The sequence below is a fragment of the Micromonospora rubida genome, assembly GCF_009908295.1.
Lineage (GTDB): Bacteria > Actinomycetota > Actinomycetes > Mycobacteriales > Micromonosporaceae > Micromonospora > Micromonospora rubida.
The window spans coordinates 737,532-968,217 of record NZ_JAAALO010000003.1; the positions used below are offsets into that span (position 1 = coordinate 737,532).

Annotated in this window: 187 protein-coding genes, 3 pseudogenes and 1 riboswitch (2 of these 191 only partly in view); of the genes and pseudogenes, 130 read left to right on the forward strand and 60 right to left on the reverse strand. The window is 73.2% G+C overall.

From position 1 onward, the window contains the following. From GVV04_RS12995 to GVV04_RS13020, 6 genes are all read left to right on the forward strand, one after another. On the forward strand, positions 1-13 hold the 3' portion of the coding sequence (locus GVV04_RS12995) for an ammonium transporter (protein WP_161687889.1). Its footprint begins 1,400 nt before the window's first position; the window shows 13 of its 1,413 coding nt (coding positions 1,401-1,413); its start codon lies off the left edge, out of view; the stop codon is at positions 11-13. 25 nt (positions 14-38) lie between these two features. Then, positions 39-377, forward strand: a complete 339-nt coding sequence (locus tag GVV04_RS13000; protein ID WP_174537509.1) for a P-II family nitrogen regulator — start codon at positions 39-41, stop codon at positions 375-377. Between the two features lie 15 nt (positions 378-392). Continuing rightward, entirely contained in the window at positions 393-2,837 is a 2,445-nt protein-coding gene (locus tag GVV04_RS13005) for a [protein-PII] uridylyltransferase (protein WP_161687891.1), read from the forward strand. 241 nt (positions 2,838-3,078) lie between these two features. Continuing rightward, positions 3,079-4,638, forward strand: coding sequence for a signal recognition particle protein (gene ffh, locus GVV04_RS13010; protein WP_161687894.1), 1,560 nt, complete (start codon positions 3,079-3,081; stop codon positions 4,636-4,638). 68 nt (positions 4,639-4,706) lie between these two features. Next, positions 4,707-4,883 (forward strand): hypothetical protein, encoded by a 177-nt coding sequence (locus GVV04_RS13015; RefSeq protein ID WP_235965981.1) that lies wholly within the window; start codon positions 4,707-4,709, stop codon positions 4,881-4,883. Positions 4,884-4,901: 18 nt separating this feature from the next. Continuing rightward, complete coding sequence (locus tag GVV04_RS13020; RefSeq protein ID WP_161687896.1) at positions 4,902-5,987, forward strand: amidohydrolase family protein; 1,086 nt, start codon at positions 4,902-4,904, stop codon at positions 5,985-5,987. Here the strand turns inward: GVV04_RS13020 and GVV04_RS13025 are convergent. After that, on the reverse strand, positions 5,953-6,552 hold the full coding sequence (locus GVV04_RS13025) for a TetR/AcrR family transcriptional regulator (RefSeq protein ID WP_161687899.1): 600 nt from the start codon (positions 6,550-6,552) through the stop codon (positions 5,953-5,955). The genes GVV04_RS13020 and GVV04_RS13025 overlap by 35 nt on opposite strands. 186 nt (positions 6,553-6,738) lie before the next feature. Here GVV04_RS13025 and proS point away from each other — a divergent pair, with 186 nt between their 5' ends. The 13 genes and pseudogenes from proS to GVV04_RS13090 all read left to right on the forward strand — a co-directional run bounded on the left by proS (position 6,739) and on the right by GVV04_RS13090 (position 16,650). Then, on the forward strand, positions 6,739-8,145 hold the full coding sequence (proS, locus tag GVV04_RS13030) for a proline--tRNA ligase (RefSeq protein WP_161687901.1): 1,407 nt from the start codon (positions 6,739-6,741) through the stop codon (positions 8,143-8,145). A gap of 114 nt (positions 8,146-8,259) precedes the next feature. Then, entirely contained in the window at positions 8,260-8,907 is a 648-nt protein-coding gene (locus GVV04_RS13035; protein ID WP_161687904.1) for a DUF402 domain-containing protein, read from the forward strand. Between the two features lie 272 nt (positions 8,908-9,179). Continuing rightward, positions 9,180-9,671, forward strand: a complete 492-nt coding sequence (gene rpsP, locus GVV04_RS13040; RefSeq protein ID WP_161687906.1) for a 30S ribosomal protein S16 — start codon at positions 9,180-9,182, stop codon at positions 9,669-9,671. 1 nt (position 9,672) lies between these two features. After that, positions 9,673-9,906 carry an RNA-binding protein gene (locus GVV04_RS13045; RefSeq protein ID WP_161687908.1) on the forward strand — a complete coding sequence of 78 codons (234 nt, stop codon included), beginning with the start codon at positions 9,673-9,675 and terminating at the stop codon, positions 9,904-9,906. Continuing rightward, positions 9,906-10,463, forward strand: coding sequence for a ribosome maturation factor RimM (rimM, locus tag GVV04_RS13050; protein ID WP_161687910.1), 558 nt, complete (start codon positions 9,906-9,908; stop codon positions 10,461-10,463). Before GVV04_RS13045 ends, rimM begins: the two co-directional genes overlap by 1 nt. 19 nt (positions 10,464-10,482) lie before the next feature. Beyond that, positions 10,483-11,286, forward strand: a complete 804-nt coding sequence (gene trmD / locus GVV04_RS13055; RefSeq protein ID WP_161687912.1) for a tRNA (guanosine(37)-N1)-methyltransferase TrmD — start codon at positions 10,483-10,485, stop codon at positions 11,284-11,286. A gap of 141 nt (positions 11,287-11,427) precedes the next feature. Then, complete coding sequence (gene rplS / locus GVV04_RS13060) at positions 11,428-11,784, forward strand: 50S ribosomal protein L19 (protein ID WP_161687914.1); 357 nt, start codon at positions 11,428-11,430, stop codon at positions 11,782-11,784. Between the two features lie 196 nt (positions 11,785-11,980). Next, positions 11,981-12,849, forward strand: a pseudogene (gene lepB, locus GVV04_RS13065) (signal peptidase I). Positions 12,850-12,858: 9 nt separating this feature from the next. Beyond that, complete coding sequence (gene lepB, locus GVV04_RS13070) at positions 12,859-13,494, forward strand: signal peptidase I (RefSeq protein ID WP_161687918.1); 636 nt, start codon at positions 12,859-12,861, stop codon at positions 13,492-13,494. 61 nt (positions 13,495-13,555) lie between these two features. Further along, positions 13,556-14,080 (forward strand): NUDIX hydrolase, encoded by a 525-nt coding sequence (locus tag GVV04_RS13075; RefSeq protein WP_161687920.1) that lies wholly within the window; start codon positions 13,556-13,558, stop codon positions 14,078-14,080. Continuing rightward, positions 14,074-14,886 (forward strand): ribonuclease HII, encoded by an 813-nt coding sequence (locus tag GVV04_RS13080; RefSeq protein WP_161687922.1) that lies wholly within the window; start codon positions 14,074-14,076, stop codon positions 14,884-14,886. The genes GVV04_RS13075 and GVV04_RS13080 overlap by 7 nt, the downstream gene beginning before the upstream one ends. Then, positions 14,883-15,206, forward strand: coding sequence for a DUF2469 domain-containing protein (locus GVV04_RS13085; RefSeq protein ID WP_007075222.1), 324 nt, complete (start codon positions 14,883-14,885; stop codon positions 15,204-15,206). Before GVV04_RS13080 ends, GVV04_RS13085 begins: the two co-directional genes overlap by 4 nt. A gap of 868 nt (positions 15,207-16,074) precedes the next feature. Beyond that, entirely contained in the window at positions 16,075-16,650 is a 576-nt protein-coding gene (locus tag GVV04_RS13090) for a murein hydrolase activator EnvC family protein (RefSeq protein WP_161688396.1), read from the forward strand. A gap of 110 nt (positions 16,651-16,760) precedes the next feature. Here the strand turns inward: GVV04_RS13090 and GVV04_RS13095 are convergent, their stop codons facing one another. Together GVV04_RS13095 and GVV04_RS13100 are read right to left on the reverse strand one after the other, a co-directional pair. Continuing rightward, positions 16,761-17,942, reverse strand: a complete 1,182-nt coding sequence (locus tag GVV04_RS13095) for an aminotransferase class V-fold PLP-dependent enzyme (protein WP_161687923.1) — start codon at positions 17,940-17,942, stop codon at positions 16,761-16,763. Positions 17,943-18,159: 217 nt separating this feature from the next. Beyond that, positions 18,160-19,218, reverse strand: coding sequence for a tyrosine recombinase XerC (locus tag GVV04_RS13100; protein ID WP_161687924.1), 1,059 nt, complete (start codon positions 19,216-19,218; stop codon positions 18,160-18,162). Between the two features lie 231 nt (positions 19,219-19,449). Here GVV04_RS13100 and GVV04_RS13105 point away from each other — a divergent pair, with 231 nt between their 5' ends. Further along, positions 19,450-19,617: a hypothetical protein gene (locus GVV04_RS13105; RefSeq protein ID WP_161687925.1), complete on the forward strand. Its 168-nt coding sequence runs from the start codon at positions 19,450-19,452 to the stop codon at positions 19,615-19,617. A gap of 83 nt (positions 19,618-19,700) precedes the next feature. Here the strand turns inward: GVV04_RS13105 and GVV04_RS13110 are convergent, their stop codons facing one another. From GVV04_RS13110 to GVV04_RS13120, 3 genes are read right to left on the reverse strand one after another with little or no spacing between them, the layout of a single operon-like run. Then, positions 19,701-21,032: a DNA-processing protein DprA gene (locus tag GVV04_RS13110; RefSeq protein WP_161687926.1), complete on the reverse strand. Its 1,332-nt coding sequence runs from the start codon at positions 21,030-21,032 to the stop codon at positions 19,701-19,703. Beyond that, complete coding sequence (locus GVV04_RS13115; protein ID WP_161687927.1) at positions 20,942-22,462, reverse strand: YifB family Mg chelatase-like AAA ATPase; 1,521 nt, start codon at positions 22,460-22,462, stop codon at positions 20,942-20,944. The genes GVV04_RS13110 and GVV04_RS13115 overlap by 91 nt, the downstream gene beginning before the upstream one ends. Before the next feature lie 13 nt (positions 22,463-22,475). Then, positions 22,476-22,835, reverse strand: a complete 360-nt coding sequence (locus GVV04_RS13120) for a YraN family protein (protein ID WP_161687928.1) — start codon at positions 22,833-22,835, stop codon at positions 22,476-22,478. A gap of 274 nt (positions 22,836-23,109) precedes the next feature. Here GVV04_RS13120 and GVV04_RS13125 point away from each other — a divergent pair, with 274 nt between their 5' ends. The 8 genes from GVV04_RS13125 (at position 23,110) to GVV04_RS13160 (ending at position 32,488) form a co-directional block, all read left to right on the forward strand. Beyond that, the gene (locus GVV04_RS13125) at positions 23,110-24,315 is read left to right on the forward strand and encodes a hypothetical protein (RefSeq protein ID WP_407938788.1); all 1,206 of its coding nucleotides are present in this window, start codon (positions 23,110-23,112) and stop codon (positions 24,313-24,315) included. A 204-nt stretch (positions 24,316-24,519) separates the two neighbouring features. Further along, positions 24,520-25,431: a 30S ribosomal protein S2 gene (gene rpsB, locus GVV04_RS13130; protein ID WP_161687932.1), complete on the forward strand. Its 912-nt coding sequence runs from the start codon at positions 24,520-24,522 to the stop codon at positions 25,429-25,431. Positions 25,432-25,565: 134 nt separating this feature from the next. Further along, positions 25,566-26,393: a translation elongation factor Ts gene (gene tsf / locus GVV04_RS13135; protein WP_161687934.1), complete on the forward strand. Its 828-nt coding sequence runs from the start codon at positions 25,566-25,568 to the stop codon at positions 26,391-26,393. Between the two features lie 160 nt (positions 26,394-26,553). Beyond that, positions 26,554-27,321, forward strand: a complete 768-nt coding sequence (gene pyrH, locus GVV04_RS13140; RefSeq protein WP_161687936.1) for a UMP kinase — start codon at positions 26,554-26,556, stop codon at positions 27,319-27,321. Between the two features lie 81 nt (positions 27,322-27,402). Then, positions 27,403-27,960 carry a ribosome recycling factor gene (gene frr, locus GVV04_RS13145; protein ID WP_161687938.1) on the forward strand — a complete coding sequence of 186 codons (558 nt, stop codon included), beginning with the start codon at positions 27,403-27,405 and terminating at the stop codon, positions 27,958-27,960. 370 nt (positions 27,961-28,330) lie between these two features. Next, positions 28,331-29,704 carry a phosphatidate cytidylyltransferase gene (locus GVV04_RS13150; protein ID WP_161687940.1) on the forward strand — a complete coding sequence of 458 codons (1,374 nt, stop codon included), beginning with the start codon at positions 28,331-28,333 and terminating at the stop codon, positions 29,702-29,704. Between the two features lie 104 nt (positions 29,705-29,808). Then, positions 29,809-30,960 (forward strand): 23S rRNA (adenine(2503)-C(2))-methyltransferase RlmN, encoded by a 1,152-nt coding sequence (gene rlmN / locus GVV04_RS13155; RefSeq protein ID WP_161687942.1) that lies wholly within the window; start codon positions 29,809-29,811, stop codon positions 30,958-30,960. Positions 30,961-30,991: 31 nt separating this feature from the next. After that, on the forward strand, positions 30,992-32,488 hold the full coding sequence (locus GVV04_RS13160; protein WP_161687944.1) for a DivIVA domain-containing protein: 1,497 nt from the start codon (positions 30,992-30,994) through the stop codon (positions 32,486-32,488). A 105-nt stretch (positions 32,489-32,593) separates the two neighbouring features. Here the strand turns inward: GVV04_RS13160 and GVV04_RS13165 are convergent, their stop codons facing one another. After that, positions 32,594-32,815, reverse strand: coding sequence for a DUF2631 domain-containing protein (locus GVV04_RS13165; RefSeq protein WP_161687946.1), 222 nt, complete (start codon positions 32,813-32,815; stop codon positions 32,594-32,596). A gap of 326 nt (positions 32,816-33,141) precedes the next feature. Between GVV04_RS13165 and GVV04_RS13170 the strand changes: the two genes are divergently transcribed. Next, positions 33,142-34,704, forward strand: a complete 1,563-nt coding sequence (locus tag GVV04_RS13170; RefSeq protein WP_161687948.1) for a Rieske 2Fe-2S domain-containing protein — start codon at positions 33,142-33,144, stop codon at positions 34,702-34,704. Between the two features lie 63 nt (positions 34,705-34,767). On the opposite strand, the gene GVV04_RS13175 is transcribed toward GVV04_RS13170, so the two are convergent. Then, on the reverse strand, positions 34,768-36,369 hold the full coding sequence (locus tag GVV04_RS13175; RefSeq protein WP_161687950.1) for a phytoene desaturase family protein: 1,602 nt from the start codon (positions 36,367-36,369) through the stop codon (positions 34,768-34,770). A gap of 145 nt (positions 36,370-36,514) precedes the next feature. Here GVV04_RS13175 and GVV04_RS13180 point away from each other — a divergent pair, with 145 nt between their 5' ends. Then, a complete protein-coding gene (locus tag GVV04_RS13180; protein WP_161687952.1) occupies positions 36,515-37,060 on the forward strand; it encodes a GNAT family N-acetyltransferase in 546 nt (181 codons plus the stop codon). Between the two features lie 78 nt (positions 37,061-37,138). Here the strand turns inward: GVV04_RS13180 and GVV04_RS13185 are convergent, their stop codons facing one another. Then, positions 37,139-40,315 carry a DNRLRE domain-containing protein gene (locus GVV04_RS13185; RefSeq protein ID WP_161687954.1) on the reverse strand — a complete coding sequence of 1,059 codons (3,177 nt, stop codon included), beginning with the start codon at positions 40,313-40,315 and terminating at the stop codon, positions 37,139-37,141. A 438-nt stretch (positions 40,316-40,753) separates the two neighbouring features. On the opposite strand from GVV04_RS13185, the gene GVV04_RS13190 reads away from it, so the two are divergent. From GVV04_RS13190 to GVV04_RS13200, 3 genes and pseudogenes are all read left to right on the forward strand, one after another. Next, complete coding sequence (locus GVV04_RS13190; protein WP_161687956.1) at positions 40,754-48,556, forward strand: ricin-type beta-trefoil lectin domain protein; 7,803 nt, start codon at positions 40,754-40,756, stop codon at positions 48,554-48,556. A gap of 5 nt (positions 48,557-48,561) precedes the next feature. Next, positions 48,562-49,008, forward strand: coding sequence for an SMI1/KNR4 family protein (locus GVV04_RS13195; protein WP_161687958.1), 447 nt, complete (start codon positions 48,562-48,564; stop codon positions 49,006-49,008). Between the two features lie 330 nt (positions 49,009-49,338). After that, positions 49,339-50,547: pseudogene (locus GVV04_RS13200) on the forward strand (Hint domain-containing protein); the annotation flags it as partial. Positions 50,548-51,161: 614 nt separating this feature from the next. On the opposite strand, the gene GVV04_RS34365 reads toward GVV04_RS13200, so the two are convergent. Beyond that, on the reverse strand, positions 51,162-51,620 hold the full coding sequence (locus GVV04_RS34365; RefSeq protein WP_328822355.1) for a hypothetical protein: 459 nt from the start codon (positions 51,618-51,620) through the stop codon (positions 51,162-51,164). Positions 51,621-52,101: 481 nt separating this feature from the next. Between GVV04_RS34365 and GVV04_RS13210 the strand changes: the two genes are divergently transcribed. Further along, the gene (locus GVV04_RS13210; protein WP_161687960.1) at positions 52,102-52,983 is read left to right on the forward strand and encodes a helix-turn-helix domain-containing protein; all 882 of its coding nucleotides are present in this window, start codon (positions 52,102-52,104) and stop codon (positions 52,981-52,983) included. Between the two features lie 4 nt (positions 52,984-52,987). Further along, entirely contained in the window at positions 52,988-53,167 is a 180-nt protein-coding gene (locus tag GVV04_RS13215) for a DUF397 domain-containing protein (protein ID WP_161688400.1), read from the forward strand. A gap of 76 nt (positions 53,168-53,243) precedes the next feature. Here GVV04_RS13215 and GVV04_RS13220 read toward each other — a convergent pair whose 3' ends face one another. Further along, positions 53,244-54,644 carry a type IIL restriction-modification enzyme MmeI gene (locus tag GVV04_RS13220; RefSeq protein WP_161687962.1) on the reverse strand — a complete coding sequence of 467 codons (1,401 nt, stop codon included), beginning with the start codon at positions 54,642-54,644 and terminating at the stop codon, positions 53,244-53,246. A gap of 40 nt (positions 54,645-54,684) precedes the next feature. Further along, the gene (locus GVV04_RS13225; RefSeq protein WP_161687963.1) at positions 54,685-56,001 is read right to left on the reverse strand and encodes a family 43 glycosylhydrolase; all 1,317 of its coding nucleotides are present in this window, start codon (positions 55,999-56,001) and stop codon (positions 54,685-54,687) included. Positions 56,002-56,162: 161 nt separating this feature from the next. Here GVV04_RS13225 and GVV04_RS13230 point away from each other — a divergent pair, with 161 nt between their 5' ends. Genes GVV04_RS13230 through ispG form a run of 4 tightly spaced genes read left to right on the forward strand, consistent with a single transcriptional unit; the run spans position 56,163 to position 60,515 of the window. Further along, positions 56,163-56,828, forward strand: coding sequence for a Uma2 family endonuclease (locus tag GVV04_RS13230; RefSeq protein ID WP_161687965.1), 666 nt, complete (start codon positions 56,163-56,165; stop codon positions 56,826-56,828). Positions 56,829-56,871: 43 nt separating this feature from the next. Beyond that, positions 56,872-58,083: a 1-deoxy-D-xylulose-5-phosphate reductoisomerase gene (gene dxr, locus GVV04_RS13235; protein WP_161687967.1), complete on the forward strand. Its 1,212-nt coding sequence runs from the start codon at positions 56,872-56,874 to the stop codon at positions 58,081-58,083. Beyond that, on the forward strand, positions 58,083-59,333 hold the full coding sequence (locus GVV04_RS13240; protein WP_161687969.1) for a M50 family metallopeptidase: 1,251 nt from the start codon (positions 58,083-58,085) through the stop codon (positions 59,331-59,333). Before dxr ends, GVV04_RS13240 begins: the two co-directional genes overlap by 1 nt. A gap of 9 nt (positions 59,334-59,342) precedes the next feature. Beyond that, a complete protein-coding gene (gene ispG, locus GVV04_RS13245) occupies positions 59,343-60,515 on the forward strand; it encodes a flavodoxin-dependent (E)-4-hydroxy-3-methylbut-2-enyl-diphosphate synthase (RefSeq protein ID WP_161687970.1) in 1,173 nt (390 codons plus the stop codon). 154 nt (positions 60,516-60,669) lie between these two features. Here ispG and GVV04_RS13250 read toward each other — a convergent pair whose 3' ends face one another. Beyond that, positions 60,670-61,266, reverse strand: a complete 597-nt coding sequence (locus tag GVV04_RS13250; RefSeq protein ID WP_161687973.1) for a PadR family transcriptional regulator — start codon at positions 61,264-61,266, stop codon at positions 60,670-60,672. Between the two features lie 185 nt (positions 61,267-61,451). Here GVV04_RS13250 and GVV04_RS13255 point away from each other — a divergent pair, with 185 nt between their 5' ends. Together GVV04_RS13255 and GVV04_RS13260 are read left to right on the forward strand one after the other, a co-directional pair. Further along, complete coding sequence (locus GVV04_RS13255; RefSeq protein WP_161687975.1) at positions 61,452-62,291, forward strand: GNAT family N-acetyltransferase; 840 nt, start codon at positions 61,452-61,454, stop codon at positions 62,289-62,291. A gap of 233 nt (positions 62,292-62,524) precedes the next feature. Next, positions 62,525-66,067, forward strand: a complete 3,543-nt coding sequence (locus GVV04_RS13260; protein WP_161687977.1) for an ABC transporter ATP-binding protein — start codon at positions 62,525-62,527, stop codon at positions 66,065-66,067. 84 nt (positions 66,068-66,151) lie between these two features. On the opposite strand, the gene GVV04_RS13265 is transcribed toward GVV04_RS13260, so the two are convergent. The 4 genes from GVV04_RS13265 to GVV04_RS13280 form a co-directional block, all read right to left on the reverse strand. Then, positions 66,152-67,219 (reverse strand): NADH:flavin oxidoreductase/NADH oxidase, encoded by a 1,068-nt coding sequence (locus GVV04_RS13265; RefSeq protein WP_161687979.1) that lies wholly within the window; start codon positions 67,217-67,219, stop codon positions 66,152-66,154. A 36-nt stretch (positions 67,220-67,255) separates the two neighbouring features. Further along, positions 67,256-68,545: a dicarboxylate/amino acid:cation symporter gene (locus GVV04_RS13270; RefSeq protein WP_201753491.1), complete on the reverse strand. Its 1,290-nt coding sequence runs from the start codon at positions 68,543-68,545 to the stop codon at positions 67,256-67,258. Positions 68,546-68,751: 206 nt separating this feature from the next. Further along, positions 68,752-69,471 (reverse strand): DUF998 domain-containing protein, encoded by a 720-nt coding sequence (locus GVV04_RS13275; RefSeq protein ID WP_161687983.1) that lies wholly within the window; start codon positions 69,469-69,471, stop codon positions 68,752-68,754. Next, positions 69,464-70,429 (reverse strand): glutathione S-transferase family protein, encoded by a 966-nt coding sequence (locus GVV04_RS13280; RefSeq protein ID WP_161687985.1) that lies wholly within the window; start codon positions 70,427-70,429, stop codon positions 69,464-69,466. The genes GVV04_RS13275 and GVV04_RS13280 overlap by 8 nt, the downstream gene beginning before the upstream one ends. A 97-nt stretch (positions 70,430-70,526) precedes the next feature. Here GVV04_RS13280 and pcaF point away from each other — a divergent pair, with 97 nt between their 5' ends. From pcaF to GVV04_RS13315, 7 genes are all read left to right on the forward strand, one after another. After that, on the forward strand, positions 70,527-71,732 hold the full coding sequence (pcaF, locus tag GVV04_RS13285) for a 3-oxoadipyl-CoA thiolase (protein WP_161687987.1): 1,206 nt from the start codon (positions 70,527-70,529) through the stop codon (positions 71,730-71,732). Positions 71,733-71,929: 197 nt separating this feature from the next. Further along, on the forward strand, positions 71,930-75,766 hold the full coding sequence (locus GVV04_RS13290; RefSeq protein WP_161687989.1) for a ricin-type beta-trefoil lectin domain protein: 3,837 nt from the start codon (positions 71,930-71,932) through the stop codon (positions 75,764-75,766). Between the two features lie 212 nt (positions 75,767-75,978). Then, complete coding sequence (locus tag GVV04_RS13295; protein WP_161687991.1) at positions 75,979-76,791, forward strand: SAM-dependent methyltransferase; 813 nt, start codon at positions 75,979-75,981, stop codon at positions 76,789-76,791. A gap of 6 nt (positions 76,792-76,797) precedes the next feature. Next, a complete protein-coding gene (locus GVV04_RS13300; RefSeq protein ID WP_161687993.1) occupies positions 76,798-78,975 on the forward strand; it encodes a putative bifunctional diguanylate cyclase/phosphodiesterase in 2,178 nt (725 codons plus the stop codon). After that, positions 78,972-79,472, forward strand: a complete 501-nt coding sequence (locus tag GVV04_RS13305; RefSeq protein ID WP_161687995.1) for a DUF456 domain-containing protein — start codon at positions 78,972-78,974, stop codon at positions 79,470-79,472. The genes GVV04_RS13300 and GVV04_RS13305 overlap by 4 nt, the downstream gene beginning before the upstream one ends. A gap of 978 nt (positions 79,473-80,450) precedes the next feature. After that, complete coding sequence (locus GVV04_RS13310) at positions 80,451-80,729, forward strand: hypothetical protein (RefSeq protein WP_161687997.1); 279 nt, start codon at positions 80,451-80,453, stop codon at positions 80,727-80,729. A 21-nt stretch (positions 80,730-80,750) separates the two neighbouring features. Then, positions 80,751-87,695, forward strand: a complete 6,945-nt coding sequence (locus GVV04_RS13315) for a LamG domain-containing protein (RefSeq protein WP_161687999.1) — start codon at positions 80,751-80,753, stop codon at positions 87,693-87,695. 191 nt (positions 87,696-87,886) lie between these two features. Here the strand turns inward: GVV04_RS13315 and GVV04_RS13320 are convergent, their stop codons facing one another. After that, on the reverse strand, positions 87,887-88,354 hold the full coding sequence (locus tag GVV04_RS13320; protein WP_161688001.1) for a hypothetical protein: 468 nt from the start codon (positions 88,352-88,354) through the stop codon (positions 87,887-87,889). Positions 88,355-88,530: 176 nt separating this feature from the next. Next, the gene (locus GVV04_RS13325) at positions 88,531-89,388 is read right to left on the reverse strand and encodes a haloalkane dehalogenase (RefSeq protein WP_161688002.1); all 858 of its coding nucleotides are present in this window, start codon (positions 89,386-89,388) and stop codon (positions 88,531-88,533) included. 89 nt (positions 89,389-89,477) lie between these two features. On the opposite strand from GVV04_RS13325, the gene GVV04_RS13330 reads away from it, so the two are divergent. The 6 genes from GVV04_RS13330 to GVV04_RS13355 all read left to right on the forward strand — a co-directional run bounded on the left by GVV04_RS13330 (position 89,478) and on the right by GVV04_RS13355 (position 98,140). After that, entirely contained in the window at positions 89,478-89,960 is a 483-nt protein-coding gene (locus GVV04_RS13330) for a MarR family winged helix-turn-helix transcriptional regulator (RefSeq protein WP_161688004.1), read from the forward strand. A gap of 88 nt (positions 89,961-90,048) precedes the next feature. Beyond that, positions 90,049-91,413, forward strand: a complete 1,365-nt coding sequence (locus GVV04_RS13335; protein ID WP_161688006.1) for a glutamine synthetase family protein — start codon at positions 90,049-90,051, stop codon at positions 91,411-91,413. Positions 91,414-91,533: 120 nt separating this feature from the next. Next, positions 91,534-92,880, forward strand: coding sequence for an aldehyde dehydrogenase family protein (locus GVV04_RS13340; RefSeq protein WP_407938799.1), 1,347 nt, complete (start codon positions 91,534-91,536; stop codon positions 92,878-92,880). Between the two features lie 4 nt (positions 92,881-92,884). Further along, on the forward strand, positions 92,885-93,652 hold the full coding sequence (locus tag GVV04_RS13345; RefSeq protein WP_161688009.1) for a 3-oxoacyl-ACP reductase: 768 nt from the start codon (positions 92,885-92,887) through the stop codon (positions 93,650-93,652). 100 nt (positions 93,653-93,752) lie between these two features. Further along, positions 93,753-94,301: a pyridoxamine 5'-phosphate oxidase family protein gene (locus GVV04_RS13350; RefSeq protein ID WP_161688011.1), complete on the forward strand. Its 549-nt coding sequence runs from the start codon at positions 93,753-93,755 to the stop codon at positions 94,299-94,301. Between the two features lie 146 nt (positions 94,302-94,447). After that, positions 94,448-98,140 (forward strand): SpoIIE family protein phosphatase, encoded by a 3,693-nt coding sequence (locus GVV04_RS13355; RefSeq protein WP_161688013.1) that lies wholly within the window; start codon positions 94,448-94,450, stop codon positions 98,138-98,140. Positions 98,141-98,168: 28 nt separating this feature from the next. On the opposite strand, the gene GVV04_RS13360 is transcribed toward GVV04_RS13355, so the two are convergent. Continuing rightward, positions 98,169-98,483: an STAS domain-containing protein gene (locus tag GVV04_RS13360; RefSeq protein ID WP_161688015.1), complete on the reverse strand. Its 315-nt coding sequence runs from the start codon at positions 98,481-98,483 to the stop codon at positions 98,169-98,171. Between the two features lie 129 nt (positions 98,484-98,612). Here GVV04_RS13360 and map point away from each other — a divergent pair, with 129 nt between their 5' ends. Both map and GVV04_RS13370 read left to right on the forward strand, forming a co-directional pair. Next, positions 98,613-99,470, forward strand: coding sequence for a type I methionyl aminopeptidase (gene map, locus GVV04_RS13365; RefSeq protein ID WP_161688016.1), 858 nt, complete (start codon positions 98,613-98,615; stop codon positions 99,468-99,470). After that, positions 99,467-100,180 (forward strand): VIT1/CCC1 transporter family protein, encoded by a 714-nt coding sequence (locus tag GVV04_RS13370; RefSeq protein WP_161688018.1) that lies wholly within the window; start codon positions 99,467-99,469, stop codon positions 100,178-100,180. The genes map and GVV04_RS13370 overlap by 4 nt, the downstream gene beginning before the upstream one ends. Before the next feature lie 38 nt (positions 100,181-100,218). On the opposite strand, the gene GVV04_RS13375 is transcribed toward GVV04_RS13370, so the two are convergent. The 7 genes from GVV04_RS13375 to GVV04_RS13405 form a co-directional block, all read right to left on the reverse strand. Next, complete coding sequence (locus GVV04_RS13375; protein WP_161688020.1) at positions 100,219-100,929, reverse strand: nucleotidyltransferase domain-containing protein; 711 nt, start codon at positions 100,927-100,929, stop codon at positions 100,219-100,221. A 75-nt stretch (positions 100,930-101,004) separates the two neighbouring features. Continuing rightward, a complete protein-coding gene (locus GVV04_RS13380) occupies positions 101,005-101,502 on the reverse strand; it encodes a nitroreductase family deazaflavin-dependent oxidoreductase (RefSeq protein ID WP_161688022.1) in 498 nt (165 codons plus the stop codon). A gap of 101 nt (positions 101,503-101,603) precedes the next feature. Beyond that, positions 101,604-104,435, reverse strand: coding sequence for an FtsX-like permease family protein (locus GVV04_RS13385; RefSeq protein ID WP_328822356.1), 2,832 nt, complete (start codon positions 104,433-104,435; stop codon positions 101,604-101,606). Then, positions 104,432-105,199, reverse strand: a complete 768-nt coding sequence (locus tag GVV04_RS13390; protein ID WP_328822357.1) for an ABC transporter ATP-binding protein — start codon at positions 105,197-105,199, stop codon at positions 104,432-104,434. The genes GVV04_RS13385 and GVV04_RS13390 overlap by 4 nt, the downstream gene beginning before the upstream one ends. Beyond that, positions 105,196-105,831, reverse strand: coding sequence for a PadR family transcriptional regulator (locus tag GVV04_RS13395; protein ID WP_235965984.1), 636 nt, complete (start codon positions 105,829-105,831; stop codon positions 105,196-105,198). The genes GVV04_RS13390 and GVV04_RS13395 overlap by 4 nt, the downstream gene beginning before the upstream one ends. Positions 105,832-105,922: 91 nt before the next feature. Beyond that, the gene (locus GVV04_RS13400) at positions 105,923-106,372 is read right to left on the reverse strand and encodes a ferritin-like domain-containing protein (protein ID WP_407938789.1); all 450 of its coding nucleotides are present in this window, start codon (positions 106,370-106,372) and stop codon (positions 105,923-105,925) included. Continuing rightward, positions 106,369-106,821 (reverse strand): hypothetical protein, encoded by a 453-nt coding sequence (locus tag GVV04_RS13405; protein ID WP_201753499.1) that lies wholly within the window; start codon positions 106,819-106,821, stop codon positions 106,369-106,371. The genes GVV04_RS13400 and GVV04_RS13405 overlap by 4 nt, the downstream gene beginning before the upstream one ends. Before the next feature lie 228 nt (positions 106,822-107,049). On the opposite strand from GVV04_RS13405, the gene rimP reads away from it, so the two are divergent. The 10 genes from rimP (at position 107,050) to GVV04_RS13455 (ending at position 116,985) form a co-directional block, all read left to right on the forward strand. After that, a complete protein-coding gene (gene rimP, locus GVV04_RS13410; protein ID WP_161688024.1) occupies positions 107,050-107,742 on the forward strand; it encodes a ribosome maturation factor RimP in 693 nt (230 codons plus the stop codon). Next, positions 107,739-108,782, forward strand: coding sequence for a transcription termination factor NusA (nusA, locus tag GVV04_RS13415; protein ID WP_161688026.1), 1,044 nt, complete (start codon positions 107,739-107,741; stop codon positions 108,780-108,782). Before rimP ends, nusA begins: the two co-directional genes overlap by 4 nt. Positions 108,783-108,798: 16 nt before the next feature. Continuing rightward, entirely contained in the window at positions 108,799-109,131 is a 333-nt protein-coding gene (locus tag GVV04_RS13420) for a YlxR family protein (RefSeq protein ID WP_161688028.1), read from the forward strand. 93 nt (positions 109,132-109,224) lie between these two features. Beyond that, positions 109,225-112,260 carry a translation initiation factor IF-2 gene (gene infB, locus GVV04_RS13425; protein ID WP_161688030.1) on the forward strand — a complete coding sequence of 1,012 codons (3,036 nt, stop codon included), beginning with the start codon at positions 109,225-109,227 and terminating at the stop codon, positions 112,258-112,260. Between the two features lie 89 nt (positions 112,261-112,349). Further along, positions 112,350-112,652 (forward strand): DUF503 domain-containing protein, encoded by a 303-nt coding sequence (locus tag GVV04_RS13430; protein WP_161688032.1) that lies wholly within the window; start codon positions 112,350-112,352, stop codon positions 112,650-112,652. 137 nt (positions 112,653-112,789) lie between these two features. Then, on the forward strand, positions 112,790-113,281 hold the full coding sequence (gene rbfA / locus GVV04_RS13435; RefSeq protein WP_161688034.1) for a 30S ribosome-binding factor RbfA: 492 nt from the start codon (positions 112,790-112,792) through the stop codon (positions 113,279-113,281). A gap of 38 nt (positions 113,282-113,319) precedes the next feature. Next, positions 113,320-114,381 carry a DHH family phosphoesterase gene (locus tag GVV04_RS13440; RefSeq protein ID WP_407938790.1) on the forward strand — a complete coding sequence of 354 codons (1,062 nt, stop codon included), beginning with the start codon at positions 113,320-113,322 and terminating at the stop codon, positions 114,379-114,381. A 64-nt stretch (positions 114,382-114,445) separates the two neighbouring features. Next, a complete protein-coding gene (locus GVV04_RS13445; protein WP_161688036.1) occupies positions 114,446-114,853 on the forward strand; it encodes a hypothetical protein in 408 nt (135 codons plus the stop codon). Further along, the gene (locus GVV04_RS13450; protein ID WP_201753503.1) at positions 114,853-115,062 is read left to right on the forward strand and encodes a DUF6186 family protein; all 210 of its coding nucleotides are present in this window, start codon (positions 114,853-114,855) and stop codon (positions 115,060-115,062) included. The genes GVV04_RS13445 and GVV04_RS13450 overlap by 1 nt, the downstream gene beginning before the upstream one ends. Positions 115,063-115,662: 600 nt before the next feature. Beyond that, positions 115,663-116,985 carry an MATE family efflux transporter gene (locus GVV04_RS13455; RefSeq protein WP_161688040.1) on the forward strand — a complete coding sequence of 441 codons (1,323 nt, stop codon included), beginning with the start codon at positions 115,663-115,665 and terminating at the stop codon, positions 116,983-116,985. 42 nt (positions 116,986-117,027) lie between these two features. On the opposite strand, the gene GVV04_RS13460 is transcribed toward GVV04_RS13455, so the two are convergent. Continuing rightward, positions 117,028-118,074 (reverse strand): hypothetical protein, encoded by a 1,047-nt coding sequence (locus GVV04_RS13460; RefSeq protein ID WP_161688042.1) that lies wholly within the window; start codon positions 118,072-118,074, stop codon positions 117,028-117,030. 93 nt (positions 118,075-118,167) lie between these two features. Next, a complete protein-coding gene (locus GVV04_RS13465) occupies positions 118,168-118,467 on the reverse strand; it encodes a hypothetical protein (protein ID WP_161688044.1) in 300 nt (99 codons plus the stop codon). Between the two features lie 89 nt (positions 118,468-118,556). Between GVV04_RS13465 and truB the strand changes: the two genes are divergently transcribed. The 7 genes from truB to GVV04_RS13500 all read left to right on the forward strand — a co-directional run bounded on the left by truB (position 118,557) and on the right by GVV04_RS13500 (position 126,434). After that, on the forward strand, positions 118,557-119,441 hold the full coding sequence (truB, locus tag GVV04_RS13470) for a tRNA pseudouridine(55) synthase TruB (protein ID WP_161688046.1): 885 nt from the start codon (positions 118,557-118,559) through the stop codon (positions 119,439-119,441). 59 nt (positions 119,442-119,500) lie between these two features. Continuing rightward, on the forward strand, positions 119,501-120,430 hold the full coding sequence (locus tag GVV04_RS13475; protein WP_161688048.1) for a bifunctional riboflavin kinase/FAD synthetase: 930 nt from the start codon (positions 119,501-119,503) through the stop codon (positions 120,428-120,430). A 250-nt stretch (positions 120,431-120,680) separates the two neighbouring features. After that, positions 120,681-120,950, forward strand: a complete 270-nt coding sequence (rpsO, locus tag GVV04_RS13480; protein ID WP_161688050.1) for a 30S ribosomal protein S15 — start codon at positions 120,681-120,683, stop codon at positions 120,948-120,950. Positions 120,951-121,182: 232 nt separating this feature from the next. Then, entirely contained in the window at positions 121,183-123,576 is a 2,394-nt protein-coding gene (locus tag GVV04_RS13485; RefSeq protein ID WP_161688052.1) for a polyribonucleotide nucleotidyltransferase, read from the forward strand. Between the two features lie 94 nt (positions 123,577-123,670). Continuing rightward, entirely contained in the window at positions 123,671-125,041 is a 1,371-nt protein-coding gene (locus GVV04_RS13490) for a M16 family metallopeptidase (RefSeq protein WP_161688054.1), read from the forward strand. Positions 125,042-125,128: 87 nt separating this feature from the next. Beyond that, the gene (gene dapB / locus GVV04_RS13495; protein ID WP_161688056.1) at positions 125,129-125,902 is read left to right on the forward strand and encodes a 4-hydroxy-tetrahydrodipicolinate reductase; all 774 of its coding nucleotides are present in this window, start codon (positions 125,129-125,131) and stop codon (positions 125,900-125,902) included. Between the two features lie 46 nt (positions 125,903-125,948). Then, positions 125,949-126,434 carry a GNAT family N-acetyltransferase gene (locus GVV04_RS13500; protein ID WP_161688058.1) on the forward strand — a complete coding sequence of 162 codons (486 nt, stop codon included), beginning with the start codon at positions 125,949-125,951 and terminating at the stop codon, positions 126,432-126,434. Positions 126,435-126,506: 72 nt separating this feature from the next. Here the strand turns inward: GVV04_RS13500 and GVV04_RS13505 are convergent, their stop codons facing one another. Continuing rightward, complete coding sequence (locus GVV04_RS13505) at positions 126,507-127,088, reverse strand: GNAT family N-acetyltransferase (RefSeq protein WP_161688060.1); 582 nt, start codon at positions 127,086-127,088, stop codon at positions 126,507-126,509. A 35-nt stretch (positions 127,089-127,123) separates the two neighbouring features. Here GVV04_RS13505 and GVV04_RS13510 point away from each other — a divergent pair, with 35 nt between their 5' ends. Next, complete coding sequence (locus tag GVV04_RS13510; RefSeq protein ID WP_161688061.1) at positions 127,124-128,434, forward strand: glycosyltransferase 87 family protein; 1,311 nt, start codon at positions 127,124-127,126, stop codon at positions 128,432-128,434. On the opposite strand, the gene GVV04_RS13515 is transcribed toward GVV04_RS13510, so the two are convergent. Next, positions 128,333-128,884 (reverse strand): GNAT family N-acetyltransferase, encoded by a 552-nt coding sequence (locus GVV04_RS13515; RefSeq protein WP_161688063.1) that lies wholly within the window; start codon positions 128,882-128,884, stop codon positions 128,333-128,335. The genes GVV04_RS13510 and GVV04_RS13515 overlap by 102 nt on opposite strands. Positions 128,885-128,962: 78 nt before the next feature. Between GVV04_RS13515 and GVV04_RS13520 the strand changes: the two genes are divergently transcribed. The 5 genes from GVV04_RS13520 to GVV04_RS13540 all read left to right on the forward strand — a co-directional run bounded on the left by GVV04_RS13520 (position 128,963) and on the right by GVV04_RS13540 (position 134,903). Further along, positions 128,963-130,192 (forward strand): winged helix-turn-helix domain-containing protein, encoded by a 1,230-nt coding sequence (locus GVV04_RS13520; RefSeq protein WP_161688065.1) that lies wholly within the window; start codon positions 128,963-128,965, stop codon positions 130,190-130,192. Next, a complete protein-coding gene (locus GVV04_RS13525; protein WP_161688067.1) occupies positions 130,189-130,860 on the forward strand; it encodes a DUF2752 domain-containing protein in 672 nt (223 codons plus the stop codon). Before GVV04_RS13520 ends, GVV04_RS13525 begins: the two co-directional genes overlap by 4 nt. A 584-nt stretch (positions 130,861-131,444) precedes the next feature. After that, the gene (thyX, locus tag GVV04_RS13530) at positions 131,445-132,182 is read left to right on the forward strand and encodes an FAD-dependent thymidylate synthase (protein WP_161688412.1); all 738 of its coding nucleotides are present in this window, start codon (positions 131,445-131,447) and stop codon (positions 132,180-132,182) included. Between the two features lie 53 nt (positions 132,183-132,235). Then, entirely contained in the window at positions 132,236-133,159 is a 924-nt protein-coding gene (gene dapA / locus GVV04_RS13535) for a 4-hydroxy-tetrahydrodipicolinate synthase (RefSeq protein WP_161688069.1), read from the forward strand. Positions 133,160-133,214: 55 nt separating this feature from the next. Next, positions 133,215-134,903: a ribonuclease J gene (locus tag GVV04_RS13540; protein WP_161688071.1), complete on the forward strand. Its 1,689-nt coding sequence runs from the start codon at positions 133,215-133,217 to the stop codon at positions 134,901-134,903. A gap of 127 nt (positions 134,904-135,030) precedes the next feature. On the opposite strand, the gene GVV04_RS13545 is transcribed toward GVV04_RS13540, so the two are convergent. The 3 genes from GVV04_RS13545 to GVV04_RS13555 all read right to left on the reverse strand — a co-directional run bounded on the left by GVV04_RS13545 (position 135,031) and on the right by GVV04_RS13555 (position 138,416). Continuing rightward, complete coding sequence (locus GVV04_RS13545; protein WP_161688073.1) at positions 135,031-136,065, reverse strand: LPXTG cell wall anchor domain-containing protein; 1,035 nt, start codon at positions 136,063-136,065, stop codon at positions 135,031-135,033. A 99-nt stretch (positions 136,066-136,164) separates the two neighbouring features. Further along, on the reverse strand, positions 136,165-137,940 hold the full coding sequence (locus GVV04_RS13550) for a YbjN domain-containing protein (RefSeq protein WP_161688075.1): 1,776 nt from the start codon (positions 137,938-137,940) through the stop codon (positions 136,165-136,167). Beyond that, positions 137,937-138,416: a type III secretion system chaperone family protein gene (locus GVV04_RS13555; protein ID WP_161688077.1), complete on the reverse strand. Its 480-nt coding sequence runs from the start codon at positions 138,414-138,416 to the stop codon at positions 137,937-137,939. The genes GVV04_RS13550 and GVV04_RS13555 overlap by 4 nt, the downstream gene beginning before the upstream one ends. Positions 138,417-138,529: 113 nt before the next feature. On the opposite strand from GVV04_RS13555, the gene GVV04_RS13560 reads away from it, so the two are divergent. Then, the gene (locus GVV04_RS13560) at positions 138,530-141,004 is read left to right on the forward strand and encodes a DNA translocase FtsK (RefSeq protein ID WP_161688079.1); all 2,475 of its coding nucleotides are present in this window, start codon (positions 138,530-138,532) and stop codon (positions 141,002-141,004) included. Between the two features lie 30 nt (positions 141,005-141,034). Here the strand turns inward: GVV04_RS13560 and GVV04_RS13565 are convergent, their stop codons facing one another. After that, entirely contained in the window at positions 141,035-141,349 is a 315-nt protein-coding gene (locus tag GVV04_RS13565) for a DMT family transporter (protein WP_161688081.1), read from the reverse strand. A gap of 57 nt (positions 141,350-141,406) precedes the next feature. Beyond that, a riboswitch (guanidine-III (ykkC-III) riboswitch) is annotated at positions 141,407-141,470 on the reverse strand. Positions 141,471-141,554: 84 nt separating this feature from the next. Here GVV04_RS13565 and GVV04_RS13570 point away from each other — a divergent pair. The 7 genes from GVV04_RS13570 (at position 141,555) to pspM (ending at position 148,280) form a co-directional block, all read left to right on the forward strand. Continuing rightward, positions 141,555-142,478, forward strand: a complete 924-nt coding sequence (locus tag GVV04_RS13570; protein ID WP_161688083.1) for an ornithine cyclodeaminase family protein — start codon at positions 141,555-141,557, stop codon at positions 142,476-142,478. A gap of 157 nt (positions 142,479-142,635) precedes the next feature. Then, positions 142,636-144,186, forward strand: a complete 1,551-nt coding sequence (gene rimO, locus GVV04_RS13575) for a 30S ribosomal protein S12 methylthiotransferase RimO (protein WP_235965986.1) — start codon at positions 142,636-142,638, stop codon at positions 144,184-144,186. A gap of 77 nt (positions 144,187-144,263) precedes the next feature. Next, a complete protein-coding gene (gene pgsA, locus GVV04_RS13580) occupies positions 144,264-144,857 on the forward strand; it encodes a CDP-diacylglycerol--glycerol-3-phosphate 3-phosphatidyltransferase (protein ID WP_161688416.1) in 594 nt (197 codons plus the stop codon). A gap of 154 nt (positions 144,858-145,011) precedes the next feature. Beyond that, positions 145,012-145,587 (forward strand): CinA family protein, encoded by a 576-nt coding sequence (locus tag GVV04_RS13585; protein WP_161688084.1) that lies wholly within the window; start codon positions 145,012-145,014, stop codon positions 145,585-145,587. A gap of 160 nt (positions 145,588-145,747) precedes the next feature. Further along, positions 145,748-146,209 (forward strand): helix-turn-helix domain-containing protein, encoded by a 462-nt coding sequence (locus tag GVV04_RS13590; RefSeq protein WP_161688086.1) that lies wholly within the window; start codon positions 145,748-145,750, stop codon positions 146,207-146,209. A 321-nt stretch (positions 146,210-146,530) separates the two neighbouring features. After that, positions 146,531-147,400, forward strand: coding sequence for a PspA/IM30 family protein (locus GVV04_RS13595; protein ID WP_161688088.1), 870 nt, complete (start codon positions 146,531-146,533; stop codon positions 147,398-147,400). 94 nt (positions 147,401-147,494) lie between these two features. Further along, positions 147,495-148,280: a phage shock envelope stress response protein PspM gene (gene pspM / locus GVV04_RS13600; protein ID WP_161688090.1), complete on the forward strand. Its 786-nt coding sequence runs from the start codon at positions 147,495-147,497 to the stop codon at positions 148,278-148,280. Positions 148,281-148,284: 4 nt separating this feature from the next. Here the strand turns inward: pspM and GVV04_RS13605 are convergent, their stop codons facing one another. Together GVV04_RS13605 and GVV04_RS13610 are read right to left on the reverse strand one after the other, a co-directional pair. Next, on the reverse strand, positions 148,285-151,929 hold the full coding sequence (locus tag GVV04_RS13605; RefSeq protein ID WP_161688418.1) for a multicopper oxidase domain-containing protein: 3,645 nt from the start codon (positions 151,927-151,929) through the stop codon (positions 148,285-148,287). Positions 151,930-152,136: 207 nt separating this feature from the next. Beyond that, on the reverse strand, positions 152,137-152,991 hold the full coding sequence (locus tag GVV04_RS13610) for a zinc finger domain-containing protein (RefSeq protein ID WP_161688092.1): 855 nt from the start codon (positions 152,989-152,991) through the stop codon (positions 152,137-152,139). A gap of 108 nt (positions 152,992-153,099) precedes the next feature. Between GVV04_RS13610 and GVV04_RS13615 the strand changes: the two genes are divergently transcribed. Further along, a complete protein-coding gene (locus GVV04_RS13615; RefSeq protein WP_161688094.1) occupies positions 153,100-154,413 on the forward strand; it encodes a hypothetical protein in 1,314 nt (437 codons plus the stop codon). Between the two features lie 121 nt (positions 154,414-154,534). Here the strand turns inward: GVV04_RS13615 and GVV04_RS13620 are convergent, their stop codons facing one another. Both GVV04_RS13620 and GVV04_RS13625 read right to left on the reverse strand, forming a co-directional pair. Next, complete coding sequence (locus GVV04_RS13620; protein ID WP_161688096.1) at positions 154,535-154,777, reverse strand: CPCC family cysteine-rich protein; 243 nt, start codon at positions 154,775-154,777, stop codon at positions 154,535-154,537. Between the two features lie 116 nt (positions 154,778-154,893). Further along, entirely contained in the window at positions 154,894-155,676 is a 783-nt protein-coding gene (locus GVV04_RS13625; RefSeq protein WP_161688098.1) for an S-adenosyl-L-methionine hydrolase, read from the reverse strand. A gap of 79 nt (positions 155,677-155,755) precedes the next feature. Here GVV04_RS13625 and GVV04_RS32180 point away from each other — a divergent pair, with 79 nt between their 5' ends. From GVV04_RS32180 to GVV04_RS13645, 3 genes are all read left to right on the forward strand, one after another. Beyond that, positions 155,756-155,986: an RBBP9/YdeN family alpha/beta hydrolase gene (locus GVV04_RS32180; protein WP_328822361.1), complete on the forward strand. Its 231-nt coding sequence runs from the start codon at positions 155,756-155,758 to the stop codon at positions 155,984-155,986. Between the two features lie 302 nt (positions 155,987-156,288). After that, a complete protein-coding gene (locus tag GVV04_RS13635; RefSeq protein ID WP_201753322.1) occupies positions 156,289-156,510 on the forward strand; it encodes a hypothetical protein in 222 nt (73 codons plus the stop codon). A gap of 633 nt (positions 156,511-157,143) precedes the next feature. After that, a complete protein-coding gene (locus tag GVV04_RS13645) occupies positions 157,144-157,761 on the forward strand; it encodes a hypothetical protein (RefSeq protein WP_161688102.1) in 618 nt (205 codons plus the stop codon). A gap of 100 nt (positions 157,762-157,861) precedes the next feature. On the opposite strand, the gene GVV04_RS13650 is transcribed toward GVV04_RS13645, so the two are convergent. The 4 genes from GVV04_RS13650 to GVV04_RS13665 all read right to left on the reverse strand — a co-directional run bounded on the left by GVV04_RS13650 (position 157,862) and on the right by GVV04_RS13665 (position 166,212). After that, positions 157,862-158,320 carry a hypothetical protein gene (locus GVV04_RS13650; RefSeq protein ID WP_161688103.1) on the reverse strand — a complete coding sequence of 153 codons (459 nt, stop codon included), beginning with the start codon at positions 158,318-158,320 and terminating at the stop codon, positions 157,862-157,864. Between the two features lie 69 nt (positions 158,321-158,389). Further along, positions 158,390-159,451, reverse strand: coding sequence for a DUF3068 domain-containing protein (locus GVV04_RS13655; RefSeq protein ID WP_161688105.1), 1,062 nt, complete (start codon positions 159,449-159,451; stop codon positions 158,390-158,392). 114 nt (positions 159,452-159,565) lie between these two features. Further along, complete coding sequence (locus GVV04_RS13660; RefSeq protein ID WP_161688107.1) at positions 159,566-164,509, reverse strand: alpha-(1->3)-arabinofuranosyltransferase domain-containing protein; 4,944 nt, start codon at positions 164,507-164,509, stop codon at positions 159,566-159,568. Further along, positions 164,506-166,212: a substrate-binding domain-containing protein gene (locus GVV04_RS13665; protein WP_161688109.1), complete on the reverse strand. Its 1,707-nt coding sequence runs from the start codon at positions 166,210-166,212 to the stop codon at positions 164,506-164,508. The genes GVV04_RS13660 and GVV04_RS13665 overlap by 4 nt, the downstream gene beginning before the upstream one ends. A 101-nt stretch (positions 166,213-166,313) precedes the next feature. Between GVV04_RS13665 and GVV04_RS13670 the strand changes: the two genes are divergently transcribed. Continuing rightward, positions 166,314-167,495, forward strand: a complete 1,182-nt coding sequence (locus GVV04_RS13670; protein ID WP_161688111.1) for a glycosyltransferase family 4 protein — start codon at positions 166,314-166,316, stop codon at positions 167,493-167,495. 55 nt (positions 167,496-167,550) lie between these two features. Here GVV04_RS13670 and GVV04_RS13675 read toward each other — a convergent pair whose 3' ends face one another. From GVV04_RS13675 to GVV04_RS13685, 3 genes are read right to left on the reverse strand one after another with little or no spacing between them, the layout of a single operon-like run. Further along, entirely contained in the window at positions 167,551-169,356 is a 1,806-nt protein-coding gene (locus tag GVV04_RS13675) for a hypothetical protein (protein WP_328822362.1), read from the reverse strand. Between the two features lie 3 nt (positions 169,357-169,359). Next, complete coding sequence (locus GVV04_RS13680; protein WP_161688113.1) at positions 169,360-171,312, reverse strand: hypothetical protein; 1,953 nt, start codon at positions 171,310-171,312, stop codon at positions 169,360-169,362. Beyond that, on the reverse strand, positions 171,309-172,070 hold the full coding sequence (locus GVV04_RS13685; RefSeq protein ID WP_161688115.1) for an FkbM family methyltransferase: 762 nt from the start codon (positions 172,068-172,070) through the stop codon (positions 171,309-171,311). Before GVV04_RS13685 ends, GVV04_RS13680 begins: the two co-directional genes overlap by 4 nt. A gap of 113 nt (positions 172,071-172,183) precedes the next feature. Here GVV04_RS13685 and GVV04_RS13690 point away from each other — a divergent pair, with 113 nt between their 5' ends. From GVV04_RS13690 to GVV04_RS13710, 5 genes are read left to right on the forward strand one after another with little or no spacing between them, the layout of a single operon-like run. Then, positions 172,184-173,389 (forward strand): nucleotide sugar dehydrogenase, encoded by a 1,206-nt coding sequence (locus GVV04_RS13690; RefSeq protein WP_161688117.1) that lies wholly within the window; start codon positions 172,184-172,186, stop codon positions 173,387-173,389. Then, a complete protein-coding gene (locus GVV04_RS13695; protein ID WP_161688119.1) occupies positions 173,386-174,192 on the forward strand; it encodes a glycosyltransferase family 2 protein in 807 nt (268 codons plus the stop codon). The genes GVV04_RS13690 and GVV04_RS13695 overlap by 4 nt, the downstream gene beginning before the upstream one ends. An 11-nt stretch (positions 174,193-174,203) precedes the next feature. Then, positions 174,204-175,229, forward strand: a complete 1,026-nt coding sequence (locus GVV04_RS13700) for an NAD-dependent epimerase/dehydratase family protein (protein WP_161688121.1) — start codon at positions 174,204-174,206, stop codon at positions 175,227-175,229. After that, positions 175,193-176,458, forward strand: coding sequence for a polysaccharide biosynthesis protein (locus GVV04_RS13705; RefSeq protein ID WP_407938791.1), 1,266 nt, complete (start codon positions 175,193-175,195; stop codon positions 176,456-176,458). The genes GVV04_RS13700 and GVV04_RS13705 overlap by 37 nt, the downstream gene beginning before the upstream one ends. Positions 176,459-176,517: 59 nt before the next feature. Next, positions 176,518-177,744 carry a PP2C family protein-serine/threonine phosphatase gene (locus GVV04_RS13710; RefSeq protein ID WP_235965988.1) on the forward strand — a complete coding sequence of 409 codons (1,227 nt, stop codon included), beginning with the start codon at positions 176,518-176,520 and terminating at the stop codon, positions 177,742-177,744. On the opposite strand, the gene GVV04_RS13715 is transcribed toward GVV04_RS13710, so the two are convergent. Next, positions 177,745-178,110: an STAS domain-containing protein gene (locus tag GVV04_RS13715; protein WP_161688125.1), complete on the reverse strand. Its 366-nt coding sequence runs from the start codon at positions 178,108-178,110 to the stop codon at positions 177,745-177,747. It abuts the gene before it with no gap. A 187-nt stretch (positions 178,111-178,297) separates the two neighbouring features. Here GVV04_RS13715 and GVV04_RS13720 point away from each other — a divergent pair, with 187 nt between their 5' ends. Next, a complete protein-coding gene (locus GVV04_RS13720) occupies positions 178,298-178,696 on the forward strand; it encodes an ATP-binding protein (protein WP_161688127.1) in 399 nt (132 codons plus the stop codon). 241 nt (positions 178,697-178,937) lie between these two features. On the opposite strand, the gene GVV04_RS13725 is transcribed toward GVV04_RS13720, so the two are convergent. Both GVV04_RS13725 and GVV04_RS13730 read right to left on the reverse strand, forming a co-directional pair. Next, positions 178,938-179,576 carry a hypothetical protein gene (locus tag GVV04_RS13725; RefSeq protein ID WP_161688129.1) on the reverse strand — a complete coding sequence of 213 codons (639 nt, stop codon included), beginning with the start codon at positions 179,574-179,576 and terminating at the stop codon, positions 178,938-178,940. 345 nt (positions 179,577-179,921) lie between these two features. Further along, positions 179,922-184,535, reverse strand: coding sequence for an ATP-dependent helicase (locus GVV04_RS13730; protein WP_407938792.1), 4,614 nt, complete (start codon positions 184,533-184,535; stop codon positions 179,922-179,924). Between the two features lie 167 nt (positions 184,536-184,702). Between GVV04_RS13730 and GVV04_RS13735 the strand changes: the two genes are divergently transcribed. Continuing rightward, positions 184,703-185,116, forward strand: coding sequence for a hypothetical protein (locus tag GVV04_RS13735; RefSeq protein WP_235965990.1), 414 nt, complete (start codon positions 184,703-184,705; stop codon positions 185,114-185,116). Between the two features lie 348 nt (positions 185,117-185,464). Here GVV04_RS13735 and GVV04_RS13740 read toward each other — a convergent pair whose 3' ends face one another. Further along, complete coding sequence (locus GVV04_RS13740) at positions 185,465-185,884, reverse strand: hypothetical protein (protein ID WP_161688131.1); 420 nt, start codon at positions 185,882-185,884, stop codon at positions 185,465-185,467. A gap of 236 nt (positions 185,885-186,120) precedes the next feature. Between GVV04_RS13740 and GVV04_RS33945 the strand changes: the two genes are divergently transcribed. The 11 genes from GVV04_RS33945 (at position 186,121) to GVV04_RS13795 (ending at position 196,700) form a co-directional block, all read left to right on the forward strand. Then, positions 186,121-186,255 (forward strand): hypothetical protein, encoded by a 135-nt coding sequence (locus tag GVV04_RS33945; protein ID WP_268926262.1) that lies wholly within the window; start codon positions 186,121-186,123, stop codon positions 186,253-186,255. A gap of 267 nt (positions 186,256-186,522) precedes the next feature. Beyond that, on the forward strand, positions 186,523-186,801 hold the full coding sequence (locus tag GVV04_RS13750) for a hypothetical protein (RefSeq protein WP_161688133.1): 279 nt from the start codon (positions 186,523-186,525) through the stop codon (positions 186,799-186,801). Positions 186,802-186,898: 97 nt separating this feature from the next. Next, a complete protein-coding gene (locus GVV04_RS13755; protein ID WP_161688135.1) occupies positions 186,899-189,742 on the forward strand; it encodes a Na+/H+ antiporter subunit A in 2,844 nt (947 codons plus the stop codon). Next, positions 189,739-190,212, forward strand: a complete 474-nt coding sequence (locus GVV04_RS13760; RefSeq protein WP_161688137.1) for a Na(+)/H(+) antiporter subunit C — start codon at positions 189,739-189,741, stop codon at positions 190,210-190,212. The genes GVV04_RS13755 and GVV04_RS13760 overlap by 4 nt, the downstream gene beginning before the upstream one ends. Beyond that, positions 190,209-191,723, forward strand: a complete 1,515-nt coding sequence (locus tag GVV04_RS13765) for a Na+/H+ antiporter subunit D (RefSeq protein WP_161688139.1) — start codon at positions 190,209-190,211, stop codon at positions 191,721-191,723. Before GVV04_RS13760 ends, GVV04_RS13765 begins: the two co-directional genes overlap by 4 nt. Beyond that, the gene (locus tag GVV04_RS13770; RefSeq protein WP_161688141.1) at positions 191,720-192,406 is read left to right on the forward strand and encodes a Na+/H+ antiporter subunit E; all 687 of its coding nucleotides are present in this window, start codon (positions 191,720-191,722) and stop codon (positions 192,404-192,406) included. The genes GVV04_RS13765 and GVV04_RS13770 overlap by 4 nt, the downstream gene beginning before the upstream one ends. After that, the gene (locus GVV04_RS13775) at positions 192,403-192,666 is read left to right on the forward strand and encodes a monovalent cation/H+ antiporter complex subunit F (RefSeq protein WP_161688143.1); all 264 of its coding nucleotides are present in this window, start codon (positions 192,403-192,405) and stop codon (positions 192,664-192,666) included. Before GVV04_RS13770 ends, GVV04_RS13775 begins: the two co-directional genes overlap by 4 nt. Next, positions 192,663-193,001: a monovalent cation/H(+) antiporter subunit G gene (gene mnhG, locus GVV04_RS13780; RefSeq protein ID WP_161688145.1), complete on the forward strand. Its 339-nt coding sequence runs from the start codon at positions 192,663-192,665 to the stop codon at positions 192,999-193,001. The genes GVV04_RS13775 and mnhG overlap by 4 nt, the downstream gene beginning before the upstream one ends. A 142-nt stretch (positions 193,002-193,143) precedes the next feature. Beyond that, positions 193,144-194,520: a hemolysin family protein gene (locus GVV04_RS13785; RefSeq protein WP_161688147.1), complete on the forward strand. Its 1,377-nt coding sequence runs from the start codon at positions 193,144-193,146 to the stop codon at positions 194,518-194,520. Continuing rightward, positions 194,517-195,584 carry a hemolysin family protein gene (locus GVV04_RS13790; protein ID WP_161688149.1) on the forward strand — a complete coding sequence of 356 codons (1,068 nt, stop codon included), beginning with the start codon at positions 194,517-194,519 and terminating at the stop codon, positions 195,582-195,584. Before GVV04_RS13785 ends, GVV04_RS13790 begins: the two co-directional genes overlap by 4 nt. 186 nt (positions 195,585-195,770) lie before the next feature. Beyond that, positions 195,771-196,700: a sporulation protein gene (locus tag GVV04_RS13795; RefSeq protein ID WP_161688151.1), complete on the forward strand. Its 930-nt coding sequence runs from the start codon at positions 195,771-195,773 to the stop codon at positions 196,698-196,700. 25 nt (positions 196,701-196,725) lie between these two features. On the opposite strand, the gene leuE is transcribed toward GVV04_RS13795, so the two are convergent. Next, complete coding sequence (gene leuE / locus GVV04_RS13800) at positions 196,726-197,394, reverse strand: leucine efflux protein LeuE (RefSeq protein ID WP_161688153.1); 669 nt, start codon at positions 197,392-197,394, stop codon at positions 196,726-196,728. Further along, positions 197,391-198,635, reverse strand: coding sequence for a bifunctional pyridoxamine 5'-phosphate oxidase family protein/GNAT family N-acetyltransferase (locus GVV04_RS13805; RefSeq protein WP_161688155.1), 1,245 nt, complete (start codon positions 198,633-198,635; stop codon positions 197,391-197,393). The genes leuE and GVV04_RS13805 overlap by 4 nt, the downstream gene beginning before the upstream one ends. A 38-nt stretch (positions 198,636-198,673) precedes the next feature. Here GVV04_RS13805 and GVV04_RS13810 point away from each other — a divergent pair, with 38 nt between their 5' ends. From GVV04_RS13810 to GVV04_RS13855, 10 genes and pseudogenes are all read left to right on the forward strand, one after another. Continuing rightward, positions 198,674-200,110 (forward strand): aminotransferase class I/II-fold pyridoxal phosphate-dependent enzyme, encoded by a 1,437-nt coding sequence (locus tag GVV04_RS13810; protein WP_161688157.1) that lies wholly within the window; start codon positions 198,674-198,676, stop codon positions 200,108-200,110. 267 nt (positions 200,111-200,377) lie between these two features. Continuing rightward, a complete protein-coding gene (locus tag GVV04_RS13815; protein ID WP_161688159.1) occupies positions 200,378-201,082 on the forward strand; it encodes a UdgX family uracil-DNA binding protein in 705 nt (234 codons plus the stop codon). Positions 201,083-201,271: 189 nt separating this feature from the next. After that, positions 201,272-201,577, forward strand: a complete 306-nt coding sequence (locus tag GVV04_RS13820) for a hypothetical protein (protein ID WP_161688161.1) — start codon at positions 201,272-201,274, stop codon at positions 201,575-201,577. 234 nt (positions 201,578-201,811) lie between these two features. Next, the gene (locus GVV04_RS13825; RefSeq protein ID WP_161688163.1) at positions 201,812-203,140 is read left to right on the forward strand and encodes an MFS transporter; all 1,329 of its coding nucleotides are present in this window, start codon (positions 201,812-201,814) and stop codon (positions 203,138-203,140) included. Next, positions 203,131-203,331 (forward strand): DUF3046 domain-containing protein, encoded by a 201-nt coding sequence (locus GVV04_RS13830; protein WP_161688164.1) that lies wholly within the window; start codon positions 203,131-203,133, stop codon positions 203,329-203,331. The genes GVV04_RS13825 and GVV04_RS13830 overlap by 10 nt, the downstream gene beginning before the upstream one ends. Positions 203,332-203,518: 187 nt before the next feature. Further along, positions 203,519-204,565: a recombinase RecA gene (recA, locus tag GVV04_RS13835; protein WP_161688165.1), complete on the forward strand. Its 1,047-nt coding sequence runs from the start codon at positions 203,519-203,521 to the stop codon at positions 204,563-204,565. Positions 204,566-204,579: 14 nt separating this feature from the next. Continuing rightward, complete coding sequence (locus GVV04_RS13840) at positions 204,580-205,275, forward strand: regulatory protein RecX (RefSeq protein WP_161688166.1); 696 nt, start codon at positions 204,580-204,582, stop codon at positions 205,273-205,275. Positions 205,276-205,354: 79 nt separating this feature from the next. After that, positions 205,355-206,059: a 3-keto-5-aminohexanoate cleavage protein gene (locus tag GVV04_RS13845; protein ID WP_161688167.1), complete on the forward strand. Its 705-nt coding sequence runs from the start codon at positions 205,355-205,357 to the stop codon at positions 206,057-206,059. An 810-nt stretch (positions 206,060-206,869) separates the two neighbouring features. After that, positions 206,870-208,636 (forward strand): ribonuclease Y, encoded by a 1,767-nt coding sequence (gene rny / locus GVV04_RS13850; RefSeq protein WP_161688168.1) that lies wholly within the window; start codon positions 206,870-206,872, stop codon positions 208,634-208,636. Between the two features lie 964 nt (positions 208,637-209,600). Next, positions 209,601-209,873 (forward strand): annotated as a pseudogene (locus GVV04_RS13855) (IS5/IS1182 family transposase); the annotation flags it as partial. Between the two features lie 75 nt (positions 209,874-209,948). Here the strand turns inward: GVV04_RS13855 and GVV04_RS13860 are convergent. The 4 genes from GVV04_RS13860 to GVV04_RS13875 form a co-directional block, all read right to left on the reverse strand. Further along, entirely contained in the window at positions 209,949-210,833 is an 885-nt protein-coding gene (locus GVV04_RS13860) for an amino acid ABC transporter permease (RefSeq protein WP_161688426.1), read from the reverse strand. Continuing rightward, positions 210,830-211,504: an amino acid ABC transporter permease gene (locus GVV04_RS13865; protein WP_161688170.1), complete on the reverse strand. Its 675-nt coding sequence runs from the start codon at positions 211,502-211,504 to the stop codon at positions 210,830-210,832. Before GVV04_RS13865 ends, GVV04_RS13860 begins: the two co-directional genes overlap by 4 nt. A gap of 78 nt (positions 211,505-211,582) precedes the next feature. Continuing rightward, the gene (locus tag GVV04_RS13870; protein WP_161688172.1) at positions 211,583-212,443 is read right to left on the reverse strand and encodes a glutamate ABC transporter substrate-binding protein; all 861 of its coding nucleotides are present in this window, start codon (positions 212,441-212,443) and stop codon (positions 211,583-211,585) included. A gap of 57 nt (positions 212,444-212,500) precedes the next feature. Further along, complete coding sequence (locus GVV04_RS13875; protein ID WP_161688174.1) at positions 212,501-213,256, reverse strand: amino acid ABC transporter ATP-binding protein; 756 nt, start codon at positions 213,254-213,256, stop codon at positions 212,501-212,503. Positions 213,257-213,452: 196 nt separating this feature from the next. On the opposite strand from GVV04_RS13875, the gene selD reads away from it, so the two are divergent. Both selD and GVV04_RS13885 read left to right on the forward strand, forming a co-directional pair. Beyond that, positions 213,453-214,442, forward strand: coding sequence for a selenide, water dikinase SelD (selD, locus tag GVV04_RS13880; protein ID WP_161688176.1), 990 nt, complete (start codon positions 213,453-213,455; stop codon positions 214,440-214,442). 232 nt (positions 214,443-214,674) lie between these two features. Further along, positions 214,675-215,154 (forward strand): hypothetical protein, encoded by a 480-nt coding sequence (locus GVV04_RS13885; protein ID WP_161688178.1) that lies wholly within the window; start codon positions 214,675-214,677, stop codon positions 215,152-215,154. 124 nt (positions 215,155-215,278) lie between these two features. Here the strand turns inward: GVV04_RS13885 and GVV04_RS34370 are convergent, their stop codons facing one another. Further along, positions 215,279-215,512, reverse strand: a complete 234-nt coding sequence (locus GVV04_RS34370; protein ID WP_161688180.1) for a DUF2277 family protein — start codon at positions 215,510-215,512, stop codon at positions 215,279-215,281. Between the two features lie 51 nt (positions 215,513-215,563). Here GVV04_RS34370 and miaB point away from each other — a divergent pair, with 51 nt between their 5' ends. Further along, positions 215,564-217,135 (forward strand): tRNA (N6-isopentenyl adenosine(37)-C2)-methylthiotransferase MiaB, encoded by a 1,572-nt coding sequence (miaB, locus tag GVV04_RS13895; protein WP_161688182.1) that lies wholly within the window; start codon positions 215,564-215,566, stop codon positions 217,133-217,135. Positions 217,136-217,345: 210 nt separating this feature from the next. On the opposite strand, the gene GVV04_RS13900 is transcribed toward miaB, so the two are convergent. Further along, positions 217,346-218,554, reverse strand: a complete 1,209-nt coding sequence (locus GVV04_RS13900; RefSeq protein WP_161688184.1) for a DUF349 domain-containing protein — start codon at positions 218,552-218,554, stop codon at positions 217,346-217,348. A gap of 151 nt (positions 218,555-218,705) precedes the next feature. On the opposite strand from GVV04_RS13900, the gene GVV04_RS13905 reads away from it, so the two are divergent. From GVV04_RS13905 to dapF, 3 genes are read left to right on the forward strand one after another with little or no spacing between them, the layout of a single operon-like run. Further along, positions 218,706-219,476 (forward strand): class III extradiol ring-cleavage dioxygenase family protein, encoded by a 771-nt coding sequence (locus tag GVV04_RS13905; protein WP_201753323.1) that lies wholly within the window; start codon positions 218,706-218,708, stop codon positions 219,474-219,476. Continuing rightward, on the forward strand, positions 219,461-220,411 hold the full coding sequence (gene miaA, locus GVV04_RS13910) for a tRNA (adenosine(37)-N6)-dimethylallyltransferase MiaA (RefSeq protein ID WP_201753529.1): 951 nt from the start codon (positions 219,461-219,463) through the stop codon (positions 220,409-220,411). The genes GVV04_RS13905 and miaA overlap by 16 nt, the downstream gene beginning before the upstream one ends. An 8-nt stretch (positions 220,412-220,419) precedes the next feature. Continuing rightward, the gene (gene dapF, locus GVV04_RS13915) at positions 220,420-221,259 is read left to right on the forward strand and encodes a diaminopimelate epimerase (RefSeq protein ID WP_161688188.1); all 840 of its coding nucleotides are present in this window, start codon (positions 220,420-220,422) and stop codon (positions 221,257-221,259) included. Between the two features lie 18 nt (positions 221,260-221,277). On the opposite strand, the gene GVV04_RS13920 is transcribed toward dapF, so the two are convergent. Beyond that, the gene (locus tag GVV04_RS13920) at positions 221,278-222,744 is read right to left on the reverse strand and encodes an NAD-dependent malic enzyme (RefSeq protein WP_161688190.1); all 1,467 of its coding nucleotides are present in this window, start codon (positions 222,742-222,744) and stop codon (positions 221,278-221,280) included. 206 nt (positions 222,745-222,950) lie between these two features. On the opposite strand from GVV04_RS13920, the gene hflX reads away from it, so the two are divergent. Continuing rightward, the gene (gene hflX, locus GVV04_RS13925) at positions 222,951-224,396 is read left to right on the forward strand and encodes a GTPase HflX (RefSeq protein WP_161688191.1); all 1,446 of its coding nucleotides are present in this window, start codon (positions 222,951-222,953) and stop codon (positions 224,394-224,396) included. Positions 224,397-224,580: 184 nt separating this feature from the next. Next, positions 224,581-226,317, forward strand: coding sequence for a hypothetical protein (locus GVV04_RS33080; RefSeq protein WP_235965994.1), 1,737 nt, complete (start codon positions 224,581-224,583; stop codon positions 226,315-226,317). Positions 226,318-226,465: 148 nt separating this feature from the next. Here GVV04_RS33080 and lexA read toward each other — a convergent pair whose 3' ends face one another. Continuing rightward, the gene (lexA, locus tag GVV04_RS13930) at positions 226,466-227,251 is read right to left on the reverse strand and encodes a transcriptional repressor LexA (RefSeq protein ID WP_161688192.1); all 786 of its coding nucleotides are present in this window, start codon (positions 227,249-227,251) and stop codon (positions 226,466-226,468) included. 653 nt (positions 227,252-227,904) lie between these two features. On the opposite strand from lexA, the gene nrdR reads away from it, so the two are divergent. Together nrdR and GVV04_RS13940 are read left to right on the forward strand one after the other, a co-directional pair. Then, positions 227,905-228,420: a transcriptional regulator NrdR gene (gene nrdR / locus GVV04_RS13935; protein WP_161688193.1), complete on the forward strand. Its 516-nt coding sequence runs from the start codon at positions 227,905-227,907 to the stop codon at positions 228,418-228,420. Positions 228,421-228,486: 66 nt separating this feature from the next. Further along, a protein-coding gene (locus tag GVV04_RS13940; RefSeq protein WP_161688194.1) for a vitamin B12-dependent ribonucleotide reductase crosses the window boundary here: on the forward strand, positions 228,487-230,686 show its 5' portion. Its footprint extends 701 nt past the window's final position; only the first 2,200 of its 2,901 coding nucleotides appear in the window; its start codon is at positions 228,487-228,489; its stop codon lies beyond the right edge, outside the window.

A 230,686-nucleotide genomic window follows, 5' to 3' on the forward strand; every position in this document is an offset into this window, starting at 1 on the left:
GGTCGCCGGTTAACGTTCGTGGGATGGAGGGGTTGGACATGAAGCTGGTGACCGCAGTCATCAAGCCGTACCAGCTGGACGCGGTGAAGGAGGCTCTGCACGCCCTCGGGGTGGCCGGGCTGACCGTCAGTGAGGTCCAGGGGTACGGCCGGCAGAAGGGGCACACCGAGGTCTACCGGGGTGCCGAGTACACCGTCGAGTTCCTGCCCAAGATCCGGGTGGAGGTGCTCACCGACGAGATCGACGTCGACAAGATCGTCGACGCCATCGTCGGTGCCGCCCGGACCGGCAAGATCGGCGACGGCAAGGTATGGGTCACGGGCGTCGAGGAGGTCGTCCGGGTCCGCACAGGCGAACGCGGCCTGGACGCCCTCTAATCCGGAATGCGGAAGATGACCTCGTTGATCAAGAGGAATGCGTCGGAAAGTGCCGGCGACGGTGACACAAACCTCTTGATCAACGAGGTCGTTGGCGTTGTTGGGGGGGTGGGGGAGGGGGCTCGGAGGGCTCGGGCGGAGGCGTTCGAGCGGTGGTTGGGGGGACTGCTGCCCTGGCCGGGTGGGGTGGCGTTGGTTGCCGTGGGCGGGCTCGGGCGGCGGGAGTGTGCCCCGTACGGGGACCTTGACCTGGTGTTGGTGCATGCCGGGGTGGGCGGGATGGACGAGTTGGCCCCGAAGGTCTGGTACCCGATCTGGGATGCCGGGCTGCGGCTGGACCACTCGGTGCGTACCGTCGCCGAGGCGCTCTCGGTGGGCCAGGACGACGTCAAGGTCGCCCTCGGCCTGCTCGACGCCCGGTTTGTCGCCGGGGACCGGGAACTGGCCGACACGCTGGTCCGGACCGCCACCGACCACTGGCGGCGCACCGCCGTACGCCGCCTCCCGGGCCTGCGGGAGATCACCACCGCCCGCTGGCAGGCCCACGGCGAGCTGGCCTTCCTGCTGGAGGGCGACCTCAAGGAGGCCGCCGGCGGGCTGCGCGACGTGGGCATCCTGCGGGCCATCGCCACCGCCGGCATCACCGACGCGCTGCGCCCCGCCGTCCGGGCCGCCCACCTGCGACTGCTCGACACCCGCGACGCCCTGCACGAGCAGGCCGGCCGCCGGGTCGACCGGCTGGTCGCTCAGGAACGCGACGGGGTCGCCACCCGGCTCGGGCTACGGCAGCTCCAGCCCGACGCCGCGCAGCGACCTGAAGCCGTCGCGGGGCAGCTCCAGCCCGACGCAGGGCAGGGGGCGGGGGCCGTCGCGGGGCAGTTCCAGCCCGGCACCGGGCAAGGGGCCTTCGTGCGCGACGGCGACGCGCTGCTGCGCCGGGTCGCCGGGGACGCCCGCACCGTCAGCCACGCCCTCGACGACGCCTGGCGGGCCGCCGACCGGCTGCGCTCCGGTCGCCGCAGGGGCGTCGGCTCCCGGCCGGTGCGCCGCCCGGTCGCCCGGGACGTCGTCGAGCACGACGGGGAGCTGGTGCTGGCCCGCACCGCCATCGGCGCCCGCCCCGACCCGAGCCTGTCGCTGCGGATGGCCGCCGCGGCGGGCACCACCCGACTGCCGATCGCCCGGGCCACCTGCGAGTGGCTGGCCGCGTACTGCCCACCGCTGCCGTCGCCGTGGCCCGCCGAGGCCCGCGCCGCGCTGATCACCCTGCTCGGGGCCGGTCCCGGCCTGGTGCCCGCCTGGGAGACCTGCGACCGGTACGGGCTGATCGACGGCTGGCTGCCCGAGTGGCCCCGGCTGCGCAGCCTGCCCCAGCACAACCCGGTGCACCGGTACACCCTCGACCGGCACCTCGTGCAGACCGCGTACGAGGCCGGTCGGCACACCCGCGAGGTGGACCGGCCGGACCTGCTGCTGCTCGGCGCGCTCCTGCACGACATCGGCAAGGGGCTGCCGGGCGTGGGTGCCGCCGGGCATGAGCCCGTCGACGCCTTCGCAGACCACAGCATCGTCGGCGCGCCGCTGGCCGAGGCCGTGGCCGCTCGGATCGGCCTGCCCGGGCCCGAGGTGGCCCTGATCGGCACGCTGGTCCGGCTGCACCTGCTCCTGCCCGACGTGGCCACCCGCCGCGACCTGTCCGACCCGGTGACCGTCGCCCGGGTGGCCGAGCAGGTCGGCGATCCGACCACCCTGGACCTGCTGCACGCCCTGGTCCGCGCCGACGCGGCGGCCACCGGCCCGGCCGCCTGGTCGGACTGGAAGGGCCGGCTCGTCGCCGAGCTGGTCACCCGGGTCCGCACGGCGCTGGACACCGGCGTGCTGCCCGCCCCGCCCGCCCCGGACCCGGCGCTGGTCGCCGGGCCACTGCCGGTCGTACACCTGACCGGGGACCGGGTGGCGGTGGCCGCGGCCGACCGGCGGGGGCTGCTCGCGACGGTGGCCGGCTGCCTGGCCCTGCACCGGCTGGAGGTGCTCGCCGCGGACGCCGCCACGGTCGACGGCCGGGCCCTGGTCGAGTTCCGGGTGCAACCCCGGTACGGCCTGCCGCCCGACCCGATCGCCCTCGGCGGCGACCTGCGCCGGGCGGTCGCCGGGGACGTCTCGGTCACCCAGCGCCTGCGCGGCCGGGCCCTCGCGGCGCGCGGCTGCGGGGCGGCGCCCCGGGTGGTCTGGCACCGGGAGGCGGCCACCGATGCGGTGCTGCTGGAGCTGCGTGCCGCCGACGCGGCGGGGCTGCTGTACCGGGTGACCTGCGCCCTCGACGAGGCCGGCGCCCAGGTTCGCGCGGCCCGCATCTCCACCCTCGGCGGCGACGTGGTGGACGCCTTCTACCTGGTCGGCGGCTGGCCCTCCGACGACGAGCGGGCCCGCCTGGAGGCCGCCGTCCTGGCCGCCGTGTGAGGGACTGTTCCGGCCGCCGGGTGGGGGGCCGTTCCGGCCGCCGGGTGGGGGACCGTTCCGGCCGCCGGGCGAGGGGGGAACGGTCGTCCCCGCCCTGGGGCCCGCCTCCCGCCGCCGCGATCCCGCTGCCCGGCGGCGGGGCCGAAGCGCGGGCGCGGGCGGCGGGCTACCCTAGCCATGGCCGGACACCTGAGCCCGGCCGCGTTGTGCCCGCCGGAACACTGACAAACGGGATGTTCGCGTGTTTGACACCTTGAGTGACCGCCTCTCCGGGATCTTCACCAAGCTCCGCGGCAAGGGTCGGCTCACCGACGCCGACATCGACGCCACCGCGCGCGAGATCCGCATGGCGCTGCTGGAGGCCGATGTCGCCCTGCCGGTGGTCAAGGGCTTCATCGCGAACGTCAAGGAGCGGGCGCGCGGCGCGGAGGTCTCCCAGGCGCTGAACCCGGCGCAGATGATCGTCAAGATCGTCAACGAGGAGCTGATCAAGGTCCTCGGCGGCGAGGGGCGGCGGCTCCAGTTCGCCAAGCAGTCGCCGACGGTGATCATGCTCGCCGGCCTCCAGGGCTCCGGCAAGACCACCCTGGCCGGCAAGCTCGCCCGCTGGCTCAAGGCCCAGGGCCACCAGCCGCTGCTGGTCGCCGCCGACCTCCAGCGTCCCAACGCCGTCGGGCAGCTCCAGGTGCTCGGTGGCCGCGCCGGCGTCGAGGTGTACGCCCCGGAGCCCGGCAACGGCACCGGCGACCCGGTGCAGGTCGCGCGCGCCTCGATCGAGCACGCGAGGCGGGCCGCCCGGGACATCGTCATCGTCGACACCGCCGGCCGGCTCGGCATCGACACCGAGATGATGCGGCAGGCCGCCGACATCCGCGACGCGGTCAACCCGGACGAGGTCATCTTCGTCATCGACGCGATGGTCGGCCAGGACGCCGTACGCACCGCCGAGGCGTTCCGCGACGGTGTCGGCATCACCGGCGTCGTGCTCTCCAAGCTCGACGGCGACGCCCGGGGTGGCGCCGCGCTCTCGGTCCGCGAGGTGACCGGGCAGCCGATCCTGTTCGCCTCCACCGGCGAGAAGCTGGAGGACTTCGACGTCTTCCACCCCGACCGGATGGCCAGCCGGATCCTCGGCATGGGCGACGTCCTCACTCTGATCGAGCAGGCCGAGCAGGCCTTCGACTCCGATCAGAAGGAGAAGATGACCGCCAAGCTGATGGGCGGCGAGCAGTTCACCCTGGAGGACTTCCTCGACCAGCTCATCGCGGTCCGCCGGATGGGCCCGATCGCCAACGTGCTGGCCATGATGCCGGGCATGGGGCAGATGAAGGACCAGCTCGCCGAGCTGGACGACAAGCACTTCGACCGGGTCACCGCGATCATCCGGTCGATGACCCCGGCCGAGCGCACCAACCCGAAGATCATCAACGGCTCCCGTCGGGCCCGGATCGCGGGCGGCTCGGGCGTCACGGTGATGGACGTCAACCAGCTGCTCAACCGCTTCACCGACGCGCAGAAGATGATGAAGCAGATGGGCGGCATGATGGGCCTGCCCGGCGGCGGCCGGCGCAAGGCGACCAAGTCGCCGAAGAACAAGCGCAAGGGCACCAAGGGCGGCAACCGGCCGCGCACCGGAGCGGGCGCCGGGATGCCGGGCGGCTTCCCGGGCGGCATGCCGCAGCTCCCGCCGGGCCTCGACCCGAACGACCTGGCCGGCGGGCAGGGCCTCCCGCCCGGCTTCAAGCTTCCGAAGATCGACTTCAACAAGCTCGGCAAGGGCGGCGACAACGGCCCCCGCTGACGCGTGTCGGTGACGGTGGGCGACAATGTCGACGCTCAGGGTGATATTGCCTCCTGGGGGGAGATGTCATGACCGCAGCGCCGATCCTGCCCGAGCGGCATGAGTGGACGGTCGACGACCTGTCGAAGGACCTTCCGTACGAACTGATCAACGGAAGGTTGATCCTGCCGTCGCCCACCCTGCTGCACCAGGACATGTGCGTCGAGCTCGCCGACCTCCGCCTGCTCGCCACCGACGGGGAGTGATCGGGTAGGACTGTGCACATGGCTCTGCATGTGCGCGGTGTGCTGCTCCCCGACGACGAGGTCCGGGATCTCTGGCTGGTCGGCGACCGGGTCACCTTCGACCCGGTGCCCGGGGCGGAGACGGTCGTCGACGGCGGCTTCATCCTCCCCGGGTTGACCGACGCCCACTGCCACCTCGGCATCGCCCGGGGCGGCGCCCCGGTCACCTCCCTCGACCAGGCCCGCGCGCTGGCCCGCGCCGACCGGGACGCCGGGGTCCTCGCGATCCGCGACGCCGGCTCGCCGTACCCGTACCCGGAGCTCGACGACGACCCGGAGCTGCCGCGACTGGCCCGCGCGGGCCGGCACGTCGCCCCGCCGAAGCGCTACCTGCGCGACATCGGCGTGGAGGTCGACGCGGCGGAGGTGGCCGCCACCGTCGCCGCCCAGGCCGCCGCCGGCAACGGCTGGGTCAAGCTGGTCGGCGACTGGATCGACCGGGGGGTCGGCGACCTCGCCCCCGCCTGGGACGCCGACACGATGACCGCCGCCGTGGCCGCCGCGCACGCCGCCGGGGCGCGGGCGGCGGTGCACACCTTCGCCGAGTCCGCCGTCGAGATCATGGTGCGGGCCGGGGTGGACTCGGTCGAGCATGGCACCGGGCTCAGCCTCGACCTGATCGACCTGATGGCCCGGCAGGGCACCGCCCTCGTCCCCACGATGATCAACATCGCCACGTTCGGCGGGATCGCCGAGCAGGCCCGCGCGAAGTTCCCCGGGTACGCCGACCACATGCTCGCCCTGCGCGACCGGTTCCCCGAGGTGGTCCGGTCCGCGTACGAGGCGGGGGTGCCCATCTACGTCGGCACCGACGCGGGCGGCGGCATCGACCACGGGCTGGCCGCCGAGGAGATGATGCTGCTGCACGAGCGGGCCGGCATGTCGGCGGTGGACGTCCTGGCCGCCGCCTCCTGGAAGGCGCGGGAGTGGCTGGGCTTCCCGGGCCTGGTCGAGGGCGGCCTCGCGGACCTCACCGTCTATCCGGAGGACCCCCGCCGGAACCTGTCGGTGGTCCGCACCCCCAGCCGGATCATTCTCCGCGGCCACCCCCTCCGAAGAGGGTGAGGGCCAGGTCGGTCAGGGACTGAGCGGTTCGGTCGATTGGGGAGCGGGGGAGCACGATGTGGCTGACCACCAGGCGGACGATGGTGTCGGCGGCGAACGCCAGGGCGGCCGGGTCGGCCGTCGGGAGGCGGACGGTGGCCCAGTCCAGCAGCGCTCCGGCCGCCTCGGTGAGCACCAGCTCGGCGCGGGTGGTCAGGTACGGCAGCAGCTCGTCCGAGCCGCCCCGGGCGCTGGTCAGGATCGCCTTGAGCAGCGGGTTGTCCGCCGCCGCGGCGAGGGTGTGCGAGATCGCCGCGTACGCCCCGGCCCGGACGTCGTCGCCGTGCGCGTCCAGGTTGGCCCGCACGTCGGTGACGAAGCGGTCCACCTCGCGCCGGGCGAGGGCCTCGGCCAGCCCCGCCTTGCTGCCGAACTCGTTGTAGACGGTCTGCCGGCTCACCCCGGCCGCGCCGGCCACCTCGCCCATCCGGACGCCGTCCCAGCCGCCGGCCACGGTCTGCGCCCGGGCGGCGTCGACGATGCTGTCCCGCAGTCGCTGCCGGGCGGCGTCCCTGAACTCACCCATAATGGTCGAAGTCTACGGCCGGGGCGACCCGGCCCGCCGCCATGGGCGGCCCGACGACGGCCGGTCGGCGGGTGGCTCGGGAGTGGCACGTCAGGCCGTATGGCCGCCGCTCGGCGGGTGGCTCGGGGAGTGGCATGTCGCGCCCGATGGTGGCGGTCCGGCGGGGGCCGCATAGGATCTGCGGTCATGGCACGCGTGCTCACTCCCCGAGCGGAGGACTTTCCCCGCTGGTACCAGGACCTGATCGCCAAGGCGAAGCTGGCCGACAACGGCCCGGTCCGGGGGACCATGGTCATCCGACCGGCCGGCTACGCCATCTGGGAGCGGATGCAGGCCGAGATGGACGCCCGGATCAAGGCGGCCGGCGCGGAGAACGCGTATTTCCCGCTGTTCATCCCGGAGAGCTACCTCAAGCGCGAGGCCGAGCACGTCGAGGGCTTCTCGCCGGAGCTGGCGGTGGTCACCCACGGCGGCGGCAAGCAGCTCGCCGAGCCGGTGGTGGTGCGCCCCACCAGCGAGACGGTGATCGGCGAGTTCATGGCCAAGTGGATCGACTCGTACCGGGACCTGCCGCTGCTGCTCAACCAGTGGGCGAACGTGGTCCGCTGGGAGCTGCGCCCCCGGATCTTCCTGCGCACCAGCGAGTTCCTCTGGCAGGAGGGGCACACCGCCCACGCGACCCGTTCCGACGCCCAGGCGTACGCCCGGAGGATCCTGCACGAGGCGTACGAGGACCTGATGGTCAACGTGCTCGCCATCCCCGTGGTGGTGGGCCTGAAGACCGCCCGTGAGCGCTTCGCCGGGGCCACCGCCACGTTCACGTGCGAGGGCATGATGGGCGACGGAAAGGCCCTCCAGCTCGGCACCAGCCACGAGCTGGGGCAGAACTTCGCCAAGGCGTTCGACATCAGCTACTCCTCCGCCGAGGGCGGCCGGGAGCACGCCTGGACGACCTCCTGGGGCACCTCGACGCGGATGCTGGGCGGCCTGATCATGGCCCACGGCGACGACAACGGGCTGCGGGTGCCGCCGAAGCTGGCGCCGGTCCAGGCGTACGTGATGGTGGTCAAGGCCGGCGAGGGCGTCGGCGAGGCGGCGGCCGAGCTGGTCGACGCGCTGCGCGACGCCGGGGTCCGGGTCGCGCTCGACGACCGCACCGACACCCCGTTCGGCCGCCGGGCCGTCGATGCCGAGCTGCGGGGCTATCCGGTACGCGTCGAGGTCGGCCCCCGCGACCTGGCCGCCGGCAACGCGGTCGTGGTCCGGCGTACGGACGGCTCGAAGTCGCCCACCCCGGTGGCCGACGTGGTCGGCGCGGTGCTGGCCGCCCTGGACGCCGACCAGCGGGTGCTGCACGACCAGGCACTCGCGCACCGCGAGTCCCGCACCGTCGAGGTCGCCACGCTCGCCGAGGCGATCGAGGCCGCGGCCACCGGCTGGGCCCGGGTGCCGTGGTCGGCGGTCGGCGTGGCCGGCGAGGCCGAGGCGAACGGCCAGGGCGTCACCGTGCGCTGCCTGCTGCGCGCCGACGGCTCGGTCCCGGACTCCGAGGACGAGCCCGACCTGGTCGCCATCCTGGCCCGCGCCTACTGACCCACCGCCTGCGAGGGGCGGCCGGCACCCCCGGCCGCCCCTCGACGCGTTCCCGGCCACCGAGGCCCGGGCGTCGGAACACCGGCGTGCCGCGCCCCGGTAGGGTCGGTGCCCATGACGTTCGCGCCAGGCCGGTTGATCATGCATCGCAACGTGCGGCACGGCCGGATCGGTTGGGTCCGGGCGGGCCGGGTGGTCAGCGACGACGAGCGTGGCCTGCTCATCTTCGTCGCCCGCGACTCGCCGGTGGCCTACGAGGTCACCGAGGCCGGCCTCGGGATGCGGGCGATGCCGTTCGCCGAGTGGGTCACGTCGTCGTACCGGCTGGCGTCCGGGCGGTGGAACGGGCCGTCGGTGCTCAAGTTCCTGCCCGTGGGCGCGGCCCACTCGGTCTGGTGGTTCTCCGACGCCGACGGGCGCTTCGCCAACTGGTACGTCAACCTGGAGGAGCCGGGCGTCCGCTGGGACGACGGCGACGTGGCCGGGGTGGACATGGTCGACCAGGACCTCGACGTGGTGATCCGACCGGACCGCGGCTGGGAGTGGAAGGACGAGGAGGAGTTCGCCGAGCGGCTGGCCTTCCCCGACGACTACTGGGTGGCCGACGAGGCGGCGGTGCGCGCCGAAGGGCTGCGGGTGATCGCCCGCGCCGAGGCCGGCGAGTTCCCGTTCGACGGCACCTGGTGCGACTTCACCCCGCCGCCCGGGTGGGAGGTGCCGGAGAAGCTGCCGGACGGCTGGGATCGTCCGCCGGCACGTTGACCGCCGCCGCGAGTGCCCGAAAAGCCGGACAAAGGGCGCGGAGGGGCGTCATCCGGTGGTCGGGTGAGTGACCTGGCCCGCCGGTGTGAAGGATCCCGGCCCGATCTGGCAGAATAGGTCGCTGGTATCCGGCACGCGTTCGGCGCCCTCTAACCCGGGCGCGTCGCCAGTCCACCGAGCAGTCTCCGGCTCAAACCCCACTGTGCCGGTCGGCGCTCACCCGTGCACCGCCCGTGTTGGGTCGGTGAGATCGCAACAGGAGCGAAACAACTGTGGCCGTAAAGATCCGGCTCCTGCGGATGGGCAAGATCCGCAACCCGCAGTACCGCATCGTCATCGCCGACTCGCGCACCAAGCGTGACGGTCGCGCGATCGAGTTCGTCGGCGTGTACCAGCCGAAGGAGCACCCTTCGGTGATCGAGGTCAAGTCGGAGCGGGTCCAGTACTGGCTGTCCGTCGGCGCGCAGCCGAGCGAGGCCGTGCAGCGTCTGCTCGAGCTGACCGGGGACTGGCAGAAGTTCAAGGGCCTGCCGGCCCCGCCGCCGCTGCTGGTCGCGGCCGAGCGCGTCGACCGCAAGGTGGCGTACGAGGCCGAGGCGAAGGCCGCCGCCGGCCTGACCGAGGCCCCGGCGAAGCCGGCCAAGAAGGCCGCCAAGGCCGAGGCTGAGGCACCGAAGGCTGAGGCACCGAAGGTCGAGGCGCCGAAGACCGAGGCGCCGAAGACCGAGGAGCAGCCCGCCACGAACGCTGGCGAGCAGGCCTGACATGGAACTGCGTCCGGCGCTCGAGCACCTGGTCAAGGGCATCGTCGATCACCCGGATGACGTCCGGGTCCGGATGGCCGACTCCCGTCGGGGCAAGCGGCTGGAAATCCGCGTGCACCCGGAGGACCTTGGCACGGTGATCGGGCGGTCCGGCCGGACCGCCAAGGCGCTGCGCCAGGTGATCGGCTCCATCGGTGGGCGTGGCGTGCGCGTCGACATCGTCGACTCGTACTGATGCGGCTCATCGTCGGCAGGATCGGTAAGCCGCACGGCCTTCGCGGTGAGGTCACCGTGGAGGTGCGCACCGATGAGCCCGAGGCACGCTTCGCGCCCGGCTCGGTACTCAGTACCGAGCCGGGCGCGGCGCCCCCGGCCAACCCCGCCCCCGGCCCCGGCGTGCCGTTCCGGGTCCCGGCCGAGCTGACCGTGGAGTCCGCCCGCTGGCACCAGGGGCGGATGCTGGTCGTGTTCGAGGGCATCCTCGAACGCGACGTCGCCGAGGCGCTGCGCGGCACCCTGCTCGGGGTGGACAGCGGCAGCGTCGCCCCGCCGGAGGACCCGGAGGAGTTCCACGACCACCAGCTCGTCGGCCTCGCCGTGGTCACCCCGGGCGGCGAGCACCTCGGCGAGGTGGCCCGGATCGACCACGCACCCGCGTCCGACCTGCTGGTGCTGCGCCGCCCCGAGGGACGGACCGCGCTCATCCCGTTCGTCAAGGCGATCGTCCTCGAGGTGGATGTCGCCGGCGGACGTGTCGTCGCCGACCCGCCGGCCGGTCTGTTCGATCTCTAGACCGCTGGAGCACCCGCGCATGCGCGTCGACGTCGTGTCGATCTTTCCCGAGTACTTCACGCCGCTGGACCTCTCCCTGATCGGCAGGGCCCGGGCCAACGGCGTGCTGCGGCTGGCCGTACACGACCTGCGGGGCTGGACCCACGACGTGCACCGCACCGTCGACGACACCCCCTACGGCGGCGGACCCGGCATGGTGATGCGGCCCGAGCCGTGGGGGGCCGCGCTCGACGCCCTCGCCCCGGCGGAGCCGACCCCCGACGGGCCGACCCCCGACGGGCCGACCCTGCCCCGGCTGCTGGTGCCCTCCCCGGCCGGGGAGCCGTTCACCCAGGCCATGGCGCACGAGCTGGCCGGCGAGTCGCACCTGCTGTTCGCCTGCGGCCGGTACGAGGGCATCGACCAGCGGGTGCTCGACCACGCCGCCACCCGGATGCGGGTGACCGAGGTGTCGCTCGGCGACTACGTGCTCTTCGGCGGCGAGGTGGCGGTGCTGGTGATCCTGGAGGCGGTCACCCGGCTGCTGCCCGGGGTGCTCGGCAACGCCGGGTCGCTGGACGAGGAGTCGCACGCCCACGGGCTGCTGGAGGCGCCGATGTACACCAAGCCGGCGGCCTGGCGGGGGCACGAGGTGCCGGAGGTGCTCCGCTCCGGCGACCACGGTCGGATCGCCCGCTGGCGGCGCGACGAGGCGCTGGCGCGCACCGCGACCCGCCGGCCCGACATGTTCGCCGCGCTCGACCCGGCGAGCCTGGACAAGCGGGACAGGGCGGCTCTGGACCGGGCCGGATTTCAGGCGCCGCCGGGGCATGTGGCAAAGTAGGGGGGTTGCCGCAACCGCCCGCGCCGTGGGCGGCTGCGAGGATTCCCGACCGGGGCCGCCCGTCGGTCGCCACCCGGGGATCAGAATCACCCATCCGCGCACCGATTGACGGTGTGCCGTGAGCCTCACGAGGACACAGCGATGAATATCCTGGACGCCCTTGACGCCCAGTCGAAGCGGGTCGACATTCCCCAGTTCCGCGCCGGTGACACCGTCAAGGTGCACGCGCGGGTCGTCGAGGGCAACCGGTCCCGGGTCCAGATCTTCCAGGGCGTCGTCATCCGCCGCCAGGGCGACGGCCTGCGCGAGACCTTCTCGGTCCGCAAGGTCAGCTTCGGCGTGGGTGTCGAGCGGACCTACCCGGTGAACAGCCCGGGCATCGACCGGATCGAGATCGTGACCCGCGGTGCCGTCCGTCGCGCCAAGCTCTACTACCTGCGCGAGCTGCGGGGCAAGAAGGCCAAGATCAAGGAGCGCCGCGAGAAGCAGTCGAGCTGACTGCTCGCTAGCCACGTCGCCTGAGCTGCGCGGATGTCGTACGGGCCAGCCCCGGTTACGCTGTTCGCACGGGCATAGGCGGGCATCGGCGCGTCGCGGCGGCAGCCGCGGCCACAGATCGTCCCACTGCCGCCCGTGGGGCCTCGTCGAGGCTCCCGGGCGGTAGTGGCATTTCTGCGGACCGGGGAGTGGCCAGGTGCGGACCCTTGACGAGGACGGCGCCGTCGACCCATGGCGCCGGCGCCCCCGGCGTTTCCGCCGGCAGATGCCGCTCTGGCAGGAGCTGCCCCTGCTGCTGATCGTCGCCTTCTGCCTGGCGGTGCTGATCCGCACCTTCCTGCTCCAGGCGTTCTTCATCCCGTCCGGGTCGATGGAGGACACCCTGCTCATCGGCGACCGGGTGCTCGTCAACAAGGTCGTCTACGACGTGCGGGACCCGCTGCGCGGCGAGGTGGTGGTCTTCCGGGGCACCGACGGGTGGGTCGCCCAGCAGGTCCAGGAGCCCGAGTCCGGGATCGCCGGGAAGTTCGCCCGTACGATCGGCGGCCTGGTCGGGGTCGGCCGCCCCGGCGAGAAGGACTTCATCAAGCGGGTCATCGGCCTCCCCGGCGACCGGGTGAAGTGCTGCGACGCCGAGGGCCGGGTCACCGTCAACGACATCCCGCTCGACGAGCCGTACGTGATCCGGAACTCCCCGCTGGACCTGCCGCCGAACCCCCGTGAGTGCCGGTCGCGGCGCTTCGCCGAGGTGGTGGTCCCGCCCGGCCAGATCTTCGTGATGGGCGACCACCGGCTGGTCTCCCAGGACGCCCGCTGCCAGGGCCCGGTGCCGATCGACAACGTCATCGGCCGGGCGTTCGTCGTGGTCTGGCCGTCCTCCCGATGGGCGTCGCTGTCGGTGCCGGAGACCTTCGCCGGGGTCACCAGGCCCGGCACCGCTGCCGGTGACTCCCCGGCCCCGGCCCGCCCCACCGGATCGGGCGGTGTGCTGCTGCTCCTCCCGGTCTCGGCCACGGTGTCCGTCCTCGCGCGTTCCGGGCGGTCCGGGTGGTCGCGGCGACGTAGGCTCCACCCGTGATTGACGAGCAGACCGACAAGAAGAGCGGCTCCTTCTGGAAGGAGCTACCCATTCTCCTGGGCGTGGCGATCCTGGTCGCGGTGCTGGTGCGGGCCTTCGTGCTGCAGACCTTCTACATCCCGTCGCCGTCCATGGAGAACACCCTCCAGATCGACGATCGGGTGCTGGTCAACAAGCTGGTGTACGACTTCCGGGCACCGCACCGGGGCGAGGTGATCGTCTTCAAGGCGCCCACCGAGTGGAGCGGCAACCCCGACGGCGAGGACTTCATCAAGCGGGTGATCGGCGTCGGCGGCGACCATGTGGTCTGCTGCGACCCGCAGGAACGATTGGTGATCAACGGCAGGTCGCTCGACGAGCCGTACATCTACTCGGCGAACGGGCAGCAGGACAAGCCGGCCGACCAGGAGTTCGACATCACCGTCCCGAAGGGGCGGCTGTGGGTGATGGGCGACCACCGCTCGGCCTCCGGCGACTCGCTGGAGCACTGGCAGCAGTCCGGCCAAGACATCCAGAGCGCCACCATCCCCGAGGACCGGGTGGTCGGCCGCGCCTTCACCGTCTTCTGGCCGGTCAGCCGAGCCACCTGGCTCACCGTCCCGGACTCGTTCGACGACGTCCCCAACCCCTGATCCGCCCGCCGACCCCCGGGTGGGCGTGGGCGACGCGGGCCGGGTCTGGCAGGCTGGGATGGTGACGGTCTACACCCCTCGACGTGCGGCGCGCGTGTTGCTCGTCGACGCCGCCGACCGGGTGCTGCTCTTCGCCGGCTGCGACCCGGCGCGACCCGAGCACCGGTACTGGCTCACCCCCGGGGGCGGCCTGGAGCCGGGTGAGTCCCCGGCGGCCGGCGCCGCCCGGGAGTTGGCCGAGGAGACCGGCCTGCGGCTCGCCCCGGCAGAGCTCGGCGAGCCGGTGTGGCGGGAGACGGTCCGGTTCCCCTTCGACGGCGTGCGGTACCAGCAGGAGCAGGAGTTCTTCCTGGTTCGGGTGCCTTCCTGGGAGGTGGACACCGCCGGCTTCGACGCCGTCGAGCGGGCCAGCGTCTCCGGGTACCGCTGGTGGCCGGCCGACGAACTGGCCGCCACCACCGAGCGGTACTACCCGCCCGACCTGCCGGCCCTGCTGCGCCGGGTGCTGGCCGCGCGGCCCGACGCGCCGCCCCCGCCCGCCGGGTCCGCAGGGGTCGTCCCCACGGCCGGCGGTACGCCGTGCTGACCCCGCCGCGCACCGTGGTGCGCCGGGAGGCCGGGCTGTACGCGTTGGAGCGCGCCCTGCAACGCCGGGGCTTCCGGCACGTGGCGGGCGCCGACGAGGCCGGCCGGGGCGCCTGCGCCGGCCCGCTGGTCGCGGCTGCGGCGGTGCTGCCCGAGGGGCGGCGCGGCGAGATCGACGGGCTGGCCGACTCCAAGCTGCTCACCCCGGCCAGCCGGGAGCGCATCTACGGGCAGGTGGTCGCCCGCGCCCTGGCGTACGCGGTGGTGGTGATCCCGGCCGACGAGGTGGACGCCCGCGGCCTGCACGTGTGCAACCTCGCCGCGATGCGCCGGGCGCTGGCGTCGCTGGACACCCGCCCGGACTACGTGCTGACCGACGGCTTCGGCGTCGACGGGCTGGACGTGCCGGGGCTGGCGGTCTGGAAGGGCGACCGGGTGGCCGCCTGCGTGGCCGCGGCGAGCGTGCTGGCCAAGGTCACCCGGGACCGGATCATGGTCGAGCTGGACGGGACGTTCCCCGACTACGGCTTCGCCGAGCACAAGGGCTACATCACGGCGGAGCACACCGCCGCCCTGCGGGAGCACGGACCGTGCCGGGAACACCGCTTCTCGTACGTGAACGTGGCCGCCGTGTCCGGGCTGGACGGGCGTCCACCCAGGTCCCGCCGACCGGTGGGTGCGCGCCCGGACGAGCCGATGGAGCGCTTCGGCGCGTCAGGAGGTACCGTCGGCGTGGCGTTGGGCGAGCAGCCCCGACCTCCCGCGCCGGTGGGGGAAGATGTGGTCATGGAAGGCGGAGTGCGATGAGCGCGGAAGATCTCGAGAAGTACGAGACCGAGATGGAGCTCCAGCTCTACCGGGAGTACCGCGACATCGTCCGCCAGTTCTCCTACGTCGTGGAGACGGAGCGCCGCTTCTACCTGGCCAACCAGGTGGACCTGCACGTGCGCAACTCCGACGGCGAGGTTTACTTCGAGGTCGAGATGCACGACGCCTGGGTGTGGGACATGTACCGTCCTGCCCGGTTCGTCAAGAACGTCCGGGTGATGACGTTCAAGGACGTCAACGTCGAGGAGTTGGAGAAGCCCGATATCTCCCTGCCGGCCGACTCCGGCTTCGGCGGCTGACGGCCCCTCCGGCAGCCACCCGCATCGACCGGGCGGGCGCCTGCCGCGCGTCCCCACCGTCGGGCCCCGCCGCACTCTGTCGACACCACGCCGGCCCGAGCCCGACAGCACCGCGCCCGCGCCGTTCCCGGCCCCTGTTCCGGCCTGCTCCCGCTGGTCTGACGCTCACTCGGCTGGTCTGACGCCCATTCCGCCGGTCGGCGCCGTCGCGCCCGCTTTCCGCCGGTCGGTGCCGACGCCCACTCTCCGCCGGTCGGCACCGCGACGCCCACTCTCCGCCGGTCGGCGCCGCCACGCCCAGGGCGTCCCGCCGTCGGTGGTCACCTTCACCCAGCGGCGCGTGCCCGGACCGCGTCCGATCGTCCACCGTGCACCGCCCTGGCCACAGCAGCCGGGCGCGGGGCATGAGGTTCGGGGAGCCAGGCGGTGGACCAGGGGGTGGGGCTCTGTCCGGGGCGCCGGCTCGTCCGCCGGGGGGACCCCGTCCACAGTGGTCGTCCTGCGCTTCCTGGTCTGGCCGGCGGTGCTGGTCCGGCGGTGGGCCGGGGTGCCGGCCGGGACGCACCGGGTGGGGCCGGGACGAGCCGGGTGGGGCCGGGCCGGGTGGGGTGGGGCCGGGCCGGCCGTAGCAGATCATCGGTCCGGACGAGGGCTGTCCACAGCCCGTTCGACCGTCCACAGGCGAGTGGCCGGCGGTGGCGGCGCGTCCCGGGATTCGGGCACGCTGCCGGGCATGTGGAAGAGGGTCGGGGCCGGTGGCCCAGGGTGGGGCGGGACCGGCGCCGGCGGCCGGCGGGCCCGGGGCGGGGCTGCTCGACGGCCGGCGCGACCGGCCACGGCGGTGCTGTCCGCAGCGGCGCTCTGCGCGATGGCCGTCGGCGTCGGGGCCGGCCCCGTGGCTCGGTCGCAATCCGGTGCTGCCGGCGTGGTGATCGTGTCCGCCGTGCGGCCCGGCCCTGCCCCGACCGGGCCGTCCGGTGCCGGGTCGGCGGCAGCGCCTGCCGCAGCGGCCCGGGCGCAGCCGCCCGCGCCGGCCGCGCGGTTCCGGTGGCCGCTCGACGGCGTCCCGCGACCGGCCCGCCGCTTCGCGCCGCCCCCGCAGCCGTGGCTGCCCGGCCACCGGGGCGTCGACCTGGTCGCCGCGCCGGGCATCGTGGTCCGGGCCGCCGGGTCGGGGGTGGTGCTGTTCGCCGGCCCGGTCGCGGGGCGCCCCGTGGTCACGGTCGGGCATGACGCGGGGCTGCGGACCACGTACGAGCCGGTGCGGCCGGGCGTCCGCGCCGGGGACCGGGTGGCCGCCGGGACGCCGTTGGGCCGGTTGCGGCCCGGGCACATGGGCTGTCCCGAAGCGGCCTGCCTGCACTGGGGGCTGCGCCGGGGAGAGGAGTACCTGGACCCGCTGGCCCTGCTCGGGCTCGGCCCCGTCCGGCTCCTGCCCACCTGACCGGCCCCGCCGCCACGTGCCGCCTTCACGCAGCCGCCTTTGACCTGGCCGGGACTGGACGCGACGTGCTCGGCGCGTGGTCGGCGCGTGGTCGCCGGTGTGGTCGCCGGTCAGCGCCGGGCGAGCAGCGCCGGCAGCCGCGCGGCGAGCCGCTCGTACTCGTGGGGCGCGTTGTAGACCTGGGCGCACAGCCGTAGCCAGCCATGGTCGTTCCAGGACATCACCGCCACCTCGGCGGACAACTCCTCGGCGATCCGGCCCCGCAGGGCGAGGGCGTCGTCGACCGTGGCGGCCAACCCGGCCGGCAGCGGGACGATCCGCATCGCCACCGTTGGCCCGCCCGGATCCGGCAGGTCGGCCGGTGCCACCCCCAGCGCGTCCCCCACCACCCGCTGCCCGTACGCGGCCAGCGCGGCGTTGTGCGCCCGCACCCGGTCGACGCCGAGGGTGCGCAGGGTCCAGACGCCAGCCGGCGCGGCCAGCCACGAGGTGTAGTCCAGGGTCGCCTGCCACTCGACGTTGCCCGGGAAGCCGGCCCCCTGCTCCCAGGAGACCACCAGCGGTTCCATCCGGTCCCGCCACGACGGGGCCACCACCAGCGCGGCGGTGCCGCGCGGGGCGTACCCCCACTTGTGCAGGTTGCCGACCCAGAAGTCCGCGCCGATCCCCCCGACCGGGGCCGGCAGCATGCCCGGCGCGTGGGCGGCGTCGACGAGCACCGGAACCTCGTGCTCGTGGGCGGCCCCGACGATCGCCGCGGCCGAGAAGAGGCGGGCGGTGGCCGAGGTGAGCTGGTCGACGACGAGCAGCTTCGTCCGCCCGGGCCGCAGCCCCGCCCGGACGAGCTGGACGACCTGCTCGTCCGTCGCGGTCAACGGCACGTGCAGGATGCGGTGGGTCGCCCCGGTGCGCCGGCACTCGCGGTCGACGGAGAAGCCGACCGCGCCGTAGCCGTGGTCGGTGGTGAGCACCTCGTCGCCGGGGCGCAGGCCGAGCGACTGGAGCACCACGGCGACGCCGGTGGTGGCGTTGCCGACCAGCGCGGTGCCGTCGGGGTCGGCGCCGAGGAAGGCGGCCAGGTGCCGGCGGGTGTGGGCGATCCGGTCCACCAGGCTCGGCCCGAAGAAGCGCAGCGGGTTGGCCTCCATCTCGTCGCGCAGCCGCTGCTGGGCGCGCTGCACGCCGATCGGCACCGCGCCGAACGAGCCGTGGTTGAGGTGGCTTACCGCCGGGTCGAGGGAGAAGAGTAGCCGGGCGCCGGGGATGGGCTCGGGCGGCTGCGGCGCGCTCATCCCATGATCGTAGCCCGACATCCATCGACGGTGCCCTCCAACGACCACGCGACGGCGGCGGCGCGCTTCCCCGGTCGCGCACCGGTCGTCCCGCGCACCGGTCGTCCCGCGCACCGGTCGTCCCGCGCACCGGTCGTCCCGCGCACCGGTCGGTCTGAGGGGCGCGTCGGCGCGGGGCAGGGCCGGCGCAGACGCGTGGGGCGCGGGGTCACCCGGCTCAGGCACGCGGGTGCGCCTGCCGGTACACGGCCCGCAGCCGCTCGACCGAGACGTGGGTGTAGATCTGCGTGCTGGCCAGCGACGAGTGGCCCAGCAGCTCCTGCACCGCCCGCAGGTCCGCGCCGCCCTCCAGCAGGTGGGTGGCGGCCGAGTGACGCAGGCCGTGCGGGCTGGTCCGGGGCAGTCCTGCCGCCGCCGCGTACCCGGCGACGACCCGTCGGGCGATGGTCGGGTGGAGTCGGCCGCCCCGCGCCCCGAGCAGGAGGGCTCCGCCGGACTCCGGGCCGGCGAGGACGGGTCGCCCCGCCCGCAGCCACTCGTCCAGTGCCCGTTGCGCCGGCACCCCGTACGGCACGGACCGCTCCCGGGAGCCCTTGCCGAGCACCCGGACCACCCGGCGGGCGTCGTCCACATCGGCGGTGTCCAGGCCGCACGCCTCACTGATCCGCGCCCCGGTCGCGTAGAGCAGCTCGAGCAGGACCCGGTCCCGCAGCACCACGGCCCGCGCCGCCTCCCCGTCGGCGGGAGGAGGCGGTGAGGCGTTGGAAGGATCCGGCCCCGCCATGGACCGTTCGTCGTCAAGCCCTTCCGCCCCTGCGGCAGGGGCCGGGGCCGGGGTCGTCGGGCGGGAGGCCGGGGCCTCGATCAGGGCGGTCACCTGGTCGGCGCGGAGCACGGTCGGCAGGTCCCGGTGGGCCCGAGGGCTCGCCAGCGGGGCGGCCACGTCGGTGGGCAGCAGGCCGGCGCGGTGGGCCCACGCGCTGAACGTGCGCGCCGAGGCGGCCCGCCGGGCCATCGTGGTCCGCGCGGCCCCGGTCGTTCGCTGCTTCGCCAGCCAGCTGCGCAGCACGCCGAGGTCGAGGTCGGCCACCCCGACGCAGCCCATCCGGGCGGCGTGGTCGAGCAGGGAGACCAGGTCGCCGACGTACGCCCGGACGGTGTGCGCCGAGCGGTTGCGCACCCGGGACAGGTGGTCGGCGAAGTCGTCCACCGCCTCCCGCAACGCCACCGGAAGGGCCGCGTGCGTCTCCCTCGTGCCGCGCTCGGCGCGGTTCACCGGGCGCCTTCCGGCCCGCCCGCAGCAGCCGACCAACCGGGCCGTGCCCCTCCGTCGCCTCGCACCGGCTCAGCTTACGAGCGCCCCGCCACCCGGGCAGCACGGCGGGCCGGCGGGGCGGCGGGTGGCGGGGGAGCGGCCGCGTGGCCACCGAGCCGGGCGGGCGGACCCGGAACCCGTCCGTGCCGACGCGAGATCGCCGGACGGGCCCTCAGGAAGGCGGGACCGAGCATGGGCCTGGATGTCGTCCTCTACCGGCTGGTCCACCCCGGCCCCGGCCGCCGTCGCCCGTCGTACGCCAGCGTGCAGGTGGTGGCGGACCCACGCGACGTGCTGGTGAGCCTGGCCCGGCGCTGCCTGTGCGACCACTACGTGCAGCTCCGCTTCGAGGGCGACTGAGCGACGCGGCTGGCCCCACGTCCGCGACGACGCCGACCGTTCGCGCCGAGGAGCCGACGTGACGGACCGGCCCGGTCGAGCCGTCACGGCGGCGGGTCCGCGATGGAACCGGGTGCGCGGGCCGGAGGGGTGCCGGGTGCGTGGGCCGGAGGGGTGCCGGCCGGGCGGGCGACCAGGGCGTACCCGTCGTCGCGGCGGCGGACCATGCCCAGCTCCTCCAGCAGGGAGAGTTTGCGCAGGGCGGTCCGGAGGTCCACGCCGGCGCGGGCGGCCAGCCGGTCCACGTCGACCGCGCCGCGCCGGGGCATCGACTCCAGCACCAGCGTCGCCTCGTCGTCGAGCAGGTCCCGGGGGCGTTGCGGGGCGCGGGCCGGTGGCGCCAGGTCGGCGCCGATGCGGCCCACCTCCTCCAGCACGTGCGGCACGCCGGTGACCAGCCTCGCCGACGGCTGTTCGCGCAGCAGTTCGTGGGCGCCCACCGACATGGCGGAGGTGACCGGACCGGGCACCACCATCGGGCGCCGGCCGACCGCGAGGGCCCGATTGAACGTCTGGGTCGCGCCACTGCGTGCCGCCGCCTCCACCAGCACCGTGCCCAGCGTCGCCGCCGCGATCACCCGGTTGCGGATGAGGAACCGGGGACGGAACGGCTCGGCGCCCGGCATCCACTCGCTGACCAGCAACCCGGTCTCGGCGATCCGGTCGAACAGGGCCGCGTTGCCCATCGGGTAGGGCTGGTCGATCCCACAGGCGAGCACCGCCACCGTCAGCCCGCCGGCGTTGAGCGCGCCCCGGTGCGCCGCGGCGTCGATGCCGAAGGCTCCTCCGGAGACCACCGTCCAGTCCCGGTCGGCCAGCCCGTAGCCGAGCTCGGTGGCCACGTGCAAGCCGTACCCGGTGGCGGCCCGGGCGCCGACCACCGCGACCGACCGGTCCAGCGCCTCCCGGAGCGGCCAAGCGCCGCGCGTCCAGAGGCAGAGCGGGGGCGCGGTCTCCCGATCCACCCGCCGGTTGGCGCCCGGCAGGACCATCCGGCGCAGGTCCTCCACGCGCGCCGGCCACTCCTCCTCGTCGTCGGGGGTGACGATCCGGGCACCCAGCCGCTGCGTACGGGCCAGGGCGTCGGCTGCCACGGCCCGGGCGTCCCCCTCCCGGGACCGGGCCGCCACGGCTGCGCGCAGCCACTCCTCGGGCGCCCCGCCGTCGAGCAGCAGGTCCAGCGCGCCCGCCGGGCCCAGCTCGTCGACCAGCCGGTGTACCGACCAGGTGCCGGGCTCGGCGAGCCAGGTCAACGCCACCCGGGCCAGCAGGTTCTCCTCGGTGTTCACGCCGCGTCCCCCGTCCTGAGCTGGATGGCCTCCCGGACGTCGTCGGAGTGCGGCCGGTCCCGCCCGTCGAGGTCGGCGACGGTCCATGCCATCCGGATGATCCGGTCGAAACCGCGCGCCGACAGCGAGCCGGAGTCGAGCCGGCCCCGCAGCTCGCGGGTGTCCCGTTCGGGCAGTCGCCAGGGCGGACGGCGCAGCCGGGGACCGGGGACCTCCGCGTTTACCCGGCAGCCGGTACCCGCCCAACGCTCGGCGCCGGCCCGGCGGGCGGCGGCCACCCGGGCCGCGACGGCAGCCGACGGCTCCTCGGCCATCGTCGCCTCCATCAACTCCGCCGCCCGCAACGGCGGCAGGGTGACCTGCACGTCGATCCGGTCCAACAGTGGGCCGGAGAGCCGGCCGAGATAGCGCCGACGGGCCAGCGGGGAACACTCGCAGTGGATGTCCCCGGCCGGCTTCGCGCAGGGGCAAGGGTTGGCGGCGAGCACCAGTTGCGTTCGGGCCGGGTACTCGGTGCCACCCCGGCTGCGGGCGAGCAGCACCCGGCCGTGCTCCAGCGGCTGGCGCAGCGCTTCCAGCGAGCCCCTGCCGAACTCGGGCGCCTCGTCGAGGAAGAGCACCCCGCGGTGGGCCAGCGACACCGCGCCGGGGCGGGCCAGCCCCGACCCGCCGCCGACCAGCGAGGCCACCGTCGCGGTGTGGTGCGGCGCCTGGAACGGCGGCCGGCGCAGCAGCCGGCCGCCCGCCGGCAGCAGCCCGGCGATCGAGTGCAGCGCGGTGACCTCCAGCGCCGCCTCGTCGTCCAGCTCGGGCAGGATGGACGGCAGCCGCTCGGCGAGCATGGTCTTGCCGGCCCCGGGCGGCCCGAACAGCGCCAGGTGGTGCCCGCCGGCGGCGGCCACCTCCAGGGCACGTCGGCCCAGCGCCTGCCCGGCCACGTCGGCCAGGTCCGGCCCGTCGGGGCCGTGGGACGGCGCCAAGGCGGGCGGCTCGATCAGCGGCGTGCCGTCCCGGACGAACTCGACCAGCCGGTGCAGCGTGTCCACGGCGCGGACCCGGATGCCCGGGACGACCGCCGCCTCGGCCGCGTTGTCGGCCGGGACGATCACCCGTTCGAGGCCGGCCCGCGCCGCGGCGGCCACCATCGGCAACACCCCACGCACCGGCCGGACGGTGCCGTCGAGGCCCAGTTCGCCGAGGACCACCACCCGATCCAGCGCCAGCAGCGGCAGTTCCCCGGAGCCGCCGAGCAGCGCCACGGCGATCGCCAGGTCGAAGGCCGAGCCGAACTTCGGCATCGTGGCCGGAAGCAGGTTGAGGGTGATCCGCCGGTTCGGCCATCGCTGGCCGGAGTTGACGACCGCGGCGCGGACCCGGTCGCGCGCCTCGTGCAGGGCGGTGTCGGGCAGCCCGGAGATGACCACGGCCGGCAGCCCCGGTGCGAGGTCAGCCTCCACCTCCACCACGTGCCCGGCCACCCCGACCAGGCCGACGCAGAGCACCTTCGCGTAGCTCACGCCTGGCCGCCCATCAGAACGCCCCCTTGAGGTGCTCGACCCGGGCCGCGCCCGCGTCGGGCAGCTCGACCGACAGCACGTCGAACCGCACCTCGTCAGCGGTGGTGCGGGTCTCCGCGAGCCAGCGGGCGGCCAGCCCTCGCAGCCGCCGAGCCTTGGACGGCACGACCGCCTCGGCCGGCGTGCCGAAGTCGGCGGTGCGTCTCGTCTTCACCTCACAGAAGGCGAGCACCGCGCCGTCCCAGGCGATGATGTCGATCTCGCCGGCCGGGCAGCGCCAGTTCCGGGCGACCGGGCGTAGCCCCGCCCCGATCAGGTGTCGGACGGCGCACCGTTCCCCGTACGCGCCGACCGCCTGGTTCCGCTTCGTCATGCGTCGCACCATGCCGGGCCCGGCAGCCCCTCCGGGGGGAGCCTGTGGACGACGGGGTCGCTGTGGACAACCGGACGATCATGCCCCCTGCGTGCTATGGACAGCCGTACCGTCGGTGGCCGTCACCGGCCGTCGCGCACGCCGCGCCGGACGGCGTCGCGCAGGCCCGGCCTCCCGGAACGTCCGACCCGCCGACCCGGGGCGGCGGGTGCCGTCCGGGGGAAGCCAGCATCCGGATGGCGCGGGGGTACGACTGTCACATACGGTGCCCGTCGTGAACGCACGACGGAGCTTTCCCGATGATCAGGAGTCGAGCCGGTACCCCGGCGAGCGCGGGTACGGCGAGCCGGACTGGCGTCCGCCGGGCGACGACCGTTATCCAGCGGACGAGTTTCGCGTCTCGGACCAGCGCGGGGACACCGGTGAGCGACGCTATGACGAGCTGACAGACCCGCCCGTCGGCCGGTACTCCGAGGCCGGGCGGCACGGGGCGGACGACGCCTTCGGGCGCACCGACACCGACACCGACAGTTACCGGCCGTCGCGGTCGAGGCGGGCCGACACCGGCTCGTTCGGGGTGTCGGCGGACGAGCTCGCCGCGGAGCGGGAGGCGCGTCGGGCGGCCCGGGCCGCCGAGGCCGGGCTGTCCGCCGGGCCACGGGGCGCGGACACGGGTCTGTCGGGCGGCCAGCGCTCCGTCGCGTTCCCGCCGCCTGCCGGCGAGCGCTCCGTCGAGTTCCCGCTGACCGTCGGCCAGCGGCCCACGCCGGTCTCCGGCGCCCCGTACGACCCGATCTCCCGGGACACCCCGCCCGAGCCGGACCCGCTCGGCGTCGACCCGGCCGGGCGCAGGTCGGAGGCCGGCCGTCCCCTGCCGCTCGGCGGCTACCCGATCGTCGACCCGAACCGTCTCGGGGAGCCGGACCGCACGGACGGGGCGGCCCGGGGCGCAGGCCCCGGCCCGGCGGCCGAGGCAGGCCGCTCGGTCGAGGCGGGGCGCGGGGCCGAGCCTGGACACGAGGCTGAGGCGGGACCGGCGGCCGGGTCGCCGCACCCGCTGGAGATGCCGACCGGGCCGATGCCCGCCATGGCCGTCCGACCGGATCTGCCCCTGCCGGGCCTGGAGCCGGCGTACACCCCGGACGGGCTGCGCCGCCCCGGCCCGCCGCCGTCCGACGGCGTCTACCGGACCCGCCGCCCGGCGCTGGCGGTGCTGATCGCGCTGCTGGTGGCGGTCTTCGAGGTCCCGGCCCTGCGGGTCCTGCGGCACGGCGTGCTCGGGGATCCGCTTTCCGCCGCCGACGTCGTGGTGGGCATCTTCCTGGTCGCCGGGCTGCCGATCTTCGGCGTCGGGCTCTACGGGCTGCGCACCGGCGGCCTCGCGCTCGCCGACGGCAGCCGGGGCTGGCTGCGCCCGCCGACGGCGTACCTCACGGTGGGCCTGGTGCTCTTCGTTGCCGCGGCCCTCGCCACCCGCTGACCGGAGGGCCGCGCAGAGGCGTACACTGGTCGACTGGCGACCGCCGCACGCGGTCGACCTCGCGCGCCCTCCCCACGCGCCGTCGTGGGGCGGCGGCCTCCCTGGTCCCGATCTTGATCGGGAACACCATGGCCGACGACCAGGCGCCAGGACGCCCGGCCACCGGCCGGGCGTGACAACCAGGGATCTTGAGGAGTACCCACCATGGCCGTCGTGACCATGCGTCAGCTGCTGGAGAGCGGTGTCCACTTCGGGCACCAGACCCGGCGCTGGAACCCGAAGATGAAGCGCTTCATCATGACCGAGCGCAACGGCATCTACATCATCGACCTGCGCCAGACCCTCGACTACATCGAGAAGGCGTTCGAGTTCGTCCGCAACACCGTCGCCGAGGGCGGCAGCATTCTCTTCGTCGGCACCAAGAAGCAGGCTCAGGAGGCCATCGCCGAGCAGGCGACCCGGGTCGGCCAGCCGTACGTGAACCACCGCTGGCTCGGTGGCATGCTGACCAACTTCCAGACGGTGTACAAGCGGCTGCAGCGGATGAAGGAGCTGGAGGCGCTGGGTGACCTGAGCGGCACCGCCGCCGGTTACACCAAGAAGGAGACCCTGCAGCTCTCCCGCGAGAAGATCAAGCTCACCCGCACCCTGGGTGGTCTGCGGGACATGCAGAAGCTTCCGGCCGCGGTCTGGATCGTCGACACCAAGAAGGAGCACATCGCCGTCGACGAGGCCCGCAAGCTGGGCATCCCGGTGATCGCGGTGCTCGACACCAACTGCGACCCGGACGAGGTCGACTTCCCGATCCCGGGCAACGACGACGCGATCCGCTCGGCCGAGCTGCTGACCAGGGTCGTGGCCGCCGCCGTCGCCGACGGCCTGATCGCCCGTTCCGGCCGTCGCCGGGGCGGCGACGAGAAGCCGGAGCCGGGCCAGGTCGGGACCGACGAGCCGCTGACCGAGTGGGAGCGCGAGCTGCTCGAGGAGCCGAAGAAGACCGACGAGCAGCCGGCGCAGCAGGTCGAGCAGGTCGAGCAGCAGGCCGAGCCGGTCGAGCAGCCCGCCCAGCCGGTCGAGCAGCCCGCCGAGCAGCCGGCTGTCGCCGCCGCAGAGTGACCGCACCGCCGTTCCCCGCCGTCCGGGAAACCGGACGGCGGGGAACGGCAGGTACGCCGGGCACAGCCGGCCCGGATCCGGCTAACCGGGACCCAGAACATCCCACCCGCTGTCTCAAGACCGAAGAGAGAGTCATGTCCAACTTCACCGCCGCGGACGTCAAGAAGCTCCGCGACCTCACCGGCGCCGGCATGATGGACTCCAAGAAGGCGCTGACCGAGGCCGAGGGCGACTTCGACAAGGCCATCGAGATCCTGCGCGTCAAGGGCGCGAAGGACGTCGGTAAGCGGGCCGGCCGGACGGCCGCCAACGGCTTGATCGCGCACTCGGGCAAGGCGCTGCTGGAGCTCAACTGCGAGACCGACTTCGTCGCCAAGAACGACGCCTTCATCGCGCTGGCCCAGCAGCTCGTCGAGCACGGCGAAGGCAGCGGCGCGAACACCGCCGAGGAGCTGCTCGCCAGCACGATCGACGGTAAGCCGGTCGCCGACCTGATCCAGGAGCAGTCCGCCAAGATCGGCGAGAAGCTGGTGCTCAACCGCTTCGGCAAGCTGGACGGCACCGTCGCGGTCTACCTGCACCGCAAGAGCCAGGACCTGCCGCCGGCCGTCGGCGTGCTGGTGGAGTACGCCGGCAAGACCGACGAGGCCGGTGACGCCGACGCCCGTGGCGTGGCCATGCAGATCGCCGCGATGCGGCCGAAGTACCTCACCCGCGACGAGGTCCCGGCCGACGTCGTCGAGGCCGAGCGGCGCATCGCCGAGCAGACCGCCCGCGAGGAGAACAAGCCCGAGGTGGCGCTGCCGAAGATCATCGAGGGCCGGGTCAACGCCTTCTTCAAGGACTACGTCCTGGTCGAGCAGGCGTCGGTCGCCGACAACAAGAAGGCCGTGAAGCAGCTGCTGGCCGAGGCCGGCATCGAGGTGACCCGCTTCCTGCGGTTCGAGGTCGGCCAGGCCTGAGCCGCCGGTCGGGCGTGATTCGCCCGCGGGCAGGGAACGTCGACGAGGAGGCCGCTGGTGTACGTGACAGGCACCGCGGCCTCCTTGTCGCATAAGGTCAGCGACGGCAGGTACGCGGTAACCGGCGCACGTGGGGTGCGCGTGGGGAGGGACGGGGCGGATGACGCAGGTTGTTGGTGACCGGAGCCTGGAGGCGGACGATCCGACCGCCCCACCGCCCGGCCGGGCCCGTCGGGTGGTGCTGAAGCTCTCCGGCGAGGTCTTCGGCGGCGGGGCGATCGGCGTCGACCCGGACGTCGTGCAGGCCATCGCCCGGCAGATCGCCACCGTGGTCCGTCGCGGCGTGCAGGTCTCGGTGGTGGTCGGCGGCGGCAACTTCTTCCGCGGCGCGGAGCTGCAGAAGCGCGGGATGGACCGGGCCCGCGCCGACTACATGGGCATGCTGGGCACCGTGATGAACTGCCTCGCCCTCCAGGACTTCCTGGAGAAGGAGGGCATCGAGACCCGGGTGCAGAGCGCGATCACGATGGCCCAGGTCGCCGAGCCGTACATCCCGCTGCGCGCCATCCGGCACCTGGAGAAGGGCCGCGTGGTCATCTTCGGTGCCGGCGCGGGCATGCCGTACTTCTCCACCGACACCGTGGCCGCCCAGCGCGCGCTGGAGATCCGCGCCGACGTGGTGTTGATGAGCAAGAACGGTGTGGACGGCGTCTACTCCGCCGACCCCCGGATCGACCCGACCGCCAGCAAGTTCGACTCGATCACCTTCTCCGAGGTGCTGCGCCGCAACCTGCGGGTGGCCGACGCCGCCGCGTTCAGCCTGTGCATGGAGAACGGCCTGCCGATGCTGGTCTTCGGCGCGCAGGGCGAGGACACGATCATCCGTGCGGTGGGTGGCGACAAGATCGGCACCCTGATCACCGCCTGAGGGGCCGGCGGCCGGCGAGCGGCGGTCCTCCGACACGACAGCACAGCCCACCACGAACACAAGAAGGAGGCGAGGAGACCGGTGATCGACGACACCCTCCTCGAGGCTGAGGAGAAGATGGAGCGTGCGATCGAGCACGCCAAGGAGGAGTTCGGCGCCATCCGCACCGGTCGCGCCAACGCCGCCATGTTCTCCAAGGTCATCATCGACTACTACGGCACCCCGACGCCGCTGCCCCAGATGGCGTCCATCGGGGTCCCCGAGCCACGCATGGCGATCATCAAGCCGTACGACAACTCGCAGATCAACGCCATGGAGAGGGCGATCCGCGACTCCGACCTCGGCTTGAACCCGAACAACGAGGGCAACCAGCTGCGCATCCTGCTCCCGCAGATGACCGAGGAGCGGCGCCGCGAGATGATCAAGGTCGCCCGGCACAAGGGCGAGGAGGCCAAGGTGGCCATCCGCAACATTCGCCGCAAGGGCAAGGAAGAGCTGGACCGGCTCGTCAAGGACGGCGAGGTCGGCGAGGACGACGGCCGCCGCGCCGAGAAGGACCTCGACGACCTGACCCAGAAGTACGTCGCAAGCGTCGACGATCTGGTCAAGCACAAGGAGACCGAGCTTCTGGAGGTCTGATTCGGGGCCGGCCCGGGCCGGTCGCGTGACCTGCCGTGGCACCGGTGTGCCGTCGCCGTCGGGCGGCGGGACGCCGGTGCCTTCGTCGTCGCGGGTCGTCGCGTCCCCTGCGGGGCGGACACTGGGCCAGCACCCGGGCCTTTGCCGGGCGAGGAGTCCCGTGCACCGTCGCCGGCGGTGCGGGTGGCCCATCGTCCGCCCGGTCCGGGCGGGCGGTGCAGTAGGCTCGGCACGATTCCGGCCACCACGCGGTTAACGGCCGGAACCGGCCGGCCGTCGGGCCGGTCAACCGGACGGAACAGTCGTCGTAGGGGATGGTCTTGGTCGTACGTCATGTGGTGAACCCCGTACCGCGTCCGTTCGGTGCGTGATGTCCCACCTCGACCCCTACCGCAGCGCCGAGCCCCGAAGCTGGGACCGGCCGGACGCCCCTGCCGCGCTTCCCTGGCCCGACCGTGACCTCGAACCAGGGCAGTGGGCCCACAGCGCCGCCACCGACGCGTACGCGTCCTCTGCTCCCGACACGCTCGACGCCTCCGAGGCCGACCCGATCGCGCCGGCCGCGACCGGTGCGTCCGAGCCCGGGGGCCGGGCCGAGCCGCGCCGGCTGGGGCCGCTCGACGCGGACCCCACCGACCCGTACGGCATCCGCCCGCTGCCCGGCGACGACGAGCCGGTCTGGCCCGGCCTCCCCGACATCGGGGACCTGGATCACGCCGACTGGGGCCGGCAGACCGGCCCGGGGCGCCCCGCCGGCCCGGCCGACGAGCCCCTCGGACACGAGTCGGCCCTGCCGCCATACCGGCCGGAGGAGCCCTCCGCGACGGTGGCCGGCGGTGGCGCGGAGCCGGAACGGCCCCGGGGTCGGCGGCAGCCCGGGCGTCGGCGGGCCAGCGCGGACCGGCCGCCCACCCGGCAGGCGCCGCCCAGCCGAGCGGGGCGCAACCTGCCCGCCGCGATCGGGGTGGGCGTCGGTCTCGGCACTCTCGTGCTGGTGCCACTCTTCTTCTACCTGCCCGCCTTCCTGTTCGTCCTCGCCGCCGCCATCGCGGTCGGCACCTGGGAGATGGTCCGGGCGGTTCGCCGTGGCGGGGCACACCCGCCGCTGGTGCCGCTGCTCACCGGCGGCGTGCTCACGGTCGGGCTGGCCTGGTTCGCCGGCCCCGACGCGCTCAGCCTCGGCCTGCTGGTGACCGTGCTGGGCACGATGATCTGGCGGCTGGGGGACGGCCCGGGCAACTACCAGCGTGACCTGACGGCGGCCACCCTGATCGCGGTCTACGTGCCGTTCCTCGGCGGGTTCGCGGCGATGCTCGCCGCAGCGCCCGGCGACGGGCACCTGCGGGTGCTGGTCACCCTGGTCGGGGTGGTGCTCTCCGACACCGGCGGGTACGCCGCCGGGGCCAACTTCGGCAAGCACCCGATGGCCCCCTCGATCAGCCCGAAGAAGTCCTGGGAGGGCTTCGCCGGTTCGGTCACCGCCGCCGCCCTCGGCAGCGCTTTGCTGATCTGGCTGCTGTTCGACGTGGCCCCCTGGTGGGGCGCGCTGTTCGGGGTGGCCGTCTCCTGCGCGGCGGTCCTCGGCGACCTGGCGGAGTCCATGATCAAGCGGGACCTCGGCGTGAAGGACATGAGCAACCTGCTGCCCGGCCACGGTGGCCTGATGGACCGCCTCGACTCGATTCTGTTCGCGGTTCCCACCGCGTACCTGCTGCTGGCGGTGTTCGTGCCGGTGGTGGGCTGAGGCATGGATCACGCCGGGCACCCCGTGCCGACCGCCCGGTCGGGGGCGATTCGGCACCTCCGGCCAGGTGTGTCGTCCGTTCGGCGTGGGAGACTGGGAGCGCCATGACGAGCCTTCCGCTGATTCCTGTCGCCCCGGACGCCCCCGCCGCACGCCGTGCGGCCATGCCGCCCCGCCACCTCGCCGACTTCGACCTGGCCGGTCGGCAGGCGCTGGTCACCGAGCTGGGCGAGCCGGCGTTCCGCGCGAAGCAGATTTCCACCCACTACTTCGGCCGGCTGGTCCGCGACCCCGCGGGGATGACCGACCTGCCCGCCGCCACCCGGGACCGGCTGGCCGGTGCGCTGTTGCCGACCCTGCTCACCCCGGTCCGCGAGCTGGCCTGCGACGACGGGGCCACCCGCAAGGCGCTCTGGCGGCTGCACGACGGCTCGTTGGTGGAGAGCGTGCTGATGGGCTACCCGGACCGGGTCACCGTCTGCATCTCCAGCCAGGCCGGCTGCGGGATGGCCTGCCCGTTCTGCGCGACCGGCCAGGCCGGTCTGACCCGTAACCTTTCCACCGCCGAGATCGTCGACCAGGCGGTCTACCTGGCCGGCGTGGCCGCCTCCGGCGCGGTCGCCGGCTCTCCGCCGCGGCTGTCCCACGTCGTGTTCATGGGGATGGGCGAGCCGCTGGCCAACTACTCGCGGGTGATCGCGGCGATCCGCCGGCTGGTCGCCCCCGCCCCGGAGGGGCTCGGGTTGTCCCAGCGACACATCACCCTCTCCACGGTCGGCCTGGTCCCGGCCATTCGCCGCCTGACCAGCGAAGACCTGTCGGTGACCCTTGCGTTGTCCCTGCACGCGCCCGATGATGAGCTGCGCGACGAGCTCGTGCCGGTCAACCAGCGCTGGAAGGTGGCCGAGGTGCTGGACGCAGCGTGGGACTACGCCGCCCAGACGGGGCGCCGGGTGTCCATCGAGTACGCGATGATCAAGGACGTGAACGACCAGCCGTGGCGGGCAGACCTCCTCGGTCGGTTGCTGGCCGGCAAGCTGACCCACGTCAACCTCATCCCGCTCAACCCGACCCCGGGCAGCCGGTGGGACGCGAGTCCCAAGCCGGTCGAGCGGGAGTTCGTTCGGCGCCTGCGCGCCGCCGGGGTGTCCACGACGGTGCGGGACACCCGGGGGCGCGAGATCGACGGCGCCTGCGGGCAGCTCGCGGCGGCCGAGGACAACGACACCGACGCGCCGCAGGAGGCGGCGGCGTGACCGGGCGTAGCGAACGAGACCAGGAGACATAGTGGCGAGTCAGGGTCAGCGTTTCCGGCGTAAGGCGCTCCGTCGGGGCTACAAGGTCGACGAGGTGGACGCCTTCCTGGACCGGGTCGAGGCGACACTCGCCGGACAGCCGGTCGGCGCGCCCGTGGCCTCCCAGGAGGTCCATGACGTCGTCTTCCGGGTCCGCTTCAACGGCTACGACGAGTGGCAGGTCGACCTGCACCTCGACCGGGTCGAGCGGCAGCTGGCCGAGCTGGAGGAGCGCGGGGGCGTGGTCAGCCGTGGCACCGACTCCGGGATGTCCGACCGACTCGGCGCGGCGAACCGAATAGGCCCGCCGATGCGCGATGACCGTGGCCCTGGCCCGATGCGTGACGATCGGGGCCCCGTGCCGATGCGTGGCGATCGGGGCCCTGGCCCGATGCGTGGCGACCGGGGGCCCGTGCCGATGCACGACGATCGTGGCCCGGTGCCGATGCACGACGATCGGGGCCCTGGCCCGATGCGTGGCGACCGGGGCCCCGTGCCGATGCACGACGATCGTGGCCCGGTGCCGATGCACGACGATCGGGGCCCTGGCCCGATGCGTGACGATCGTGGCGCGGTGCCGATGCGTGGCGATCGCGGCCCGGTGCCGATGCACGACGACCGCAGCCCGGTGCCGATGCGTGGCGATCGTGGCCCTGGCCCGATGCACGACGATCGGGGCCCGGTGCCGATGCGTGACGACCGTGGCCCCGGGCCCGTGCCGCCCCGACCGATGCCCGCGCAGGCCGGTCCGCCCGCCGACCGGTACGGCCGCTACGACGAGCCGAGCGGCGCCTTCGCCGCCGGCGGCTACGACGCCCCGCATGGCGGGTACGACACCCCACGAGGTCCGGGCGGCCCTGGCCCGATGGGCCCTGGCGGCCCCGGCCCGATGGGTCCCGGCGGCCCCGGCCCGGGACATGGCGGCCCCCCGCTGCGGGGCCTGCCCGCCGGGCCGGGCGGCTACGGCCCGGACGACCGGTTCGACGGCTTCGAGGCGGGCCGGCACGGTCGGGCCGACATGACCGCCGAGATCCGGATGCCCGAGCGGGACCTACGTGAGCTGCGCGGTCGCGGCCCGGCCGCTCCGCCGCCCCTGCCACATCAGCCGCTCGGTGGCCCGCCGATGGCCGGGCCGCCCCCGATCGGTGGCCCGCCGGTTGGTGGCCCGCCCCCGATCGGTGGCCCGCCGGTTGGTGGCCCGCCGCCGATGGCCGGCCCGCCGATGGCCGGCCCCCCCGGCAGCGACCTCCACCGCGTGGACCAGATCCGCCGCAGCTTCGAGGTGCGCCGCTTCGGCAGCGGGTACGACCCGGAGCAGGTCGACCGACTCTTCGACGGCATCCTCGGCGGCATGACCGGCCGAGGCCCGATGCCGGTCAACCCGAAGGACCTGGACACCCTGCGGTTCGGCCTGGTGCCCGGCGGCTACTTCGAGGCGGAGGTCGACGCGGCGCTGAAGGATGTCCAGGACATCCTCTTCGGTCGCTGACTGGCCGGCGGGTCCCGCCGACGACGTACGACGAGGGCCCGCCCCCTGTTCAGCAGGGTGACGGGCCCTCGATGCCTGACGGGGTCGGCGGGCGGCCGGTCGTGGTCAGGAGCGCAGGCCGTTGCGCCGCAGCACCGCGTCGCCGATGACAACGGCCAGCAGCAGCACGGCCAGGCCGACCAGCCAGATGTCCTCGACCCTGCCCTCGTGGTTGCCGCACAGCATCGCCAGCAACGCCAGCGCGGAGAGCACCGCGCCGATCCGCCCCGCCTTCCGGTGCCCGGGCTTGTGCTGATCTGGCGACGTCACCGGCTCGCTTCCTGCCACTGTCGGTCCTTCCCTCGCGATCGGATCTCCGGTTAGTCTGGCACGCCCCGCGCCTGGCCCCGTCCGGTGGGGGTTTCCCGGTGTCCGGAGCTCAGGCTCGTCTCTTGGGGCCGGCCCGCCTGGGATGGGACGGATCGGCCGCAGGGCCCGGATCCGGCCCACCATCGGCCGTCGGGTGCCGGGTGTCGCTCATCGTCGGGTGCGTCCGCCGTCGGGTGCCGTCCGGCCCGGGCCGGACGGCACTACCGGCGTCGCGGGCTGTCGACGACACTGCCTCCGGTAGCGTTCTGGCGTACACCTTGATTGCCTTTTTGAGGGGGACTGCGGTGCTAGTGACCGGTACGGGACATGCCAGCATGCGGATCGACACGGCCGCGGGCAGCATCCTGTGCGACCCGTGGGTCAATCCCGCCTACTTCGCGTCCTGGTTCCCGTTCCCCGACAATTCCCTGCTCGACTGGGAAACCCTCGGCCAGGTCGACTACCTGTACGTGTCGCACCTGCACCGGGACCACTTCGACGCGGCGCACCTCAAGCGGTACGTGTCGAAGGACGCCACCGTCCTGCTGCCCGAGTTCCCCACCTCGGAGATGGAGGACGAGCTGCGGGAGCTGGGCTTCACGAAGTTCCTCCGGGCGCCGAACGAGCAGGTCGTCGAGCTCGACGGCGGTCTCAAGATCATGATCCAGGCGCTGACCAGCCCCACCGACGGCCCGATCGGCGACTCCTCCCTCTGGGTCGAGTACGACGGGGTTCGGCTGCTCAACCAGAACGACGCCCGCCCGACGGACCTGAGCGTCTTCACCGAGCTGGGCCACGTGCACGCGCACATGCTCCAGTTCTCGGGCGCGATCTGGTATCCGATGGTCTACGAGCTGCCGCAGTCGGCGAAGACCGCGTTCGGCAAGCAGAAGCGGGAGCGGCAGTTCGACCGCACCTGGCGCTACATCGCCGACCTGAAGGCCGACCACGTCTTCCCGATCGCCGGCCCGCCGTGCTTCCTCGACGACGCGCTGTGGCAGTTCAACGACATCCACGGCGACGAGGGCAACATCTTCCCCGACCAGTCGGTGTTCCTGTCCGAGTACGCGAAGGTCGGCGGCACCAACGGCATCGTGCTGCTGCCCGGCAGCGTCGCCGAGGTCACCACCGACGGCGCGACGACCACCCACCCGGTGCCGATCGAGGAGTTCTTCGCGAACAAGGTCGCCCACCTGGAGGAGATGCGGGAGCGCAAGCGCGGCGTCATCGAGGCGGAGAAGGCGTCCTGGCGGCACCCCGAGGTCGACGTGCTGGCTGGGATGAAGCGCCGGATCGAGCCGCTGCTGGAGGACTCGATCTACCTGGCCAAGGGGGTCGGCGGTCCGGTCCGTTTCGACCTGGTCGGCTACGACGGCGAGAGCGTCGAGTCGATCGTGGTGGACTTCCCGGGCAAGGAGGTGCGCCCGTACGCCGACGAGAAGGTCCGCTACCGGTTCCGCACCGACCGGGCGCTGGTCGAGCACCTGCTGCACATCGGCGAGGTGGACTGGGTCAACTCGCTCTTCCTGTCCTGCCGGTTCTCCGCCGCCCGGATCGGCCAGTACAACGAGTTCGTGTACGCCTTCTTCAAGTGCCTGTCCACGGAGCGCCTCCAGTACGCCGAGGGCTGGTACGACGAGCACGAGCGGAGTACCGACGCGGAGGACGTCACCCTCGGCGACTGGGTGGTGCAGCGCCGCTGCCCGCACCTTAAGGCGGACCTGACCCGGTTCGGCATCGTCGAGGGCGATCAGCTCACCTGCCAGCTGCACGGCTGGAAGTTCGACCTGCCCAGCGGCCGGTGCCTGACCAGCGTCGGTCACAAGGTCCGCGCCCACCGCGCCACCGCCGAAACCCCCATCCCCTGACCCGCCACCACCCCACCGCCCACCCGTTCGTGATCCGACGGGGTCGGCGGTGGGACGGACGGGTCAGCGCCCCAGGTCGGTGAGGATGCGGCGGGCGGCGTTGTGGCCGGCGGCGCCGATGACGCTGCCGGCCGGGTGGCAGCCGGCGCTGCCCGCGTACACGCCGTCGACGCCGGTGGCGTAGGGCATCCGGTCGGTGAAGGAGACCGTGTTGTCGACGTGGTGGATGTGGCCGCCGGTGATGCCGAAGTGGGCCTCGATGCCGGGCGGGGGGAGCGGGACGGCGTCGGCGATCAGGTCGGCGGTGCCGGGGGCGTACCGCTCGCAGATCTCCACCAGCCGCGACACGTACCCGGGCAGGGCCTCGTCCCAGGTGGTGCCGGCCAGCTCGTAGGGGACCGACTGGACGAACAGCGCCGAGGAGTGGTGGCCGGCGGCGTCGGACAGCGACGGGTCGACGGTGGTGTGCAGGTACCACTCGATGGTCGGCTCGTCGGGCAGCCGGCCGGCCTGGACGTCCGCCCACATCGCCCGCAGCGCCGCCATCGGCGGCTCGCCCCCACCGCCGACCAGCGAGGCCGAGCCGGGCAGCAGGTGGATGGTGGAGCCGAACGGGCTCGGCGCGCCCTCGGGCAGGCAGGAGAAGCGGGGCAGCCCGGTCAGCGCCAGGTTGAGCTTGAGGGTGGTGCCGGGGCGGCGGACCGCCGCCATCCGCTGGGTCAGCGGCGCCGGCAGCGCGCCGTCGGGCAGCAGGTCGATCAGCCGGTACGGGTCGCAGGCCCCGAGCACCACCCGGGCGGCCACGTGCCGGCCGTCGGCCAGGGTCACCCCGCCGGCCGCGCCGCCGTCGAGGGTGATCGCGGCGACCGGCGTCCCGGTGAGGATGCGGGCCCCGGCGGCGCGGGCGGCGTCGGCGAAGGTGCGCGAGACCGTACCCATCCCGCCCTCGGCGATCATCCAGGTGCCGTCGGAGCCGGGCAATCTGCACATGTTGTGCGCGAGGAAGTTGTGCCCGGTGCCCGGGTCGTCCGGGCCGGCGTTCAGCCCGGACAGGCCGTCGGTGACCGCGTACATGCTGACCAGCAGCTCGGAGCGGAAGTCGAAGCGGGCCAGGTGGTCGGCGACCGAGCCGCGCACCAGGTCGACGAAGACCTGCCGCAGCGCGGGCCGGACGTGCCGCTCGGCGGTCTCCTCGACCGGCAGCGGCTCGGCCAGCCAGGCGGGGGCCAGGTCGTCGCGCAGGGCCGCCAGCTCGGCCTGCATGGCGTCGTCGGCGGCCACGTCGGCGGGGGAGAAGAACTCCGTGAGCTGCCGCCGGGTCGCCGCGTGGTCGCTGCCCATCAGCAGGTACGGCGATCCGGCGCCGCCCGGGGTGGGCAGGAAGTAGTGCGGGTCGCGGCGCAGCACCGGGATGCGCACGTCGAGCGTGGCGAGCAGCTCCGGCGGCATCAGCCCCAGCAGGTACGACCCGGTGGAGTGGCGCAGCCCCGGCACCTTCGGGAACGGGTTCTCGGTGCGGGTCGCCCCGCCGATCACGTCGGCGGCCTCCAGCACCAGTACGTCCAGCCCGGCGCGGGCCAGCAGGATCGCCGAGACCAGCCCGTTGTGCCCCGACCCGACGATCACCACGTCGGCCCGGGTCGGCAGCTCGCCTGCCCCGCTCATGCGGCTGTCACCGTTGCGCTCGCCCCGCTCATGCGGACATCACCGCTGCGCTCGCTCATGCTCGGGCAGCCTAGCGCCGCGCGGCCTTCGGCGGGAGTCCGTCGCCGGCCGGTGGCCGCGTCCGCCGCTCATTAGGATCGCCGCCATGGGAATCCTCGCCACGGAACGCCTGGTCCTGCGGGACTGGACCGTCGACCCGGCCGACCTGGCCCGGATCTTCGACATCTACTCCCGGCCCGAGGTCGCCCGCTGGCTGAACGCGCCCGGCCTGCCGATGACCGACCCGGCGCAGGCGGCCGAGCGGCTCGCGGCGTGGCGACAGCGGCACGCGAACCACGGCGACCGGTACGGCACCTGGGCGATCGAGGTCCGCGACACCGGCGTGGTGGCCGGTACGGTGCTGCTCAAGCCGCTGCCCGGCCGGGACGAGGGCGTGCTGACCGAGGACATCGAGGTGGGCTGGCACCTGCACCCGGATGAGTGGGGCCACGGGTACGCCACCGAGGCGGCCCGGGCGGTGGTGACCCGGGAGTTGGCGACCGGCACCCCGCGGGTCTGGGCGGTCGTGGCGCCCGGCAACACCGCGTCGGCGGCGGTTGCCCGGCGCCTCGGCATGGTGCACGTGGGCCGGCGCACCGACTGGTACGGCGGCGAGGAGGTGGACGCCTTCGTGCTCCACGCCGAAGCCTGAGCGGCCTGCGACTCGTGCCCGGTGGAACGGGGCGACGGGCCCGAGCAGCGGCTGCTCGGGCCCGTCACCGCCGTGCGATCAGCCGAAGGCCTTGACGCCGCTCCAGTCCTCCCCGAGGACGACCTTCACCGGCGCGTTGGTGTTGGTCGTGGACGGGTGGTAGATCGACATCTGTCCGGTCGTTCCGGACCGGGTCCAGATGTCGGGCACCTGGTTGCCGTTCACGTCCGGGATGCCGATGGCCGCGCTGATGTTCGCCTCCGTCCACGAGTTGCCGTAGGAGACGTCACCGTCGCGGGAGTTGGCCGCCGACTTGAAGGAGTCCAGGTTGACGCTGCCCGCGACCGGGCCCGGCTTTCCGTGCCGGACGTACATGTTGCCGTTGTCCAGGTTGCGCCAGAGCACGTCGGGCGTGGTGTCCAGGTCGATGTCCGCCACGTTGACGATCTCCCGTCGGGCCCAGGAGACACCCTCCATCAGGGTCGCCTCGGCGAAGCTCGCCCCGGTGTAGCCGCTCAGCACCCAGAACGCGGGGCCGGCGCGCAGGATCAGGTCCGGGCGCTTGTCGCCGGTGAGGTCGCCGACAGCCTTGAGCTGCGTCCAGGTCGCGGGCGCCGGCGCGTTGGCGGGCAGGAGGACCCGCAGCCGCTGGTCGACGTCGAAGCTGCCGTACCCGTCGCCGGGGTAGAGCCAGAAGCCGCCGTCCGGGGTGCGGGCGAAGAGGTCGGTGATGCCGTCGCCCGGGTACACGTCGGAGTGCTTGGCGATCAGCGCGGCCTTGTCGGTGGCCGGGTCGTACCAGTGGCCCGGCGGGTTCAGCCCGTGCTCGGCGCTGTAGGACGCTTCGAGCCACCCGTACAGTTCCCCGTCCACGTCACCGGCGTAGTTGCGGAGTTTGCCGTCGGCGGTGATGAGGAGCAGGTCGGCGATGCCGTCGCCGCCCGTGTCGCCGGCGCAGTCGGTCGAGACGCCGGCGGGGCAGCCGGCCGTGTTGCCCGGCGGGACGTAGAAGGCGTAGTCGGTGCGGACGCTCCGGTTGCCAACCGCGTTGTAGGCGTACACGTGCAGGGTGGTGGGGCCGGCGTGCCGCGGCCTCAGGTCGGGCACCGTGGCGATGCCGTTGGTGGCCGGCACGTAGGTGGTGCCGACGCTCTCGAAGGAGTAGCTGAACTGGGTCGCTTCTGCGGCCTTGAAGGTGATGGGGCCGGTCTGGCCGAACGTCACAGTCGCCCAGGTCGCGCCGTCGGCGGTGGCCTCCTTGAACACGTCGCTCTCGACCACAGGGGCCGGTGGGGCGGAGGCGTCGACGGTCAGGCGGCAGGCCGCGGTGCCGGGCGGGAAGTACGAGGACTCGGCGTTCGAGACGTCCTCGGAGCGCACGTCCCACGAGTAGGACGCCCCGTCCACGAGGGTGGTGGCGGGAATCGTCAGGCTGGCGGTGCCGGCGTTGGGGCCGGTGCTGATGGTGGTGACCAGGGTGCCCGCGGGAACCGCCGCGCCGTCCTTCCAGAAGCGGAAACGCAGGCCCTTCAGGTCGGAGGGGCCGTCGGGGTCGGTGCCCTTCGCCCACAGGACGAGGTTGGTCTTGGCGACCGTCGCGCCCGCACCGGTGCCGGGAACACAGGCGCCGCCGGGCGTCACCTTGCCGCCCGTCGGCTCGTTGGGGGTGCTGTTGAAGACGACGGTCAACTGGGCCGTGCTGACCTGGAACTTGCGCCAGGTCAGGGTGTCGGACTCGCTGGTCGCGCGCATGCCGAGCGTGATGTTCGGCCAGCCCTCGGTGGCGGCCTGCTGTGCCCCCACCTTCACGTTGAAGCTCACGTAGTCGTCGGCGCAGTTGCTGCCGTAGCCGTAGGCGAAGGACTTCCGCTGCTGCTCCTCCCGCCAGGCCGGCTGCTTGTTCCAGGTGGTGCCGGAGGAGATGGCGCCGGTGAGCCAGAGCTGCATCTCGCGGGCGGTGCAGTTCCAGGAGTGGTTGTTGAGCACCTTGAAGCTGGCCTCGCTGACCGTCGCGCCCTTGTAGCTGCTGCTGAAGCCCATGCGCCAGAAGGAGCGGGCCTTCAGCGGCGTGTCCTCGTCGTAGCCCACCCGGGCGTCGGTGGTCCCGGTGTTGAAGTTGGTGCCGTTCCAGGTGTTGGTGTTGGCGTGCTGCGCGTAGACGGTCGCCCAGGCCTGCTTGCCGCTGATCAGCGTCGGGTCGAGGAAGACGGGGAAGAGCGCGTCCTTGCGGGTGAGCAGGCCGGTGGCGGCGGCGTCCAGGTGCAGGCGAACGTCGCCGGTGCCGTCGCCGTCGAGGCGGGTGGGGATCCGGGCCTGGCGGGAACCCGGCTCGCTGCCGGCGAGCCCGGAGAGCTTCAGCACGTCGGCGGGGGTGGCCGTCGTGGTGCGGGGAGCGGCTTCGGGGGCCTCGGGGTCCCGACCGGCGGAGTCCCACGCGAACGGGGTCGGGATCGAGCCGATCTCCTCGCCGCCGGCCCGGTCCAGGGCGCGCACGCCGCCGGTGGTCGCGTCGTGGCGGAAGAGGGCCGTCGAGGATCGTAGGCCGTAGGCGAGGCTCTTGAGGGCCCCGATCGTCTCGGCCGTGCGGTTCTTGACGATCAGCAGCTGCCCGAAGCCGCCCGCGTCGCGGGCGACGACGAGCAGGTCCACCCCGGGCAGGACCTCCGGGTACAGGGCGCGGGGGCCGTCGAGCACCGGCTTCGGCAGGGCGCCGGGCCACGTGTACGCGATGGTGTGACCGTCGAGGTCCACCTCGGCCAGCACGCTCGCGGCGGCGCGTGCGCCGGCGCGGGCGCTGGTGCCGCCGGCGGTGGCCTCCCCGTCGGCGGTGCCGGCGGAGAAGCGGACCGGGACGGGCGGGTTGACCGGGCGGACGTCGAGGCCGCCGGGGGTGTCCTCGGCCCGGGTCAGCTTGGTGTCGACGGCCGACCACCGCCCCTCGGCGTCGACGACCCGCTGGGGCACGGCGTGGATCGTGCTGCGCAGCTTTCCACCGGGGAGAGCCCAGGTGAGCGAGGTGGCGGTCGTGGCGGTGTCCACGAGCACCTCCTTGCCGGTGCGGACGGCTTCGATCCTGGCGGCCGCCTCGTCCCTGGCCGGGACGGCCGGTGCGGCGGCGGGTGCCTTCGGAGGGTCGTCGGTCCCGAGCCACCAGGGCAGCGGCGCGGCGATGAGTACGGCGAGCAAGAGGCCCAGGGTGAGGGCCAGCCTGGCGCGCGTACGCACGAATGGGCTGAGCAGGCGAGGCGCGGTCAAGGCGGTCTACTCCCGTGGGGACCGATCGGACAGGGCGGGCACAGCAAGCAGCCCCGTTCGGGCGGGCCGCAGGGCAGAACGCGGCCACACGATGCACGTTGGTAGCGGCTCCCGTCTATCCCGTTCGCCGTTATGAATCTGTTACGCATAACCGAACGTGTCGCCCGTTATGCCGGGAATTTTGTCTTGCGAAAGTTTTTCACTGCCCCCATGACGGACAAATCGGTCCAGTCCATTGTGGGAAGAAAGACGGCATGGTGAATCTTTGTCGGGATCGCGCCGTGGCATAGATCACTTCCGTTACGCCATGATTACGCTCCGCAGCCTTGAGGTCCGACGCCCCCTGACGCAGAGTGCTCACGCACATGCCCTCCGGTGTGTGCTCTGCGGTCCTTCCGCACTTCTCTTTCACGTCTTCGCGCCTGGGAGTCGACGCATATGCGTGGTACCGGTTTGCTTTCCCGGCGGTGGCCTGGCCGCCTGACCCGTACGGGTTCAGGTCATCCCCGCCCGCGTCGGGCTCGTACGGCACTGGTGCTGCTCCTGTCGACGACCCTGGTCGCCACGGGCCTGCCGACCCAGGCGTTGGCGGTGCCCGGGGCGGGCATGACCCGCAACCAGGTGAACCTGCCGGACGTCCCGCAGACCGCGCGGATCGGTCAGGACGAGAACGCCGAGAAGGACCTGACCACCGCGGACCCGGTCCCGGTGGTGCCGTACGCGCCCGTGGCCGTCACCCCGTGGCAGCAGGACAGCGGCACCGTCGACCTGACCGGCGTCACGGCCGGCGCGACCAGGCCGGTCGACGACCTGCCGGTCGCCCTGGGCGTTCCGGAGGGCGGTGACCCGACCGCGCTCGCCGGCACCTGGACCGTCGACCTGGCCGCCCCCGAGGCGTCCCAGGACGCCGGGCTCTCCGGCCTGATCATGAAGATCACGCCGCCGACGACCGCCGATCCGGCGGCCGAGGTGGCGCTCAGCGTCGACTACACGCCCTTCACCGACCTCTACGGCCCGCAGGCCGCCGACCGGTTCGGCGTCATGCTGCTGCCGGACTGCGTCTACGACGCCCCCGAGACCGGCGACTGCGCCCTGGAGGGCAGCGCCCCGACCGCGCCGGCCGCCGCCCGGGCGGTGCCCAGCGAGGTGACGCTGGTCCCCGCCAAGAAGGCACGCAAGAGCGCCGCCGCCGAGGGTGACGCCTCGACCCGCCGGATCGTCACCGGCAAGGTCCCCGTCGGCTCGCTGCGCGAGGCCCAGGCTGGGCCGGGCGCCCGGTCCTCTGCCACGGCCGCGGCGGGCGCGAACGTCGTCGGCGTGCTCGACACCGGCGCCTCGGCCGGCGGCGACTTCACCGCCACCCCGCTGCTCTCCTCGGGTTCCTGGGCGGCGGGCTCCTCGTCCGGCGCGTTCACCTACTCGTACCAGGTGCAGGTGCCCGAGACCGCCGGCGGCCTGATGCCGAAGGTCGCCCTGTCGTACTCCTCCCAGTCGGTCGACGGGCGGACCTCGGCCAGCAACAACCAGGCCTCCTGGATCGGCGACGGCTGGGACTACAACGCGGGGGCGATCACCCGCAGCTACGCCAACTGCCGGCAGGACTCGAAGAAGGCCGGCGCGAACAACGCGGGGCACCGCACCGCCGACCTGTGCTGGGGTTCGAACAACGCGACGCTCTCCCTCGCCGGCTCGACCACCGAGCTGGTCTGGGACCAGACCAAGAACTCGTGGTTCACCGCGAACGGCGACGGCTCCAAGATCGAACTGATCAAGGACACCGGCCTGGCGAACGGCGACGCCGACGGCGAGTACTGGGTCGTCACCACCCGCGACGGCACCCGCTACCACTTCGGCCGCCACCGCCTGCCGGGCTGGTCGGACAACGGCACCGCCGCCGACGACCCGGTCACCAACTCGGTGCTGACCGTGCCGGTCTACGGCAACCACCCGGACGAGCCCTGCTACCAGGCGAACGACTGGGCCGGCTCGCACTGCGCCCAGGCCTGGCGGTGGTCGCTCGACTACATCGAGGACATCCACGGCAACGCCATGACCATGTGGTGGGCCAAGGAGAAGAATTACTACGCCCGGAACTTCAACTTCAAGGCCCCGGTCGAGTACGACCGCGGCGGCTACCTCACCCGCATCGACTACGGCCAGCGCGCGGGCAGCCTCTTCTCGGCCGCCACTCCCGCGCTGGCCCGGGTCAACTTCTCGGTGGCCGAGCGCTGCTACGACGAGGGCGCGCTCACCTGCAGCGACGCCAACTTCGCCGACAAGAACCCCAACAAGTACCGCATCTGGTACGACACCCCGGCCGACCTGCGGTGCGAGTCCGGCAAGAAGTGCTGGAACGCCGGACCGTCCTTCTTCTCCCGCAAGCGGCTCGACAAGATCACCACGTCGACGCAGCGGCGCACCGACACCGCCGCTCGGCAGGTCGTGGACGAGTACCAGCTCAAGCAGTCCTTCCCGGTCCTGCGGACCGGCCCCAACACCGCCCTCTGGCTCGAGTCGGTCACCCGTACCGGCTACGGCCGAATGGGCACGACGGACGCGAAGATCACCCTCAACCCGGTGCGCTTCGAGGCCAACGCCGAGGACATGCCGAACCGCGTCAAGCGGGACAACCGTCCCGGCTTCTCCCGGCTGCGCGTCGGCCGCGTCATCAACGAGTACGGCGGCGAGACGGTCGTCACCTACCAACCCCCGACCGGCGACTGCAAGACCGGCACGGGCCTGCCGGGCAAGAGCGACACCGCCGAGCTGAAGGCGAACAACCGGTTCTGCTACCCGAGCTACTGGCACCCGGACCCGGCCGTCGAGGACATCGACTGGTTCCACAAGTACGTCGTGCAGTCCATCGAGGAGCTGCCCAACGTCGACGGCGCGTTCAGCTCGATCACCCAGTACAGCTACGACAACCCGGGGTGGCGGCTCGCCGAGCAGGAGTTCACCAAGAAGGCCACCCGCACCTACTCCCAGTTTGCCGGCGTCGAGCGGACCGCCGTGCTCACCGGGTCGGACGATCCCGACATCGGCAGCCGGCGTACCAAGTCGGTGACCCGCTACTTCCGTGGCATGGGCGACACCGTGTCGATGAAGGACGTCGCTGGCGTCGAGATCGCCAAGGACAGGGAGGCATTCGCCGGGCGGGTCGCCGAGGAACTCACCTACGCCAACGCCAACGACGACACCGAGACCGGCTGGCTCACCCGCAGCGTCACCCGCCCCGCCGCGCAGCTCCTCGCCAGCCGCACCCGCGACGACGGCCTGTCCCCGCTGGAGGCCTGGCGGGTCACCGAGCCCGGTCAGGTCTCCTACACCAGGTCCTCGGGCACCGGCGACGACGCGCGCACCCTGCGCACCGTCGAGACGAAGACCACCTACGAGGCGACGTACGGCCTGCCCACACACATCGAGTCCCTCGGTGACACCGGCAGGACCGGCGACGAGTCCTGCACGTTCGTCGAGTACCTGCACCACATCGACAAGAACATCATCGGCCTCACCAAGCAGGGGCGCGTCAGCCCGACGACGTGCGCCGCCGCCACCTTCGACACCCTGACGACGCTCAGCTCCGCCAGCCGGGTCGCCTACGACGGCCTGGCGTACGGCGTGGCCCTGGCCGCCACCACCCGCGGCCTCGCCACCCAGACGTGGTCGCTGAAGGGCGACGGCTCCGGCTTCCAGTCCGGCGGCACCACCGGCTTCGACGCCATCGGCCGCGTCGTCACCAAGACCGACCCGGACGCCAAGACCTCAAAGATCACCTACGGCCCGGCCACGGGACAGGCCTTCACGGTCACCGAGGAGAACTCGCTCGGGCACCGGCAGATCCAGGAGCTGGACCCGGGCCGCGCCGTCTCGGTCAAGACCACCGACCTCAACGACCGGGTCAGCGAGGCCAGGTACGACCCGCTGGGCCGCCTCGTCGAGGCCTGGGCCGCCGGCCGCACCCCGTCGGTCTCGTCGACTCCGGACTTCCGGGCCGAGTACGCCACCCCGCCCGGCAAGCCGCCGTACGTCACGACCTTCAGCCGTGGCCACGAGAACCGGATGCAGACCTCCGTCACGCTCTACGACGGCCTGGGCCGTGAGCGGCAGAGCCAGGAGGAGGCCACCGGCGGCGGCCGGCTGATCACCGACACGCTCTACAACAGCTCGGGCGAGGTGTGGCAGACCAACAACGCCTACCTCGCCGGGGGCGGCCCCACCGGCACCCTCTTCACGCCGCTGGCCGACCCGGAAAACCCGGTCGGCGTGCCCAACGCGACCCGCTACACCTACGACGGCCTGGGCCGCGTGCTCAAGGAGACGCCCGTCCTGCGCGGGGTCGACGAGCCGGCCCGGGGCACCAGCTACACGTACGGCACCGACCACTCCACCGTGATCAACCCGACCGGGGCGGCCTCCTACCGGCTGTACACCGACGCCCTCGGCCGGACCACCCGGGTCGACACCTTCACCGACGCCGGCCGCACCGAGTTCACCACCATGCGGTACGAGTACGACGCGCGCGGCCAGCTCGCGAAGGCCACCCACTCCGCGGCACCTACCAAGCCGTGGACCTGGACCTACGACCAGCGCGGCCGGATGGTGACCACCGCCGACCCGGACAGCGGCACCACCGGGATGACGTACGACCACCGGGACCGGCAGCTCACCTCCACCAACGCCCGCAACGTCACCGTCTGGAACGGCTACGACGAGCTGTCCCGGCCGACCCAGCAGCGGCTGGGCGACGCCGCCGGCACGTTGCTGTCCCAGTTCACCTACGACTCGGTCGCCGGTGGCAAGGGCCTGCCCGCCACCGCCACCCGCTACACCGACGGCCTGCCCTACACCCAGTCGGTCGGCGGCTACACCAGCGACTACCAGCCGACGTCGACCACCCTGACGCTGCCGCAGACGATCGCCACCACGTGGGGCCTGAACAGCTCCTACACGTACGGCTACACGCACACCGACGCCGGCCTGATGGAGTCGAGCAGCCTGCCGGCGGTCGGCAGCCTGCCGGCGGAGAAGATCCTGGTCCGCTACACCAAGGACGGCCTGCCGCTGTCGGTGTCCGGCAAGGACTGGTACGGCTCGGAAACCGTCTACTCGCCGTACGGGCAGGTGCTGCGCTCCACCCTCGGCGCCCAGCCGTACCGGGTGTGGACGACGGCCACCTACGACGACGCCAGCGGCGCCCTCAACAGCCAGCAGGTCTACCGCGAGCAGTCCGGCGACAAGACCATCGTCGGCGGCAACCTCGTCTCGAACCGCTCCTACTCGTACGACAACACGGGCAACGTCACCGCGATCCGGGAGAGCTCGGTCGGCATCGAGGAGCGGCAGTGCTTCCGGCACGACGCGCTCGGCCAGCTGACCACGGCCTGGACGGCCACGGATCAGACCTCCTGCGCCGCCGGCCCCCTCGGTGCGGGCGGCGTCGTCAACGTCGCGGCGGGGCCCGACAAGGCCGGCTACTGGCAGGAGTACGAGTACGACCTCCTTGGCAACCGCAAGAAGCTGGTGGAGAAGGACCTCACCGGCGCGACCGCCAAGGACGCCACCACCACGTACGCCTACGGCAAGGCCGACGGCAGTCAGCCGCGCACCCTCACGAAGGTGACCAAGAACTACGTCACCCCGGCCGGTGCCGCGGTCACCGCCGCCGCCGAGCGGCTCTACGAGCTGACCGGCGAGACGAAGTCCGTCACCTCGGTGGAGAACGGCGACCAGCAGACGCTCTCCTGGACCTACGACGGCCAGGTCGAGCGGATCGCCGGCCAGGGCGGGGGCGGCAAGACCCCGTACGTCGGTCTCGCGAACAAGTGCCTGGACCTCGACCACTCCGTCGGGGCGGCCGGCCAGCCGATCCAGCTCTATTCGTGCAACGGCGGGCCCGCGCAGAGGTGGTCCTTCACCCCGGCCCCGGGCCAGACCAACGCCAACCTGGGCACCCTCTCCATCCATGGCGACTGGTGCGTCCAGCCGGCGGCCAATACCGCCGCGTCGGCGCTGGCGATCCAAAAGTGTTCCGGCACGGCAGCTCAGCACCTTGAGCGCACCTCCACCGGCCAGTTCCGGCACCCCGCCTCCGGGCTCTGCGCAGCCGTCAAGGACGCCGCCACGGCCAACTCCACCCCGATCGTGCTGATGGCCTGCGCCAGTGCCCCCGCCCAGCAGTGGGAGGCCCAGAACGAGACCCGGCACATCTACGGGCCCGGCGGCAACCGCCTCCTGACCGTGCAGGGCCGCCAGGCCACCCTCAACCTGGGCGAGGCCCAGGTCACCACCCAGCAGGGCGGCGCGCTGGTCAGCAGCCAGCGCTCGTACGCCACCCCCGGCGGCGCGATCATGCGCCACTCGTCCGGCACCGCAGTGTCCAGTCTCATCGCCCTTACCAGTGACCATCAGGGGAGCCCGTACGCGGAGGTCGTACAGAGCGGCGGGATGACCATTCGGATCAGTAAGCAGGATCCGTTCGGCAACCGGCGTGGTGCGGCACCGGTCGGCGTGAACATGCAGACCAACACGGGGTTCCTCGGCGCGGTCCGCGACGACTCCTCCGGCTACACCCCGCTGGGTGCGCGTCTGTACGACCCGGTGGTGGGGCGGTTCCTCTCCGCCGACCCGGTCCTGGACCTGACCGACCCGATGCAGGCCAACGGGTACGCGTACGCCCACAACAACCCGGTGACGCACTCGGACCCGTCGGGTCTGTCGGTGGCGCTGAACGCCTCGGAGATGGCGGCGGCGCTGGCCGGTGCGGGGCTGTCGGCGGCGCAGGTCTCCGAGGCGCAGGCCAACATGGGCCGCTCGCTCATGTCGGTGGTTCTCGATGCGGCGTGGTCGATGTTGAAGGACTTCATCGGCATCACCGATGCGATGAACTGCTTCGGCGGTGACATGTGGGCGTGCGGCAGCCTGATCATCGGGGCGATCCCGTGGGCGAAGCTCGGCAAGATCCCGGCGGTGTTGCGGGCGGTCAACCGGACGATTGCCGCTATTCAGGCGTGGCAGACGGCGCGGAAGGTCGCCGAGGCCGTCCTGGCGGCGGCGAAGGCGGCGGAGGCCGCGGCGGTCAACGCGAAGAAGTTGGCCCTTGAGCGGGCGAAGAAGGCGGCGCAGGCGGCGAAGAAAAAGGCCGCCGACAAGATCAACACGACCAGCAACAAGGCGTCCAACGCCACGAGGAAGACCGGCAACCCGGTCCAGAAGCAGGCCCAGGCCAAGAGCAGCCCGAAGGCGTCCTCGGCCGCTTCCAGTGGCGCTGGCGGCAAGGGTGCCGGTGGCGGCGGCAAGGGAGACTCCAAGCCGGGCGGTTCCACGGGCGGTGCCTCGCGCAGCAAGGGCGGCACGAGCGGTGGCGGCGGCGACGGCAAGGCTGCTGACGGCGGCGGCGAGTCCTGCAAGACCAACAGCTTCGTCCCCGGCACGAAGGTCCTCATGGCGGACGGTTCCGCCAAGGCGATCGAGGACGTCAAGCCTGGCGACAAGGTCATGGCCACGGACCCGGAGACGGGTCGGACCGAGGTGCAGACGGTCACCGCGGCGATCAAGGGTGACGGCGTCAAGCACCTGGTAAAGGTCACCGTCGACACCGACGGCGAGCAGGGCTCGGACACCGCCGAGGTCACGGCGACCGACGGTCACCCGTTCTGGGTCCCGGAGATCGACGAGTGGATCGACGCCACCGACCTGCGATCCGGGCAGTGGTTGCAGACCAGCGCCGGCACCTTCGTGCAGATCACGGCGATCGACCGCTGGACCAGCCCCGGGGCCACCGTCCACAACCTCACCGTCTCCAACATCCACACGTACTATGTGCTGGCGGGCAACCAAGCTGCCCTGGTCCACAACTGCGGCCTCTCCGGCGTAGTGGCAGATCATCGAGCAAACGCCAACGGTGGATTGGGAATTGCTGCAAAAAAGAACATTGCGGCTATGGAGGCTGCAATCGATGGCGCTGCGCCGAGGACTACTATTGCAACGAGCGGCGGCCATGTAAATCCAGGGGAAGTCGGAATGCCTGCCACTCGGATGTTCACCGCACCAAATCCATCGCGCACCCTCGACTCTGAGGTATTTTTGTTCGAGGATCTAGCTCAAGGTTTAAATCCGAATTCCACTGGCACCATCAATCTTTATTCGGAAAGGAGAGTCTGCCCAAGTTGTGGCGACGTGATCGATCAGTTTAAAGCCCAATTCCCAGGAATCAAGATAAATATCCAAACCGGCGAAGACTGAGCAGGATGTACACAGTATCGGAAATCGCAGAACGGCTACGACGCGAAGAGCCTGGTGTGGTAGTCGGACTTGAACTGAGTGATATTCAACAGGTTCAAGCTGCCTGGGGGGTGCATAGCCTCCCATCGGCGTACGACGAATTTCTCACGAAGATGGGTGCGCGGGCGGGTCGCGTCCTTCTCGGCACCGACGCCTTCTTTCCCTCAATAATTGAAATGAACGAATGGGCGGATGAATTTTTTGAGGAGAATGCCAGCAGCCTCGAAAGGCCAGAAGGAGCTCTAGTTTTCGCAATGCACCAGGGCTATCTTGCTTACTGGATGACGGATGCTTCGATTTCAGATCCCGAGGTAACTCTCTTTATGGAGGGGCAGTCTGAGCCAATGAGGGTTTGGCCCTCATTCACTGCCTTCCTTAACTCGCACTATCTCGATGAACCCGGAGTTAAGTAGCTGGTTGCATAGGATGCGGGCAAAACAATTGCTGCCCTTGGCGTCGGCTCTCATGCCGATCTCGGCATGCAGCGGTCGCAGTGTGGATCGAGGACGAACTCGGATTCGATGAGGGTTCGATGCTGGAGTGAGGTATGCCCAGCGTTACTGACCAGGACTCCTTACGGGAAATTCTTTCTCAGGTTGACTCGTCGCTCGCTCGTAAGGCAAGAGGGCAGGCAAATTAATTAACCGTCCGAGGTGAGACAGCAGTACCCATGAATCCTCGTCAGGCCTTGTCCTGGCGGGGTTTCTGGGTTTGGCTGCGGTAGTCGATGGCAACTCCGCGGACTGCGGTCCAACGGGTATGCGTAGGCGCACAGCAACCCGGTGACGCTGTCGGACCCGTCGGGTCTGTCGGTGGCGCTGAACGCCTCGGAGATGGCGGCGGCGCTGGCCGGCGCGGGGCTGTCGGCAGCGCAGGTCGCCGAGGCGCAGTCCAACATGGGCCGTTCGCTCATGTCGGTGGTCCTCGAAGCGGCTTGGTCGATGCTGAAGGACTTCATCGGCATCACCGACGCGATGAACTGCTTCGGCGGTGACATGTGGGCATGCGGCAGCCTGATCATCGGCGCAATCCCGTGGGCGAAGCTCGGCAAGATCCCGGCCGTGTTGAAGGCCATCGACCGGACGATCGCCGCGATCCAGGCGTGGCAGACAGCGAGGAAGGTCGCCGAGGCCGTCCTGGCGGCCGCGAAGGCGGCCGAGGCCGCAGCGGTCAACGCCAAAAAGCTGGCCATCGAGCGGGCGAAGAAAGCCGCGCAGGCGGCGAAAAAGAAGGCCGCCGACAAGGTCAACCCCACGAGTAACAAGGCGGTCAACAACAAGAAGAACACCGGGAACCCGGTCCAGAAGCAGGCCCAGGCCAAGAGCAACCCGAAGGCGTCCTCGGCAGCCTCCGGTGGCGCTGGCGGCAAGGGTTCCGGCGGTGGTAGCAAGGCGTCCGGTGGCGGCGGCAAGGGCGACTCCAAGCCGGGCGGTTCCACTGGCGGCGGCGCGCGCAGCAAGGGCGGCGCGAGCGGCGGCGGCGGCGACGGCAAGGCGGCCGACACCGAGCCCGGCTGCAACAGCTTCGTCCCTGGCACCAAGGTCCTCATGGCGGACGGCTCCACCAAATCGATCGAAGACGTCAAACCCGGCGACAAGGTCATGGCCACCGACCCTGAGACGGGTCGGACCGAGGTGCAGACGGCTACCGCGGCGATCAAGGGCAAGAACCTGGTGCGGGTTACCGTCGACACCGACGGCGAGCAGGGCTCGGGTACGGCCGAGGTCACGGCGACCGACGGCCACCCGTTCTGGGTCCCGGAACTCGACGAATGGATCGACGCCACCGACCTGCGAGCCGGGCAGTGGCTACAGACCAGCGCCGGCACCTTCGTGCAGATCACGGCCGTCAAGCGCTGGAGCACCCCCCGTGCTGCCGTCCACAACCTCACCGTCTCCAACATCCACACGTACTATGTGATGGCCGGTGATCAGCCGGTACTCGTACACAACACCAATGGATGCCTTGAGGGCGAGCGCGACTACGATGTCTACGACCCGGAGTCAGGGGATCGAATTACTGACATCGACCACATTGAAGGCGGTGTGCTATGGGAAGAGAAAAGCGCGATCTTCGGCGATGAGTCGTGGCTGAATAAGCACGTCAACAAGAAGCTGGACGCGTACCTTCGGGCGCGTCAGCACCTGGCAGGTTCAGTCGGTCGTAGCATTTGATCTTGGTGGTTCGGTGGGACAGGATGTTTCGCCGTGCGTGCGATGTTGACCTTGGGTGATCGTGAAGAGATATCCCGTGGCCTGGCCGAAGGCTTGGAGTACAAGCAGATGGTAGGTTCAGCCGGTGGAAGCATTTGCCTCGACGAGTTCGGTGAATATCTCGGAGGGCTTCTTTCGGCAAGTGGGGCAGGTTCCGCCGGTTGTAACATTTGATCTTTATGCTGCGTGTTAATTCCGGCTCCTGCAACAGAGGGGTCGCTCGGCAAGTTACTGTTTGGCTGACAGTCGAGGTGCCGGTAAAGTCGCGGCAAGTGTCCAGGCGCGGCCGTTTTAAAAGATCATGAGGCTCCTGCGTCTCAATTTGCCAAAAATGAGTCATGCCAGCCTTGCCGTCATCGCTGAATATCGCCGTATTGGCGTCTGTCGTATTCAATCGACTCGGCCTCCTCCGGACTCCAGCCACAGGTGCCCGGCAAGGAGCCCTGCGAGACCTTGGAAACCTGCCGGCTTCTGCGGACGGGAGGTGTCCAAGGTCTGCCGGAGGTGGGGTCGGGCGGTGACGCGTTGGGCAGGTGCAGGGGTGAGGGCTGGCGGGTCCAGGAGATGAAGCGGTCGAAGTAGCCCTTCGGGTCGACCTCGTCCGGGTGGGTGCGTAGCCGGTCTGCGATCGCGTCGTGCATCAGCACGCAGAGGTAGATCGCCAGCGCGACCCGGTCCCGGGCGTACTCCGTGCGCAGGCTCAGCTTCGCCGGCTGGCACGGCCACGGTGCGGCGCAGACCCGGCACCGCCACGTCGGGCGGGCCGCGGTGTGCCGGCGCAGTTCGGCCAGCGACACCCCGTACCCGCTCACCGCCGTCGCCCGTCGCGCCGCAGGGGCCCGGCGGCCCGGTGGGTCGGCGTCGCCGGGGCCGCCGTGTCGACGCGGACGATCACCGTCGGCCCGGCCCACCGGTGGGCACGGCCCTTCGGTGGGATCGGCGGGGGATTCGGTACGCCCGTCAGCAGGTCCGGGCAGGGCCAGCGCAGCCCGCACACGCAGCGCCGCCCCCAGCGGGACCAGTCGCGGCGGTGCCGCGGGCCCAGCGGTACGGGGCGGTCGGCTCGCCGGTTGCCGAAGACTCCCACGGGCACCTCCGATGGTGGTCGGGACGGGGCCGGGGGCGGAAGTCGAGATGAGGTTTCGGGAGGTGACTCCCGCCCCCGGCGTGACCGACGCCGGCAAGCGCGGTCACCCACGATGGTCGTTTCGTAGCTGGCGGTGAGCAAGCATTCGGAGAAGGATGCGGACCAAGGGATGAGGTGCCTTACGCGACCGCAGAAAGGGAGCTGACGTGGATGACTCGGGGAGCACCGTCCCGCGTAGGCAACTCGGCAGATATCTGAGAGAACTTCGCGAGAACGCGTACGTCACGGTGACGGCGGCGGCCAAGGAGCTCGAATGGTCGGCGCCCCGGATTTGGCGGTACGAGACCGGCCAGGTCCCCATGCACCCGAACGACGTGGAGGCCATGTGCCGGGTGTACGGCGCATCGCGGGAGACCGTCGACACCATGCGCGCCCTGGCCCGGGAGACCAAGGCGCACGGCTGGTGGCACAGCTACGGGGAGGCGATCAAGGACTGGTTCAAGCTGTACGTCGGCCTGGAGGCCGCCGCGACCAGCATCCGGCATCATGAGGTCAACCTCGTGCCCGGCCTGTTGCAGACGGTCGAGTACATGACCGAGGTGATCGCCATCGACTGCCCACAGTTCAGCGAGGCGGAGCGTAAGGCGAAGGTGGACGTCCGGCTGCGCCGGCAGCGGCTCCTCGCCAGAGCGGTCCCCAGGGCTCCGCAGCTCGACGTGATCCTCAGCGAGGCGGTGCTGCGCCGGCCACTGCGGGACCGGGCGGCGATGGCCCGGCAGCTCGACGCCCTAGTGGTGATGAGCGAGCAGCACAACGTGAGTGTCCGGGTGCTGCCGCTGGAGGCGGGGCTGTTCCGCTGGTCGCAGGCGGGCACGTTCACCATGCTCGACTTCCCGACCGACGTCAGGGAGCCGGAGCCGACCACGATCTACATGGACGGGCCGTGCGGCGCGGTCTACCTGGACAAGCCGCACGAGATCGAGACCTACGAGGATGCCTGGCGCTCGCTCGCCGAGCGGGCGCTGAGCGGGGCCGAGTCCCGCGAGCTGATCAGATCGATAGCGAAGGAGATGTCCAGTGCAGCGTGACGGTGTGTGGCGCACGTCCTCCCGATCCGGCGGAGAGGGCAACTGCGTCGAGGTGGCGGCGTTCGCCGACGCGGTCGGGGTCCGGGACAGCAAGGACCGGCAGGGGTCGGCGCTGAGCTTCGCGCCGGCGGCCTGGGCCGGCTTCGTCCGGGCGACCCGATCGGGAGCCCTCGACCGCCCGTAGTGGACGGTGCCCCGGTGCCCCGCCCCGAGCGGGGCACCGGGGATCGGGGCGTCACACGGCCGGGGAACCGAGTGGCTCAGTCAACGCTTTCGGCGTCCCGCCGAGTGAACGCGAACGGGTCATAGGACTTCCCCCGGGCGATCTCGACGTTGAGAGCGAACAGTCGTCGGCCGATCTCGTCCTTGTCCTGGGCGATTGCCGTGGGCCATCCGTAGCAGGCGGCCACCGCTTCGTCCAGTTCTTCGTGCAGCTTCCTGAGGTCGGCGTAGGCGCCCTCGTCCACGAGGTCGTAGAGCCTGGTCAGCCCGAACTGCTGCTCGGCACAGATGTCCTGCTGGCGGGCGATCACCCGCCGGCTTGCCTCCGCCACCCGCGCCCGCTGGTCGTCCGTGACGGGGGAAGGCCACGGGAACGTCAGGAATGTGGAGGTCGGGGCATAGCGTAGATCGTCCTTGACAGTCGAGGACTGAAACCACGCCCAGGCGCTGTGAGCGAAGGAGGAGAGGATTCCCATCGAGTAGTCGTCATCAAGCTTGATGGTGACTACCTGATTGCTGGGGCAGGTCCAAGACTCACACCAGGTCGTCAGTAGGCGTTTGTCCTGTAGGCGCAGAGCGATGTAGCGGCGCGGAACGAGATGCCAGTGAACCCGCAGGCCAGGATCCTTGCCGAACTGCCACCACCTTTCGCGTACGTCCTTACGTCTGTCGTTGTCGCGGATCGGTTTGACGCGATCTCGCAGGATCTCCAAGGCTGCTGGATACTTCATTGCCTCTTCAAGAGGCCGTCGGCCAAAGTCAATGATCCAGCGCCGGGGCCGCTGAGCCGGATCGCTGGCGATGTCGTCGCCCTTCAGATAGGGCCGGACCACGTGTTGGTAGGGTGCATCCGTCCGGTTGAGGAGTGACCTCGCCTCCTCGGTGGTCAGGACGAAGCCCTTGCCCATCGGGTTCGGGCCCTGTTGACATTTTCCCTCGTTCAGGGTCATCCGCTGTGCTTTGTCCGGTGTGGATTGATCAATGAAGGAACTGCCGGGTATCACCCAGAGCGACTTGTACCGGTCCGGCAACTCGGTGAGCGGGAAGTCAGCCAGCGGAGCCTTCGGATGCTGGCCCGGCAACCAGATCTCGAAATGGTGGAACGAGCAGAGCACGACGAACTCCGGACGGTGTCGGGTGGTGACGCTCGTCCAGTTGCGCCAGTGGTCCAGCGCGTCCTTGCGGTGCTGGGCGAGGCGCGTCGTCTCCTCCGGCGCCTTCATCTCGAAGATGAGCCGGGCGGGCAGGTGCAGGTCCACGATCCCGGTGGGCGAGTGTGCGTCTTCGAAGACCGCATAACTGCCCTCGCGGCTGACCCCGTAGCACTCGAACAACTCGTTCAGATAGGTTTCCGCCTCCGAACGCCCGGTGCCGGCGTAGGTCTGCCATCGGGCGACGAAGCTGACCAGTGCCGCCTGGACCTGTTCATGACTGCGCATGGTCAGAAGACCCTAGGCGATCCGCCGGGAGAGACAATCCCTATGCCACCTCGACGAAGTCGAGTTCCGCCCAGCGGCTCAGGTTGGTGAAGCGCAGCGTGTTGTAGCCCGCGTTGAGCGTGACGTCGACTCCGGTCTGCCGCCAGACGTCCCAGCCCGTGTTGGGGTAGTTGACCACCTTCGGGTTCGCGCCGTTGACCGTCAACGTGTGCTGGGCGTCGCCGTACCCGGCGGCGTAGGCGACGTGGGCGCGGTAGCCGCCGGCCCGGGGCGCGAAGACGGTCATCTCGACCCAGCTGTCCGCGTAGTCGATGTACGCCACCACCTGGCCCTGCGACGTGTTCGGGGCGGTGCGTGCGGCGCAGTGGTTGAGGGTGCCGCGCTCGGCCTCGTACCGCACCCGGCTGCCCCGCACCACGGGATACCCGCCGGTCCAGCCGAGCGCCGCCACGTACATGCCCCGGGCGGAGTAGTTGTTGATCCAGCCGTGGAACACGATGTGGTCGCCGCCCGCCTCGCGGACCACGTCCGCGCCGCCCGGCCCGCGCACGGCCGAGTCCAGCGACGCGGTGGTCATCAGCGAGCGGTACGCCTTCGTGTACGGCCCGGTGAGCGAGGTCGACGTGGCGTAGCTGGTCTGGTAGCCGTCGCCGCCGTAGCCGCCGAGGGAGTAGAACAGCACGTACTGCGCGCCGACCTTGGTCAGCACCGGGGCCTCGATGATGCCGGCCTCCTCGGCGCGACCGCTGCGCAGCAGCTCGACCCGGCCGCCCTGAAGAGTCACGCCGTCGGCGGCGACCTGTTGCAGCCAGAGGCTCGTCGGCTGGCCGATGGCGTTGCCGTCGTCCTTGTAGAGCAGGTAGCGCAGCCCGGTGCTGTCGGTGAAGCTCGCCGCGTCGATGTCCCCGCCCTCACCGGCGTTGCAGACCAGCGGCTGGGTGCCGACGGCGCTGAACGGGCCCAGCGGCGAGGTGGCCAGGGCGGCGCCGAGGCACTGCCGGCCGGTGGCCCGGCTGCGGGCGGTGTAGTAGAGCAGGTATTGCCCGTCGGCCCGCTGGGACACGTCGGGGGCCCATGTCAGGCCGCCGTTCGCCCAGGCGCCGAGGGTCGGCATCGCGTCGGACCGTCGGGTCCACGGGCCGGTCAGCGAGCCGGCCGTGGCGACCGGGACGTTGCCGTTGCCGTTGTTCGTCGAGTACGCGTAGTAGGTGCCGCCGAACTTGACGACGTCGGGGTCGGGGAAGTCGCTGGCGATGACCAGCGACGGCGCGGCGGTGGCGGCCTGGGCAGCTCCCGGGCTGACCAGCAGCGCACCGAAGACGAGTGTGACGGCCAGCCAGACGAGACCTCTTCGCATGACAAAATTCAACCACAGCTATCGATGTATCGAAAGATTCCTCCGGATGGTCGCCGGCGGTGCCGTCGCCCGTGTCGGACAGGTTGTGCGATGTTGTGCGGCTAGGGCTGGGGCGGCGAGGCTGTTCTGGGCAGAATGTCCCGCTGAGGGGGTGAGCTTGGATGGCCCGAGCCGCATTCACGCCCGAGCCGTCGTTCGACCACGCAGAGCAGGCGCCGCAGCCCGCCGAGCCGTCGTTCGACGTGCTGCGGTGGCACGATGAGCCGTGGACCGCCCAGCTCGCCCTCGACCTGTTGCCGGAGAACAACGGCCCTCGGGTCGAGGTGCTCCGGGGCGGCGTGGTGGTGACTCCGGGTGGCAGCATCGACCGCCGCGTGGCGCAGCGGGAACTGGCGTACCTGCTCAAGCGGGCAGCCCGCCGGGCGGAGTTGTGGCTCTACCACGAGGTAAACGTCGTCTCGGGCGACGACCTTTTCATTCCGGACATCGTCGTCCTCGACGTTCCGGGAGGCGGCCGAACGGCGATGGACATCGGGCCCGCCGTGCTGCTCGGTGAGATCGTCTCGCCCGGCAACCGGCGTAAGGACATCATCGACCGGCCACGGGAGTACGCCGCAGCCGGCGTGCCGTTTTTCCTCCGCGTCGATCTACGCAACCGCGTGCCCACCATCGCCCTGTTCGAGCTGGTGGAGGGGGAGTACCGGCCGGTGGCAGCCGCTGCCGCCGGCACCCGCTTCGTGATGCGGGAGCCGTTCGAGTTCTCCATCGATCCGGCCGACCTGCTCGGCGAGGAAGCACCGCCGGAGGATCCCGACACCGAGGGCTGAGGCTCCCAGCGGGCGCTCAGCGACGCTGGGGAAGAATGGGCGGGTGACAACTCCCCGCGATCTCGTCCTGCTCGGGTCGACCGGTTCGATCGGCACCCAGGCCATCGACATCGTCCGCCGCAACCCCGACCGGTTCCGGGTGGTGGCGCTCGGTGCCGGTGGCGGCAACGTCGAGCTGCTCGCCGCCCAGGCCCTCGAACTGCGCGTCGACGCGGTCGGGGTGGCGAAGGCGTCCGCCGCGCAGGACCTCCAACTCGCCTTCTACGCCGAGGCGAGCCGGCGCGGCTGGTCCACCGGCGACTTCAAGCTGCCCAAGATCGTGGCCGGGCCGGACGCGATGACCGAGCTGGCGCAGTGGCCCTGCGACGTCGTGCTCAACGGGGTGGTCGGCTCCCTCGGGCTCGCGCCTACCCTGGCCGCGCTGCGCTCCGGTCGTACCCTCGCCCTGGCCAACAAGGAGTCCCTCGTCGCCGGCGGCCCCCTCGTGAAGGCGGCGATGACGCGGCCGGGGCAGATCGTGCCCGTCGACTCCGAGCACACGGCGCTGGCGCAGTGCCTGCGCTCCGGGTCGCGCGGCGAGGTGCGCCGGCTGATCGTCACCGCCAGCGGCGGCCCCTTCCGGGGCAGGCGGCGCGACGAGCTGACCGAGGTCACGCCGGAGCAGGCCCTGGCGCACCCGACCTGGAACATGGGGCCGGTGGTCACGATCAACTCGGCGACCATGGTCAACAAGGCGCTGGAGGTGATCGAGGCGCACGAGCTGTTCGACGTGCCGTACGCCGACATCACCGTGATGGTGCACCCGACCTCGGTGATCCACTCGATGGTCGAGTTCGTCGACGGCTCGACGATCGCCCAGGCCAGCCCGCCGGACATGCGGCTGCCCATCGCGCTCGGCCTCGGCTGGCCGGACCGGGTGCCCGACGCCGCCGCCGCCGTCGACTGGACGACGGCCCACACCTGGGAGTTCGCCCCGCTCGACGACGAGGCGTTCCCGGCGGTGGCGCTGGCCAAGGCGGCCGGCGAGACCGGGCGCTGCCGCCCGGCGATCTACAACGCGGCCAACGAGGAGTGCGTGGCGGCGTTCGTCGCCGGCCGGCTGCCGTTCCTCGGCATCGTGGACACCCTCCGGCAGGTGCTGGAGGACACTCCCGATTTCCCCGAACCAGGTACCGTCGAGGACGTGCTCGCCGCCGAGTCGTGGGCGCGCGCGCACGCGCAGGAGATCATCGTGGCATCTGTGGAAGGAGCTTGATGGCGTACCTGCTCGGGGTGGTGCTCTTCGCCCTGGCCATCCTCGTCTCGGTCAGCCTGCACGAGGCGGGGCACATGCTCACCGCCAAGGCGTTCGGGATGAAGGTCACCAAGTACTTCGTCGGCTTCGGCCCGACCCTCTGGTCCTTCAAGCGCGGCGAGACCGAGTACGGCGTGAAGGGCATCCCGCTCGGCGGCTTCTGCAAGATCGTCGGCATGACGCCGCAGGACGACGACGTCGACCCGGCCGACGAGCCCCGGGCGATGTGGCGCTACCCGGTCTGGAAGCGGACGATCGTGATGTCCGCCGGCTCCATCACCCACTTCGCGCTCGCCCTCGTCGCGACCTGGATCATCGCGATCTCCGCCGGCCTGCCCAACCCCGACTTCCCGACCACCGACGCCCAGGCCCGCCAGGAGCCGGCGGTGATCGCGCTCGCCAAGTGCGTGGTCCCGGAGAACACCGTCCGGGAGTGCGCCGCCGCCGACCCGGCCAGCCCCGCCGCCCAGGCCAACCTGCGCGACGGCGACCGGATCACCTCGCTCAACGGCACCCCGGTCAACAACTACGGCGACCTGCTGACCACCCTGCGGGCCACCAAGCCCGGCGACAAGGCCGAGATCGGGTACGTCCGCGACGGCCAGCCGGGCACCACGAGCACCGTGCTCGCCCAGACCCAGCGCCCCCCGCTGGACGACCCGAAGGGCCAGGTCGCCCCGGTCTCCGCGCTCGGCATCGGCCTCCAGTTCAGCACCCCGACCCGGGTCGAGTACGGGCCGGTCTCCGCGTTCGGCGGCACCGCCCGCTTCACCGGCGACATGGCCGTCGGCACGTACGAGGCGATGAAGCGCATCCCGCAGAAGGTGCCCGCCCTCTGGACGGCGATCACCGGCGGTGAGCGGGACATGGACACTCCGATCAGCGTGGTCGGCGCGAGCCGGCTCGGCGGCGAGGCCGTGGAGAACAACGCCTGGCTGATCTTCTTCATGCTCTTCGTGTCGCTGAACTTCTTCATCGGCGTGTTCAACCTGCTGCCGCTGCTGCCGCTGGACGGCGGGCACATCGCGATCGCCTGGTTCGAGCGGGCCCGGTCCTGGGTCTTCGCCCGCTTCGGCAAGCCGGACCCGGGCCGCGTCGACTACCTCAAACTCATGCCCATCACGTACGCGGTGATTCTGATCGGCGGCGTGTTCACGCTGCTGACCATCACCGCGGACGTCGTCAACCCGATCACGCTCTTCTCAAGGTGAGTGCCTGAAGTGACCGCTGTCAGTCTCGGTATGCCCGTCGCGCCGCTCCCCGCGCTCGCCCCGCGGCGGCTCAGCCGCCAGATCATGGTCGGCTCCGTGCCGGTCGGTGGCGGTGCGCCGGTGTCGGTGCAGTCGATGACCACCACCCTCACCTCCGACGTCAACGCCACCCTCCAGCAGATCGCCGAGCTGACCGCGTCCGGGTGCCAGATCGTCCGGGTGGCCGTGCCGAGCCAGGACGACGTCGAGGCGCTGCCGGCGATCGCCCGCAAGTCGCAGATCCCGGTCATCGCCGACATCCACTTCCAGCCGAAGTACGTCTTCGCCGCGATCGACGCCGGCTGCGCCGCCGTGCGGGTGAACCCGGGCAACATCCGGCAGTTCGACGACAAGGTCAAGGAGATCGCGAGGGCGGCCGGCGACGCCGGGGTGCCGATCCGGATCGGGGTGAACGCCGGCTCGCTGGACAAGCGGCTGCTCGCCAAGTACGGCAAAGCCACCGCCGAGGCGCTGGTCGAGTCGGCGCTGTGGGAGTGCTCGCTGTTCGAGGAGCACGGCTTCCGGGACATCAAGATTTCGGTGAAGCACAACGACCCGGTGGTGATGATCCGGGCGTACCGGCAGCTCGCCGAGAAGTGCGACTACCCGCTGCACCTCGGCGTGACCGAGGCCGGGCCGGCGTTCCAGGGCACCATCAAGTCGGCGGTCGCCTTCGGCGCGCTGCTGGCCGAGGGGATCGGCGACACGATCCGGGTCTCGCTGTCGGCCCCGCCGGTGGAGGAGATCAAGGTCGGCAACCAGATCCTGGAGTCGCTGGGGCTGCGCGAGCGGGGTCTGGAGATCGTCTCCTGCCCGTCCTGCGGCCGGGCCCAGGTCGACGTCTACAAGCTGGCCGAGGAGGTCACGGCCGGCCTGGAAGGGCTGCCGGTGCCGCTGCGGGTGGCCGTGATGGGCTGCGTCGTCAACGGCCCGGGCGAGGCCCGCGAGGCCGACCTCGGCGTCGCCTCCGGCAACGGCAAGGGGCAGATCTTCGTCAAGGGCAAGGTCGTCAAGACCGTCCCGGAGGCGCAGATCGTGGAAACCCTGATCGAGGAGGCGCTGCGGATCGCCGACGAGATGGGCGCGGAACTCCCCGAAGAGCTGCGGAGCCTGGTCCCAGGAGCCACGGTCACGGTCCACTGACCCACCCACCTGGGCCCACCCCGCGCCCGAGCGCCCCGCGCCCGAGCGCGGCGTGCAAATTCAGAGAAAGAGTGGCCACCCGCACGCGGGTGGCCACTCTTTCTCTGAATTTGCGCTGGAGTTGGAGCGGGAGTTGGAGCGGGGACGGGGTGGGTTAGTCGGATTCGGCGAGGATGGCGTAGAGCTTGCGGCGGGTCTCGGCGAGGACCTGGGCCGCCCGTTCCCGCTGGTCGTCGGTGCCGGTCGTCATCACCTGGCGCAGCGCCTGCATCGCCTGGTTGCCGGCGTCGCGGATGTCGTGCCAACTGTTGACCGTGTCCTCGGCGAACTCGCCCCACGGCGGGGCCTGTGCCGCCCCCTCGGCCTCGGCGCGGCCCGCCTCGGTGACCGTGAACCGCTTCCGGCCGCCGCCGGCCTCCTCGGTCGCGACGGTGACGACGCCCTCGTCTTCCAGGAGCTGGAGCGTCGGGTAGATCGACCCGGGGCTGGGCCGCCAGGCCCCGCCGGTGCGGGAGTCGAGTTCCTGGATCATCTCGTACCCGTGCATGGGCCGCTCGGTGAGCAGGGCCAGCACGGCCGCCCGCACGTTGGGCCGACGCCCTCGGCCCCGGTGACCCCCCCGGCCGCCGCCATGCCCGTGTGGACCGGGTGGGAACGGCGGCCCGGGGGGACCGGGCGGGAACGGCGGGAAGCCGAAGCCGCGCATCCGGGCCTCGTGCTCACGTACGTGCATTCGTTGGTGGAAACCCATCAGGGTTCTCCTTCCGTGTTCTGTCGCTGATGCATCAACGATATATCGGCAACGTGTCGCCGACAAGCTTTCGTGTTGTCGGACATGTATCGGGGGTGGCGCGGCTCGACGTCTGGTGTACCGGTCCCGGTGGGGCTCGGCACTCGGCCGGCGAGGCGGCGGGGTGATCTGGCAGGCTGGTAACCGTGCTGACGATGCCGGTGCGGCAACTCGGGGAATCGGAGCGGCGCGCGGTCGAGCGGCTGCTCGACCTCGACCCGTTCGCGGGCGCGCAGGTCGCCGAGCGGGTCGCCGCGCGCGGGCTGGCCTGGTGGCGGGCCGAGGGCCGGATCCTGGGGTACGGAGCGCGCCGCAGCCTGGAGTCGATCTGCTGGCTCGGCGGCAACCTCACCCCCGTGCTCGCCTCGGAGCCCGCCGTCGCCGCCTACGCCGAACTGCTCTCCGCCGAGGAGCGTCTCTGCTCCTCCATCGTCGGCCGGGCCGACGCGGTGCTCGGGCTCTGGGACCGGCTCTGCGGGCACTGGGGGCCGGCCCGCGATGTCCGCCCCAACCAGCCGCTGCTGGCAGCCGACGAGCTGCCGTCGGTGGTCGTCGACCCCGACGTGCGACTGGTACGACCCGACGAGATCGACCGGCTCTTCCCGGCGGCAGTGGCCATGTACACCGAGGAGGTCGGCGTCTCACCGCTGGCCGAGGACGGCGGGCACGGCTACCGGAGGCGGGTCACCGACCTGGTCCGGGCCGGTCGGGCGTACGCCCGGTTCGTCGACGGCCAGGTGGTGTTCAAGGCCGAGCTGGCGGTGGTGACCCGGCGTACCGCGCAGGTCCAGGGGGTCTGGGTGTCGCCGGAGTGGCGCGGCCGGGGGCTCGCCACGGCGGCGATGGCGGCGGTGACCCGGGACGCCCTGCTGCGGGTCGCCCCGACGGTCAGCCTGTACGTCAACGACTTCAACCTGCCTGCCCGCCGCGTCTACGAGCGCTGCGGCTTCCGCCCGGTCGGCACCCTCGCCACAGTGCTGTTCTGAGGGTGCGGGGAAGCTCCCTCCGCTGACGCCCGCGCCTGACCGGGCTCCCCGGCGTCTCCTTCTGGCGTTCCCTTCCGGCGGCCTTCCGGCGGCCTTCCGGCGGCCCTCCGGCGGCCCTCCGGCGGTCCGGGGCTGGCTCCGGCGGCGTACCCCGATGGGGTAAATGCGTTGAACGGCGCGGCCGGATCACGCAGGGTGGAGGCACCGCCGCCCCGGAGTCCGGAGGGACCGACATGCGCCTTTTCCGTGACCTGTGGGCCACCTCGGCTCGCCGGATGACGGTCGTCGCCGTGCTGATCGTGCTCGGCGGCACCGGCCAGGCCGCCGCGGCGGCGCTCGCCGGCCCGGTGCTGGTGCACCGCTCGGAGGCGCTGTTCGCCGTCCTCGCGGTGGCGCTCTGCGCCGCGGTCGTCACCGACCTCGCCATCGGGCTGGTGATGGCCGGGCTGACCGCGGACTGGTCCGCCGACGTCCGGCGGCGGCTGTGCCGGGTGGCGTTCGGGCAGGACCTGCCCACCCTGGAGGGGACGCCGGTCGGGGAGCTGCTGGACCGGATCGACGGGGACGTCTACCAGGTGGCCTCCGAGGTGCGCGGGCACGGCGTACGGATCGCCCAGCTGTCCGCCACGGGCCTGCTCTCCACGGTCGTCGCCCTGGTGGTCTGGTGGCCGGCCGGGGTGAGCATGCTCGCGCTGACTGCGCTGCTCGCGGTCGTGCTGCGCCGGCCGACCCGGCGGATCGCCCCGGCCCGGATGGCCGAGGAGGAGGCCTGGACGGACCTCGCCGCCGTGATGGAGGAGGCAGTCCACGGCCAGGACGACGTGCGCACCAGCCTGGCCCGGCCGTACGTGCTGCGGCTCTATGCCCGGCGGGCCGCCGAGGTGCTGGCCCGGGGGCGGCTGGTGTGGCGGATGTCGGCGGCGGTCACCGCCGTCGGCGCCGGGGTCATCCGGGTCGGCATCGTCGGGGTGGTCCTCGGCGGGGCCTGGGCGCTGGCCTCCGGCCGGATCGACGCGGCCCGGCTGACCGCCGTCTGGCTGCTGGTGCTCGCCTTCGGCGCGACCGTCGAGCACATCAGCCGGATGGTGCCCGAGCTGCAGTATGCTCTCGGCGCCTGGGGGCGGGTGCAGCTTCTCCAGGACGCCCGGCAGGAACCGACCGGCGGCCGGGAGCCCGTCGAGGGTGACCTCATCATCCGGAACCTCACCTTCCGCTACCCGCAGGGCGGGGCGGAGGGCGACCGCGCGCCGGCGCTGCGCGACGTCTCGCTGACCTTCGTCCGGGGCCGGTCGTACGCCCTGGTCGGGCGGACCGGGTCCGGCAAGTCCACCCTGGCCAAGGTGCTCACCCGGGCGGTGGACCTGCCGCGCGGCACCGTCCTGCTCGGCGGGGAGGACCTGCTCGACCTGGACGTCGAGCGGCTGCGCCGGTGGGTGGCCGTGGTGTCGCAGCGCACGGAGATCCTGGCCGGCACGCTCGCCGAGAACGTCGCCCTGTTCGACCCGGACCTGCTCGACGACGCCGCCCGGGCGCTGCGCGAGCTGGGTCTGGCCGGTTGGATCGCCGAGCTGCCCGACGGCCTGGACACCCGGCTCGGTGAGGGTGGGCACGTGCTGTCCGCCGGGCAGGAGCAACTCGTCGCGTTCGCCCGGATCCTGGTCCGCGACCCGCACGTGGTGATCCTCGACGAGGCCACCGCCCGGCTGGACCCGGTCACCGAGACGCTGGTGCAGCGGGCCACCGAGCGGCTGCTCACCGACCGGATCGGCATCGTCATCGCCCACCGGCTCTCCTCGGTCCGCAGCTGCGACGAGGTGGTGGTGCTGGCCGACGGGGCGGTGGTCGAGGCCGGCCCGCTGCGCTCCTCGAAGCGGTTCGCCGAGTTGCTGGCCGTCAGCCACGCCGCCGCGTACGCCGAGGCGGGGGCTGCCGGGCGGGGCGGCGGCACGGCGCTGCTGACCGATCCGCCACCGGCCCCGACCCCGGGTGCCGGTCCCGCCGGGGCGAGCGCGCCGGCCGGCGTGGCCCGGGCGAAGGTCGAGCCGCCCCCGCTGTCGCCCGCCCGGGCGAAGGTCGAGCCGCCTCCGCTACCGCCGACGCCGCCCGCCCGGACGATGCGGGAGATCCTGCGCCTGACCACCAACGATCCCCGGTACGGCCTGACCGCGATCGCGTTGTTCGGGTTCGGGGGGCTGCTGGGCCTGGACGGCTCGGTGCTGCCCTGGCTCTGGGCCGACCTGGTGAACGGCTCCGGCGGGCCCTGGTGGCCGGCGGTCGGGATCGTGACCGCGCTGTTGGTGACCATGCCGGTGCCCTACCTGACCGGCGTCTGGTTCCCCAACTGGTGGGTCCGTCAGCAGCTGCGGATCAGCCTGCGGCTGGTGCACGGGCAGACCGGCCCGCGCCGGATCAGCGGGCACACCCCGGCCGAGGTGGTCGCCCAGGGCGGCGACACCGAACGGGTGGTGATCCTCGCCGACAACCTGCTCGACCAGGGCATCGTCGTGCTCATGGTGGTCGGCATGACCCTGGTGTCCGGCAGCCTCGTCCCGGCCGCGTTCTTCGTCGGGACGATGGTCGTCTCCGGGCTCGCGGCGACGCTGTTCGGGCCGCGCCTGGAACGGTCCGCCCGGGCCACCGTCGCGGCCCGGGCGGCGTTCGCCACCTCGCTGGTGTCGTCGCTGTCGGCCGCCCGCACGGTGAAGCTCGCCGGCGCCACCCGGCCGGTGCTGGGCCGCCTCGCCGACCTCGACGCGACCCGCAGCGAGCGGCAGCGTCGGGAGATCTCCGTACAGGTCTGGTCCCGTTCCACGCCGGCCCTGGTCAGCGGCCTGCTGCCGATCGGCGCCTGGGCGCTCTACCTCAGCGGCGGCCTGTCCGCCGGGGCCACCCTGGTCGCGGTGTCCACCCTCGGCGCGGCCCGCTGGTTCGCGTGGACCACGGCATCCCTGGTCTCCCAGCTCCCGTCGGCCCGGGTGTGGACGCGCCGGACGGTGGCGATGGCCGGGGTGGGGACGTACTCGGCGCCGGTGGACGGGGTGGACCTGGCCGCCGGGACCGCGTCCGCGCCCGAGCCGCCGCCCCGGCACCCGCTGCGCCGGCTGGACCTGGTCGGCTTCGGCGCGCTGCACACCGACGGGACGCTCGCCGTCCGCGACGTCGACCTGACCGTCGAACGCGGCCAGCTCGTGCTCGTCGTCGGGCCGGTCGGCTCCGGCAAGTCCTCGCTGTTGCGTGCCCTGGCCGGGATCGTGCACCACACGGGCGTGCTGCGCTGGAACTCCGAGCCGGTCACCGCACCGGAGCTGTTCCTGCGTCCCCAGCAGGTCGGCTACGTCGGCCAGCTCCCCCGGGTGCTCTCCGGCACGGTCCGCGACAACGTCGCGCTCGGCCACGACGTGGACGCGGCCGGCGCGGTGTCGACCGCCCAGCTCGACCACGACCTGGCCGCCGCCGGGGGCGGGCTCGGGCTGCTCATCGGGCACAAGGGGACCCGGCTCTCCGGCGGGCAGCTCCAGCGGCTGGCGCTGGCCCGGGCGCTGGCTCCGCGTACGGAGTTGCTGGTCGCGGACGACGTGTCGTCGGCGCTGGACGTCACGACGGAGCTGGAGCTGTGGGCGGCGCTGCGGGAGCGCGGGGTGACGGTGGTCGGCTCGACGTCGAAGCGGGCGGCGCTGGTCCGGGCCGACCAGGTGGTGGTGCTTGTCGGCGGGACGGTGGCGGCCCGGGGCCCGTGGCGGGACCTGGAGGACGACTGGGGCCACCTGGCGGGCTGACCGCGCCCCTTCCCCGTGCACTCCCCGCCGGACCTTGGACAGTTGCCGTCGCGTGCGAACGGCAACTGTCCAAGGTTTCCGATGTCAGAAGGCGCGGGCGTACTGGTCCGGCCAGGTCGGCTCGGCGCCGAGCTCGGCCGCCGCCCGGCGGGGCCAGTACGGGTCGCGCAGCAGCTCCCGGCCGAGCAGGACCAGGTCGGCCTCCCCGCCGGCCACGATCTGCTCGGCCTGCTCGGGCTCGACGATCAGGCCGACCGCGCCGGTCGGGATCCCGGCCTCGCGGCGGATCCGCGCGGCCAGCGGCACCTGGTAGCCGGGGCCGACCGGGATGGCGGCCCGGGCGGCGGCACCGCCGGAGGAGGCGTCCACCAGGTCGACGCCGGCCGCCGCCAGCTCACCGGCGAGCACCACGCTGTCCTCGACGGTCCAGCCGCCCTCGGTCCAGTCGGTGGCGGAGATCCGGGTGAGCACCGCCACCTCCTCACCGACCGCCGCGCGGACCGCGCGGGCCACCGCGAGGGTCAGCCGCATCCGGCCGGCCTGGTCGCCGCCCCAGGCGTCGGCGCGGTGGTTGGTCAGCGGGGACAGGAACTCGTGCAGCAGGTAGCCGTGCGCCGCGTGGATCTCCACGGCGGTGAACCCGGCGTCCACCGACCGGCCGGCGGCCGTGGCGAACGCCTCGACCACGCCCTCGATGCCCGCCTCGTCGAGCGCGGTCGGCACCCGGTACCCGGGCACGAACGGCTCCGCGCCGGGGCCGACCGGGGCCCAGCCGCCGTCGGCGTCCGGCACCCCGCCGCGATGCTCCGCCCACGGCCGGTACGTCGATGCCTTGAACCCGGCGTGCGCGAGCTGGACGGCCGGCACCGCGCCCTGCGCGGCGACGAACTCCGTGACCGGCCGCCAGGCGTCGACGTGCGCCCCGGACCAGAGCCCGGTGTCCTGAGGGCTGATCCGGCCCTCGGGCACCACGGCGGTCGCCTCGGTGATCACCAGGCCCGCCCCGCCGACCGCGCGGGAGCCGAGGTGCACCCGGTGCCAGTCGGTCGGCAGGCCGTCCGGCCCGGCGCTGTACTGGCACATCGGGGCCAGGGCGACCCGGTTGGGCAGGGTGACGCCCCGCAGCTTCAACGGGGTAAACAGGCTGCTCATGAGGAAATCCTCTCCGGCCCGAACGCAGGGGCAGGGTCAGGCGGGGACGGGGATCGGGTCGTCGGTGCGGACTGGGGCGTCCGGCTCGATCAGGTCGCGCCGGCCGGCCGAGTCGTACGCGGCCCGGTCGAGGGTGCCCTCGCGGGCGGCGACGATGGTCGGGACGACGGCCTGACCGGCCACGTTGGTGGCGGTGCGGATCATGTCCAGGATCGGGTCGATGGCCAGCAGCAGGCCGGCGCCGGCCAGCGGCAGGCCCAGGGTGCTCAGGGTCAGCGTGAGCATCACGATCGCGCCGGTCAGGCCGGCGGTGGCCGCCGAGCCGACCACGGAGACGAACGCGATCAACAGGTAGTCGCCGACGCCGAGGTCCACCCCGAAGACCTGCGCGACGAAGATCGCCGCGAGGGCCGGGTAGATCGCCGCGCAGCCGTCCATCTTCGTGGTGGCACCGAACGGCACCGCGAACGAGGCATAGTCGCGGGGGACGCCGAGGCGCTCGACGGAACGCTGGGTCACCGGCATCGTGCCGACCGAGGAGCGGGAGACGAAGGCCAGCTCGATGGCCGGCCAGGCGCCGGCGAAGAAGCGCAGCGGGTTGAGCCGGCCCGCGACGGCCAGCAGCAGCGGGTAGACCACGAACAGCACGATCGCGCAGCCGACGTACACGGCGGTGGTGAACTTCGCGAGCGGGGCCAGCAGGTCCCAGCCGTACGAGGCGACGGCGTGACCGATCAGGCCGAGGGTGCCGATCGGGGCGAGCCGGATCACCCACCACAGCGCCTTCTGCACGATGGCCAGCAGCGACCGGTTCAGCGCCACGAACGGCTCGGCGGCCTCGCCGACCAGCAGCGCGGCGGCACCCACCACCAGCGCCAGGAAGACGATCTGGAGCACGTTGCCCTCGACGAACGCGCCGACCGGGTTGGTCGGCACGATGCCGGTGAGGAAGTCCGTCCACGAGCCGGTGGCCTTCGGCGGGGCGGCCCCGCCGACGTCCAGGGTGACGCCCCGGCCCGGGTCGGTGAGCAGGCCGAGGCCGATGCCGATGCCGACCGCGATCAGGGCGGTGACGCCGAACCAGAGCAGCGTCTTCAGCGCCAGCCGGGCGGCGTTGGCCACGCCGCGCAGGCTGACCACGCTGACCACGATGGCGGTGAAGACCAGCGGCGGCACGGCCAGCTTGAGCAACTGGACGAAGAGGCCGCCGACGGTGTCGAGGGTGCTGGCCAGCCAGCTCAGGTCGTTGGCGCGGGCGAGGAAGCCCAGCGCCACGCCGAGGACGAGGCCGAGCAGGATCTGCACGGAGAAGGGGAACTTGCGCAGGGCGGAAGCCATGAGGATGCGTCCAAGGGGTCTGGGGGTGGTCGGTCGGGCGGGCGTCAGAAGACGGGCCGCGCCGGACAGACGCCGCTGGCCTGCAGTCGGAGGTCGACATACAGGCGCACGGTGAGGTGCCAGACGTTGGTCATCGCCTGCCGACGGTACTCCGCCCCCGCCCCAGGTGGAAGGATCGCCGGCGGTGAGGCTCCTTACAGGGACGGTTCGCGGGGGCCGGCGTGGACCGGCGGCCCGCAGCGGCGGCGCCGGGCGAGGGCGGCGGCGGTGGCCAGGCCCCAGGCGGCGCAGACCGCGAGCAGCACCCGTTCCAGCACGCCGACCAGGGCGCCCCGGCCCGCGACGAGCATCGCCAGCCCCACCGCCCCGGCCAGCGGCAGCGACACCGCCGCGCCGCAGGCGGCGAGCCACCGCAACCGAGGCGCCGCGGCCGGGGTGAACAGCACCGCCAGCATCGCGAACACCACGGCAGCCGTCGCCGCGATGCTCGCCCCGCCGTGCACGAGGTCGGCCACCGTGGCCCGCTCGAACGGCGGCAGCGGGCAGCCGGCGCTGCACGTCACCGCGCCGGAGAGCGCCGCGCACACGCCGCCGGCGGCGAGCAGGCCAGCCGCGACCCGCACCGCCGACGGCAGCGCCGCGGCGAGCAGCAGCAGCGCGCCGGCCAGGGCGAACACCCCGATCCGGTACGTCGCGGCGTACCCGCTGTCGGTGACGCCGGCCTCGCTGACGTACCCGGTCAGGCCGGGGCCCGGACCGGCGACCACGGCGACGGTCACCGCGACCGCGCCCACCAGGAGGCAGCCGGCGGCGGCCGACGCGGCGGCGACCCGGAGCGCGGGGCGGCCGGGCCGGGACTCGGCGCCGGACGGCCCGGACGGCCCGGACGGTGCCGGCCGGCGCCGGTCAGCCACGCCCGTGCGGCGTGGCCCAGCCGGCGGTGTCCGGACCCAGCGGGACGATCCCGGTCGGGTTGATCGCCGGGTGGGTGCCGTAGTAGTGCCGCTTGATGTGGTCGAAGTCGACCGTGTCGCCGAACCCGGGGGTCTGGAACAGGTCCCGGGCGTACGCCCACAGCACGGGCAGTTCGGTCAGCTTGTGCCGGTTGCACTTGAAGTGCCCGTGGTACGCCGCGTCGAACCGGACCAGCGTGGTGAACAGCCGCACGTCGGCCTCGGTGATCGCGTCGCCCATCAGGTAGCGCCGGCCCGCCAGCCGCTCCGACAGCGCGTCGAGCCGGGCGAACAGCGCGGTGAACGCCTCGTCGTACGCGGCCTGGGAGGTGGCGAAGCCGCACCGGTAGACGCCGTTGTTGACGTCGCGGTGGATCTCGGCCATCAGCGCGTCCAGCTCGTCGCGCAGCCCGACGGGGTAGAGGTCCGGGGCGCCGGGTCGGTGCAGGCTCCGCCACCGCGTGGACAGGTCCAGGGTGAGCTGCGGGTAGTCGTTGCTGACCACCCGCCCGCTGAGCGTGTCGACCAGGGCCGGCACGGTCACCCGGCCGGTGTACCCCGGGTCGGTCGCCAGGTACGCCTCCGACAGGTACGAGATGCCGAGCGCCGGGTCCCGCCCGCCGGGGTCGAGGGTGAACCGCCAGCCCCGCTCGTCGCGGATCGGGTCGACCGTGGCGAGCGAGATCGCGTCGTCCAGGCCGAGCAGGCCGAGCACGATCCGGGCCCGGTGTGCCCAGGGGCAGGCCCGGCACCAGACGAGGCGGTACCGGCCGGCTTCGAGGGGCCACCGGCCGTGGGCGTCCGGCCCGTCGCCGGGCGGCGAGTCGGAGTCGGGGGTGACCCGCCCGGTGAAGCGGTTGGGCTGGCGGACGAACTCCCCGCTGCCGGAGGTCTCTGCGCTGAACTGGGCCCGGGCCATGCCGACAACCTATCCGCTCACCGCGCGGATATCCTGGCCCGCGTCGCCGTGACCAGGCGGCTCCGTGCCGGCCTTTCCACCCCGAAGGACTACGTCGATGACCGTGGCATATCTCGTGGCCGGTGTCCGCACCCCGATCGGCCGGTACGCCGGCGCGCTGTCCGGGGTACGCCCCGACGACCTCGCCGCGCACGTGATCCGCGAGCTGGTCGCCCGGCACCCGTCGGTCGACTGGGCCCGGGTCGACGACGTGGTGTTCGGCTGCGCCAACCAGGCCGGCGAGGACAACCGCAACGTGGCCCGGATGGCCGCGCTGCTGGCCGGGCTGCCCGGCGAGGTGCCCGGCAGCACCGTGAACCGGCTCTGCGGCTCGGGCCTGGACGCCCTGGCCACCGCCGCCCGGCAGATCGTCGCAGGGGAGGCGGAGCTGGTCGTGGCCGGCGGGGTGGAGAGCATGAGCCGCGCGCCGTTCGTCATGCCGAAGGCCACCTCGGCGTTCTCCCGGTCCCCCGAGGTGTACGACACCACGATCGGCTGGCGGCTGGTCAACCCGCTGATGGAGAAGGAGTGGGGCACCGACTCGATGCCCGAGACCGCCGAGAACGTGGCCGCCGACTACGACGTCGACCGCGCCGCGCAGGACGCGTTCGCGTACCGGTCTCAGCAGCGGGCCGCCAGGGCGCAGGCCGGGGGCCGGTTCGCCGAGGAGATCGTGCCGGTGACCGTGCCGGCCGGACGGCGCGAGACGAGGCTGGTCGAGGTCGACGAGCACCCCCGGGAGACCTCGCTGGAGAAGCTGGCCGCGCTGCCCACCCCGTTCCGGTCCGGCGGCACGGTGACCGCCGGCAACTCCTCGGGCGTCAACGACGGCGCGGTCGCCCTGCTGGTGGCGAGCGAGGCGGCGGTGGCCCGGTACGGGCTGACCCCGCTGGCCCGGGTCACCGGCGCCGCCGCCGCCGGGGTGCCGCCCCGGGTGATGGGGATCGGGCCGGTGCCGGCCACCCGCCGGCTGCTCGACCGGCTCGGCGTCGGCCTCGACCAGGTCGACGTGATCGAGCTGAACGAGGCGTTCGCCGCCCAGTCGGTGGCGGTGCTGCGCGAGCTGGGCCTACCCGAGGACGCCGAGCACGTCAACCCCAACGGTGGCGCGATCGCCCTGGGGCACCCGCTGGGGGCCAGCGGCGCCCGGCTGGCGCTCACCGCCGCGCTGGAGCTGCGCCGCCGGGGTGGCCGGCGGGCGCTCGCCACCATGTGCGTCGGGGTGGGGCAGGGCATCTCGCTGATGCTGGAGTCAGCCAGCTGACCGACCGGGCCGCCGGGCTGCTGACTGAGCAGCCCGGCCGCACCGTCGGCGGCGTAGCGGGTCAGCTACAAATGCTGTGATGTCCGCCGACTGTCCATGATCGACAACCGGTATAGCATGACGCGCCTGATTGCGGTCGGTCGCACCACTGTGTACCAACAAGCGATCACAGCCCTCGACCGAGAGAAAGCGGCTGTATGAATCCTTCCCCAAAGCCGGGCACCGCGCCCCGGCGCCGTCTCCTGCCGGTGGCCGGCGCACTGCTGGCGCTCCCGCTGCTGACCCTGACCGCTGTGGCGGTCGCGCCGGGCTTCCCCGACTCCGGCACCTCCGAGGCCCTGCTGGTCAACGGCACACCCGCCGGCCAGGAATCCACCCGGCAGGCTCCTGCCGCCCCGGCAAGCACCGCGGCCGCTCCGGCCGCCACCCCGCCCGTGGCCGCGAAGGCCGCCACCCCGCCCGTGGCCGCGAAGGCCGCCACCCCGCCCGTGGCCGGGAAGGGCGCCGCCCCGTCAGCCGGTACGGCGATTTCCGGCAGCTACATCGTCACCGTCAGGGCGGACGAAGCCGGCCGGATCCGCTCGGACGCGCGTGAACTGGCCGCCGACTACTCGGGCAAGCTCGGCGGTGTCTGGACCGCGGCGCTGCACGGCTTCTCGGTACGCATGTCCGCGGCCGATGCCGAGCGGCTCGCGCACGACGCACGCGTTGCGTCCGTGCAGCCGGACCTGGTGGTCACCACGGCCGGCACCCAGAGCGACCCCTCCTGGAGCCTGGACCGGGTCGACCAGCCCGGCCGTACCCCCAGTGGCACCTACGACTACGACAACGACGGCTCCGGCGCGCACGTCTACGTGTTCGACACCGGCGTGCGTCCCACGCACTCCGAGTTCGCCGGCCGAATCGGCGGCAGCAGCCCCGGCACCGACCACAACGACTGCGCCGGGCATGGCACCGCGGTGGCCAGCGCGGCCGCCGGCACGGCCTACGGCGTGGCGAAGAAGGCGACCGTGCATCCGGTACGCGTACTCGGCTGCGACGGCGCCGGTGCGGCTGCGGACGCGCTGACCGCGATCGACTGGGTCACCAGCACCGCGCCGCGCCCGGCCGTGGTGAACATGAGCTGGTCCACCGGCCCGCAGGACACGTTGGACAACGCGATCCGCGCGTCGACCGCGTCCGGCATCACCTACGTCATCGCGGCTGGCAACGACAACAACGGTGGGTGCGCGACCTCGCCGCAGCGCGTTGCCGAGGCGATCGTGGTCGGCGCCACCGATGACCGGGACCGTCGTGCGGGCTTCTCGAACTACGGCTCGTGTCTCGACATCTTCGCGCCCGGCACCAGCATCAAGACCGGCGCCTGGACTGCGGACGACGCGACCGTGGCGTCCAGCGGCACGTCGCTGGCCGCACCGATCGTGACCGGTGCCGCCGCCGTCTACCTGGCCGCGCACCCGTCGGCCACGCCCGCACAGGTCCGGAACGCGCTGGTCGGCTGCGCCACCACCGGCCTGATCTCCGACCCGGGCACCGGATCGCCGGACCGGCTGCTGAACACGCGGTGCGGCGGCCCCGCCATCACGAACCCGGGCGCGCAGTACACGGCGGTCGGCCAGGCCGTGACGCTGCGGAAGATCACCGCGCCGACGGCGGTCCGCTTCGCCGCCACCGGTCTGCCCGCCGGCCTGTCGATCAACGCCACGACCGGCGTGATCAGCGGCACCGGCACCACGGGAGGCACCAGCACCGCGCAGGTCACCGCAACCGACGCGGCCGGAGCCAGCACCACCACGTCGTTCCGCTGGACTGTGATCGTGGGCCGTGGGGCGTTCACCGGGCCGGGCTCGCTGTGCGTGGACAATACGAGCAGCAACACCACGGACGGCAACCCGCTCCAACTCTGGCCATGCTCGAGCGGCAACGGCGCGCAACTGTTCACCGTACCCGGGAACGGCCGGTTCGAGGTGCAGGGCAAGTGCATGACGTCGGGGACTCGGGTGGTGCTGCGTACCTGTGACGGCTCTGCCGAACAGCTCTGGTTCGCGCGGACCAGCGGCGATGTGTTCAACGGGGCCACCGGCCGGTGCCTGACCGCCGCGTCCGCGAACTGGACCGCGCAGCTGTCGCTTGCGACCTGCGGGGCCGGGGCGCTCCAGATGTTCAACGCGCCGTCCGGTGTGGGCGTCGACGTGGTCTCGGTGGAGAACCCCGGCTTCCAGGGCACGGTCAAGGGCACCACGATCCGCAAGGCCGTGTTCGCCTCGAACCTGGACACGACGCAGCGCCTCACCTGGTCCGCGACCGGGCTGCCGGCCGGACTGTCGATCAATGCCGCGACCGGGATGATCAGCGGTACGGCCACCACGAGCAGGACGTCCGCGGTCACGCTCACCGTGGCGAACGAGACCGGCCAGACCGGCACCGCATCCTTCGCCTGGCAGGTCGGCGAAGGCCGGATCCTCGGCATCAACGGCTACTGCGCCGACCTGCCCAACGCCAACAGCACCAACGGCAACCCGATCCAGCTCCACACCTGCAACGGACAAAACTCGCAGATGTGGACGGTCCGTTCCGACGGCCGCCTCGAGGTGTACGCCAAGTGCGTGACCGTGGCCGACGACGGTGTCTCCGTCGTGGTGAGCGACTGCGGCACCGTGGCAGCGCAGGTCTGGGCCGTGTCCGGCAGCACGCTTCGGCACACCGCGACCGGGAAGTGCCTCACGGCGCCGACCGGGGACAACGACGTCAAGCTCACGATCGCCACCTGCGCCACCCGCGCCGGTCAGGTCTGGAACCTGCCGACCGCCCCGGTCGTGCTCGGTGCCGTCACGAAGCAGCAGTGGACGACCTCCGCCGCCCCGGCGCTGGCCTTCACCGCGCAGTCGTCCAGGACCATCAGCCGGTACGCGGCCACCGGCCTGCCGTCCGGCGTGACTTTGAACGCGTCGACCGGTGCGCTCTCCGGCACGCCCACGGCCGTCGGAGCCGGCGAGGCGATCGTCACGGTCACCGACTCGGCCGGCGGCATCGGCGCCACGTCGTTCCAGTGGACCGTCATGCACGGTCAGATCCGCAACGCGAGCGGCTGGTGCCTGGACAACTCGCGCGGCGTGACCACGGACGGCAACCCCATCCTGGTCTGGCGCTGCGGCGACAGCAACACGCAGCAGTGGACGGTCCGCGCGGACGGCGGGCTGCAGGTGCAGGACGGCTGCATGACCGCCTCCGCCCTCATTACGCGGCGTAGCTGCGACGGTGCCGCCGACAAGGTATGGCAGGCGACCGAGAACGGTGAACTGCGCAACCCGGCCTCCGGCAAGTGCCTGACCGCGCCGTCGCTGGCGTACGACGTGCAGTTCACGCTCGCGGACTGTGCGGCGACGGAGTTGCAGATCTGGGCGCTGCCGACCGCACCGCGAATCACCACGCCGGTCGCGCAGCAGTCCGTCACCGGCACGGCCGTGTCGCTGGCGCTCGGCGTCACGTACAACGGTGGCCCGACGCCCGCCGTCACCGCGACCGGGCTGCCGGCCGGCCTGACCGTCTCCGGCACCACGTTCTCCGGCACGCCGACCACCCCGGGCAGGTACACGGTGTCGGTGCGCGCGCAGTCGACGTCCGGCGTGGCCACCACGTCGTTCGTCTGGCTGGTCATCGCGCCGGGCGCGGCCGGTCTGATCATCCACCCGGGCGGTCTCTGTGTCGACCGTGGCGGCCCCAACCAGAGCCTGTGGCTGTACACCTGCAACTACACCAATGCGCAGCTGTGGACCGCCCGCGCCGACGGCCGCCTCGAGGTACAGAACAGCTGCATGATGCCGCTCGGTGGCGGCACGGCGTCCGGCACGCAGGTCGGCACCGGCCCGTGCAGCACCACGGACGCGACCCAGGTCTGGACCGTCGAATCCGGCAATTCGCTGAGGAACACGGCATCCGGCCTGTGCCTGACGGCACCCGGCCCGAACCGCCTGTCCGGCCTCTACCTGGGCTCCTGCTCGGGTAGCACCTGGACGCTGCCGGTCCGAGCCTGACGAGCGTCGGCCGGGCCGCTCCACGCGGCCCGGCCGATCGGCGCTGAGGCGGTGCCGATCACGGACGGCAGCCGGAAGCTCAGGTGACGTCCGAGTACTAGAGTGTGGAACACCACAGACCACGGGTCCTGCGGGCCGCTGTCGGGGTGCTCTCGCGCGCCCCTGCGGCCGACGCGGCGACGACTGGGCGACGAGGGGCGGGTGCGACACACATGCCGGACGGGCTTCCCACCGAGATCGACCTGAGCCGGCCGAGCGCGGCCAGGGTCTACGACTACTTCCTCGGCGGCGCGCACAACTTCGAGATCGACCGGAAGCTGGCCGAGCAGATCGCCGGCATGACGCCGAACCTGCCCGCCACGATGCGCGCCGGCCGGGAGTTCCTGCGCCGCGCGGTCCGGGTGCTGCTCGACGCCGGCATCGACCAGTTTCTCGACATCGGCTCGGGGATTCCCACCGTGGGCAATGTCCACGAGGTGGCCCAGGCCGCGAATCCGAAGGCCCGGGTGGTCTACGTCGACATCGACCCGGTGGCCGTGGCGCACAGCCGGGAGCTGCTGGCCGGCAACGACCTGACCGGCGTGATCCATGCCGACCTGCGGGAGCCGGAACGCATCCTCGCCGAGTGCCGGGCCACGGGCCTGCTCGACTTCGGCCGCCCGGTCGGCGTCCTGCTCGCCGGGGTGGTGCACTTCGTCCCGGACGCCGACCGTCCCGCCGATGTCCTGGCCACCCTGCGGGCCGCCGTCGTCCCCGGCAGCTTCCTGGTCGTCTCCCACTCCACGTTCGAGGACCAGCCGCAGGAGATGCTGGACGCGCAGCGGCTGTCGGCGCGCACCGACACCGAGATCACCCTGCGCTCCCGGGCCGAGGTCACCGGCTTCTTCGGCGACTGGACGATCCTGGAGCCGGGCGTCGTGCACATGCCGCTGTGGCGGCCCGACTCGCCGTCCGACGTGGACGAGCACCCCGAGCGGTTCGGCGCGTTCGGCGGTGTCGCCCGGTACGACCAGCCCGCCGGCTAGGCGGGCATGACAGCCGTGCCGGAGCCCGGCGGCGAGCAGCTCAGCCGGGCCGGCGCCCAGGCGTACGCCGCCGGCTGGGCCCGCGAGGCACGCCGGCTCGGGTTCGTGCCGCTGAGCGCCGACGAGACCGAGCGGCTCCTGTTCGTGCACACGGTACGGCTGGCCCAGGCGCTGCTCGCCGAGGCGTTCTCCGCCCAGCCCGCCGAGGACGTCGGCCGGGCGCTGGTCGAGGCGCACCTGACCGAGCCCGGGCTCCTGGACTGGTCGGTCACCGCGCTCGGGAAGCGGCTCGCGGCCCAGGTGCTGCCGGGCCACGAGGCCCGGCCCGGCACGGCCGACCGGGTCGCCGCCCTGCAGGGCGCTCTCGCCGGTGGGTTCGCCCGGGCGCTGCGCGCCCGCGTCTTCACCCAGCAGGAACGCATCGCCCGCAGCGCCTGGCAGGCCCGGGACTCCGTCGAGCAGGCCCTGCGGGACAGCGAGGCGCGGTTCCGGGCCGTCTTCACCGGGGCGGCGATCGGGATCGGCGTCGCAGGCGTCGACGGGCAGATCACCGACGTCAACCAGTCCTTCGCCGACATGCTCGGCTACTCGATCGAGGAGCTGCGGCAGATCAACGTGGCGGCGCTGGCCCACGCCGAGGACGCCGCCGGGATGTGGGAGCTGTACCAGGAGCTGATCGAGGGCAAGCACGACTCGGCCCGGGTCGAGAAGCGCTACCACCGCAAGGACGGCAGCGTGGTGTGGACCGACCTGGCCGTCTCGCTGATCCGGCACGACGACGGCCGGCCGCGCTTCACCGTGGCGATGATCGAGGACATCACCGAGCGGCATGAGCTGCAGCAGCGGCTGCGCTTCCAGGCGCTGCACGACCCGCTCACCGGCCTGCCCAACCGTACGCTGTTCTTCGAGACCCTCGGCCAGGTGCTCGGCGACGCCGGCCCGGACCACCGGATCGGGGTCTGCTTCCTCGACCTGGACGGCTTCAAGGCGGTCAACGACAGCCTCGGCCACGACCTCGGCGACCGGCTGCTGATCGTGATCGCCCGCCGGCTGGCCGAGTGCGTCGCCGGGCACGGCCACCTGGTCGCCAGGATGGGCGGTGACGAGTTCGTCATCCTCGTCGACGGCGGCGACGGCATCGACGACGCGGTGGGCGTCGCGGAGATGGCCCTCGCGGCGGTCTCCGCCCCGGTGCACGTCGGCGACCAGCAGCTCGCGGTGTCGGCCAGCATCGGCATCGTGGAGTGCCCCTGCGCCGAGACCAGCGCGTCGGAGCTGATGAAGGCCGCCGACACCACCCTGTACTGGGCGAAGGCGGAGGGGCGCGGCCGGTGGGCGGTCTACGACCCGGAGCGCAGCGCCCAGGACATCGCCCGTTCGGCGCTCGTCGCCGGCCTGCCCGCGGCGCTGGACCGGGGCGAGTTCGTGCTCCACTACCAGCCGATCGTGTCGCTGCGGGACTCCTCGATGGTGGCCGTCGAGGCACTGGTCCGCTGGCAGCACCCGGAGTTGGGGCTGGTCGGGCCGGACCGCTTCATCGGGCTGGCCGAGGAGACCGGCCTGATCGTCCGGCTCGGCGAGTGGGTGCTCCGGCAGGCGTGCCGCGACGCCGAGGCGTGGCACCGGGAGTTCCCCGAGGCGAACCTGGTGGTCAGTGTCAACCTGGCCGCGCGGCAGGCCAACGACCCGGGCATCGTGGACACGGTGGCGAGCGTGCTGAGCCGCACCCGGCTGCCCGCCGCTCTGCTCCAGCTGGAGCTGACCGAGAGCGCCGTGATGGGCACCCCGGGGGAGCCGTTGTGGTCGCTGCGCCAGCTCGCCGACCTCGGCGTACGGCTGGCGATCGACGACTTCGGCACCGGGTACTCGAACCTGGCGTACCTGCGACGACTGCCGATCCACTGCCTCAAGCTGGCCGGGCCGTTCGTGGAGGGGATCCGGGCGGACGACCCGCTGGACCCGGCCGACCACCGTGACGAGCGGATCGTGGACGCGCTGGTCCGGCTGGCGCACGCCCTGGAGCTGTGGGTCACCGCCGAGGCGGTGGAGACCCAGGAGCAGGCCGAGCGGCTGCGCGCGTTGCACTGCGACACCGGGCAGGGGTGCTGGTTCGGCGGCCCGGCCCCGGCCGACGTGATCACCGCCCGGCTGCGCGGCGACGATTGCCCAGAGGGAGTGGCATGAGTCTGACGGACTCGCAGGCGGTCGTCTCCGTGGTGGCCGCGCTGGCCATCGTGGCCGGGCTGGCCGGGGTGGTGGTGCCGGGGCTGCCCGCGCTGCCGCTGTGCTGGGGCGGGGTGCTGGTGTGGGCGCTGTTCGGCGACGCCGGGGCGGGCCGCTGGCTGGTGCTGGCCGCCGCCACCGTGGTCGCGGCAGGCGGAGCCGTGGTCAAGTACCTGTGGCCGGGGCGCAACCTGAAGAGCGCCGGGGTGCCGACGTCGTCCCTGCTGGCCGGCGGCGTGCTGGGGCTGGTCGGGTTCTTCGTGATCCCGGTGGTGGGGCTGGTGGTCGGCTTCGTCGGCGGGGTGTGGGGTGCCGAGCGGCTGCGACTGGGCAGCAATCGGCTCGCGTGGCCGTCGACCGTGCAGGCGCTCAAGGCCGCCGGCCTGTCCATGCTGGTGGAGTTCCTCGCCGGCCTGGTGATCGGCGTGCTCTGGGTCGCGGGCCTGCTGCTCGCGTGAGCATCGGCGGTCGTCGGGTGCGCCCGGTGCGGCCGGGTGCGTTCGGGGTGGCGGCGCGGGGCGGATCGCCGTACGTGAGAGAGAGGTGAACGCCCCGCGCCGCCGCGCGGACCGGGCGTTGCCGAGCGCCCGGCCGGTGGCCCGTCCGGATCGGGCCTGGTCACAGGCTCAAGGATGCGCGTCGCCGGCTCTCGGGGGCAAGGCAATTAGGCGGTACGGAAACGGCGGCGGGCTGGCCCTCAGGGCCCCGGCAAAGTCGTGGGTCTCCGGCTTGGCCAACCCAGGGATGCGCGCGCTGCCGACACCATCGGCCCCTGCCGGGTTGTCCTTCGCCGTGTCGGCCTTCGCCGGGTTGTCCTTCGCCGGGTCGGCCTACCCTCCGTTGGTCCCTATGGAGCTGCCCCGTTTGTGCGGTCGGTGGAGCGGGCGCGTGGACGGGGCAGCTCCGTAGGGACCGGAAGGCAGGTCCCCGGGTGCGGGGCGCAGTCGTCAGGCCGCCCACCCGACTGCCCGGCGTGCGGGGCGGCGTGGGCGGTCGACGTGCCCGGAACATTCGCGGGAGAGGGGACACAGCGCAGGACCGGTCAGTCCGAGGCCCTGGCCAAGAATTCGGGTCATCCGCAAGGAGCGGAACGGGATTCCCGGAGAGTGGATGAACGTCGAGCGGGATCGGACACTCCGCTATTCCCGGCGGCGGGAATGCCGCGCTCTTGCGCTTGATCGGCACGAGACGCAGATTGATCATTGAGTGAAACTATGGGCTGAAGCCTTTGCCGGAGTTTCCACTGCTGCGTCCGCTTTGTTGGAGTCGCTGTCGGTCGGACATCTCCCGACATGCTCTATTCATGACATCGCGTTTTATGGCTGACGCCGAGTCGGGCATACGAACCGCCCCTTGACGTACACAACGTGGCATCCGAGAATCAGGAATGCCACTGCGGGGAAAGGGGTGAAAAGCAGGGCCGACCACGGAGGTAGGTGGCGGACGACGCCACAGAAGACAGCGGGGCCGGTCAGCGCCGCAATTCCCAGCCATGGCAGCGTCGACGACAGCGTGCGGGCCGCCTGAATAGCCTCACAGAGGCCTCTATTCGCTCGAAGAATGGGGGCGAGCGCCTGCGCGTCGATGCCGCCGATTCGTCGCAACTTCACGGGTTCCGGACAGATGATATGGAATCCGAGGTGGACCATGTTCCGAAAAGGATCGGTTCGGTGCGCGTCCGGGCCGATTCTGCAGTTTTTTGCGCCCACATGTGATTCGTCGACTTGGGGGAGTGAATGCCGAACAAGAATCTGGTCAGGGTTTACAGCGACAGGAAGTACGTGTATACGACGATGGTGCGTCACCAGGGCACGACGGTGGCGTTCGCGATGGACGACTCCCGGCGTATCTACTACAACGTGTTGAACCTGGATCTGGGCAGCCGCGAGCGAGGCGAGATCGACAGTTCGTACTGGAACGACAACCCGCCACTGCTCACATTCCCGAACGAGATCACCGAGGTCGGCTTCGGTGGCGGCGAGACGGTCGGGGTGCCTGCGGTGCGGCTGGGCGGGCGGGCCGAGGTGGGCGCCGGGACGCAGCTCCAGCCCGAGGACCTGGACGCGTTCCTGTCCACCACGGCCCGGCTGGGCGGCCAGGCGCCGTTCCAGGTCGTCTCGGACGGCAGGTACCTGATGCTGTTCCGCCAGTCGGTCGACGAGACGCACCCGGACGCGCTGTTCCGGCTGGCCGGCGGCGGTGCTTCTGCGGATGGAAGCCGGACGGACTACGCCCAGGCGGGCGGGGCCAAGGTGCCGGTGGTGTCCCGCACGGTCCTGTGCGACCGCTTCGTGCAGGTGGGCGCGACGGTCAAGCCGGTGCTCGAGGTGCGCTACCGGCGCAGCCGGACCAAGACCTCGCCGGCCTCCACGGGTGACACCCTGGGCACCAGGGACCTGGACGGCAACCCGTTCTACGAGCCCACCCGGCAGTTGTCGTTCGTCCGTAACGTCGCCGACGGCGAGTTCGCGGTGCTGCTGCTGCCGACCCAGGTCAACGATGTGTCGCGGTGGCAACTGTTCGCCGTGAACGCGGTGACCGGCCGCATCGACGGGTTCAACGTCGAGCGGGCCGACGACGGGCTGTTCAACCTGGCGGGAACCCAGTTCTACACCAGCCCGGACCCGAGGTACGCGGCCTCGGTGCTTGAGCGTGAGCCCGGGGCGGACCCGTTCACGAAGAAGCCGCTGGTGCCGGTTCCGCTGCCGACCGACCGGGCGGGGACCGCGCTGCGGCTCGACGGCCAGGACGACCACCTCGACCTGGGGAGTACGCCGAGTGCGCGGCTGCAGGGCGCGTACACGGTGGAGGCGTGGGTCAATCCGGCCGCCGCCGGTGGGGTCATCGTGGCCGCCGGGGACGGGACGCAGGCGGGGTCGTTCACGCTGCGGCTGACCTCCGCCCAGGCGCTGGTGTTGACCCATCCCGGCACCGGCAATACGGTCACCTCGCCGGAGGCGGCGGTGTCGACCAGTCGTTTCGCTCACGTCGCGGCGGTGTTCACCGGCGGCACCGGGGCCAAGGGCCGGTTGTACGTCGACGGCGTCGAGGTGGCCAACGGCTCGATGTCGTTCACTCCCTCCTCCTCCGGGGTGGTGACGTATGTCGGTGCCCGGCGGTCGGGGACCACCGCCGCCGAGTTCTTCCGTGGTGACGTCGACGAGGTGCGTATCTGGAGCCAGGCGCGGACGGCCGCCGAGCTGGCCCGCGACTTCCGTCGCCGCCTCGCCGGCGTCGAGCCCGGCCTCGTCGCCTACTACCGCTTCGACGAGGGCGGTGGGACCAGCGTCGCCGACCACACCGACAACGGGTTCAACGGCACCGTGAGGGGCAGCGCGGCGTGGGTGACCTCGGGCGCGCCGGTGGGCGACAGCCCGGGGCTGTCCCGGGAGACGTTCGGTTTCGCGGGCCGGTCGCTCACCTCCGGGGTGGCCGCAGCGCTGTACTTCCAGCAGGAAGAAACCGCCGCCGGGTACGCCGAGCAGCCCAGCCCGGCGAAGCGGCAGGCGCGGGTCCTGCTGGCGTGCCCGACGGTCGACGCCGCCGCCCCGGGCGGCAATCCGCTGCTCGCGACCCTCGACCTCGCCCTCGCCGCCGACGGCCGGCTCGCGCAGGTACCCCGGTCGGTCACGCTGTCCACCATCGGGCGTCCCGACCCGACCAAGGACATGGACGTGCTCAGCGCGGCCCAGGACGCGGTCACGGCCACGCAGGCGAAGCTGGTCTTGGACCAGCATCTCCTTGACCAGGCAGACCAGGCAGTACGGGACACGAACCCGGGGTACCAGTACTGGAACGACAGGTACTGGGCCTTCGTGAACTCCGGCTACTGCTACGACGAGGGGTGGTTCGTCTGGCCCCACGATCGTTCGGGTCGGGCGAACAGCCTGCTGGGGTCGCTGAATTCGGCATCCTCGGTCTACAACGCGGCCGTCCGGTCGCAGGAGGACGCGAAGGCGCAACTGGCCCGGGACCAGACGCTGCTGGCGGACCGGCAGGCCGCGCTGGCCGCGCTGAGCGGAGGGTTGCAGGGCGGCGACGACGTGGTGTTGGCGATGCCGACGGTTGCCGTCGACAACGCCGGGCTGAGCATTTTCGGCGCGGTGCTGGCGTTCGCGTGGAGCCGGAGCGCCCCGGTTCTGCTCGACAGCGCGACCGGCGAGGTGGTGCTGTACTTCCGGGGCATCGACGGGCAGTTCTTCTCCGTCTACTACGACGTCACCGCCTCCCGGGCGGCCAAGCAGATCACGCTCCCGTCCGGTCGGCTGGCGCTGACCAGCCGGGACACCGGGGTCGCCCTGCCCGAGCTGGGTTTCACCGTGTCGGCGGGTCCGGACGCCGATCGCTGCACGGTGGTGGTCACCCGTACGGCGAACAACACGACCCACACCGAGACGTTCAACGCGGTGCCCCGGCGCGCCGATCAGTTCGCGGCGGTGCTCAACGGCACCCCGGCCGGGGACCTGCTGGGCACGGTCGCCTCGGTCCAGGCCAGCACCGTCACCCTCACGGCACCGCTGGCCGCGTCACTGGCGGCGGGCACCAAGGTCAGCGTGGCCGGATCGGTCTACCAGCTGCGGGACTCCGTGCCCGCCGTCTCCACCTTCACCTTGACCACGAGCCCGGGCGCGGTGACGGCGGGCGCACAGGTGCGGACGGTCGTCTACGACTACGCCTCGGCCACGTCCAGCCGCCCCGGGACGCGGCTGGGCGGCGGCTCGCTGCTCGTCGCGGTCGACGCCGGTGCGGCCACCGGCGCGGTGCCCAACGGCACGGCCGCCGATGTCGTAGCGGGGCGGGGCAACCGCTGGCAGGGCCACGCCCCCGGGCGTGCGTTCGGGTTCGACGGCACCAAGCGGCTCGCTCTTCCGGCCGCCCAACAGCCTCGGGCGGCGATGGCCGGCGATCTCACCCTGGAAGCCTGGGCCAACCCGGCCGGCACGCAGAGCCGCATCGTGCACGCCAACCTGCCCGGCAGCCCCACCACCCGGTACACCCTCGGCGTCTCCGGCGCGTCCTACCCCTCGGCGCTGGAGTTCAACGGGAGCGGCGACTACCTGGACTGCGGCACCGGCATCGATCTGACCGGCACCTCCTTCACCGTGGAGTTCTGGGCCAAGCGCCTGACGACCGGCCGGGACGACTACTTCGTCGGCCTCGGACCCATGGCCGCGAAGACGGACCAGTACCTGCACATCGGGTTCCGTTCCAACAACGCCTTCACGATGGACTTCTACTCCGACAGCCTGAACCTCTCTTCCTCCTACAGCGACACGAACTGGCACCACTGGGCCTGCGTGTACGACCGGGAGGGCACCAACCGCAACCAGATCATCTACCGGGACGGCGTGGAAGTCGGTCGCCGCCCCGCCACCGGGCACTTCACCGGCACCGGCAAACTCCTGCTCGGCCGGATCGTCACCGACTACTGGGACTGCAAGGCGTACGCCCAGTTCGACGAGGTGCGGATCTGGGGTCGCGTCCGTACCGCCGAGGAGTTGACGGCGGACAAGGACCGTCGGCTGACCGGGCGGGAGACCGGCCTGCTCGGCTACTGGAACTTCACCGGCCGCCGGACCACGGACCTGACCGGACGGGGTAACGACGCCACCATCGCCGGAAACCCCAGGGTCGTCGGCTCCCAGTTCCCCGGCTACAAGATCCTCGCCGGGGTAGGCGATCAGCTCGTGCGCAGCCGGGACGTCTACCCGGCCGGTCAGTGGGGCCACCTCGCGGCGGTCTTCGAGCAGGACTGGGCGCTGCGCTTCGACGGCGCAGCGTGGCTCGACACCGGCCGGGCCGACGCCCTCGACGTCACGGGCGATCTGACGATCGAGTTGTCCCTTCGGCTCGACGCGTTGGGCCACACCCACGGACTCGTCTGCAAGGGCGGGCTGGCCGACGGTGCCGGCGGCACGGTGCCGTACGCCCTCTACGTGCAGCCCGACGGGGCGCTGGCCTTCACCTACGAGAACACCGCGAGCACCCAGCCGGGCACCGCAGTCTCCACGACCAAGCTGCAGGCAGGCGTGTTCACCCGGGTCGCGGTCGTCCGCAAAGCCATCTCGAACGGCAATGCGTCGGAGATCCAGTTCCACGTGAACGGCGCGGCGGCAGGCTCCTCCAATCTCATCGGCCCGGCGCCGACGGGCAACGACGGGCTCCTCGAAATCGGCCGCTACCGCAGCGGCCAGACCGGGCACGGGCTGCGCGGCGTGCTCAGCGAGGCACGGCTGTGGAACGTCGCCCGGGAGGCGGCGAAGATCGGCGTGACGGTCAGTGAGAGCACGCCTGGACTGGTCGCCCAGTGGACGTTCCCGGAGGACGCCGGGAACACCACCGCCGACGTCACCGGCACCTACCCCGGCAGGCTGCACGGCGCCGCCTGGGTCAAGACACCGGACCCGAACGGCAACCGGTTCCGGCTCTACTGCAACGGCGACGCGACCCCCGCCGACCCGATCCCGGCCACCGACGCCCTCGTCACCGCCGGCTACGGGCCCGAACAGTTCACCATCGGCGGCTACACGACCACCGGCAACATTCTGCGCGACGCCTACGCCGGCACCCTCGACGAGATCCGGGTGTGGCAGACCGCGCGGACCGGCGAGCAGATCCTCGACAACGCCTTCACCCGACTGCGCGGCGAGTCCGAGGACCTCGTCTGCTACTACCCGTTCGACGCCGCCTCGACCGCCACCGGCGCACCGATCCTCGACGCCGGACCGCGCGGGAACAACCTGATCACCGCCACCGGCAGCGAGCCCACCATCGTGCTCTCCACGGCACCCGTCTCCACCGACACCGCGGAGGTCCGCTCGGCGCTGACCGGCATCCGGACCGCCTTCCACGATTTCATCGGCAACTCTCCCGCCGTCGCCGAATACGCCGACGTCCAACGGATCCCGCACCGGGGCATGCAGGGCGTGATGAAACGCTCCTACACCTACCAGCAGGCCGGACGCTGGTACCTCATCACCGGTTACAAGGTCGGCAACCTGGTCAGCAAGTGGGTCGGCCAGGCCCAGTTCGACCCGCAACTCGTCGGCTACATCGAGGGGGCGCCGCCGGTGCCCTCGGAGAACCTCGTCAAGCGTCCGGGCACCGACGACTACATCGACGCCGCCACCGTCTCCTTCGTCCAGGCCGAGGAGGTCACCAACACGCTGTCGTCCAGCAAAGAGACCAGCATGGACGTCTCGGCGAAGCTGAAGTTCTCCTGGGAGGTCTCGGCCGACATCCTGTCGATCACCGCCCCCCTCGGTGTGGGCACGGCTCAGCCGCTCGCCAAACTCTCCATGGAGGGCAACCTGGAGTTCGGCCTCGACTACTCCAACGGCTGGACCAGCGAGGCCGAGGTGTCCGAAGGCAGCAACACCACCCGCACCAGCACCGTCGCGCTCAGCGGCGCGTGGGAGGACCCGAGCCGCCCGCTCAACCCGGCCGCCGGCCAGCGCTGGGTACCGGCCAACACCGGCTACGCCCTCGTCCAGTCCGAGACCGCAGACGTCTTCGCGCTGCGCCTCGAACACACCGGGGCGCTGGTCGCCTACCGGATGATGCCCAACCCCGACATTCCCCGGGACTGGAACATCATCGAGTTCCAGATCAACCCCCTGTACACCAAGCAGGGCACCCTCGACGGGCTCGTCGGCTACGGGCTGGCCGGCCCCTTCCCCGACCCCGCCCACTATCCGACCGCCGGTGACGGCGCCGAATACAGCTACTTCAAACCCCGCGAGGCGTACGCCCTCAAACGCCGCGTCGAGCGCCAGGCCCAACAGTTGCAGAGCTACTACGACTCGGTGTCCACCGAGACCCACGCTCCCAACCGGACCGCGGAGAAGGCCAAGGAGGTCGCCAACAGGTCGTCGGCCCGCCGCAACCTGGCCAACACCTACGTCTGGACCGCCGGCGGCGGCTTCTTCGCCGAATCCACCGAAACCACCGATTCGGTGACCGAAACCACCGGCGGCTCCTACTCGATCAAGGGCACCCTCAGCGGCGGCGGCATGTTCGAACTCGCCGGAGCCGCCGGCGGCACGAAGATGGGCTTCGAAGCCAGCATCGGCGGCGGCACCAGCGTCACCCGCACCAGGTCCAAGTCCTCCAGCAGGACGTTCGGGCTCGACGTCGCCTGCACCGGCGGCCGGGACCTCCAGCGATACAAGGACGGCGAGACCCCCGTCTACGACCCCGCCACCAACCAGCCCGTCACCAGCCCCGGCAGGGTCGACGCCTACCGGTTCATGACCTTCTACCTCGACGTCACCAAGGACAACTTCGAAGACTTCTACGGCAAGATCATCGACCCGCTCTGGCTCGCCACCTCGCCCCAGGCCGCCGCCCTACGCCAAGCCAATCAGGCCGACCAGAAACCACCCTGCTGGCGGGTCTTCCACCGGGTCACCTTCGTCAGCCGCCTGCTCGACCCCGTCGCCGCCTCTCCCAGCGCCCCGCCGTCCCTGGCCAAGGCCCTGCAGGGCGAAGGCTTCAGCAGCATCTACGACCTGATCCAGACCCTCGAATCCGACATCAGGAGCAGCCCGGCGAACGTCGCCAACCTCGCCAACCTGAGCGCAGCCACCACCGAGGTGCTCACCAAGAAGCTGTACCGGCTCACCCCGTACACCCAGGAGATCATCGTGCACGTCGCCCGCTACTTCGGCATCGACCGATGACCTCGCGACCTCGGCCGAGGTGATCGGCCCGTAGGTACTTCAGGGCCGGCGGCCCTCCGGCGCAGCCACTCGCTGCGCCGGGGGCCGTCTCTGCGCTTGGGGGATCAGCCCACGGGGCCGATCCTTTTCGCCAGGTCGACGAAGGACTGCCAGGTGCCGGGGTGAGGTGGAGGGCGCTGAACCTGTGCGGTTCAGTCGACTCGCAAGGCCAACAGGGCGCTCTTGAGCTCATGTTCGATGTACTGACGGGGGTCTTGGCCGGCGACCATGAGCAGGTAGGTGTCCTGCCCGGTCGGGACCCTCGGCACAGAGAACCGGAACTGGCAGGTGCCGTCGGTGAGCGCGCGGGCGTCGGTCAGCTTCCCGCCAGCGAACCCGTCGCGGGTCGTGATCAGCACCGGCGCGCCGTCCTTGACGCCGGCGTGGTCGCCCGTGCCGCCGCAGCCGCCGTGGTCGTCCCTGACGAAGGACGCGCTGTCGCCGAGCAGCACCGCGCCGGAGACCACGAACGTCTCCGTTGGCGGTCGGCTCGCTGCGGCAGGAGTACGGGTCTTGCTGCTGTTCAGGAACATGGTGACGGCGAGTGCGAGCCCGGCTGCCGCGCCGGCCCACATCCAGACCGAACGATGTGTGGTCGGTGCTGAACGCAACGGCTGCATGTGGTCTCTCCTGCAGAGGATGGGGCGGCGGGCGCCAGCGGAGTGTGATCGACGACCGCTTATCACCGCAACCCTGCTTGCGTCCGGGTCCTGCGCGGCATTTCGGCGGAGCGGCGCCCCAGCGTGGCCGGCAGGCATCGAGGGAGGCTCAGTCCTCGCCGACCGGCGGGGCGTGGTCAGCGTGCCAGGGCGTGCCGTCGTGCCCAGCGGGCGATCGCAGAGGCGATGGCGTCGGGCCGGTCCTCGGGCGCGTGGTGGCCGGCCGGGCCGCAGTGCTCCGTCTCCAGGGCCGCCAGGTGCGCCGCGCACCAGGCGGCCTGCTCCGGGCCGATGAGCAGGGTGGGCGAGGTGTCGAAGGTGAGCAGCAGCTTCGGCGCGTCGCTCGTGGCCAGCCAGTTGCCGTACCCGGCCACCCGCTCGGCGACGTCGGCCGGCTCGCCGTCGAGCGGCAGCGAGCGGGCCCACTCCAGCAGCGGGCGGCGGCTCTCCCGGGTCGGGTAGGGCGCCCGGTAGGCGTCCAGGTCCGCCTCGGGCAGCGGGTGCAGCACCCCGCCGGTGTAGGCCGAGTTCACGAAGAAGTCGCTGTCGAGCACCAGGGCCTCGCCCTGCGGCCCGCGCATGGCCTCGGCTCGCGCCCGGGGCCCCTGGCCCAGTTCGGCCCAGGACATCGGCCGCACGATCGTCTCCAGGAAGGCCACGCCGCGCACCCGGTCGGGGTGCCGGGCCGCCCGGTCGAAGGCGAGCGCGCCGCCCCAGTCGTGGCCGACGAGTACCGCCTCGTCCAGGCCCAGCCGGTCGAACCAGGCGTCGAGGTAGCGGGCGTGGTCGGCGAAGCGGTACGGCAGGTCGGGCTTGCCGGAGCGACCCATGCCGATCAGGTCGGGGGCGAGGAGCCGGGCGGGCAGGTCGAGCGCGGGCAGCACGTTGCGCCACAGCCGGGACGAGCCGGGGTTGCCGTGCAGGAACACGAAGGCCGGGCCGCTGCCGGCCTCCTCGTGGTACATCGTCGAGTCCAGGACGGTCGTCACCGGCATGTGGGCCCCTCAATCGTTTGTCTCACTAACGGTTCTGCCCGCCGAAGCTAATTCGTTAGTCCGACTAACGCAAGGGGTATGCTCGTGGCGTGAGCGACAGTGGGTCCGAGCCGACGCGCGCCGCCGACCGGCCGGCCGCCCCCGCGCGACTGCGCAACCTGCCGACCCGGCTGCTGTCCCTGGCGGCGATCCACTCCGACCGTCGGGTGAACGAGGAACTGGCCCGCGTGGACGCCCGCAAGTGGCACTACGCGGTGCTCGCCGCCCTGGACGAGGCCGGCCCCGCGAGCCAGGCGGAGCTGAGCAGCCGCACCCGCATCTATCGCAGCGACCTGGTCGCGGTGCTCAACGAGCTGGCCGACCGGGAGCTGGTGGACCGCGCGCCCGATCCCGCCGACCGCCGCCGCAACGTGGTCACCCTCACCGGGCCGGGCCGCCGCCAGCTCCGCAAGTTGGACGGCCTGCTCGCCGACGTGGAGGACGAGGTGCTCGCACCCCTGACCCCGCCGGAACGCGAGGAACTCACCCGGTTGCTCACCACCCTGGTGTACGGCCGGGGCCGCAACGGGTGAACCGCCGCGCGGTGTTTGCCGGCGCGTCGCGGCGGGGCATTGACGGTGGTCCGGTCAGGCAGTAGACCTTGGTGATGGAGGCCCCCGCATGAGCAGAGCACCCCTGTCCCTCGAAGAGTTACGGGCCGCCGTCGCCGCCGGCAAGCTCGACACGGTGGTGCTCGCCCTGGTCGACATGCAGGGCCGGTTGCAGGGCAAGCGGTTCCACGCGCCGTTCTTCCTCGACCAGGTGGTCGAGAACGGCAGCGAGGGGTGCGACTACCTGCTCGCCGTGGACGTCGACATGAACACCGTCGACGGGTACGCGATGTCGAGCTGGGAGCGCGGCTACGGCGACCTCGCCATGGTGCCCGACATGGAGACGCTGCGCCGGGTGCCGTGGCAGCCGGGCACGGCGATGCTGCTGGCAGATCTGGCGTGGCCGGGCGGGTCCGGGCCGGTGGTCGCCTCGCCCCGGCAGATCCTGCGCCGCCAGCTCGACCGGCTCGCCGAGCACGGGCTGACCGCGTACGCGGGCACCGAGCTGGAGTTCGTTCTCTACCGCGACTCGTACGAGGACGCCTGGCGGCGCGGCTACCGCGAGTTGACCCCGGCGAACCAGTACAACGTGGATTATTCGCTGCTCGGCACCGCCCGGGTCGAGCCGCTGCTGCGCCGCATCCGCAACGAGATGGCCGGCGCGGGCCTGACCCCGGAGAGCGCCAAGGGCGAGTGCAACCTCGGCCAGCACGAGATCGCCTTCCGCTACGACGAGGCGGTGGCGTGCGCCGACCATCACGTGATCTACAAGAACGGGGCGAAGGAGATCGCCGCCCAGGAGGGCATGTCGATCACCTTCATGGCGAAGCCGAACGAGCGGGAGGGCAACTCCTGCCACATCCACTTCTCGCTGCGCGACGCCGACGGCCGCTCGGCGATGCTCGGCGACGGCCCGGCGCACCTGAGCGTCACCGGGCAGCGGGTGTTGGCCGGGCTGCTGGACACCATGCGCGAGTTCAGCCTGCTGTTCGCGCCGAACATCAACTCGTACAAGCGGTACCAGCCGGGCTCGTTCGCCCCGACCGCGCTGCGCTGGGGCACCGACAACCGCACCTGCGCGCTGCGGCTGGCCGGCCACGGCGAGGGGATGCGGGTGGAGAACCGGGTGCCCGGCGCGGACGTCAACCCGTACCTGGCGATCGCGGCGCTGGTGGCCGGCGCGGTGCACGGCATCGAACGCGAGCTGGAGTTGGGGCCGGAGTGCACCGGCAACGCGTACGACGACCCGGCCGCCGACCGGGTGCCGGCCACCCTGCGTGACGCCCTGTCCCTCTGGGAGTCCTCGACGATCGCGAGGGCCGTCTTCGGCGACGAGGTCCACGCCCACTACGCCAACCAGGCCCGCGTGGAGCTGAAAGCCTTCGACGCCGCGGTAACGGACTGGGAGCTGACCCGTGGCTTCGAACGCCTCTGACCTCCCGCGATCTTGTACTTCGGGCCCCTGGAATGACAGGTTACGCGGCTTTTGTCGGGGCTATAACTCCATGATCGCGGGAGAGTCGAGTGGGGAGAGGGAGGGTGGGGCGTGACGCAGGTGGTTAATCCCGCTAGTGGAGTTGTGGTGGGGGAGGTGGCGAGCCTTTCGCTGGCGGAGGTCGACGAGGCCGTTGGGCGGGCGGCTCGGGCCTTCGAGGGGTGGCGGAAGGCGGCGCCGGGGGAGCGGGCGCGGGTGTTGCGGCGGTTCGCCGGCCTCGTCGACGCGCACCTGGAGGAGTTGGCCTTGCTGGAGGTGCGCAACTCCGGCCACACCATCGGCAACGCGCGGTGGGAGGCGGGCAACGTCCGGGACGTGCTCGACTACTACGCGGGCGCTCCCGAGCGGCTGACCGGCCGGCAGATCCCCGTGCCGGGCGGGCTGGACGTCACCTTCCACGAGCCGCTGGGCGTGGTCGGGGTGATCGTGCCGTGGAACTTCCCCATGCCGATCGCCGCGTGGGGCTTCGCCCCGGCGCTCGCCGCCGGCAACACGGTGCTGCTCAAGCCGGCCGAGCTGACCCCGCTGACCGCGCTGCGCCTGGCCGAGCTGGGCCGCGAGGCCGGGCTGCCCGACGACGTGTTCACCGTGCTGCCCGGCGAAGGGTCGGTGGTGGGGGAGCGGTTCGTCACCCACCCGGCCGTACGCAAGGTGTGCTTCACCGGCTCCACCGAGGTCGGCACCCGGATCATGGCCGGCTGCGCTGCCCAGGTGAAACGGGTGACCCTGGAGTTGGGCGGCAAGAGCGCCAACGTCATCTTCGCCGACGCCGACCTGGAGAAGGCGGCGGCCACCGCGCCGTACGCGGTCTTCGACAACGCCGGCCAGGACTGCTGCGCCCGGTCCCGGATCCTGGTCCAGCGCCCGGTGTACGACCGGTTCCTGGAACTGCTGGAGCCGGCCGTGCGCGGGTTCCGGGTGGAGGACCCGGCGCTGGACACCGCCGAGATGGGCCCGCTGATCTCCGCAGGCCAGCGCGACCGGGTCGCCGGGTACGTCGACGGGGCGAAGGTGGCCTTCACCGGCTCCTGCCCGGAGGGCCCCGGCTTCTGGTACGCCCCGACGGTGCTGCTCGCCGACTCGCCGGCCGACCGGCACTGGCGGGAGGAGGTCTTCGGCCCGGTGGTGTCGGTGCTCCCCTTCGACGACGAGGCGGACGCGGTCCGGCTGGCCAACGACACCGACTACGGCCTGTCCGGCTCGGTCTGGACCCGGGACGTGGGCCGGGCGATCCGGGTGGCCCGGGCGGTGGAGGCGGGCAACCTGAGCGTCAACTCGCACTCCTCGGTGCGGTACTGGACCCCGTTCGGTGGGATGAAGCGTTCCGGGCTCGGCCGCGAGCTGGGCCCGGACGCGCTGCACGCCTTCACCGACGTCAAGAACGTCTTCATCGCCACGGAGGAGTGACAAGGTGCAGGGTCGGTTGGAGGGACGCGTCGCGGTGGTCACCGGGGCGGGCAGCGGGATCGGGTTGGCCACGGTGCGGCGGTTCGCCGCCGAGGGGGCGCGGGTGGTCTGCGTCGACATCGACGTGTCGGCGGGTGGGCAGGCCGCCGAGGAGGTCGGCGGGGAGTTCGTCGCCTGCGACGTGGCCGACGAGGCGGCCGTGCGGGACCTGTTCGACGGGGTGGTCGACCGGCACGGCCGGGTGGACGTGGCGTTCAACAACGCCGGCATCTCCCCGCCCGAGGACGACTCGATCCTGGAGACCGGCCTGGACGCCTGGGAGCGGGTGCTGCGGGTCAACACGACCAGCGTCTACCTGTGCTGCAAGCACGTCATCCCGCACATGCGCCGGCAGGGCAAGGGGTCGATCATCAACACCGCGTCGTTCGTGGCGCTGATGGGGGCGGCCACCTCGCAGATCGCGTACACGGCGAGCAAGGGCGGGGTGCTGGCGATGACCCGGGAGCTGGGCGTGCAGTTCGCCCGGGAGGGCATCCGGGTCAACGCGCTGTGCCCCGGCCCGGTGGCCACCCCGCTGCTGCTGGAGCTGTTCGCTGCCGACCCGGAGCGGGCCGCCCGCCGGCTGGTGCACGTGCCGATGGGCCGGTTCGGCCAGCCGGAGGAGATCGCCGCGGCGGTGGCCTTCCTGGCCAGTGACGACTCGTCGTTCATGACCGCCGCGCAGTTCGTCGTCGACGGCGGGATCACCGGCGCGTACGTCACCCCGCTGTGACCCGGCCGGTGACCGCCGGGGCCGCCTGACGGGAAGGAAGCCGGTCCGCCTGACGGGAAGGGGCGGGCCGGCCCGCCGGGGGCGGTGGGAGGATGCCGCCATGAAAGTTCACCCCGCGATCGACGGGCGGCTGCGCGACTTCATCGCGGAGCAGCCCGTCTTCTTCGTGGCCACCGCGCCCTCCGGCGCCGACGGGCACGTCAACCTCTCGCCGAAGGGGATGCGCGGCACCTTCGTCATCCTCGGCCCGCACCGGGTGGCCTGGCTCGACTTCCACGGCAGCGGCGCGGAGACCATCGCCCACCTGCGGCAGAACGGCCGGATCACGCTGATGTTCTGCGCCTTCGCCGGCCCGCCCAACATCGTCCGGCTGCACGGGCGGGGCACGGCGGTGACGGTGGAGGACGCCGGCTTCGCCGACCGGCTCGGCGACTTCCCCGACCCGCCGGACCTGCACTCCGCCCGCGCGGTGATCACGGTCGACGTCGACCGGGTCAGCGACTCCTGCGGGTACGCGGTGCCCCTCATGGACTATCAGGGTGACCGGGATCTGTTGCTCAGGTCACACTCCCGGCGCACGGCCGATGACCTGGTCACCTACCGGGCCACGAAGAACGCCGCGAGCATCGACGGCCTGCCGGTCTTCTGACCTCTGCGCTGGCGTGCGGGTGAGACCCGGGTTACCAACGTCGCCGCGAGCGGATGCGTTACGTTGCTGGTCCGTCTGGGTAGAAGGCGGGGCACGGCGGGGCGATCATTGCGGTTGTCGCGGGAACAGCCGGTGCGGGAGGGTTCATGAGCTCGGCCCAGGGGGGCGAGGACGGGCTGCACCCGTCCGTCGGGACCGTCGGCGAGACGCTCCCGCCGCTGCTCACGGCCGCGTTCGCCGCCGGTGGCGAGATGGGGGAGCGGCTGGGCGGGTTCGACTGGGCGACCAGTCCGCTCGGCTTTCCGGCCGGCTGGCCGGCGGCGCTGTGCCACGCGGTCGCCACGATGCTCTCCTCCCGGGCGCAGATCGTCATGTTCTGGGGGTCGGAGCACCGCGCCTTCTACAACGACGCCTACCTGCCGACCATCGGGGCCAAGCACCCGCACGCGATCGGTCAGCCCGCCCGGGAGCACTGGGTCGAGACCTGGGACGTGCTCGGGCCGCTGCTCGCCTCGGTCCGGGAGACCGGCGAGCCCTACCAGGGCGAGAACCATCCCTTCGTACTCGATCGGCACGGCTTCCTGGAGGACGTCTACTTCGACGTCTCCTACGACCCGATCCTGGAAGCCGACGGCGGCATCAACGGGATCCTCTGCATCGTGAGCGAGACCACCGGCCGGGTGCTCGGCGAACGCCGGCTGCGGGCCCTGGCCGAGCTGGGCGCCGGCCTGGCCGAGGCGGAGCAGTCCGGCGAGCTGGCGACGGCCGTCGCCCGGGTGCTGGACCGGCACCGGGCCGACGTCCCGTTCGGCCTGGTCTACCTGCGCGACGTCGCCGGCCGGCTCACCCTCGCCGGGCGCAGCGGCCCCAGCGGCTCCGTGGCGGTCGCCGCGCCGCCGCTCGGTGGGACCGCCGCGCCCGCGGTGAGCCGGGTCGCCGACGGCGGGGTCGCCGCCACGGTCGACGTCGCCGACCTGCTGGCCGAGGTGCCCGACGGGGTCGCCGGGCAGGCGCTGGTGCTGCCGCTCACCGCCACCAACGAGCCCGCGGGGGCCCTCGTGGTGGGGGTGTCCGCCCGGCTGCCGCTCACCGACGAGTACCGCACGTTCTTCGACCTGATCGCCGCCCAGATCTCCCGCACGCTGGGCCGGCAACGGGCGCACGAGCAGGAACAGGCCCGGGCCGCCGAGCTGGCCGCGCTGGACCGGGCGAAGACCAACTTCTTCGCCAACATCAGTCACGAGTTCCGCACCCCGCTGACCCTGGTGCTGGGGCCCCTGGAGGACCTGCTCGCCGACTCGGCGCTGCCGACGCCCTACGTCGACCAGCTCACCATGATGCACCGCAACTCGTTGCGCCTGCTCAAGCTGGTCAACACGGTGCTGGACTTCTCCCGGCTGGAGTCCGGCCGGCTGGCCGCCCGCTACGAGCCCACCGACCTGGCCGACTACACCTCCCGGCTGGCCAGCACCTTCCGCTCGGCCGCCGAACGCGTCGGCCTGCGCCTGGCGGTCGACTGCCCGCCGCTGCCCGGTCCGGTCTTCGTCGACCGGGACCTGTGGGAGAAGATCGTCCTCAACCTGGTCGCCAACGCGGTGAAGTTCACCTTCTACGGCGAGGTCCGGGTCCGGATCCGGGCGGTCGACGGCGCGGCCCGGCTGGAGGTCACCGACACTGGCGTCGGGATTCCCCCCGAGGAGCTGTCGCACGTCTTCGAGCGGTTCCACCGGGTTCCCGGCGTCCGCTCCCGCAGCCACGAGGGCACCGGGATCGGGCTCGCGCTGGTTCGCGAGCTGGTGGAGATGCACGGCGGGCGGGTCGAGGCACGCAGCCGGGTCGGCGCGGGCAGCACCTTCACCGTGACCCTCCCGTTCGGCTCCGCCCACCTGCCCGCCGACCGGGTCCCGACCGACGTCCCGGCCGACTCTTCCGCCCCTGTCGAGCTGGCGCAGGCCCGGCTCTTCGCCGCCGAGAGCGCGCTGTGGGGCGATGCGGCCCCGGTCACCTCGTCGGCCGTGGCCGCCGGCCGGGTAACGGCCGGCCGCATCCTGCTCGCCGACGACAACGCCGACCTGCGCGAGCACGTCGCGCGGCTGCTCTCCCCGTCCTGGGAGGTGGTGGCCGTGCCGGACGGCGTCGAGGCGCTGCGCCAGGCCGTGCAGGCCCCGTTCGACCTGGTGCTGACCGACGTGATGATGCCCCGGCTGGACGGGTTCGGCCTGGTCACCGCGCTGCGCGCGGACCCGCGTACCCGGCACGTGCCGATCGTGTTGCTCTCCGCCCGGGCCGGCTCGGCCGAGGCGGTCGCCGGCCTGTCGGTCGGCGCGGACGACTACCTGACCAAGCCGTTCTCCAGCGAGGAGCTGATCGCCCGGGTCCGGGCGAACGTCGAGCTGGGCCAGCTCCGCGGGCAGATCATCCGGCGGCTGCGCGCGCTGGCCGACGCCGCCGTCGCGGTGAACACCGCCCGTACCACCGCCGAGGTGCTGGAGGTGACCGCCCGGCACGCGCTCGGCCTCGCCGAGGCCGTCCGGGTGGTGGTCACCGCGACCGGGGCCCGCTCCGAGGCCGACGGCGGCGGCACGGCCGCCGTCGAACCGTCCATCGTGCTGCCGCTGACCGGCACCGCCGGGGAGCAGCTCGGCGAGCTGCGGGTCTGGGGGCGTGGGGAGGGCGCCACCGACACCGCCCGGGCCGCGCTGACCCAGCTCGCCCGGCTGATCGGCGTACGGCTGGAGAACGCCCAGCTCTACGAGGCCGAGCACCGCATCGCCACCACTCTCCAGCACAGCCTGCTGCCCCGCACGCTGCCCCGGCTGCCCGGCGCGGTGGTGGCCAGCCGATACCTGCCCGGCAGCGCCGACGTGGAGGTCGGCGGCGACTGGTACGACGTCATCGAGCTCGACGACGACGAACTCGTCCTGGTCATCGGCGACGTGGTCGGCAAGGGCGTCCGGGCCGCCGCCGCGATGGGCCAGCTCCGCAACGCGCTGCGGGCGTACGTCCTGGAGGGCTACGACCCGGGCAAGGCGCTGACCCGGCTCAACCGGCTGGTCGGCTCGACCGAGGAACCCTCCTTCGCGACGGTGGTCTGCCTTCGGTTCTCCCCCCGCACCGGACGGCTGCGCTATGCCAGCGCCGGGCACCCGTCCCCGCTGCTGATCCGAGGAGACGACGTGGGTTTCCTGCACGACGGCGCGCTCGGGCCACCGGTCGGCGCCATTCCCGCCACGTCGTACCGGACGGTGGAGGACGAGTTGGCCCCGGGGGCCCGGCTGCTGCTCTACACCGACGGCCTGATCGAGGACCGCCAGCTCGGCATCGACGCCGCCCTCGAGCAGTTGCGCGAGGACGCCACCGGGCACGCCGGGCACGTCGCCGACCTGGCCGACGCGGTCGTCGAGCGGGTCGCCTCCCAGCCGCGCCGCGACGACGTCGCGGTCCTCGCGTTGGAGGTGACCGAGCCGAACCGGTTCGCGCTGCGGCTGCCGGCCGACCCGACCCGACTCAGCGTGCTGCGCCGTCGGCTGGAGGACTTCCTCGTCGCCCACCGGGTCGGCGAGACCGACCTGTTCGACCTGACCGTGGCGGTCTCGGAGGCTGCCGCCAACGCCATCGAGCACCCGGTCGAGCCGGCCGAGCCGACCATCGGCGTGGAGGTGACGATCGCCGACCGCACCGTGGTGGCCACCGTCCTGGACAGCGGGCAGTGGCGGGAGTCGACCGGCGCGGGCTTCCGTGGCCGAGGGCTGGGGCTGATCAAGGCGTTGGGTGACCTGACGGTCAGCCGGACACCCGAGGGGACCGAGGTGACGCTGCGCCGGCGACTCCAGGACTGACCGCCCCGGCCCGATGGGATCCCCGGGATCAGGCCGGCGCGACCCAGGCCTGGTCGGCCAGGCCGGAGATCTCCAGCACCCGCCGGACCTGGCGGGACGGCAGCACGGTCAGCGCGTCCGCGTACCGCTGGGAGAGCTGGACCACGGCGTGGACCGCGGCGGAGTCGAAGAAGGTGACCGCCAGCAGGTCGAGGGTGACCCGGCTGGCCGGCTCGCGCAGGACGGTCTGGAGCATCGTGTCGGCCGTGGCCATGTCCACCTCGCCGGAGACCACCACGCGGACATGGTCGCCGTCGGCCTCCGCCCGGGCGGCGAAGACGGGCGTCGCTCCCCCTTGATCCACGCAGAACACGATGGCACAGCGGAGATTGCCCGGCAACAACCACCCGGACGACGCCGTGGTGGAGGTCACCGCCGTCGCCGGGCACCGCGCCGGCGTGCCGCGAGTCGGGCCGGCGATAGGCTTGCGCCCATGACCGTCCGTGCGCCGCTGACCCCCGGCACGCTCTCCCCGATGCGACCGGTGCCGGGTCACATCGTCCGACCGGAGTACGTGGGCAAGAAGCGCCCCCAGGAGTGGCGCGGCTCGCACGTGCAGACCCCGGAGATCATCGAGAGGATGCGGGTCGCCAGCCGGCTCGCCGCTCAGGCCACCCAGCTCGCCGGGGAGCACTGCAAGCCCGGCGTGACCACCGACGAGATCGACCGGGTGGTGCACGAGTTCCTCTGCGACCACGGGGCCTACCCGTCGACGCTCGGCTACAAGGGCTTTCCGAAGTCCTGCTGCACCAGCCTCAACGAGGTGATCTGCCACGGCATCCCGGACTCGACGGTCCTCGCCGACGGCGACATCATCAACGTCGACGTCACCGCGTACCTCGACGGGGTGCACGGCGACACCGACGCGACCTTCTGCGTGGGGGAGGTCAGCGAGGAGGCCCGGCTGCTGGTCGAGCGGACCCACCAGGCGATGATGCGGGGGATCAAGGCGGTCGTCCCGGGCCGGCAGATCAACGTGATCGGCCGGGTCATCGAGTCGTACGCCAAGCGGTTCGGCTACGGCGTGGTCCGCGACTTCACCGGCCACGGCATCGGTGAGTCCTTCCACAGTGGGCTCTACGTGCCGCACTACGACAGCCCTCGCCCCACCGACGTGATGGAGCCGGGGATGACCTTCACCATCGAGCCGATGATCACTCTCGGCACCTACCAGTACGACATGTGGGACGACGGCTGGACGGTGGTCACGAAGGACCGCAGGTGGACGGCCCAGTTCGAGCACACCATCCTCGTGACCGAGGACGGCCACGAGATCCTGACCCTGCCGTGACCGACACGCCCGCAGCCCTGCGCGAGGCGCACCACGCGGACGTGTCCGGCGGCTGGCTGCGGCCGGCCGTCTTCGGCGCGATGGACGGCCTGGTCACCAACATCGCCCTGATCGCGGGCGTCGGCGGCGGTGGGGTGTCGCCGCACAGCATCGTGCTCACCGGCGCAGCCGGCCTGGTCGCCGGGGCCATCTCGATGGGCCTCGGCGAGTACACCAGCGTCCGGTCGGCCAACGAGCAGGTGGCGGCCGAGGTGGCCAAGGAACGCCGGGAGCTGGAACGGCACCCGGAGGCGGAGGCCCGCGAGCTGGCCGATGCGTGGGTGGCCCGGGGTCTGCCCCGCGACCTGGCCACCCAGGTCGCCGAGGCGGTGCGGCGCAACCCGGAGGAGGCGCTGCGGGTGCACGTCCGGGAGGAGTTGGGCGTCGACCCGGACGAACAGCCGAGCCCGTGGGCAGCGGCGATCTCGTCGTTCCTGTGCTTCTCGGTCGGGGCGCTGTTCCCGCTGCTGCCGTACCTGCTCGGCGCGACCAGCCTGGCGCTTGCGCTGGCCGTCGGCGGGGTCGGGCTGTTCGTGGCCGGGGCGGTCGTCGCCCGGTTCACCAACCGCCCCTGGTGGTCCGGCGGCCTGCGGCAACTCCTGCTCGGCGCGGCGGCGGCCGGCGCGACGTACCTGATCGGCGCCCTGATCGGCGTCCAGGGCGGCCTGTAGGCCCGCTTCCCGCCCGCGCGGGCGGGCCGGGGCGCGGGTCAGCCGGCGAACAGGTCGTCGATGGTGCCGTCGACGGGCCGGCCCCGGGCGGTCAGCTCCTCGGCCTGCCGGGCCAGCACCGCGCCGACCTCGGTCATGTCCGCCCCGGCCAGGCCGGTACGCCGGATCGCGTCCCCCGGGTCGCGGAAGTAGGTGCGGCTGAGCAGCCCGTTCACCGTGGCCGCGGCCAGCCGGGCCTCGCCGAGCATCAGCAGCGCCTGGTCCGTCTCGTACCACCCGGCGAGGCGGGCGGCCCGGGAGTGCGCGGCGCAGCCCCGGTACCACGCCTGCCGGGCGGGATCGGTGAACTCCGCCGGCCGGGCCCGGGCCAGCCGGGCCAGGTGTTCGTCGCGCAGCGCCGGCAGCCAGCCGGTCGGGTCGTGCACCGGCCGGGTGGTGACGTACCGGTCCGCGGTGAGCGGCCACAGCGCGGTGATCGCCCGAGCCCGGCGGAGATGCTCGTCGGCGGCGGCGACGCTCAGGTCGACCAGGACGCCGTCCACCCGGCGGGTCGCCGGGGCCGGGCCCGAGCCGGCCCGGTACGTGGCGATCAGCAGCCCGACCTCGCCGTCCCCGCCGCCGTCGTCGTCACCGTGGGCGAGCGGGCCGTGCACCGCGACCGCGAGGACGTCGGCCGGGAAGCGCCGCCTCGCCGCGTCCGCGACCCGCTCCGCCACCGACCACCGGGGATCGTCCTGGTACGGGTCCACGAACCACCTCTGCCTCGCCGACTGCCCGGCGGACCGGCCGCCGGGAGGGCCGCCGCGACGCCGGCTCCAGCCTAGTCACCGGTCGTCGGCGCCGCCCGGACCGCCGCGCCCAACCGGCACCAGCCGGAAGACGCGGATCTCCCGCCCGCCGGCCCGCTCGACGTACGTCCGGTACGCCGGCCACTCGGTGACCAGCAGCGTCCAGAGCCGGTCGCGTTCCGCGCCGGTGGCCGCCTCGGCCCGGACCGCCACCCGCCGGCCCTTGACGTCCACCTCCGCCTCGGGGTGCGCGAGCAGGTTCATCGCCCAGCCGGGCTGGTGCTGCTGCCCCCAGTTGGAGCCGATCACCACGTAGGCGTCGCCGTCCGGGACGTACAGCAGGGGGTTGCTGCGCGGCAGGCCGGAGCGGCGGCCGGTGGTGGTGATGACGAGCGAGGGGATCAGGCCGAGCGCTACCACCCGGCCCCGGGTGAGCCGGCCGACCACCCGGTCGGCGGGGACGAGCAGCCGGGCTGCCGCGCCGAACCAGCGGTGGTGGCCGAGACGACGGGTGAGGCTTCCGAGAGCGGGCACCCGACCAGTCTGCCGCCTCCGGCCCGGGTGCGGCACCCCCGGAGGGCCCGAGGTGGGGGCGGGAACGTCCCGGCCGCCAGCCCGAACGCCGTACCGGGGCGTCAGTCGAGGCGGCGCTCGACGGCCAGCCGGGACCGGGTGAACAGGCCCGCGCCGAGCATAGCCACCAGCGGCACCACCACCAGCACCCCCAGGGTGAGCCAGGGCACCACGACCGGGTACGGCTCCTCCACCGGCCAGGCCTCGGCGTACCGGCGGTTCGTGGCGGCCAGGACGATCAGGGCGGTGCCCAGCCCGGCCGTGATGCCCAGGGCCGAGCCGAGCCCGGCGATCACCCCGGCCTGACAGAGCGACAGCACCCGGCGTACCCGGGGGCTGGCGCCCACGGCCGCCAGGGTGGACAGGTCGGCCCGTCCCTCGGCCGCGGCGAGGCCGGTGGCGACGGCCGCCGCGCCGACGGTGATCAGGCCGGAGGCGATGGCCAGCAGCAGCAGGATCGGCCGCCGGTCGGTGTCCGGGTGCCCGCGCTCGACGACCACCTGCAGCGAGGCGAGGCGCTGCAGCTCGGCGTCGAAGCGGTCCTGCTGGTCGCGGGTCGGCACCGCGTCGGTGGCCAGGATGTAGCCCTGCTGGCGCGCGGCGAGCCCGACCCGGCTGGCGGCGGCGTGGGACAGCACGAGCTGGTTCACCCCGGTCTCGCCGTGCAGCACGTACCCGGGCACGGTGGCCCGGACGGTCCCCGTCGACTCCGGTTCGTCGCGGGTCCGCGTCGCCACGAGGGTGACCCGGCCGTCGAGGACGTAGCGCGGGTCGGTCACCACGGCGCCGCCGGCCCGCAGCACCCGGCGGGCGGCGGCGACCTCCTGCGGGGCGGCGCCGGTGAGCGCGGCCAACACGTCGCCATCGTCCACCACCGACGACAGCGCGTCGCCGTTGTATCCGCCCGACAGCCGTTCGACGCAGCGTGGGTCGGCCCGGACGCGCTGCCGGACGGTGGCGTCCCGGAACTGCGACGGCTCGTACGGGCAGGTCTGTCCGGGCGGCAGCTCCGCCTGGACGCCGCACCATTCTCCGTCGGGGGTGGCTGCGGGGGTGGCTGGCGTGGCGGGCGCGGCGCAGGCCGGCGCGTCGATCCGGGCCACCGCGCTGGGCGGCAGCTCGGCGGCCGCGATCTCGGCGACCCGGGCCACCGGCGGCAGCGTCCCGGTCGCGGCGTCGGAGCCGACGATCAGGACGTTGCCGTACGGCAGGCTCGCCCGGTAGGCGGCCGTCGTCCGCGCGTCGTCGCTGGCCACGTACACGCCGAGGGCGACGCTGCCGGCGACCGCGGCCATCACCGCCGAGATGGCCGGGGCGGCCGAGGCGCGGTTGCGGCTCGCGTCCCGCAGCGCGACCCGGGGGGCCAGCGGCAGCCAGCGGCCGGCCCGGGCGAGTAACCCGATCAGCGTCGGGGTGGCGAAGACCAGCCCCAGCTCGCCGAGGATCAGGCCGGCGATGAGCACCGTCGTGCTCTGGGCGGCACCGAGCGCGGCCACCGCCGTGCCGCCCACGGTCAGCACCGCCCCGAGCAGCGGCCAGCGCCGCCGGTGCGGGGGCGGGGTGCGCCGGCCCGCCAGCCCGGCCACCACGTCCTGGCGGGAGGCGGTCCAGGCCGGCGCGAGCGCCGCGAGCACCCCGGCCAGCACCGCGACCGCGGCGATTGCCGCCAGCGCGGACGGAAAGATCCGGTACGCCCCGAAGCGTTCCCCGAAGAGGTACTGCTCGGTCAGGGGCCGGGCGGCGAGCGCGGCGGTGACGCCCAGCGCCAGCCCGGCGGCGGCCCCGGCGCAGCCCAGCACCACCCCGTCGGCCAGCACGACGCGGCGCAGGTGGGCGGCGTCCCCGCCGGCCACGGCGACCAGGGCCAGGTCCCGCCGTCGGCGACGCACCCCGACGGCGAACGCAGGCCCCACCAGCAGCACGACCTCCAGCAGGCCGAGGCCGCCGACCAGCACCGCGTTGCTGGCGTCCTCGACGTTCACCGCCGAGCTGAACAGCTCGGCGTCGGCCCCGGGGTGGGGTGCCGGGGTGCGGGCGACCACCACGATCCCGCGCGCGTTGAGCCGGTCGGTCAGGGCGGGGTCGACGCCGTCCGGCAGGTCGACGAACCACCTTGTCTCGCCCCACGACTCGACCGGGGTGCGGGGCGCCGGTGACAGGGCCACCATCGGGCTCAGGCTGTCGGGGAACTCCACCACCCCGACCACGGTCCGGTCGCCCGAGCCGTCGGCGGGGGCGACCCGGTCGCCGAGCCGGACGTGCAGCTGGCGCAGAGCCGCCGGGTTCAGCCCGATCTCGTCGGCGGCCGTCGGCGGGCGGCCGGCGAGCTGCCGGGCCTGCCCGCGCAGCGTCGGGTCGGTGAGGTCGAACTGCCGGCCGTTGAGCGTCTCTCGCCGGTTGCCGACGCGTGCCTCGAACCGCACCCACCACTGCGCCTCGCCGACCCGGCTGCCGGCCGGGAGCTGGGCGGTCAGCTCGGCGGCGGTGACCGGCCGGTTCCGGTGTCGGACGCCCTCACGCGGGTAGCCGTTGTCGCCCCAGGCGTCCTGCACCAGCGGGCCGTCCGCCAGCCAGCGCAGCTCCGCGTCGGCGGTGCCGAGCTGGCGGTCGATCCGCTCGGCCCGGGTCAGCCGGGACATGTCGTAGCTGACGGCGGCGAAGGCCAGTGCCAGCACGGGCAGGGCGATCATCGCGAGCACCAGCGCGGTGCGACCCCGGGCCCGCCCGGCCTCCCGCCGCGCGATGCGCAGCGCGGCCCGCCAGGAGCGCAGCGCCGCCACGATTCGTCGCGGGCGGGCGCCGCCGTCGATGTCGCCCGTTGGGGCTGGCGGCGGCACGTGGGCCGGGCGCCGGTCCCGCCGCGACCGGACGGTGGCCGCCCGCTTCGGGCTCACCGGCCGCTGCCGGCCAGGAGCTGCTCGACCCCGCCCAGCGGCGCCGTCGAGTCCACCATGACCCCGTCGCGCAGGAACACCACCCGGTCGGCCCAGGCGGCGTGCCGGGCCTCGTGGGTGACCAGTACGGCGGCGACGCCCGCGTCGACCCGGCGGCGCAGCAGGCGCAGCACCGCCTCGCCGGTCTGCGAGTCGAGCGCGCCGGTCGGCTCGTCGGCGAGGACGAGCCGTCGCTCGCCGACCAGGGCCCGGGCGATGGCGACCCGCTGCTGCTGCCCGCCGGACAACTGGTCCGGGAACCGCCCGCCCAGCTCGGTCAGCCCCACCTCGTCGAGCGCGACCTGGGCAGCCCGCCGCGCCTGGCGCACGCCGACGCCGTCCAGTTCGAGGGGGAGCGCGACGTTCTCGGCGGCGGTGAGGCTGCCCAGCAGGTTGAGGTTCTGGAAGATGTAGCCGATCCGCCGGCGGCGCACCCGGGCCAGCGCGCGGCGGTCGAGCGCGCCCAGCGGCTGTCCCTCGACGAGGATCTCGCCCGCGGTCGGCCCGTCGAGCCCGCCGGCCAGGGCGAGCAGGGTGGACTTGCCGGAGCCGGAGGGCCCCATCACGGCGACCAGTTCGCCGGGGCAGACGGTGAGGCTGACCCCGCGCAGGGCGTGCACGGCGGCCTCGCCGCTGCCGTGGGTGCGGTGGACGTCGCGCAGGTCGAGCACCGCCGCACCGGGCGCGGTGGGGCAGGCCCTTGGCACGTCGTCCGGTCCGCTCACCGCCGTGCCTCCTCGCCGTCCCGACCAGCCGTGTCCGTCGGCCAACCGGCCTCCCCCGGCCGACCGGCCTCCCCCGGCCGACCGGCCTCCCCCGGCCGACCGTCGGGCCCCGGTCCCGGCCGGTACCGCACGAGGCTCGTCTCGCAGTGGTCCAGCCAGCGGACCTCCGCCTCGGCCTGGAACACCATCGCGTCCAGCACCAGCCGCCAGGGCAGGTCCTCGGGGCGGTCGCTGGCGTACTTCAACCGGGTCAACTCCTGGAGGGTCCGCATGGTGGCGGTGCGCTGGGTCTGCACCACCGACCGCACGTCCACGCCGGGCGTGGTCAGCGCGAGGGCCAGCTTGATGGCCAGCTCGTCGCGGGGCCGGTCGGCCCGACTGAGCGGGGTCGCGAACCACAGCGCCAGGTCCGCCCGCCCGGCGTCGGTGATCTCGTACGGCCGCTGCCCGCCCTCGTTCTCCGGCAGTGGGCGCACCAGCCCGTCCCGTTCCAGCCGGGACAGGGTGGTGTAGACCTGCCCGATGTTTAGCGGCCAGGTCGAGCCGGTCGACTCCTCGAACGAGGCCCGGAGCTGGTAGCCGTACATCTGGCCGCGTTCGAGCAGCGCGAGCAGGCCGTGACGGATGGACATGGCTCCGGAGTATGCATACCTGGTATGTCACCCGCAACCGGGGGTGACGGCCGGCGGTCGCCCGGTGAGCGGCGAAACGCTCCGTGGCCGGTCAGTCGGGGCGGCCGGGAAACGCGACGGTGACCGGATTCACCCCCGCGGTGCGGCGCCAGCGGGTGGCCCGCACCGCGCAGTCGGTCAGCGCCGCGAGGGCTCGGTTGCGGTCCGCGCCGGTGGTGTGCGGCAGCGCCGCCCGCCAGAACGCGGCGGTACGCTCCTCCACCTCGACCGCCAGCCGCAGCGCGCTGGCCGCGTCGGTCACCGGGAAGGGCAGCGCGTACCCGGCCTTGTCGGCGGGGGCCGGGTCGCCGGCCGCGCTGAGCTGGAGCACCAGCGCGTCGCGTCTGGCCCGGTGCGCCGCCTCGGCCCGGCGGGCGGCCGTGCGGGCGGCGTCGGTGAGCCGGACCCCGATCGGCGCGTACGCGAAGATCGCGGCGTACTCGGCGGCGAGCGCGTCGGCCAGCGCCTGGGCCGGCCCGGACGGTGTCTGTCGACGGATCACTTCAGTGCCTCCACGTGGGTGGCCCGGGCGGCGGCGATCGAGCCGAGCAGCGCCGCCCGCTCGGCCGGCGCCCCGGCGCAGAGCTTCGCGGCCGACTCGCGCCCGCGCTGCTCCGCCTCGCGCAGGCCGGTCAGCGTCGCCCTCCGGTCGCCGCCGGCGCTGGCCCCGGCCGACGGCGTGCCCGAGGACGCGGACGCCGGGCGGCCGAACAGCTTCGCCAGTTCTGCCGCGTGCGCCTCGTGGGCCTCGGCGATCGGGGTGAGCGTCTTGGTCAGGCCCGGGTCGGCGGCCAGCGCGGCGCGGTGCCGGGCGGCCAGCTCGCGCGCCTCGGCGGCGAGGGGTTCGAGCGGGTCGGGGGCCGGGTCCGGCTCGTCGCCGTCGAAAAGATCACAGCCGGTCAGCGGCCCGGTGGCGCCGCCGAGTGCCAGCAGCGCGCCGACCCGCAGCAGGTTTCGCCGGGAATGTCCTGGTCCCCGGTCGTGCTGTCTCGTTCTGCCCTTCGCCACCGGGCAAGTCAACACCATTCGAGCACGGACGTGGGCGACCGGCGTCGGTGCGCCGCCCGGCCCGCCGCGCGGTGAGCGCGTTACGCTCTGCGCAACCACCGGCGCTCCGCCCCGGTGGTGCACCGGCATGGCGTCCGACCGGGCGCCGTCGTTCACGAAAGGGTGCGCCAGATGACGCAGCGTGGCCGTGCCACCAGGTCGACGGGGCCGACGGGGAGACCCCGACGCGCCGACGGCCCCCGGGGCGGTGACCGCGTCGGCAGCCCCCGGGGCGACCTCGCGGCCCGGCGGGCCCGGTTGCGCGCGGTGATCGAGCCGATCGTCAACGAGGCCGGATACGACCTGGAGGACGTCGCCGTCTCCCCGGCCGGGCGCCGGCACGTGGTGCGGGTGATCGTGGACGCCGACGGCGGGATCAGCCTGGACGCGGTGGCGGACGTCTCCCGGGCCGTCTCCGCCGCGCTCGACGCGGCCGAGGAGGCCGGCGGCGACATCCTGGCCGGCGAATACCAGCTGGAGGTCAGCTCCCCCGGGGTGGACCGCCCGCTCACCCTGCCCCGGCACTGGCGGCGCAACGTCGGCCGGCTGGTGAAGGTGACCGCCCGGGGTGGGCTGCCCGGGCAGCGTGCCGAGCAGCCCACCGGCGACCGCCAGGTCACCGGCCGGGTGGTCGAGGCCGACGACGAGCGCGTGGTGCTGGAGACCGATTCCGGCCGCGCGGAGTTCCGCCACGCCGAGCTCGGCCCCGGCCGGGTTCAGGTCGAGTTCAACCGCCTCGACGAGGTGGGCGACGACGAGCTCGGCGACAACGAGGACATTGACGACATCGACGACGAAGATGATGTGGAGGACGAGGAGAGGTGAACATCGACCTCGCGGCGCTGCGCGCACTCGAGCGCGAGCGGGAGATCCCGTTCGACACGATCCTCGCGGCGATCGAGACCGCGCTGCTGACCGCCTACCGGCACACCGACGGGGCCGAATCGCACGCCCGGGTGGAGATCGACCGGAAGTCCGGCGCGGCCCTGGTCTACGCCCAGGAGTTGGACGAAGACGGCAGCGTGGTGCGGGAGCGGGACGACACCCCGCACGACTTCGGCCGGATCGCGGCCATGACCGCCAAGCAGGTGATCCTCCAGCGGCTGCGGGAGGCCACCGACGAGGTGCACTTCGGCGAGTACGTCGGCCGCGACGGTGACCTGGTCACCGGCGTGGTGCAGGCGCACGAGGCGCGGTCCGAGAAGGGCATCGTCAGCGTCGACCTCGGCAAGCTGGAGGGCGTGCTGCCGCAGTCCGAGCAGGTCCCCGGCGAGCGGTACGCGCACGGCGAGCGGATCCGCTGCGTCGTGGTGCACGTCGCCAAGGGGATGCGCGGCCCACAGATCACCCTCTCCCGGTCCCACCCGGGGCTGGTGAAGAAGCTGTTCGCGCTGGAGGTCCCGGAGATCGCCGACGGGACCGTGGAGATCGGTGCCATCGCCCGCGAGGCCGGCCACCGCACGAAGATCGCGGTGCGTTCCACCACGCCGGGCGTGAACGCCAAGGGCGCCTGCATCGGCCCGATGGGCCAGCGCGTCCGTGCGGTGATGAGCGAGCTGCACGGTGAGAAGATCGACATCATCGACTGGTCGGACGACCCGGCCACCTTCGTCGGCAACGCGCTGTCGCCGGCCAAGGCGCTGCGGGTCGAGGTGGTCGACCTGGCCACCCGCACCGCCCGGGTGACCGTGCCGGACTTCCAGCTCTCGCTGGCGATCGGCCGGGAGGGGCAGAACGCCCGACTTGCGGCCCGGATGACCGGTTGGCGGATCGACACCCGGTCTGATGCGGAGCAGGCCACCACGCCTACGCGGAGCGGGGCCGATCACGTCCGGGAGCCGGGCGGAGCGATCTCGGGAAGCTAGGGGTAGACTTCTTCCGGTGGTACGACGCGCGCTGCCGGAGCGCACCTGTGTGGGTTGCCGGCGACGTGCGCCGGCCAGCGAATTGCTGCGAATGGTCGCGGTCGGCAACGAGGCTGGTCACAGCCTCCGTCCTGACCCGGCTCGCAGGCTGCCGGGTCGGGGAGCGAACATGCACCCGGATCCGGCCTGCTTCGCGCTGGCGGTGCGGCGGCGTGCCTTCGGGCGTGCGCTGCGGGTCACCGGGGTCGTCGATCACGGTGAGCTGGCCGAGCATCTCGATGCGCCAACCACTACGTCAGGTCATCCCGACCGGGCGAGGGTCGCTAGCAAGGTAGGACGACCGACATGAGCACACGATGAAGTTCCTGAAATGACCAGGCTTCAAGTGCACGAGTGAGGTTGTTGCGGGTGCTGCCCGCACGACCTCGGAGTGAGGAGTGCAGTGGCAGGTAAGGCCCGCGTACACGAGCTTGCTAAGGAGCTCGGGGTCGAAAGCAAGACCGTTCTCGCCAAGTTGAAGGAAATGGGCGAGTTCGTGAAGTCCGCGTCCAGCACCGTCGAGGCGCCTGTCGCCCGGCGGCTGCGCAACGCATTCGTCGCCTCCGCCGGTTCCCCGGCGCCGTCCGCCCCTCCGGCGGCCGCCCCGAGTGCGACGCCGACCCCGACTCCGTCCCCGTCCCCGGTTCCCGGTGCACCCCGGGTCGCGGCGAAGCCGATGCCGCCGCGGCGGCCCGGCCCGCCGACCCCCGGCCCGAAGCCCAAGGGGCCAGTTCCCGGCCTGCCGCAGCCGGCGACCCCGGTCGCCAAGCCGGCGAGTGCCCACGACATCGAGGTGGCGGCCGCCGAGGCGCGCGCCGCCGCGCTGAAGGCCGAGCAGGAGGCCGCGGTCAAGGCCGCCCAGGCCGCCCGGCAGCAGCAGCGAGAGAACGTCCGTCGGGAGCCACCCGCCGAGGGTGGTCCCCGTCCCGGTCCGCGCCCGAACACGGGTCCGGGCGCGGGTCCGGGTGCGATGCCGCCCCGGCCGGGTTCCCCGGCCGCCGGCCGCCCCGGTGCCCCGGCCCCGGGCCCGGGTGCCCGTCCGGGCGGTCGTCCGCCGGCGCGCAGCGCCGGTAACAACCCGTTCGGTATCCAGGGCGGTCAGCAGCAGCGGCCCCCGGCCGCCGGTGGTGGCGGTCCCCGCCCGAACCCGTCGTCGATGCCGCCTCGGCCGAGTCCGGCCTCCATGCCGCCTCGGCCCAGCCCGGCCTCCATGCCGAGCCAGCGCCCCGGTCGTCCTGGTGGCGGCCCCGGCGCGGGTCGTCCCGGCGGCGGCGGTGGCGCGGGTCGTCCCGGCGGTGGCGGTGGCGGTGGCTTCCGCGGCGGTCCCGGTGGCGGTGGCGGTGGCGGTGGCTTCCGCGGCGGTCCCGGTGGTGCCGGTGCCGGTGCCGGTGGCGGTGGCTACCGCGGCGGTCCCGGTGGCGGCGGTGGTGCTCCCGGCGGCGGTTTCCGTCCGGGCGCCCCGGCCGGTGGCGGTGGTCGTCCGGGTGGTGGCGGCCGTGGCCGTGGCGGCGGCGCCGCGGGTGCCTTCGGGCGTCCGGGCGGTAGGCCGACCCGTGGCCGCAAGTCCAAGAAGCAGCGCAGACAGGAGTTCGACAACCTGTCGGCCCCGACCATGAGCTCGGGTGCCCCCCGGGGTCAGGGTCAGGTCGTCAGGCTCTCCCGTGGCGCCTCGCTGTCGGACTTCGCCGACAGGATCAACGCCAACCCGGGTTCCCTGGTCCAGGAGATGTTCAACCTGGGCGAGATGGTCACGGCGACCCAGTCCTGCTCCGACGAGACCCTGCTGCTGCTGGGTGAGCACCTCGGCTTCGACGTGCAGATCGTCAGCCCGGAGGACGAGGACCGCGAGCTGCTCGCGCAGTTCAACATCGACCTCGACGCCGAGGTCGCGGAGGACCGCCTGGTCAGCCGTGCGCCGGTGGTGACCGTCATGGGTCACGTCGACCACGGTAAGACCAAGCTGCTCGACGCGATCCGCAAGGCGAACGTCGTGGCCGGCGAGGCGGGTGGCATCACCCAGCACATCGGTGCCTACCAGGTCCACGTCCCGCACGACGGCGTGGACCGGGCCGTGACCTTCATCGACACCCCGGGCCACGAGGCGTTCACCGCCATGCGTGCCCGTGGTGCCCAGGTCACCGACATCGTGGTGCTGGTGGTCGCGGCCGACGACGGCGTGATGCCGCAGACGATCGAGGCGTTGAACCACGCCAAGGCGGCGGACGTGCCGATCGTGGTCGCGGTCAACAAGGTCGACAAGCCGGACGCCAACCCGGACAAGGTCCGCCAGCAGCTGACCGAGTACGGCCTGGTCGCCGAGGAGTACGGCGGCGAGACGATGTTCGTCAACGTGGCCGCGAAGCCGGGCATCGGCATCGAGGAGCTGCTCGAGGCGGTCCTGCTGACCGCCGACGCGTCGCTGGAGCTGACCGCTCCGATCGACGGGCCGGCGCAGGGTGTTGCCATCGAGGCGCACCTGGACAAGGGTCGCGGTGCGGTGGCGACGGTGCTGGTGCAGAAGGGCACCCTGCGGGCGGGCGACTCCATCGTCGCCGGCGGGGCGCACGGCCGGGTCCGGGCGATGCTCGACGAGAACGGCAACCAGGTCGCCGAGGCGGGTCCGGCCCGTCCGGTGCTGGTGCTCGGTCTCACCGCGGTCCCCGGGGCGGGCGACACCTTCCTCGCCGCGGCGGACGACCGCACGGTGCGTCAGATCGCCGAGCAGCGGCAGGCACGGCGGCGGGCGGCGTCCTTCGCCAACTCCCGTGGCCGGGCCACCCTCGAGACGCTCATGGAGCAGCTCAAGGAGGGCGAGAAGACCTCGCTCAACCTGGTGCTCAAGGGCGACGTCTCCGGTTCCGTGGAGGCCCTCGAGGACGCCCTGTTCAACCTGGACATCCCGGAGGAGGTCCAGCTCAGGATCATCCACCGGGGCGTGGGTGCGATCACCGAGAGCGACGTCATGCTCGCGAGCGCCTCGTCCGAGGCGGTCACGATCATCGGCTTCAACGTGCGGGCCGCCAACAAGGTCCGCGAGATCGCCGACCGCGAGGGCGTGGAGATCCGGTACTACACGGTCATCTACCAGGCCATCGAGGAGATCGACGCCGCGCTCAAGGGGCTGCTCAAGCCGGAGTACGAAGAGGTCGAGCTGGGCAGCGCGGAGATCCGCGACGTCTTCCGCTCGTCCAAGGTCGGCAACATCTCCGGCTGTATCGTCCGGTCCGGGATCCTGCGCCGCAACGCCAAGGCGCGGCTGCTGCGGGACGGGCAGGTGGTGGCGGACAACCTCACCATCAGCTCGCTCAAGCGGTTCAAGGACGACGCGACGGAGGTCCGCGAGGGCTTCGAGTGTGGTTTGACCCTGACCGGTTACAACAACGTTCAGGTCGGCGACATCATCGAGACCTTCGAGATGCGGGAGAAGCCGCGCGCCTGACCCGTTCGACACACTGATCAAGGGGTTTACGCCCGAACGGCGTAAACCCCTTGATCATGTGGGGGTCGCTGCGAGTATCGTCCGGGGCGATGTTCACCGGAACCGCGGTCTTCGACCTGCTGCTGCCGGGCGACTCCCGGTCGCTCAAAGCCAAGAGATCATACGTACGGCCGATCGTGGCGGCGCTGCGCCGCTTCGAGGTGTCGGCCGCCGAGGTGGGAGCGCTCGACCTGCACGGTCGGGCGGAGATAGCCGTGGCCGTGGTGGCCGCGGAGGGCGCGCACGTGCGCGAGGTGCTCGACTCGTGCGAGCACCTCGTCGCGGGCCGTCCCGAGGTCGAGCTGCTGTCGGTGCGTCGCCACCTGTACGGCGACGGTGACGGCGACGACTGACGGGCGCTGGGCGGTGACGCCCGTGCCCGGCGGTCGACCCGACTGTGAAGGTAGTGTTCGAATTGTTGGCTGGTCGGATCCGGCGGCGCACCGCGCCCCGGGCCGGCCGGGAGTAGGACGCCGTGGAGGTGGGCGAGATGACGGATCCGGCCAAGGTACGCCGGCACGCGGAGCGGATTCGCGAACTGGTCGCGTCGGTGGTGCGGAGCCAGATCAAGGACCCCCGGCTCGGCATGATCACTATCACAGACGCCCGGATCACCGCGGATCTGCGCGACGCGACGGTCTTCTACACCGTCCTCGGCGACGCGGCGGAGCAGGCCAGCACGGCGGCGGCGCTGGAGAGCGCCAAGGGGATGCTGCGCAGCACGGTCGGCAAGGCTCTCGGGCTGCGCCACTCGCCGTCGCTGACCTTCGTCCTCGACGACGTGCAGGACCAGGTCAAGCAGATCGACGACCTGCTGGTCCAGGCCCGCACCGCCGACGCCGAGGTGCAGCGCCTCGCCGCCGGTGCCCGGTACGCGGGCGAGGCCCAGCCGTACCGGGTGGACGACGAGGACGAGGACGGGGACTCCGCCGACGAGGGGGCCGCCGACGAGCAGACCCCGCGCGGCGCGGACCGGCCGTGACAGGGGCCGCCGCCCGGCCCGCCGACACCGGCCCTGCCGTGACAGAGCTCGCCGACACCGGCGCTGCTGTGGCAGGGGCCGCCGTCGGGCCCGGCCCGGGCGAGGCCGACTGGGCAGCCGCCGTCGAGGCGGTACGCGGCCTGCCGGCCGACGCCCGGGTCCTGCTGATCTGCCACGTCAACCCCGACGGGGACGCGCTGGGCAGCATGCTCGGCTTCGCGCTGGGCCTGCGGCAGCTCGGCGTACGCCGGTTGCAGGCGACCTTCCCCGGCCCGCCCGAGGTGCCGGAGCCGATCCGCGGCCTGCCCGGGATGGACCTGCTGGTCCCGGAGGCGGACGCGGACCCGGCGCCGGAGCTGGTCGTCTGCTTCGACGCGGCGAGTGAGTCGCGGCTCGGCGGCCTGGTCGACCGGCTGGAGACCGCCGGGGCCGCGCTGGTGCTCGACCATCACGCCTCGAACACCCGGTTCGGCGGGATCAACCTGGTCGACCCCCGGGCGGCGGCCACCTCGGTGGTGGCCGAGGAGTTGCTGACCCGGCTCGGGGTGACCCTGGACGCGGCGATCGCCGAGTGCCTCTACGTCGCGCTGACCACCGACACCGGGTCGTTCCGGTTCGAGGCGACCACCCCGGCGGTGCACGAGCTGGCGGCCCGGCTGCTGGCCACCGGAATCCGGCCCGGTGACATCTCCCGCCGGGTCTTCGACACCCGGCCCTTCGGCGCGGTGCGGCTGTTCGGCGAGGTGCTCTGCCGGGCCCGCCTGGAGCCGGCGGCGGCCGGAGGCCACGGCCTCGTCTGGACGTACGCCACGCTCGACGACCTGGTTCGGCACGACCAGCGACCGTACGTGCTGGAGGCTCTGATCGATTCGGTCCGGTGCACCGCCGAGGCCGACGTGAGCTGCGTGGTCAAGCAGGTCCGCCCGGCGGAGTGGGCGGTGTCGATGCGCAGCAAGGGCGCGGTGGACGTGAGCCGCGTCGCGGTCGCCCTCGGCGGCGGCGGTCACCGGCTCGCGGCCGGCTTCACCGGTCGCGGCACCGTCGAGGATGTGGTGGCCGGCATCCGTGCGGAGCTGGACAAGGCGTTGATCGAGGCGTAGATCAGGGACGACTCCGGGGGGCGGTGGTCTTCCCGCGCTCCGCTGCGGCGGGGAGAATTGTGGGATGGATCACCCGCGCGAGCTCATCGTCACGGAGCCCCGGGTCTGGGACCGTCCCGTGGTCTCCGTGCCGGTGCTGGTCTGTCTCTCCCTCGTCGGCGGGCAACTGCCCTCGTTCTCCGCCTCGGCGAACCTCTACACGCTCGGCACCGGGGGCGCGTTGATCTGGCTGGGCCTGGGTGCCCGGGTGTCGCGCCGGCCGGCGCCCCGCCGGCTCGGCGCGGGCGTGGTCTGGTGGCTGGTCCCGGTGGCCGTGTTCGGCGTGTTCGAGGGGACCACCTTCGTCCTGCACGCCGGCGACGAGTTCCCCACCCTTTCCCGGCTGGCCGATCCGTTGCTGGAGGACGAGCTGGTCCGCTCGGCGGCCTGGTTCGCCTGGCTCGCCGCGTTCTGGGGGCTGGTGCGGCGATGATGCGGGCACTCGCCATCGGCGGCTTCGTCACCGCCCTGGCGCTTTTTGTCGCGGTCGAGTGGGCCGCCCGCCGGCCGGGCTCCCGGATCCCGTCGTCGGCCGACGTCTGCGCCTACGTGATGCGCTACGAGGTGGGCCCGGTGCCCGTCGGCCGGATCGGCCTGTTCGGCTTCTGGTGGTGGCTCGGCTGGCACTTCCTGGCCCGCTGAGGGGCGCTCACCGCCGTCCCTGACCCTCCGGCCGGCCCGGCGGGAGCCTCACCCTGTCCAGATGACGGGAAGAGTGGGCAGCATGTGGACCTGAACGATAATTTGGGAATCGACCGGTGTCGTGTCCCGCGGTGCTGGTCGACGGTGGTGGCGCCGCACCCGGCACCGCCTCCCTCCAGGGTCCGACCGACCCGGGCGCACGCCCAGACCGGCCGCTCCGGTGACCCCGGGCCGCCCGTCAGGCGCCAGCACGACCGGCCGCAGGGCCACCACGTCGCCGTGGCCCGCACCCTGGAAGGACCGAATCATGTCGAGCAAGCCCAAGACCGAGAACACCGACGAGGCACGCGAGCAGGCCCGCCGCGCGCTGCAGACGTCGATGGACACCCGCCAGTGACCCAGGCCACCCGGCACTGATGCCCGACCCCGCCCACAAGCCCCGCGCCGGGTGCACTTTCCGGGAAAGAGTGCCTTAGGTCGCCCACGAGGCCACTCTTTCCCGGAAAGTGCGCGCGGGGTGGTGGGTCGTGTCGTCACGGCGATGGGTAAGGAATAGCTCTTGTTGTGATCCTTACCTTTGCCGTGTCAGGATCGGTGGCGATGATCCGGTCCTCCCTCGCCCCGTCCGCCGTCGCCTCGCCGCGACGGATCGCCGCCCTGGCTCTGCCGGCCCTCGTGGTGCTCGCCGCCGAGCCGCTCTACGTCCTGGTCGACACGGCCGTGGTCGGTCACCTCGGCCGGCTGCCGCTCGCCGCGCTGGCCGTCGCCGGCACCGTGATGACCCTGATCGCGTGGCTGGGCACCGTCCTGGCGTACGGGATCACCGGGCGGGCCGCCCGCCGGTTCGGCTCCGGCGACCGGGCCGCCGCCGTGGCCGAGGGCGTGCAGGCGTCCTGGCTGGCCCTCGGGGTCGGGGTGCTGGTCGCGCTCGCCATGCAGTTCGTCGCCGGCCCGCTGGTCGCCGCGCTCGCCGGGCCCGGCGAGGTCGCCGACGCGGCCGGGCGGTGGCTGCGGGTCGCGGCGCTCGGGGCCCCCGGGCTGCTGCTCGCCGCGGCGGGCAACGGCTGGCTGCGCGGCGTGCAGAACACCCGTCGGCCGCTGTGGTTCGTGCTCGGCCCCAACCTGCTGTCCGCGCTGCTCTGCCCGCTGCTGGTCTACCCCGTCGGGTGGGGGCTCACCGGCTCGGCGGTGGCCAACGCGGTGGCCCAGACCATCTCCGGCGGGCTGTTCGCCGCCGCGCTGGTGAGCGAGCGGGTGTCGCTGCGCCCCCGCCCGGGGGTGATCCGCCAGCAGCTCGTGCTCAGCCGGGACCTGCTGGTCCGGGGCGTCGCCTTCCAGGCCAGCTTCCTGTCCGCCACCGCCGTCGCGGCCCGGTTCGGGGCGGCGGCGGTCGGCGCGCACCAGATCGCCGTACAACTGTGGTTCTTCACCGCCCTGGTGCTCGACGCCCTCGCGATCGCCGCGCAGGCGCTGATCGGCGCGGCGCTCGGGGCCGGCGACGACGCCGGCGCCCGCGCCCTGGCCCGGCGGGTCGCGCTGCTCGGCGCCGGCTGCGGCGTGGCGTTCGCGGTGCTCATCGCCGTCGGGGCCGGCGTCGTGCCGGGGCTGTTCAGCTCCGACGAGCAGGTACGCGACCAGGCCATGGTCGCCTGGCCCTGGCTGGTGGCGTTGCAGCCGGTCGGCGGCGTGGTGTTCGCCCTCGACGGGGTGCTGATCGGCGCGGGCGACGTCCGCTACCTGCGCAACCTCACCATCGTCGCGGCGTTCGGCGGCTTCCTGCCGGCGATCTGGCTGTCGTACGCGTTCGACCTGGGCCTCGGCGGCGTCTGGGCCGGCCTGTTCCTGTTCGTGCTGCTCCGGCTGGCGGCCCTGCTGCTGCGGCTGCGCTCCGGCGGCTGGGCCGTGGTCGGCGCCGTCCGCTGAGCGGACCGGAACGGGAGCCCCGTGGCGGGCGGTGGGCCAGGGTCAGCAGGACCCGGGGACGTGGGCGGCCTGCTCAGGGTCGAAGACCTCGGTGAGGGGCACCCCACGGGACGGTCCGACCTGGTTGCCGTCGGACACCCAGGGCGCCACGTCGAGGAAACCCTCCTCCCTCAGCAGGCCGCACTCGGCGTTCCAGGTGACGGCCTCGGCGGAGCCCAGCCAGAGGCCACGCGCCGAGGGCGAGACGTCGTCGGGGTGGGGCAGGTACCAGACCACGGTGTCCCGGACGACCACCAGGTCAGCCTCGGGCGGGGCCTCCCCGGCCAGCCGCTCGAAGGCGTACACCCAGGAGAACCGGGTGGTCACCGCCAGCACGCGGATTCCGTCGGCGTTCTCGGTGGCCTCGTAGTCGACCTTCCCGGCGACCCTGATCTCCTTCTTCCAGCGGAAGCTCCTGTCCAGCCGGGTGGCGAAGTGCTGGAAGCGTGCGTCGGCGAAGGCCGGCGAGAGGTCCTCGCGGGCGTCCTCCGCCAGCACGGTGAGGAAGGGCGTGTAGTTGCCGTACAACATGACGGTGCTGAGGCGGCTCTCGATCAGCGCCCGTCGGGTCGTGTCGAGCGCTGTACGCACCTGCGCCGCGCTGAACGGGCCGGTGGGCCGGGCCGTGGGCAGTTGGATGCCCTGCTCGCCGACGGCGAACCCGGCGGCGGGAGTGCCGGCGAAGTAGTCCCGGTGCGCACCGGCGGAGCTGACCGGGCCCGGCGACGGCGACGGCGACGGCGTCGACGGCGTGGCGGTGCGGACGCCGTCGACGACGGTGCGGACGACGGTCACCGTCGCGCCGAGCAGGGCCACCGCGCCCAGCGCGACCACGCCGACAAGTAACTTCCCGCGATGCCGCCCCCAGGCCAGCCGCCGCCGTTCCGTGCGGTCCAGCGGCTGTTCCGTGCCCACCTGGCGCATCCAGTCCGGTAGCTGGATCTGCTCGTCGACGTGGGCGACGGCGTACCGGTCCGGCCCGGCCGCCGGTCCCGGTTCGTTGGCCGGGCCGCGGGCGGGTGCCGGAACGGGTGGTTGCTGCTCGGTCATCGCGCATCCTGGTCTACGGCGGGGCAGGGCGCATGATCCTCGCACCCGGCGGCTCGGCCGCGCAGCGCCTTTCGTGGCGGCCCCGGCCGGGGCTCACAGGCGGTCGCCGGCCTGCATTCTCGCGAACAGGTAGGCGGCGCCCGCGACGAGAACCGTCGCCACCGCCGCGACGACAACGAACGACACGATCGCCGAGACGACCGGGTGCCGCTCGCTGAACCGGCTCCCTTCCCGCCAGCGCCACAGCGCCCGCCGCCCCTCCCACAGGCCCGGTGTGGCGTCCACCAGGTCGGACAGGCGTCGGCCGAGGGTCCGCCGGGGCGGCTCGGGGTTGCGCATCCACTGGGGCAGGTCGACCCGGGCGTGGTGCTCCTGCGGGGGCGGGGTGCTCATGGGGGCTCCGGGGCAGGTGTGAGAAGGGGTTGCCGCATTGTGCCGTGCGGTGACGGGCGGCGTGACCCCGTCTGGCAGGCTTGGCGGTCGTGAGCGCAGACGGTCTGATCGTGGTCGACAAGCCCGGCGGCATGACGTCGCACGACGTGGTGGCGCGGATCCGCCGGCTGGCCCGGACCCGCCGGGTCGGGCACGGCGGCACGCTTGATCCGATGGCCACCGGCGTGCTGGTGATCGGCGTCGGCCGGGCCACCCGGCTGTTGACGTACGTCATCGGCGCGGGCAAGAGCTACGCGGCCACCGTCCGGCTCGGGCAGGCCACCGTCACCGACGACGCCGAGGGCGACGTGCTGACCACCACCCCGGCCGGGACGGTCACCGACGAGGCGATCCGGTCGGCGTTCGCGGCGCTGACCGGCGAGATCGATCAGGTGCCGAGCGCGGTCAGCGCCATCAAGATCGACGGCCAGCGGGCGTACAAGCGGGTACGCGAGGGGGAGAGCGTCGAGCTGCCCGCCCGCCGGGTCACCGTGAGCCGACTCGACGTGCTGGCCATCCGCCGGGACACCCCCGACGTGGTGGACGTCGACGTCGACGTGACCTGCTCGTCCGGGACGTACATTCGGGCGCTGGCCCGGGACGCGGGCCTGGCGCTCTCGGTCGGCGGCCACCTGACCGCGCTGCGCCGCACTGCGGTCGGCGGGTTCGCCCTGGCCGAGGCGGCGACCCTCGACGAGCTGGAGCAGCGCGCGCCCGAGGTGGTGAACCTGCCGCTCGACGCGGCGGCCGACCGGTTCTTCCCGCGCCGGGAGGCTACCGCCGACGAGGCGAAGGTGCTCTCCCACGGCGGCCCGCTCGATCCGGCCGGTCTCACCGGGCCGTACGCCGTCTTCGGTCCCGACGGCGGTCTGATCGCTATCGTCAGCGAGCGGGACGGCCGGGCCCGCGCGGAGATCGTGCTCGCCCCGGCCTGACGGCGGGCGGGGGTACGGCCGCCGGCGCGGCCGGTCGCGGAAGGCAGGGGAGGATCGTCATGCAGCGGTGGCGGGGGTACGACGCGGCGCCCGGCGGCTGGGGCCGTTCGGTCGTCACCATCGGCGTCTTCGACGGCGTGCACAAGGGGCACCAGGCGACCATCGGGCACGCCGTGGCCCGGGCGCGGGAGCTGGGCGTGCAGTCGGTGGTGGTGACCTTCGACCCGCACCCGGCCGAGGTGGTGCGCCCCGGTTCCCACCCGGCGGTGCTCACCGAGCCCGCCCGCAAGGCCGAGCTGATCGAGGCGCTCGGCGTCGACGCGCTCTGCGTGGTGCCGTTCACCCCGGAGTTCTCCCGGGTGCCGGCCGAGGCGTTCGTGCACGACATCCTGGTCCAGCACCTGCACGCCGCACTGGTCGTGGTGGGGGAGAACTTCCGGTTCGGGCACCGGGCGGCCGGCGACGTGGCGCTGCTGGAGCGCCTCGGCCGGACCTTCGGTTTCTCGGTCGAGGGGGCGCCGCTGGTCGCCGAGGACAACACCGTGTTCTCCTCGACCTACATCCGGGCCTGCGTCGACGCCGGTGACGTCGCCGCGGCGGCCGTCGCGCTGGGCCGCCCGCACCGGGTCGAGGGGGTGGTGGTCCGGGGCGACCAGCGCGGCCGGGAGCTGGGCTTTCCCACCGCCAACCTGCTCTGCCACCGGTACGCGGCGGTGCCCGCCGACGGCGTCTACGCCGCCCGGCTGGTCCGTCGGGGGCACCGGAAGTGGCTGGCCGCCGCCGTCTCGGTCGGCACCAACCCGACGTTCTCCGGCCTGGAGCGGCGGGTCGAGGCGTACGCGCTGGACTTCTCCGGGGACCTGTACGGCGAGCGGCTGGCCCTGGACTTCGTCACCCACCTGCGCGGCCAGGTGCGTTACGACGCGGTCGAGCCGCTGATCGCCCAGATCACCGAGGACGTCGAGCGCACCCGCCGGGCCCTCGGCTGAGCCGTCCGTGACGCCGTCCGTGACGCCGTCCGTCACTCCGTCCGTGACGCCGGCGCGACGTCGGGTCGCCTCGTCGGATGCCCTTGCCAGGCGGTTCCGGCGAGGGCTGGTAGTCTGGCGGGGACGTCGACTGACCGACGTGGGGCCTCGCGTGCCTGCACGACGCCGCGGGTGCGAGGTGCCGGTCCGTCCCCGGTCCACCGACCGACACGACGGGCATCAGTGATCAACCCATCGAAACAGGGAGAACATGGCGATCGACCAGGAAGCCAAGGCCAAGATCCGCGCGGAGTACGCGACCGCCGAGGGCGACACCGGTTCGCCGGAGGTGCAGGTCGCGGTCCTCACGAAGCGGATCGCCGAGCTCACCGAGCACCTGAAGGTGCACAAGCACGACCACCACAGCCGTCGTGGGCTGCTGCTGCTGGTCGGCCGTCGCCGTCGGCTGCTCAACTACGTCCAGAAGAAGGACATCAGCCGCTACCGGTCGCTCATCGAGCGGCTCGGCCTGCGCCGTTGACGTGACGGGGGAGCGACCCACTGGGTCGCTCCCCCGATCGGCGTCCACCACCTGACGAAAACAGGGGCCGCGCGACCACCCGACAGGGAGCCGGTCAGCGTACCGGTCTCCGGTAGTGGCCCCCGGGAGCCCCGGCAGCTCGCCGGCACCCCGGGCGCTTCGATCGAAGACCGGCCGTCTGAGCAGCTCCCCGCGTCGTGGGCCTCCCGATGCGAAGGAGCACCACCGAACCATGACCGGGCAGAACCTCGGCACCGAATCCCGCACCGCCGTGATCGACAACGGGTCTTTCGGCACCCGTGAGATCACCTTCTCCACCGGCCGGCTGGCCCGCCAGGCCGCCGGCTCCGTCGTCGCCCAGCTCGGCGAGACGGTCGTACTCTCCGCCACCACCGCCGGCAAGCACCCGAAGGAGCAGTTCGACTTCTTCCCGCTGACCGTCGACGTCGAGGAGCGGATGTACGCCGCGGGCCGGATCCCCGGCTCGTTCTTCCGCCGCGAGGGCCGCCCCAGCGAGGACGCGATCCTCACCTGCCGGCTGATCGACCGGCCGCTGCGCCCGTCGTTCGTCAAGGGCCTGCGCAACGAGGTCCAGGTCGTCGAGACCATCCTCGCGCTCGACCCGCAGCACCCGTACGACGTGGTCGCGATCAACGCCGCGTCGATGTCGACCAAGCTCTCCGGCCTGCCGTTCTCCGGCCCGATCGGGGCGACCCGGGTCGCGCACATCGACGGCCAGTGGGTCGCCTTCCCGACCCTGGAGGAGCTGGCCCGGGCCACCTTCGACATGGTCGTGGCCGGCCGCACCCTCGCCGACGGTGACGTCGCGATCATGATGGTCGAGGCCGAGGCCACCCCGAACGCCGTGGCCCTGATCGCGGGCGGCGCCACCGCGCCGACCGAGGAGATCGTCGCCAGCGGCCTGGAGGCCGCGAAGCCGGCCATCCGCGAGCTGTGCCGCGCGCAGAGCGAGCTGGCCGAGGTGGCCGCCAAGCCGGTCGCCGAGTTCCCGGTCTTCCTGGACTACCAGGCCGACGTGTACGACGCGGTGGCCGACCTGGCCCGCGCCGAGGTCGCCGAGGCCCTGAAGATCGCCGGCAAGGCCGACCGCGAGGAGGCCCTGGACCGGGTCAAGGCCAAGGTCGTCGAGGAGCTGGGCGGTCGCTTCGAGGGCCGGGAGAAGGAGCTGTCCGCCGCCTTCCGGTCGCTGACCAAGTCCGAGGTCCGCAACCGGGTGCTCCGCGAGGAGGTCCGCATCGACGGCCGCGGCCCGCGCGACATCCGCGCGCTGACCGCCGAGGTCGGCGTGCTGCCCCGGGTGCACGGCTCGGCGCTGTTCGAGCGGGGCGAGACCCAGATCCTGGGCGTGACCACCCTGAACATGCTGCGCATGGAGCAGATGGTGGACACCCTCTCGCCGGAGAACCGCAAGCGCTACATGCACAACTACAACTTCCCGCCGTACTCGACCGGTGAGACCGGCCGGGTCGGCTCGCCGAAGCGGCGCGAGATCGGCCACGGCGCGCTCGCCGAGCGGGCCCTGATCCCGGTGCTGCCGTCGCGCGAGGAGTTCCCCTACGCCATCCGGCAGGTCTCCGAGGCGCTCAGCTCCAACGGCTCCACCTCGATGGGCTCGGTCTGCGCCTCGACGCTGGGCCTGCTGTCGGCCGGTGTGCCGCTGAAGGCGCCGGTCGCCGGCATCGCCATGGGCCTCATCTCGGACGAGGTCGACGGCAAGACCCGGTACGTGACGCTGACCGACATCCTCGGCGCCGAGGACGCGTTCGGCGACATGGACTTCAAGGTCGCCGGTACGCCGGAGTTCGTCACCGCGCTCCAGCTCGACACCAAGCTCAACGGCATCCCGTCGGACGTGCTGGCCGCCGCCCTCCAGCAGGCGAACGAGGCCCGGCAGACCATCCTCGGCGTGATGCAGCGGGCCATCGAGGCGCCGGCCGAGATGTCGGAGTACGCCCCGCGGGTCACCACGGTGAAGATCCCGGTCGACAAGATCGGCATGGTGATCGGCCCGAAGGGCCAGACCATCAACGCCATCCAGGACGAGACCGGCGCCGAGATCTCCATCGAGGACGACGGCACCATCTACGTCGGCGCGACCAACGGCCCGTCGGCCCAGGCGGCGGTGGACCGGATCAACGGCATCGCCAACCCGACCCTGCCGAAGGCGGGGGAGCGGTTCCTCGGCACGGTGGTCAAGACGGCCGCGTTCGGCGCGTTCGTCTCGCTGCTGCCGGGCCGCGACGGCCTGCTGCACATCTCCAAGGTGGGCGACGGCAAGCGGGTCGAGCGGGTCGAGGACTTCCTCAACGTCGGCGACCGGGTCGAGGTGGAGATCGCGGACATCGACGCCCGCGGCAAGATCTACCTCGACAAGGTTCGGCCGGAGGGCGCCGAGGCGCCGGCCGCCACCGGAGAGGTCGCCGGCGGCGAGCGTCCGGCCAGCCGGGGCGGCGACCGGGGCCCGCGTGACCGCGGTGACCGCGAGCGCGGCGGCGACCGGGGCGGTCGTGGCCCGGGCGGCGGCGAGCGCGCCCCGGGCGGCGGCGAGGGCGGCGAAGGTGGCGAGGGTGGCGAGCGTCCGCGCCGCCGCACCCGGCACAGCTGACGTTCACCCCAGCACCACCCACCCCTCGTCGAACTGAGAGCAGGTTTCCGTGAGTCGGGCCCAGCGCGCGTCTTTTCCTGCGGATCGACGGGGGGTGGTGCCGTCCGGGGCCGTCCGGCACGCCACCGGGCCACAGCCCGGGCGGGCCGGCGGGTCGACCCGGGCGGTCACCCGCACGCTGAGTGACGACCCGTTGGGCGGCACGGTACGCCGTACCGTGCTGCCCAGCGGGCTTCGCGTGCTCACCGAGGCGATCCCGGCGATGCGCAGCGTCTCGTTCGGCATCTGGGTCTCCGTCGGCTCCCGGGACGAGACCGGCACGCAGGCCGGCGCCGCGCATTTCCTGGAGCACCTGCTCTTCAAGGGCACCCACAAGCGCACCGCGCTGGAGATCTCCTCCGAGATCGAGGCGGTGGGCGGCGAGACGAACGCCTTCACCACGAAGGAATACACCTGCTACTACGCCCGCGTGCTGGACGAGGACCTGCCGCTGGCCATCGACGTGATGTGCGACGCGGTAGCCGACTCGCTGCTGGAGCCGGCCGACGTGGAGACCGAGCGCGGCGTCATCCTCGAAGAGATCGCCATGCACGACGACGAGCCCGGCGACGAGGTGCACGACCTGTTCGCCCGCGCCGTCTACGGCGACCACCCCCTCGGCCGGCTGATCTCCGGCACCGAGGAGACGGTCACCCCGATGACCCGCCGGCAGATCCAGGGTTTCTACCGCCGCCACTACACCCCGGCGCAGATCGTCATCGCCGCCGCCGGCAACCTCGACCACGCCGCCGTGGTCAAGCTGGTCCGCCAGGCGCTGGCCGGGACCCCGCTGGACACCGACCCGGCCACGCCGGCCCCGCACCGTCCGGACACCCCGGCGGTACGCGTGAAGCCGGCCACCACCCTGGTCGAGCCGAAGGAGACCGAGCAGGCGCACATCATCCTCGGCTGCCCCGGCATCGATCGCATCGACGAGCGGCGCTTCGCCCTCGGGGTGCTCAACAACGTACTCGGCGGCGGCATGTCCAGCCGGCTGTTCCAGGAGATCCGGGAGCGGCGCGGCCTGGCCTACTCGGTCTACTCCTACGCCAGCCAGTACGCCGACAGCGGCCTGTTCGCCGTCTACGCCGGCTGCGCCCCCGGGAAGGTGGACGAGGTGCTGAAGCTGACCCGCGCCGAGTTGGCCCGGGTGGCCGCCGACGGGCTGACCGAGGCCGAGGTGGCCCGGGGCAAGGGGATGAGCAAGGGCTCGTTCGTGCTCGGCCTGGAGGACACCGGCTCCCGGATGAGCCGGCTCGCCAAGGGGGAGCTGCTCTACGGCACCCTGATGCCGGTCGACGAGCTGCTGGCCCGGGTCGACGCGGTGACCGTGGACGACGTGAACACCCTCGCTGCCGAACTGCTCGCCCGGCCGATGTCCCTCGCGGTCGTCGGCCCGTTCGGCGAGCGCGACTTCACCTCCTGACCGCCGAGCCGCCCCGCCAGCGGCGGCACGTGGGACGGTCGGCGGTCGGCCCGCTGTGGGCGTCCCGGCTGGGATAGGTTGTGCCCCGTGACTGACGAGCTGGAGACGAACCCCGAGGAGCTGATCCGGGTCGGCGTGCTGGGCGCCCGGGGCCGGATGGGCATCGAGGTGTGCAAGGCGGTCGACGCGGCGTCCGACCTGGAACTGGTGACGACGATCGACCAGGGCGACGGACTGCTCGCCGCCTCCGACGCCGGTGCCGAGGTGGTCGTCGACTTCACCACCCCCGACGTCGTCATGGACAACCTGCACTGGTGCATCGAGCGGGGCATCAGCGCCGTGGTCGGCACCACCGGCTTCACCGAGCAGCGGATCGAGCGGGTGCGCGGCTGGCTGGCCGACAGTCCCGGGGTCGGCGTGGTGATCGCCCCCAACTTCGGCATCGGCGCGGTGCTGATGATGCAGTTCGCGGCGCGGGCGGCCCGGCACTTCGAGTCCGTCGAGATCATCGAGCAGCACCACCCGCGCAAGCTCGACGCCCCCAGCGGCACCGCCACGCACACCGCCAGGCGGATCGCGCAGGCGCGCGCCGAGGCCGGCCTCGGCCCGGTTCCGGACGCCACGAAGGACGAGGTGGCGGGTGCCCGGGGGGCCGACATCGACGGGGTACGCGTGCACGCCGTGCGCGCCACCGGCCTGGTCGCCCACCAGGAGGTGCTCTTCGGCACCACCGGCGAGACGCTGACGATCCGGCACGACTCGTACGACCGGGCCTCGTTCATGCCGGGCGTGCTGCTGGCCGTCCGCGCGGTGCGCAACCGCCCCGGCCTCACCCTCGGCCTGGACCCGCTGCTCGGCTGACCGGAAAGCGGTCGCCGGGCGGGCTGGTCGGCCCTAGGCTCGCCGGGTGATCGACTCGAACCTCCGCGACCGCGCCGGGCGGCACGTCACCCTGCGCCCGGTCGACGACGACAACTGGCGGGCTGTCGCCGACGTGGTGCCCCGCGACGACCAGCGGGCCTGGGTGTATCCGATGGCGGCCCGCTACCTGCTGATCAGCGCGCGCGGCGACGTCTGGACCTCCCTGGCGGTGTACGCCGACGAGGCCGTCGTCGGGCACGTCATGTGGGGCGTCGACGACGACGGTTCGCGGTGGATCGGCGGCATGGTCGTCGACGCCACGGAGCAGGGCCGGGGGGTGGGTGCCGCCACCGTGACCACCCTGGCCGCCTGGCTGCTCGCCCAGCCGGGCTGCCCGGCCGTCCGCCTGTCGTACCACCCGGAGAACCTGGCCGCCGCCGCCCTCTACCCCCGCCTGGGCTTCACCCCGACGGGCGCGGTGGAGGACGACGAACTGGTCGCCGAGCTGCCTGCCGCGCCCGCCGTCCCGTGACGACTGCCCGCCGTCGGGGCGGCGGTTGCCCGGCGTCGAGGACCGGACCGGTTGCCCGGTAGCGGGGGTCGGTCAGCCGGCGGAAGGGCCGTCCGGGGGCACCGCGACGTGCAGCCGAAGCTGGTTGACCAGCATGTCGTCCACGTCGAGGGCCCGGGCCGCCCCGTCGGGCTCCCAGCCGGCGGTGGTGAGGAACTTCCGGGTCGCCTGGTCGGCGTCGAACGCCCACCCCACCGCGCGGGCGAAACCGTCCTCTCGCCACAGGTCCACGCTCGCGGCGAGCAGCCGGCTGCCGTGCCCGCGGCGGCCCCAGCGCGGCTCGACCAGCAGGTCCGTCACCGCCACCACGTCGGGCCCGAGCGCCTCGGCCGGCTCGTTCGGGGCGAGTGACTCGGCGTCGGCCGGACCCGAGGCGACGAATCCCACCAGATACGATTGCTCGGCCTGTTCGACGGCGACCAGCACCCGGTGCGCGCCCGAGGGCGGCTCCTGCACGGCCGCGCTCCACCGCCGGGCGAGGTACGCCTCGTCCAGGTTGTCGAGCACGTGCCGGGGCAGGATCCGGCGATAGGCGACCCGCCAGGTCGCGAGCTGGATGTGTGCGATCTCGCCGGCGTCTTCCGGACGCGCCGGGCGGACGTACCCGAGAGCCATGGGACGTGAGCCTACGCAGGGCGAGGGAGACGATGATGGCGCAGGGTGCCAAACGGACGATCGGCCAGGTCGTCAGCGTCTGCTGCCTCGCCGTCGCGGTGGCCCTGTTCCTGTCGGTGGCGGCCGTGCGGCACGGCTTCTTCGACCTCAAGGTCTACTACGGCGCGCTGAACTTCTGGGTGCACGACGGCGGGGAGATCTACGACTTCCTCAAGCCCGGCACCCAGTACGGCTTCACCTACCCGCCGTTCGCCGCCCTGGCGATGCTGCCGATGGCGGTGCTGCCCTGGACGGCGGCGATCGTGGTGAGCGTGGCCGCGTCCGTGCTGGTCAGCGCCGTGCTGATCTGGTGGTTGGTCGACCCGATCGCCCGCCGCGCCGGCTGGACCCGCTGGTATGCCCTCGCCCTGGCGCTCCTGCTGGCCGCCGCGTTCGAGCCGATGCGCGAGACGGTCAACTTCGGCCAGGTCAACATGCTGCTGCTGTTCCTGGTCGCGGTGGACCTGCTGCGGCTGCTGCCGGCCGGCAACCGGTGGGCCGGGGTGGGCATCGGCCTGGCCGCCGCGATCAAGCTGACTCCGGGGATCTTCGTCGTCTACCTGCTGGTCACCGGGCGCTGGCGGGCCGCGCTGACCGCCGTCGGCGCCGCCGCCACGGCCAGCCTGGTCGCCGCCGCGCTCTTCCCCGACGCGTCCCGGGAGTTTTGGACCTCGGCGCTGTGGAACACCGGCCGGGTCGGCGAGCTGGCGTTCGTGTCCAACCAGTCGTTGAGCGGCGTGGTGGCCCGGCTGAGCCCCGAACACCCCAGCAGCCTGGCCTGGGCGGTGCTGGTGCTCGCCACCCTCGTGGTCTGGGTGTGGCGGTCCCGGGCCGCCGCGGCGGCCGGCGACGAGGCCACCGGCCTTGCGCTGACCGGCGCGGTGATGTGCCTGATCAGCCCCGTGACCTGGGTGCACCACCTGGTCTGGCTGCTGCCGGGGCTGATCCTGCTGGTCGACAACGGCATGGCGGCCCCCGCCCGCAGCGGTCGGCGCCGGGTCCTGCTGGCCGCCGCCGCGATCGGGTACGGCTTCCTGATCAGCCGGATCGTCTGGGTCTGGGAGAAGGACTTCACCGGCGTGGACGGCTTCCTCGGCAGCAACACCTACGTCTGGATCAGCCTGGCCCTGCTGCTGTTCCTGCCGGTCCGCAGGTGGGCCGCGCCGGCCGGGCTCGGGTCGGCCGGGGGGCCGCCGCCGGCCGGGTCAGCCGTCGAGGCGCCCGGCGTAGCGCAGCTCGACCAGACCGAGCGGGGGCGCTCCGCCGGCCAGCGGCACGCGGTAGGTCGTCCGCTCGCCGTCCGGTGACAGCCCGGCCCGCTCGTAGAAGCGGCGGGCCCGCCGGTTGTCCCGGAGCACCCAGAGCCGGTACGCGCCCCAGCCCCGCCCGGCCAGCTGCTCCTTCGCCGCCGCCAGCAGCCGCCCGCTCGTCCCGTCCCCCCAGTACGCCTTCTCGACGTACATGGTCAGCACCTCGCCGAGGGTGTGGTCCAGGTCGGCCCGGTCCTGGTTGTTCCGGTACGGCCCGAACGTGGTGAACCCGACGACCGCCCCGTCCCGCTCGGCCAGCAGGGTGGTGAACGGGTGCTCCGGGTCGGCCGTGCCGGTGTCCCGCCGCCGTTGCGCCCAGGCGGCCACGTTGAGCCGGTCCAGCACCTCGTCCGGCATGAACCCGACGTAGCCGTCCTGCCAGCCGTGCACGTGCACCCGGGCGACCGCCTCGGCGTCGTCCGGCTCCTCGGTGCGGATGATCAGCATGCGTCCGTTCTATGCCCCGGTGGGCGCGTCGTCCAGCGAGCCGCACCGGTGTCGTACACCTGGATTAGGGTGCCCACGATGATCGCACCGGAATCGCTGTCGCTCGCCCAGGCCCGGCGGGTGGCGCTGGCCGCCCAGGGCTTCGCCGACCCTGCTCCCGCCGGGGCGCCCACCCGACGGCACCTGCGCCGGGTGCTCGACCGGGTCGGGCTGATCCAGATGGATTCGGTCAACGTGCTGCAACGCGCGCACTACCTGCCGCTCTACAGCCGGCTCGGGCCGTATTCGACGGCGCTGCTCGACGCGGCGGCCTACCGCCGCCCCCGGGAGTTGTTCGAATACTGGGGGCACGAGGCGTCGCTGGTCCCGGTGGGGCTGCACCCGGTGCTGCGCTGGCGGATGGCCCGGGCGCACGACGACGCCTGGGGCGGGATGCGCCGCATCGCCCGGGAACAGCCGGGCCTGGTCGCCTGGGTGCGCGACGAGGTGGCCGCCCGGGGGCCGCTGACCGCCGCCGAGATCGAGCACGACGCCCCCCGGGAGACCGGCAACTGGGGGTGGAACTGGTCGGCCGTGAAGAAGGCCCTGGAGTTTCTGTTCTGGGCCGGCGAGGTGGCGGCCGCCGACCGCACCACGTCCTTCGCCCGCCGCTACGACCTGCCTGAGCGGGTGCTGCCGGCGGCCGCGCTGGCCGCGCCCACCCCGACCGATGCGGAGGCGCACCGGGCGCTCGTCGGGATCGCGGCCCGGTCGCTCGGGGTGGCCGCCGAGCCCGAGCTGCGCGACTACTTCCGCCTCCCGGTGGCCGGTGCCCGGCGGGCGATCGCCGAGCTGGCCGAGGCCGGCGAGCTGACCCCGGTGACGGTGGGCGGCTGGCGGCATCCGGCCTGGCTGCACGCCACCGCCCGGCTGCCCCGCTGGGCGCGGGGCAACACGCTGGTCAGCCCGTTCGACCCGCTGGTCTGGGAGCGTGGCCGCACCGAGCGGCTGTTCGGCCTCAGCTACCGCATCGAGATCTACGTGCCGGCCCCGCAGCGGGTGTACGGCTACTACGTGCTGCCGTTCCTCCAGGGCGAGCGGTTCACCGCCCGGGTCGACCTGAAGGCCGATCGGAGGGCCCGCGTGCTGTTGGTCCCGGCCGCCTGGGCGGAGCCGGGCATCGACCCGGGGGAGACGGCGGTGGCCCTGGCCGCCGAGCTGCACCGGCTGGCCGGCTGGCTCGGGCTGGACTCGGTCGCCCCGCCCGTCACCGGCGACCTCGCCGTCCCGCTGGCCGCCGCGCTGAGGAGCGGGCCCGGTGTACCGTGAGCGGCGTGACGAGCGTTGACGGCCCGGCCGCTCGGCCGGACGCCCAGGCCGGGGGCGCACCCGCCCCACAGTCCGCGCCGGCCGGCGCCCCGATCGAATGGCCGGCGGGTCAGCAGCCCGGCCCGGCTTGGCCGGCGGGTCAGCAGCCTGATGCCGCGTGGGCGGCGGGTCAGCAGCCTGATGCCGCGTGGCCGCCGCCGGGGGCGTACCCAATGGCCGAGCCGGACAGGTTGACCCGCTTCGTCATGCGGGTCTACGACCGCTCGCCGCGCTGGGCGGTGCCCCTGGCCGCGCTCGGCTGCGTCGGCCTCGGCGTGGCATACGCGCTGCTCAGCGACCCGACCCGGGCCGCGCCCGACGCCGCCCCGAGCTGCCTGCTGAAGCTCACCACCGGGCTGGACTGCCCGGGCTGCGGCGGCACCCGCGCACTCTGGTACGTGCTGCACGGCGACGTGCCGGCCGCCGCCCGGCACCACTTCCTCTTCGTCTTCGCGCTGCCCTTCCTGACGTACCTGTTCGTGGTCTGGGCCGGGAAGCAGGCGTTCGGCTGGCGGCTGCCGGAGCCGCAGATCAGCTCGAAGCTGATCGGCGGGTTCCTGGCCCTCTGGCTGGTCTTCTCGGTGGCCCGCAACCTTCCCTGGGCCCCCTTCACCTCCCTCTACGTCTGACGGGCTTCCGGCCCGGTCGCGGCGGCGACCGGCGCATCGGATCGCTGCCCTGCGCGGACACCAGGACGTCGACGGGGGGTGGCTCCCGTGGTGCCTGTGGAGCTGCCCCGTCTGTGCGCCCGGCCCGCGTTCATCGTGTGCCGACCGTGGCGGGGGTGCCTGCCGTGGTGCCTGTGGAGCTGCCCCGTTTGTGCGTCCGCCTGCCGATCCGCGCGCCCGTCCTGCCCGTGTGCTGCGCACGGGCCGGCCCCGCTGTCCGGTGTGTCTGCGCCGGTCCGTACCTGCCTGTGCTCGCCAACGACAGTCCGTTGGCACTCCGGCCGGGTCCGTCCGGTCTCGGGAGAGGACCGACGTTGCGTGCCCCGTCTGTGCGGGCAGCTCCATAGGCGTCGGGCAGGGTAGGCGCGGGCCAGTTGGTGCCCGGCCATGCCCGGCCCATCCTTGCCCCGGCCGCCGGCCCGCCTGCGCGGCCCGACCGACGGGCCCGATCGACCCGAGTGAACGGACCGATCCGCAGGTGACGGTGGGGGAGCCCGACGTGGGCCGTCGTCGACGTGGCCACTACAGTCGCAGGAATGCCACAGATGGTGCAGCCCCAGGTCAAGCTGATCGCGTGGACCCAGTTCCAGGCCCCGGACGACGTGCCGTGGTCGACCGACGCCGACGGCGGCCAGGCGCTCGCCGAGTTCGCCGGCCGGGCCTGCTACCAGAGCTGGAAGAAGCCGAACCCGGCCACCGCCACCAACGCCGGCTACCTGGCGCACATCCTGGAGGTCGGGCACCTGTCGGTGCTGGAGCACGGCTCGGTGAGTTTCTACTTCACCGGGGTGTCCCGCTCCTTCACCCACGAGCTGATCCGGCACCGGCACTTCTCGTACTCGCAGCTCTCCCAGCGGTACGTCCCGGAGCGCGACGCCGCCATGGTCGAGCCCCGGGCGATCGCCGAGGATCCGGAGCTGCACAAGCGCTTCGTCGAGGCCGCCGAGGCCAGCGTGCGGGCGTACACGGAGCTGCTGGAGGGCCTCGAGGAGCGGTTCACCGACGAGCCCAACCCGACGCTGCGCCGCAAGCAGGCCCGGCAGGCGGCCCGCGCGGTGCTGCCCAACGCCACCGAGACCCGGATCGTGGTCACCGGCAACTACCGGGCCTGGCGGCACTTCATCGCGATGCGGGCCACCGAGCACGCCGACGTGGAGATCCGGGAGGTGGCGGTGGAGTGCCTGCGTCAGCTCCAGGGGGTCGCCCCGAGCGTCTTCGCCGACTTCGTCATCTCCGCCCTGCCCGACGGCACGCAGGTCGCGGTCAGCCCGCACGGCGAGTGAGTCCTGAGCCCTTCCCCGCCAGCCCCCCGGTGGTCGTCCGCTAGGTTGTGAACATGACGCACGACCACCCAGTTGCCACCGAGCGGGCGGTGTCCCGCCCGTTCGGCCGACTGCTCACGGCCATGGTGACCCCGTTCACCGCCGACGGCTCCCTCGACCTCGACGGCGCCGTGCGGCTCGCGAACCACCTTGTCGACGAGCAGGGCAACGACGCGCTCGTGATCAACGGCACCACCGGCGAATCGCCCACCACCACCGACGCGGAGAAGGAAAGCCTGATCCGAGCCGTGGCGGAGGCGATCGGCGACCGGGCCAAGGTGGTCGCCGGGGTCGGCACCAACGACACCCGGCACACCATCGAGCTGGCCACGGCGGCGGAGAAGGCCGGCGCGCACGGCCTGCTCGTGGTGACCCCGTACTACAACAAGCCGCCGCAGAGCGGGCTGGTCCGGCACTTCACCGCAGTCGCGGACGCCACCGGACTGCCGATCATGCTCTACGACATCCCGCACCGCGCCGGGGTGCCGATCGCCACCGAGACCCTCGTGGGCCTCGCCGAACACGGCCGCATCGTCGCGGTCAAGGACGCCAAGGGCGACCTCACCGCCACCTCGTGGGTGACCAGCCGCACCGAACTGGCGTACTACAGTGGCGAGGACTCGCTCACGCTGCCCGCCCTGGCGGTCGGCTGCGTCGGCGTGGTCGGCACCTCGACCCACTTCACCGGCGCGCTGACGAAGCGGATGATCGAGGCGTACGACGCGGGCGACACCGGCACCGCGTTGGCGCTGCACCGGCGGCTGCTGCCCCTGTTCACCGGCATCTTCCGTACCCAGGGCACGATCCTGGTCAAGGCGGGCCTGGCAGCCAAGGGCCTGCCGGCCGGCCCCGTACGACCCCCGCTGGTGGACGCCACCGAGGACGAGATCGCCCAGCTGCGCACGGACTGCGCGGCGGCGGGTCTGGAGCTCCCCTGATGAACGAACGACACGATGGACGCCGAGTGACGGCGTCGCAGAATGAGGTGGACGCGTGACCGAGGCGCACAACGAGGGGGAGCTGCCCCCGCCGCTGCCGGAGGGCGGCCTGCGGATCATCCCGCTCGGCGGGCTCGGTGCCATCGGTCGAAACATGACCGTCTTCGAATACGACGGCAAGCTGCTGATCGTCGACTGCGGGGTGCTCTTCCCCGACGTCGAGCAGCCGGGCGTGGACCTGATCCTGCCCGACTTCGGGCCGATCCTGGACCGGCTCGCCGACGTGCAGGCGATCGTGCTCACCCATGGCCACGAGGACCACATCGGCGCGGTGCCGTACCTGCTCGCCCACAAGCCGGACATTCCACTCGTCGGCTCCCAGTTCACCCTCGCCCTGGTCGAGGCGAAGCTGGCCGAGCGGCGGATCCAGCCCTACACGCTGACCGTGCGGGAGGGCGGCCGGGAGCGGCTCGGCCCGTTCGAGTGCGAGTTCTTCGCGGTCAACCACTCGATCCCGGACGCACTCGCGGTGGCCATCCGCACCCCGGCCGGCCTGGTGCTGCACACCGGCGACTTCAAGATGGACCAGCTCCCGCTGGACGGCCGGATCACCGACCTGGCCGGCTTCGCCCGGCTCGGCGCCGAGGGCGTCGACCTGCTGCTGTCGGACTCCACCAACGCGGAGATCCCCGGCTTCGTCACCCCGGAACGGGAGATCGGGCCGGTGCTCGACTCGATCTTCGCGAAGGCGAAGGGGCGGATCATCGTCGCCTCGTTCGCCTCGCACGTGCACCGGGTGCAGCAGGTCTTCGACTCGGCCGCAGAGCACGGTCGCAAGGTCGCGCTGATCGGCCGCTCGATGGTCCGCAACATGGGCATCGCCCGGGACCTCGGCCTGCTCAACATCCCGGCCGGCCTCGTGGTCAGCATCGACGAGGCGACCACGCTGCCGCCCGAGCAGCTCCTGCTGATGTCCACCGGCTCGCAGGGCGAGCCGATGAGCGCGCTGGGCCGGATGGCCAGCGGCGACCACCGGCACATCACCATCGCCCCCGGCGACACGGTGGTGCTGGCGTCCTCGCTGGTTCCCGGCAACGAGACCTCGGTGTACCGGGTGATCAACCGGCTGGCCCGGGCCGGCGCGGTGGTGGTGCACAAGGACGTGGCGAAGGTGCACGTCTCCGGGCACGCGCCGGCCGGCGAGCTGCTCTACCTGCTCAACGTGGTCCGCCCCAGCAACCTGATGCCGGTGCACGGCGAGTGGCGGCACCTGCGGGCGCACGCCCGGCTGGGCATCGAGTCCGGGGTCGCCCCGGACCGGGTCGTGCTCTGCGAGGACGGCGACGTCGTCGACCTGGTCGAGGGCCGCGCCACCCTGGTCGGCCACGTGAAGAGCCGGTACGTCTACGTCGACGGCCTGGCCGTCGGCGACGTCAGCGAGTCGCTGCTCACCGAGCGGCGGATCCTCGGCGACGGCGGGTTCATCGCCACCACCGTGGTGGTCGACTCGGTCACCGGCAAGGTGGTGGCCGGCCCGACCCTCTCGGCGAAGGGCTTCTCCGAGGACCCGGAGGCGTTCAACCCGGTTGTTCCGCTGGTCACCGAGGCGTTGAACCGGGCCGCGGCGGACGGCATCACCGACCCGCACCAGCTCCAGCAGATCGTCCGGCGCACCGTCGGGCGCTGGGTCAACGACAAGTACCGTCGTCGACCGATGATCGTCCCGACGGTCGTCGAGGTCTGACGCCCCACACCTCACTGCGCGTCCCGACGCCGGCCCGCCCCTCGGGGGCGGGCCGGCGTCGGTGTCTCCGCCTCCGGCGGCCGTGCCTCCGGTTCCTCCTGCTCCGGTGGCACGGCCGCCGTGGCCGTCAGCGGCGGCCCGGGCGTCGGCGCACCAGCAGCAGGGTGCCGCCGACGGCCGTCAGCCCCACCCCCACCAACGCGTACGTCGTGGTACCGGCCCCCGTGCGCGGCAGCTGCCCGGCCGGGTCCGCCGTCGCCGGGGACCCGGTCGGCGTGCCGCCCCCGGCCGAGGCCCCACCGCCGGGGGTGGGGCCGGCCGCCGGGGCGTCGAACGTCAGGGTCTGCCCCGAGTCCGGGTTGGTGTAGCGGCCGGCCGGGGCGAGCTGGAACCGCACCTCCCGATCCATGCCGGACACCGCCAGCCGCACCGTGAACTCGTCCGCCGCGCCCGCTGCCACGGTGCCCCGGCGGATGATCTCGCACCCGATGCCATCCAACCGGCCGCTGTCCGAACAGCCCGGCGCGAGCACCCGCACCCCGGCCGGGGTGAACACGCTCAGCCCGTAGTTGCCGAGCGTGAAGGTCCCGGCGTTGGTCACCCGCATCCGCACCTCGACCCGGCCGTCGGCGACGGGGCCGGCGGTGGCGCGCAGCCGCAGCGGCAGCTTGTCCGGCCAGTTGATCCGGAAGTCGTTGGTCCGGCCGGCGACACCGTCGGAGGTCCGGCCCACCACGGTGCCGTACGCCGAGGTGCCGAATGCCGGCTCGGCGGCGGTCGCGGTGAGGGTCACCCGGTACGACCGCTCACCGCCGGCCGGTATCTCATTGCCGCCGCAGTCCCAGTTCCGGCCGCCCCCGCGGGCCGGCCGGCAGTCCGCACCTGCCGGTTCCACCCCCTCGGGGAGGCCGAGCCGGAAGAAGCCCTTCGTCGCCGTGGCGCCCTGGTTGCGGACCCGCACCAGGAGCGGGCCGGACGGGTACCACGGGTCGGCGCTGAGGAAGACCAGGTCCGCGCCGGCCTGGATCGGCGCGTCGGCGGCAGCCGGGGCGGCGAGGGCGGGCCCGTTGCCGGGCAGCACGGTGAGGGCGAGGCCGGCGAGGCCGGCGAGGCCGGCGAGGCCGGCGAGGCCGGCGGCGGCCCTCCAGGTACGTGACGACATGACAGTTCTCCCCGTTGGGTGTGGACGAATTCCCCTGTACCACTCCCACGGGGGTCCCCCGGTTGCAGCCTGTCGGATACCGAACACCGACCGTCCCGGTCAGGGCAGCGCGGCGACTGCCTCCGCGTACGCGACGCCGGTGGTTACCGCTGCGGTGACCAGCACGTCGAGCTGCGTCGGGGTCACCCCGTGGGCCAGGTCGGTGGTCACGTCGCCGGCCAGCACCAGCTCCCCGCCGTCGTCGTGTGCGTACGCCTTGGGCAGCAGCCGGTCGTGGTTCCAGGCGTTGCAGAACGCGTACGCCTCGGTGCGCCGGTCCGCCGGCAGGCGTCGGGTGGCCAGCACCCGCACGTGCAGGATCTCGCCCCGCTCCCCGGCCTGCCGGAACTCGATCACCGCCGGGTCCCACCGCCCGACCACGGCCCCGCCGGCCCGCACCGTCCAGGCGTCCCCGCGCCGGTCCAGGGCGGCCGTGACCAGGGCGAGGGTGAGCGCCCTCGGCTCGTCCTCGGCCAGCCCGTCGGGTCCACCGCCGCCCGTCCCGTCGCCGTCCGGGCCACCGTCGCCGGTGCCGTCGCCGGCCCACTCCGCACCGTCCAACTCCTCGGCGGGCAGCGGGACCGGGTCGCCGATCGGCCGTTCGGCCAGTAGGGCGGCGATCCGGCCGGACTGGTGACCGGTGCCGTTGCGGGCGTCGAAACTGCCCGCGAGCCCGGTCGCCAGCTCGGCCAGCAGCCCGCCGAGCCGGGCCACGTCGACGTCCCCGCCCGCCCGGCCCGTGGGGCGCGGTTCGGGCAGCCGTCGGTCGCCCCGCCCGGCCTCGGTGGCGAGGGCGCACAGCAGTGCCCCGGCGGCGGCGAACTCCATCGTGGCCATGTCGTCGGCCGGGTGGCCCAGCCGGGGCACCTGCTCGGCGAGGATGTCCAGGCCCCGGTCCAGGTGCCCGCCCAGCGCGCAGAACCGCAGGTGCGCGGCGAGGTACGGGAAAGCCGCCCGTTCCCGCCGGTGCCGCCGGTACGCCTCGACGTGCGCCCGGGCGGCCCGCTCCGGCTCGCCGGCGCGCAGCAGCGGCAGCAGCGCCCCGGCCAGCGCCCGCTCGGGCTGATCGGTGCAGTACGCCGGGCCCCGCGCCGGCTCGTCGAACAGCGGGCGCAGCTCGGCCAGGGCCGCCGCCCAGTCGCCCCAGCCGGCCAGCAGCTCGGCGCGGCGGGACGGGGCGCAGCCAGGACAGCCGGCGGCCGAATCGGCGGGGGCGGTGCGCCAGCGGTCGTACCAGCGGCGGGCCGCCGGCTCGTCGCCGAGGTGGTCGGCGAGCCGGCAGCGCAGCTCGGCCACCAGCTCGCTCGGGGCGTCGTCCGTGTCGCCCCACCCGCCGGGGGCACCGTCCCCGTTGCCCGACCCGCCCGGGGCGTCGTCCGTGTCGCCCGACCCGCCGGGGGAGCGGGCGAGGTCGTCCAGCCCCGCCCGGGCCTGGTCCAGCCCGACCCGGGGGGTGGCGAACACCGCCTCCACCGCGAAGCGCTGGTAGCGGCGCAGCTCGACGCCCCGCTCGCCGTCCGGCCCGGGCACCCGGTCGAGGAGCTCCCGGCAGCGCCGGACCGGCTCGAACAGCCGCCACCGCTCACCCTGCCGCAGGTACGCGTCGATCAGCGCGAACCGGGCATCCAGCCCGGTGCGCAGGTCGCCGGCCGCCTCGGCGGCGGCGGCGACCCGTTCCAGCTCGGCGGCGCGCGGCTCGGAGTCGGGCAGGCCCCGCGCGGCGGCCAGCGCCTCGGCCAGGCTTCGGTCGCCGCCCGCCGGCCCCCGGGACCGGCCCTCCCCGCGCCCCCCGAGCCGGCCGTCCCACGGGCGCGGCTGCCCGGGCGTCCCGGTCACTGGCGTGCCCCGCCCGCCAGCTGCCCGACGGCGGCGGCGAGCTGGCAGCCGGTCGAGATGCCACAGTCGAGCAGCTGGTCTAGCTGGTGCGGGGTCACCCCGCGTTCCAGGTCGGTGATCACCTCGCCGCAGACCAGGGCGCGTCCGTCGTCGTCGACGTGCACGAACGCCTTGGGCCAGTAGCGGTCGTGGTTCCAGGAGTTGCAGAAGGCGTGCAGGGTCGACACGTACTCGATGGGGAAGGTCGGACCGGCGACGGTGCGAACCTGGAGGATCTCACCGGCGGCGCCCATCCGCAGGAACCAGATGAGACTGTCGTCCCAGCGGCCGAGCAGCCGGCCCTGCGGGTCCACCGAGACCGCGTACCCCCGGGTGCGCAGCACGGCGGCGATCAGCTCGCCGGTCAACGGGCGCAGTTCCCGGCCAGGCCCGGCCAGGGGGCCGTCCGGGCCGACCTCGAAATCCGGCGACGCCATCGGGCATCCCTTCTGAGGCAAATAACACAACAGGCGGCGCCGTCAGTGCTGCGACGCGCGGACACGACCCGGAAAAGCGGCGATCCGCCGGGCCCCGCCGTTACGGTGACTCTATGGCGGGCCGTACCAATCAGGCGAGCCGGCGACGCGGCGCGTCGCCGCGCGGCACCACGAACAGTCGTGCCCGTCAGCCGGCGAAGAAGACCAGCAAGGCGGCGCCCCGGCGGCGCACCACCGCAGCGCGCCCCGGCCGGGCGCACCACGTGGGCCGCGCGATCGGCACGGTGTGGATGGGGCTGGCGCACGGTGTCGGCTGGGCGGTGCGGGCCGCCGGCCGGCAGGCCGCCTCGGCCCGCGACCTCGACCCGGAGCACCGCCGCGACGGCGGCGGCCTGCTGCTGCTCGGCCTCGCCCTGCTCAGCGCGGTGGCCATCTGGTTCTCCGGGGCCGGCCCGCTGGGCGCCCGGCTCGCGGACACGGTCCGGCTCTTCCTCGGGGCGATCTCGGTCGTCGTGCCGGTGCTGCTGTCGATCGGCGCGTGGCGGCTGATGCGCACGCCGTCCGACCCGGAGCACCGAGGTCGGGGCCTGGTCGGCTGGGGGTCCATGCTGGTCGCCACGGCGGCGATGCTGCACATCGGACAGAACCCGGTGGACTCGGTCCAGCGCGACTACGCCGGCGGCCTGATCGGCGCGGGCATCGGCGACCTGCTGGAGAGCGCCGTCACCGCCTGGGTGGCCGTGCCGCTGCTGCTCCTGCTGCTGGTCTTCGGCCTGCTGGTGGTCACCGCCACCCCGATCAACAAGATCCCGGAGCGGCTCGGGCTGCTCGCCGGGGCGGTGGTCGGCACGCCGCCGGCCGTCGACGAGGTCGAGGTGGTGGAGGTGGTCGAGAAGAAGCCGGCCCGCCGCCGCCCGGCCAAGCGCGCCGCTCCGCCGCTGCCCGACCCGGACGACTTCGACGAGGAGGGGTACGAGGGGGTCGACCTCCAGGAGACGGTGGTGCTGCCCCGCAAGCCCCCGGGGAAGGTGCCCGCCACCCGCAAGCCGGTCGAGCCGCCGGAGCACTCGCCCGCGCCCACCCGGGCCGAGCAGCTCGCGCTCAGCGGCCTGTCCGGCGACTACATGCTGCCGCCGGCCAACATCCTCAGCGGCGGTGCCGCGCCGAAGACCCGGAGCAAGGCCAACGACGAGGTGATCGCGGCGCTGACCGGGGTGTTCGACCAGTTCGGGGTGGACGCCGCGGTCACCGGCTTCACCCGGGGCCCGACGGTCACCCGGTACGAGGTCGAGCTGGGGTCGGGCGTCAAGGTCGAGCGGATCACCCAGCTCTCCCGCAACATCGCGTACGCGGTGAAGTCGCCGGACGTGCGGATCCTCAGCCCGATCCCGGGCAAGAGCGCGGTCGGCGTGGAGATCCCGAACACCGACCCGGAGAACGTGGCCCTCGGCGACGTGCTGCGCTCGCGGGTGGCCACCAGCGACCACCACCCGATGGTGGTCGCCCTCGGCAAGGACATCGAGGGCGGCTTCGTGGTGGCCAACCTCGCGAAGATGCCTCACATTCTGATCGCGGGTGCCACCGGGGCCGGGAAATCCTCATGCCTCAATACCCTGCTGGTGTCCATCCTCACCCGGGCGACCCCGGACGAGGTGCGGCTGTTGCTGATCGACCCGAAGCGGGTCGAGATGACCGGCTACGAGGGCATCCCGCACCTGGTCACCCCGATCGTGACCAACGCTAAGAAGGCGGCCGACTCGCTGGAGTGGGTCGTCCGCGAGATGGACATGCGCTACGACGACCTCGCCGCCAACGGGGTCCGGCACCTCGACGACTTCAACCGCAAGGTGCGCAGTGGGGAGATCAAGGCCCCGCCGGGCAGCGAGCGGGAGATGCGCCCTTACCCGTACCTGCTGGTGATCGTCGACGAGCTGGCCGACCTGATGATGGTCGCGCCCCGCGACGTGGAGGACTCGGTCGTCCGGATCACCCAGCTCGCCCGCGCCGCCGGAATCCACCTGGTGCTGGCCACCCAGCGCCCCTCGGTCGACGTGGTCACCGGCCTGATCAAGGCCAACGTGCCGTCCCGGCTCGCGTTCGCCACCTCGTCGCTGGCCGACTCGCGGGTCATCCTGGACCAGCCGGGCGCGGAGAAGCTGCTCGGCCGGGGTGACGGCCTGTTCCTGCCGATGGGCGCGTCGAAGCCGGTCCGGATCCAGGGCGCCTGGGTCACCGAGCGCGAGATCACCGACGTGGTGAAGTTCTGCAAGGACCAGCGCGAGCCGGAGTTCCGCCCGGACGTGCTGGCCCCGGCGCAGGACACCAGGAAGAAGGTCGACGAGGAGATCGGCGACGACCTCGACCTGCTGGTGCAGGCGGTCGAGCTGGTGGTCACCTCGCAGTTCGGCTCGACCTCGATGCTCCAGCGCAAGCTGCGGGTCGGCTTCGCCAAGGCGGGCCGGCTGATGGACCTGATGGAGACCCGGGGTGTGGTCGGCCCGTCGGAGGGTTCCAAGGCCCGCGACGTGCTGGTCAAGCCGGACGAGCTGGAGGAGGTCCTGGCCGGCCTGGGCGGCGCGGGGGACTGACCGCGCCGGCGGGGCGGGGATCCCATGGCGTCAGTGGAAGACCTTCAGGCCGACCACCCCGGCCACCACCAGCAGCAGGCAGAGGATCCGGGGCAGGCTGGTCGACTCGCCCAGCGCCAGCATTCCGACCAGCGCGGTGCCGACCGCGCCGATGCCGACCCAGACCGCGTACCCGGTGCCGACCGGGATCTCCCGCAGCGCGTACGCCAGCCCCAGCATGCTGAGCACCAGCGTGACGGCGAAGACGAGCGAGGGGAGGGGGCGGCTGAAGCCGGCGCTGCGGTCCAGCGAGATCGCCCACGCGGTCTCCAGGAGTCCGGAGACCACCAACACGATCCAGGCCATCTGACGTCACCTCTGCGGGGGCCCGGACCGCCGGGGACCGGGACGAGTGGGCACAACTCGCAGGCGTCTTGGCCTCACCGGGTACGCCCACCCTCGTCCGGGACGGCCGTTGTCGTGCCTCGGCCCTCACCTTGACGCTAGCACCGGGGTGAGGGCGGGCACGTCGATTGACATGAAGTTGAGTTCAAGTATCAGTATTGCCGGCATGACTCTGCTCGTCTCCGACCGGGAGGTCGCCGCCGCCCTCGACGCGTCCACCACCGTGGCCGCGATGCGGGACGCCCTGCTCGCCGCCCACGCCGGCCGGTTGGTCGCGCCGCCCCGGGCGTCCGCCCCGCTGGGCGGCGGCCGGATGGTCCTCACCGCCGGGCAGCTCACCGACGAGTGGTACGGCTACCGCACGTACGACACGTTCGGCCACCCGCAGGGCGAGCAGCTCGTCGTCCTGCACGACGGGCGGACCGGGGCGGTGCGGGCGGTCGCCGTCGGCGAGGAACTGGGCTCCCGGCGTACCGGAGGGCTGGGCGGGGTGGCGGTCGACGCGCTGGCCCGGCCGGACGCGGCCACCCTCGGCGTGATCGGCTCGGGTGGGCAGGCGTGGACCCAGGTCTGGGCCGCCGCCGCCGTGCGCCCGCTGCGCGAGGTGACCGTGCACAGCCGCTCGGCGGCCCGCCGGGAGGCGTTCGCCGCCCGGGTCCGCGCCGAGCTGGGCGTCCCGGCCCGCGCCGTGGCCACCGCCCGGGCCGCCGTGACCGGCAGGGACGTCGTGGTGCTCGCCACCACCAGTCACACGCCGGTGCTGGCCGCCGCCGACCTGGCCCCGGGCGCGCACGTCAACGCGGTCGGCTTCAAGCAGCGGGGCCGGGCCGAGTTCGGCCCCGATCTGCTGGACGCGGCCGACGTCCTGGTCACGGACTCGCCGGCCCAGGCGATGGCGTACGACCCGGCGATGCTCGCCGCGCTGCCCCCGTACGCGGGGCGGCTGGCCGACCTGGGCGCGGTGCTGGCCGGGGCGGCGCCGGGGCGGACCGGCGCGGACCAGGTGTCGGTGTTCTGCTCCACCGGCCTGGCCGGCACGGAGGTCTTCCTGCTCGACCGTCTGGTCCGGGTCGGCGCGGCCCGGCTCTGACGGCAGTCTGCTCTCGGCCCCCGGCCCCCGGCAGTCGGCCCTCGGCCCTCGGCCCCCGGCAGTCGGCCCTCGGCAGTCGGCCCCCGGCCCCCGGCCCTCGGCGAGGTGGGTGACCACCGCCGTTGCCGGGCGACCTCCGCGCGCCCGGTACCCTCGGATGGTGTCTGCCACCTCCCCTTCCGACAACTCCAGCTCGGCACGTCTGGCGCCGCGCCGCGACCTGGCGCCGTCGTCCGCCGCCGCCGGCCGCCGCGTAGCCCTGCTGACGCTGGGCTGCGCCCGTAACGAGGTCGACTCGGAGGAGTTGGCCGCCCGGCTGCACGCCGACGGCTGGCAGGTGACCACCGACGGCGAGGGTGCCGACGTGGTGGTCGTCAACACCTGCGGCTTCGTGGAGAAGGCCAAGCAGGACTCGATCCAGACGCTGATGGCCGCCGCCGACACCGGCGCTAAGGTGGTCGCCGCCGGCTGCATGGCCGAGCGGTACGGCCGGGAGTTGGCCGACAGCCTGCCCGAGGCGCAGGCGGTGCTGAGCTTCGACGACTACCCGGACATCGCGGCCCGGCTCGACGCGGTCGTGGCCGGCGAGGCGTTCGACGCGCACACCCCGCGCGACCGGCGCGAGCTGCTGCCGCTGACCCCGGTCGCCCGGCGCGACAGCGCGGTCTCGCTGCCCGGCCACGGCACTGCGCGGGCGGCCGTGCAGACCGACGAGCACACCCCGGCCCACCTGCGCCAGGTGCTGCGGCACCGGCTCGACACCGGCCCGGTGGCGTCGCTGAAGCTGGCCAGCGGCTGCGACCGGCGCTGCGCGTTCTGCGCCATCCCGGCCTTCCGGGGGGCCTTCGTCTCGCGTACGCCCGACGAGCTGCTCGCCGAGGCGGAGTGGCTGGCCCGTAGCGGCGTCCGGGAGTTGGTGCTGGTCAGCGAGAACTCGACGTCGTACGGCAAGGACCTGGGCGACCCCCGGGCGCTGGAGAAGCTGCTGCCGCAGCTCGCCGCCGTGTCCGGCATCGTCCGGGTCCGGGTGAGCTACCTCCAGCCCGCCGAGACCCGGCCCGGGCTGGTCGAGGCGATCGCCGGCACGCCGGGCGTCGCGCCGTACTTCGACCTGTCGTTCCAGCACTCCAGCGAGCCGGTGCTGCGCCGGATGCGCCGTTTCGGCTCCACCGACCGGTTCCTGGAGCTGCTGGCCTCCGCCCGCGCCCTGGCCCCGCAGGCCGGTGCGCGGAGCAACTTCATCGTCGGTTTCCCCGGCGAGACCCGCGCCGACGTCGCCGAACTGGTCCGGTTCTTCACCGAGGCGCGGCTCGACGCGATCGGCATGTTCGACTACAGCGACGAGGACGGCACCGAGGCCGCCGGCCTGCCCGGCAAGGTCTCCGCCGCCACCATCAAGCGCCGGTACGACAAACTCAGCGCGCTCGCCGACGAGCTGTGCTCGCAGCGCGCCGAGGAGCGGCTCGGCTCGACGGTCGAGGTGCTGGTCGACTCGGTCGACGACGGCGTGATCGAGGGCCGGGCGGCGCACCAGGCCCCCGAGGTCGACGGCTCGACCACCCTGGTCGCCCCGGGCGAGGGTGGCGTGGACCTGGCCGCGCTGCGTCCCGGTGACCTGGTGCGGGCGACGGTCACCGCCACCGAAGGGGTGGACCTGGTCGCCGTCCCGGATGAGATGATCTCGGCGGCGCCCGGCGCGGCACGGTGACGGCGGGCCCTGAGGGAGCGGGGGAGCCACGTGGTGCGGTGCCAGGTACGCCACGGCGGCCCGATCGGGGCACGCCGGTGACTCCGGCGGCGGAGTCGACGCCGTCGCCGGTGGTCGCCCGGGTGCCGGTGCTCAACGCGGCCAACGCGCTGACCCTGCTGCGGCTGGTGCTGGTGCCGGTCTTCGGAGCGACGGTCGTGGTGTCGGCGATGAGCCACTCCGGGTGGCGGATCGTGGCCTGCCTGATCTTCGTCTTCGCCTCGGCCACCGACCTGGTGGACGGCTGGATCGCCCGCCGCTTCGGCCTGGTCACCTCCGTGGGTCAGGTCGCCGACCCGATCGCCGACAAGGCGCTCACCGGCGCGGCCCTGGTGCTGCTGTCCTGGTACGACCTGCTGCCCTGGTGGGTTACCGCGCTGATCCTGGTCCGCGAGCTGGGCATCACGGCGCTGCGGTTCTGGGTGATCCGGCACGGCGTCATCGCGGCCAGCCGGGGTGGCAAGATCAAGACTGCGCTCCAGATCCTCGCGATCACCTGGTACCTCTGGCCGATGCCGGCCGCCCTCGCCGCCGTCGGCCCCTGGATCATGGCCGCCGCGGTGGTCGTCACGGTGGTCACCGGCTTCGACTACATCGCCCAGGCCCTCCGGCTCCGTCGGCCCCGCTCCTGACCCAGCCGGCCGACCCCGGCCTGCGGGTGGCCACGGGGTGGTCGGCGGCCCGTCCGGCGTGTCCGGACGACCGCCCCATGATCACCGGTGGTGGGCGGGAGGATGCGTGGGCGGGGTGGCGTAGGACGGCAGCGGTGGGGAAAGGAACGCGGGCATGGAGACGGATGCGAACGGGCGGCGGCCGGTCGGCAGCCCGGCGGCCGGGGTGGTGCACCGCCTCGCCCAGCGGCACGAGACGCTGGCGACCGTGGAGTCGCTCACGGGCGGGCTGCTCTCCGCCTCGATCGTGGAGATCGCCGGGGTGAGCGGCGTCTACCGGGGCGGGCTGATCGTGTACGCCACCGAACTGAAGGCGTGGCTGGCCGGCGTACCGGAGGACCTGCTGGCCGACCGCGGACCGGTCGACCCGGACGTGGCCCTCGCCCTGGCCGAGGGCGGCCGGCGGCGCTGCGGGGCCGACTGGGGGCTGGCCACCACCGGCGTGGCCGGGCCGCAGCCGCAGGACGGCAAGCCGGTCGGGCTGGTCTACGTCGCCGTCGCCGGGCCGGGCGGCGCCGAGGTCAGCCGGCTCGACCTGGACGGCGGCCGGGACCACATCCGCTCCGCCACGGTGATCGAGGCGTTGCGGCTGCTCGCCCAGCGGATCCATGCGGCGGGTGCGGCGACGGTGCCGGGCACGCAGGCCGCCGCCGGCGGCGATCCCGCGACGGCCGCGACGGGTGGGCGCTGAGCGGCCACCGCCGGAGATGGTGGGGCGGGGTGGGATGTCACCGGGGCCGGCAGCAGGTACGGTTGCGGGAAGGCTCCGACGCGTGTCGTCGGCACCGGGGCGGTACACCGCGCCGGGAACGACCGCCGTCGGAGGGGTGAGACCAGTCAGGGGAGGTGCGATGGTCCTGCTACGCCGGGTGATCGGTGACGCACTGCGGGCGCGCCGGCAGGGTCAGCAGCGCACCCTGCGCGAGGTCTCCTCCGCGGCGAACGTGAGCCTGGGCTACCTGTCCGAGATCGAGCGCGGCCAGAAGGAGCCCTCCAGCGAGCTGCTGGCCGCCATCTGCGACGCCCTCGGCGCCCGCCTCTCCGAGCTGCTCCGCGAGGTCAGCGACACGGTGGCGCTCGCCGAGCAGCTCCCGGGGGTGCTGATGCCGGTGCAGGACGAGCCCGTCGAGCAGACACCGGTGGGCCGCGCTTCCGTCCGGAACGCCGCCGGCCGAAGGGTGCGCCAGGTCTCCACGGACGGCTCGGTGTCGGTCGCGGTGCACCAGGACTCGCCGCTGAAGGCCACCCTGCGCAGCACGCGGGTGCGCCCAGCCGACCGCGATCGCGACCGCGACGTCGTCTGCGCCGCCTGAGCCAGCCCACCGCCTGATCGACAGCCCGCTGCGCGGCCCGTCCCGGCCGCCGACCGCGCCCCGGATCGCCTCGTCGGCGGGGGTCCCCCTCGCCCGCCGGCCCGACCGGGTGGCCGGTGCGATCCCGGCCACCCGACGACGTGGCCGGGCTTTCCCGCGCCGCGTACTGTTGATCAGACGGCGGCGTGTGCCGCTGGTGGTACATGGATCATCCGGGCTGGCGCCCGGCTGGGACCATGGCTTCACTGCCGTGTTCGACCGCCGGCCGGACCGTCCGGCACGGTCGGGGCGGCGCGACTCTACTGAGGGGATACCGCGGAGATGGCGAACCCGTTCGTCAAGGGCTGGAAATACCTGATGGCGCTCTTCGGTGCCCGGATCGACGAGCACGCCGACCCCAAGGTGCAGATCCAGCAGGCCGTCGAGGAGGCGCAGCGTCAGCACCAGGCGCTGGTCCAGCAGGCGGCGGCGGTGATCGGCAACCAGCGTCAGCTCGAGATGAAGCTGTCCCGGCAGATGTCCGAGGTCGAGCGGCTCCAGGGCAACGCCCGGCAGGCCCTGGTCCTCGCCGACCAGGCCCGGGCCCGCGGCGACGAGGCGGAGGCCGGCAAGTACGAGCAGTCCGCCCAGCTGCTGGCCACCCAGCTCGTCTCGGCCGAGCAGGCCACGGAGGACCTGAAGACCCTGCACGACCAGGCGCTCGGCGCCGCCGCGCAGGCCCGCCGGGCGGTGGAGAACAACTCCATGATCCTCCAGCAGAAGCTGGCCGAGCGCACCAAGCTGCTCAGCCAGCTGGAGCAGGCCAAGATGCAGGAGAGCGTGGCCCGCTCGCTGGAGTCGATGTCCTCGCTGACGGCCTCCGGCAGCACCCCCTCGCTGGACGAGGTGCGGGACCGGATCGAGCAGCGCTACGCCACCGCGATGGGCCGCGCCGAGCTGGCCGGCAACTCCGTCGAGGGCCGGATGCTGGAGATCCAGAAGGCGTCCCTGGACTCGGCCGGCTCGTCCCGGCTGGAGCAGATCCGTTCCAGCATGGCCGGCGAGCAGCTCGCCGGCCGGCAGGACGGCTCGGCGGCGGGGCAGGGGCAGGCCGCCCCGGCCACCGACCCGGCCGCCGCGGCCCGGCTCGACCAGATCCGGGCCAGCATGGGCCAGGAGCGTGGCACCGGGGGCACCACCGCCGCAGGCTGAGCGGCACCAGCGCCGCTGGTCGGGCGGCACCAGGGCCGGGCGGGCCGGGCGGCGTCAGCGTCGTCGGCCGGGCGGCCGGAGTGAGGAGGCACGCATGGCAGACGAGCGAGCACGCTACTTCCGCGAGCTGCGCCGGCTGCGGCGGGCCGCCCGCCGGTGGAGCGTCCTGGGTGGCGGCCTGACCGGGGCGGCGGCCGTGCTGACCCCGTACGCCGGGCTCGGGCTGCCCGACGCGGCCTGGGCCGGCGCCGCAGGCAGCGCGGTGGCCCTGGCCGCCTGGCGCTGGCTCGACCTGCGGGCCCTCGCGGCCCGCCCCGCGCCCCCGGCGCTCGATCCGGCCGAGGCCGCAGCCCGGTCCCGGGCCCGGCTGGTCGCCGCCGTGGAACGGCTCCCGGCCGGGCAGGGGATAGTGGCCGAGGTGCGCCGGGCCCGGGACCGGCTGGCCCTGCGGGGCACCAGCGTGGCCGAGCCGTGGGCCCGGCTGGACCGGGCCGCGCTGACCCTCGGCGGGATGACCGGCCGGCTGACCGGGCTGGCCGAGCCGGCCGTGCTGGAGGCGGCCGCCGCCGACCGTTCACTGCGTGAGTTGGCCGGGCGGACGTCCAGCGTCGAGCGGGCCCTACGGCTCGCCCCGGCCGACGCCCGGGCCCCGCTCGCCGAGGCCCATCGGGAACTGTCCGGGCAGCTCGAAAGCGGGGTGGCCGCGTACGAGCGGCTGGTGGTGGCCGCCGCCGGCTACCTGGCCGAGGACGCCCGCCCCACCAGCGAGCACGCCGCCGCGTCCCGGCTCGCCGAGGCGACCGACCTGCTGCACGGGGTGGCCTCGGCGCTGGCCGAGCTGCGCACGGTCGGCGACCCCCAGCGCGCCCCCACCCGCTGACCGCTCAGCCGGGGGTGCTCACCGCCACCGCCGGGGTGAACGGCGAGCTGCCGACCACGTTGAACGACCGCACCCGGTAGTGGTACGTCACGCCCCGGGCCAGCCCGGTGTTGGTGAACCCCCGCCCGTACACCGTGAACGCGACGGCCTCCCGCTCGAACGCCGGGTCGAGGGCCCGCTGCACCACGAAACCCGCCCCCGGCCCGCCCGGCGGCCCCGCCGCCCAGGTCAGCGCCACCGTCGCCGTGTCGGGCGCGGGGGCGCTCGCGGCACCGGCCAGCGCCGTCGGCGGCGCGGGGCGGGGCGGGGTGCTGACGGTGGCGACCGTCGACCACGGCGACGCCGTACCCAGGTAGGTGGTCCGCACCCGGTAGTAGTAGGTGGTCTCCGGGGCGACCACGGCGTCCAGGTGCTGCCCGTCCACCCCGATCGCGGTGGTCACCGGCCCGCTGGTGAACGTGGGGTTGGTGGCCCGCTGCACGTCCACGCCGGTGGCGAAGGAGCGGTTCGCCCAGCGCAGCGCCACCCGCGGCGGCGCGGCCGGCGGGATCGCCGCGACCAGCCCGGCCGGGGCGGCGAGCCGGACCGTCGCCGGCACCCCGTTGGACCAGGCCGAGCAGCTCACCTCGTTCTCCGCCCGGATCCGGTAGTGGTACGTCACCCCGGGGGTGACCGTCGCGTCGGTGTACCGGCTGGCGGCGGCGGCCACCGTGATCGCGGTGACCCCCTCGGTGAACGCGATGTCGGTGGCCCGCTGGAGCAGGTGGCTGCGGGCCTGCGGGTGGCTGCCGTTGCCGGTCCAGGTCAGCGCGATCGCCGGCAGCACGGTCGCCGACCCGGCCACCGGCGTGGCCGTCAGCCCGGTCGGGGCCTTCGGGGCGACCCGCAGCACCAGCGGGCGGCTCATGCCCTGGTCCCGGTGGCCGCCGAGCTGGCTGTGCCAGCGGTACTCCCAGCCCATGTTGACCAGCTGGTTCACCACCGCAGCCGGCCGGCCGTCGAGCGGGCTGACCGGCGTCGAGCCGATCCGGGCGCCGGCCGGGCGCGTCGGGTCGAGCAGCCGGACGCTGTCGCCGAGCTTGAACGGCAGAACGGGCGCGACGGGGCGCAGCGCCACGACCACGTCCTCCCGGGGGTTGACCCGGACCGTCTCCTTCCAGCCCAGCTCGTTGGCCTCCGGCAGGCGGATCGTGCCGTCCCGGCCGACCCGGTTGACGAGCTGCACGTCGCAGCCGCCGACGTGCACGGGGTGGGTCTGCCCGGCGTCCCCGGTGATCCGCCAGAGCTGGGTGCCGTCGGCGGGGGCGCCGATCGGGACCGTCGGGTCGGCGATCACCAGGGTCTCGGTGGCCGGGTCGACCGGCCCGAGCGGCAGGGTCACCGGGCCGAGCGGGCCGGCGTTCGGGTGGGCGACCCCGAGCCTGCCGGCCACCCGCCCGTACGCCGGCTCGAACAGCTGACCCACCGCCTTGACCGCCAGCGGCAGGGTCACCGGGGCGGCGGCACCGGCCGGGGTGAAGCTGACCGAGGTGGCGTGCGCCGTGACCACGGTGTCCCCGGCCGTGCGGGTGCCGAACGCGGCGTCGTACGCCGGCTGGGGCACGATCGGCGGGCGCTGGCTGGCCGCGTACGCGGCGGGTAGTTGGTCGGCGAGCCGGGCCAGGTCGAACGGCTCGGCGGGCTCGCCGGCCACCCGGAACTGGAGCAGGGTGCGGGTGTTCGGGCCGTACCCGGGGCGGGTGCCGGCGATCCCGCCCACGGCGGTGCGGTCCGGCGCGTCGGTGTGGTGGTCGTAGCGGGGGTCGAACCGGGGCAGCGGGGCCGGGCAGTCGTTGTACAGGATCACCGTGGCCCCGGGCGGGACGGCGGAGAAGTCGACCACCACGTCGGCCCGTTCCCCCGGGGCGAGCAGCAGGGTGTGCCCGTCGACGTTCAGCACGGTCGGGTCCTGCCGGTCGTACCGGTAGCCCACCGGGCGGTTGGGCAGCACCACCGGGGCGGGCAGCAGCCCGCACTCGTTGCCGACCTGGACGAACTCCGGCCCGGTCGCGGCGGGGTCCGGCACCCCGCCGTCGCGGCCGTCCGTGGGCCAGCGCGCCGGGCGGCCGGGGGAGCGGACCGCCTCCACCATCGGCACCTCGCCCGCGTCGGCGTCGCGCAGCTCGCCGTCCGGGCCCCACATCGGGCCGTCCGAGCGGGCCCGGTAGAGCTGGAGGTTCAGGCCGCGGTCCGCGCAGGCGTTGAGGATCCGGAACCGGTACGCCCTCGGCGCCACCGTCAGGTACGGGTAGGCGACGCCGTTGACCAGCGGGGTGTCGCCGTACGCCTCCGGCACCGCCGACGGGTGCGGCACGCCCGGGGTCAGCGGTGGCTCGTCGGGGGCGGCGACCGGATCGTGGTGCGGGTTCGGCGCCGGCCCGGCCGGGCGGCCGTCGGTCTCCTGGTCCGGCCCCATTCGGGCGGCCGCCTCCCGGCCCGGCGGGGGGCCGGTCCACGGGCCGTAGTCCCAGCGGCCGGTCGGGTTGCCGCCCGAGGCCCGGTACGGGTTCTGCCGGGGCTGGTAGACGTGCGGGTGCCACAGGCTGCCCCGGGCCCCCCAGCGGTCCCGGTCCCAGGTCGGGTCCTCGGCGGCGAGCTGGGTGTCGTCCGGCACGAAGGTGCGGTCCTGGATCACCAGCGGCAACTGCTCGGCGGGCAGCACCCCGTCGGCGACGAGGCGTTCCTCGGCCGGGTCGGTGAGCAGGTAGAGCGCGAGCTGCCCGGAGTGGACGGTGAGCCGGGACAGGCCGAGCGTGTTGTCGTGCAGCCACATCAGCCGGCCGCTCTGCTCGTTCGGGTAGTACAGGGTCGTCGCCCCGGGGCCGGGCGGCGGCATGTCCGGCACGTGGGTCAGCCCCACCCCCGTCGGGTACGGGGTGATCTCGCCGGCCGGGGTCACCCACTGCCACGGGTTGCCGGCGCTGATCCAGCCGGTCTGCCCGCCGTACAGGTGCGGCACGGCCCGGTTCTGCGGGTACGGCGCCGGCCCGTCCAGCGGCCCGGCTCCCGCCCCGTCGAGGGTCGGATCGACCGGCAGGAACAGGTCGCCGGCCCGGCCGGTGGGGAGCTGGTTGATGAACTTGATCCGTACCGGCCGGCCCCGCCGGGCCACGATCACCGGCCCGAGCAGGTACGGCCGGTCGGGCGGGGCGACCGTATTGTGCCCGGAGCCGTCGGTGCCCAGGTTGAGCTGCCGGTAGCCGCGCAGGCGGGTGGCGGGCAGGTCGCGGTGCAGGCGCTGGGCGTACTCCTGGAGGCCGATCTCGTAGTAGTCGCAGCCCGGCCAGGTGATGGTGTCGGGTACGGCCACCGGCAGGTACCCGCCCAGCTCGGTGCGGCCCGCCTCGCCAGGGCCCGGCAGCGCGTCGACGAACTTGCGCAGGCCGGTGCCGGGGATCGTTCCGCCCCGCCCGTCGGGGACCGGCAGCGGGCTGGCGGCGAAGTTGGGCACCGGCCCGAAGCAGCGCGGGACCGCGGCCGGGTCGAGGCTGGCCGGGGCGGGGGCCGCCTCCTCGGCGGCCCGGGCGGCCGGCACGGTCGGCCCGCCCTCCCGGCCGGTGCGGACGGCCCGGCCGGTGAGGTTGGGGCGCAGTCTGCGGAACAGCACGATGGCTCTCCCCGGGATCGAGGCGGGCCGACCGCCACTTCCTCGGGGCGGCCGACCGCGCCTGTTGACGATCGGTGAGCACTCAACCGCAGCATGCGACGTCGGACCCCGGGTTAGGAATTACCCAATCGTCCGTATCTGCGAATGTCCCGGCCCGTGGGACGGACGCGTCCGGGCAGGTCAGGGGGGCGACCGGCCCGGCCGCCGGGTTCAGGACGGCGCAGGTCGGGGCGGCGCGGCAGCCAGCGGGGCGGGCTGACAGGCCGGGCACCAGTAGGTGACCCGTACGCCCAGCTCCTCCTTGCGGATCGCGGTGCCGCAGCGGCGGCAGGGCTGGGCCCGCCGGCCGTACACGTAGCTGGTCCGCCCCCGGTGCAGCGAGCCGGTGGTGCTCTGGGTCCACCGCCCCCGGTTGGCCGCCAACAGCTTCTGCGCGAGCGTCACCGTGCCGACCAGGTCGGGCACCGAGCCGACCGGGGTCCACGGCGAGATCCCACGCAGGAACAGCACCTCGCACTTGTACAGGTTGCCGACGCCGGCCAGGTTGCGCTGGTCGAGCAGCGCCTCCCCGATCGCCGCCGCCGGGTGCGCGGCGAGCCGGCGGACCGCCTCGGCCGGGTCCCAGTCGACGCCGAGCAGGTCCGGCCCGAGGTGCCCCACCAGCGTGTCCTCCTCGGCCGTCGGCACCAGCGCCAGTTCGTGCAGGTGGTACCCGACGGCCACCGCCTCGGGGCCGCGCAGCACCGCCCGGATCAGGTGCGCGGGCCGGGCCGTCCAGCGTTCGCCCGGCGCGTACGCCCGCCAGGCCCCGTCCATCCGCAGGTGCGAGTGCAGCGTCCAGCGGGTCGTCCGATCGTCAGCGGCGGCCGGGGCGGTGACCGGCTCCGGGGCGGTGAGCCGGAGCAGCAGGTGCTTGCCCCGGCTGGCCGACTCGCGCACCGTCCAGCCGGTCAGGTCAACGGTGGCCAACTGCGGCACCCGAAAATCGGAGCCGGTGAGCCGGGCCCCGACGAGGGCGCGGTGCAGGACGCGGGCGGTGTTCCAGACGGTGTCGCCTTCGGGCACCCCGCCATTCTCCCTCCCCGAGTGGGATTCGCATGTATCGCCATTTGTACGGAGGTTCCCATCGATCTACCAAAGCGTGACGATCAGGGGGTTCTGAGGAGGAACAACGTGAATTGTCCACGTACTCGCGCCCGTCGCCTCGTCCTCTCCCCGCTGCTCGCCGTCGCTCTCGCCCTCGCGCTCTACCCGGCCGCCGCCCCCGTCCCGCCCGTCCCCGCCCTGTTGACGGCGGCCGCCGCCGCAGCTCCCCGCGCCGCCGACCCGGTGGTGTCGACCGAGCGGTGGGACGCCGACCTCTCCCGCGCCGACGGCCTCAACGCCCGCTGGGCCGACGGCGGGCTCCGGCTGGCCGACCGGACGCCGCAAGCCGTCACCTCCGCCGCCCTGGACCGGCACACGCCGGTCGCCGAGGGTGCGTATCTGAGCCCGGAGCACGCCCTGATCCGACCCGCCACCCGGGTCCGTGCCGAGGTGGACGCGGACGCCGGCCCGGACGCCGCAGTGGAGGTCCAGGTGCGCGGCCGGCACGCCGCCGGCTGGACCGAGTGGCGCACGGCCGGCCCGGCCGCCGTCTTCGACCGGCCGGTCACCCGGGTCCAGGCCCGGGTGCTGCTCACCGCCCGCGCCGCCGGGGCCACCCTCGCGGTACGCGCCGTCCGGCTCACCGCCGACCGGGCTGCCGTCGCCGCCGCGTCCACCCCTGACCGGGCTGCCGTCGCCGCCGCGTCCACCCCCGGCCGGGTCTACCGGGTCTACGCCACCCGGATCGGGCTGGTCGGCGGGACCACCGCCAACGGGCACGTCGTCACGTCCCGCGACCACTTCGCGGCGCTGCCGTCCCGGCGCTCGCTCTCCCCGCGCGGCACCGGCGACTACACCCTCCGGGTCTGCACCACCAGCGGCAGCCGCTGCGAGTACGCCCCGGTCTGGGACGTCGGGCCGTGGAACACCCGGGACGACTACTGGAACCCCGCCGCCGTCCGGGAGAACTGGAAGGACCTCCCCCAGGGCAGGCCCGAGGCGCAGGCGGCGTACCAGTCCGGCTACAACGGCGGGCGGGACCAGTTCGGCCGGACCGTGCTGAACCCTGGCGGCGTCGACCTCGCCGACGGCACCTTCTGGGACGGCCTCCAACTCACCGACAACGCCTGGGTGGACGTCGCGTACCTGTGGACCGGCACCGGCCCGCACGGCGTGATCGGCTCCGGCCCGCTCAACCTCCGCACCGGCCCCGGCACCGGGTACGCCGTCCGTGGCCTCGCCGCCACGTACGCCCACGTGCCGATCCAGTGCTACGTCACCGGCCAGACCGTCAGCGGCCCCTACCGGACCACGAACCGGTGGAACCGCCTCGCCAGCGGGCAGTACGTCAGCCACGCGTACATCTCCGCCGCGTACGGCGGGGCCGCCCCGCGCTGCTGACCGCGACCGGCCTGGCCCCGGGCGCTCGTGTCCTGGCCCCTCGTGTCCTGGCCCCTCGCCCGGTCCCGCGTCGGCGCGGCGTCCGGCGTCGCCCCGGCCCGTCCCCACGTTCGGGGGCGGGTCAGGGGCGTTCCTCCGGGCGGGCCGGGCGCACGATCTCCTGGTAGCGGGGGTGGCTGGCGCCGTAGATGGCGAAGTTGAGCCGCGCGAGAGACAGGCTCAGGTCGCCGTTCGGGCCGCCCCGCACCACGTCGGCGTCGGCGTCGCCCTGGCCGTCGTCGGTCCAGAAGCAGACCGGGCAGGTGCCGCCCCCGGTTTTCGATGCGCAGCAGGGGCATGCCGACGGAACCCATTGTTCACCCACCGGAAGAGCATTCCACAAGCGGCCACCGGGCATCAGTCCGGCGGTGGTCCGATTTCGTCACCCATCGGACGGCCGTTCCCGGCCGTTCCCCCGACCGCCCCTGCCCGGTGTCGGCCTCAGGCGGCGGTGACGGCCACCAGGTCGCCCGGCCCGGCCGCGAGCACGTCGGCGGCCCGGCCGCCGTTCACCGCCGCCGCGACCAGGCCGGCGGAGTCGACGTACACCACCAGCTCGCCGGGCGGGGCGTCGCCGAAGGTCCGCCCGTGCGCCGCCGGACGCCCGGCCACCCACAGCCGGGCCGGCAGCCTGGCCAGCAGCTCACCCGGCGCGGCGAGCTGCACGTTGCCGAAGTGGTCCATGGTCAGCACCTCGGCGGTGAAGCCGTCGGGGCCGGGCCGCACCACCGGCTCGGGGAGCCGGACCAGATCGGCGGGGTCGACCGCCGGGCCGGCGTCGGAAAGCGGCGCGCCGAGCGCCAGCCGGGCCGCGACCGGGGCGAACACGTCCCGGCCGTGGAAGGTGCGGGACACCTCGGGGGCCAGCCACTGTGGGTTGGTCAGCTCGACGGCCGCCGTGACGCCACCGAGCGCGGTGGCGGCGTCCAGCAGCAGCCCGTTGTCCGGCCCGACCAGCAGCCCACCGGGGGCGGCCAGGGCGATCCCGCGCCGGGCGGTGCCCACCCCAGGATCGACCACCGCGACGTGCACCCCGACCGGCAGGTACGGCACCGTCTGGGCGAGCACGGCGGCGCCCCGGCGCACATCGGCCGGCGGGACCAGGTGGGTCACGTCGATCACCCGGGCGGCCGGGGCGATCCGCCCGATCACCCCGTGGCAGGCGGCCACGAACCCGTCGGCGAGGCCGTAGTCGGTGGTCAGCGAGATCCACGCCACGGGCATCCTCCTCGTACTCGGTGTCTCCGATGCCGCCCGCAGCGCGGGGCGGCGCGGCTGCCGGTTCGACGCTAACCTCTCGGCCGTGACCCGTGTGCTGCTGGTGCCCGGCCGGAACGAGCCGCTGCCGTTCCCGTCGATCCTGGCCGCGAGCTGCAACGACCCGATGATGGCGTACGAGCGGGCGGCGCACTACGCCGGGCGGTGGGGGTCCGCACTGGTCGACCTCGGCGACGCCGGGCACGTCACCACCGCCGACGGGTACGGCCCGTGGCCCCTGGCGGAGGAGTTGATCGCCCAATTGATGGGCCGCTGACCCCTTCAAGGAGCCGCGCGAGCGCTGCCGTCCACCGCGAGGTCGAGCGACAGCAACCACGACGTCGATTCCGGCAGGCTGCTCGCGATCAGCCGATCACCGTGCCCGACGGGACACGGGCGACTTTGCCCGCTACGAGATGCCCCCGGCCGGGCAGAACCGGTGGACGGTGGTTCCGATCGCGAGCTGGGCCGGCGGGTGGAGCACGCGTGGGTGACGTACCAGCACGCGCACTGACCGCAGTTGGTGCGGCTGGTGTCCGACCTGCTGGCGCTGCTGTCCAGTGTGCTCGAATAAGGCCCATGATCCGACAGCGTGTTTTGGCCATCCTATTGTTGCTGATTGCGTTTGTGGCGTTGGCTCTCTCGCACACTTTTCCGTTCCTGGACGATCTCTCCGAGCTGGAGGAGACGGCGATCGTGTTCCTCGGCGCGGGGTGCGGACTGGCAGGTGTGTGGCTCTGGTTGCGCAAAACGCCGGGAGCGCCGACGCCGCGTGCGGCCGACGACGGTGGGAGCCACTGATCGCTGGATTCAGCGCTCCCGCTGTCGACGGCCGAACGGTGACGGTGCTGCTGGTGGTACCGACCTGATGAGGGTGGCAGTGTGCTACTCAGCGACGAACACGCCGACGCCCGGCAGCGTCTCAAGGGAGCCGCGCTGACCGCTCTTGCGACGCTCCCGGCTACCGGCATCTGGTCGACGCCGAACGGGCTGCGCCTGCGGAGATCCGGTGCCGGCCGGTGGCGCGTACGGTGATCGCCGACGTGGTGCGCGGCGGCCCGGCACCGGCCGACGTGGCGCGCCTGGCCATCCTGGTCGGTTTGACCCGGTGACCGCGCCGTTTCTCTCCCTGGCCCAGATCCGCAACCGGCTCACCCTGACGGCCCGGACGGTCCTGCGCCACCACCGACCAGGCAGGGACGGATGCTGCCCGGTGTGCCGAATCCCGCGCTGCCCGGCAGCGACCACCGCACAGAACCTCCTCGCGGCGATCCGGCGGACCAGCGACGGAGCTGCGGTTCGGCAGCGAGGTACGGCGGCCAGGTCGGTCGCCCTCGACCGGAACGAACCGTAGTCGTCGCGACTGAAGGGCCAACCTGCCCCGTGACCGAACAGGTACTGGCACGGCCAGAGGCAACAAGCAATCATGCTTCCATGGATCCTGCTCCGGCGTCCGTCGCTGTCGATCCGCTACGGCCCCGCCGGATCTGGTACCTCGTCGCGGCGCTGATCGCCGCAGGCGGCGTGCTGACCGCCGCCGCGCTGCTGTTCCTGATTCCCTTCGGGGGTGACCTCGGGCAGTTCGGGGGTGACCTCGGGCAGCGCGTCACGCCCGGGCAGCCGCTCACCGTGCATATGCCCGAGACCGGGAAGATGGTGTGGGTCAAGGGCGAGCAGTCTCTCCCAGCCTGCCAATATTCGGAGGCGGACACCCAGAAGCTCGAAGAGTCGGTTCTGGTTTCGATGCTCGCCGACGATCTCACCTTGGAGGTGGATGGCGAGCGTTGGCGCGGCCTGCAGATGATGCGCGCCAAACCGGTCGGCACGTACACGCTGACCTGCACGGTCTCGGACGAGCAGGCCACCTCGTCCTTCTCGATCGGGGATCCTCCCCGGTTCCACGATCCGCGTTCGAAGGCACTTGCGGCGCTGGCAGCCGAGGCCTTGGCAACCCTCAGCGTGCTGGTCGGTGCCGTGTGGACGGTGGTCATCGCGGTCCGGCGCCATCAGCGCGCAAAGCGTCCCGCCGAGCGGCACCTGACGGTCGGATAGCGCCGGTCCGGCAGCCGGTTGCGTACCGTGGGGTACAGCCGCCATCGCGCCTGTCGAACATGCCGTGGAGCGGTGTGGCGAGGGTGGCTGAGCGGCCAGCTCACGGGCCGACGAGGATGTCGTCCATCACCCAGATGACGTCCGGATTCTGGCGGACCACGTCAAGTTGGGCATCCGTCATGTTCGCGGCGAACCCGAAATAAGCGGTCCTGAACAGCCCGGTGGGAGCGACACCGACCTGCCGGGCGGCGGCCTCAGGGTCCGCGCCGCCGGGTCGCATCTGGACGATGTACGACCCTGGGACGCGATCCGCTGAGGTGCTGCGTCGGTACGGGGCCGGCCGGGTGGGCGTGTCGGCCTCGATCTTCCGTACCAGGGTCTCGGCGCGGAGCGCGTCGAGCTGGGCGGTGGTGAGCCGGGCCCCGAATCCGGCGCCCCAGGTCCGGTACACGTCGTCCGGACGGATTCCGATCCGGGGCCACAACTCGTTGAAGTAGACCATCCGTCTCGGCCCAGGTTCGGAGTCGACCCAGACCAGGTGGTCCATCGGTTCCTCCATGCGGGACTCCTCAAAATTCGATCGGCCCCTCGGACCGCCCCATCCAGGTCGATCCGTCGAGCTGGTCGTCTACCTGTCGGTCTTCTGCTGCCGGTCGGGATCGGCCTCCGCCGGGCCCGTGTCGGCGTGGCGGCCGGAGCCCCGGCGGGCCCCCGGGACGCTGCCGCCGACCGTCGCCACGCGGGGACGGCGCAGGGTCATGAGGAGACCGACGATCAACAGCGCCAGGCCGATGACCGCGAGCGTGAGCGGACCCCACAGCTTGACCATCTGGAGCAGTTGCCGGTTCGAGCCCGCCTTGTCGGCGCTGCTTGCGATCGCGTCGTCGGTGTAGGTGAAGACCGCGTCGAGGATGACGGTCTCCTGCCCGTTGTCGCCGACGAGCTTCTTGCTCTGCGTCTCCTCCACCTTGACGAACTGGCCGGTGGTCGGCTCCACCCACACCTTGCGGGTGTTGCTGTAGCTGACCCGGCCGGTGGTGGCACCGGGCACCAACTGGCCCACCAGGAGTTGCAGGCGGTCGGCCGGCAACGGCTGCGTCGCGTCGCGGATTTCCTGGGTGAACTGGTAGGTCTCCAGCCCGTTGATCTGCTCGGTCTTGACGAAGCGCGCCGGCTGGGTGGTGCTGATGTCCCGGTCGAAGATCTCGTAGGTCTTCTTCTCGGTGCCGAACGGGAACTTGTAGATCTGGCCCGAGTAGTTGACGCTCTGCCGGTCGTTGCCGGTGTCGAGCCACTGCTTGTCCCACTGCTGGGCGGCGCCGGACTTCCGGTCGAGTGCCAGCGACGTGCTGTAGGCGCTGATCAGGGCCTTGGTGTCGGTGCGGATGACCTCCTGCCCGACCAGCCACACGACGGCGTTGCCGTCGAGCGAGCCGTCCAGCTTGGCGGTCTCCCTGGTGTCCGGCGTGACGGTGACGGTCGAACGCAGGGTGGCCTGGTTCACCTCCGCCTTGCCGTTGGTGATCTGCATGAAGCGGGCGTTGGGTGCCTCGGCGACGGACTGGGTACGCTCCAGGTCGTACGGCAGACGGTCCACCTGGGGTGCCACGACGAACGTGAGACCGCCGGCGAAGACCAACGCGAGGACACCGACGCCGGACAGCGCGGCGCCGATGACGCGAGACCTCATAGTGCCTCCACGTATTGAGGGACGGGTGGTTCGGCAGGCGGACTGCTTGCCGGCTGCCAGAGGTTACTACCGAGTTACATCCGGAAGCGACCCCTGAGCCGCATCTTCATACGCTCAATCATCGGGTTCCGCCGTTTTCCGGAGCACCATTGTGAAGTTCCAAGTGAGCGTTTCCCGCAGCGCCGGAACCCGGGCCACCCACCGCGCCCACCCCGGGTGGTACCGGGGCAGCACGTCAACGATGTCGATGGCGCCGACGCGCCGGGCCGCCCTGGCCCACCGCATCGCCCGCGCGGCGCTGACGGGGAACAGGGTGTGCCCGAACCGGTTCTTCGGCTCTCGGCCGGTACGACGCAGGTAGCGCCGCCGGGCCCGCTCGCCACCCAGGAAGTGCCACGGCGAGGTCTCGTGGCCGCCCCACGGGGACAGCCACGGCGTGAACGACACGTACACGGTGCCACCGGGGCGGGTCACCCGGACCATCTCGTCGAGCATCGCCTCGGGTTCGGCGACGTGTTCGAGCACATTGGACGAGTAGCAGACCTCCACCCCGCCGGACCGTACGGGCAGCGCGGTCCCGCTGCCCCGCAGCATGCCCGACACCGCGGCGCCGGCTGCGGCGAAGTCACCGACGGCCGGGTCCAGACCGATGTACGCCGCGCCGGCCCGCCGGAACTCGGTGGCGAAGTAGCCGGGGCCGCCACCCACGTCGAGGACCCGGGCGCCGGCGAGGTCCACGTAGGACCGCAGTTGGCGTACGGAGTCGTCGGCGAGCAGCGAGTAGAACCGGTCCGGGTCGATCTGTTCGTGCAGGAAGCCGCGGAACAGCGCGACCGACCGGCCGAGCGTCGCCCGGTACGGCTCCTCGTCCGGTGGCGCGGTCGAGGGCTCCGGCGACGGCGAGGGCTCCGGGGACGGCTCGGTGTCGGCCTCGGGCGGGCGGGCGGCGTCCGGCACCACGGTCGCCGCGACGGCGCACACCGCCGCGAGCATCGCCGCCTGCACGACGGTCCCGTACACCCATTCCTGCCCGTGCCCGAGCAGTCGGCCCAGGACGGCCACCGAGATGCCGCCGGCGCCGGCGACGAAGGCGATCCCCGGCAGGGCACCCGGCCGCAGCAGGCGCACCAGCATGGCGGCGAGCAGCAGCGCGGCGGCGGCCACGCCGCCGAGGGCGACCGCGAGCGCCATCAGCGGCACCACGACCCACCACCCGCCGCCGGTACGGGCCGGCCGGTCCGTCGCCGGGCCCTCCACCGGCCGGCGGCGTCGAGCCGGCACGAGCGCGGCGAGTCCGACGACGAACACGGCGACAGCGCCCGCCACCAGCCCGGCCCGATAGGGCTGGTCAGGGGTGAAGCGGAGCATCACGGTGCCGCCGCTGCCGGCCGGCACCTCGAACGCCTGCTGCCAACCGTCGACCCGCTCGGCCCGTAGCCGCCGGCCGTCCAGCGTCGCGGTCCAGCCGGCGTTGAAGTTCTCCGTCACGACGAGCAGCGCCGCCTCGCCCGCGCCGATCGTGACCGTCCGGTCGGTGGCGGCCCACCGGTCGACCTGCACGTCGCGTGACCGGGTCGGCGCCGCCTTGCCGGTCCCGTCCGGCACGAGCGCCGCCGAGTCCACGACGAACGCGGCCGAGGGCACCGTGCGCAGGCGGTGTTCGCCAGCGGGGAGCTGCACCCCCTCGCTCGCGAAGTCGTCGCAAAGGGTCACCGCCAGCGACCGGCCGGCGCGTAGGTCCGCCAGGGTGCCGGAGACCGAGGTCGGGTACCCGACGCCGTCGAGCGTCACCGTCGGCCCCCTGCCGCAGGGCACCGCCACCGGCGTGCCGGCACCGGCCGGCCGCAGGAGGTCGGCGAGCGCGGGAACCTCGACCTCGGCGACGCCGACCGGCGCCGGCCAGGCGTTGCCGCGCGGGTCGGCCACCGCGCCGTCGAACGCGGTCACCGCAATGTCCAGCCGGTCGGTGGTCAGCTTCGGGAAGCGGATCCAGCCGTCGGCGTCGACCGGCGCGGTGGCCGACCGGGACGCGGTGCGCAGCACGACCTGCCGCGGCCGGGCGGAGACCGGCGTCGCCGGCGCGACCAGTCGCACCCGGTCGATCGTCCGGCGCTGCCCCCACCGCAGGCGCAGCGTCGGACGGTCGTCGACCGGTTCCGCGAGCCAGGCCGTGGTCGGATCGCCGTCCACCGCCGCGTCGGCGGCGACCGTGACGTCCCCGGCGAGCACCGACGACGCCGAGGCGGTCACCGGGCGGTCCACCGGCATCGACCCGCCCGGACGCGGTCGCGCGGTCAGGCGCAGGTGGTACGTCGCGTCCACCGGCGTCGCGAAGAACCGGTCCACGCCCAGCGGTTCCTCGCCCGTACGGGCCAGGAACTGGTCGCAGCGGAGCCCGTCCGGGCCGGTGAAGCAGGCGGCTCGGTCCTGCGGGGCGCGGCTGAACGCGTACGCCGGCGCCGGCCCCCCGCTCAGGTCCGTCGGCGCGCGCAGCCCACGCTGGGCAGCCAGCCCTGGAACGCCGAGCTCGCGCAGCCCCACCGCGCCGCCGCTGTAGCCCTGGCGGAGGGCGAGCACCGTCACCCGTACGGTCGTGGTCAGGCCGGGGAGCGTCTCGAGCCGGTGCGGCCCGGGAGTGTCGGGCACCGCCCGGTCGACCGCACCCTGGTCGGTGCTGACCCGCACCAGCCCGACCGGGAGCGCCGTCCGCAGGTCGTCGGAGAAGTCCACGGTCACCTCGGTGACCCGGAGCGGCGTGTCGAGTGTCATCTCCAGCCACTGGCCCGAGGCCGGTTCGAACGGGTCGGAGCGCCAGGCGGTGGCCGGGTCGCCGTCGAGCGCGGCGAACGGGAGGTAGGAGGGCTCGGTGCCGCCGCCGGAGTCGGCGAAGCTGGCGCTGCTGGACGCGTCCACCGACCGGATGCCCTGGTATGCGGCGACGGTCTGATGCCCGTCGGCGGCGAACGGGAGCAGGTCGGTGCGGATCCGTCCCTGCCGGGTCGCCTCGTCGGCGGTCAGGGTGTGGCTGACGTTGTCGCGCATCCGGCCCACGTTCAGCTCGCGCCGACGCAGCCCGTCGGTGACGATCCGCGGCCCGGTTGCGTCGGCCGGCTCCGCGTCGCCGGTCAGCAGGACCGGCTGCCGTGGGTCGAGCAGGCCCTGCTCGAGCACCCCGAGCAGCGACTCCGGTCCGCCGCTGACCACCGGCACGTCGGCGCGGGCCGACGCCGAGACGGTGGGCACCGCGCGGTCGACCGCGAAGATCTCGATCGCCGGTACGGACTGCGCCGCGTCGACCGGGCTGCGCTGCGGATCGTCGACGCTCACCTCGGGGCCGAACGACGCGGCCGGCCGCAGCCCCGGGGAGCCCGCGATCGCCTGCCGGATGACCGCGATCGGCGGGGCGCCGCTGGCCGTCCGGTCGATGTCGTGGCGGACCAGCAGGTAGCGGTAGCCGGAGCGGGCGAGGAAGTCGGCGAGCGCCGGTGAGCCACGGCCCTGCGCCAGGACCGTCTCGACGGCGTCCATCACCCGGATGTTGCCCTCGGAGCCGAGCGGGATCTGGTGCCGGGTCGCCCAGGGTGCGCCGGCCAGCGGCTGAAGTGGCTCGTCCACCGTCCGGCCCCAGGTGTGCTGCGCGAACCCGGACCCGGGGACGACCAGCGTACGGGCCTGCGGATCCTGCGCGGCGAGCCAGCCGGCCGCCTGCCGCCAGTGGGTGGGCAGGTCCGTCCAGCCCGGACCCGGCCGCAGCATGAGCATCCACGCGGGCGCGGACGCGACGAGCAGCAGCCCCGCCACGACCGGTGCCGCGTGGATCCGCACCCGACGCCGGGCGACCAGGTGGCTGGCCGCGTGGGCGAGGCCGAGCAGGAGCGGAAGCCGCAGCACCGGCTCGAACTTGTGCACGTTGCGCAGCGGCGCGAGTGGCCCGTCGAGCAGGTCGCGGACGAACGGGGCGAGCGGGCTGTCCAGCGTGCCGAGGTAGCCGGTGGTCAGCAGGGTCAGCCCGGTCAGCACGCCGAGTACGAGAAACCGGCGCTCGGGCAGGTCGCGCAACGCGAGCCCCACCAGGCCGACCAGGGCGATCAGCGCGGTCGCGGCCATCAGTGCGGGGCTGTCGATGAGCACCCAGCCGGCCGGCCACCATGGTTCGCCCTGGACGACGTAGCCGACCCACTGGTTGGTGCCGCGTACGGCCTGGAAGAGCGAGGTCACCGCGGTGGTCGTCGCCGACGACTCGATGTAGTCCAGGAACGGCAGGCTGTACTGCCCGAAGAGCAGCAGCGGCGCGACCCACCAGAGGGTCGCGCCCGCCACGAAGACGCACCACCAGGCCGCGAGCACGGCCAGTTGCCGGTCCCAGCGCCGGGTCGCCAACCAGAGCGCGGGCAGCACCAGCGCCATCACGGTGGCGGCGGCGTTGATCCCGCCCATGAAGAGCACGGCGAACCCGGAGAGGGCCGCCGCGCGCCGGGCCGAGCCGATGCGGCGCACCGCCGCCAACGGCAGCAGCACCCACGGCAGCACGACCACCGGCAGCATCTCCGCGGAGAGCGGGCCGATCTCGGTCAGCATCCGGGGCGCGAGCGCGTAGGCCAGCCCGGCCAGCAGCCGCCCGGGCTCGGCGCCGATCCGCAGTGCCCGGGCGAGCAGCACCACGCCGAGGTACCCGGCGCAGAGCAGGAGTGCGCTCCAGGCTCGCTGGGTCACCCACGGGGGCAGGCCGAGCAGGTCACCGACGGCGAAGAACGGGCCCATCGGGAACAGATAGCCGTACGCCTGCTGCTGCAGTTCCCCCGAGGCCGCCTCCGGGTTCCACAGGTGCAGCGCCCGGGCCATGAACCCGATCGGGTCGACGGCCAGGTCCAGCTTGGTGTCGAAGGTGGCGCGTCCGGGGCGCTGCAGCACGGCGACCACCACGAGCAGGAGCGCGCCCGCCCAGGTGGCGAGGCGCCGCCGGCGGCGGTCCACCGCGTCGGGGCCGCCGGCCGCGCCCGCCGGCCGGGCGGCGGGCGGCCCGGCGGCCCCGACGCGGTTCCGCGTGGTGGCCGTCATCGGCGGCACTTCGGCGGCAGGCAGCTGAACTCGGCCAGCGCGGAGTAGAAGATCCGCTGGATGCCGGACGGTCGTGGGGTCAGCGCGACCCGTCCGCCGGTAGCACGGGCGATCTGTTTGAGCTCGTCCGGATCGATGTCCGGGCCGACGCCGATGAACAGGATCGGCACCGGACGGCGCTTGTCGCGCAGCGCGGCCAGCTCGTCGAGCAGCTTCGCCCGGCTGATCCCGCTGGCGTTGTCGTCCTTGCCGTCGGTCAGGACCAGCACCATGTTGATCCGCCCAACGGTCCAGTTCCGGGTCGCGTCGCGGTACGCGGCGAGTGTGGTGTCGTAGAGCCCGGTCGCGCCGTTCGGCTTGACCCGTACCCGGTCGAGCGCGTCCACGATCTGCGCGCGGCGCGGGCCGACCGGACCGACCGGAATCACCTCGCGGTAGTCACGCTCGCCGTCCAGGTCGGTGGAGAACTCCCAGATGCCGAGCTCGGTGGTGCCCAGGAGCAGCTCCGCGCCGCCCTGGGCGGCCTTGATCATGGCGGAGAGCCGGGTCTCCGTCGACCCCGGCAACTGCGCGGCCATCGATCCGGAGATGTCCAGCACCGCGAGCATCCGGGCGCTGATGTGCACCCCGCCCCACGCGTTGAGCAGCGCGGTCGCTGCCGTCTCTGCGGGTAGGGACGCCGGGGGGTATGTCCCGGTGCGGATCCCGCTGCCGGCGGGGATGGCGGCGGGTGACCCGCCGCTCGGGGTACGCAGGCCGTGGCCGGTCAACGCCGTCGCGCCCTCGGCGGCGAGCATCCCGCGCAGGAAGGCGGCGGCACCCTCGCGGCGCGCATCGGAGGCGAGGATCGCGTACGGGTAGTCCGGGCCGGGTACGGGCGCCGGCGGGTAGACGGCGACCTGGCGCGTACCGCCGTCGGCGGCGGCGGCCAGGAGGATCGCCTGCTCGGTGCTGACGACCGCGGATTCGGCCGCACCGGGGCCGGTGGGTGCGGGGGCCGCGCCGGGGAACGGCGCCGTGCGGGCCGCCAGTCGACGCATGATCGCCGCCGCACCGGCCGCACCCGCCGTCGGTTGGGCGGCGTCGGCGAGCGCCCGGATGCCCACCAGCGCGCCGAAGCCGAGCGGGCTGGCCGTCGGGTCGGGCAGCACGACGGGCAGTGGTGGTCGTTCGGCGGCGACCAGACCGGCCCAACCGAGGTTGCGGTCGCGCCTCAGCCGCGCGGCCGACCGCTCGTCGAGCGACAGCACGACCGGGGTGCTCGCCACGGAGACGCCCTCCGCCGGCACCTGGAAGGCGCCGGCGGCGTGGGCGCGGCGCAGCCACAGCGTCGACTCCGGCAACCAGGCGTCGGGGGGAGCGGTGGGAGTCGTGGGCGGCGGACCCGTCGTCGTGCTGGCCCCCGCACCGCTGGCCGCCGGACGGGCGAGGTCGCGCAGCACGTCCGCGGACTCGCGCGCCTCCACCACCACGTCGAGGCAGCGTTCCCGGGCGGCGAGGTCGCGCGCGACCTGTCGGGCGGGCGGCTCGACGCTCGGCGCCACCGCGATCCGCAGCGCGGTCCTTTGTGTACAGGGCGGCTCACGCCGGGTCCGATCGAGGTAACTGGTCGCACCCCAACCGCCGAGCACCGCGACCAGCGCGACGCTGAGCAGCAGGACCGGCCAGAACTCCGGCCGGGTCCGCAGGCCGCCGTTCGCCACACTTCCTCCTCTGTGACGTCACCGTTGCGGAACTCTGCAGAAGCGTCCTAGTGTGACGCAACCGCGAACCGTACTCGCAAGTAGGGGTGGATGAGTAGGCCATGACCCAAACCTCTGGTCCTCATGTCCTCTTCCTGAGCTGGCGGGACACGCGGCATCCGGAGGGCGGCGGTTCGGAGGTCTTCCTCGAACGGGTCGGAGCCGAATTGGTCGCGCGCGGCTACCGGGTGACCCTGTTCTGCCAGGCACACGCCGACGGCCCCGCCCTGGAGACGATTCCCGAGGGGGTCCGCATCCTGCGCCGCGGCGGCCGCCACACGGTCTACCTGTACGCGGCCCTGGTCTACCTGGCGGGCACCTTCGGCATCGGCCCGCTCGCCCGTCGGCGGCTCGGCCGGCCGGACGTGATCGTCGACGTGTGCAACGGCATGCCGTTCCTCAGCCGGGTCTACGCCCGCCGCCCGGTCATCGCGCTGGTCCACCACGTGCACCGTGAGCAGTGGCCGGTGGTCTTCGGCCCGTGGATGGCCCGGATCGGCTGGTGGATCGAGTCGCGGCTGGCGGTCCGGGTCTACCGGACCTGCCGGTACATCACGGTGTCCGAGTCGACCCGCAGGGAGCTCGCCGGGCTCGGCGTCGAGCCGGGCCGCGTCGCGGTCATCCACAACGGAACGCCGGCGGTCGTCGGCCCGCCGGTGTCGCGTACCGCCCACCCGAGCCTGGTGGTGCTCGGCCGGCTCGTTCCGCACAAGCGGGTGGAGTTGGCGCTGCGCGCCACCGCACTGCTCGCCACGGAGTTGCCGGAGCTCGAACTGGTGGTGGCCGGCCAGGGCTGGTGGGACGAGCCGTTGCGGCGGCTCGCCGCCGACCTCGACATCACCGACCGCGTCCGGTTCACCGGGTTCGTCCCGGAGGACCGCAAACACGAGTTGCTGTGCCGCTCGTGGGTGTCGTTGGTGCCGTCGCTCAAGGAGGGCTGGGGGCTGACCATCGTGGAAGCCGGTGCCCGGGGCACCCCGTCCGTCGCGTTCCGCGCCGCCGGCGGGGTCGCCGAGGCGATGGCCGACGGGCAGACCGGCGTGCTGGTCGACGACGAGTTCCAGTTCTTCCAGGCGGTCAGGGCGTTGCTGCTCGACCCGGACCGGCGCGCGGAGATGGGCACGGCTGCCGCGACCTATGCGCGGCGCTTCACCTGGTCGGTGTCGGGGACGGCGTTCGCCGATGTGGTCGCCGGCCAGTTGCCGGCGACCACGCCGCAGCTAGCGGATCAGCGGTTGCCGTAGACCTTGGTGACAGGGGTGTCGGTGGTCTCTTCGGCGACGTGGTCGGCGGACGGACTCACCGCTCCGACCGTCGCGACGAGGCCGATGATGCCCAGCGCCGCGCCGAGGACAGCAGCGACGGCGAACGTGGCCAGCTTGGCCATGGTTCTACCTCCCCGGGTTCGTGAGTGCGCGGAATATACCACGATCTTTGTCCGCCGAGCAGGAGGGCCAGGAGAGCGAGAACCACGATCGTCGCGGCGACCAGGTGCGCGGCGGCCGCGGGCCACCGCCGGGCGGCCGATGGCGGCGGGGCGGCGGCCGGGTTCTCCCACAGCTCAAGGTGCGGACCGGCGAAGACCGGACGCAGCCCGGCGAGGGCCGTCGCGGTCGGCTCGCCGCCGGGTTCGCGCCGGACCAGCACCCACCGGACCCCCAGCTCGGCGAGCGGGCCGTCCGCGTCGAGGACGGCACGCACCCGCGCCGCCCGTGGGTTCTCGCCGTCGACCGTCACGTCGCCGACCCGCAGTGCGTCGTTCATCAGCACCGGCGCGTCCAGGTAGCGCGGCGCGGGGTCGCGCACCACAGTGTCGTGGGCCCAGCCGTACCGCTGGTAGCCCTCGAACGGCAGCGAGAGCACCTCGCCGGGCGTGGCCGCGACCCGCGCCGCCACCGCGTCCCAGTCGGCCGGATAGCGCACCGGCCGGAGCTGCCCGGCGGCGCCGAAGGCCAGGTCGGGCAGGATCACCACCGGCAGCAGCGCGGCCGCGACCAGCACGACCCGGCCCGCGCCGGCGTCGAGGCGGCGAGCCAACCTCCCGGCGAGCACCTCGGCGCCGAGGGCGACCCCCAGCGCCAGCAGGACCGCGTACGGGATCAGGAACTTCTGGCCGTCACGCAGCAGCCCGGCGCCCGGAACCGTGTCGATGAGCCGCTCCAGGGCCGGCGCCCCGGGCGCGGTGCCCGCCGCGGCGAGCAGGAACGCGCCGGCCGCGAGCAGCCCCAGCCGCCCGGTCCCGCCCGGCCACCGCCGGCGCAGTTCCCGCACCCCCACCACGGCCACCGCGAGCAGCACCAGCGTCGCGACCGGCACGAGCGGCGAGGACCGGCTGTCGGGCACGGTCTGCGCGTTCCAGATGCCGCCGGTGCCGGCCAGCGCCGCCCACGCGCCGCCCCAGTTCTCGGCCCGCGCGGCGAACGCGGCGACGCCCTCCGGATCGGACCGGCCGTCGGCGGCACTCGTCGCGGCCGCGACGAGCCAGGGCGCGTTGAGCGCGGCGATTGCGCCGAGGGCGGCGGCGGTCGCCCGGCGCCAGCCCGCGAAGCCGCCGGGCAGCAGCACGGCCACGGTGCCCAGCGCGATCACGCCGCCGGTCGGGGTCACCGCGGCCGGCGCCGCCGCCAGCACCAGGCGGGCCAGCCCGCCGGGCCGGCCGGTGCGCACATCCCGCACTGCGGCGACCAGCCAGGGCAGGGCCGCGTACGCCAGCAGGAGGCCCCACTGCCCGAGCAGCAGCCGCTCGGCGAGGTACGGCGTCCAGGCGTAGGCGAACGCGCCGGCCACGCGGGTGAGGGTCCGCCCGGTCGGCATCAGCCGGGCCATGCCGAGCGCCGCCAGGTAGACGATCGCGACCAGCGCGATCCGCTGCACCAACCAGCCCGGGGCGACGAGGTTGGCGGTCGACACCAGCGCGTCCAGCGGCACGGCGCGGGGCAGCGCGTCGGCCGGCGCGACCATCTCCCAGTTCAGCGGCTGACGGGGCACGAAGACCATGTCGTAGCGCAGCACGTAGCCGGGCAGGACCAGCGGGGCGAGCACCACGGCGGTGATCACCGCCGCGACGGCGTGCGGCGCGGCGTGCGGGATCAGCCGGTGACGCACCGGCTACCCGACCGGCTGTGGCACCAGCGCGCCGATCTCGATCTCGTCGGTGCAGAGGGTGGCCGTCGGGTCGTCCACCGTGAGCTGGGCCTCGTTGCCGCCGCCGGACACGAGCAGGAACATCGCGTTGAGCCCGCGGTGCACGTCGAACGGCACTGCCTCGCCGTCGCCGAGCCGGAACGTGGCGGTGGTGTCCCGGTCGCTGATGTACCCGATCCGCACCGCCTGCCAGTAGTCGACGACCGTGGCCTTCAGTGGGATCCGCGCCGTCCGGCCGCCCGCGACCTGGTAGCCGCAGCCCGGTGCCGGCCCGGGCGCCGCGCTGACGCCCTTGACCCAGGCCGGGCGGACGTGGCCGGACGCGTCGAAGACCCACAGCTTGCGGGCCTTGGTCACGAAGACCGGTTCGTCGTCGAGCGGCGCGAAGAATCGCGACTGAAGGTTCCACGGGTGGGACAACCCGGGGACCACCACCTCGGGCACCGGCTGGTCCATGAACACCGTTCCCGGCTCGGCGGTGGCCAGGTCGGCGAGGGCCGTGTGCAGGTAGTCGCGACTGGCCTTGGACCGCCAGTCGGTGCCGAAGTCGACGCCACTGTAGACGCTGCTGGCGATCAGCAGGACCAGGCCGACGGCGAGCGCGGTGGCGAACGGCTGGGGGTGGTCGCGGATCGGCGCCGGTTCGGCGGCGGCGTCGGCGGTCATTGTGGCGTCGGCCGGCTTTGTGGCGTCGGCTGGTTCCGTGGCGTCAGCCGGCTTTGTGGCGTCGGCTGGTTCCGTGGCGTCGGCCGGTTCGGCCCGGCGCAGGCCGCAGAGCGCCACGCCGGCGCAGAGCGCCGCGACGAGCAGCACGTCGCCGAAGTAGCGCGGCACCAGGCCGGCCACCCCGCTGAACCCGGACCCGAGCCGGGTGGCGCCGATCAGCCCGGCGGTCAGCCCGGAGTAGAGCGCCAGCAGGATCCACGCCCGGACCGCCACCGTGCGGCGCAGCCACACCGTGCCACCGACGAACGCCGCCACGATCGCCCACGAGACCCACTGGGCGGTCCGGGTCAGGGCGACGACGGCGGGGCCGTCCGAGGCGTCGAGCCAGGTCCACGGGCCGCCCACCAGGCCGGCGGGGAGGGACTGCCCGTAGAACTGCTGGAGGAAGGCGCCGACCTCGCCCGCCGAGATCGGCGCGCGTAGCGCGGACTCCGACATCGACAGGTAGCCGGCCAGGTACACCACGGAGATCCCGGCGAGCACCAGCCAGGCGGGCCACCAGCGGCGGATAGTGGTCAGCACCGCCCGCAGCGGCCCACCCGGCGCGTAGAGGCAGAGGGTCACCAGGAAGACCGCCGCGACCACCAGCAGCGCCTTCTCGAAGAAGAGCAGGGCGACGACGACCGACGCGCCGAGCGCGACCAGGTGGCGGCGCCGGCGGGTACGGATGTAGCGCACCTGGGCCCCGATGGCCACGATCATGGCCAACTGCATCGGCAGCAGGTTGATCCCCACCGCCCACCACGCGCTGACCTCGAGCGTCATCGGGTTGAACACGAACAGGCACAGCGGCACCAGCAACGCCCAGCCCGCCGGGAGCAGGAGGCGCAGCAGCCGGTAGAAGGCGACGCTGACGGCCAACTGACCGATCACCATGAGCGCGGCGTACGGCCAGTATTCGTACTCGGTCAGCCGGTGGGTGACCCAGGTGAGCAGCCGGGCGGCCGGCATGAGGTGGTTGTTGTAGAGCGCGAACAGGTGCCCCGGTGCCAGGCCGCCGGCGTCGGCCTGGGCGATGATCGGGAAGTCGTCGGCGGTGAGGAACCCGCGTGTGGTGATCGACGCCCGCCAGAACACGCTTGCGGTGATCAGCACGACGGCGGCGATGTGGATCGGGTCGACGCGCCTGGCGGCGGTGGTGTCGGGCGCGGCGGTGGTGCCCTGCGCGGCGGTGGTGCCGGGCTCCGTCATCGGGGCGGCTCATCGCGACGGAACAGGACCATGTTGACGTAGCGCGGTCGCGGGTCGACGACCCGGCGGGCGAAGCTCTGCGCCACCCGGCCGACCGCCGCCCGCTGGTGCGCGACCAGGTCGAAGCCGGCCAGCGGCACCCAGCGGTCGTCCGGCATGACGTGCGGCCGGTAGCCCCACCCGTCGAGCAGCGCGAGCACCGGGTCGATCGGCTGGATCCGCTCCTCGAGTTCGATGAGCAGAAGCGGGCCGTCCCGCCGGATGGTGCGCTCGGCGCCGCGTAGCGCCGGCAGCTCATGGCCCTCGACGTCGAGCTTGACGAATCGCACGTCGGTGAGCCCGAGACCGTCCACTGTGATCCGGTCGACGGTGACCGACGGGCCGTCGCCATGCTCCACGGACGAGGTGCCGATACCGGGGCCACCGGCGGGAACGAACAGCTCCGCCTTGCCCGGCCGGTCGGAGGCCACCGCCTCGACGACCCGTACGTCCGGGTAGGCGGCGGCCACGCACCGCGCCAGCTCGGCGGCCGGCTCCACCGCCACGACCCGGTCGGCCAGCTGGCGCAGGCCGCGGGTCCACGGCCCGTACCAGGCGCCGACGTCCAGAGCGGTGCCGCCGCGAGGCGCGTAGGAGGGCAGCCGGGCGAGCTCCGGTTCGACCCGCGGATAGGCGAGCCGAACGGCGGCCCCGACGGCGCGGGCCGGCAGCCTGGCGGCGAACCGCGAACTGAGTTCCGTGGACAGCGTGCTGGCCATGGAGTGGAACCTTAGTCCCTTACCTACGGATGGGTAGACCCGAGGTTTCCTCGCCAGTAACCTGCACTGGCCGGCGGGCGATTTCCGTGCCGGGCCGGTGGAAGGATGCGGCGATGACACAGGCGGATGGCGCGGCGACGGTCGATGTCTGTGTCGTGGGCGGCTGCGGCCGGGTCGGCCTGCCGCTGGGCATCGCGCTGGCCTCCCGTGGCCTGAGCGTCGTGCTGTACGACATCGACGCCGCCGCGGTCGACCGGGTCAACTCCGGTTCGCTGCCGTTCGCCGAGGAGGGCGCCGCGCAGCCGCTGACCGAGGCGCTGGCCGCCGGCCGGTTGCGCGCGAGCACCGAGGCGACGAGCGTCGGGCTGGCCGACACCCTGGTCGTGGTCGTGGGCACCCCGGTCGACGAACACCTCAACCCCGACCTCAGCGCGGTGCCCCGGGCGCTGGAACGCTGCGCCGAGCACCTGCACGACGGGCAGCTGGTGGTCCTGCGCAGCACGGTCTACCCGGGCGTGACGGCGCTGACCGAGAAGCTGCTGGCGAGCAGGGGCCTCACGGTCGACGTGGCGTTCTGCCCGGAGCGGATCGCCGAGGGCCGGGCGATGACCGAGCTGTTCACCCTGCCGCAGATCGTCGCGGCCCGGACGCCGCAGGCCATGGAACGGGCGGAGCTGCTCTTCCGCCGGCTCACCGACTCGATCGTCGCGTTGGAGCCGGAGGAGGCCGAGCTCGCGAAGCTGTTCACCAACACCTGGCGGTACGTGAAGTTCGCGACCGCCAACCAGTTCTGGATGATGGCCAACGACTTCGGCCTCGACTTCGCCCGCATCCGGCACGCCGTCGCGTTCGACTACCCGCGCGCGGCCGACCTGCCGATGCCCGGCTTCGCCGCCGGGCCGTGCCTGCTCAAGGACACCATGCAGCTGGCCGCGTTCAACCGGAACAACTTCGTGCTCGGCCACTCCGCGATGTTGATCAACGAGGGCCTGCCGCTGTACCTGGTCTCCCGGCTGGAGGATCGGTTCGACCTCGCCACGATGACGGTCGGCATCCTGGGCATGGCGTTCAAGGGCGGCAGTGACGACTCCCGCAGCAGCCTGGCGTACAAGTTGCGCAAGATCCTGAGGCTCAAGGCGGGGGAGACCCTGTGCACCGACCCGTACGTGGCCGACGACCGGATCCTCCCGCTCGACGAGGTGCTCAGGCGGGCCGATCTGCTGGTGATCGCCGCACCGCATGCCGACTACGCCGACCTCGACACCGACAAGCCGCTGATCGACATGTGGGGCCTGACCGGGCGGGGCGTGCGGGTGTGACGCCCCGGGTCACGGTGGTCATCCCGGTCTACAACGAGGGCGCGGGCGTCGTCCGGTGCCTCGACCGCATCCTGCGTGAGGTGCTGCTGCCGGCCGAGGTGCTCATCGTGCACGACATGCCAGAGGACACCACCGTCCCGTACGCCCGGGAGGTCGCCGGCCGCGATCCGCGGGTCCGCCCGGTGCTCAACACGTACGGGCGCGGGCCGGCCAACGCGATCCGGTTCGGCATCGACGCGGCGCGAGCGCCGGTCGCCGTGGTGACGATGGCCGACGGCTGTGACGACCCACGGCAGATCGACGACCTGGCCCGGCTCGTCGACCGTGGGGTGGTGGTCGCCGCCGCGTCCCGCTACATGCCCGGTGGGCAGCAGGTCGGCGGGCCGCGATTCAAGCGGATGGCCTCCCGGTGGGCCGGGCGCACCCTGTGGCTGCTGGCGAGGGTCGGCACCCGCGACGCGACCAACAGCTTCAAGGCGTACGACACCGACTTCGTCCGCGAGGTCGGCATCGAGTCCCGGACCGGGTTCGAGATCGGCATCGAGCTGACCGCGAAGGCGACCCGGTTGCGTCGCCCGGTCGCCGAGATCCCGACGATCTGGCTGGATCGGCAGCTCGGCGAGTCGCACTTCGACGTGGGGCGGTTCCTGCCCAGCTATCTGCGCTGGTACTTTTTCGCGTTCGGTCGGCGGCTGACCGCGCAGCAGCTCGCCGCGAGGTGGGAGGCGCGGCGCCCGTCGCCGGCCGCGCCCGCGCCGCACGTGGCGACCGACGACATGGCGACCGACGACGTGGCGCGGTAGAGGAGGTACGGATGGCGACGGTGTTGGTCACCGGTTCGGCGGGGTTCATCGGCGGCTACCTGGTGGAGGAGCTGCTCGGCCTCGGGCACGAGGTGGTCGGGCTCGACAACCTCTCGAAGTACGGCCCGGTGGCGCACAGCTACGACGACCATCCCCGCTACCGGTTCGTCGAGGGCGACGCGCGCGACGCCGCGCTCCTCGCCGACCTGCTCGCCGGCTGTGACCACTTCGTCGCCGGTGCCGCGATGATCGGCGGGATCTCCTACTTCCACGCGTACGCGTACGACCTCCTCGCCACCAACGAGCGGATCATGGCGGCGTCCTGTGACGCGGCGATCGCGGCGCACCGGGCCGGCCGGCTGCGCAAGGTCACCTACATCTCGTCGTCGATGGTGTACGAGTCGACCGACCGCTGGCCGAGCCGGGAGGGCGACGAGCGGCGGATCCCGCCGCCGCTGTCCTCGTACGGCTTCCAGAAGCTGGCGGTCGAGTACTACGCGCGGGCGGCCTGGGACCAGTACCGGCTGCCGTACACGATCGTGCGGCCGTTCAACTGTGTCGGGATCGGCGAGGGGCGTGCGCTCGGCGAGGCGGAGGTGCTGTCCGGCAACGTCAAGCTGGCGATGTCGCATGTGGTCCCCGACCTGGTGCAGAAGATCGTCAAGGGGCAGGACCCGCTGCACATCCTCGGCAGCGGCGAGCAGGTGCGCCACTACACCTACGGTGGCGACCTGGCGCGCGGGATCGCGGTGGCCATCGAGCACGAGGCGGCGCGCAACGAGGACTTCAACCTCTCGACCGCCGATTCGACCACGGTGCTGGAGCTGGCCGAGCTGATCTGGCGCAAGATCAAGGGCCCTGACGTGCCGTTCCGCCACGTCAGCGACGAGCCGTTCGAGCACGACGTGACCAAGCGGGTGCCGGACGTCGCCAAGGCCCGCGAGGTGCTCGGCTTCACCGCGACGACCGGCCTCGACGCCATGCTCGACGAGGTGATCCCATGGGTGACCCGGGCCGTGCACGACGGCCGCCTCTGAACCGCGCCGAGCCACCCTCCCCTCCGGCGGCTGGTGCCGTGACCACGACGACGTCCGCCCGGCGGCGGATCGGCATGTCCGGGGCGGCGGTGGCCGTGGCGGGCGCGCTGACCAACGGCCTCGGCTACCTCGTGCCCGTCCTCGGTGCCCGGCAGTTCGGCCCCGGTGACCTGGGCGCGCTGGCCACCGTCCTGGCGATCGCGGCGATCGCCGGCGTTCCCGGGGTGGGGCTGCAGATCGCGGTCGCGATCCACCGGGCCCGCACGCGCGGCGCGGCGAGCGGCCGGATCGGCTGGCTGACCGCGGCCGTGTGTGCCGGCGCCATGGTCGTCCTGACGCCGGTCCTGAGCGCGCTGTTGGACCTTCCGCCGGCCGTGACGCTGCTGCTCGCGCTCTACACCGGCGCCGTCGTGGTGGCCGGCAGGTGGCTGGGCGAGTTGCAGGGTGACGAGCGCTTCCTGCGCCTGGCACTCGGCATGGCGGTGCTGGCCGTCGGCCGGTACGCCGGCCTGATCGCCGGCCTGCTGCTCGGTGCCGGCCTGACCGGGTCGGTCCTGGCGGGTACGGCCGTCGCGCTGCTGATCCCGCCGGTCCTGGCCCACCTGGCCCGTGCACGGGTCGACGCGTCGGGCGAGCACGGCATCACCGCCCGTCAGGTCCTCACCGCCTGCTCGGCGACGCTCGCGATGCTCGTCGTCTCGTACGCCGACCTGATCCTGGCCCGGCACCTGCTGCCCGCGGACGCCTCGGGCGGGTACGCGGTCGGGGCCGTGCTCACCAAGGGGGCGCTGTGGGCGCCGCAGGTGGTCACGGTGCTGGCGCTCCCGCGCCTGGCGCAGGGCAACCGGCGGGCGCTCATGATCGCCGCCGGGCTGGTGGCCGGCTGCGGCGCGTTGCTGGTGGCGGCGTCGGCGCTCGCCGGTGGGCTCGCGTTCCGGCTGGCGGGCGGCGCCGACTACGTCGGCCTCGGCCGCCACGCGCCGCTCTTCGCCGCCGCCGGTGGCCTGTACGCGCTGGTGTTCGTGCTGGTGAATGCCCAGGTAGCGGCGGGCGCGCGGTGGCCGTCGGCGCCGCTGTGGGCGGCGACTGTCGGCCTGATCATGGTCACCGAGTGGGTGGTGCCGCACACCTTCACGGCGATCCTGTGGTGCGCGGTCGGCACGGCAGCGGTGGCGCTCGCGCTCACCGCGCTCGCGACCCGTCGGGGAGTCGCACAGCCGGTGCCGTGACCGGCCGGGTCTCGTAGGCTCCGACAGTGCAGAGCAGTCGAGGGCGGATCATGGTCCATATGTTGGATGCGGCAGAGAACGCCTCGCCGGTCGAGGCGGTAGAGGCGGTCACCCGGGAACTCGGTGTGGCGCTGCGGGCACGTAGCATCGCGTTCCTGATCGCGGACCTCAGCGGTCGGGCGCTGGTCCGCTTGGCCCAGGTGCCGCTCGACGGTGCCGGTGAGGGCCGCCGCCGGGACGGTGGTGAGGCCGCCACGGTGATGCCGTTCGACGGCGGCCCCGCCGAGCAGGCGCTACGCACCCAGACGGTGCAGGTCGTCGCGCGGCCTGACGGGTGGATGGTGTTGGCGCCCGTGACCGACCGCGGTGAGGCGATCGGCCTGCTCGAGATGACCCTGCCGGACGAGCCCGCTCCGCAGGTGCTGGAGGAGATCGCCCGCACGGCGCACGTCCTGGCGTACGTGGTGATTGCCAACCGGCGGTACACCGACCTTTTCGAGTGGGGGCAACGCACGACCCTGTTCACCCTGTCCGGGGAGATCCAGCGCCGGCTGCTGCCCGGCTCGTTCACGTGTGAGGGTAGTGCGTTCACCCTGTCCGGCTGGCTCGAACCCGCCGCCAGCATCGGCGGGGACACATTCGACTACAGCCTTGCCCGGGACGTGCTGCACTTCAGCGTCACCGACGCGATGGGCCACGGGGTGGCCAGCGCGCTGACGGCCACCCTGGGCGTGGGCAGCCTGCGCAACAGCCGCCGCCGCGGGGTTGGTCTGACAGGGCAGGCCGACGCCGCGAACACCGACGTGGCCGAACACGCCGGTGTGTCCGGCAGCTACGTCACCGCGGTCCTCGGCCGTCTCGACCTGCGCACCGGGGTGTGCGCGCTGCTCAACGCCGGGCACGTGCCGCCGCTGCTGGTACGCGACGGGGACACCCGGGCGCTGTCGCTACCGGCCAACTTCCCCCTGGGGATGTTCGCCGAGGCCGATTACCGCGCCGGTGAGGTCACGCTGCGACCGGGCGACCGGCTGGTAGTGGTCACCGATGGCATGCGGGAGCGCAACGCCGCCAGCCTGGATCTACCGACCATGTTGCGGTCGATCACCGGTCTGCATCCGCGCGAGGCTGTCCGGGCGTTGGCCGATGCCGTGCTCGAGGTCAGCGGGCCGACTCTGGCCGACGATGCCACCCTGTTCATCCTCGACTGGCACGGCGGGCACAGCGAGGACCGGCGTACCAGCGCCGGCGCCGACCAGGCGCGGGCCAGCACCGCGCTGCCCGACTGACTACCGGCCTGTCGCGTCGTCCGTGGACGGCACGCCGGCTTCAGCCGCCTGCACACTGTCATAGACCTGGATAGCTCGATTCACCGACGTGACCGTCAGGACGCTGTGCACGGCGGGCTGCGCCGCGGCGAGGCACAACCGACCGTCGAGGTCACGCAGCGCCTTGAACATCATCACCAGCGCGCCCAGCCCGCTGGAGTCCATGAACCCGACCCCGGCCAGATCCACCACCACCTGGCGGTCACCGGCGTCGACCAACCGTTGCAGACTCTCGCGCAGCTGCGGGGACGTCGCCATGTCCAGCTCGCCGCCCACCTCGAGCACGGTGCAACCCCGGCCCGGCCGGACCGACAACAGCAGACTCACAACGACCTCCCCACGCCGATGATCCCGGTCTTACCCTATCTGCCAGCGGGCGAACCGCCGCCGAGCCGACACCCTGGCCGTTTCACCTCGGCGACCCCGGGTAGTGGTGATCACAGTCGGAGCGTCCCACCCTAAGGTGTGACGCAGTGGTCCGGCGGGTCACGCACGGGCCGGGAGGAGCTACGCAATGCGGTTGAGTATGGCGCTGTCACTCCCGCGTCAACCGTCCTCGGTGACCCGCGCCCGCCATGTGCTCGCCACCCTACTGAGCCTCACCGACGCGGCTGAGGACTCTCGCGGCCACCTCGCCGTGCTGATCACCGAGGCATGCGCCAACGCGGTGATACACGGCAATTCCGGCAGCGCCGTCGACATCACCATCGTCATCGAAGACGACGTGTGCCTGCTCAAGGTCGGCAACAGCGGCAGTACCCCCAAGGGTGCCGGGCTCGACGCTGGACTTCCCGCCCCGCTCACCGTCGGCGGCCGTGGACTGCCCTTGATCGCCGCACTCGCCGACACGGCCGCCTTCGTCGCCGGGCCACCGGACCAGGTGCTGCTCCGCATCACCAAGAACCTCGACTGAGGTACGAAGATCACCGATCCGATGACCGGAGAGGCCACGCCGGCTCCCAGCCCTCAACTATCCGGATCCGCTGACGCCGGATGGCGCTCATCGTCATCCGAGGTGGAGGGTCACCAGCGTCTTCCCAGGTTCGGGCGCCGCCGGGCCACGCTGCGGACCGGCCAGTCGTGCACCCGCGCACGCGGGCGCCCCCGGTCTCCCAGCGGGTGGAGGAGACCGGGGGCGCCCGGGTCGGCAGCGGTCAGGCGGTGATGCGGTTCTTCGTCGGCTCGGGAGCGGCGAACGCCTCGGTGGCTGGGGTGCGGAAGGCGTGCACCAGGCCGGCGATCGACAGCAGCAGGAGCAGCCCCGCCCCGATGAGCGTCACCAGAGCGGCCTGCCCGGCCTTACGGCCGAACTCGCTGAAGCCGTACGAGGTGAGCAGCATGCCGCGCAGCGTCTCGCCCTTGAACACGGTCTCCCGCTGGCCGCTGACCTCCGCCAACTGCTTCTGCAGGTCGGCCAGGGCCGGGTCGTTGGTCTGCGTGGCCTGCTCGACCTTGGCCCGCAGCTCGCTCTCCGGCGCGCCGAGGTCGGCGTACGTCTTCCCACCGGCCATGGACTTCAGGTGCAGCCCGATGAACTCGTTGGCGTAGCACTCGGCGTGCTTGCCGGTGGTCATCTTCTGGCCGGCGTACTCGACCAGGCAGTCCGCCTTCTTCTCCTCGGCGGTCAGCTTGTCGGCCGGCTTGAAGGTGATGTGCTGCGCGCCGAGCTGGTCGCGTACATAGTCGTTGGCGAAGTTCGCGTTCGTGGTGAGGACGAGGCCGGCGATGAGCAGCAGGACGGTCAGGCCCAGCCCGCCGATGCTGAACAGCAGGTCCAGGGTGCGTCGCTTCATGTCGGAACTCCCGTGAGGATGGCAACGTCCGTTGGTGTCGCGTCTCATCCTGGATCACCACAGTGGTTCCTTGTCAGGGCCGAACCCCCTGTCCGGTCCGTGACCTTCGCCCCCCGTCCCGGGCCGTTCGGCCACCTCAGGGCTGTTCCTCGGCCGGTCGACGCCAGCGCCGATGACCAGGGCGTCGAGATCGGTGCGGGCCATCGCTTGACCGTAGTGTCAGGCCGGTTGGCGCGCGAGCGCGTTCTCAAGCTCGGGGAGCAGATCGGCGACGCTCTGGTTCCGCTTTCGTCGGCGGAGTTCCGGCGCGAGCGCGGTACGCGACCGGAACGAGCCGCATGGTGGTCAGCCGCGCAGGCGCAGGCCGCGCGGAGTGGCCCGGAAGCCGGCGGCGGTGAGCGCCTCGCTCAGCGGGGACGCGGAGACCGCCTCCCCGTCGGCCCGCTCCACCGACATCGCGCCGAGCGCGCCGGAGTGCACCGCGTCGGCCAGCGCCTTGCCGGCCGCCGCGAGGGCGTCGGGGTCGTCGGCGAAGGACAGGATCGTCCGGCCGCCGCGCTCGACGTAGAGCAGCAGGTCGCCGCCGACCAGCACGACCAGCGCGCCCGCCTTGCGGCCGGCCCGGTGCCCGGTGGCCGGGGCCGCCCCGTCGCCGGAGTCGACCACGCGCTCGGGCCAGGGCAGCGCCGCGCCGTACGGGTTGGCCGGGTCGGTGGCGGCGAGCACGAGGGCCGCCCCGCCCCGGCCCCGGCCAGGACCGGCCGGGTCGGCGAGGGCGCGGATCCGCTCCACCGCACCGGGCACCGCGAACTGGGCCGCGCCCAGCCCTTCCACGAAGTATCCCCGCCGGGCCGCGCCGCGCTCCTCCAGCGCCGACAGCACCGGGTACACGGCCGCGAAGCCGCCGGTGACCTGCTCGGCGACGACCGCGCCCCGGGTCACCACGCCGTGCCGCTCCAGCAACACGTCGGCCAGGGCGGCGGCCCGCCGGGTGGGGTCCAGGTCCCGTTCCGGCAGCCGGGACCAGCGGCCGGCGACGGTGGGCGGGCCGGTGCGGCTGGGCAGCGCGACCCGGCCGGGGCGGCGGTACCGGGTGCGCGGCGCGGTCGGCCGGGACCGGTGCGCCCCGCCGCCGCCGAGAGCCGCCCGTAGCGGGGCGAGGGTGTCGTTGGTGAGGTGCCCGGCCCACACCAGGTCCCAGAGCACGGCGGCCAGCGCCGCGTCGTCGGTGGACTCCACCCGGTCGGACAGCGACCGGAAGAACAGCGCCTGCCCGTCGGCGAGCGCGCCCAGCACGGCGTCGTGCAACGGGGTACGACTCAACGCGTCGTCGGGCGGCGGGAGCAGCAGCGGCGCGGCGTCGGCGTACGCGAGGGTGACCCAGCCGTCGCCGCCGGAGATCGCCCCGGCCCCGGCCCAGACCACCTCGCCACTGGCGCACAGCTCGTCGAGCTGGGTGGGGGAGTAGTCGGCGACGCGGCCGGGCAGCACCAGGCGTTCCAGCGCGGACGCCGGCACCGCCGCGCCCTGCAACTGCTCGACGGCGGCGGCCAGCGCCTCCACCCCCCGCGCCGACGCCCCGAACTGCTGCCAGCGGGGCAGGAACGCGGCGAGGGCCCGGGGCGGCACCGGCTCGATCTCCCGGCGCAGCGCGGCCAGGGAGCGGCGGCGCAGCAGCCGCAGCACCTCGGCGTCGCACCACTGGGTGCCCACGCTGTCGGGGGCGAACTCCCCGGACACCACCCGCCCGGTCGCGGCGAGCCGGCGCAGCGCCTGCTCCACCACGAACACCCCGAGCCCGAACCGGGCCGCACAGGTGGCTGTGGCGAACGGGCCGTGGGTGCGGGCGTACCGGGCGACCAGGTCGCCGAGCGGGTCGGCCACCGGGGCGAGGTAGGCCTCGGCCACCCCGACCGGCAGCGCCACGCCCAGCGCGTCGCGCAGCCGGGCGGCGTCCTCGACGATCACCCAGCGGTCCTCGCCGCCGATCCGCACCCGCAGCACCCGGCGGGCCGCCGCCAGCTCGGTGAGCCACTCGACGGGTGCCCCGCGCTCGGCCAGCTCCGCCTCGGACAGGTCGCCGAGGGTGCGCAGCAGCTCGACGGCGTCCTCGGCGTCGCGGGGGCGGCGCTGCTCGGTGCGCCAGCGCAACTGCCGCTCGGTCTCGGCGAGCACCGCCGGGTCGAGCAGCTCGCGCAGGTCGACCCGGCCGAGCAGCTCGCCGAGCAGCGCCGAGTCCAGCGCCAGGGCTGCGGCCCGCCGCTCGGCGAGGGGGGCGTCGCCCTCGTAGAGGAACGCGCCGACGTACCCGAAAAGAAGTGACCGGGCGAACGGCGACGGCTGGGTCGTCTCCACCTCTACCAGGCGGACCTTGCGGGCGGCCAGGTCGCGCATCAACCCGGCCAGCGCTGGTTGGTCGAAGACGTCCTGGAGGCATTCCCGGGCGGCCTCCAGGGTGACCGGGAAGTCGGCGTACTCGCGGGCCACGTCGAGGAGCTGGGCGGCGCGCTGGCGCTGTTGCCACAGCGGCTGCCGGCGGCGCGGGTCGCGGCGGGGCAGCAGCAGCGACCGGGCCGCGCACTCCCGGAACCGGGACGCGAACAGCGCGGACGTGCCGACCGACTCCTCGACGAGTTGGGTGATCTCGTCGGGCTCGAAGACGACCACGTCGGCGCCGGGCGGCTCCTCGGCGGTGTCCGGCAGCCGCACCACGATCCCGTCGTCCGACGGCATGACCTGGGCGTCGACGCCGTACCGCTCGGCCAGCCGCCGGCCGATCGCGAGCGCCCACGGGCCGTTGACCCGGGCGCCGAGCACCGAGTGCACGGCGAGCCGCCAGTCGCCCAGCTCGTCGCGGAACCGCTCGACCAGCACCGTCCGGTCGTCCGGCAGGGAGCGGGTGGCGGCCTGCTGCTCCCGCAGGTACGCCATCAGGTTGCCGGCGGCCCAGTCGTCCAGCCCTCCGGCGCGCAGCGCGGCCACCGCCGCCTCGTCGCCGTGGCGCAGCAGGGCGCGCACCCGGGCGCCGATGGCCCGGCCCAGCTCCACGGGGCGGCCGAGCTGGTCGCCCTTCCAGAACGGCATCCGTGCGGCCTGGCCGGGGGCGGGCGACACCAGCACCCGGTCGGGGGTGATCTCCTCGATCCGCCAGGACGACGAGCCGAGCAGGAACACGTCGCCGATGCGCGACTCGTAGACCATCTCCTCGTCCAGCTCGCCCACCCGGGCGGCCCGCTCCGCACCGGCGAGGAAGACCCCGAACAGGCCCCGGTCGGGGATGGTGCCGCCGCTGGTGACGGCGAGCCGCTGCGCGCCGGGCCGGCCGGTGAGCACGTCGGCGGCCCGGTCCCAGACCAGCCGGGGCCGCAGCTCCGCGAACGCGGTCGACGGGTACCGGCCGGAGAGCATGTCCAGCACGGCGTGCAGCGCGGAGTCGGGCAACTCGGCGAAGGGCGCGGCCCGGCGGACCAGGACGGCGAGGTCGCCGACCCGCCACGGATCGAGGGCGACCATCGCGACGATCTGCTGGGCCAGCACGTCGAGGGGGTTGCGCGGGTGGTGCAGCTCCTCGATGGCGCCCTCGGCCATCCGCCCGGCGACCACCGCGCAGGACAGCAGGTCGCCCCGGTGCTTCGGGAAGACCACGCCCCGGGAGACGGCACCGACCTGGTGCCCGGCCCGGCCGACGCGTTGCAGGCCGGCGGCGACGCTGGGCGGGGCCTCGATCTGCACCACCAGGTCGACCGCGCCCATGTCGATGCCCAGCTCCAGGCTGGAGGTGGCCACCACCGCGGGGAGCTGGCCGGACTTGAGCGCCTCCTCGATGTGCTTGCGCTCCTCCCGGGAGACGCTGCCGTGGTGGGCGCGGGCGATCACCGGGGCCGCCCCGGCCGCCGCGCCGGACTGGGCCATCACCTCGGCCGGCGGCCGGGTGGGGGATCTCTCCGGGGGTACGAGGCCCAGCTCCTCGGCGGCCAGCTCGTTGAGCCGGGCGCAGAGCCGCTCGGCGCTGCGCCGGGAGTTGGTGAAGACGATCGTCGAGCGGTGCGCCCGGATGAGGGCGAAGACCCGCTCCTCCACGGCCGGCCAGATGGAGGCCCGGCGCGGGCCGGGGCCGCCGAGGTCGTCGGCGGGCTGTTCCCGCTCGTCGAGGCGGGTCATGTCCTCCACCGGGACCTGGACGCTCACCTCGATGGTCTTGGCGCTGGGCGGCTGCACCACGTCGACCGGGCGGGCCCCGCCGAGGAACCGGGCGCAGGCGTCGACCGGCCGGACGGTGGCGGACAGGCCGATCCGCTGGGCGGGGGCGGGCAGCAGCTCGTCGAGGCGTTCCAGGGAGAGCGCGAGGTGTGCGCCGCGCTTGGACCCGGCGACCGCGTGCACCTCGTCGACGATGACCGTCTGCACGCCGCGCAGCGAGTCCCGTGCGGCGGAGGTGAGCAGCAGGAACAGCGACTCGGGGGTGGTGATGAGGATGTCCGGCGGGGTGCGCGCGAAGGCCCGCCGCTCGTCGGCGGGGGTGTCCCCGGTGCGCATCCCCACGGTGATCTCCGGCGGGGCCACGCCCAGCCGGGTGGCGGCCTGCCGGATGCCCGCGAGGGGGGCGCGCAGGTTGCGCTCGACGTCGACGGCGAGCGCCTTGAGCGGGCTGACGTAGAGCACCCGGCAGCGCTGCCGGGGCTCGGCCGGCGGCGGTGACCCGGCGAGCCGGTCCAGCGACCAGAGGAACGCCGCGAGGGTCTTGCCGGAGCCGGTGGGCGCGACGACCAGGGCGTTTCGGCCCGCCGACACGGAACGCCAGGCGCCGACCTGGGCGGCGGTGGGCGCGGCGAAGGCCGCGGCGAACCACTCCCGGGTCGCCGGGCCGAAGCCCGCGAGCACCCGTCGCGCCTCCGCCGCGCCGAAGCCGGCCGTCACCTTCGCCACGCCCCCATCCTGCCCCGGAGGTGGGACATCCATCCCGGCCCGGAGAGCCAGCCCACGCCCGACCAGCCCGGGTGGCTGCCTGACTGCGGCGAAATGCCCGTAGAAGGTGCGGTTTATTCTGTTAAGTCTTACTTAACTGCTTGATTGTGCGCTGCAACCTAAAGTAACTTCACTCACAACGCTAGGGGTGAGGAGAGCGGATGGCCGTCGAGGAACAAGGTGCCGGGCTCGGTGCCGACGTGCTCATTCGCAAGGTCGACAGCCATCTTGCCGCACTCCGCGCCGGCCTGCACGGCCCCGAGTTGGAGCTGGCCGAGCAGCTCGCGAGCTGCCTTCGGGAGCTGGTCCGGCAGACCGCCCAGTCCAGCGCGGCCGACCGGGGGCAGGTCCGCGTCGCCGTGCACTACTTCGTCCTACGGCGGGAGAGCCGTGGGCGGCTGTTGCCCGTGCGGTCCCTCGCCGCCGCCCAGCTCGTGGTCAACAAGGTCGTGCTCCAGCTCGGCCGCCCCGACCTGCTGGTGGAGAACCGCCGCGACCCGCTGCTGGAGGGCGGCCCCCGCCTGCGGTTCGAGACCCGCCCCGAGCACCGACCGCACCACTGTGCGAACTGGTGAACTCTTCGAGCTGGGATCGCCCTCGCGCCCCGTGCGCCGGGCAGTCGGGCGGCGGCCTGACGAATGCCCCCACCCGGTCGGGGCCTGCCCTCTGGCCGCTACGGAGCTGCCCCGTCCACGCTCCCGCTCCATCGACAGCACAAACGGGGCAGCTCCATAGGGGCCGACGGAGGGCAAGCCGACCCGGCGAAGGCCCGGGGGCCTCGGTTCCGCCGAACCTCTGCTATGCCATATATCGCGCAAATATCCCGGGAGTTGCCGCCCATGCCGTCCCGTCCTGCGGCCGGCCAGCACCAGACGGCAGGCAGGTCGGCCGGAGGTGAACAGCGCCGGCCGGCCCGGGCGGGCTTATGAACCTGCGATGCCGTGGACCAGGGGGCCACACTTCTCGTCGATGCCATCGGCCCCCTTTCGTTCGCACACCTCCATCGAGACCCACTTGCCCGCCGGAACGTAGACGTTGACCGGTGTGGAGCAGGTGCCGCTGCCGCCAGCGGCATGCCGTTCGATGGTCCCTCCGTCCTGCCACCAGATGTAGCCGACGGCGCGGCGGGCGTCACCAGCCCCGGCGTCGCAGACCTGGAACGACGAGTACTGCCCGGTGTTGCTCCACGTCGCATACCCATAGCCGTCGCTGTAATCGTCGGACGACTCGGCATACCAGCCTGCCGCCGCCTGGGCGGCGGCCGGGGACGCCACCAGGGCGGTTACCGTGAGCGCCATCGCCATCAGCGCGGCCCCGAACCAGCGTGACTTCTTCCGAATCATCTGCACACCTCCATCGATGACGGCCGGAACGGTCGTCACCGGGCGACGGACTGCACCTGACCCGCGCCGCGAGCCCACAGCTCGTCAAGCCGATCACCGTAGACTCGGTCACGCCGCGCCCACCCGGTCACGCCTCGCAAATTCAGGGAAAGAGTGGCCATTCCGTACGGAATGGCCACTCTTTCCCTGAATTTGCTGGAGGCTGGAGGCGGGGTGGGTTACGGGTCATCCGCGAGATGAAGAACCAGCACACGTACCACGGCTGGACATGGATCGAGGCCTACGAGCTGAACGCCGCAGGCGACGCCGTCGCCAAACGCGAACTGTTCGTACTACGCGAAGGACTGCCCCCACCCCCCACGTGGCGGTGATCAAGAGGTTTACGTCAGGTTTGATCTCCAATCCCGACGTAAACCTCTTGATCGACCCGCGAGGGAGGCATGGGCGGGCGGAGGCGGGCCGGCTGCGGGTGGCGGGGCATGGCGAAGCGCACCCCGGGCGCACACCTGTCGGGTCCGTCGGCGCGGGCGGCAGGTCGGTGGGCAGCTCGTCGGCGTACCGGTAGCCGGGCCCGCCCTCACCGCAGCCCTGCGGCAAGCCACGCCGGCCCGGCGTGCGAGCCCCACCCGGGTGTCCTGATGCCCCGCCGACACCTGCCGATGCGGCCCGCCTGGCTGTGCCGGGTCTGCGCCGGACAGTGGCCCTGCCCGGCGGCGCAGCTCGACCTGGCCGCCGAGTTCCACGGCCACACCGTCGCGCTCGCCTTCTATCTGGCCGCCTCGATGCACGACGCCCTGGACGACATGTACCGACTCGGCGGTCGCCCCGACAAAACCGCCATGCACGCCCGGTTCCTCGGCTGGCTGGCCCCGACACGCCAGTCACGCGGCACCGAACGCCCGCCAACGCTCCCTTAATTCCGGCAAAACCGCCCATAGAGCCGCGAACTGGCGTCTGATCGCTCATAGGCGCTTCCCTCGGCGCGCACGGCTGCCACCTCGACCGGGAGCGCGGGTGCTCGTACTGCTGATCCTCCACCTCGTGGCGGCGCTCGTCGCGCCGCTGCTGGTCCGGTGGTGGGGGCCGCGGGCCTGCTATCCGCTGGCGCTCGCGCCGGCCGCCGCGTTCGGCTGGGCGCTGGCCCGCACGCCTGCGGTGCGCGACGGCGGCGCGGTGGTCGAGACGTACCCCTGGGTGCCGCAGCTACGGCTGGAGCTGGCCTTCCGGATGACCACCCTGTCCTGGCTGATGACCCTGCTCGTCGGCGGCGTGGGGGCGCTGGTGCTGGTCTACAGCGCCCGGTACTTCTCCGCCGGGTCGGTGGGGCTGGCCCGGTTCGCCGCCGTGCTGGTCGCGTTCGCCGGCGCGATGCTCGGCCTGGTGCTCTCCGACGACCTGCTGCTGCTCTACGTCTGCTGGGAGCTGACCACGATCTTCTCGTACCTGCTGATCGGGCACAGCACCGAGCGGCGGCCCAGCCGCTGGGCCGCCGCCCAGGCGCTCATGGTGACCACCCTCGGCGGGCTGGCCATGCTGATCGGGTTCCTGATGCTCGGCCGGCACGCCGACGGGTACCGCTGGTCCACCATCGCGGCGGCCGACCTGCCGCACGGCGGCTACCTGGCCACGGCCGTGCTGCTGGTGCTGGCCGGGGCGCTGACCAAGTCGGCGGTGCTGCCGTTCAGCTCCTGGCTGCCGGCGGCGATGGCCGCCCCCACACCGGTCAGCGCGTACCTGCACGCGGCGGCGATGGTGAAGGCCGGCGTCTACCTGCTCGGGCTGCTCGCCCCGGTGCTCGCGGCGGCCGGGCCGTGGCGCCCCGTGGTGATCACCGCCGGGCTGCTCACCATGCTGGCCGGCGGGTGGGCGGCGCTGCGCCAGACCGACCTGAAGCTACTGCTGGCGTACGGCACGGTCAGCCAGCTCGGACTGCTCACCGTGGTCCTCGGGGCGGGCACCCCGCAGGCCGCGCTGGCCGGCACGGCCATGCTGTTCGCCCACGCGCTGTTCAAGGCGGCGCTCTTCCTCGTCGTCGGCGCGATCGACCACACCACCGGCACCCGGGACCTGCGGGAGCTGTCCGGGCTGCGCCGGCACGCCCCCCTGCTGGCCACGGTCGGGACGCTCGCCGCGGCCTCGATGGCCGGGGTGCCCCCGCTGGTCGGCTTCGTCGCCAAGGAGGCCGTGCTCGCGGCGTTCACCGACCATCCGCTGGTCCTCGCCGGGCTGGTCGCCGGGACCGTGCTGACCGTCGCCTACAGCGCCCGCTTCGTCTGGGGCGCGTTCGCCGACCGGCCGCCCGTCGCGTCCGTCGAGCCGGACCCGGTCCCCGTCGCCATGCTGGGGCCGCCGGCACTGCTGGCCGTCGCCGGGCTCGTCGTCGGGCTGCTCGCCGGCCCGCTGGGTCGCCTGCTGCGCCCGTACGCCGAACTGCTCGGCCCGGTCGACGAGAGCCTCGCGCTGTGGCACGGCCCGACCGCCGCGCTCGGCCTCTCGGCCCTGGCCCTCGGCGGCGGCGCGGTGCTGTTCGCGCTGCGCGGCCCGCTCGCCCCCGTGGTGGCGCGGGTCCGCGCGCCGGTGGACGGCGCCCGGGGGTACGAGTGGCTGACCCACCAGTTCGACCGGCTCGCCATCAAGGTCACCAGCGGCACCCAGCGTGGATCCCTGCCCCAGTACCTCGGCACCATCCTGATCGTCCTGGTGGTCGTGCCCGGCGGGGCGATGCTGGCCGCGCGCCCCTGGCGGCAGGGGATCGTCTTCTGGGACAACCCGCTGCAACTGGTGGTGGGGCTGGTCATCGCGGTGGCCGCGCTGGTGGCCGTCGGCGCCCGCCGCCGGCTCACCGCGATGCTGCTGGTCGGGGTCACCGGCTACGGCATCGCGATGCTGTTCGTCCTGCACGGCGCGCCGGACCTGGCGCTGACCCAGTTCCTGGTGGAGAGCGCCACCATCGCGGTCTTCGTGCTGGTGCTGCGCCGGCTGCCCGAGCGGTTCTCCGCCCGTCCGCTGCGCCGCAGTCGCTGGGTACGCCGCTCGCTCGGCGTGGCCGTCGGCGTGGTGCTCGGCGGGTTCTCCCTGGTCGCGGCCGGGGCCCGGACCGCGCCGCCGATCTCGCTGGCCTTCCCGGACCTGGCGGTCGCCGCCGGGTACGGGCGCAACGTCGTCAACGTGACCCTGGTCGACATTCGGGCCTGGGACACCATGGGCGAGATCTCGGTGCTGGTGGTGGCCGCGACCGGGGTGGCCAGCCTGATCTTCGAGCGCTCCCGGATCGGTCCCCGCCCGCGCCGACCCCGACGCCCTGCGGCGCTCCGCCACCCGGGGCCGCAGCGGCCGGTCTGGCTGCGCGGCGGGCCGACCCTGCGGGAGCACCGCCGATCGATCGTCTTCGAGGTGGTCACCCGGCTGCTCTTCCACACCATCGTGCTGTTCTCCCTGTTCCTGCTCTTCTCCGGCCACAACGCGCCGGGCGGCGGCTTCTCCGGCGGCCTGGTGGCCAGCCTCGCCCTGGTCGTGCGCTACCTGGCCGGCGGCCGGTACGAGCTGGCCGAGGCGGCCCCGGTCTCCGCCGGCACGATCCTCGGCGCGGGCCTGGCGGTGTCGGTGGGCACCGGCGTGGCCGCCCTCGTCGCCGGCCGGTCCGTGCTGGAGAGCGTGAAGATCGACCTTGCGCTGCCCGGCGTCGGAGACCTCCACGTCGTCTCGTCGCTCCTCTTCGACGTCGGCGTCTATCTGATCGTGGTCGGCCTGATGCTGGACATCCTGCGCAGCCTCGGCGCGGAGATCGACCGGCACATCGAGGCGGCCGGCCAGCGCGAGGGCGGGCTGGGCGTCGACCCGAAGGGGAAGCGGCGGTGAACGAAACCGGGACGACCCTGGTGCTGGTGTTGGTCGTCGGCGTGCTCGCCGGCACCGGCGTCACCCTGCTGCTGGAGCGCAGCCTGACCCGCATCCTGCTCGGCATCATCCTGCTCGGCAACGGGGTGAACCTGCTGGTCCTGATCGGTGGCCGGTCCGGTGTGGCCCCGGTGGTCGGCACCGGCCCCGTCGACCGGATGAGCGACCCGCTGACGCAGGCGATGGTGCTCACCGCCATCGTGATCACCTTCGGGCTCACCGCGTTCCTGCTCGCGGTCGCGTACCGCAGCTGGTATCTGGACGGCAACGACGAGGTGCAGGACGACCTGGAGGACCGCCAGGTCGCCGAGCTGGCCGCCCGCAGGGAGCTGCCCGCGCCCGACCTCGGCGGCGAAGGGCCGGACGGCGACCCGGAGCAGGTCGCCCCGGAGCCGCACCTGCGCCGCCTGCGGCGGACGGAGGAGCCGTGACGGGTCACCAGGCGCTCGTGCCGCTGCCGGTGGTGGTGCCCCTGTTGGGCGCCGCGCTCACCCTGCTGCTGGCGAACCGGCCCCGGCTGCAACGCGACGTCAGCGTGGTCGGGCTGAGCACCAGCCTGGTGGTCGCCGTGGTGCTGCTGGTCGAGGCGTACCGGCACGGGCCGGTGGTGGTGCGGATCGGCGGATGGCCCCCACCCGTGGGGATCGTGCTGGTGGCCGACCAGCTCGCCGCGCTGATGGTGGTGGTCTCCTCGGCGGTCACGCTGTGCGTGCTGCTCTACTCGATCGGCCAGGGGCAGGGGGAGACCGGCGAGTCGGCCCCGTTGGCCATCTACCACCCCACCTACCTGGTGCTCACCGCCGGCGTGACCAACGCGTTCCTCGCCGGCGACCTGTTCAACCTCTTCGTCGGCTTCGAGATCCTGCTGGCCGCGAGCTTCGTGCTGATCACGCTCGGCGGCACGGAGGCCCGGATCCGGACCGGGTCGATGTACGTGGTGGTCAGCATCCTGTCCTCGATGATCTTCCTGGCCGGGGTGGGCCTGGTGTACGCGGCCACCGGCACCCTCAACATGGCCCAGCTCGCCCAGCGGCTCGACGCGCTGCCGGACAACGTACGGCTCTGCCTCCAGCTCATGCTGCTGCTGGCGTTCGGGATCAAGGCGGCGGTGTTCCCGCTGTCGGCCTGGCTGCCGGACAGCTACCCGACCGCGCCCGCGCCGGTCACCGCGGTCTTCGCCGGCCTGCTCACCAAGGTCGGCGTGTACGCGATCATCCGCACCGAGACCCTGCTCTTCCCCGGTGGTCAGGTCTCCGGGCTGCTGATGGTGGTGGCCGGGCTGACCATGGTGGTCGGCATCCTCGGCGCGGTCGCCCAGTCGGACATCAAGCGGATCTTCTCGTTCACGCTGGTCAGCCACATCGGCTACATGATCTTCGGGGTGGCGCTGAGCACCGTCGCCGGGCTGGCCGGGGCGATCTTCTACGTGGCGCACCACATCACCATCCAGACCACGCTGTTCCTGGTCGCCGGGCTGATCGAGGAGCGGGCCGGCAGCACCGACCTGCGCCGGCTCGGCGGGCTGGCCCGGGTCGCCCCGCTGCTCGCGGTGCTCTTCTTCGTGCCCGCGATGAACCTCGCCGGCATCCCGCCGTTCTCCGGGTTCCTCGGCAAGCTGGGCCTGCTCCAGGCCGGGGTGGCCATCGGCGGCCCGCTGCCCTGGGCGCTCGTCGCCGCCGGCACCGCCACCAGCCTGGTCACCCTCTACGCCGCGTCCCGGGTGTGGAGCATCGCGTTCTGGCGGGAGCCCCGGCTGGCCACCACCGAGCCGACGGTCCGGCTGCCCGCCCTGATGGTCGGCGCCACCGCCGCCCTGGTGGTGCTGGGGCTGGTGTTCACCGTCGCCGCCGGTCCGCTGTTCGGGGTCAGCACCGACGCGGCCACCGACCTGCGGGCCCGCACCCCGTACGTGCGGGCCGTGCTTCCCGGCGGCGCCCCGTGACCGGTGCCCGCAGCCCGGCCTCCCCCGACGACCCGCAGCCCCCGGGCGGGACGGCCCCCGGGGACGGGCGGGCGGCCCGGAGCCGGAACCGGGCCGTGCGGTGGCGGGACCGGCTGACGGCCCTCGCCTGGATGGTCGGGGTCTGGAACCTGCTCTGGGGCCGGCTCTCCTGGGGCAACCTGCTGGGCGGGCTGCTGGTCGGCCTGGCCGTGCTGGTGTTCTTCCCGCTGCCGCCGGTCACCTTCGGCGGCCGGCTGCGCCCCCGGGCGCTGCTCGTGCTGGCGGGCCGGTTCGTCACGGAACTGGTCAGCGCCAGCATCCACGTGGCCCGCGTCGCCGTGCAGCCCGGCTACCTGCCCCGGGGCGCCATCATCGCGGTACGCCTACGGGTGCGTACCGACCTGAACCTGGCGCTGACCGCAGAGGCGATCTCGCTGGTCCCCGGCACCCTGATCATCGATGTCGACCGGGAGCGCGGCCTGCTCTACGTGCACGTGCTCGACGTACGCGGCCCGGCGGACCTGCCCGAGAACCGGGACCGGGTCCTCGCCACCGAGGCCAGGATCGTCCGCGCGATCGGTTCCGCCACCGAACTCCGCCTGCTGGACACCCCCGCCCCGGACGTGCCCGCCCCCGCCGCCGCAGATCCCGACCCTCCCACCGACAGGGGGCAAGACCAGTGACCGTCCTGCTCGCCGCCGTGCTCACCGTGCTCTTCTCGGTGACCGCGCTGCTCGCGCTGACCCGGCTGTACCGAGGCCCCTCGCTGCTGGACCGCGTGGTCGCGGCCGACGTGCTGCTCAACACGATGGCCGGCGCGGTCGGGGCGGAGGCGGCGGTCAACCGGCACGCCACCACCCTGCCCGTGCTCGTGGTGCTGTCCCTGCTCGGCTTCGTCGGCGCGGTGGCCCTGGTCCGCTTCGCCGTCCGGGAGGAGTCGTGAGCGCGGGCACGGTCGCCGACTGGCTGGGTGCGGCCTGCCTGGTCGCCGGCGGGCTGCTCAGCCTCGCCGCCGGGATCGGCGTGCTGCGCTTCCCGGACGTGCTCGACCGGATGCACGCGGCCACCAAGCCGCAGGTGCTCGGCGTGCTGCTGCTGCTCGCCGGGGTGGCGTTGCGGCTGCGCACGACGTCCGACATCGGCATGATCGTCCTGGTCGCGGTCTTCCAGTTGGCCACCGCGCCGGTCGCCGCCCAGATGGTCGGCCGGGCCGCGTACCGCTCGGGTCGGGTCGACCGCTCCCTGCTTGACGTGGACGAACTCGCCGAGGAGCGGTGAGGGCGTCCCTCAGCGGGCACTCAGCCGCCGCCGATAAAATGGGCCACATGATCGACTCGTCTGCCCAGGAGGGCAGCAGTAGCCAGCCGGGTCGTGCCCGGCATCTTCCCGTCCCGACGGCCCCGGGAGCACTGAGCAACCCGTGCTGATCGTCGTAGGACTCGTCCTCATCATCGTTCTCACCGCCGCCACGGGTTACTTCGTGGCCCAGGAGTTCGGCTACGTCGCCGTGGACCGGGGGCGGCTCAAGCAGCTCGCCGACGACGGCGACCAGGCCGCCGCCCGGGCCCTTGAGGTGACCGGCCGGCTCTCCTTCATGCTCTCCGGCGCGCAGCTCGGCATCACGGTGACCGCCCTGCTGGTCGGCTACGCCGCCGAGCCCTACCTGGGCGCGGGGCTGGCCGAGCTGCTCGACGTGGCCGGGGTGTCCACCGGGGTCGCCCTGCCGCTGTCCGTCGCGCTGGCCCTGCTCATCGCGACCGTCGTGCAGATGGTCCTCGGCGAGCTGGCCCCGAAGAACCTGGCCATCGCCCGAGCCGAGCAACTGGCCCGGGCGTTGAGCCGGTCCACCCTGATGTACCTGAAGGTCGCCGGGCCGGTGATCACGCTCTTCGACAAGGCCGCCGTCCGGCTGCTGCGCCGGATCGGCATCGAGCCGATCGAGGAGCTGCCCAGCGGCGCCACCCCGAAGGACCTCGAACAGATCATCGCCGAGTCCCGGGAGGAGGGGCACCTGAACGCCGAGATGTCCGACCTGCTCGACCGGGGGCTCGACTTCCGGACGCTGACCGCCGGGGAGGCCATGGTGCCCCGGGTCGACGTGCACACCGTCCGGGCCCACGAGCCGCTGAGCCGGGTGGTGGAGCTGCTCGACACCGGGCACTCCCGGTTCCCCGTCCGCGGCACCGAGGGCGTCGACGACCTGGTCGGCGTCGTCGGCATCGCCGACGTGCTGGCCGTACCCCCGGCCGAGCGCGCGACCACCCCGGTCAGCGCGGTTGCCGGCCCCCCGCTGCTGGTGCCGGAGACACTGCCCCTGCCGACGGTGCTGGACCGGCTCCGGGTCGGGCACCGGCAGCTCGCCTGCGTGGTCGACGAGTACGGCGGCTTCGCCGGCGTGATCACGCTGGAGGACATCGCCGAGGAACTGGTCGGCCCGATCCGGGACGAGGACGATCCGCCGGATCGCGCCCCCGCCCGGCAGGACGACGGCTCCTGGGTGGTGCCGGCCCGCTGGCGGATCGACGAGGTCGCCGACAGCACCGGCATCGACCTGCCCGAGGCCCCCGAGTACGACACCCTCTCCGGGCTCGTCATGCGCGAGCTGGGCCGGGTGCCCGAGGTGGGCGACCGGCTGGAGATCGCCCTGATGGGCGACGGCGACGCCCAGACCGAGCGGCACGCCCTGGTCGAGGTGCTCGCGGTGGACCGGCACGTCGCCGACTCGGTGCGGCTCCGGCTCACCGAGGCCGTTGCCGGCGAGGCGGGCGGCCGGCGCGGCAAGGGGGAGGCGGCATGAGCCCGGGAGTGGCGCTCCTCGTCTCCGTGGTGCTGCTGGCGCTGAACGCGTTCTTCGTGGCCGCCGAGTTCGCGCTGGTGGCCAGCAAGCGGTACCGGCTGGAACAGGCCGTCGCCGGTGGCGGCGGCCGGGGGGCCCGCGCGGCCCTGGACGGCGTACGCGAGCTGTCCCTGATGCTGGCCGGCGCGCAGCTCGGCATCACGCTGTGCACGCTGGGCCTGGGCGCGCTGGCCGAGCCGGCGATCGAGGGCCTGCTCAGCCCGCTGCTGCACGCCGTGGGCCTGCCTGCGGCGGCCAGCCACATCGTCGCCCTGGTGTTCGCCCTGGCCCTGGTCACCTTCCTGCACCTGGTGGTCGGCGAGATGGCCCCGAAGTCCTGGGCGATCACCGACGCGGAGCGCTCGGCGACCCTGCTGGCGCTGCCGTTCCGGGCCTTCGCCCGGGTGGCCCGGCCGGTGTTGTCGCTGCTCAACGCCCTGACCAACGCGATCCTGCGGCTGGTCCGGGTCAACCCGCAGGATCAGCTCGCCCAGGTGCACGGCCCGGCCGAGCTGCGCATCCTGCTGGAACAGTCCCGCGAGCACGGGCTGCTCGGCGCCGAGCAGCACCAGTTGCTCACCAGCATGCTGGAGCTCCAGGGCACCACGGTCGCCCAGGTGATGGAGCCGTTCGAGCAGATCGTCACGGTCCGCCGGGACGACCCGGCGGAGCGGATCGAGCAGGTCTGCCGGGACAGCGGCCGGTCCCGGCTCGCGGTGCTGGACTCCGGCGGCGAGGTGTGCGGCCTGGTGCACGTCCGGGAGGCCGTGCGGGCCACCACCGCCGGCCGGGCGGCCACCGCCGGCGAGCTGATGAGCGCCGCGTTCACGCTGCCGGGAACGGCGTCGGTGACGGAGGCGGTGGCCGCGATGCAGGGCCAACAGGCCCAGCTCGCCCTGGTCCGCAACGGCGGCGGACCGACCCGCCCGATCGGCTTCGTGGCGCTGGAGGACCTGCTGGAGGAGGTCATCGGCGAGTTCGACGACGAGACCGACCCGGTGCCCCGGGGCCGCCGGCTGCGGTGAGGCCCGCCAGGGGCCGCCGGCTGGGTTGAGGCCCCGTCCGGGGCTGCCGCCTGAGCCTGAGGAGGACCGGGGCCGGTCCGGCGACCAGCCGGGCCGGCCCTCGGCGTCCGCGCTTGTCCCGCAGGACTGTCCGGCCGCCGACGGGGAAAGACCGTGCCACCACCGAGGGGGTACGGGGGGAGTGGCGTGGGGCTGACCGGGGTGTCGCCGGAGTCCGGGCGGACCGGGCTCGCGGTGCACACCACGCTGGCGAACCCGAGCACCCGCCCCGGGCTGCGGCTGCCCGGGCGGGTGACGCTGCACGCCGGCCGCGACGACGTACCCGTCCGGCGGCTCCGGCTCGGCCTGGTCACCCAGGTCGAGCCGGACGACCCGGGCGCCCCCCGCCGGCTCGTGCAGTTCCACCAGGTGTCGATCGCCGGGGCGTTCGTGGTGCCGGCCGGGCGGCGGCGGGCGGTCGACTTCGCGCTGCCGCTGCCCTGGGAGACCCCGGTCACGATCTTCGGCGGAGTGCCGCTGATGAGCCTGCGGATGGGCCTGCGCACCGAGGCGTCGGTCGACGTCGACCTGGAGCAGGGCGCGATGGTCCCGGTCTTCGTGCACCCCCTGCCGACCCAGCAGCACGTCCTAGCCGCCCTGGACGCGCTCGGGTTCAGCCTGCGCCAGGCCGGCCTGGTCGCCGACCGGCTGCCCGGGGTGGAGCAGGCGCTGCCGCTGCACCAGCGGCTCGGCTGGTGGGTCGCGCCGCTCTACGCCGGCCCGATCACCGAGCTGGAAGTGATCTTCGTGGCCAGCTCCGCAGGCCTGGAGGTGATCCTCTGGGCCGACCGTCGACTCTCCCTGGCCGGGGTCACCCACCAGAGCATCAGCCGGTTCCGGGTCTGGCATGCCGGCGCGGACCGGGCCGACTGGGTCGCCGTGGTGGACGGCTGGCTGCGCCACGCGATCAACCGGCACGCCGCGGCGGCGGCGCACGGCCACTGGTCGGCCCGGATCAGCGAGTCGGCGCACGTGAGCCGCCGGCCGGACCAGCCGGTCCGGCCGGGCTACGGCCTGGGTGGCACCGCCGGCGGCGCGGGCATCGGCGGTGGCGGGGGCGGCGGCGACGGCACCTGAGCCGGCGCGCTGCCCCCCGGGCTTCCTATACCGAGGCGGTGGCGAGCTTGATGCTGAAGCCGAGGAAGAGCGCGGCCACCCCGGTGGTCGCCCCGACGGCCAGCCTGCGTCGCTGGCGGAACTGGGCGGCCAGGTACGTCCCCGCGAAGATCAGCATCGTCAGGTACAGCACGCTGGCCGCCTGGGCGATCAGCCCGAGCAGCAGGAACGACAGCGCCGGCCAGGCGTACCCGGGGTCGACGAACTGGATGAAGAACGAGATGAAGAACAGGATCGCCTTCGGGTTGAGCAGGCTGATCACCAGCGCCCGCCGGAACGGGCTGCGCAGCTCCGCCGGCTCGGCGGCGTCGATCAGCCGCGGCGCGGCCGGGTCGTTGCGGCCCCGCCAGCGCCGCAACGCGCCGCGCAGCATCGCCAGCCCGACCCACCCCAGGTACGCCGCGCCGACGTACTTCACCACCAGGAACAGCGGCGGGTACGCCTGGAGCAGCGACGCCACCCCGGCGGCGGAGAGGATCATCAGCACCGAGTCGCCGACGAACACCCCGGCGGCGGCCCGATAGCCGGTCCGTACCCCGCGTTTGGCGGCGGTGGAGAGCACGAAGAGTGAGTTCGGGCCGGGGAGCAGGACGATCGCCACGGTCCCCAGCAGGTACGTCCAGATGTCGGTGATGCCCAGCATGCCCGACATCATTGCGCCGGGGCCCGCGCGGAGGAAAGCAATTCCCGCAGCACGGCCTGTGCGTTCGGCCACTCCTCGGCGATCATCGAATACTGGATGGTGTCCCGCCAGGAGCCGTCGGGTCGGATGCGGTGCCGGCGCAGCACCCCCTCCCGGGTGGCGCCCAGCCGCTCGATGGCCCGCTGCGAGCGCTCGTTGCGCAGGTCGGTGTGCCACACCACCCGCTCCGCGCCCAACTCCTCGAAGGCGCGGGTGAGCAGCAGCAGCTTCGCCTCGGTGTTGATCCCCGTCCGCCACCAGGGCCGACCCAGGTACGTGTACCCGATCGCCACCGCCCGCAGCGCCGGGTCGACGTCGTAGAAGGAGGTGGTGCCGATCACCGCCCCGGTGACCGCGCACCGCTGGACCCAGGGCACCCGGTCGCCCCGGTGGTGGGCCGCGAGCGCCGCCCGGATCAGCTCGGCCGTCCCGGCCGGATCGGCCGGCTGCGGGCTGCCCAGGTGCCGCCACACCTCCGGATCGGCGGTGGCGGCGTGCAGCTCGTCGGCGTGCGCGAGGTCCAGCGGTTCGAGCACGACGTGCGCGCCCCGCAGGGCCACCGGCTCCAGCCACGGTGACCGCTCGGCCCGCAGGTACGCCGGCACCGGCGCGGTCATCCCGGGCGCCGGCTCAAGTGGCCCGGCGGTCAGCGCCAGCGGCAGCACCCCGGCCCAGTGCGGCAGGTCCAGGTCGGTCTCGGCGTCGCGTACCCCGCCGGTGCGGGACCGGACGGACACCTCGCGCAGCGGCAGCGCCAGCACGGCCGTCTCGGCCAGCTCCCGGCGGCTCGGCGGCCGGCTGTCCGCGCTGCGCCCGGCGGCGACCTTCTCCACCAGGGCGGTCATCGCGGCGGCCTTCTCCCTGGCGTCGGTGACCAGGTGCGCGGTGCCGTGCGCGACCACCGACCGGTAGTTGGCGCTGTGGTGGAACTGCGAGCGGGCGTAGACCAGCCCGTCGAGCAGGGTCACCGCGACGCAGACCGGCAGGCCGTCGCCCCGGGCGGCGAGCAGCGGCCGGCTGCCGGTGGAGCCGTGCAGGTAGAGGGTGTCGTCGATCCGGACGTGCAGGGTGGGCAGCAGCCGGGGCCCGCCGTCCACGGTGAACCCGAGCACGCAGTGGTAAGCCTCGTCGAGCACCGCGTGCGCGGCGGCCCGGTCGTAGCTCATCCGGTCGGGGGTGCGGGTGGCGGTGGTCCGGGGCGTGGGTGGGTACATGCGACAGCCCGCCTTTGTTCTAGTACAATCCCAAAATTGTGCCAGCACAATATCAGGTGAGCGGCGGTACGGCCGCCGAGATCTCGGCCAGCGTGGAATCGGGCATCCGGTCCGGCGAGCTGCCGGCCGGGGCCGCGCTGCCGCCGGTGCGGGCCCTCGCCGCCGAACTGGCGGTCAGCCCGGCCACGGTCGCCCGCGCGTACCAGGAACTGCGCCAGCGCGGCCTGCTCGCCACCGCCGGCCGGCACGGCACCCGGGTGCGCCCCCGGCCGCCGGTGGCCACCCGCCGGGCGCTGCGCCCGAGCCCAGCCCTCGGCGCCCGCGACCTGTCCTGCGGCGAGCCCGACACCCGGCTGCTACCGCCGCTCGGCCCGCACCTCGCCGCCCTCGCCACCGAGTTCGCCGCCCCCGTCGGGTACGCCTCGGCCGGCGTCCTGCCCGAACTGGCCGACGCGGCCCGGGAGCGGCTCGCCGCCGACGGGGTGCCCGCCGACGAGGTCACCGTGACCGGGGGCGCGCTCGACGGCATCGAACGGCTGCTCGCCGCCCACCTGCGCCCCGGCGACGCGGTCGCCGTGGAGGACCCGGGCTGGGCCAACCTGCTGGACCTGATCGCCGCGCTCGGGCTGCGCCCCATCGGCGTCCCCGTGGACGACGACGGGCCGGTCGAGGCCGGGGTGCGGGCCGCCCTGGCCGCCGGGGCCCGGGCCCTGGTGGTGACCAGCCGGGCACAGAACCCGACCGGGGCGGCCGTCTCCGCCGACCGGGCCGCCGCGCTGCGCGCCCTGCTCGCCGGCCGCGACGACCTGCTGCTGATCGAGGACGACCACGCCGCCGAGCTGGCCCGGGTGCCGCTGCACCCGCTCGCCGGGGCCACCCCGACCTGGGCCTTCGTCCGGTCGGTCAGCAAGCCGTACGGCCCCGACCTGCGGCTCGCGGTGCTGGCCGGCGACGAGGCCACCGTGGCCCGGGTCGCCGGCCGGGCCCGGGTCGGCGCCGGCTGGGTCTCCACCGTGCTGCAACGCCTCGTGCTGGCGCTCTGGCGCGACCCGGCCACCGCCGCACTGGTGGACCGGGCCGGCGAGAGCTACGAACGCCGCCGGGGCGACCTGCTCGCTGCCCTGGCCGCCCACGGACTGACCGGCCACGGCCGCACCGGCATCAACGTCTGGCTCCCCGTGCCGGACGAGACCCGCGCCATCACCGCGTTGCGCGACGCCGGCTGGGCGGTGGCCCCTGGCGCGCTCTTCCGGATCGCCGCCGCCCCCGGCCTGCGGATCACGATCAGCTCACTCACCACCCCCACCCCCACCCCCACCCCCACCGCCCCCGCCCCCGCCACGCTTGCCGCCCCCGCCCCCGCCACGCTTGCCGCCACCGCCCCCGCCACGCTTGCCGCCCCCGACATCCCGGCGCTGGCCGCCGCGCTGGCGGCCGCCGCCCACCCCGCCCCCCCACCGGGCTTCACCGCCTAACCCACCCCACCCACCCCACCCACCCACCCCGTCCACCATGCACTTTCACGGAAAACGTGGCCATTCCGCGTCCCATGACCACTCTTTCCGTGAAAGCGAGGGGCGTTGGGCGGGGTGCCTGCGGGCGCGCGGGGAAAGCGAGGGGCGTTGGGCGGGGTGCCTGCGGGGGCGCGCGGGGAAAGCGAGGGGCGTTGGGCGGGGTGCCGGCGGGGGCGCGGGGACGGGGGTGCCGGCGGGGGCGCGGGGACGACGGGTAAGAAGATCGCCATGACCGACGAGACCGAGGCCGCGCCCGGGGCCCAGCAGTTCATCCCGCCGCAGGCCGACACCATCGACGAACTGCGCGCCGCCGCAGGCGGCTGCCGGGGCTGCGAGCTGTACCGGGACGCCACCCAGACCGTCTTCGGTCGCGGCGGCGAGGACGCCCGGGTGGTGCTGGTCGGCGAACAGCCCGGCGACATGGAGGACCAGAGAGGGCTACCGTTCGTCGGGCCGGCCGGCCGGCTGCTGCGCCGGGCGGTCGACGACGCCGGGCTCGACCCGAGCCAGCTCTACCTGACGAACGCCGTCAAGCACTTCCGTTTCGAGCTGCGCGGCAGGCGGCGCATCCACCAGACCCCGGACCGGGTGCACGTCACGGCGTGCCGGCCCTGGCTGGTGGCCGAGTTCGCCCGGCTGCGCCCGGAGGTCGTGGTGGTGCTCGGCGCGACGGCCGCGAAGGCGCTGCTCGGCCCCGCGTTCCGGGTCACCCGGCAGCGGGGCACGTTGATGCCGTGGCCAGCCTCGGCCCAGCGCCCGGAGGACTTCGCCCGGGTGCCGGTCGACTCCGCCGGGAAGGTGGCCGACGCCCCGGCGGCCCGGATGCTGGCCACCATCCACCCCTCGGCCGTGCTGCGCGCCGACGACCAGGACGCCGCGTACGCCGGCCTGGTCGCCGACCTCACCATCGCCGCCAACGCCCTCCCCACCTGACCAACCACCCCATCCACCCAGGCGGTCTCCAAGGTCGATCATGGACAGTTGCCGTTCTCGGGGACCGGTAGCTGTCCAAGATTCGGCCAACCGTCCATCCGGGATCGCCGACGGGCTGGGTGTCGCGGCGGCCATGACACGCGAGCGCGTCCGGGGCGTTCCGTTGATCCGGCTCGCCGCGCCCGTTCCATGCTGGCGGTACGCCTACGGGTGGTGCGCCGGGGCGCGCTGGTCGGCGGCGTGCTCCTCTTCGGTGTCCTGGCGGCGCTCGCCCCGGTCGTGGACGCCCCGCCACCGCCACCGCCAGCGGCTCGTCGCCGACGCCGAGGAACTGCGGGGGTCCGGTTCGGGCTGGTGCTGGCCGCCGTCCTCGCCGTCGGCGGGCTGGGCCTGACCCGGGCCGCCGGCGGAAAGCGGCGGCTGGTGCCGCTGGGGCGTGAGCGGTGCGTCCAGCCGAGGCCGGTCGGGGAAGCGGGGCGAAGCCGTACGTGGTGAAGCCGGCGGAGGCGCCCGTACGTCACCGAGCCGACCGCCGCCGCCCGGCGTGAGCGGTGGCCGCCCGGCTTCTGCCCCGGCGACCTGGTGACGGCGGTCGGAAGTTCGGCCTGCGGCAGACCCAGGTGCCGTCGTGGGCGGGGCTGCGCAAAGATGGGGCAGCCCAACCGCCCCTTACCGGCAGCCCAACCGCCCCTTACCCGGGAGCCCGCCGCCCCTTCCCGAGGAGCCCTGATGGCCACCGACCTCACCGCGCCGGTCCCGAGCCGGATCGACGTCGCCCCGATCCAGCGCCGGACGGTGCGGCTGCTCTTCGTGACCCAGATCATCGGGGGCGTCGGCGTCACCATCGGTGTCACGGTCGGGGCGCTGCTCGCCGCCCGGATCGCCGGCACGGCGGTCGCCGGCCTGGCACAGAGCGCCGGGGTGGTGGGCGGCGCGCTGCTCGCCGTCCCGGTCACCCGGATCATGACGGGATACGGCCGCCGGCCCGGCCTGGTCACCGCGTACCTGGTCGGGGCCGCCGGGGGCGTGCTGGTGGTGCTCGCCGCGGTGACCCGCCAGGTGCCCCTGCTCTTCCTCGGCATGCTGCTGTTCGGCGGCGGCACGGCCGCCAATCTCCAGGCCCGCTACACGGCCGTCGACCTCGCCGAGCCGGCCCGCCGGGGCCGCCAGCTCTCCGTGGTCGTCTGGGCCACCACGGTCGGGGCGGTGGCCGCGCCGAACTTCGCCGCGCTCGCCGACCGGACCACCCGCGGCTGGGGCCTGCCGCCGCTGGCCGGCCCGTTCGCGTTCAGCGCCGTGGCGTTCACGCTCGCCGCCGGCGTACTGCTGGCGCTGTTGCGGCCCGACCCGCTGCTCACCGCGCGCCGGCTCGCGGCGGCCGAGGCCCCAGAGGCCTCCGAGGCCGCCGGGAGGCCGGCGGCGACCGGTCGGCGCGGGGCGGGCATGCGGGTGGCCTGGCGGGTGGTCCGCGCGCGGCCGGCGGCCCGGCTGGGCATCGCCGCCGTCGCGGTCGGCCACCTGGTGATGGTCGCGGTGATGTCGATGACCCCGGTACGCCTCGGCGAGTACCACTCCGACGCCGCCGTGCTCGGGGTGGTCGGGGTCGTGCTCAGCCTGCACATCGCCGGGATGTACGCCCTCTCCCCGGTGGTCGGCTGGCTCACCGACCGGCTCGGCCGACGCCCGGTGATCCTCGGCGGCCTGGCGGTGCTGCTGGCCGCCTGCGCGGTGGCGGGCGTCTCCGGGCACCACACGCCGGGGCTCTCGGTCGGTCTGGTCCTGCTGGGTTTGGGCTGGTCCGGGACGATGGTGGCCGGGTCCACCCTGCTGTCGGAGTCGGTGCCGGCCGCCGTGCGGCCCAGCGTGCAGGGGCTCTCCGACCTGACGATGGGCCTGGCCGGGGCCGCCGCCGGCGCGGTGAGCGGGTTCGTCATGCAGGTGGCCGGGTATCCGATGCTCACCCTGCTGGCGGCGATCGCGACGGTGCCCCTGCTGGCGCTAGCGTTGCGTCCGGCGTCCGTACCGGCGCCGGACGAGGAGGACCGACAGTGCGACTGACCGACTTCTGGACCCGGCTGGAGGAGGTGTTCGGGCCGGGCTACGCGGCCAGCATCGCCTCGGACCAGGTGCTGTCCCAGCTCGGTGGGCGGACCATCGAGCAGGCGCTGAAATCGGGTGACCAGACCCACGTGGTGTGGCGTGCGGTGGTCGCCGCGTACCCCGACCGGGTGCCTGCGCGCCTACGCTGAGCAGCCATTTCCTCCGGCCTGCGTGTCGCTTGCCGAGTCGTACACCTGTTCGGCTATTGTCCACAGCGGGGTGCTTGTCCACAGGTCGCGGCCGGTCGGCTGGTGTTCTGTCGGACCCAGCGCCTAGCGTGTCCGCGTGACGAGAAGCTCAGCAGCAAAGACGCCGGCGAAGGCAGGGATGGCAACGATGGCGACAGGTCCTGACCGGGAGAAGGCGCTCGACCTTGCTCTCGCCCAGATCGACAAGCAGTTCGGCAAGGGCTCGGTGATGCGGCTGGGAGAGCGGCCGGTCGTCCAGACCTCGGTCATCACGACCGGTTCCATCGCGCTCGATGTGGCGCTCGGCGTGGGCGGCCTGCCCCGCGGCCGGGTCGTCGAGATCTACGGTCCGGAATCCAGCGGTAAGACGACGGTGGCCCTGCACGCGGTGGCCAGCGCCCAGCGGGCCGGCGGCATCGCCGCCTTCGTCGACGCCGAGCACGCGCTCGACCCGGACTACGCGAAGGCCCTCGGCGTCGACACCGATGCCCTGCTGGTCTCCCAGCCGGACACCGGCGAGCAGGCGCTGGAGATCGTGGACATGCTGGTCCGCTCCGGCGCGATCGACATCATCGTGATCGACTCGGTGGCGGCCCTGGTGCCGCGCGCCGAGATCGAGGGCGAGATGGGCGACAGCCACGTGGGCCTCCAGGCCCGGCTGATGAGCCAGGCGCTGCGGAAGATCACCGGTGTGCTCAGCAACACCGGCACCACGGCGATCTTCATCAACCAGCTCCGCGAGAAGATCGGGGTCATGTTCGGCAGCCCGGAGACCACGACCGGTGGCCGGGCGCTGAAGTTCTACGCCTCGGTCCGGCTCGACGTGCGTCGCATCGAGAGCCTCAAGGACGGCACCGACGTGGTCGGTAACCGCACCCGGGTCAAGGTCGTGAAGAACAAGGTCGCCGCGCCGTTCAAGCAGGCCGAGTTCGACATCATGTACGGCAAGGGCATCTCCCGCGAGGGCTCGCTCATCGACGTGGGCGTGGAGCAGGCGATCATCCGCAAGTCCGGCGCCTGGTACACGTACGACGGCGACCAGCTCGGCCAGGGCAAGGAGAAGGCCCGCGAGTTCCTCCGGGAGAACCCGGACGTGGCGGCCGAGATCGAGAAGAAGATCCTCGAGAAGCTCGGCGTCGGGGTCGGCGCGGGCGACGCCGCCGGTGGCCCGGAGCTGCCGCCGGTCGACTTCTGACCGGTAGCTGACCAGTGGCAGGACGACGCGCCCGCACGGGGCGGGGCTGGGATGCCGGCCCGCCCCGTGCGGGCCACGCCGACACTCCGCCCCGTCCCCGGCGTGGCCGCCCCGACCCGGCGACCGACCCGGAGGCCGGCGGGCAGGCCCCGCCCCGGGACGAGGCCGAGGTGGCGCGGGAGATCTGCCTGCGCCAGCTCGCCCTGCGCCCGCGCACCCGGGCCGAGCTGGCCGCCGCACTCGCCAAGCGGGGGATCTCCGAGGAGGTCTCCGCCGGAGTTCTCGACCGGTACGACGAGGTCGGCATCATCGACGACGCGGCCTTCGCTCGGGCCTGGGTGTCCAGCCGGCACACCGGCCGAGGGCTGGCCCGCCGGGCGCTCGCCAACGAGCTGCGCCGGCGCGGCGTGGACGGCGAGGTGGCCAGCGAGGCGCTCGGCGAGCTCGACGAGGAGACCGAGGCTGAGACGGCCCGGGTGCTGGTCGAGCGGAAGCTGCGCACCGCCCGGGGGGAGCCCGACGCGGTGTTCCGGCGGCTGGTCGGCATGCTCGCCCGCAAGGGCTATCCGCCCGGCGTGGCGATCCGGGCGGTGAAGGACGCGCTCGCCGCGCAGAGCGCCGAGGCGGCGGAGTTCGCCGACCGGATCGACGCCGACGCGCTCGCCGACGCGGAGGGCGACGTCGACCGGGACAGCCGTAGCCTCGACTGACCGGTGCGCCGACCGTGCGAGATGCTCGGCGGAGCGGTGGGTAGTTCGTCAAGAGGTGATCGGTGGGGAGGTGGCATCGATGTTGAAGGCGTGTCTCAACGGTGGCCGGAGCCGGGCCGAACACCCCGCCGTGCCGGTCACCCCGGCCGAGTTGGCCGCCGACGCGGCCCGCTGTGCCGCCCTCGGGGTCGCGGCGGTACACGTCCACCCACGCGACGCCGCAGGCGCGGAGTCACTCGACCCGGTGGCGGTCGACGCGGCGGTCGCCGCGCTGCGCGCCGCCTGCCCCGGGCTGCCGGTCGGCGTGAGCACCGGCGCGTGGATCGAGGCGGAACCGGCCGCCCGGGTGGCCGCCGTGCGGGCCTGGCGGGTGCCGCCCGACTTCGCGTCGGTCAACGCGCACGAGGCCGGCGCGGAGCAGGTGGCGGCGGCGCTGGTCGAGCGGGGCGTGGCTGTCGAGGCCGGCGTCTGGACCCTGGACGCCGTCCGGGCGTACCGGGGCTGGCGGGTGCCGGTCCTGCGGGTCCTCGTCGAGTGCATGGCCCCCGATCCGGCGGACGCGCTGGCCGACGCGGCCGGCATCCTCGCAGCCCTGCCGCCCGGTGGCCCGCCGGTGCTGCTGCACGCCGAGGGCCCGGCGGTGTGGTCGGTGCTCGCCGAGGCAGTCGGTCGCGGGCTCGACACCAGGATCGGGCTGGAGGACACCCTCGTGCTGCCGGGCGGCACGAGGGCCGCCGACAACGCCGCGCTGGTCGCCGCGGCCCTCGCGGGTGGAGCCCACTGAGCCCTCGCGGGCGGAGCCCACTGAGCCGAGCAGCGCCGAGGCCCCGACGGCGGGCGCGCCACGCCTCCTTTGTCCGGCAGTGTCCGGCGTCGGATCGGCGTTCGGTGACCCTCCAACTTCGCTCCGTTCGGGGGGTTTGATCATGAGTCCTTGACCAGACGGCCCCCGGAGACCTAGCCTCGCCATACAGGCTCACATTGCCCGACCAGCGCAGGCTAAGCGCACAACATAGATCGCGTAACAGAACGGCATCACTTTGGCCGGCTCGCCGGCCTGCGGTGCCAGCTCCGACAGGCCGGACCGGAGCTGGTGCGACAACTGCACCCGGCTGCCGACGATGCCTGCGGGCACCGCCGGTGGTGAGAGCTACCCATGGCCAGCCGCTCAGGTCGGGCGTCTCAGAGCCGCAGCGCGCGTGCCCATGGCACGAGCACTGCGGCGCCGACGTTCAGGGGAGGCGGCCATGGCGGGGTGGCACAGGTACACCGGTGGTCCCGGCGAGAGGGTCGTCGCTCGCGGCACACCGATGGGCGACGGGGTCGGCTGCGGCGCCGCGCACCGTGGCCTCCGACCTGGCGGCGCCCGACCCGGCGGCGCCCGAGCCGCCCGCGCCCGAGCCGTCTGCGCCGGCTCCTGTCCGGAAGACGCCCGGGTGGCACGCCGCAGTTCCGCCACCGGCGGTGCCACCGCCACCGCCACCAGCGGCGGCCGGGCCCGCCCGCTTGTCCCGGTCCGCCGGCTCGTTTCGGTCCGCCCGCTTGTCCCGGTCCGCCCGCTCGTTTCGGCCCGCGTCGCCGTGGCGGTGCGGCCGTGAACGCCTTCGACGTCGTCATCCTCGCCGTGGTGCTGGTGCTGGCCGTCGTGGTCGTCGGCGCGGTGCTGGTGGGGCTGCGCACGATGCGCCGGATCAGCGCCGCCCCCCGCCCCGAGGACCCGGCCTTCATGGCCGAGAAGGACCGCCAGGAGCAGTCCCTGGCCGCGTTGCGGAGCGCCGCCGACGAGGCGAACAGCACCATCGACGTCGCCAAGTCCGCCGCCGCGGCGGCGCGCGCCGAGGCCGCCGCGGCGAAGGCCGAGGCGAAGGCGGCCCGTTCAGAGGCCGGCCGGGTGCTCGACGGCGCCCGCGCCGAGGCGGACACCGTCCTGGAACGGGCCCACAAGCAGGCCGAGGCGGACGCCGAGCAACTGCGCACGGCGGCCCGGCGCAGCGGCGAACGCGAGGTGGCGGTGCTCGCCGCGACCACCCGGGAACAGGCCGCCGAGGTGGAGCGGCGGGCCGCCCGGATGGACGAGCGGGAGCGGTTGCACACCGAGGAGGTGGAGCGGTTTGCCGGCCGGGAGCGGCAGCTCACCGCCGCCAGCGCCGCCCTGGCCGTCCGGGAGTCCACGCTGGTCGAGCGGGAACAGGCCCTGACCGAGGCGGAGGAGCAGGGCCGGCGGGAGCTGGAGCGCGTCGCCGGGCTGACCGCCGAAGCCGCCCGCACGGAGCTGATCGAGGCGATCGAGACGCAGGCCAAGCGGGAGGCCGCCCTGCTGGTCCGGGACATCGAGTCGGACGCCCGCAGCACCGCCGAGCAGCGCGCCCGGCACATCGTCGTGGATGCCATCCAGCGGGTGGCCAGCGAGCAGACGGCCGAGAGCGTGGTCAGCGTCCTGCACCTGCCCGGGGACGAGATGAAGGGGCGGATCATCGGCCGGGAGGGGCGCAACATCCGCGCCTTCGAGTCGGTCACCGGGGTCAACCTGATCATCGACGACACCCCCGAGGCGGTGCTGCTCTCCTGCTTCGACCCGGTGCGACGCGAGGTCGGCCGGGTCACCCTGGAGAAGCTGGTGCTCGACGGCCGGATCCACCCGCACCGGATCGAGGAGGTCTACGACCTGGCCCGGCAGGAGGTGGAGCAGCTCTGCCGCCGGGCGGCCGAGGACGCCCTCGTCGAGGTCGGCATCACCGAGATCCACGACGAGATGGTCACCCTGCTCGGCCGGCTGCGCTACCGCACCTCGTACGGCCAGAACGTGCTGAAGCATCTCGTCGAGACCGCGCACATCGCCGGGATCATGGCCGCCGAGCTGCGGCTGGACGTGCCGACGATCAAGCGGTCGGCGTTCCTGCACGACATCGGCAAGGCGCTCACCCATGAGGTGGAGGGCAGTCACGCCATCATCGGTGCCGACCTGGCCCGCAAGTACGGCGAGAGCGAGGACGTCGTCCACGCCATCGAGGCGCACCACAACGAGGTGCCGCCGCAGACCGTCGAGGCCGTCCTCACCCAGGCGTCCGACGCCTGCTCCGGCGGCCGGCCGGGGGCCCGGCGGGAGAGCCTGGAGGCGTACGTCAAGCGGCTGGAGCGGATCGAGGAGATCGCGGCCGGGAAGATCGGCGTCGAGAAGGTCTTCGCCATGCAGGCGGGCCGGGAGGTCCGGGTGATGGTGAAGCCCGACGACGTCGACGACATCGGCGCGGCGGTGCTGGCCCGGGACGTGGCCAAGCAGATCGAGGAGGAGCTGACCTATCCGGGTCAGATCCGGGTGACCGTGGTGCGCGAGTCCCGGGTCACCGAGATCGCCCGCTGACCGGCCTGTCTGAGTTCTCCCGCCACAGCCACAGCCGCGCCAGCTCGTCCTCGGCCCGCTGCCAGGCAGCGCCCTGACTGCTCTCTCTGTAACCGCGTGATGACTCATTGGCATCGACTCATGCGATTCGTAGACTGCTCGGAGCCGGCAAGGTCAAAGGAGTGAATAGATTCGACTGCGAATCTACGAACCGCGCGGAACGTCTATCCTATCGTCCAATCATGAGTGGGGTACGAGCATGTCTTCTAGAGGGAAGAATTTAACCGCGGCTGCCTTTGCTGTGCTGAGTCTCGCAACAACCGGAGTGGTGGGAGCTGCCACCGCCGCGCCGGCGACTGCGGCTCCGGAATGCTGGACGACCCCACTAACGAACGACCGGGAAGTGTTGGGTCAGTGCGCTCAGGGCACCATCATCGGCCAGTACCGGGTAGTCATTAGGTGCGAGGAGAACAACGGGAGCCGCTACAGCCGCTACGGCGGCTGGGTCTACGCGCCCAGTATTTCCAAGGCAATCTGCGCCGAAGGCTCGTGGTGGGTGGATAAGTGGATTGAGTACCGCTGATCGACCCAGACGTCTTGTCTTGAACGTTGAACGTTTGTACTGTCACCGTCGCACCAGCATTAGGGGACAACCCGCCGAGAGCAGAGCAGGGAAAAGGCTACTCCGTCGCTCTAACAGCTGAGAAAAGGTCGTCCGGCAGGTCTGGACACTCAGGGTAACAACGACGCTGGTTCGGTCGGACCGCGAAGGATCGGACAGGGGCGGGGTCGCGCCGAGAAACTGAATGAGCGTTTCCCAGTAACGGTTCGTTGCGGTGCGTGACCATCGGGGTGTGGTCTGGGGGTGACTCGCCGAAGGGGTTGCGTTGCAGCGGAAAGACGCAGCACCCCGGTATGAAGGTGGTCCTACCACAGATCAACTTCATAGGGGTCCTGCGTGACAACGAGTGTCGCATACACCGCGCTGCTGACTGTGCGCGAGGAGACCGTGCTGTTCACCTCTGGCCTCCTTGAGGCTGAACGTCGACGGCGGGGCACCCGGACCGGGCGACGGTCGCTGGGCTGCTTCAAGCAGGCCGTTCTGCTCCTGCGCTGGTTCTTGGACGCCACCCGCTTGACGCAGTTGGCCGGTGACAACAACATCGGTCTGTCGACCGCCTACCGGTATCTGCACGAGGGCATCACCGTCCTCGCCGCCCGCCAGCCCGCCCTGCACTCGGCGCTGCTGGCGGCGAAGATGACGGAGGCGGGGTGCGGGGAATGAGAACATTCCCCGCACCCCGCCTCGTCGTGCAGGTCCACCGCGTCGTGGTCAGCCCTGTGGCTCGCCGACGGTGCCTCCGTCGGCCGGGGTCGAATCCCGGACGTTCTGCTTCGGGGCCCGGTACGCCCGACGGCTGCTGCGTCGGTCGAGCCAGCCCGCCAGCATGGTTATCAGAGAGTTGATCAGGATGTAGATCGCGGCAACGACGATCGCCGCCGCCACCACGTTGCCGTAGTTGGCCGATAGGTCGTTGACCCCGCGCTGGAGTAGTTCGGGGAAGGCCACGATGTAGCCGAGCGCGGTGTCTTTGAGCAGCACGACCAACTGGCTGACGATCACCGGCAGCATCGCCCGGGCGGCCTGCGGCACCAGGATGAGCTGCATGACCTGGCTCTTGCGCATGCCCACGGCGTAGGCGGCCTCGGACTGGCCCGTCGGGATCGACCGGACGCCGGCGCGGAACGCCTCGGCGAGCACCGATCCGTTGTAGAGGGTGAGGCCCACGACCACGGACCAGAACGCCGAGACGGGGCCCTGAATGAGGAACGGCACACCGTAGAAGATGAAGAAGATCATCAGCAGCAGCGGCACGGCCCGGAAGAACTCCACTACGATGCCAGACGGCACCCGGATCCACCAGCGTTCGGAGAGTCGCCCGACCGCGAAGAGGATGCCGAAGGCGAGCGACAGGAGCATCCCGGTGGCTGCGGCGAGGAGGGTCTGCCGTAGGCCGGGGATGATGAACTGGGTCCAGGTGTCCGGCTCGGTGAACGGCTGCCAGAGCTGACCTTCCCACTGACCGGCCTCGTCGAACTTGCGGTAGACCCACCAGAGCAGAACGACGAGGCCGACGCCGAAGGCGACGCTGAGCACCGCGTTGCGGGAGCGGGCGCGCGGTCCCGGGTGGTCGTACAGAACCGTGCTGCTCATCAGCGCTTCACCGCCAGTCGGTTGGCCAGCCAGCCGAAGAAGTAGCCGGTGGGGATCAGGAGCGCGGCGAAGGTGCCGGCGAACACCAGGAAGATCGGGATGACCGCGTCACCGTTGCTGTTGATCAGGTCCTTCATCACGCTCGAAGCTTCGATGAGGCCGATGGTGCCGACGATCGTCGCGTTCTTGCAAAGCGCGATGAGCACGCTGCCCAGCGGCGCCACCACCGCCCGCCCGGCCTGGGGCAGGATCACGATCCGCAGCGTCTGGAAGAACGTCAGCCCGACGGCCCGGGCCGCCTCCGCCTGGCCGGCGGGGACGGTGTTGATCCCGGAGCGCACCGCCTCGCAGACGAACGCGGCCGTGTAGACCGACAGGCCGACAACCCCCAGCCAGTAGTTGTTTAGGTTCAGGTCGTCGGAGAGGCTGAGCCCTAGCGTGGAGAAGAGGCCGAAATAGCAGAAGAAGATGATCAGTGTCAGCGGGGTGTTGCGGAAGATGTTGACCCAAGCGGTGCCCAGGCCGCGCAGCACCGGTACGGGTGAGACCCGGAACGCGGCGAGCAGCACGCCCAGCACCAGCGCGAAGAACGTCGACGCGCCGGTCAGCTTGAGGATCCACAGGAAGCCCGACACGTACGCGTCGAGGTTGGTCTGATCAGCGAACACGTGCATTCGTCGACTCCCGGGGCAGGTCGTCCGCGTCGTGACGGTCTGGGGTCGGCACCACGAGGGTGCCGGCCCCAGACTCCGTCAGACGCTGCCGCAGTTGGTCAGCTTGGTGGTGTCCAGCTCGGGCGCGGCCTTGCCGCTCTTGCCCAGCGTCGAGTCCCAGGCGGCCTTGTACGAGCCGTCCGAGGCGGCGGCCTTGAGGATCTCGTTGACCTTCTCGCAGCCGTCCTTGTCGTCCTTCTTCAGGCCAATTCCGTAGGGCTCGCTGGAGAAGGGCTTGCCGACCACCTTGAACTTGCCGGCGTACTGGTCCTGCGCGGCGTAGCCGGCCAGGATGATGTCGTCGGTCGTCACCGCGTCCACCTTGCGGTTCTCCAGCAGCGGCAGGCACTTCGAGTACGAGTCGAACTGCTGGAGTTTGGCCTTCGGGTGCTCGGTCTGGATCCGCTTGGCCGGGGTCGAGCCGGTCACCGAGCAGACCGTCTTGCCGTCCAGCCCTTCCGGCCCGACGAGCGTGGAGTCCGCGTTGACCAGCAGGTCCTGCCCGGCGATGAAGTACGGCCCGGCGAAGCTGATCTTCTGCTTGCGTTCGTCGTTGATCGTGTACGTTGCCACGACCAGGTCCACGGTGCCCTGCTGGATGAAGGGCTCGCGGTTGGCGGAGACGGTGGTCTTCCACTCGATGCTGCCGGCCTCGACGCCCAGGCCCTTCGCGATAATCTTGGCGATCTCGACGTCGAAGCCCTCGTACGTGCTGCCGGTCTGCAGGCCCAGGCCGGGCTGGTCCGCCTTGACGCCGATTACCAGCTTCTTCTGGTTCTGCGCCTTGCCGATGAGGCCCTTGCTGCCCGAACCGCCGGACTCGCCGTCGCCACCGCAGGCGGCCAGGCCGAGCGCCAGGGTGGCCGCTGCGGCGACTGCCGCCACGCGCTTCATACGCATACTGATCTCCTTCTACGTCGGAACCCACCAGGGGTGGCGCGCTCCAGGTACGGACGCCTAGTGCGTGAGGATCTTGGAGAGGAAGTCCCTGGCCCGCTCGCTGCGCGGGTTGGCGAAGAACTCGGCCGGGGGAGCGTCCTCGACGAGCTGGCCGTCGGCCATGAAGATGACCCGGTTGGCCGCGTGCCGGGCGAAGCCCATCTCGTGGGTGACCACGACCATGGTCATGCCCTCGCGGGCCAGCGAGGTCATGACGTCCAGCACCTCGCCCACCATCTCCGGGTCCAGCGCGCTGGTCGGCTCGTCGAAGAGCATCGCCTTGGGCTGCATGGCCAGCGCGCGGGCGATCGCCACCCGCTGCTGCTGGCCGCCGGAGAGCTGGGCGGGGAACTTGTCGGCCTGGTTGGCGATACCCACCCGGTCCAACAGGGCCAGCCCGCGTTCGCGCGCGCTCGCAGCCTTCTCCTTGCGGACCTTGACGGGCCCCAGGGTGACGTTCTCCAGGATGGTCTTGTGCGCGAAGAGGTTGAACGACTGGAAGACCATGCCGACCTCGCTGCGCAGCTTCGCCAGCGCCTTCCCCTCGGCCGGCAACGGCTGGCCGTCGAAGGTGATGCTGCCGGAGCTGATCGGCTCCAGCCGGTTGATCGTGCGGCAGAGGGTCGACTTCCCGGAGCCGGACGGGCCGATCACCACGACCACCTCGCCCTTGTCGACGGCGAGCGAGACGTCGTCCAGCACGTGCAGCGGCCCGAACCACTTGTTGACCGAGTCCAGCACGATGAGCGGTTCGCCCGTCGTCACGTCGTCCACCGTCCCTGTCGTCGTGTACGCCAGGGAGTCGGATGACCCCCGGTTTTGGCAACTTTAGGCGGGCCGACATGGCGGAACGCAACTCATCTGGTCACGGTGCGGTAACACCGGTAACGATCCGCTCCAGGAGTCCGAATTATGGAGCCGGACGGCCGGTGGGGTGGCGAGGGCCATCCCCTTCCGAGACCATGGGGGGATGACCGAACCGGTGCGTCTGACCGAGTACGCCCGCGGTGGCGGGTGCGCCTGCAAGATCCCGCCCGGCGAGCTGGAGGTGCTGGTCGCCGGCCTTGGTCCGGCCAGCGGCACGGCCGAGCTGCTGGTCGGTCTCGACCACGGCGACGACGCCGCGGTGGTCCGCCTCGACGAGCGGACCGGCCTGGTCAGCACCGCTGACTTCTTCACCCCGGTCGTCGACGACGCGTACGACTGGGGGCGGATCGCCGCCGCGAACGCGCTCTCCGACGTGTACGCCATGGGCGGCACCCCCCTCGTCGGGCTCAACCTGCTCTGCTGGCCCCGCGAGAAGCTCCCGCTGGAGCTGGCCCGGGAGGTGCTGCGCGGCGGCCAGGACGTGGCCCGCGAGGCCGGCTGCCACCTCTCCGGCGGGCACAGCGTCGACGACGACGGCCCGAAGTACGGCCTCGCGGTCACCGGGGTGGTCCGGCCGGAGGAGCTGATCACACTGGACGCCGGCCGGGCCGGGCTGCCGTTGTCGCTGACCAAGCCGCTCGGCGTGGGGGTGCTCAACACCCGGCACAAGGCCACGGGGGAGTGGTTCGCCGAGGCGGTCGCCTCGATGGCGGCGCTGAACCGGGACGCCGCCCGCGCGGCGGTCGCCGCCGGGGTCCGCTGCGGCACCGACGTGACCGGCTTCGGGCTGCTCGGGCACGCCTCGAAGCTGGCCCGGGCCAGCCGGCTGACGGTGGCGATCGACGCGGCCCGGGTGCCCTACCTGCCCGGCGCGCGGGACGCGGTCCGCGACGGGTACGTCAGCGGCGGCACCCGCCGCAACCTGGACTGGGTCGCCCCGTGGACGGACTTCGGCGCCGCCGGCGAGGCGGAGCGGCTGCTGCTGGCCGACGCCCAGACCTCGGGCGGGCTGCTGGTCGCCGGCGAGCTGCCGGGGGCCACGGTGATCGGTGAGCTGCTGCCGCGCGGCGAGCAACTCGTCGTGCTGCGCTGAACCGGGCCGTGGCACCGAGCCGACCCGTGCGGGCGGGTGTCGGGGCGCCGGTCGGGCACAATACCCGACAAACTGTCATCTTTCTGTCACTCCCCGCAACGGCAGGTCAGGAAATTTTGCCCGGAATGGTCACAGACCGGTAACTTGCGCCCGACTGAGGTCATATGCACCCCACCATCGTCATTAAGGCCCGATCCGGAGGCCGGTGGGACGAACGCAGCGAGGAGGCGGCATGACCGAGCTGTGGAACTGGAGAATCGACGGGGTAGCCCCGGTGGAGGTCTACCCGGCGCTGGCCGAGGCCCTGGGGCGGGTGGTGATGCCGCTCGCGGTGGCCGACCCCGCCCGGCTGCCCACGTACGCGGTGATCTGCGACGTCTGGCAGGCACCGGGGGAGTTCGGCACGATCGTGGACTGTTACGGGGTGCCCGAGAGCCTGCCCGAGCTGCCCGGCATCGCCGCGCTGGCCCGGCTGCTCGGCCGGAACTGCCTGCTGCGCGACGACACCCTCGACGCCGGCCGGCACCTGCTGGTCGCGCCCGACGGCACGATCCGCCCGGTGCACTTCGACGTCGCCGAGACCGACGACGGCGAGGTGCTGGGCAACCAGCGTCTCTGCACGCTGGCCCACCCCGGCTGCCGGGGCTGGTCCCGGTGCCACCGCTCCAGGTGGGCCCCGGACTCGGTCGTCCCGGCCCGGGCCGCCGCCTGACCCCACCCCCCACCCCGCCCCTACGCGCACTTTCACGGAATGTGTGGCCATGGCGTGCGCCGACACCACGCATTCCGTGAAAGTGCGCGCACCGGAATGCCGGGGAACACGCGGCCCGGCCGGGTCAGCCCTGGGCGGGCGGGTGCTGGCTCGCGCCGCGGACCACCAGTTGGTCCAGCAGGGTGGCGGTGGCCTCGGCGACGGCGGCCACCGCCGCGTCGAACGCCGCCGCGTTGTGCGCGGCCGGTGCCCGGAACCCGGAGATCTTCCGGACGTACTGCAACGCCGCCGCCTCGACGTCGGCCCGGGTCACCTCCGGCACGTACGGCTCACGCAAGGTCTTGATGCTTCGGCACACGGCTCCTCCTCGTTCGAGTTGATCGGCTCGCCCGGATACGCTGTCCGGGTCATGACTACCGCAGCCGTGGGCAGCCCGCGCACCTACCAGGTCCGCACGTACGGCTGCCAGATGAACGTGCACGACTCCGAGCGCATCTCCGGCCTGCTGGAACAGGCCGGCTACCTGCGCGCCGCCGAGGCCGACGACAACCCCGACGTGGTGGTGTTCAACACCTGCGCCGTCCGGGAGAACGCCGACAACCGGCTCTACGGCAACCTGGGTCACCTGCGCCCCGTGAAGGACAGGCATCCCGGGATGCAGATCGCCGTCGGCGGCTGCCTCGCCCAGAAGGACCGGAGCGACATCGTCCGCAGGGCCCCCTGGGTGGACGTGGTGTTCGGCACGCACAACATCGGCTCGCTGCCGGTGCTGCTGGAGCGGGCCCGGCACAACGCCGCCGCCGAGGTGGAGATCCTCGAATCCCTCGACGTCTTTCCCTCGACGCTGCCGACGCGGCGCGAGTCGACGTACGCCGGCTGGGTGTCGATCTCGGTGGGCTGCAACAACACGTGCACGTTCTGCATCGTGCCCTCCCTGCGCGGCAAGGAGAAGGACCGCCGCCCCGGCGACATCCTCTCCGAGGTCCGCGCCCTGGTCGACGAGGGTGTGCTGGAGGTGACCCTGCTCGGGCAGAACGTCAACTCCTACGGCGTCGAGTTCGGCGACCGGTACGCGTTCGGCAAGCTGCTGCGGGCCTGCGGGGACATCGACGGGCTGGAGCGGGTCCGGTTCACCAGCCCGCACCCGAAGGACTTCACCGACGACGTGATCGCCGCGATGGCCGAGACCCCGAACGTCTGCCCCTCGCTGCACATGCCGTTGCAGTCCGGCTCGGACGACGTGCTGAAGGCGATGCGCCGGTCGTACCGGTCGGAGAAGTACCTGGGGATCATCTCCAAGGTCCGGGCGGCGATGCCGGACGCGGCGATCACCACCGACATCATCGTCGGCTTCCCCGGCGAGACCGAGGCGGACTTCCAGCACACCCTGGACGTGGTCCGCGAGGCCCGGTTCTCCTCGGCGTTCACCTTCCAGTACTCCAAGCGCCCCGGCACCCCGGCCGCGACGATGGACGGTCAGCTCCCCAAGCAGGTGGTCCAGGAGCGGTACGAGCGGCTGATCGCCACGGTCGAGGAAATCACCTGGGCGGAGAACAAGCGGCTGGTCGGCGAGACCCTCGAGGTGCTGGTCGCCGTCGGCGAGGGCCGCAAGGACGAGCGCACCGGCCGGATGTCCGGCCGGGCCCGCGACGGCCGCCTCGTGCACTTCGCGACGGGCGTGGCCGGAGCGAACGGCCAACTCGGCGCGACGGGCTCGGTCGGGGCGAACGGCCAGCCCGGCGACGCGGGGGCCCCCGCCGGGCGGATCCGTCCCGGGGACGTCGTGCACACCACGGTCACGTACGCCGCCCCGCACCACCTCAACGCAGACGGCGAGCCGCTGTCGCACCGCCGCACCCGGGCCGGCGACGCCGCCGAGGCGGGTCGCTCCCCGCGTACCCCCGGGGTGTTGCTCGGCCTGCCCACGATCGGGGCGCCGGCCGCGGCCCCCGCGCCGACGACCGGCTGCGCCGCCCACTGACGCGATCGGGGCCCGCCGCACCGGCGGGCCCCGACCAGCCCACCCCACCCACCCCACCCCGGCACCCACGCAGTTTCTCGGAAAGAGTGGCCTGCGGCGCTGGCGAGGCCACTCTTTCTCTGAATTTGCGGGGATCCGCGGGTGGGGGCGTGGGACGGCGGAAGCCCCCGGTGCCGCGAGGGCGGCCGGGGGCTTCCGGGGGCAGGTTGGTCAGCCGGCCCGCTCGGCGAGCTGGAGGAACTGGCGCTTCGAGGCGAGCGCCTGCTCGGCGTCCTTGACCCGACGGGCGTCACCGGCGGCCTGGGCCCGGGCCAGCCGCTCCTCGGCCTCGGCGACCTGCACCCGCATCTGGGCCAGCAGCGGGTTGTCCTCCTTGGTGGTCCGCCGCCACGCGGAGTCCATCACCTCGCGGACCTTGTCGTCGATCGCGCGCAGCCGGCGCTCCAGCCCGGCCGCCGCCTCCCGAGGCACCCGGCCGGCCTCGTGCCACTGCGCCTGGATGTCCCGCAGCCTGGCCTGGGCGCTCTTCGGGTCGCTGTCGACGTTCAGCGCCTCCGCCTCGGCGAGCAGCGCCTGCTTGCGCTCCAGGTTGGACCGCTGCTCGTCGTCCCGGGCCGAGAAGACCTCGCTGCGCCGGGTGAAGAAGGCGTCCTGAGCCGCCCGGAACCGTTCCCAGAGCTTCTGCTCGGCCTCCTTGGAGGCGCGCGGGGCCGCCTTCCACTGGGTCATCAGGTCCTTGAGCTGGTTGGCTGTGGCCGCCCAGTCGGTGGACTCCTTCAGCTTGTCAGCCTCGGCGACCAGCTCCTCCTTGACCTGCTGAGCCTGCTTGCGCTCAGCGTCAAGGGTGGCGAAGTGGGCGCCCCGGCGGCGGGTGAAGGCGTCCCGCGCGGCGGCGAAGCGCTTCCACAGCTCACCGTCGGCCTTCTTGTCGACCCCGCGGACGGTCTTCCACTCGTCGAGGATCTCCTTGAGCCGGTCGCCCGCGGTCTTCCAGCCGGTCGACTCGGCGGCCAGCTTCTCCGCCTCCTCCACCAGGGCGGTCTTGCGGGCCAGCGCCTCGACCCGGGCCGCGTCCTTGGCGGCGCGGGCCTCGCCGGCCTTCTCCTCGGCGACCGCGGCGAGCTTGTCCAGCCGCGCGACCAGCGAGTCGATGTCGCCGACGACGTGCGCCTCGGCGAGCGAGGCGCGGATCCGGCGGATGGTGGTCAGCGATCCGCCGGCGTCAGCCGCGCCCGAGTTGAGCCGTGCTTCGGTCAGGTCCACCTCGGTGACCAGGTCCGCGAAGCGGCGGGCGAAATGGGCCAGCCCCTCCTCCGGGGCTCCCGCCTGCCAGGATCCGACCACCCGCTCGCCGTCGGCAGTCTTGACGTACACGGTGCCGTCAGCGTCCACCCGTCCGAAGGCCGTCCAGTCGCTCATGTGCCCATCCTCGATCTCCCGGCGTCGACGGGACAAAGCCCGTGATCGCCGCCACGGCGCAGCAAGTTACTCCCGGCATTGTCACAGGTCCGCCCCCGTCCGCGTCGAGCGCCTGTCGTCGACCGTGACCATACGGTGTCCTAGGGCCCGGATGGCCGGATCGGCGCGGGGACGCACCGGAGGGTCCGGCTACGGTGAACGGGTGCCTCTGGTCGCCGCCGCCGTCTGCCCCCACCCGCCCCTGATCGTGCCGGAAGTGGCCGGCGCCACAGCCGGCGAGCTGGACGAACTCCGCGCCGCCTGCGCCGCGGCCGTGGCCCGGCTGCTCGCCGCCGGGCCGGACGCGATCCTGCTGGTCGGCGCCGGGCCGGAGACCCGGTCGTTCCGGTCCGCCGACCACGGCTCGCTGCGGGCGTACGGGGTCGACTGGCGCATGCCGCTGTGGCGGGTCAACTGCGCGGGGGGCGAGCGCCTCCCGCTGAGCCTGACGATCGGCGCGTGGCTCCTCGGCCGCTCCGGCACCGAGCTGCCCCGGTTCGCGCACGCGATCGCCGCCGACGCCTCCCCGCAGGAGTGCGCCCGGGCCGGCGCCGAGTTGGTCGGTGCGGCGGACCACCGGGTGGCGCTGCTGGTGCTGGGTGACGGCTCGGCGTGCCGGGGGACGAAAGCACCCGGCTACGACGATCCGCGCGCGCAGGCGTACGACGACGGGGTGGCCCGGGCCCTGGCCGACGCGGACGCCGACGCCCTGCTCGGCCTCGACCCGGTGCTGTCGGCGGAGCTGCGGGCCGCCGGGCGGGCGCCCTGGCAGGTGCTGGCCGGCGCGGCCCGGGCGGCGGGCGGGGACTGGCGCGGCGCGCTGGGCTACCACCGGGCCCCCTACGGGGTCTCCTACTTCGTGGCCGACTGGGAGCCGGCGTGAGCACGGCGGACGCGGGCGGCGTCCCGCCCGGCACGGTGGTGGCGGTGGTCGGGCCGACGGCCGCCGGAAAGTCGGCGCTGAGCATCGCCCTCGCGCACGCCCTCGACGGGGAGGTGGTCAACGCCGACTCGATGCAGCTCTACCGGGGGATGGACATCGGCACCGCGAAGCTCACCCCGGCCGAGCGGGAGGGCGTGCCGCACCACCTGCTCGACATCTGGGAGGTGACCGAGCCGGCCAGCGTCGCCGAGTACCAGCGGCTGGCCCGCACGGCGGTCGACGACATCCTGGCCCGGGGCCGGGTGCCACTGCTGGTCGGCGGGTCCGGCTTGTACGTGCGGGCCGTGCTGGAGCGGTTCGAGTTCCCCGGCACCGACCCGGCCGTGCGGGAGCGCCTGGAGGCGGAGCTGGCCGAGACCGGCCCGGCACCCCTGCACGCGCGGCTGCGCGCGGCGGACCCGACCGCGGCCGAGGGCATCCTGCCCGGCAACGGCCGGCGGATCGTCCGCGCCCTGGAGGTGATCGAGCTGACCGGGGCGCCGTTCACCGCGTCCCTGCCCGAGCCCACCCCGTTCTACCCGTCCGTGCAGCTCGGGGTGGACCTGGACACCACGGCGCTGGACGAGCGGATCGCGCTGCGGGTGGACCGGATGTGGGCCGACGGACTGGTCGCCGAGACCCGGGCGCTGATCGGGCGCGGCCTGCCCGAGGGCCGCACGGCCAGCCGGGCGCTCGGCTACCAGCAGGTGCTGCGCCTGCTCGCCGGGGAGCTGACCGAGACCGGGGCGCACGACGAGACGGTCCGGGCCACCCGCCGGTTCGTCCGCCGGCAGCGCTCCTGGTTCCGCCGCGACCGGCGGATCCACTGGCTGGACTCCGCCGCCCCGGCCCTGGTCGCCGACGCCCTGCGTCTCGTCCCCGCCGCTGCGCGATGATGGGAGGCGTGGAGTTCACCAAGGGGCACGGCACCGGCAACGACTTCGTCATCCTTCCCGACCCGGACGGCGCGCTGGACCTGACCCCGGGGATGGTCGCCGCGCTGTGCGACCGTCGGCGGGGCCTCGGCGCGGATGGCGTCCTGCGGGTGGTGCGGGCCGCCAAGCACCCCGAGGGCGCCGCCCTGGCCGGCGACGCCGAGTGGTTCATGGACTACCGCAACGCCGACGGGTCGGTGGCCGAGATGTGCGGCAACGGTGCCCGGGTCTTCGTCCGCTACCTGCTGGAGACCGGGCTGGCCACGCCGTCCGGCGCGGCCCTGCCGGTGGCCACCCGGGCCGGCGTCGTGCGCGCGCTGGTCGAGGGTGACACGGTCTCGGTCGAGATGCGCCGCCCCCGGCTGTACGACGTGGCGACCGCCGCCCTGGGCGGGCTGACCCTGTCGGGCACCGCCGTGGACGTCGGCAACCCGCACCTGGTCTGCGCCGTCCCCGGCAGCCTGGACCTGGCCGGCCTGGACCTGACCAGGGCGCCGGTGTTCGACGCCGGGGTCTTCCCCGCCGGGGTGAACGTCGAGTTCACCGCGCCCGGCGACCCGGTCGGCGGCACCGACGTCCACGTGCTCATGCGGGTCTACGAGCGGGGGTCCGCCGAGACGTTGTCCTGCGGCACCGGCGCGTGCGCGGTCGCCGCGGTCGCCCTGCGCGACGCCGGCCGGGACGCCGGCACGGCGACGGTCGACGTCCCCGGCGGCCGCCTCACGGTCACGGTGACGGACGACTCCTGCTGGCTCGCCGGCCCAGCCCTCCTGATCGCCACCGGCACCCTGACCCTCCCCACCCCCTGACCCCCGGGGCAACCGGGGTCAGGGAGTGGCGCTGGCGGTGGCGGCGATCTCCGGGAGGTCGGCGGGGCCCGGGTCGGCGGCCGGGGGCGGGGCCGGGGACTGGGCGGCGGCGCGGACGGCGGCGGCGACCGCCGGGGCGACCCGGGAGTCGAAGACGCTGGGCACGATGACCGTCGGGTTGATCTTCTCCTCGCCGACCACGTCCGCGATCGCCCGGGCGGCGGCGATCGCCATCTCCTCGGTGAACTCCTCGGCGTGCGCGTCCAGCATGCCCCGGAACACGCCCGGGAAGGCGAGCACGTTGTTGATCTGATTCGGCTGGTCGGAGCGGCCGGTGGCCACCACGGCGGCGTGCTTGCGCGCCTCCCGGGGGTCGACCTCCGGGTCCGGGTTGGCCAGCGCGAAGACGATCGAGTCCTTGGCCATGGTGGCGATGTCGTCGCCGGTGAGCAGGTTCGGCGCGCTGACGCCGATGAACACGTCCGCGCCGCGCAGCGCCCCGGCCAGGTCGCCGGAGTAGTTCCCCTTGTTGGTGTTCTCCGCCAGCCACTGCCAGGCCGAGTTGAGCCCGGTCAGGCCGGGGTGCAGGGCGCCCTGCCGGTCGCACGCGACGATGTCGCCGACGCCCTGCCGCAGCAGCAGCTTCATGATCGCGGTGCCGGCCGCGCCGGCCCCGGAGACGACCACCCGGACGTCCGCGAGCTGCTTGCCCACCACGCGCAGCGCGTTGGTCAGCGCGGCCAGCACGCAGATCGCGGTGCCGTGCTGGTCGTCGTGGAAGACCGGGATGTCGAGCAGCTCACGCAGCCGGGCCTCGATCTCGAAGCAGCGCGGCGCGGCGATGTCCTCCAGGTTGATCCCGCCGTACGCGGGCGCGATCGCCTTGACGATCGCCACGATCTCGTCGGTGTCCTGGGTGTCCAGCACCACCGGCCACGCGTCCACCCCGCCGAAGCGCTTGAACAGCGCCGCCTTGCCCTCCATCACGGGCAGCGACGCGGCCGGCCCGAGGTTGCCCAGGCCGAGCACGGCCGAGCCGTCGCTGACCACCGCGACCGTGTTGCGCTTGATGGTCAGCCGGCGGGCGTCCGCCGGGTTCTCGGCGATCGCCATGCAGACCCGGGCCACCCCCGGGGTGTACGCCCGGGACAGCTCATCGCGGTTGCGCAGCGCCACCTTCGAGCTGACCTCGATCTTGCCGCCGAGGTGCAGCAGGAACGTGCGGTCGGAGACCTTGCGGACGTCCACCCCGTCGAGCGCGGTGAGCGCGTCGACCACCTGGTCGGCGTGGCCGGCGTCGGCGGTGTCGCAGGTCAGGTCGACGAGCACGTGGGTCGGGTCGGAGTCGACCACGTCCAGCGCGGTGACGATCGCCCCGGCCTCGCCGACCGAGGTGGTCAGCCGGCCGATCGAGGAGGCGTCCGCGGGCACGGCGATCCGGATGGTGATCGAGAACCCGGCACTCGGAAGTCGGGTGATGGCCACGGGATTGCCTCCGTCAACGCTGATCGGCGGAACGTATGTCGCCCCGCATTTCTACTCGCCCGCGCCGGTCGCGTCGCATTCGCCCCCACTTTTGGTGGTCCACGCGACGGGCATATAGCGGGTGCGTCTGGCGTTGCCACATGTCAGGATTGCTCGTACGCGACAGAAAGCCGTCGCTCAGTTACAGAACGGACAGGGAGGCGCACTTGCGCGACCAGGAGACCTACGTACCCCTCTCAGACGACGAAATCGACGCCACCACCGGGGGGTTCGAGCTGTCGGAGCGGCAGGCGCTGCGGCGGGTCCCTGGCCTCTCCACCGAGCTCACCGACGTCACCGAGGTCGAGTACCGCCAGCTCCGGCTGGAGCGGGTCGTCCTCGTCGGGGTCTGGACCGAGGGCAGCCAGACCGACGCCGAGAACTCCCTCACCGAGCTGGCGGCGCTGGCCGAGACGGCCGGCTCGCAGGTGCTCGAGGGGCTGATCCAGCGTCGCCACCGCCCCGACCCGGCGACGTACATCGGCCGGGGCAAGGTCGACGACCTCGGGTCGATGGTGCTCTCCTCCGGCGCCGACACGGTGATCTGCGACGGTGAGCTGTCCCCGTCCCAGCTCCGCAACCTGGAGCAGCGCACCAAGGTCAAGGTGGTCGACCGCACCGCGCTGATCCTCGACATCTTCGCCCAGCACGCCAAGAGCAAGGAGGGCAAGGCGCAGGTCGAGCTGGCCCAGCTCGAATACCTGCTGCCCCGGCTGCGCGGTTGGGGCGAGGCGCTGTCCCGGCAGGCCGGTGGCTCCGGCTCGGGCGCGGGCGGCGGTGTGGGCCTGCGCGGTCCCGGCGAGACCAAGCTGGAGATCGACCGGCGGCGCATCCGCATCCGCATCTCCCGGCTGCGCCGCGAGATCAAGGCCATGAAGACGGTACGCCAGACCAAGCGGGCCCGTCGCTCCCGCAACGCCGTCCCGGCCGTGGCGATCGCCGGCTACACCAACGCCGGCAAGTCCAGCCTGCTCAACCGGCTGACGGGGGCCGGAGTGCTGGTGGAGAACGCGCTGTTCGCCACCCTGGACCCGACCACCCGCAAGACCACCGCCCCCGACGGCCGGCTCTACACCCTCTCCGACACGGTCGGCTTCGTCCGGCACCTGCCGCACCAGATCGTCGAGGCGTTCCGCTCGACCCTGGAGGAGGTCGCCGAGTCCGACCTGGTGGTGCACGTCGTCGACGGCGCCCACCCGGACCCGGAGGAGCAGGTCCGGGCGGTCCGCAAGGTGCTCGCCGAGGTGGGCGCCGACCGGCTGCCCGAGCTGTTGGTGGTCAACAAGACCGACGTGGCCGACGAGGAGACCCTGCTGCGGCTCAAGCGCCTCTGGCCGGACGCCGTCTTCGCCTCGGCCCACTCGGGGCGGGGGATCGGCGAGGTTCGGGCTGCCATCGAGCAGCGGCTGCCCAGCCCGGCGGTGGAGTTCCGAGCGGTGCTCCCGTACGACCGGGGCGACCTGGTGGCCCGGGTGCACCGGCAGGGCGAGGTGCTCAGCACCGCCCACCTGCCTGAGGGCACGCTGCTGCACGTGCGGGTCGGTGAGGCGCTCGCCGCCGAGCTCACCCCGTACGCGGCGGAGGAGGCACCCGTCGCCGCCCACGCCCGGTGAGTGACCCCCCGGGGCCGGTACGCCGGCCCCGGGGATCGCGCTTCCGGCGGTGCGCGCGTCCCCGCCGGACCGGCGTCGACCGGGCCGCGCCTGCCCGCGCGGTTCCATGCCGCCCGTCGTGAGTGGCGACCGTCGGCGTCCCGGCGTAACCCTGGTATCCACGCGGGCATGCGACACTGACCCCATGCGCCGCGCTGTTTCCTCGGTCACGGTTGCCCTCGGCCTGTTTGGGGCGACCGTGGCGCTCTCCGGATCCTCCCTGGCCGCGCCCGCCCCCGGGGCCGCCGCGCCCCAGCCGACTCCCGGCAAGAAGCGCTGCACGATCGTCGACGAGCGGCTGCGGGAGATCTCCGGCCTGGTGGCCACGAAGAACGGCTACGTGGTGGTCAACGACGGCAGCGACGTCGAGAGCAACAAGCGGGTGTTCTTCCTCGACACCAAGTGCAAGCTGGCGAGGGAGCCGGTGCGCTACTCGGGTAAGGGGCCGCTCGACACCGAGGACCTGGCGCTCTCGCCGGACGGCGAGAAGCTGTGGATCGCCGACATCGGCGACAACCTCTCCAGCGCCCAGCGGCGCGAGCGGGTGGCAGTGTGGAGCATGCCGGCCGACGGGTCGGCCAAGCCGGTGCTGCACCGGCTCTCCTACCCCGAAAACAAGCCGCACGACGCCGAGGCGCTGCTGATCGGCGACGACGGCAAGCCGCTGATCATCACCAAGGTGGTCAGCGGCAAGGCCGAGATCTTCACCCCGTCGGGCAAGCTCAAGACCGGCGACACCGAACCGGTGCCGATGGCCAGGGCCGGCGAGGTGTCGCTGCCGAAGACGACCACCCCGAACATGCTGGGCGCATTGGGCCGGGTCGCCGTCACCGGTGCCGCCCGCTCGCCCGACGGCACGAAGGTCGTGCTGCGCACGTACGCGGACGCCTTCGAGTACGACGTGTCGAACGGCGACGTCGTCGGGGCGCTGACCGACGGCAAGCCCCGGGTGACCCCGCTGACGGACCCGTTCGGCGAGGCGATCTCCTACACCCCGGACGGCAAGTCGTTCGTCACGGTTTCCGACGGCGGTGAGCTGGCCCCGGACGACCCGATCGACATCCTGGCGTACGCCCCCTCCACCACCGGCGCCGAGGCGCTGACCGGAGACGACGCCGGCCCGTCCAAGCCGGCGGCCGGGAAGTCATGGACGGACGGGCTGAGCCTCGACCAGATCACGTACCTGATCGCCGCAGTCGGTGTGATCGGCGCGCTGATGGTCGGCGCGGGCATCTTCGGCATCGTGCGGGCGCGGAGGCGCCCCGCGCCGGCCGGCGCCCCGAAGGCCGGCCCGGACGTGCCGGAGCGGGACGAGTTCCCGCTGGACGACGGCCCGGACGGGTCCGGCTACGGCCGCCCCGCCGAGGGCCCGCCGCCGGGCGGGGACCGTTCGCGCGGCGGGGTCTACGGCGGCGTGCCGGCCGCCGGTGGTGTGTACGGCGGGGGCCCGCCTGCCGGCGGCCCGCCCCAGGCCCCTTCCCGCGGGGTCTACGGCGGCGGTGGCCGTCCCGGCGGCGGTGGTGGCGGTGGCCGTCCCGGCGGCGGTGGCGGTGGTGGCCGTCCCGGCGGTCGCGGTGGCCGTCCTCAGGGCGGCGAGGTCTATGGCGGCGGTGGCCGACCGGCCGGTGGCGGGTACGGCGGCGACCTGCCCGCCGCCGGCGGGCAGCCTCCGGGCGGGGCCCAGCCCGGCAGGGACAGCCGGCCGGTGCGCGGCGGGGTGTACGGCGGCGGGCGGGCCGAGCCGCCCCGACGGGGGCGGGACCCCCGCGACCCGCGCGACCCCCGCGCGGGCCGGCGCGAGGGCGGGCCCGACGACGGGCGGGGAGGCTACGGCGGCCAAGGGCCCGGCAGCGGTCGCGAGTACCGCGGCGACCGTTACTGACCGAGCGGCCTACTACCTACCGGCCCCGACTGGGCACCGGTCGCCAGCGGCGTGGTCGAGGATCCCTCGCCGGGGCTTTGCCGGGGCTTCGCCGGGGCGAGGGATCGCCCGGGCAGCGGCCGCGGTGGCGACCGCTGCCCGCCAGCTGTCAGATCCGGCGCAGGACGGCGACGACCCGGCCCATGATGGTGGCGTCGTCGCCGGGGATCGGGTCGAAAGCCGGGTTCTGTGGCATCAGCCAGACGTGGCCGTCCCGGTGGCGGTAGGTCTTCACCGTCGCCTCGCCGTCGAGCATCGCCGCGACGATCTCGCCGGAGTCGGCGGTCGGCTGCTGCCGGACCACCACCCAGTCCCCGTCGCAGATCGCGGCGTCGAGCATCGAGTCGCCCTTGACCTGGAGCATGAAGACCTCGCCCTCGCCCACCAGCTCGCGGGGGAGGGGGAAGATGTCCTCCACCGCCTGCTCGGCGAGGATCGGCCCACCGGCGGCGATCCGGCCCAGCATCGGCACGTACGCCGGGGTGGGCCGCTGCGAGCGGGACGCCTCGTCGTCGATCATGTCGCTGGGGGCCCGGACGTCCACCGCACGCGGCCGGTTCGGGTCGCGGCGCAGGAAGCCCTTCTTCTCCAGCTCCTTGAGCTGGTAGGCGACGCTGGACGGGGAGACGAGACCGACGGCCTCGCCGATCTCCCGCACGCTCGGCGGGTATCCGTGCCGATCGACCCAGGTGCGGATGAACTCCAGGATGCGGCGCTGTCGGGCGGTGAGATCGACCGTGGCCGGGTCGGGGAAGCTGCTGACCACCGGGGTGACCGCTCGCACGGCCGGCTGCCCGGTCCGGCTGCGCGCGGCGCGGGGGCGCCGAGTGGCCGGCGGACCCGCCTCGGCGATCTGCTGCGGGTTCTTCGGCCGGCTGGCCCGGTCCTCGGTCACGTCCGTCCTCCCTGGTCGGCGCTGGGTGCCTCGGCGGCTCGTGGTGCGCGCGGGGTGTGGCGACCGGGCGGGGCGGAACCCGCCGCGTCCGGTTGTTCTTGACCGTATAGGTGGGATCGGTCATTTTCAAACATCTGTACGACCTTCACCGGCGTGTCGGAGCGGGAAACCGGGAAATCCGAACGCCTGTTCTGGTAAATGATACGCGCCTCTCGAACACCAGTTCGAGCCCTCGCGTTCCCTGCCTGCGTTCGCTCGCCCGCTCTTTCACGGAAAGAGTGGTCACCCCGGCCGGGGTGACCACTCTTTCCGTGAAGTTGCGCGCAGGTGTGCCCGCCCTCGGCGGGTCGGCCGTGACCGGGGGGAGCGGTCCCGCGTTGGGCTTTCGGCGAGGCGGGGAGGGGGAGTGCGGGACGTGATCCTGATGACGCGCCGGGAGGGTCGGCGAACTTGATTTCGGTCCGCCGGACGCATACGGTCGACCCCTAGATGTAGTAGTCACATGGGCGTAAGTCGCCTACAGGTTGGGTTCAACTACCGACCGCACTCCCTGCTACCGCACCCGGTGGCGGCCCCACACGCGGGCCGGCGCCGCGGTTCCGTGCGTCCGGGGGTGCCCGGTGTGCCCGCCAATCGACGAAGGAGGTCAGGCGATGCGGTGCCCGTACTGCCGGCACGCCGACTCCCGGGTCGTCGACTCGCGGGAGGCCGACGACGGCCAGTTGATCCGCCGACGGCGGTCCTGCCCGGAGTGCGGCAAGCGGTTCACCACCGTCGAGGAGGCGGTGCTCGCGGTGGTCAAACGCAGCGGGGTGACCGAGCCGTTCAGCCGTACCAAGATCGGCGGCGGGGTGCGCAAGGCGTGCCAGGGGCGGCCGGTCGACGAGGACTCCATCGCCCTGCTCGCCCAGAAGGTCGAGGAGACCATCCGGGCCAAGGGGGCGGCCGAGATCCCCAGCCACGATGTGGGGCTGGCGATCCTCGGCCCGCTGCGGGACCTGGACGAGGTGGCGTACCTCCGCTTCGCCAGCGTCTACCGCTCGTTCGACTCGCTGACCGACTTCGAGCGCGAGATCGAGACGCTGCGCGCCGCCGCCCGCGCCCGAGAGGGCGCCGGGGCGGACGGCGACGCCGGGTCGGCGGCGGGGGCCGCCGACCGTACCGTTTGAGCTTTTCCTGAATTGCTGACAGTGCGACGCGCGGCGGGTGACCGCGCAGACGAGGGGGCGGATGAGATGGCGGGGGACGGCGTGACAGCCAGCCGGACGCGGACGAAGGCCGGCGCGGGCCTCAAGATCGAGCGGGTGTGGACGACCGACGGGGTCCACCCCTACGACGAGGTGACGTGGGAGCGTCGCGACGTCGTGATGACGAACTGGCGGGACGGCTCGATCAACTTCGAGCAGCGCGGGGTGGAGTTCCCCGAGTCCTGGAGCGTCAACGCGGCCAACATCGTGACCACGAAGTACTTCCGGGGCGCGGTGGGCACCCCGGATCGGGAGTGGTCGCTGCGGCAGCTCATCGACCGGGTCGTCAGCACCTACCGCAAGGCGGGCGAGGAGCACGGCTACTTCGCGACCCCGGCCGACGCCGAGGTGTTCGCCCACGAGCTGACCTGGATGCTGCTGCACCAGGTGTTCAGCTTCAACTCGCCGGTCTGGTTCAACGTCGGCACGCCGTCGCCCCAGCAGGTCTCGGCGTGTTTCATCCTGTCTGTGGACGATTCGATGGATTCCATCCTCGACTGGTACAAGGAAGAGGGGCTGATCTTCAAGGGCGGCTCCGGCTCCGGGGTCAACCTGTCCCGGATCCGCTCCTCCCGCGAGCTGCTCTCCTCCGGCGGCACCGCCTCCGGCCCGGTCAGCTTCATGCGCGGCGCGGACGCGAGCGCGGGGACCATAAAGTCCGGCGGCGCCACCCGGCGCGCGGCCAAGATGGTCATCCTCGACGTCGACCACCCGGACATCGAGGAGTTCGTGATCACCAAGGCGCGCGAGGAGGACAAGATCCGCGCGCTGCGGGACGCCGGCTTCGACATGGACCTCGGCGGCAACGACATCGTCAGCGTGCAGTACCAGAACGCCAACAACTCGGTCCGGGTCTCCGACGAGTTCATGACGGCGGTGGAGAGCGGCGGCGGCTTCGACCTGCGCGGCCGGCTCGACGGGCAGACCATCGAGACCGTCGACGCCAAGAAGCTGTTCCGCACCATCTCGCAGGCCGCCTGGGAGTGCGCCGACCCCGGCCTGCAGTACGACGACACCATCAACGACTGGCACACCTGCCCGGAGACCGGCCGGATCACCGCGTCGAACCCGTGCTCGGAGTACCTGCACCTGGACAACTCCTCGTGCAACCTGGCCTCGCTCAACCTGATGAAGTTCCTCCGCGCGGACGGTGGCTTCGAGGTGGAGAAGTTCGTCCGGTCCGTCGAGTTCGTCATCACCGCGATGGACATCTCGATCTGCTTCGCCGACTTCCCGACCGAGAAGATCGGCGAGACCACCCGCGCCTACCGGCAGCTCGGCATCGGGTACGCCAACCTCGGCGCGCTGCTGATGGCCTCCGGCCTGCCGTACGACTCGGAGCAGGGCCGCTCGGTCGCCGCCTCGATCACCTCGCTGATGACCGGCACGGCGTACCGCCGCTCGGCCGAACTGGCCGGCATCGTCGGCCCGTACGACGGCTACGCCCGCAACGCCGAGCCGCACAAGCGGGTCATGCGCAAGCACGCCGCCGCCAACGACGAGATCAAGCCCACCAGCACGGTGGCCACCGCGATCGTCCGCGAGGCGACCAAGCAGTGGACCCAGGGCAACAAGATCGGCGACAAGTTCGGCTGGCGCAACTCGCAGGCAGCGGTGTTGGCTCCGACCGGCACCATCGGCCTGATGATGGACTGCGACACCACCGGCGTCGAGCCGGACCTGGCGCTGGTCAAGTTCAAGAAGCTGGTCGGCGGCGGCTCGATGCAGATCGTCAACCAGACCGTCCCGCGCGCCCTGCGCAGCCTCGGCTACCCCGAGGAGCAGGTCGAGGCGATCGTCGAGCACATCGCCGACCACGGCCACGTGGTGGACGCCCCCGGCCTGAAGCCGGAGCACTACCCGGTCTTCGACTGCGCCATGGGCGAGCGGTCCATCGCGCCGATGGGGCACGTGCGGATGATGGCGGCCGTCCAGCCGTTCATCTCCGGCGCCATCTCCAAGACGGTCAACATGCCGGAGCAGGCCACCGTCGCCGACGTCGAGAAGATCTACTTCGAGGGCTGGAAGCTCGGCCTCAAGGCGCTGGCCATCTACCGGGACAACTGCAAGGTCGGCCAGCCGCTGTCCGTGGCGAAGCCGAACAAGGCTGCGGCCCCGGCCGCGACCGCCGCCGTCGCGCCGGTGGTGGAGAAGGTCGTCGAGTACCGCCCGGTACGCAAGCGGCTCC

Coding starts and splice junctions, on each gene's coding strand:
- GVV04_RS13000 (WP_174537509.1), top strand. CDS start 39: ATGAAGCTGGTGACCGCAGTCATCAAGCCGTACCAGCTGGACGCGGTG.
- GVV04_RS13005 (WP_161687891.1), top strand. CDS start 393: ATGACCTCGTTGATCAAGAGGAATGCGTCGGAAAGTGCCGGCGACGGT.
- GVV04_RS13015 (WP_235965981.1), top strand. CDS start 4,707: ATGACCGCAGCGCCGATCCTGCCCGAGCGGCATGAGTGGACGGTCGAC.
- GVV04_RS13020 (WP_161687896.1), top strand. CDS start 4,902: ATGGCTCTGCATGTGCGCGGTGTGCTGCTCCCCGACGACGAGGTCCGG.
- GVV04_RS13025 (WP_161687899.1), bottom strand. CDS start 6,552: ATGGGTGAGTTCAGGGACGCCGCCCGGCAGCGACTGCGGGACAGCATC.
- proS (WP_161687901.1), top strand. CDS start 6,739: ATGGCACGCGTGCTCACTCCCCGAGCGGAGGACTTTCCCCGCTGGTAC.
- GVV04_RS13035 (WP_161687904.1), top strand. CDS start 8,260: ATGACGTTCGCGCCAGGCCGGTTGATCATGCATCGCAACGTGCGGCAC.
- GVV04_RS13045 (WP_161687908.1), top strand. CDS start 9,673: ATGGAACTGCGTCCGGCGCTCGAGCACCTGGTCAAGGGCATCGTCGAT.
- rimM (WP_161687910.1), top strand. CDS start 9,906: ATGCGGCTCATCGTCGGCAGGATCGGTAAGCCGCACGGCCTTCGCGGT.
- trmD (WP_161687912.1), top strand. CDS start 10,483: ATGCGCGTCGACGTCGTGTCGATCTTTCCCGAGTACTTCACGCCGCTG.
- rplS (WP_161687914.1), top strand. CDS start 11,428: ATGAATATCCTGGACGCCCTTGACGCCCAGTCGAAGCGGGTCGACATT.
- GVV04_RS13085 (WP_007075222.1), top strand. CDS start 14,883: ATGAGCGCGGAAGATCTCGAGAAGTACGAGACCGAGATGGAGCTCCAG.
- GVV04_RS13090 (WP_161688396.1), top strand. CDS start 16,075: ATGGCCGTCGGCGTCGGGGCCGGCCCCGTGGCTCGGTCGCAATCCGGT.
- GVV04_RS13095 (WP_161687923.1), bottom strand. CDS start 17,942: ATGAGCGCGCCGCAGCCGCCCGAGCCCATCCCCGGCGCCCGGCTACTC.
- GVV04_RS13105 (WP_161687925.1), top strand. CDS start 19,450: ATGGGCCTGGATGTCGTCCTCTACCGGCTGGTCCACCCCGGCCCCGGC.
- GVV04_RS13110 (WP_161687926.1), bottom strand. CDS start 21,032: ATGGACCGTCGCCGACCTCGACGGGCGGGACCGGCCGCACTCCGACGA.
- GVV04_RS13120 (WP_161687928.1), bottom strand. CDS start 22,835: ATGACGAAGCGGAACCAGGCGGTCGGCGCGTACGGGGAACGGTGCGCC.
- rpsB (WP_161687932.1), top strand. CDS start 24,520: ATGGCCGTCGTGACCATGCGTCAGCTGCTGGAGAGCGGTGTCCACTTC.
- tsf (WP_161687934.1), top strand. CDS start 25,566: ATGTCCAACTTCACCGCCGCGGACGTCAAGAAGCTCCGCGACCTCACC.
- pyrH (WP_161687936.1), top strand. CDS start 26,554: ATGACGCAGGTTGTTGGTGACCGGAGCCTGGAGGCGGACGATCCGACC.
- GVV04_RS13150 (WP_161687940.1), top strand. CDS start 28,331: ATGTCCCACCTCGACCCCTACCGCAGCGCCGAGCCCCGAAGCTGGGAC.
- rlmN (WP_161687942.1), top strand. CDS start 29,809: ATGACGAGCCTTCCGCTGATTCCTGTCGCCCCGGACGCCCCCGCCGCA.
- GVV04_RS13175 (WP_161687950.1), bottom strand. CDS start 36,369: ATGAGCGGGGCAGGCGAGCTGCCGACCCGGGCCGACGTGGTGATCGTC.
- GVV04_RS13180 (WP_161687952.1), top strand. CDS start 36,515: ATGGGAATCCTCGCCACGGAACGCCTGGTCCTGCGGGACTGGACCGTC.
- GVV04_RS13190 (WP_161687956.1), top strand. CDS start 40,754: ATGCGTGGTACCGGTTTGCTTTCCCGGCGGTGGCCTGGCCGCCTGACC.
- GVV04_RS13195 (WP_161687958.1), top strand. CDS start 48,562: ATGTACACAGTATCGGAAATCGCAGAACGGCTACGACGCGAAGAGCCT.
- GVV04_RS13220 (WP_161687962.1), bottom strand. CDS start 54,644: ATGCGCAGTCATGAACAGGTCCAGGCGGCACTGGTCAGCTTCGTCGCC.
- GVV04_RS13225 (WP_161687963.1), bottom strand. CDS start 56,001: ATGCGAAGAGGTCTCGTCTGGCTGGCCGTCACACTCGTCTTCGGTGCG.
- GVV04_RS13230 (WP_161687965.1), top strand. CDS start 56,163: ATGGCCCGAGCCGCATTCACGCCCGAGCCGTCGTTCGACCACGCAGAG.
- GVV04_RS13240 (WP_161687969.1), top strand. CDS start 58,083: ATGGCGTACCTGCTCGGGGTGGTGCTCTTCGCCCTGGCCATCCTCGTC.
- GVV04_RS13250 (WP_161687973.1), bottom strand. CDS start 61,266: ATGGGTTTCCACCAACGAATGCACGTACGTGAGCACGAGGCCCGGATG.
- GVV04_RS13260 (WP_161687977.1), top strand. CDS start 62,525: ATGCGCCTTTTCCGTGACCTGTGGGCCACCTCGGCTCGCCGGATGACG.
- GVV04_RS13265 (WP_161687979.1), bottom strand. CDS start 67,219: ATGAGCAGCCTGTTTACCCCGTTGAAGCTGCGGGGCGTCACCCTGCCC.
- GVV04_RS13280 (WP_161687985.1), bottom strand. CDS start 70,429: ATGGCCCGGGCCCAGTTCAGCGCAGAGACCTCCGGCAGCGGGGAGTTC.
- pcaF (WP_161687987.1), top strand. CDS start 70,527: ATGACCGTGGCATATCTCGTGGCCGGTGTCCGCACCCCGATCGGCCGG.
- GVV04_RS13290 (WP_161687989.1), top strand. CDS start 71,930: ATGAATCCTTCCCCAAAGCCGGGCACCGCGCCCCGGCGCCGTCTCCTG.
- GVV04_RS13295 (WP_161687991.1), top strand. CDS start 75,979: ATGCCGGACGGGCTTCCCACCGAGATCGACCTGAGCCGGCCGAGCGCG.
- GVV04_RS13300 (WP_161687993.1), top strand. CDS start 76,798: ATGACAGCCGTGCCGGAGCCCGGCGGCGAGCAGCTCAGCCGGGCCGGC.
- GVV04_RS13305 (WP_161687995.1), top strand. CDS start 78,972: ATGAGTCTGACGGACTCGCAGGCGGTCGTCTCCGTGGTGGCCGCGCTG.
- GVV04_RS13315 (WP_161687999.1), top strand. CDS start 80,751: ATGCCGAACAAGAATCTGGTCAGGGTTTACAGCGACAGGAAGTACGTG.
- GVV04_RS13320 (WP_161688001.1), bottom strand. CDS start 88,354: ATGCAGCCGTTGCGTTCAGCACCGACCACACATCGTTCGGTCTGGATG.
- GVV04_RS13325 (WP_161688002.1), bottom strand. CDS start 89,388: ATGCCGGTGACGACCGTCCTGGACTCGACGATGTACCACGAGGAGGCC.
- GVV04_RS13335 (WP_161688006.1), top strand. CDS start 90,049: ATGAGCAGAGCACCCCTGTCCCTCGAAGAGTTACGGGCCGCCGTCGCC.
- GVV04_RS13350 (WP_161688011.1), top strand. CDS start 93,753: ATGAAAGTTCACCCCGCGATCGACGGGCGGCTGCGCGACTTCATCGCG.
- GVV04_RS13355 (WP_161688013.1), top strand. CDS start 94,448: ATGAGCTCGGCCCAGGGGGGCGAGGACGGGCTGCACCCGTCCGTCGGG.
- map (WP_161688016.1), top strand. CDS start 98,613: ATGACCGTCCGTGCGCCGCTGACCCCCGGCACGCTCTCCCCGATGCGA.
- GVV04_RS13395 (WP_235965984.1), bottom strand. CDS start 105,831: ATGTCCATCCGTCACGGCCTGCTCGCGCTGCTCGAACGCGGCCAGATG.
- rimP (WP_161688024.1), top strand. CDS start 107,050: ATGACGCAGCGTGGCCGTGCCACCAGGTCGACGGGGCCGACGGGGAGA.
- GVV04_RS13430 (WP_161688032.1), top strand. CDS start 112,350: ATGTTCACCGGAACCGCGGTCTTCGACCTGCTGCTGCCGGGCGACTCC.
- rbfA (WP_161688034.1), top strand. CDS start 112,790: ATGACGGATCCGGCCAAGGTACGCCGGCACGCGGAGCGGATTCGCGAA.
- GVV04_RS13445 (WP_161688036.1), top strand. CDS start 114,446: ATGGATCACCCGCGCGAGCTCATCGTCACGGAGCCCCGGGTCTGGGAC.
- GVV04_RS13450 (WP_201753503.1), top strand. CDS start 114,853: ATGCGGGCACTCGCCATCGGCGGCTTCGTCACCGCCCTGGCGCTTTTT.
- GVV04_RS13455 (WP_161688040.1), top strand. CDS start 115,663: ATGATCCGGTCCTCCCTCGCCCCGTCCGCCGTCGCCTCGCCGCGACGG.
- GVV04_RS13460 (WP_161688042.1), bottom strand. CDS start 118,074: ATGACCGAGCAGCAACCACCCGTTCCGGCACCCGCCCGCGGCCCGGCC.
- GVV04_RS13465 (WP_161688044.1), bottom strand. CDS start 118,467: ATGAGCACCCCGCCCCCGCAGGAGCACCACGCCCGGGTCGACCTGCCC.
- GVV04_RS13475 (WP_161688048.1), top strand. CDS start 119,501: ATGCAGCGGTGGCGGGGGTACGACGCGGCGCCCGGCGGCTGGGGCCGT.
- rpsO (WP_161688050.1), top strand. CDS start 120,681: ATGGCGATCGACCAGGAAGCCAAGGCCAAGATCCGCGCGGAGTACGCG.
- GVV04_RS13485 (WP_161688052.1), top strand. CDS start 121,183: ATGACCGGGCAGAACCTCGGCACCGAATCCCGCACCGCCGTGATCGAC.
- GVV04_RS13505 (WP_161688060.1), bottom strand. CDS start 127,088: ATGGCTCTCGGGTACGTCCGCCCGGCGCGTCCGGAAGACGCCGGCGAG.
- GVV04_RS13510 (WP_161688061.1), top strand. CDS start 127,124: ATGGCGCAGGGTGCCAAACGGACGATCGGCCAGGTCGTCAGCGTCTGC.
- GVV04_RS13515 (WP_161688063.1), bottom strand. CDS start 128,884: ATGCTGATCATCCGCACCGAGGAGCCGGACGACGCCGAGGCGGTCGCC.
- GVV04_RS13520 (WP_161688065.1), top strand. CDS start 128,963: ATGATCGCACCGGAATCGCTGTCGCTCGCCCAGGCCCGGCGGGTGGCG.
- thyX (WP_161688412.1), top strand. CDS start 131,445: ATGGTGCAGCCCCAGGTCAAGCTGATCGCGTGGACCCAGTTCCAGGCC.
- dapA (WP_161688069.1), top strand. CDS start 132,236: ATGACGCACGACCACCCAGTTGCCACCGAGCGGGCGGTGTCCCGCCCG.
- GVV04_RS13545 (WP_161688073.1), bottom strand. CDS start 136,065: ATGTCGTCACGTACCTGGAGGGCCGCCGCCGGCCTCGCCGGCCTCGCC.
- GVV04_RS13555 (WP_161688077.1), bottom strand. CDS start 138,416: ATGGCGTCGCCGGATTTCGAGGTCGGCCCGGACGGCCCCCTGGCCGGG.
- GVV04_RS13560 (WP_161688079.1), top strand. CDS start 138,530: ATGGCGGGCCGTACCAATCAGGCGAGCCGGCGACGCGGCGCGTCGCCG.
- GVV04_RS13565 (WP_161688081.1), bottom strand. CDS start 141,349: ATGGCCTGGATCGTGTTGGTGGTCTCCGGACTCCTGGAGACCGCGTGG.
- GVV04_RS13570 (WP_161688083.1), top strand. CDS start 141,555: ATGACTCTGCTCGTCTCCGACCGGGAGGTCGCCGCCGCCCTCGACGCG.
- rimO (WP_235965986.1), top strand. CDS start 142,636: ATGGTGTCTGCCACCTCCCCTTCCGACAACTCCAGCTCGGCACGTCTG.
- GVV04_RS13585 (WP_161688084.1), top strand. CDS start 145,012: ATGGAGACGGATGCGAACGGGCGGCGGCCGGTCGGCAGCCCGGCGGCC.
- GVV04_RS13590 (WP_161688086.1), top strand. CDS start 145,748: ATGGTCCTGCTACGCCGGGTGATCGGTGACGCACTGCGGGCGCGCCGG.
- GVV04_RS13595 (WP_161688088.1), top strand. CDS start 146,531: ATGGCGAACCCGTTCGTCAAGGGCTGGAAATACCTGATGGCGCTCTTC.
- pspM (WP_161688090.1), top strand. CDS start 147,495: ATGGCAGACGAGCGAGCACGCTACTTCCGCGAGCTGCGCCGGCTGCGG.
- GVV04_RS13625 (WP_161688098.1), bottom strand. CDS start 155,676: ATGCCCGTGGCGTGGATCTCGCTGACCACCGACTACGGCCTCGCCGAC.
- GVV04_RS13635 (WP_201753322.1), top strand. CDS start 156,289: ATGATCCGACAGCGTGTTTTGGCCATCCTATTGTTGCTGATTGCGTTT.
- GVV04_RS13645 (WP_161688102.1), top strand. CDS start 157,144: ATGGATCCTGCTCCGGCGTCCGTCGCTGTCGATCCGCTACGGCCCCGC.
- GVV04_RS13650 (WP_161688103.1), bottom strand. CDS start 158,320: ATGGAGGAACCGATGGACCACCTGGTCTGGGTCGACTCCGAACCTGGG.
- GVV04_RS13655 (WP_161688105.1), bottom strand. CDS start 159,451: ATGAGGTCTCGCGTCATCGGCGCCGCGCTGTCCGGCGTCGGTGTCCTC.
- GVV04_RS13660 (WP_161688107.1), bottom strand. CDS start 164,509: ATGACGGCCACCACGCGGAACCGCGTCGGGGCCGCCGGGCCGCCCGCC.
- GVV04_RS13670 (WP_161688111.1), top strand. CDS start 166,314: ATGACCCAAACCTCTGGTCCTCATGTCCTCTTCCTGAGCTGGCGGGAC.
- GVV04_RS13680 (WP_161688113.1), bottom strand. CDS start 171,312: ATGACGGAGCCCGGCACCACCGCCGCGCAGGGCACCACCGCCGCGCCC.
- GVV04_RS13685 (WP_161688115.1), bottom strand. CDS start 172,070: ATGGCCAGCACGCTGTCCACGGAACTCAGTTCGCGGTTCGCCGCCAGG.
- GVV04_RS13690 (WP_161688117.1), top strand. CDS start 172,184: ATGACACAGGCGGATGGCGCGGCGACGGTCGATGTCTGTGTCGTGGGC.
- GVV04_RS13700 (WP_161688121.1), top strand. CDS start 174,204: ATGGCGACGGTGTTGGTCACCGGTTCGGCGGGGTTCATCGGCGGCTAC.
- GVV04_RS13705 (WP_407938791.1), top strand. CDS start 175,193: ATGGGTGACCCGGGCCGTGCACGACGGCCGCCTCTGAACCGCGCCGAG.
- GVV04_RS13710 (WP_235965988.1), top strand. CDS start 176,518: ATGTTGGATGCGGCAGAGAACGCCTCGCCGGTCGAGGCGGTAGAGGCG.
- GVV04_RS13720 (WP_161688127.1), top strand. CDS start 178,298: ATGCGGTTGAGTATGGCGCTGTCACTCCCGCGTCAACCGTCCTCGGTG.
- GVV04_RS13725 (WP_161688129.1), bottom strand. CDS start 179,576: ATGAAGCGACGCACCCTGGACCTGCTGTTCAGCATCGGCGGGCTGGGC.
- GVV04_RS13730 (WP_407938792.1), bottom strand. CDS start 184,535: ATGGATGTCCCACCTCCGGGGCAGGATGGGGGCGTGGCGAAGGTGACG.
- GVV04_RS13735 (WP_235965990.1), top strand. CDS start 184,703: ATGGCCGTCGAGGAACAAGGTGCCGGGCTCGGTGCCGACGTGCTCATT.
- GVV04_RS13740 (WP_161688131.1), bottom strand. CDS start 185,884: ATGATTCGGAAGAAGTCACGCTGGTTCGGGGCCGCGCTGATGGCGATG.
- GVV04_RS33945 (WP_268926262.1), top strand. CDS start 186,121: ATGAAGAACCAGCACACGTACCACGGCTGGACATGGATCGAGGCCTAC.
- GVV04_RS13750 (WP_161688133.1), top strand. CDS start 186,523: ATGCCCCGCCGACACCTGCCGATGCGGCCCGCCTGGCTGTGCCGGGTC.
- GVV04_RS13790 (WP_161688149.1), top strand. CDS start 194,517: ATGAGCCCGGGAGTGGCGCTCCTCGTCTCCGTGGTGCTGCTGGCGCTG.
- leuE (WP_161688153.1), bottom strand. CDS start 197,394: ATGATGTCGGGCATGCTGGGCATCACCGACATCTGGACGTACCTGCTG.
- GVV04_RS13805 (WP_161688155.1), bottom strand. CDS start 198,635: ATGTACCCACCCACGCCCCGGACCACCGCCACCCGCACCCCCGACCGG.
- GVV04_RS13815 (WP_161688159.1), top strand. CDS start 200,378: ATGACCGACGAGACCGAGGCCGCGCCCGGGGCCCAGCAGTTCATCCCG.
- GVV04_RS13820 (WP_161688161.1), top strand. CDS start 201,272: ATGCTGGCGGTACGCCTACGGGTGGTGCGCCGGGGCGCGCTGGTCGGC.
- GVV04_RS13825 (WP_161688163.1), top strand. CDS start 201,812: ATGGCCACCGACCTCACCGCGCCGGTCCCGAGCCGGATCGACGTCGCC.
- recA (WP_161688165.1), top strand. CDS start 203,519: ATGGCGACAGGTCCTGACCGGGAGAAGGCGCTCGACCTTGCTCTCGCC.
- GVV04_RS13845 (WP_161688167.1), top strand. CDS start 205,355: ATGTTGAAGGCGTGTCTCAACGGTGGCCGGAGCCGGGCCGAACACCCC.
- GVV04_RS13865 (WP_161688170.1), bottom strand. CDS start 211,504: ATGCACGTGTTCGCTGATCAGACCAACCTCGACGCGTACGTGTCGGGC.
- GVV04_RS13870 (WP_161688172.1), bottom strand. CDS start 212,443: ATGCGTATGAAGCGCGTGGCGGCAGTCGCCGCAGCGGCCACCCTGGCG.
- selD (WP_161688176.1), top strand. CDS start 213,453: ATGACCGAACCGGTGCGTCTGACCGAGTACGCCCGCGGTGGCGGGTGC.
- GVV04_RS13885 (WP_161688178.1), top strand. CDS start 214,675: ATGACCGAGCTGTGGAACTGGAGAATCGACGGGGTAGCCCCGGTGGAG.
- miaB (WP_161688182.1), top strand. CDS start 215,564: ATGACTACCGCAGCCGTGGGCAGCCCGCGCACCTACCAGGTCCGCACG.
- GVV04_RS13900 (WP_161688184.1), bottom strand. CDS start 218,554: ATGAGCGACTGGACGGCCTTCGGACGGGTGGACGCTGACGGCACCGTG.
- GVV04_RS13905 (WP_201753323.1), top strand. CDS start 218,706: ATGGCCGGATCGGCGCGGGGACGCACCGGAGGGTCCGGCTACGGTGAA.
- GVV04_RS33080 (WP_235965994.1), top strand. CDS start 224,581: ATGCGCCGCGCTGTTTCCTCGGTCACGGTTGCCCTCGGCCTGTTTGGG.
- nrdR (WP_161688193.1), top strand. CDS start 227,905: ATGCGGTGCCCGTACTGCCGGCACGCCGACTCCCGGGTCGTCGACTCG.